Consider the following 230,686-nt stretch of genomic DNA (forward strand, 5'->3'; position numbering starts at 1 on the left):
CGGAACCGTTGCAGCGCCCGGAGTTGGGCACCCGGACCTTGATCGGGCAGACTATGAGCCACGGCCACCACTTGTCATGATCGAGTTCTTTGGACGGAACCCGAAAATGATCAAGCGGTGGCCGTGCCCATGTCAAAGATCAGGAGCTTCCCGGTTAAAACACCAGCGCTTGGAAAGCTCCCTTCATAGCATTCGTTTACTTGCCGGCTCGGGAGCCGTCGGGCTTGGTGGCCCACCAGGTGCCGCCGACGCCCTGGCCGTTGGCCTCGCCGCAGAGCTTGTCACCGGAGAACCGGTACTGCGGGTAGCCGTCGATGGTGATCTGCTTCGTGCCGTCCGGCCGGGTGATCGTGCCGACCAGCGCCTTGTCGACGCCCTGGACCTGGAAGTTGTCGCTCGTCACGAGGGCGGGCGGCCACTTGACGGCACAGTCGCCGACACAGTTGGTCTTGCCCTTCTCGTCCTTGTCGAACCGGTACAGCGTCATGCCGTCCTTGTCCGTCGCGATGACGCCCAGGTTGCCGATGGTCGACGTGGTGACCTCGATCGCCTTGTTCTCCTGCGCCTTCTTGCCGTCGATCGCGGTGGCGAACCAGACACCCTGCGCGCCCTGGCCCTTGGCCTCGCCCGGCTTGCTGTCCTTGGCGAAGTAGTACTGCGGCCAGCCCGCGATGGTCAGCTGCTTGCTGCCGTCCTTGCGCTGCACGGTGCCCACGAGGCTCGGGGCCACACCGGCGACCGTCGGCTTGTCCGTCGTGACGACCAGCGGCGGCCAGGCCTTGGCGCAGTCACCGTCGCAGTTGGACACCGACGGCTTGGCCGAGTCTTTGTCGAACCGGTACAGCGTCTTGCCCTCCGGGCCGGTGACGACCGTGCCGAGCCCGCTCACCACACCGGTGCCGGCGACGGCGCCCGCCTTGCCGCCGTCCGGCGTCGTGGCGAACCACACGCCCTGCGCGCCCTGGCCCTTGGCCTCGCCGGGAGCGGTGTCCTTCGCGAAGCGGTACTGCGGGTGGCCCGCGATGACGAGCTGACGGCTGCCGTCCTTGCGGGCGTAGGTGCTCACGAGCTCCTTGGCGACGCCCTCGACCGTGACGTCCTCGGACTGCACGATCACCGGCGGCCACGCGCCCGCACAGTCACCGTCGCAATTGGACACAACGGGTTCGGTGGTGTCCTTGTCGAAGCGGTAGAGGGTGAAGCCCTTGTCGTCGGCCAGAACCGGCCCGAGGTCCTTCACCTCGGCGGTCTTGGCGACCGCCGCCTGCTGTTGCTGCGCAACGGGAGTCGGGGTGCCCTGATTCGACTGGACGTTGCACGCTGCGAGACCGACCAGCCCGATCGCGGCGGCCACCGCGAAGACCGCAACACGAGTGCGGGTAGTCATCGAAACCTCCTGGAAGCCTGTGGATGCCGGTGACACGCAGGCTCCGCCGGAACGGTTCAATCGACTCCGTGGTCGCGGAACATCGCCCGTTTGACCGGCGGCACGGCACCGACGACCCGCAGCACCGTCTTGAACATGGTCCGCGCGGCCGCGCCGCCCTCCGCGAACTGCCGTGCGCTGCGCAAAGAGTCCCGCACGGCGGCGAACCCGTACTCGCGCATGCGCTCCTCGTAGCCGCCGATCGCATGAACGACGTCACAGTCTTTCCTGGTCAGCGCGAGGTACAGGTGCCGCGCGTCGCGCAGTGCCGTGTTCGCCCCGATCCCCCGCATCGGCGTCATGCTGTGGATCGCGTCGCCCAGCAGCGTCACCCTCGACGGCGCCCACGGGGCGACCGGCACGGACGTCCTGATCGGCCACAGTGAGGTCGCCTCTTCGTGCGACTCCCGCACGATCCTTTCGTAGACGGGATGCCAGTTCCGGATCCGCCGCGCGATCTGCTCACGCAGGTCGTGTCCGTTGTGGACTTCCAGGTCCTTCGCCGCATAGGACCACATCAGGTACGGCCGGGTGTTGTCGAACAACGCCCCGTCGGCCTCGGTGACGCCCAGCCCGTCGTGCATCGCGAAGAACATGCCGCAGTCCTTCGGCCCGATGACCGAGTTGGCCCGCACGGCGAGCTTCTCCGGGATCCACGTCCGCACATCGTCGTCCTCGTCGAGGAAGAGCTTCCCCGCGACCGCCGTGATCCCGGTGTCGACCCGCTCGGCGTGCGGCAGATACTGCCCGCGCACCGCCGAGTTCGCCCCGTCCGCGCCGACCAGCACGTCACACGTGGCAGTGGTGCCGTCCGTGAAGTGCAGCGTGATGTGGTCGCCGTTCTGTTCGTACCGCTCGAACCGCTTGTCGAACTCGATCTCCTCGAGCCCGTGCAACAGCACCTGCCGCAACGAGATCCGGCTGGCCGAGTAGTGCGTGTGGTGCGGATCCGGGTCGAGCACGAGCAGCTCACGCAGCTGGTCGTCGAGGAAGCCGAACCCGTTGCCGCCGGTCCCGCAGGACGCTTTGAACTTCTCCCACGCTTCGGGCGGTAAGCACTCCTCGAGCGCCTGCGCGCCGTGCGGGTTGATGTGGATCCGGTATCCCTGCAGCCGGTCGGTCCGCGACCGGTCGCGCTCGTACACCGTGACGTCGATGCCCTCCTTCTTCAGTCCCTGGGCCAGACACAGCCCGCCGATACCGCCGCCGATCACTGCCACCTTCATCGTCATGTCGCAACTATCAACCGTACGGTTGATTAAGTCAACCCAATAGTTGATTAGCTGCCGGTTGGGCTACTGTGTCGAGGTGGATCAAAGGACGCGCCGCTCCCCCGCGTCGGGCGAACGCAAGCGGGACCCCGAACGCACCAAGGCGCGGATCATCGCCGCCGCGATCGAGGAGTTCGGTGCGCACGGGTACGCCGCGACCCGCACGAGCGACATCGCCGCACGTGCGGGCGTCAACAAGCAACTGATTTCGTACTACTTCGGCGGCAAGGAAGGCCTCTACCGCGAGATCTCCGGCCAATGGCACCAGACCGGCGGCGAGATGGCGTCGCTGGACCTGCCGCTGGCCGACGCGGTCGCGGGCTTCGTGCCGCGCACCCCGGAGATGCACAGCCTCGGCCGGCTGATGGTGTGGGAGAACATGTCCGAGGGCACGCCCGACGCGGGTGGCACGGAGTTCTTCCAGCGCCAGGTCTCCCTGCTGCGCGAGCGCCAGGCCGCCGGCGAGATCCCGGCCGATCTCGACCCCGAGTGCCTGCTGATCGCGCTGATGGCCATGGGCAGTGCGTCCCTGGTGCTGCCCCAGGTCGTCCGGCAGGTCACCGGCTCAGACCCGGCGTCGGAGTCGTTCTCGTCGCGGTATGCCGAACAACTGGCCCGGCTGGTGCGGCACCTAGCTGGCGGTACGGACGGCTAGGTACTCCCGCAGGCCCCGCTCGCCGCTGCGCATCATCATCTCGTGGTTGGCACGCAACAACGGTTTCGCGACCAGCGCGGCCTTGCGCAGCAACGGTTTGCGCGCCTCGACCAGCTGGTCGAACAGGACGTCGGTGCCGCCGTCGCGCCCCGTCAGCTCCCAGCTGGCGAAGCCCTCCAGGTCGCCTTCCAGGTCGGCGCGCAGCAGTCCCGCCTGCCGATCCTCGGCGCTGTGGCTCGCCCGGAAGACCAGGTCGAACGGCAGGACCGAGCGGCAGCGCAGCTCGGCGCACTCGTCGTGCACGCGGATGGCCTGCTTCACCTCGGGCCACCACACCGGATAGCTGCCGATGTCCGCCAGCACGTCGAACACGGACCCCGGTGAGGCGTTGACGTGCCACTCGCTTCGGAAGCAGTAAGTGTTGATCGCCACTCTCGCAGTATCCCTCGTACGATCACGCCGCGGCGTCGCTGGTTACTCCGATCTGGTGATCACCAGACCTGGCCATACGCGCCAATGTATCCGGAACGTATGGCGGATGTACCCGGAACAGCTGTTGAGACGTCGTATGCGGATTGCAGGTAGTGGCGTCAGCCCGCGACCTCCACGTCCTCTCCCAGCACGTGCTGCAGGAACTGCCCGGTGTAGCTCTCCTCCACCTCGGCGACCTGCTCGGGCGTCCCCTCCGCGATCACCATGCCGCCGCCGGACCCGCCCTCCGGGCCCATGTCGACGATCCAGTCCGAGGTCTTGATGACGTCCAGGTTGTGCTCGATCACGATCACCGTGTTGCCCTTGTCGACCAACCCGTTGATCACCCCGAGCAGCTTGCGGATGTCCTCGAAGTGCAGGCCCGTCGTGGGCTCGTCGAGGATGTAGACGGTCTTGCCGGTCGACCGCTTCTGCAGTTCCGAGGCGAGCTTCACGCGCTGCGCCTCACCGCCGGACAACGTCGGCGCGGGCTGGCCGAGCCGCACGTAGCCGAGACCGACGTCGACCAGCGTCCGCAGGTGCCGGTGGATCGCGTTGATCGGCTCGAAGAAGGTGGCCGCCTCCTCGATCGGCATGTCCAGGACCTCGGAGATGGTCTTGCCCTTGTAGTGGACCTCGAGGGTCTCCCGGTTGTAGCGCGCGCCCTTGCAGACCTCGCAGGGGACATAGACGTCCGGGAGGAAGTTCATCTCGATCTTGATGGTGCCGTCGCCCGCGCACGCCTCGCAGCGGCCGCCCTTGACGTTGAACGAGAAGCGGCCCGGCTGGTAGCCGCGGACCTTCGCCTCGGTGGTCGCCGCGAAGAGCTTGCGGATGTGGTCGAACACGCCGGTGTACGTGGCCGCGTTCGACCGTGGGGTGCGGCCGATCGGCGACTGGTCGACCTGCACCAGCTTGTCGACCAGGTCCAGGCCCTTGATCCGGGTGTGGCGGCCGGGGACCTGGCGCGCGCCGTTCAGCTTGTTCGCGAGCACCGTGGCCAGGATGTCGTTGACCAGCGTCGACTTGCCCGAGCCGGACACGCCCGTGACCGCCGTGAGGGTGCTGAGCGGGAACGAGACGTCGATGCCGCGCAGGTTGTGCTCGCGCGCGCCGACGACGGTCAGCTGGCGCTTCTTGTCGACCTTGCGGCGCTTGGTGGGCATCGGGATCTGCTTGCGCCCCGACAGGTATGCGCCGGTGATCGAGTCCTTGTTGCTCAGCAGCTTCTTGTACGGGCCGCTGTGCACGACCTTGCCGCCGTGCTCGCCCGCGCCGGGACCGATGTCGACGACCCAGTCCGAGGTGCGGATGGTGTCCTCGTCGTGTTCGACGACGATCAGCGTGTTGCCGAGGTCGCGCAGGCGCGTCAGCGTCTCGATCAGCCGGTGGTTGTCGCGCTGGTGCAGGCCGATGGACGGTTCGTCCAGGACGTACAGGACGCCGACCAGGCCCGAGCCGATCTGCGTGGCCAGGCGGATGCGCTGCGCCTCACCGCCGGACAGCGTGCCGGACGCACGGTCCAGCGAGAGGTAGTCGAGGCCGACGTCGAGCAGGAAGTGCAGGCGCGCCTGGATCTCCTTCAGCACCGCGCCGGCGATCATCGACTCGCGCTTGCCGAGCTTCAGGCCGTCGAGGAACTCCGAGCACTCCGAGACGCTCATCGAACAGACCTCGGCGATGGACTTGTCGCCCTTGCGGCCGTGGTGCAGCGTGACGGCGAGGATCTCCGGCTTGAGGCGCGTGCCGCCGCACGTGGGGCACGGCACCTCCCGCATGTAGCCCTCGTACTTCTCCCGCATGTACTCGGACTCGGTCTGCTCCTGGCGCCGTTCGAGGAACGGGATCACTCCCTCGTAGTTGGCGTAGTAGGAGCGCTCGCGGCCGTAGCGGTTGCGGTAGCGGACGTGCACCTGCTCGTCGATGCCGTGCAGGATTGCCTTCTGCGCCTTCGCGGGCAGGTGCCGCCACTGTGTGTCCATGCGGTAGCCGATGGCCTCGCCGAGCGACTGCAGCAGCCGGGTGAAGTACTCGGCGGTCTGGCCGCCCGCCCACGGGGCGATGGCGCCCTCTTCGAGCGACAGCTCGTCGTCCGGGACGACCAGCTCCGGGTCGACCTCCTTCTTCACGCCGATGCCGGTGCAGACCGGGCACGCGCCGTACGGCGAGTTGAACGAGAAGCTCCTCGGCTCCAGGTCCTCGATCGTCAGCGCGTGGCCGTTCGGGCAGGCCAGGTTCTCGGAGAAGCCGCGGACGCGCTTCGGGTCGTGCTCCGGCAGGTCGACGAACTCGAGCTCGACCAGGCCGTCGGCCAGGCGCAGGGCGGTCTCGACCGAGTCGGTCAGGCGCTGCTTCGACGACGCCTTCACGGTCAGGCGGTCGATCACCACCGCGATGTGGTGCTTCTCCTGCTTCTTCAGCTTCGGGACCTCGCCGAGCGCGTACACGACGCCGTCGACCTTCGCGCGCGAGTAGCCCTGCGACTGGAGGTTCTGGAACAGGTCGAGGTACTCGCCCTTGCGGCCGCGGATGACCGGCGCGAGCACCTGGAACTTGGTGCCCTGCTCCATGGCCAGCACCTGGTCGACGATCTGCTGCGGCGTCTGCTTGCTGATCGCCTCGCCACACTGCGGGCAGTGCGGCTTGCCGGCGCGGGCGTAGAGCAGGCGCAGGTAGTCGTAGACCTCGGTGATCGTGCCGACCGTCGACCGCGGGTTGCGGCTGGTCGACTTCTGGTCGATCGAGACCGCGGGCGACAGGCCCTCGATGAAGTCGACGTCGGGCTTGTCCATCTGCCCGAGGAACTGGCGCGCGTACGCCGACAGCGACTCGACGTAACGTCGCTGCCCCTCGGCGAAGATCGTGTCGAACGCGAGGCTCGACTTGCCGGAGCCGGACAGCCCGGTGAACACGATGAGGCTGTCCCGAGGCAGGTCGAGATCCACGCTGCGCAAGTTGTGTTCGCGCGCGCCACGAACAACAAGGCGGTCTGCCACTGGGGTCCCTTCGGCTGCGATCTTGCGGCCCGAACAAGCGTTCGAGAGACTACTAGCTAGCATCTGGCGGACGCGACCGGGCCACCACCCATGCTAGGGGCGGGGTCTGACAAAAACGGCGGGCGCGGGGCCTACCGGCAGGTATAGATCCCTCCTAGGCTGGTCACTTTCACAGCCTCAACGTCGGGGAGAGGCATCACATGACTTCCACTTCGTCCACCCAGCACACCTCAGTACCGGCTCCGCGCGGGGTGCCGAAGCGTCTCCTGGACGCGATCGAACACGCCACCGGAGTGCTGTACGAGCTGGTGGAGGAGCTAGACCAGACGACCGTGCGGGGCCCGTCCCTGCTGCCGGGCTGGACCCGCGCGCACGTGATCACGCACCTCGCCCGCAATGCGGACGCGCTGGTCAACCTCCTCACGTGGGCCCGGACCGGCGTCGAGCACCAGGCCTACGCGAGCCGCGCGGACCGGGACGCGGACATCGAGGAGGGCGCCGGCCGGCTGATGCAGCTGCTGCGCGCGGACCTCGACTCGGCGTGCACCCGGTTCATCCGCGCGTGCCGCGACCTGCCCCACTCGGCGTGGCAGGCGGAGGTCGCCACGCCGGGCGGTCAGCCGATCAAGGCCGACGGAGTGCCGTGGCTGCGGCTGCGCGAGCTGTGGATCCACATGGTCGACCTGAACCACGGGATCACCTTCGACGACCTGCCCCCCGAGTGGGTCGAGGAGTTCGTCGCCGACTCGATCGAGCGGTTCGACGGCCGCGGCCCGTCGGTGACCATCGAGGCGACGCTGCCGGGCGGCCGTCAGCGCAGCTGGACGCTCAACGGCCCGGCGAGCACGTCGGTCATCGGATCCGGAGCGGACGTGCTGGGCTGGCTGACCGGCCGCACCGACGGCGCGGGCCTGCGCGGCGACGTGCCGGACCTGCCCGCCTGGGGCTGAGTCAGCAACCGGTACGCGGGGCGTTCGACGTACTTGGTGAGCAGCCAGCCGAGCACGACGGCCGAGGTGATGAAGCCGGCGAGCAGCGACCACGGGCCGAACCCGTGCGCCGCGAGCCGGTCCATCACGACCGTGCCGATCTGCTCGTGCACCAGGTAGACGCCGTAGGAGATGCCCGCCAGCCAGGTGACCAGGCGCGACCGCCCCCAGTCCGGCCCCTTCGCCGCGAGGCAGACGACGGCCAGCAGCACGGCGAACCCGACGGTCGACGCGGTCTCACTGGTGTGGAACTCCTGCGCCACGACCGCGGCCGCGAGCAGCGCGACCAGGTGTTTCGTGCTCATCCTTCGACGCGACCACAGGAAGATCGCGATCCCGGCCGCGAACAGCTGGGCCCGGTGCAACGCCACGCCGTTGTAGAACCGGAAGAGCCACTCCGCGTGGTTGACGAGCGGGCTGAGCAGCATCGGCGTGACGATCAACGCCCACAGGAACGCGCGCAGCGGCCGGTTGCGCAGCACCTTGATCAGCAGGGCGCCCGCGACGAAGGCACCGATCTGCACCGGGACGGTCCAGTAGGCGAAGTCGACGGTGTCGATGTCCGGGAACCACTGGTTGATCAGCAGCAGGTTGTAGACGAGGTCCCGCCCGTCGAGCTGACTCCAGCCCTCGGGGGCGATCCAGCGCTGAACGGCGAACGTCAGCAGGACCGCGACCAGATAGGCGGGCACCAGCCGCGCGAGTCTTTTCCGCAGGAACTGCCCCGGCTTACCGCTCTGCAGCGACGCGCACGCGAAGAAGGCCGAGATGACCATCAGTGTGCTGGCGCCCATCGAGAGCGGGAAGACGAACGGTGGCGCGCCGAGCTGCGGGTGACTGCTGATGCTGGTCTGCGTCGCGTGGTGCAGCAGCACACAGGCGATCGCGACGACCCGGAGGACGTCCCAGCTGACCCGTCGGCCGGACCGTGCGGTTCGCTGAGCTGGAATCAAGATGATGGGGACCTTGGTTCGGGGGTGGTTGATCGTTATCTACCCTAAAGAGGCAACCTTTATGCAACCTGAAGGGTGTGCGCCGTCACCGGTTCTCCGACTACCGTCTGCCACCGTGGACGTATCCGAGGACTACACCGGTCACGTTGATCCAGGCGGCGCCGCGGCCCGTCGTGTACTGGACGCGCTGACCATCACCAAGATCTCCGTCGGCCCGATGGACAACAACGCCTACCTGCTCGTTTGCCGTTCTTCCGGTGAGGCGCTGCTGATCGACGCGGCCAACGATCCCGAGCGGATCGGCGACCTGCTCGGCTTCGATCCGCAGCGCCCGCGACTACGCACGATCGTGACGACCCACCAGCACGCCGATCACTGGCAGGCACTGGGCGCGGTCGCCGGAGCCCACGGTTCCAACACCGCGGCGCACCCGCTCGACGCCCCCGTCCTGCCCGTCCCGCCGGACTTCCTCCTCGAGCACGGCGACACCATCAACGTGGGCGAAGTCGAGTTGTCGATCATCCATCTGCGGGGTCACACACCGGGGTCGATCGCGGTGCTGTACCGGGACCCGACCGGCCATCCCCACCTGTTCACCGGAGATTCACTCTTTCCGGGTGGTCCTGGGCGGACAACAAGTCCAGACAACTTCTCCAGCCTGATGAACGACCTGGAGGACCGGATCTTCGGCGAACTGCCGGACGACACCTGGTTCTACCCAGGTCACGGCGACGACTCAACCCTCGGGGAGGAGCGTCCCAAGCTCGGCGAATGGCGCGAGCGGGGCTGGTGAGCAGGGCCGAACGGGGCCGCCTACCGACGTTGTAGGCGGCCCCGTTCGCTGTTCCAGCAGCGCACGGGGCCTCGATCGGACGCAGGAGGTCCGACCGTGCGCACATCGTGCCGCATGATCCTCATCACGGCGGTGACGCCGTGAGCGTTGAGGCGATCTCGTGGGCGCTCAACCACGCCCCGATCCCGACCGACCGGAAGGACTCAAGCTCACTCGCTGTAGTCCTGATCGGCCTGGCGAACCACGCAGACTCTTTCGGGCGAAATTCGTTCCCGTCCGTCGCGACTCTCACCCGCTACACGCGTCTGTCCGAGCGCACCGTACGCGCGACTCTTGATCGTCTTCACGCATTGCGCCTGATCAAGCGCTCGGACCCCGACATCGTCGCCGCGCACATCAAGCGCGCCGACCGCCGTCCTCAAGGTTGGGACCTGGCCATGTCTGGCGAGGTGCACAAGTCGCACCCCGCTGAGCAGGACGGGGTGCAATCTGAGCGCGACGAGGTGCAATCCACGTCGCAGCGGGGTGCAAGCACTGCACCCGAACCGTCCTTTAACCGTCAGAGGAACCGTCCCGCGCCCAACGGGCGCTCGGCGGTCTGCGGCCAGTGCGACGCCCGCGAGTCCGATCCGGTCTCGGCTCGGGTCGTCTGGCTCGACGAGGACCGAACGCGGTCGACCCTGTGCCCGCGCTGCCACCCGCAGGCGGTGATGTCGCGATGAGCCGCGTCCACCTGTCCTACTCCGAGCCGGTCTCGCGGATTCATCCGCGTGGCTGGACGTCTCCAGAAGATTGCTTGGAGTCCCGCGCCACAGCTGAAGAACTGCGAGACGCGATCAACGTCCTGTCCGGCCGGGACGCCGCCCGGCGCCGCACCTGGAACTTCACCCCGTGCACCTGCTCCTCTTCTCGGGAGGCCCGGTGACTCCGATCTGGATCAAGCGAACCTGCGTCGTCGCAGTCGCTGCGGTCGCAGCGGTTGCCGCAGTGGTGTCGTTCGATCACATGCGTGCCCTCGCCTCCGACGCCGGGGAGGGCTGGAAGGCGTGGATCTTGCCGGTGTCGGTCGACGGCATGCTCGTCTCGGCATCCCTGGTGATGCTGACGCGCAAGCGAGCTAACCAACCTGTCGGTCTGCTCGCGTGGGCTGGTCTCGTCCTCGGCCTGCTGGTGTCGCTCGCCGCGAACGTCGCGGCCGCCGAGCCAACGCTGATCGGCCGCCTCGTGGCCGCCTGGCCGCCCGTCGCACTCGGCCTCTCGTACGAGCTCCTGCTGACCTTGATCCGCGAGACCGTGACCGTTCATGAACCCGTTCAGCTGCACGTCGTGAACGATGTCGAGCCCGTTCACAAGGGCGTCGAAGCGGACGTCCGTGAACGCCGCCACCCGAACCGCAAGCGTTCACGGAAGCTCCTCGACGACTATGTCGCCGAGGCTCGTGAACACCTCCGCCCAGGCGTGAACGTCACCCCCGCGTGGGTCCGCGAAGTCACCGACTGCTCCCGCGGGTTGTCGTCGAAGATCGCGGCCACGCTCAAGGCGGGGATGCAGGGATGACCGCTGCCGGTGGAGAACTGATCCCCTTCCCTGGCTCGCCGGCCACCGAGGCGGTGCTGGACGCGGAACTGATCACGGACGAGGAGTACCGGCGATCTCGCACCCGGCGGTTGGCCGAGACCGCCGTCTCACGGCTGCCTGCCCAGTGGCAGACCCGCGAATCGGCGCGGCAGGCCGGGGCTGACCTGGCCGGACGCGCCGTCCTCATCCCGGTCCACTACCCCGCAGCTGTCGGGCGCGGCCTGGCGGTGTCGGCACGAGCATGGTGGCAATGGGTCCGTGTCACCGACTTCTACGACGCCGCCAAGAGCGCGGACAAGCTCGCGGACCGGTGGCAGGAGATCGCGGTCGTTCGCCGTCGGCGGAGCGTGCTCTCCCTCGCGTTCGCGGGAACGACGGCACTCGGCGTTCTCGTGACCGAGTTGATGGCTGGGTCGATGCCGCTGGTGCTGACCGGCAGTGCTGTTTCCGCCGTACTCGCCGTGGCAGGCCGCCGCAAGGACGGCGCGGGCGGGCGCTCGACGCGACTAGGTTCACGGTCGCTGGCGTGGCTCATGAACGGCGACCACCTGGTGATCGCGTTTCGTGACGCGAAGCTGATCGGCAAGGACGAAAGCCTGATGCTGGTCAGGGCCCCGCGCCACGACGGCACCGGATGGGCGCTGACCATCGACGTGCCGCCGTCGCGCAAGGCGTCCGACGTGATCGCGAAGCGCGAGGCCCTCGCCTCGGCGCTCGCGGTAGACGAGATGCGACTGATCGTCGAGCGCGTACGCGGCGATGACGGCCACGCCGGGCGGCTGGCGCTGTGGGTCGGCGACGCAGACCCGTACACCGCCGCCCCGGTACCGAGCCCGCTCGCCGCCGCACCATCGTGGGATCTGTGGACGGCACCGCCGTTCGGCACGACGGCGCGCGGCATGGCGGTGACGCTGCCCATCGTGTGGACGTCGCTGCTGATCGGCGCCATTCCCAGGCAGGGCAAGACGTTCGTGATGCGCCTGCCGCTGACGGCCGCAGCGCTCGACCCACACGTGCGGCTGATCGTGGCCGACGGCAAAGGCGGAAAGGACCACCGCCCGTTCGAGCAGGTGGCGCACCGGTTCATCCGCGGAGCTCGGGAGAGCGACGCCCGCCGGCTGATTCGCGTGCTGGAGGAGTGTGCGGCCGACGTGGCGAACCGGTTCGACCGGCTTTCCGAGATGGACGATGAACTGTGTCCGGAGTCCAAGGTGACTCCGGAGATCACCCGAGCCTCCACACACGGGATGCCCCTGACCGTGATCGGCATCGACGAGGTGCAGAACTACCTTGGGATGGACGCCCCGCTGGACGAACAGAACCCGAAGGGCAAGAAGGTCGGTCAGCGGATCTGCGAGCTGCTCACCTACATCGCGAAGACCGGACCAGCAGCTGGGTACTCGCTGATCTTGGCCACGCAGAAGCCGGACGCGAAGGTCATCCCGGACGGGTTGCGCGGCCAGCTAGGCACCCGCTTCGCGCTGAAGGTCATGACCTACCAAGCGTCGGAGACGATCCTCGGGGCTGGCACGTATAAGGCAGGGATGGACGCCTCCCGACTGCTGACCTCCCACAAGGGCGTGGGGTTGCTGCTCGGAGCAGACGGCGAGACCGAGCTGGACGCAGGAACTGCGATCACGGTGCGGACCCACCTCCTGCACATCCGAGAGATCCGGTCGGCATGCGAGCGCGGACGAACTCAACGCGAAGCAGCCGGGACGCTCACGGGCGACGCCGTCGGCGAGCACGACGTGGCGACACTCGCCCCTGCAGCAGTGGCGCGCCTGGCCGAGGAGGTCACCGAGACGACGGCGGAGATCGAGAACATGCTTACGGTTGAGCCGATGCGTGAGCTGCCGGAGGTGCTGGCCCTGCTCGTGGATGTGATCGACGAGCACGAGCATGGTTTGGTTGCGATCCGCGACTTGGCCGCACGAATCGGATGGGAGCCAAAGACATTGGGCGAGGCTCTGACTCGCGCTCAGGTATCGCGCCCCACTCCGACCCGGCAGCGAATCAACGGTTCTGCAAACGCGGTTCCGGTGATTGACTTGGACGTCATCCGGGCTACCACAGTCGAACAGATCGGTGATTGACGGCGTTGGAGGTCCGCACACCCATGTGCGGACCTCAGGCCAGGTGTGCGAACTGTCTTCGACAGACTGATGCAACCTGAGCAGCGACGTCAGCAGCGGAACCCCTGCGACGGACCTAACACGCCGACCTGCCAAGCCCGCACAGGTCGACACAACGGCCGACTCGGTATCAACCCCCAGCACTCGCCCCAGAAGCCAAGGATCGCCAGCGAATCGGACGGTGTCCTGTGGCGACAAGCTACGCGGTGATCGTGAAGGCGGCGTCGTAACCGTCGGATTGTAGATCTTCGTAGATGGTTGTTGGTGCGACCCGGTTCCATCGGTGACCGAGCAATAGGGCGAGACCCATTGGCCCGGCGAGGAATAGGTGCACATGGCCGTATCCCCTCACTTCGCGACGTACGACGTCGCGGATTCCGACCGCGAGGGCGCAGGCGTCGTCGGGGCCCTTTACCGCACTATCCCGAGGCCCGCTGGGTGGGGTTATGGTGATCAAGCGCCCGATGGGGAGCTGAAGGTCATGCACGAAGGACAGGACGTCAGTCGTGATCGGCGTCGCGACCTCGACAGCCACGCCGAGGCCCGGTCCGAGGCCCAGGTCGTGGCCCGTGATGGCCGGTATGGTGGGTGTGCGGTACATGGTGTCCGATGACCAGAGTTGGCCGCGTTGAACAATAGCGAGATCGGTGTTGGTGACCATGCGCAGTGCCGCGCCGACTGCAAAGGCGGTGGCTTGCCGCAGACTTCCGGTGATGACGATGCTGGCGGAGCCGCCGAGATGGGCAGGGAGGCTCTCGATCTCGTTTTGAAAGTCGGCCCAGGTGAAGGGCGGCTTGGGGCGCCGCTTGTTGTAGGCGTCGTTGCCGTCGAAGCGATCTACCCAGTCGAGGGCGTGGTGTGCTTGGTGAGCGAGGGGATCGGGCTTGAGGGTGGCGATGGACACGACGGTGCGGACGGGCCCAGCGTCTAGCTGAAGTTCGTCGATGGCTTGTCGGACGTCGTCGAGGTCAAGGTCGCGGCGCCCATCTCGGACCTGCTGGGCGACCCAGTCCGCACCGGCGGCCACCGCAGCAGGATCAGCTCGCAGGCCGCTAACCAGCATGGTGAGCGAGACCAGCTCATGCAGGTGGGCGGGATCGCGGGCGAGGTCGAAGTGCAGCACGGCGAGGAGTTCGAGGAGATCGGGTTCGGTGAGCCCGGCCGCCGCTGCCCACTCAGCTCGCGCACGGCCCCGGCGTGACCTGGGTCCGCCGTTCGCACCCTGCGGGAGCAACAGTCCGGTCCGTGCGTCTCGACTGGCAATCAGTGGGTCAGAGGGATCTGGCGCCCGGTTGCTGATGAACCCGAGCTCGACGGGATCGCCGGCCTGCGCGAGGGTGCGCCAGGAGGTCGCGATCTTGGACAGGATCGAGGGTCCGCCCCTGTCGGTGGAGGTGGTGAGGTAGGCGGCGTTGACGGGGGTGCTGCTGTCGACGGTGTACTTCACCTGCATATAGGTGTGTGGCGGGCGCCGACGGTACAGGACTACGTCGTCGAGATTGCCGACGCCGTCGACCTCGACGCCGACCTTCACGACGGAGTTCGGCTCCCCGGTGAGCTGGTCACGCAGGGCGGTTACACACCCGTGCCAAGCGATCAGCCACTGGTAGCGGTCACCGGCAATGCGAACGCCGGTGGCACTCGGTGGCGGCAGAGGCTTGATCACGCGCCGATCTCACGGAACTCAGGAGTCGGCTGCAGGTCGCGAGCGATGGCGAAGAGTATGTCCTCAGTTAGTGGCTTATCCGGGAAGGCGGCCAGGATCGCCGCGGGGATGAGGCGCTGGGTGAGATCGGAGTAGGTAAAGCCCGCCTGTCGGTCGACGGACCCGGTCGCGGCGACGAGCTTGGCGACGGCTGCGCTGCTGATACCCGTTCCATCGAGCGCATCGGTGAGCACAACGCGCCGTTGCTCGTCGTTGGGACGGCCGAACCGGAAGGAGGCGGCCGCTCGGCGCATGACGGCCGGGTCGAGAGCGCGCTCCCGGTTGGTGCACAACACCACCAAGACTGGCACCCCTTCGCCAGCCAAGCTGTCTACCCCGGCGAGCAGTGCGTCAACGCCAGCGCGATCCTCGTGGTGCATGTGCTCGGCCGCACGGGATTGGGCCAGCGCGTCCGCCTCGTCGATGACCATGATGTAGAGGGTGGTGGGGCCATTTGCGCTGCGCGCCTTGCGCCCCAGAGCCAGCAGGTGGCCGAAGGCGTCGCCGATGAGCGTGGTCATCTCACCGACAAGACCGCTGCCGCGGGCGGTGAGCTTGAGCCGGTAGAGGTAGACGGGCAGGTTGAGAACATCGGACAGATCGCATCCGAACGACTCGGCGAGCGCGGACTTCCCGGCACCCACGTCGCCGGCGAAGACGAACAGCGGGCCACGGTCGGCGAACAGCGCCAGCGCGGGCACCTCAGCACCATGGTGCTCGAGCGACCAGGCTCGCAGGCTGGTCGGGTCGGCTAGCAACTGTGCTTCGCGACGGAGCCGGTCCTTGATGTCATCGAGCCCTACGAGGCGCCGGTAGCGCTCGGCACGAACGGGTTCGGGTAGTTCGACGACAGGGTGGAAAACATCTTCAACAGCAGCCATGATCGTTTCTCCTCACCAGGCGGTGTACAGGTCACGGTTCACCCCGACGCCGTTGCGGCCGTATCCGTGACCGGATTGGGTGCTGCCCGCGCCGATGGTCGGCTCCGCCATGCCAACGCGGGCGATCGGAAGACGCTCCTTGACCGTCGCCTGCTGCGCACTGGTCAGCAGCAGGAACTTCAGTGAGTAGGTGAGGTAGCTGGACCAGCCGTAGCTGGCGACGCTCTGGGTGGCCGGCAGGTTGCCAGGTCGACTGTCGAGGAGTTGTCCGCCGGTGGTGGCGGTGTAGCGGAGCCTGAGTTTCCAGGCGTTGGCCGTCGTGTCCTTGAATCCGTAGTCCACGGTGCCGAGGTAGCCGTCGCGCAGCAGCAGAGCTACCTCCTCGGTGTAGTCGTCGATGTCGGTCAATGCCGGACGTCCGTACAAGCTGTTGATCATGCGGAGGTCCGCGCCGATCTTGGCACCGACATAGCGCGCCTCGGTGATGGTGAAAGACGCGGACGCGGTTCTGGTGATGGTCATCAGGCCCCTTCGAAGGCTGGTCCGAGCAGGTTGCGCCATGCCTCGTTCGCGTCTCCCTTGGTGGGGGCGTGGGCAGCCCACACGACGTCCTCCAGGGCGGAAGTGGCGGTCTTCACCAGCCGTTGCCGATCGGCGTCGGTGTAGGTACGGGTGACGTTGTTGTCCGGGTTGACCGGATCCCAAACCTGGATCGGGTCGCTGATCGACTTCACCTCGGACGGCGCGTAGAAGTCCGCGAACACGACCGGGGCCGTCAGCTCGGTGCGGGCGATGTAGGACAAGACCTGCTCGAACGCGCGAGGGTAGTTGTTGACGGCAAGCCCCTCGCCGTTCCAGCCGTTGTCCCAGAGGTGCGCCACGATGAGCTCAAGCAGGAAGCTTTTGCACCGCAGCTGGTCGTCGTTGCGCTTGGCCTCGCGGATCCAGGCTTTGAGCAGCCGGATCAGCTCGCGGTAGTTGGGGCCTGCGGCGTTTCGGCGGGTGCGGATGAAGGTGAGATGCAGGGTGACCGAGGTGAGGACCTTGTCGCCCTGCCGGGTGACAAGGTGCCCCCGGTCGTCGGACTCGTCCTCGTATAGCACCGGTGCGACGTCGATCTTCAGACCCGAGCCGCGCAGCGTGATCCCCACCGCATGGTCGGAGATAACGAAATCCTCAGCGTCCTTGGCTGCCCCATACACCTCGACGCAACGGTCCTTCAGCCAGTCGAGCAGGCCGCTGACCTCGACATCGACCCCTCCGACACTGCTGGCGCGGACATAGGCGGCGACGTCGGCATCAGACCCCTCCCCACGGCGGCGTCGGATCGCGGTGTGCTTCGCGGTGCTGCCGGACGCTCGAAGCTTGACCAAGTCGTAGTCGGGGTGCGCCGCGATGTGCGTCTCCAGACGTGACCGGAGGTAGTTGACCTGCGTACGGCGTTTGGCCGCGTCGTCGGCCGGCACATTGACCTTGTTCTCGGCGTGCGTGACCAACACCTCGTGATCCACGTGGTACGCGGGCACCAGCACCCCTCCTTCTCGTAGAAAATCATGAACCGGTGCGGTTCACGATTTCGGCGGAGACTGTATCCGCCGCGGAGGCCTGCGGCAACTGTTACCCTGAACCGAGGCGGTTAAGGATTTGCGGGAGTGACGGCGATGGTGGCCCTGCTGTTTCGCACGGACACGGTCCGCCGTCAGTGCTGTGACCTTGCTTACATGCGAGACGTGTGGGGTCCCGAGGTCGCCCGCCGCATCTCACGTCGGCTCCAGCAGTTGGAGGCCATGTCCACATTGGATGACCTGGCTTTCCTTCCGTTCCGCTCGCACAACAACACGGACGGCTGCATTCATGTGATGATCACCCCAGACCTGGCTCTCGCCATCGAGCCTGCCCCGGAAGCGACGGAGAGAGAGGCAACCATGCGCAGCATCACCGTCACTAACGTCCTCGTCGTCTCCAAGGCAGCGCGGTCGTCATGAGGCCTCCCGCCGGTCGGCTGGGCTATGAGCCAGCCGAGCTCGTTCATCCCGGTGAGACACTCGCCGAGTGGCTTGACTACCAGGACATGAGTCAGGTCCAGTTCGCTCGTCGAGCCAGTCTGACACCGAAGCACATCAACCAGGTGCTCAAAGGATCAGTCGGCATTTCGCCAGAAGTCGCGCTCGCATTCGAACGCGTCACGTCCATTCCCGCGCGGTACTGGATTCAACTTGAGGCCAGCTATCAAACGGCAAAGCAGCAGATCCTTGAGGAACAAAAACTGAAGGAACATACCCATATCGTGGATATGTTCCCTGTCAAGACGCTAGAGCGACTTGGACACGTCACCTCCAAATCATCCAAAGTGGAGCAACTTCGGGAGCTGTTTAGATTCTTTGCCGTGGCAGATGCACACGCACTCGAAGAGGTATGGCTCAAACCGGCACTATACCGTAGATCACAGGCTTTCCAGGCAGACGAGGCTTCACTGGCGGCATGGCTCAGACTCGCCGAACTGCACGCCGCCCAGATTTCCACGAGGCCGTTCGATGCTGGACACTGCCGGGCAGCCATACCCGAGATCCGCTCACTGAGCAGGATGCCCGGTGTCGACTGGATCAAACCACTGCAAGATACTTGCGCCTCTGTCGGAATTGCGCTGGTCATCCTAAAAGAACTCCCAAAGTGTCGCATAAACGGTGCAACCCGGTGGTTGTCACCCGAAAAAGCCATGATCGCGTTGAGTCTCCGACACCGCCGCAATGACATCTTCTGGTTCACACTATTCCACGAAATGTGCCACATTCTTCGTCACAGCAAGAAGGAGACCTTCGTGGACACCAAAGGCAGCGGAATCGACCATGAGCTGGAGGTGGAAGCCGATACCTTTGCGTCACGAACCCTAATTCCGCCCGACACTGTCAGCGAGCTGCGCCAGCTCACCACCGCAACCCAGGTAGAGAATTTTGCGGAAAGAATCGGAGTCGCACCAGGCATCGTGGTCGGTAGAATGCAGCATGACGGCCTTATCCCGCATAGCCAATGGACGAAACTCATCGACCGGTACAGGTTCGCGGACGAATGAAGGGCCCGCAGATGAGTTCGCCACGGCGTGGTAGCCAACATCGGGTGACATCAGCGCGGACTTGACTGGATCGGCCCGAACTAGACATTGCCGCAGCAATGCAAGTGTCTCCGCCTCACACGCCGGGGAGCGCGGACACGCTCGAATCCCACGAACACAGCCTTCTCCTCCCCCGAACCGAGTGCGGTTAGTTGTCACGGAGAAACGCGGTCGCATCTAGAGCCACCGCTCCGGTGTTGATCGGCGAGGCCGCCTACGTTCGTGTCCGTTGCTAGTGAAGGTCGTCCCGTTGCCATCGAATTCTGTCCGGAGGCAAGTTTCTGCCACGCAAGTCGGTCCAGTGGCTTGCCGAATGATCAGGGGTGAGTTGGCCAACACGGCAGAGACCGCGCCTGGCGGCAACCGGTTCGTCGTCGAGCTGGACTTCGTCGACCGCGCGGGGACTCGTCAGCGGGCTGCAGCGGCGACGTGCTGGGACGTGGCACTCGAGCATGCCATTCCGGTGTGGATTTTCTGCTTGGCCAAGGGGCAGAAGCACTTTCCGGCTGGTAGTCGACGAGGAGTGATCGGCACGTGGGCCACGAGTCGTGGGCGCAACGTGATCGCTGACGCTTCGCATGCCTTGCTTGTCATGGTGGTTGGCCAAGGCCGGCGTCACGGGCTTTGGCAACGGCGGCGGCGCGGTCGCGGACCTGGAGTTTGAAGATGATCGTGGAGACGTGGTTGCGGACGGTCTTGTCGGACAAGGCAAGGCGGCGGGCGATGTCGTGGTTGCCGCAGCCGGTGGCGATCAGGTCGAGGACGTCGCGTTCGCGTGGGGTGAGCTCGGGGAAAGCGCTGGCGGCGTAGGTACGTTGGGCATCGGTGAAAAAGTCGACGATGCGACGGGCGACAGCGGCGCCGTAGACCGCGTCGCCACCGGCCACGGCGAGGACGGCCCGGATGATCTCGGCGCGGTCCGCACCCTTGAGCAGGTAGCCGCGGGCTCCGGCGCGGAGGGCGCCGAAGACCAGCTCGTCGTCTTCATGCATGGTGAGCACGACCACGCCGATGTCAGGGTGGCGGGCGAGGATCCGGCGGGCGGCGGTGGCACCGTCCATGCCGGGCATGGCCAGATCGGTGAGGACGACATCAGGCGCGGTGCGTTCGGTCACGGCGAGCAGTTCTTCCCCGGCTGCGGCTTCACCGACGACGTCGACCTCGGGCGCTGCGGTCAAGGCCGCGGTGAGTCCGTAGCGGAACATCGGGTGGTCATCGGCGACGACCACCCGCACGGGCTGGTCACGGCTCATCGTTTGTCCAAGGGCAGGGTCACGACGACGGTGGTTCCGACGGCGGTGGATTCGACGGTGCAGGAGCCGTGGAGGGCTTCGGCGCGGCGGTGCATCGAGGTGAGCCCTACACCTGTTGAGCCGGTGTCCGCGCCGCCGTCGCCGTCGTCGGCGATGGACAGCCGCAGTGTTTGGTCATTGGTGGAGATGTCGACTCGGGCATGGCGGGCGTTGGCGTGGCGGGTGATGTTGGTGAGTGCTTCGGTGACGATGCGGTAGGCGGCTGTTTCCACGTTCGGTGGCAGCCCGCGGGGGCCAGCGGTGGTGACGGTCACGGTCACCGAGCCGGCCAGCGATGCCGCGTGTCGGCTGACGGCGTCGGCGAGGCCCAGTTGGTCGAGGGCGGCGGGACGGAGGTCTTCGATGATGCGGCGGATGTCGAGGACCGCGGTGGCGACTTCGGTGCTGATCCGTTCGAGCAGCGCCGTACAGACGGCCTTGTTGCCGGTTTCGACGGCGTCGCCGAGGGCTTGCAGGCCCAAGCTGACGCCGGACAGGGACGGTCCGAGCCCGTCGTGCAGGTCGCGGCGCAGCCGTTCGCGTTCGTTACGGGTAGCGGTCACGACTCGGTCGCGCTCGGCTTTGAGCTCCTCGGCGAGTCTGGTTGCCTGGACCACCACGGCGACCTGGGAGGTCAGCGCGGCGTGCAGGCGGCGCTCGGCCTGGCCGCGGGACTGGGGCGGGGCGTACCGGGTGGCCAGTCGCAGCGTGCCGAGATCCTGGCCACCGAAACGCAGGGGTCCAATCTCATAGCCAGCCGGGTCCGTGCCGACGCTGCTGACCACGTGGCCGTCGGCGACGACGGCGGCTCCGGTAGCTCCGACTGATCCGGCCACGCTGCGCAGGGCGGTGTGCAGCAATTCGGCTTCATCGGCCTCGGCAACGAGGTTCCCGAGGTGGCCGAGTGCCTGGACCGGGTCAGGACGGCGGCCGTAGATGAACCGGTCCACAGCCCGTTGCAACTGGTCGCGAGCAGGTGTCAGACCGACCGCAACCACCGCCGCGGCCATCACGCCGGGAATCGGGGTGCGATCCAGCGCTTGCGCCGCGACCGCGCTGAACGCCAGGTAGACCACGACCACCGCTGAGGTCAGCACCACATACACCAGGCCTCGACGGAGAACGACCGCAATGCCCAGGAGCCGGTAACGCATCACCCCCACCGCGATCGCCACCGGCACTCCGAAGGCGATGACAGTGAGCAGGGGCTTCGCCGGACCGTACTGCGAGATGGCCAGGAACGCGCCGACAACACAAGCCAGCCAAGCCAACTGCTGACGTTCCGGAGAACGGGCTCGCACGAACCGCACAACCGTGCCGATCCAGATGATCACCGTCGAACCTGCTATCAGCGGCAGGCAGATGCCCACGAGCAGTATCTGCAGTACGACCTCCGGCACGACCAGCGGTGGCGCGCCTGGGGTACCGATGTAGGCATGGGGATCGAACGACGCGATGACTGTGAGCAGCAGGATTCCGGTCGCCGCCCCACCCACGGGCCAGCGCCACCACCTGGCCGGCAGCCGGCCGTCCGGATAGAAGGAGATCAGCAGGGTCGGTAGGACCAGCCAACCTGGCACAAAAAGCCCCGCACCGGCGAACAGCGTCCACCGAGCCGACGACCAGGCCGGATCAGCGATGGTGAGCCCGTACCAGCTGAAGGCCATGAGGCCGATGAACAGTACCTGACACGTACCGGCCGCCAGGAGCAACCAGCCGACCACGTTACGCGGCCGCAATGCGACCAAGGCTGCTCCAGACATGGTCCACACCAAGCCTGCGCAGACCTGGCCCGGCATTCCGGCGAGGAGTCCGCTGTCGGCCCACGGATCCCCGTGCCGCCAGACGAACCACATCACGAACCCCGCCACCGCAGTGGCGGACAACGTCACCGACCAAGCAACCCGGCTTGCTGACACCGCCCCAGTTTCCGCCGTGGAGTGTCCCGGTCGCTATCAGTCATGTCCCAGTGATCACAGGAAGTTCGCCTGCCGCACTGAGGACTGCCACCTCCGGCGCGCGGCCGACCAGGCGGCAGATGCTCCACATCGGCACTTCTGCCGCCACATCTCCACGACAGGCCGCTTCGCCTGAGGTGAAACAAGAGTCCTGCCGTGGTCCAACCTTGGAGGAGATCACGTTGAGCACACGATCAATCTGGACCCTCACCAGGTTCATCGCCCCGGTCGCAGCGGCAGCCGCGATCATCGGCGGGGCCGCCACCGCGGCACAGGCCAGCACGCCAACCCCGTCGCCTCCCTACGCAGGCGTTGCGCCGCAGGCCGGGCCGAGCAGACTGCCCGCCGTTTTCCCGTCCTGGTGGTGGGGGTCGACGACGGTCTGCATCAAGAATGTGGGTGAGGAGCCCGGTACGGCACTCGTCCTGCCGGTCCACGGCACCTTCAACGTGTCGCCAGGCGAGGAGAAGTGCAGGCCCGCCTGGGTTTTCGGCGCCCCGATCGTGGCACTGAATATCAGTACGTCGCACACCGAACTTGAGGGCCGGACGTACTGATCCCGGCGAGCGGCAACACAACGAAACCGTCGACCATCCTTGGCCGAAACCAGGGTGGTGCGGAGCGCTTAAACGCTCCGCACCACCCTGTTCGGCTGCAATCCGTTGACACCCTTCAGGCTGAACATGACCGCCACCGTCGCGGTGCCGAACCTCAGCACGCCGACCTAACGACGTTCTCCTGGCTCGCGGAGTACGACCAACCTCATCGAGTCGCCGCCGGATCGGACAGACTTGAGTGGCAGAAACCCTCATCCGGTCAGGCTTCGATGACGGTGGGACGACCTTTACTGGCAGCGGGCAGTTCGCTAGTCCGGACCGAGTCCGAGGACCAGACGAGGCGCATTCGGCTCGTCTGGCGCCGGCAATACGAGTAGCTCGCCGATCACGTCAGTGAGAGTTCCGGTCCGCTCCCAAACGATCTCCTGGTCTGGAGTCATACGGATGCCTAGGGCGTCGGTGGCCGACCTGATGCGGATACCGTCGCGCCACCCGTGGGGCCAGGTCCGGAAGCCGTCGAGCTGGTCACGACCAGGCTCCGGCGGCAGGAACTTCCAGCCACCATCACGGATCACGAGCAGCATCTCGATCTCCGGGAACGCCGCAACTGCGGCCGCGTCCACGGCGTTCACGCGATGTCTCCCCGATTGGAACCGACCGAAGCCGCCAGGTCGGGGTCACCAGCAGCCACGGTCGGAGTCGGATAGCGAGGCAGCGTGTCCGCGCCACACCGCTCGCGCAGCTCCGCAACAGTCGGCCGCGGCTCGACCGCAGCACGAACGCGCGTGACCTGACGGCGGCGGATTGCTTCGCGGCGCACCTGGTAGCCGAGCCAGCACACGATGCCGACGACCACGGCGCCCAGCACGGCGAGGATGGCGAACGCTCCCGGTGTCATGGTTCGAACATCGGGCAGCCGGCAACGCCCCGACAGGCCAGACGCAGGGGCAGACCGGGGCAGCACGGGGCACGCGGCGGGCTGACGCTTCGCGGTCCTGCGGTTACTCTCGGACCGTGCCGGAGCCGAACCGACTTCTCCGGGCGGTGCGCGAATCGACCGCGTCTCGCCAGGTTCCGGGCATGCGCATGTCCCGACGCGAGCTCGCTGAGGCGGCCACCGAGTGGCTGAGGATCACCACCGGCAAGAGCGTTGCTCTGGACGCGCACTACATCGCGAAGATGGAACGGGGCGTCGTCGCCCGCCCGTCCGAGCACTACCGGGCCGCGCTACGTGCGGTCCTCGGTGTCGCCGCCGATGCCGACCTTGGCTTTCCAGATCCGAATACTAAGGCGCAGCAGGTGGTGCGGCGGGCCGGCCGAGTCGCGACGATCCGGTCCGACGATGTCGAGGAGGTGTTGATGAGCGCGGCGGACGAGTCCTCGGACTTCCTCGCCTGGGCTGAGTCCACGAACGTTGGCGAGCTGACCATCGACCAGATGCACGCCGACGTGCGCCGCATCGCTCACTCGTACCTGAAGGTGCCGACGCTGCCGTTGTTCGCCCGCACCAAAGCATTGCGAGATCGGGCATTCACGCTGCTGTCCGGCCACCAGGCCCCGCGGCACACCCGCGAGTTGTACGCCGCTGCCGGATGGTCGCTGACCGTGCTGTCCTGGATCTCCGTGGACCTCGGACGCCCTGACGCCGCCGAAGACCACGCCCGCGCCGCGTGGATGTGCGCAGAACGAGCCGACCACAACGCGCTGCGCGCATGGGTGCGCGCGACCCAGCACACCGCCGCGTTCTGGCAGCTGGACTACAACTCGGCGGCCCAGTACGCGGCCGATGGCTTGAGCTACGTGGGGACCGGTAGTGCCGAGCTGTTCCTGTCCAGCGCCTTGGCCCTCGACTTGGCTCGCGCAGGTGACAGCGAACGCGCCACGACGGCGCTCCGCCGTGCACAGCACTGCGCTGAAACCGTCGCCCGCGCCGAGGACGAGTTGTCCGGCCCGCTCACCTGCTCGGTAGATCGGGCTGGGTCGCTTTGGTCGGACACCGAGCTCGCCCTGGGACAAGCAGATGACGCACTCGTGTTCGCCGACCGCGCGGTTGCGACGTTTGAGGCCACGCCGGAGGACAGGCGCAACCGAGGCTCTGAGCGAATGACGCGTCTGCAGCAGGTCAAGGCTCACCTCGTACTCGGTGATCTCGGCGGCGCCGAGGAGGCGCTGCAGCCTGTACTCGACACGGCCACTGCGCATCGCGTCAGGCCGCTTCTGCATCGGGTGGCCGAGGTTGGTGTGATGGCAACGCAGGCGAGCCGAACGTCCGACCCAGTCGCACGGCGGATACGCGCGGCGGTAGCCGATTTCGGCAGGGACACCGTGACCAAGGAGCTGAACGCGTGAGCGAACTCGAGCCGATGCGGGACCACTGGTGGTGGCGGCCGGGCTGGAAGGTTGGACGATCTTTCTACACCTGGCACGTCACCTTCGCCGACCAACCAGGCGCGCACCGGCTCGTCGACGGCTACGCCTCTGCGTTGGCCGAACTGCCCAGCATCGACCCGATTCCGACCGAGTGGTTGCACCTGACGTTGCAGGGTGTCGGCTTCGCGGACGAGGTAGACCGCGGCGACCTCGACCGAATCATTGCGGCGGCCGAGAAACGGTGCTCTGAGTTGCGACCGTTCACGGTGACCATCGGTCCCGCCCATGTCGACCCGGAGAGCATCCAGATGCCTGCGCGGCCGCTAGAGCCCGTGGCCAACGTGCGTCTCGCGATTCGTGCCGCGATCGGTGATGTGTGGGGACACGACAACGTTCCCGAGTCCGCGGACGGCTTCCGTGCACATGTCTCGCTCGGGTACTCGAACTCGGCGGGGCCGGCCGAACCGGTGGCAGACGTCCTGCACAGGCACACCGAGCACATGTCCGAAGTCACCATCTCCTCGGTGTCGCTGATCGACCTGAACCGAGACCACAAGGCCTACGAGTGGACGGACGTGGCGACTGTGCGGCTCGACGGGCGGCAACCGTGACCTTCGGTTGACGCCCGTCCCTGATTCAGCGCGTACGGCGACTCACCGATTGGTGGTTTGGCAACGCTCCAATCGACGGCCTCTGGAACCCCAACTTCGACGCTGCGGCAATCGGCGGGGTGGCCCCCGGCTTCTTCTCGTGATCGACGGGTACTTGGCCAAGCATCCTGTGGGCGGTCCGCGCATGCCGGGCCGCGACGTGACGCTGGTGCGTTTCGTGCCAAGCCGCGACCTCGGCGACGAGCGCTGACACTGCCATCAAGAGCGCGATGAACTGATCAGCTGTGGCGCGTTGACGTTGGGGATTGCGCACACCTGCTCTGATCAGATGGTTGGCAGCCGTTCGTAGATCGCGCGACACCCTGGCCCATCGACGCGGCAGAACTTGGTCGGGAACTCGGCCGGCCCGCGCGTATGCCTCCCAGGCGTCGGTCAGCAAAGGCACCTTGTCCGCGTCGGCGAACGCGACGAGAGCCAACATCATGTCGCCGGTCGCATGAGCGATGCCCTGTAGGGCCTCCTGCCCAAGGGCAGTCTTGAGCATCGGCCCACGGAGCAGGAAACGGTCGCGTGCCGGCAGCACCACCTGGTCAACGATCCCCTGCACCGAGTCCGGCACGGTCGTCTCCCGCGACTCCCACCGGTTGGTGAGCTTCGAGTAGGTGAGATCTGGGCCGAGCTTTCCCCCAGCGAAGTACAACGGGCTCCCCGACGCCGTGCGGCATGCCGGGTCCGAGGCATCAGTGACCGAGTAGCCGAGGATCTGCCCGAAGCGGCCTCGGCGCGTACGAACTGTCGCACCGGTCAACGCCATGTACTCCTCGAACTCGTCCCAGTTTCGCGCAGCGGCAGCGGCGCTGGACACTTGGCGACGGAGCTTGACGCGGATCGCGACATCCGACCGCCTTTCGCCCGTGCCGTGAAGCCTGGCGGCCTTCTCGTTCTCGGCACGAGTTGGACGCGGTGTCGCCGTACGGTCGGCGGCTCCGGTGCGGATCAGGCCGTATCGCTCCTCAGCGGCGTTGCACGCCTCCTTCACTCGCCGGAAGTCGTAGTTGTGGTGCGGGTGCACGATTTCCCCAGTGTCCTGTCGAACCAGCACCGCGGCGATGTGCACGTGGTCGGGTGCGTGGCGGATCGCAACCCATCGGCACCCACCGGGATCGTCGCGTTGAGCAATCCCGGTGCGGTGCAGCACATCCGTCACCACGTCGGTCCACTGCTCGTCGCTCAACAGCGGGTCGTCGGGATGATTCCGCAGCGAGCACTGCCACACAGGTCCTTTCGGGATTCGCCCCGACGGCCCTGGCCAGTCGTCTGCATTTGGACGCCGCTTGGGTACGCCAGCAAGCGCTGCAGGAACCCGGAGAGCCGAAACCAAGTCGCCGATGTCGAAACGGTCTGGTCCCAGTTGCTCGGGCTGGTGCGACTCGGGACGACCGTCCCAGGTCGCGAACACGTGCTGGTCTGTGTGCGCCGACTGCTCGGTACTTCCCGGTCCCATCAGGTAGCGGATGAGGCCGTACACGTTCCAGCCGCGCGTCACCTTGCCGATCATGTCGACTCGAAGCGATCGATGATACGAGCCAGGAGGGCATCGACGGCGGACAGACGCTCACCCACTTCAATCACGACCCGGTCGATGTTCGCGATGACGCGAGGCGCGGCCATGCCGACTTCGCCGGTTGCGTTCGCCGCGGCCGCCAGCTGGTTCAGGTTGTTGCCATGCACGACACTCACCCGACGCAGCTGCTGTAGCTCGGTCTGCAACTGCACCAGCTCGTGTCCGATCTCCTTCGCTGCCACCCTCTGCGGATTGTTGGCCGCACGCGCGGCTTCGACGGCTGTCTTCGCAATCCACGCTCCGACCTTGAGCTGTGCTCGCGCTGCGGCTTGAACGACTGCGGCGAGCTCGGGCACGTTGAAGCGCGCCGTCTTCGTGAAAACGCGCTTGTGCACGGCATGCGGCCGGTGCCCTGCGGCACTTCCCTTGCGTTCCATGACATCCCCCGATGAGTCGACCTTCGCCAGCCGCCGGCGGGCGAGGTCGAAAAGCTGCTTTTTCTCTACCTTGCTCCTGACGCGATCCCCGATCAGGGAGCCGTCTGGCGCCGGTGCCAGGCAGGCACCGGCGCTACGAAACGAGCTGGCTCAACGACATCCGTCGCGCGGTACCGAGTCGTCGCCGCTCGACAGGATCGCGGCGATCCTCAGCCGCTGTCGCGCGCTGAACGGCGGCGCGCTGCGCACGATCTCTTCGACGTAGTCATCGATGTGACGGGCGTTCTTGTGGCGCGACTTTCTACTGCGAGCCACGGGTCACCCCCGTAACCCGACGGGCAGCCGCGAACTCGTTGAGATCCGCGGCTGAAACGCGCACGAGCCGTCCAAAGCGGACGTGCGGAAGCTCGCCTGCCCTGATGGCACGGCGGATCGTGATCTCGGAGACGGACAGGTGTGCCGCCGCCTCTGACACCGGAAGGTAAGTGGGTTGCGTCTTGTTGTCTGCCACGGCGTGGCCTCTCCTGAACAGGAGAGCCAGCGACGCGCTATGCGGCTAAAGCGTTCCCCCGAACGCGCACAGCCCATCGTGACCCTCGCTGCGTTGAGCTGCGAGGGACACGGCGTCCTGGCGCACGGGCAACACGCGGCCCTGCGACAACAAGTCGTCCTGGCGGGTGCACTCGACGCGCCGGCGGCGCGTTCTGTACCGGCTCAGCGGTCACCGTCGACGCGAGCTCGCTGCTGACGAGAAGATCAAGCAACCACAGCAGAACCGACGTGGGGAACTTCTGCCTGGAGGCCCTGGACAACAGCGCCAAGAACCGGATAAGCAGCATCGCCGCGTCGACTTCGAGCGCAATCACAGGTCGATCCGCAGGGTTCACACCTGGGCCATACGCCCGGCCGAAGCCGCGGCTGATCGACCGTTTGAACACGTCGTGCTCGCTGAGGATCATCAGATCCTGGTGAATGGTGAACGGAAGATCCATCACCTTCGCAAGAAGCTTGGCGCGCTTTGGATGGCTCTCAGTGATGCGTCTGTTCGCCGCATCACTGCTGTCGACGAAAGCCCCAAACCCGCCTAGGAGACCACGTGGCAACGCCGCCTCCATGGCCTGCATCTCCTCAGGTGGAAGGGACGCCCGCAACGCGCGGAGGAGGTGCACTCGTTGGTAGATCTCACGAGCGGAGTAGCACTCGGCACGGGCAGCAGGCGCGGTCAGTTCGCGCACCACTGCTTCCCACAGCACCTCTGAGCTCCCCCGAGCACTCATAAGACCACAGTAGACAGCTCAGGAATGGACGTCCAAGGCTTCGGCGGGCATGTTGCGAATCGCGTCGGGCTCAGACTCGTCATCAGGCTCGAAGTGGATGTCGACCGACTCCGGCTTGAAGCCAGGGCCTCCGCGGGACGGGATGATCGTGACCGTCACGCCCATCGCCTCCAAGAGCGCCCTTCGCTGAAGTACGTTCAGCTGCTTCCAACGCTCTTCTGCTTGTGGCCCAACCATCCCGGCGACCAGGTCACTAGGCATCCCAACCACGAGGCGCAGAGCTTCGCGCTCGGCCTTCTGCAGCTCGGGGCTGAGCTTCTCGCTGATCCTCCGCAACTGCTCGCGATCAAGCACACCGTCCGCGTAGTCAACAGCAGCGGCGTCCAATCGCGCGCGGATGCCGGCCGCGTGCTCACGGGCTGCTTTGGCCGCGCTGTCGTCGCGTGTCAGCAGGTCGCGCGCATCGGGCTCCTGCAGTCGCCGCACGACCACTCGTTCGACCAGGTCATCCACCCACTCCTGCCGACGCCCGACGCATGATGCGGTCGAGTCGCAGACGTAGAGCGGCTTCTTGCCAAGCTCCTTACGGCGGGAGTTGACCCACCGATGGGACACCCTCAGTTGTGAACCACACTTGCCGCACCGGCCGATTCCGAACGTCAGCAGGTGCTGCCGGGCACCGCCACGCGTCTGCACCCGCGAGGGATCGGTCAGGAGAGCGACCACCTGGTCGTGCTTGTCTTGATCCACGATGGGCGGCCACGCCGCCGGCCCGAAGTCTTCGCCGTCGCGCTTCCGCCGCGCGATGTTGGACAGCCGAAGCGCCAGCTTGCGAACTGAGCTCGTGCGCCACGATCGGCCATCGCCATACGGCGTGGGCACGTCGCGTGCGTTCAGGTCTGCGGTAATCGCGTTCAGCGACTCGCGGGCGAGCAGGCGATCGACGATCTCGCGGACGATTGCGGCTGAATCTTCGTCGATCTCGTCCTTGAAGCTCAGAACGCGACCGTTTGCATCACGCTCGTAAATCCGACGCCATCCGTACGCAACCGCGCCATTGGCACGCCCCTCCTCAGCGCGTTGAAGGGCGGCTCGGGCGACACGCTCGCCCTTGATCTCGGATTCCATCGTGTCGAACTCGCCGAGGAGCCCGGCCACCACACGACCAGCCGCACTCGTGAGGTCGAGGTCGTTTCCCTTCACGAGCGCGATCGAGACACGAGCCTTGGACAAGCGCTCGATCCCATCCGCACGTTCGCGTCGATTGCGCCAGAGTCTCGCCATGCCGTAGGCGACGATGCGAGTGATCTCGCCTCGCTCGGCTGCCTCGATGAGCGCTTGATATGCCGGGCGAGGGCCGCCCCGCAGCGCGCTCAGGTCGTTGTCGACCCACTCGTCGCGAACCGTCCATCCGCGGGACTGCGCGAGTGCTCGACCGTCCTCCAGCTGACGGGTCACGCCCTTCTCCTGCTGCAGCGGGTCCTCGCTGATGCGCGCGTAGATCCCCACGACCTCGGTCATACGAACCAGGGTAGCTATGTTCATCGCTAGTGTGATTCACTCTTCTCGGTTTTTGCCGGAAAAATAATTCGCCGGCAGCTTCGTGTCCCTGATCGACGTCACAGAAGACCGCCTTGCCGGCGCGACTCGTGGTCGTACATGAGCCACTCCGACGCCTCGAGGTCGAGTAAGCAGCACCGTTACCGGCGGGGGCGGCGACCACGACTGACGGGACGAAACTGCCCCGGCGAGGCGCTCCTCAGTGCGGACGACTTGCCTGGATGCATCGAGGCCGAATGACGCTCCGCGCAGGCCTCGTCCACAGGGAATCTATTGCCGCGCTGACCGAGCAACTCAGTGCAGAAACGAACGATGTCTCGATCAGTCAAGGAACTCTATGGAGAAGACGGGCCGCCGACGCCACCAGAGGCCTACTCGACGTCCGCTTGCCAACTACATCCTAGAGGGGCAACACCCGACGCGCGCTTGACAGATTGCACCATACGCGCGACAGCATGATCGAACTTCGATACGGTAGTTCTCTCAGCTGGCACAGCTTACTGGTCTACGGAGTGACTGTGGTCTACGATCCACCGCCGGACATGAACGTCAGATACCATGCCGAGGCGTTTCCACCGGGCACAGTTCTAAACTCTGGGCAACTCACCTTCAACGCGGACGATCTCGCCCATGCACTATTCGTCACAGGTCGCGCACCCGGAGATAGGGCGAGGTACGGTGTTGTATCAGCATACGAATGGGTGCATCGCACCTCCCTAATTCCAGCGTATGTAAGACGCACATTTAGGGGAGCCCGATTGACCCGATCCAACCTCGCACTAGAACTGGACAGGTCAGAAAAGACAGCACTCTCGTACGCGCTCGGACAGGCTATGACCGCCATATTCTGCGAATGGGAGTTGGCGACAGCCTATCTTATGCACGTGGACCGGTACGCGAACCACTTCGGCATAAATTTTGGCGCAACCCAACAGCGCTCCGACCTCTTTGGACTAGCTCCCAGCGGCTGGGTAGTAGCAGAGGCGAAGGGGAGATCCAGCGGAGTAGGGTCAGACCTTCGAGAAAAGATGGTTGCACAGAAGCGCTCAGTGAGCGATATCAACGGCCAGCGGCCATGGATCGCCCTGGGTTGCGTAGCACATTTTTCGCCAACGACTGGATATATGCAGTTGAGCGCCTTCGACCCCGAGGAGGAGGATGTCGAAACGATCTCACTTCAGATATCGATGGATCGACTTACACTTGCATACTACCTGCCCTTTGTAAGAGCCATCGAGATAGGCGATGAAGAGGAACACCCGTCCGTGGACATGGCTTCACTGGGCCCACTCGGCCTACGCGTTGGCCTCCTCGCTCAACTCAGGCTGCGCGTGCGTAGCGCGGAACTCGGCGAGCTCCAAGGACTTCACGAAGATGTCACAAATATACTTAGCGAATGGTCGGAAACATCCGACCAGGTGCGCACTGACGGCACAATGGTGGCCACATCGTGGACTGAAGCAATGAGTATCGACGATTGGAAAACATTCCTCACGTCGGACTACGAGTAATTCTCCGCGTCACATTGCCTCACCGCCAACGAGGCGTCCAATAAGCCAACCATGCAGGACAGACTGCAAACCCCCTGCGATAGGTTTATCGCCAGCGTCACAACAGACAGGCAGCGTCGATGCACAGAGCGCCCGATGTATCTCGCAACAACGAGGCGACATGTAGCGCAACTGCGCGGTTGCGGTAGCTGGACATGTTCACCGCTAGTGTGATTCACTCTTTCCGGGGGTGCGGGGAAGACCACCTCCGCCGACAACTTCGCCTCGTTGATCAACGACGTGGAGGACCGGATCTTCGCCGTCCTGCCCGACGACACCTGGTTCTACCCCGGTCACGGGGACGACTCGACGTTGGGCAAGGAGCGGCCGGCGCTGGCGGAGTGGCGCGCCCGCGGCTGGTGAGTTCCCGCATGAACTCCAGCGCCGCACGCAGCCGGTATGCGGCGCTGGAGTTCGTTCCTACCGGTCGCGGCGCTTCAGGATGGCTGAGATCAGCTCGGCTGGCGCATCTGCGACGATAGCAAACCCGTCTGCCACCAGATGCTTGTTCGCTTCGGCGTCGAACGTGTAGGCAATCACCGCAATGTTCGGGCTTCGCTGTCGAACACTCGCAGCCAACTCGACACCTGCCTGAGGATTACCTGCTCTACCCAGATCCGTGATGACAACAGAGAAGTCGATGTTGTCCAGGTACCGTTCAGCACTCCTCGTGGAAGTCGCCGCCGTGACGAAGCATCCCAGATGCTCCAGCGCGATCACCTCGCGGACGTTGTTGTCAGGAAAGTCATCAACCCACAGCACACGCACAGGCTTGACGCTCTGGATACCTTCAATTTCTCGCTTCACTTCTTCGATCCCGGCAGGCTTTCCTCGCTCGGCGGCAACCTGCTCGATTGATTCAGCCGCCTGTTCGCGATCTTCCGACGTCAGCTCCACGTCGAGTTCGAAAAGATCGACGATTGCAACCTTCGCACGCCCGGAAGTTCCTTTTTTGGCAATCCGCCAGAACAACGCCACCAACGCAAAGATGAACAGGACGCCAAGAATCAGGGACACCCACTCGAAGGTCACCCCATCACACCCTCACGGTAGCCATATCCTGCGAGCTCTTGCCCTAGCTGAATCTGCACCCGACCAAGCGGAGGCAGATCTTCGGCCAGTGTCGTCATGCCATCCATGACCTGTCCCAGCCCAAGCTGGCTCGCCGCCAATGCTATAGTTCCGCAAATATCAAGATCAACGACATCCACCGGCGCAGCAGCGTGGCGCCAGCAGTGTTCATTGGCCATCGCAAGCTCGACCGACTGAACATATTTTGCAATCCAGTCGTGAACATGCTCGACCACCGCCGAAATCGGGCCGGTATCGGCGGTTCCGCCAACCATGGGCGCTTCCCGAACGTCACCGGCAAGCGCCGACGCCAAAGACCAGAACCGTCTGATCGGAATACCAAGAGCGCCCACCGGAGACACTCCGACGCTATGTGGCGACTCAGTCAGAACCGTCTGCACCATTCCTCGAAGCTCGTCATCGTCCTCGCCAGCAACGACCCCGGCCAGCAGCAGGTATGCCTGTTGCTGCGGATAGTTCAGCGCAGCCTCAACCGCTGGCTCGCCGACCTCCGATCTTTCCGTGAAGCCTGCACCACCCGACAGACGAGCAAAACTCCGGCCAATGCCGCGGCGGAGCTCACCAAGCTGCGCAGGCTCGGCAACCGCCAGAAGGTAGTACCCGAAGCCGAGGTTGAACTGGGAGTAGATGACACCCGCCCTCACAAGCAGCTGCCGAGATCGTTCAACATCAAACAAAAGGCACCATTGACCTGCCTCCCGAAATGCCGAGGCGGCATCCATGAGCAGAACCCATGATTCATCCCCCGGACCATCCGTAGAACGACGAAGCTCCTCGACCTCCTCGAGGCACCTTCGTGCATACCCTTCCAGGAAGTCGACGACGCCACGGACGCTGGACTCGTCAAGCTGCATTTCGCGAATATGTCGAACCGACACCTAGATCACCTCGCGAATATTCGAAAGTTGATCAGGAGGCACGAACAACGGGTTCGAAAACACCCACGAAAGTGAAAGCACAGCGGGACCGGAAGACACATCTAGCACCCACTTCTCGCAACTCTCGATCTGGTTTGCCGGCACGTTGACCTTGGCGGCTATTTCTCCTTCAGTTTGAAAATCAGAGTATCGCCTGTAGGTGTTCAGGTCGCGGACTTCCTCGGCCACTCCTTCGATCGAGACCGCAGCCCTCGGAGCAAGCACCATCCAGCACCTGTACAGGTATGCGGTTTTGACCCGACCGAAGTCAGTTCCAAACCATAGCGCGGTACGTCTGGCCCGGCGGACGATGTTCGTTTTCATGGCAACGTCGCGTTCCACAACCCCCGCACTCAACGAAATGAACGGGGTAGCACTGCTGAACGGCCGCCCGTCGGGCATGGTGACGGTGAAATGGTTCACGTGAAAGTTGAGGTTGCCCGGAGTCAGCTTGTCGCGAACTTGCGGCGGGCTGATTTGCCCTACATCACGCCACCAGTTGCAGATCAGGCCGTACCCCCCGGTTATCAGCGCCTTAGCGGCGTCATCATCAGGCAATGACATTCCCTTGATGCACCACTGCACGATCATCTCGTCGTCCCTCCACCGCAAAAGCGCTGTGTATAGCGTCGATCGCGCACACCCGAACGTTAGCCAGCGACATCCCGAAGCTGCTCGAACCACCCACTTGGAGGAGCCCTAAATTTCGAGGCGACAAGGAATCAACTGCCTCACATCCCTGATCAAGGAGGGGCGACGGGTGAGGTCTAGGCGTCCAGCAAATCCAGATGGCCGGTCGTGGTGCGCCACAGAGCGTCCGGCGGAATGAGCTTGCCTGGGCTCCAGCGGTGGGCGGCGTAGTCTTTGTTAACCCGCCGCGACGCCTGCAAGCTCACCCCAGCTCGTCGCGGCCAACGACTACGAGCGCCTGTCCGACCTGTTCGGCCACATCCCTCGCGGCTGCGGCTGCGCACGATCGTGACAACGCACCAGCACGCCGATCACTGGCAGGCACTCGGAGCCCTGGCCAGCGCCCACGGCTCGAACACCGTCGCGCACGAACTGGACGCCGCCGGCCATCCGCACCTCTTCACCGCTCGTGTGATTTACTCTTTCCGGGGGGTGTGGGGAAGACCACCTCGGCGGACAACTTCGCTTCGTTGATCAACGACGTGGAGGACCGGATCTTCTCCGTGCTGCCGGACGACACGTGGTTCTACCCCGGTCACGGGGACGACTCCACGTTGGGCAAGGAGCGCCCGTCGCTGGCGGAGTGGCGCGCCCGCGGCTGGTGAGGCGGCGGTGGGCCTTCTGTCGCGGAAGGCCCACCCGCTTCACGGCTCGACCGTGGTCCGGCAGAGGCAGAACTCGTTGCCTTCCGGGTCGGCGAGAACATGCCAGCTGACGTCGCCCTGACCGACGTCGACGGGCACGGCGCCGAGGCCGAGCAGGCGCGTCAGCTCGGCCTCCTGGTCGCGGTCGGTGGGATTGATGTCGAGGTGCAGCCGGTTCTTCACCCGCTTCTCCGCATCGGGCACGACCCGGAAGTCGATTTCGAACGGTCCATCGCCCTCGATCGACACGCCATAGCCACCTCGGTTGCTGATCCGCCAGCCGAGCACCTGCGTCCAGAACGCGGCCAGCGCTTCTGGGTCGGCGCAGTCGATGGGCAACGAGACGATGCGACTCGCCATGGGTTTTCCTCTCTCGCGGTGTTCCGTCATGCTCGTAGGAGCACCGAGGGAAGTACATGGCAACCTGAAGGCAGGAGCATCGAATTGCCTGCAGATCCACGGCACAAAGGCGGTCTCACCTTGCTGGACGAGGTCAACCGGCGGCTGCTCACCGAACTGCACGCAGATCCCCGGATCACGATGTCCGCGCTCGCCCGGCGGGTGGGCATGAGCGCGCCCGCGGTCACCGAGCGGGTGCAACGCCTCGAACGAGCCGGCGTCATCACCGGTTACCGGGTGGACGTCGATCCCGCCGCGCTCGGCCTGCCCGTGACCGCGTTCGCGCGTGTCCGCCCGGCCCCCGGCCAGCTGCCCAAGATCGCCGAGCTGGCCGCCGCGCTCCCCCAGGTCAGCGAATGCCATCGCATCACCGGTGAGGACTGCTTCCTGATCAAGGTGCATGCGTCGGGCGTGGACAAGCTGGAGGAAGTCCTCGACCGGTTCCTGCTCTACGGGCAGACGACCACGTCCATCGTGGTCTCCACACCGGTACCGCCGCGGCCGCTGCCGGTGGGCACTCGGGCAGGCTCGGGACCGTGATCGACCATCGGGAACTGCTGCGGAGCCTGCGGCTCCGCCCTGGGATGTACCTGGGTACCAGCGAACTGCCGTACGAACGGCTCGTCACCTACGTGCTGGGCCTGGATCAGGGCTCGGCCGCGCTCGACGGCTTCCGCGAGTTCCTCGTCCTGAAGGTGGGCACCGGCGACAACCTCACCTGGCCGGGACTGGTCGGCCTGCTGGGCGGTTCGATGGACGAGGACGCCAGGGTCGCGCTCCTCTTCGACCTCCTCGACGAGTTCCTCGCCGAGGTCCAGAGCGCCGGCCGGCTCGCCATCTACCGCGAGTACTTCGCCTGGTTGCGTGCTCAGCCCTGGCACGACGTCGATCTCGAGCGGTTCCACGGCTCACCGCCACTCGATCTGATCAACGTCGACGACACCGCCGGCCTGCTCGGCATCAGCAGGTTCGAGGTCTTCGATCTGGTCGCACGCGGTGAGCTCCGTCCGTTGCGCAGCGGCGCCGAGATCTTCTTCCGGCGTGGTGAAGTCCAACGTCCGCAACCGTGAGCGCGATCGACATCGCCGAGCAGGTCAACAACACGCAGGCGCGCGCTGTCGACGTCGTGGCCGAGGCACTGACGCGGCTGGACCGCGTCGAGCCGTGGCTCAACGCCTTCGACCGCGTTGATCGCGAAGGCGCTCTGCACATCGCACGCGAGGTCGACCGGAGGGTTGCGAACGGCGAACGGTTGCCGCTCGCGGGTGTCCCGATCGGCGTCAAGAAGGGCGAGCGACCGCTTCAGCGGGAACGGCTCGTGGCAGCGGGATGCGTGCCACTCGGCCGCACGACGGTGGCGGGACCGGGCACCCCGTGGCAGACGTGGGGCCGCAACGATCGCGGCCCTACCCGCAACCCGTGGCATCCCGGCCGCACGCCCGGTGGGTCGTCAGCGGGTTCGGCGGCAGCGGTCGCGGCGGGGATCGTGCCGCTCGCGACCGGTGTGGACGGCGCGGGTTCGGTGCGGATTCCGGCCGCGTGGTGCGGAGTCGTCGGTCTGAAGGTGACCGCCGGAGCGCTGCCGGATCGCGCTCAGGACGACCTCGCGGCCGTCGGGCCGCTCGCGGCGGACCCCGAGGATGCGCGCCGGTACCTGGAGGTGCTGCTCGGGGATCTCGGGCAACCGATCGAGAATCCCGTCGCCGTGTGGTCGGCGGATCTCGGGTTCGCGGACACCGATCCGGAGCAGGCGGCGATCGCCTACGAACGCGCGCGCCGACTGTTCGATCTTCATGATGTTGATCTGACGCTGCAGGACCCGGCGCCGGACTGGTTCGCGGCCCGCCAGGGGCGACCGGTACGAGGTGAGAACGGGCGGCGGCTGGCGGAGTTGTTCGAGTGCGCCGATCTGTTGCTCACGCCTACGACGCCCAACCCGCCGCACGGGCATGACGGGCCTGGGGCGCGGATGAGTACGAATCTGACGTGGGCGTTCAACATCAGTGGGCATCCGGCGGCCAGCATCCCGGCCGGGTTCGACCGTGATGGGCTGCCGGTCGGGTTGCAGGTGGTCGCGCGGCACGGCCGGGAGATCGACCTGCTTGCCGCGGCCCGCCGGGCGCCGCCGTTGAGCGACGCACGGCATGGCGATCACGGCCGGGTGTGAGCCACCAGCCGGGACCGACGCCGGTCAGCGACCAGGACGCCCGCCAGGCCGCAGAACGAATCTGACGTGGGCGTTCAATATCAGTGGGCATCCGGCGGCGAGCATCCCGGCCGGGTTCGACCGGGATGGGCTGCCGGCCGGGTTCGACCGGGGATGGGCTGCCGGCCGGGTTGCAGGTGATCGCGCGGCACGGCCGGGAGATCGACCTGCTTGCCGCGGCCCGCCGGGCGCCGCCGCTGAACGACGCGCGGCATGGCGATCACGGCCGGGTGTGAGCGACCAGCCGGGACCGACGCCGGTCAGCGACCAGGACACCCGCCAGGCCGCAGAACGCCCCGCGGCACAGACGCGAGATCGGCAACACGCACGCCAACCGCACAGGGCCTATCGGCCCGGTCTCGACGCATCGCATGCCAGGGCGAAGCGGCACACGGCGTCAAAGCGGCGCACGGTGGGCCGGTCACGGGCGGCCGTCACCGACCGGCCGGGCGACGCAAGCCGACAGCCACGACGCCCCCGCCGAACCGCAATCCGCCACCCGCACCGCACCCGGACTGATCCCGGCGGCCGAGGCCGTGCGCCGCCGCGGAGCGGCGCACGGCGTTGCGGTTACGGCTGGCCGTAGGCCACCAGACGGGTGGACGCCGGCACCACTAGGAGGCCGCCGCCCGCACCGAAGCCCGTCAGCGGCTGCGACACGTTGTGCTCGTCCGGGCCGTTGATGGGAGCACCCGCGTCCGCGGACCAGACCTGCGCGCCGGTGGCACCGTTCAGGGCGTAGACCTTGCCCGTCCTGGAGCCGACGTAGACCTGACCGTTGATGACCAGCGGCGCCGAGGAGAGCTGGCCGTCACCCGCGAAGGTCCAGCGCGCCGCCAGCGTGCGGCTGTGCCGCTCGGTCAGGGTGCCCTGCTCGAGGAAGTAGCCCTGGCGGCCGTCGAAGGCGGGAGCGGGATCCCAGAACGCGTGCGGGAAGGTGCCCCGCTCGGTGCCGTCGGACGCGTTCAGCGCCTTGCCGCCGGAGTCGCGGATCCACACTGCGCTGTCGGCGTACACCGGGGTGCGGCCGCCGCCGCCCGAGCAGCCCGTGCTGTGGTGCCAGATCAGCCCGCCGGAGTCCGGCTTGAACGCATAGGCCTGCTCACACGCGTAGGACACGTAGACGCCGGAGTCCGTGACCGCGGGCGAGCTGTTGTCGCCGTTGGCGACACTGGCCGTCCACAGCACCGCGCCGTCGGTCGCCCGGACGGCGTACACGGTGCCGCCGGAGCCCGCGCCCGCCGTGTAGACGACGCCCGCGCGGTACGTCGGCGGCGACGTGAAGCTCCACTGGCCGGGCAGCTGCACCCGCCACACCTGCTGGCCGGTCGCCGGGTTGAACGCGGTCAGCACGCCGTCGGAGTTCTGAGCGAACAGCGTCCCGCCGCCGTACGCCAGGGCCGCCCACCAGTACGTGCCGCCCAGGTCGACGGGCGGCCAGGCGTCCGTGCCCGTCGAAGCGTTCAGGCCATGCAGGAACGTCCCGTAACCGCTGGTCGAGCTGCGCACGACGAACACGCGCCCGCCGACCACCAACGGATAGGACAGCGAACCCCCCCAGATCGCGCGACCACTTCTCGGCCAGCGGACCCGTCCCCAGCTTCGAGTCGATCAGGCTGCCGTCGTGCCGCGCATTGACCTGGTACGTCACCGACGAACCGGTCACTTCCTGCGCCTGCGCGGGCACCACCACCAAGGATGTGATCGCGACCGCCGCGATCAACCCCGTCAGGAAACGTCTCACGGAACCCCCAAAGTCCCCCATGCGAGCGGGCCTTTCCCACCCGCTGATTCGACGGTATCGGGAGGGTCTGACAATTCGGGGCGGTAAGTTCTCCGGCCGTGAGCGAGTTCGTGGAGATCTACACCGACGGCGCCTGCAGCCCGAACCCCGGACCCGGCGGCTGGGGCGCGGTGCTGCGCTTCGGCGAGCACGAGAAGGACCTCTACGGCGCCGAACCACCGGTGACCACGAACAACCGGATGGAGCTGATGGCGCCGATCCGCGCGCTGGAGAGCCTCACCCGCCCGTGCGTCGTGAAGATCTACACCGACAGCACGTACGTGAAGAACGGCATCACGTCGTGGGTGCGGAAGTGGAAGCAGAACGGCTGGCTGACTTCGGCCAAGCAGCCGGTCAAGAACGAGGACCTGTGGCGCAGGCTCGACGCCGCCACCAAGGTGCACGAGGTGGAGTGGCTGTGGGTCAAGGGCCACAACGGTCACCCGGAGAACGAGCGCGCCGACCGGCTGGCGGTCAAGGGCGCCGAAGAGGCCAAGGGAATGAAGCCCGTCGAGCTGCCGAGAAGCCAGGAGCCACCTCGACACCTTTGGTGACAACGGAGGATCCCATGACCGACCCACGCGTCGACACCTACATCAACGCACTGCCCGAGTGGCAGCAGGACATCTGCCGTCAGGTGCGCGACCTCGTCCACGCGGCGGATCCGGAGGTCGAGGAGACCATCAAGTTCACCAACCGCCCGTACTTCGTGCTGCAGGGCAACGTCTGCGCCCTGCTGGCGGCCAAGGACCACGTCAATGTGTTCCTCTACGACGGCGCCATCGTCCCCGACCCCGAGGGCATCATCACCAGCGGCCACGACAACAAGACCGCCCGTTGCGTGGCGTTCAAACAGGGTGAACGCATCAACGAACGCGCCCTGAAGAACATGTTCCAGCAGATCATCGCGAACAACCGTGCGGGCGGCTGGCGGAAGCTGAAGCGTGATGGACTCGCATGACGTCTGGGCGGTCGGCAACGCCTACGAGCGCTACATGGGCCGCTGGAGCCGCCCGGTGGCACAGGAGTTCGTGCGGTGGCTTCCCGCGGCCGGCAGCTGGCTGGACGTCGGCTGCGGCACCGGTGTGTTGACGGCCCTGCTGCCCAACGCGACGGGCGTCGACGCCTCGGAAGGGTTCCTCGTGACCGCACGGGAACGGGTCCCCGGCGCGACCTTCCTGCACGGCGACGCGCAGGCCCTGCCGTTGCCGGACAACAGCTTCGACGCCGTGGTCAGCGGGCTCACCGTCAACTTCGTACCGGATCCCGCCGCGGCGGCCGCCGAGTTCGCTCGGGTCACGCGCGGGCTCGCCGCCGCGTACGTCTGGGACTTCGCCGAAGGCATGGAGCTGATCCGGATCTTCTGGGAGGTCGCCGCCGAGCTCGACCCGGCCGCGGTGGAACTCGACGAGGGCCGGCGGTTCCCGTTGTGCCGGCCCGAGAAGCTCGCCGAGCTGTGGGCGGGCTTCCGCGACGTCGAGGTCCGCGCCATCGACGTGCCCACGACCTTCCGCGACTTCGACGACTACTGGTCGCCGTTCCTCGGCGGCCAGGGACCCGCGCCCGGATACGTGATGTCCCTGCCGGAAGAACACCGCACAGCGCTGAAGGAACGTCTGCGCGAACGCCTGGGCGACGGCGAGATCCGGCTCACGGCACGGGCGTGGGCCGTGCGGGGCTCGGTCTAGCCGAGGGCGTCGAGCACGTCGAGGTAGCCGTCGCTCGCCCGCCACAAGGCGTCCGACACCGGGGTGAGCTTTCCGGGAGCCCACCGCCGGTCGTCGTACTCCTTGGTCTGCCGCCGCAACGACGCGAGGCACAACGCCAGCTCGTCCTCGAGCCGCGCGCGCAGTTCGTCCGCAGGAGGCGCAGAGGTGCGAACGTCCTCACCCCGGCCCTCGCGCACCGCGGTCAGCACGGCCTCGTCCACTCCGGACTCCACGTCCCAGACTAGCGCGGGCCGCACGATGTGGTGGTTCCAGACCGGTGCGTGCGCCGACCGCCACAGTCCCACGATCGGGTTCTTCGGCAGTCGCGCCGCGTTCGCCCAGTGTTCCGCGCCATGCGGCTGGCTCAACCAGGGCACGTCCTCGACCGGCAGGTCGACGACGAGCACCACGTTGACCCACTCGAGGTCATCGGCCGGTCCAAGGATGTTCCCGAACGCCCACAGCTGTCGCACGGACAGCGAGTACGACGGCCCGGTGGCGAGCTCAGCGCACTTCTCGGCCAGCTCGCTCAGGTGATGCACGGCGCGGGTCCACTTCACGCCGTCATTCTGCACGGTTCCGGATCCCATGCCGCGCCGGAGCAGCGCTCGGCTGATCGAGTGATTGGTGCGTATCGACGTACCGCTGTAAGTGACGGATCCGACATCCAAGTACCTAGGACCGGATCGAACACCGGAGCACAGCGATGGGGAATCACGGCGAACCACGCTTGGCCGGGATGCGGCCCACACCGCAGCGGTCCAGGTTCGACGTAAGCACCACTGACCGGCCTCACGCCTCCGGGTCGTAGGCGAGGTTCGGCCGCAGCCACCGCTCCATCTCGTCCAACGGCATGCCGCGCCGCGCGGCGTAGTCCTCGACCTGGTCCCGTCCGATCCGCCCCACGGTGAAGTATCGCGACGCCGGGTGCGCGAAGATCAGGCCACTGACGCTCGCCGCGGGCGTCATGGCGTACGACGACGTCAGATCCATCCCGAGCGACGACGCGTCCAGCAACGCGAACAGATCGCGCTTCTGCGTGTGGTCCGGCGAGGCCGGGTAGCCGAACGCCGGCCGGATGCCACGGAACCGCTCCGCGTGCAGATCCTCCAGCGCGGGCGAGGCATCGGGCTCGAACCACGCCCGCCGCGCCTCCAGGTGCACCCACTCGGCGAACGCCTCGGCGAGCCGGTCCGCCAGCGCCTTCACCATGATCGACCGGTAGGGGTCGTTCTCGGATTCATAAGTCGCCGCAAGCGCTTCCGCGCCGTGGATCGCGACCGCGAAGCCACCCAGGTGATCACCCGAGGGCGCGACGTAGTCGGCGAGAGAACGGTTTGGACGGTTCAGCGCCTTCTCGGTCTGCTGCCGCAGCATCGGGAACCGCACGTCGCCGACGAAGATGTCGTCACCCGACGAGTGAGCCGGCCAGAAACCGTAGGCGCCCACGGCCGACAGCGACGGCATGATCTCGTCGAACAACGTCTGGGCGTCGTCGAACAGCTCACGCGCGGCCGGCTGCCGGAGGATCGCCGGGTACTTGCCTTTCAGCTCCCACGCCAGGAAGAAGAACGTCCAGTCGATCATCGGCCGCAGCACGTCCAGCGAAGGACGCACCACCCGCACACCGGTGAAGGAAGGCACCGGCAGGTCCTCGAAAACAACCTCCTCGCGGTTCGCACGCGCCGCAGAGAAGCTCAGCAACGGACGCTGCTGGCGCGAAGCGTGCTGCTCCCGAAGAACCGCCTGCTCCTCGAAGTTCCGGGCGGCCAGCTCCTCCCCGCGCACCGGATCCAGCAGATCGGACACCACACCGACCACGCGCGAAGCGTCGAGGACGTGCACGGTCGCCATGTCGTACGCGGGCGCGATGCGGACCGCGGTGTGCTGGCGCGACGTCGTGGCACCACCGATCAGCAGCGGCAGCTTCAGGCCACGGCGCTGCATCTCCCCCGCGACCGACACCATCTCGTCCAGCGACGGCGTGATCAGGCCGGAAAGTCCCACCACGTCGGCGCCTTCGTGCACCGCGGTGTCCAGGATGACCGACGCGGGCACCATCACGCCGAGGTCGATCACCTCGTAGTTGTTGCACCCCAGGACAACGCCGACGATGTTCTTGCCGATGTCGTGCACATCGCCCTTGACGGTCGCCAGCACGACCTTTCCGTTGCGGTGCCCCGAGGACTTCGTCATGTACTGCTCGAGGTGCGCCACCGCGCGCTTCATCACGCGGGCGCTCTTCACCACCTGCGGCAGGAACATCTTGCCCGACCCGAACAGGTCGCCGACGATCTTCATGCCGTCCATCAGCGGGCCCTCGATCACGTCGAGGGGGCGGTCGAACTGCAGCCGCGCCTCCTCGGCGTCGGCCTCGATGAAGTCGACGATCCCGTGCACCAACGCGTGCGCGAGCCGCGAGGCGACATCCGAAGAACGCCACGACAGGTCGACTTCACGCTTCTTGCCCGTCCCCTTGACGGTCGACGCGAACTCGACGAGCCGCTCGGTCGCATCCTCCCGCCGATCGAACAGGACGTCCTCGACGAGCTCCAGCAGATCGGCCGGGATGTTCTCGTAGACCGCGAGCTGGCCGGCGTTGACGATGCCCATGTCGAGCCCCGCACGCACGGCGTGCAGCAGGAACGCCGAGTGCATCGCCTCGCGCACGATGTCGTTGCCGCGGAAGGAGAACGACAGGTTCGAGATGCCACCCGACGTCCGCGCGCCGGGACATCGCTGCTTGATCAGCGGCAGCGCGTCGATGAACGCCTTGGCGTACCCGTTGTGCTCCTCGATGCCGGTCGCGACCGCGAGCACGTTCGGGTCGAAGATGATGTCCTCGGGCGGGAACCCAATGCCCACAAGGAGATCGTACGCACGCCCGCAGATCTCGACCTTCCGCGAGCAAGTGTCCGCCTGGCCCTGTTCGTCGAACGCCATGACGACGACACCGGCACCATAGGACCGAATGACTCGAGCCTGCTCCAGGAAGGGCTCGGGCCCTTCCTTCAGCGAGATGGAGTTGACGACTCCCTTGCCCTGCAGGCACTTCAGGCCCGCTTCGAGCACGGTCCACCGCGAGCTGTCGACCATCACCGGGATGCGCGCGATCTCCGGCTCGGTCGCGATGAGGTTGAGGAACGTCGTCATCGCCCGCTCGCTGTCGAGCAGGTCGGCGTCCATGTTGACGTCCAACAGGTTCGCGCCGCCGCGCACCTGCTCCAGCGCCACGTCCGCGGCGGTCTGGTAGTCGTCCGCCTCGATCAACCGGCGGAATCGCGCCGACCCGGTGACGTTGGTGCGTTCACCGATCATCACGAACCCGGTGTCGGCGCCGATCTCGAACGGCTCCAGGCCGCTGAACCGGGTCCGCGATTCCGGAGACGGCACCACCCGGGAGGAAACGCCCTGCACCGCGGAGGCGATCCGCTCGATGTGCGCGGGCGTGGTGCCACAGCAACCGCCGACGATGTTGACCATCCCCTGCGACGCGAAGTCGCGCAACAAGGAGGCGGTCTCGGCGGGCGTCTGGTCGTAGCCACCGAAAGCGTTGGGCAGACCCGCGTTGGGGTGGCACGCCACGTAGGTGTTCGAGAGCCGCGCGAGGTCGGCGACGTGCGGGCGCATCTCCTCGGCGCCCAGCGAGCAGTTGACGCCCACGGCCAACGGCGACGCGTGCTCGATCGAGCGCCAGAACGCCTCGACGGTCTGCCCGGACAGGGTCCGGCCGCTCAGGTCGACGATCGTCACCGAGATCCACAGCGGCAGGTCCGGCGCGACCTCCTGAGCGGCGGCGATGGCGGCCTTGCAGTTCAACGTGTCGAAGATCGTCTCGATCAGCAACAGGTCGACGCCGCCCTCGGCCAGCGCCGCGATCTGCTCCGCGTAGGAAGCGACGACCTGGTCGAAGGAGGTCGCGCGGAACGCCGGGTCGTCGACCTTCGGCGACAGCGACAGGGTCACGTTCAGCGGGCCGACCGACCCGGCGACGAACCGGTCGCCGAACTCGTCGGCGGCCTGGCGCGCGAGCTGGGCGCCGCGCAGGTTCATCTCGCGGACCTTCGACTGCAGGCCGTAGTCCGCCTGCGCGATGGACGTCGCGGTGAACGTGTTCGTGGTGGTGATGTCCGCGCCGGCGCGCAGGTACTGCCGGTGGACGTCGAGGATGACGTCGGGCCGGGTGATGTTCAGCAGGTCCGGGTCGCCGGTGGTGTCGTGCGTGTGGCCCGGCACGTGGTAGTCGGCCGCCGCGAGCCCGGCGCCCTGCAGCATCGTTCCCCAGGCCCCGTCCAGCACCGCGATCCGCTGGTCCAGAAGCTCCCGCAGCTTGCGCACCCGACACCTCCCGTTGAGTGGGAGGCGCCCTTGCGGTGAGACGTTCGCGGCCGAGCGTGGCGGACCTCGCGATCCGTTGCAGCGCCTCTCGGCCGTGCCGTCGAGGGTACCGCGATCATCTCCCCAGTTGGGCGGGCGTCTCACCTCGTGAAACCTGGATCGCCGCTCGAACGGCGTCCGAGGCGAACCTGCTGGCGAACGCGTCCCGCACGCGCCAGCCCGCCCCGCGCAGGGCCCGCCAGCGCGCGATGTGGGCAGGTGGCCCGTCCGGGTGCGGGTGCGTCTCGACCGCGGCGGCGTCCTCCCCCGCGCCCACGACGAGGTCGAGCCGCCACTGCCCCACCGGGTACCCGGTACGCACGGTCTGGCCGACATTCGTCAGCTCGGTGGCCAGCCGTTTCGTCCATTCGTCGGTAGCCGGGCGGCCTTCGGTCTCGTTCGGTGGGACATCCGCGTGCCGCAGGTAGTCGCCGACCAGCCCGATCGGGCGCCGCGCGGACGTGATCACGTGCACCAGCCGCCGCGCCCGCGTGGTGAGCACCGCGAGCAGGTTCTGGTCGTTGACGAACCGCCACGCGTTCGGCTTGTCGTCGTCGGTCAGCGCGAGGCTGATGACGACCTCGTCGAACTCCGAGCCCTGCACGCCGTGCACGGTGCCGGTGCGCACGCCACCGGTGGTGATCTCGTCCAGCGACAGCCCGTCGAGCAAGGCTTCTTCGAGCGCGTCGGCCTGCGCGCGGAACGGTGTGACGACGCCGATCGAGCGGACGCCGGCGGCGATGCGGCTCTTCAGGTGGGCGAGCACGGCGTCGATCTCGGCCTGGTTGACGCCCTTGGTGTCGCGGGTGCCGTCGACGTGCTGGGTGTCGATGCAGTCGATGTCCGCGATCGACGGATGCGTGGTCAGCAACGCGATCCGGCCCTCGTAGAACCGGCTCGCGGCGAACCCGATCAGGTGCGGCGCGCAGCGGTGGTGCTCGGTCAGCCAGTGCACGCCCGCGGCCGTCGCGGCGGCGTCGAACAGGCTCACCTTCGGCACGTCCAGGCGGTCGGCGAGCCCTTCGGTGCCCTCGGCCTTCACCGCGTCGCGCACGGCTTGGTCACCGACGAACGACACGTGCCGCAACTGCCTCGGGTCGCCACCGATCACGGCGGTCCGCCCGCGCAGCAGGGCGGGCGCGGCGAGCGGCTGGTCGACGTGGCTGGCCTCGTCGATCACGACCAGGTCGAACATGCCGGGCACCGCGGGCAGGATGTCCTCGACGTCGGCGAGCGTGCCCACCCACAACGGCAGCGCGGCGGTCAGGTGTTCGGCCGCGATCTCCGCCAACGCGCGACGACGTGCCGCGCGACCCGATCGCAACGCCGTGGCCAGCGCGGCGACCGCTCGTCTCGGCCCCGACCCGCGACGGCTCACCGACAACGCCTTCAGCCAGGCCGCCACCGCGCGGTTGCTGCGCACGTCCTCCTCCGCGAGGAGATCCCGGAGCGACGCGAGGTCCGTGCCGTTGCGCGTCGCGATGCGCACCTGTGCGGCGGACTGCTCGGCCGCGGTGATCGCGGCGACGAGATCCTCACGGGAGACGTCGTCCCCCGCACCGGTCAGCCGCCTGGTTCTGCCGAGCGCCCAACGGGTTCGCATCGCGGCCAGAAAACCGGTCCGGGGGCTCAGCAACGCGTGCAGGCGGGCGAAGTCGACGTCCGGCTCGAACGCCTTCGGCGCGGCGAGGCGGTGTGCGGGCATGAGCGCCTGGTGGCGTTGGGCCTGTGCGGCCAGCTCCTCGTCGGTGAGCGCCTGGGTGACCGCGCGTTCGATCCGGGCGACGGCCGCCGCCGCGTCCCTGCGAGCCTGGTCGAGCTCCTCCAGCTCGCCCTTCCTGCTGACGGCTTCGAGCCCGTCGCTGAGCTCGCGCGCCATCTCCTGCCGCAGCTCCGAGTCGCCGAACAGGATCGGCACCGGGCCGCCCGCCTTGCGCAGCGCCGCGCCGAGCACGTCCGCCGCGTTGCGGGTGCGGCTGGCCAGCAGCACCGACCGTCCGGCCGCGACGGCGTCCAGCGCGAGCGCGGCCAGCGTGTGCGTCTTGCCGCTGCCGGGCGGCCCGCCGATGACGGTGACCGGTGCCGTGCGCGCGGCCCTGATCGCGGCCTGCTGGCTGGGGCTCAACGGCAGGGCGCTGATCAGCTCGCCGGTGTCCGGTTCGGTGTCGCCGCTGCCGTACAACGCGGCGAGCGCGGTGTTCTCGATGCCCTTCTTGCGTGCCCATTCATAGAGCGCGGAGCCCTGTTCGGTGCTGACCACCGGCTCACCGGCGTGCAGTCCGGTGCCCGCGACGACGACCAGCTCGTTGCCGCGAATGAGCTCCTGCGGGTCGTGCTCGGGTCCCAGGATCGGCACGTCCGGGTAGCCGCTGGCGTCGAGCGCGGCCCGGATCCACGCGTCGTCCGCGGCCAGCGTGCTCTCCAGTTCGGCCGACTTCGCCCAGTCGCTGAGCAACGGGAACATCCCGATGTCGCCGGCGACGTGGAACGCGTAGTTGCGCCCGGTCGCGTGGTGCAACCGGACCGGCCGGGAGACGAGCGGCAGGCACAGGCGGCGTTTCTGCCCGCCGATCTGCGCGGGACCGGTGAGGAACGCCCAGCCCACGCGCAGCAGGCGGTCCTCCTGGTGCAGCGCGTCGAACGAGGCCAGCCGCTCGACGGTGTGCTGCTGTCCTTTGGGCACGCTCCACGGGATGGGCGTCCACGCGGGCGCCTGGTTCCGATCGGTGAGCGCCTGCCAGCCCGCGTCGTGCCGCCCCAGCCACACCATGCCCGCGGTCTTGGTGAGGTCGAGCTGCACGCGTTGCGGCTGCTCGGCGGCGCTCAGCCGGGCGAGCGTCCGCAGGACACCGGAGACGGTCACGCCGTGCATCCTAGGAAAGAACTGTGACCGTGCCCCTTCCTCCATCTACACGGACGCGATCGCCGGTCCGGATCCGGGCGGTGGCGTCGCCGCAGCCGACGACCGCCGGGATGCCGAGCTCCCTGGCGACGATCGCCGCGTGGCTGAGCGGCGCGCCGACGTCCGTGACGACCGCGGCGGCCTTCGGGAACACCGGCGTCCACCCGACGTTCGTCACCGTCGTCACCAGGATCTCACCTTGTTGCAGTTCGTCCACTGTGGACGTGACGCGCGCGATGCCCTCGACCACCCCGGAGACACCTGGAAAACCGGTGATCGGATCACCGGTCTCGTCGTAGATCCGCGGGTTCGCCGCCCACGCCACCGGGTCGAAGTGGCCACGGATGAACGGTGGGTACACGGGCAGTTCCCGGTACCGCTCATAGGTTTCCCGCCGTTGCGCGGTGTCCGGCCTGTTGCCGGTCTCGAGCATGTCGAGCAGTTCGTCGATGGACAGGAAGAACAGGTCGTCGTGCCCGGTCAGCTCCTGTGCCCTGAGGACGAACGCGCGGAACACCCAGAAGGTGCGGACCATCTCGGACCGCGCGTTCTCCCGGTCCCTGGCCCGCTCGGCCGCCTTCGCGAGGTGGCGTTCGATGCGTTTCGCCCGGCGCGGGTATCGGTTCCGCAGCCGCTGCCACACCTCGTCGCGCGCCTTGCGCTGGTTGCGCAGGAGCTCCTCGGCACCCTCGTGCGGCCGGCCGATCCACCCCGGATCCTCGGCGGGCCGCGCCACGGACACCTCGAACTCGTCGGGGCAGCGGTGACCGGCCTCACCCAGGAGGGGCCCGAGGCTGGCGAGCTCACCGAGACCGGTCAGCAACGTGACGGTGTCCGCCTCACCCACGAGCCTGCGTATTTCGTTGGCGATCTTCGGTTGGGTGACCATGCGAGCGCCCGCGTCGAGCGTTCTCGCCGTGCCGTACAACAGGTCGTGCGGCCACAGCGCTCGCAACTGTTTCGTGCTGGTGGCTTTTTTGATCTGGCTGATGAGGCTCTCGCACCGCTTCGGGGTCTCCTCGATCAGCTCGCCGAGGTGCCTGCGGTAGGTGATGGCCTGTTTGATCAACGGCGGGGCCGAGCGGATCAGGTCGGCGAGGATACGCAGCTTCGAGACCGGCAGCTTCGGCGGCGTTTCCGGCATCATGCCGAGCAGTTGCTCGTCGGGTTTGCGGATGGCGCCCGCCACGCTGAGGTTGAGGTAGAACCGGCCGCCGATGTTGCCGGTGACCGGGAACCCGCCGATGCTCGCCTGCTGCGACAGCACGCGGACGAGCGACCACGTCATCGGCGTCATGACGCTCGGCACGGCCTCGCCGAGGTTGACGCTGGTCCACAGGAAGTCGCCCATGACGGAGTCGTTCCACTCCTCCTTGAGCCCCGTCACCGGGCGGGCCTGGACGATCGCGAACCGTCCTTTGTGGAGCACCCACTCGATGTCCATCGGCATGCCGTACAGCCGCTGGATCCTTGCTCCCAACTTGCTCAGGGCGTTCGTTTGCCGCTTGGTCAGCGTGTCGCCCTGCCGTTGGATTTCCTTGCCGTGCTTCAGGACGTACACATCGGGTGTGACCTCACCGCCGACGAGTGCCTCGCCCACGCCCCGGCCCGCGTTGATGACGGTCTCGTCCGCGCCGCTCACCGGGTTCACCGTGAACATCACCCCGGCGGCGTCGGCGGGCACGAACTCCTGCACCACGACGGCGATCTCGGCGTGCTCGATCCCGTTGCGCCTGCGGTAATCCACGGCCCGCTCGTTGTACAGCGAGGCCCAGCACTTCCGGACGGCCTCGACGACCTCGTCCGCGCCGGTGACGTTCAGGAAGCTGTCCTGCTGGCCGGCGAACGACAGGCCGGGCAGGTCCTCGGCGGTGGCACTGGACCGCACCGCGACCGCGCCCATGCCCTGGTACGCCTTCCGGATGGCCTGCTCGGCTTCCGGGTGGTTGGTCGCGCTGGTCGTCACGTGGAATCCGGGTGGGACGGGCAGGCCCGCTCGGGCGAGCTTCGCCAGTGACGCGCCCTTGCCGCCGACGGTCGGCAGGTCGGCTTCGGCGGCGTCCAGCGGAAGCACGAGTTTCTCCCCCATGTGGCCAGCGTAGGACCGGTTCGCACGACGGAGTGCCCAGGATCTCGAAACCGGTCCACTGTCGGTGCCTGCGACTAGAGTCGGACGGGTGATCTCGTGCCCGTGCCTGATCTGCGCGTCCCGGCCACCCGGCCGGGACGCGGGCATAGTGGAGCACGTCCGCAAGCACGGCTGGTCCGTCCTGCACGTGTTCGGCAACGTCGACTTCGTTTACACGGTCGGCCTGTGGCACACGTTCCGCCGCCCCGAGATCGCGATGTTCGGCCTGGACGGCAAGTCGATGCAGCACTGGGTGAACCTGTGCGTCACGGTCGGGCACGACAACGGCTGGCCCGCCGACGACGAACCGTTCCAGGGCGTGATCGACGGCGTCGACACGCAGTTGCGCAAGGTGCACAAGGACTGGGACGACCCGCTGTTCAACAGCGCGTTCCGCTTCTACTCCGGGGTGCGCGTGCCGTTCCTGCAGCTCGTGTGGCCGGATCGCGAGGGGCGGTGGCCGTGGGACGACCGCGCGACCACGACGTGCCGCACCCGCCAGGCGTGGGCGTGGCTGCCGGTGCACGAGCATCCGCCGGGCGGCTGGAAGCTGATCGGTGAGCTCGAACCGGACTTCCTGTTCCCGTGCGGCCCGGACAGCTGGACGTTGACCAGCCAGGCGGTCGTCGACGGCCGCCGGTCGCCGGTGTGGGTGCTGCACGACGAGGGCGCGTTCGACGTCCTCGACGAGCGTGGCTACGGCGCCGACGACCTGTGCCTGGCGTTTCTCGGCGACCTCGTCAACCGCCACCCCGGCCTGCGCCTGTGCGCCGCACTGCCGGACGGCCACGCGGCCACCAAGGACGGCACGGGCTGGCCGGCCGAGACCCCGTCCGACGTTATCCGCCACCGCAGCAAACTGGCCTGGGAGGGGATCCAATGACACCGGAGACATGGTTGCGCGAGCACGGCGCCGAGACGATCGACCACCCTGGGGGCACGCTCTACGCGCACCTGCTCCGCATCCGCGACCGCCTGAAAGCGCTGGGCCTGGCCGAACACGTCCAGCTCGCCGGTCTCGTGCACGCCGTCTACGGCACCGACGGCTTCCCGCTCGCGCTCGCCGACCACACGAACCGCGACGAGATCCGCGACCTCGTCGGCGCCGAGGCCGAGGACCTCGTCTACCGGTACGGCGCGTGCGACCGGAACGCCACGTGGCCGCACCTGCCCGGCTACACCGACCGCTTCACCCAGAACACCGAACAGCTCGACGCGGCATCGACCCGAGACCTGGTCGACCTCAGCATCGTCAACGAACTGGACGTGTACGAGCAGTCGGCGGAGATCGCGGAGAAGTACGGCGACTACTTCCGCGAGCAGTTCGCGAAGTGGGCTCCGCTGGCGTCCCCGGCCGTGATCGCCGAGGCGGACCAGGTCCTTCAGAACACGACGTGAGCTGAGTGTCCTGACTTGAGGCCGACTCGATCAGGCACGCGTAGCGTCGGCGCCATGACCGCCATTCCCGAGAGCGCACGGGCCGTACTGGAGTCGAACCGGCTGGCCCACCTGGTCACCATGAACCGCAACGGCGATCCGCAGGTGACGATCGTCTGGGTCGGCCTCGACGGCGACGAGATCGTCTCCGGACACCTGGCCGAGCACCAGAAGGTCCGCAACATCCGAAACGACGGCCGCGTCGTGTTGTCGATCGAGACCGACAAGATCAACGAGATGGGCCTGCAGGAATACCTCGTCGTCTACGGCACCGCGCACATCACCGAGGGTGGCGCGCCGGAGTTGCTGCAGGACCTCGCGCACACCTACCTCGGGCCGGACGTGAAGTTCCCGCCGATGGACAAACCGCCCGCGGGGTTCATCACGCGCATCAAGGTGGACCGGCTCGGCGGCGTCGGCCCCTGGGCTCAGTAAATCCGGGGGTTAGCCTTTCCCCATGCTGGGGCTGGAACTCGTCGTCATCCTGGGCGTGTGCGTGCTGGTGTGCAGCGCCGGCGCCGGCCGGTTGCGCATCGCGCCCCCGGTGCTCCTCGTCGCGTGCGGCGCCGCACTGGGTTTCGTGCCCGCACTGCGCGGGATCACGCTCCCACCCGAAGTGATGCTGCTGCTCTTCCTGCCCGCGTTGCTGTACTGGGAGAGCCTGACCACGTCGCTGCGGGAGATCCGCAGCAACCTGCGGCCGATCGTCCTGCTGAGCACCCTGCTCGTCGCCGCGACGGCGGGCGCGGTCGCGTGGGTGGCGCACGGCCTCGGCATGGAGTGGGGACCCGCGTGGGTGCTCGGCGCGGCGGTGGCGCCGACCGACGCCACCGCCGTGGGCGTGATCGCGCGCGGGCTGCCGCGGCGCACAATGACGATCCTGAGGGCGGAGAGCCTGGTCAACGACGGGACGGCGCTCGTCATCTACGGGATCGCCGTCGGCGTCACGGCCGGGCAGCAGCACCTCGACGGCTGGCAGGTGTCGTGGCGGCTGCTGCTCGCGTACGCGGGCGGGGCGCTGGCCGGTCTGCTTACGGCGTGGCTGGCCGTGCAGGCGCGGAAGCGGCTGGACAACCCGATGCACGAGAACGTGGTCAGCGTGCTGACGCCGTTCACCGCGTTCCTCCTCGCGGAACTGATCCACGGCTCCGGTGTGCTCGCGGTCGTCGTGTGCGGGCTGACGCTGAGCCAGGTCGGTCCACGCCTCATCCGCGCGGACACACGTCAGCAGGGCGAGGCGTTCTGGCGGCTGACGACGTTCCTGCTCAACGGCGCCCTGTTCGTGCTGATCGGGTTGCAGGTCAACGGCGTGCTGCGCGAGACCGCGATCGCCTACTCGTTGGGTCTGATCGGCATCGTGAGCGCCGTGGTCATCGGCACGCGCGTCCTGTGGAGCTACACGACGCCGTACATCATCCGGGCGCTGGACCGCCGCCCGCAGCAACGGCTGCGCCGGGTCGGCGCGCGCCAGCGATCCGTCAGCGCCGTGTCAGGGTTCCGCGGCGCCGTCTCCCTCGCCGCCGCGCTGGCCGTGCCGGAAACAACAGCCTCAGGGCAGCCGTTCCCCGACCGCGAGGAGATCATCCTGATCGCCTCCGGCGTCGTCGTGGTGACGCTCGTGCTGCAGGCACTGGCCCTGCCGTTCGTCGTGCGCTGGGCGCGGCTGCCCGCCGACACGGCGGCCGACGAGGAACGCCGGCTCGCCGAGGCCACCGCGTCCGAGGAGGCCTACGAGGCACTGCCCGAGCTCGCCATCCGTACCGGCGTGAGCGACGCGGTGCTCAAGCGGGTCCGCGCCGAGTACGAGCACCACCTCGACGTCGTGCGGTCGAGTTCGGACGACGAACCGCTGCGGCAGGCCGAGGCCGAGTACGCCGCGCTGCGGCTGGAGCTGATCGCGCACAAGCGCGCGACCGTCGTGCGGCTGCGGGACGAACGGGCCATCGACGACACCGTGCTGCGGGTCATCCAGTCCAAACTGGACGTCGAGGAGGTACGGCTGTCGCGGCGCGAGGTCAGCGACTGAACAGGGCCGTCCAGAGGAACGGCTCACCGAAGCAGGCTGAGCCGGTCGGCTCGTCGTTCATGCGCCGCAGCTCCACCTCGGTCAGGTCGCCGAAGATCGCCCGCAACGACTCGCCGGTGTACGCGAGCCCGCCGTCCAGCCGCGGCTCGCGGTAGAAGTCGGCGTCGGAGCGCTCGGAGCCCATTCCGCCGGACGCGAAGCAGGCGAGTCCGAAGTGACCGCCGGCCGTGACGGTGAAGCCGCGCGAAGCCAGAAAACGCGCGTTGCGGCCGGGTCCGCATCCCAGGTCCAGCGCCCGGCCGGGCTTGACCAGGCCCCGCTCCACATACGACACGGGTGTCGGAGGTGAACAGGCCGTCGAGCAACCGCAGCACGTCATCGATCGTGCGAACGTGTCGATCCCCCATGCAACCGATCCTAGTCTGGCGACCATGACGGAACTGAGTTTCGCCGGCGGCGCCCGTAGTACCCGGTAAAGGGAGGTCACATGAAGATCGAGGAACGCCCGGAGCAGCTGTACGTCGGCATCAGGGGCACCGTCACGATGACCACGTTCGCCAAGATCGCGGACCGGATCGGCGAGATCGTGGGCTGGCTGGCCGACAAGGGGGTCCCGATCGCCGGTGCCCCGTTCTTCCGCTACCTCGTCATCGACATGGAGGGCGAGATCGAGCTGGAGGCCGGTGTGCCGGTCGAGGGTCTCGTCGAGACCGAGGCCGACTACTTCACCGGCGAGCTGCCCGCGGGGCACTACGCGACGCTGACCCACCACGGCCATCCCGACCAGCTCGTCCGCAAGTGGGACGAACTGCTCACCTGGGCCGCTGAGCAGGGCGAACTCGACGTCTCCGGCCAACGGTGGGGCAGTCGCACCGAGTCGTACCTGACGCACCCGGCCGAGGAACCGGACCCGAACAACTGGGACATCGAGCTCGCGGTTCGCGTAAATATGCCGTAGCGGCTATATTGCTGATATGGCATCTACGTTCGCGGTGCTGGCCGATCCGAGCAGGCGGGAGATCCTCGACCTGCTGCGCACCGGGCCGAGACAGGTCAACGACCTGGTCGACGCGCTGCCGCTCAAGCAGCCGACCGTCTCGAAGCACCTCAAGGTCTTGCGCGAGGCCGGTCTCGTCGACGTGCGGGTGGACGCGCAACGGCGCTGGTACGCCCTGCGGCCCGAGCCGCTCGCCGAGATCGACCGGTGGCTGCGGCCGTACCGGCGGATGTGGGAGGCGAGCTTCGACGCACTCGAACGACACCTCGAGGTGATGGACCCGTGAACGCGGAACTGCTGACCGTGGACGGAAAACCGGTGCTGCGCTTCGAACGTCGGCTGAACCACCCGCCGGCCAAGGTGTGGCGCGCGATCACCGACCCCGCCGAGCTGAAGCACTGGTTCCCGGCGGCCGTGGAGATCGACGGCATGAAGATGCGGTTCACGTTCCCGGAGGAGGCACCGGTCGACGGCACCAGCGAGGGCGAGGTGCTGACGTTCGACGAACCGCAGGTGTTCGCGTTCCGGTGGAACCAGGACATCCTGCGGTTCGAGATCGTGCCGGACGGCGACGGCTGCCGCCTGCTGATGACGCAGGTGCTGGGCGACCGGTTGTCCGCGGGCCGCAACGCGATCGGTTGGGACGTCTGCCTTTCGGGTCTGACGGCTCGGCTGGACGGCACCGAGTTCGAGCCGCCGTCCGACTGGCTGCACCCGATGGAGGCCTACATCGACAAGTTCGGACTGAACCGCGGCACCGTCACCGAGGAGGGTCTGCGGTTCGAGCGCGACATGGTGTGGAAGCCGGTCGCCGACCTCTGGGCGCTGCTCGTCGAGGACTCACACCCCGAGGTCGCTGACGAGCCACCGGTCCGGGCCACCAACGGGTACGTCGACACCGGCCCGTTGACCGTCGTCGAAGCGCCGCACGTGCTCGAGTACGACTCGCCGCAAGGCCGCGTGCGCTGGGAGTTCGCGCACGACCCGGCGAAGGGCACCACCGTCACGCTCACGCAGTCGGTGGCGGAGAAGGACCTTCTTCCGCTGCTGCTGGCCGTCTGGCAGGTGCAGCTGGAACTGTTCTTCGCCGCGTCGTTCGGCGAGGTCCGCTGCCCGTGGCCCGAGGAGCGAACGCAGGAGCTACGGCTCACTTACCGCTAGCCGGTCGACGCCGATACCGCTGATCAGCATCCGCTCCTTGCGGTCGGCGAGGAGCCGCCGCGTCCAGTCGACGAGGCCGCCGTCGCCGATCTCGACGCCGCCGCGGAACACCTTGAAGCAGAAGCCGTCGTAGTAGCCCCGCCCCAGCTCGCGGGCGGGGTCCTCCACGACGACCCGGTCGACCCGCGAACGCACCTCGTCGAGCAACGGCCGGAAGCGGTCGTCGAAGAACGTCAGCCGGAACTCGTCACCGGGCGACGACCTCAGGTGCTCGACGACGTGCCGCCGCTCGAACTCCAGGGTCCCGGTGTCGCGCGCGGCGGTCACCCTGCCGAACAACGTGAAGTGCGCGAACGTGTTCGCCCCGCCGAACACCTGCGCGCGCACCACGCGTTGCAACGCTGCGAGCCGGACCACTGCTTTTCCGGCACGCCGTCGCACCGCGGCCTCCAGAGCCAAGGCGTTCGTGGGATCGGCCGCGACGTCCGTGCCGCGGATCGTCGACACCACGTTGTTCTGGTCCACAGTGGACATCACGGAGTGCGTGCCGAGCGGCGCCAGCGGGGCGAGCTGCAGCACCTCGACGTCGTCCGGCAACGCCCGCAGCAACCGATCCTCCGCCGCGCGCAACTCCTTGAACGGCGCGGATGCGGGCGCGACGAAGCGGTCCGACCGGTAGCGGCGCAGCACGTCCGGCGCGCTCATATCCGCCACCCGACGCCGCATCACGGCGAGCAGCACCGTGGTCAGTTCCGCACCCGGCAGCTCGGCCAAGCGGTCAAGGTGTTCGGAGCCGATCCGTCGCGACACCCAGTCCATGACCCCATTCTCACGACGCCCGCCACCGATTTCAGATAGTTTTGTAGAAAACCATCTGGGGGCAGACGATGATTGTGGTCACCGGCGCGACCGGCAAGCAGGGCGGCGCGGTAGTGAGGCACCTCGTGCGAAACGGCCGGCAGGTCAGGGCGATCACGCGGAATCCGCGCGCACACATCGCCGGCGCGGAGGTGGTCGTCGCAGATCTGGACGATCCGGCCTCACTCGACCGCGCCTTCCAGGGCGCGCACGGCGTGTTCAGCGTGCAGCCCGCCCCGCACGATCCCAAGGCACCCGCGGGCTACGACTTCGCGACGGAGACCCGGTGGGGCCGCAACGTCGCCGAAGCCGCCGCACGTGCGGGCGCGCACCTCGTGTACTCGTCGCTGGCCGAGGCGTCACGATCTACGGGCGTTCCGTCCTTCGACAGCAAGTGGGCGGTGGAGCGCCGCATCGCCGAACTCGGCCTCAGCGCGACGATTCTGCGCCCGGCGACGTTCATGGACGGTCTCTACTCCCCCGGCATGACCAAGCTGACGCACCTGCTCGACCCGGACACGAAGTACCAGCTGATCGCGGTCGACGACATCGGGGCGATCGCCGCGAAGGTGTTCGGCGATCCCGTGCCGGACCTCACCATCGCGGGCGATGAGCTGACACCTCGGGAGATCGCGGCTCAGATCGGCGTCGAGTACGAGCGGTTCCATGTGGACGACCCCGAGCTGGCGAAGGTGTTCCAGCCGCGTGCCGTCCCGAAGGCCGACATCGACCGGCTGCGGGACTGGTATCCCGGTCTCCGGACTTTCGCGGCCTTCCTGTCGGAGGCGCGCTGACGAACCGCTAGGGATCGCGACCGGTGTGTTTCATGCGGCGAGTGCGGCGTAACCGGACTCGGTCAGGCACGCCACCCCAGGTTGAGCGCTGATCAACCCGGCTTCCGTCAGTCGTGGCCCGACGAACTGGTCACAGCAGCCCATGCCGTCGACGAGCAGCGAACGGCCGGACAGTTCACAACGACCGGCGGCGACCGCGCGCAGAACGGCCCGGTCACGGTGGCTGAGGGCGGTGATGGTGTTCATGACCTTCTCCTTCGGCGGTAACGAACTTCTACTCACCGATACGTCGAAGAAGAGGGGTCCGGTTCGACATCCGTCACGAACTCCGCCCGAACGCCGAGCAGCCGGACGGGCCGGGAGAGTTCAAAACGATCGACAACGGCCAGTGCCGCGCGCTCGATGTCCGCGGGGTCCGTGGTCGGCGAAGGCAGCGTCATGCTGCGGGTTTGCGTGAAGAACGGGGCGAAGCGGACCTTCACCGCGACCCGCGCGCAGGCCCTTCCCTCGGCCCGCACGTCCTCGGAAACCCGTCTGGCCAGCAGGACAACTTGTTCGTCGATATCGATCCGGGAGACGAGGTTCTCCTGGAACGTCGTCTCGCGGCTGCGCGACCGGGGCACGTACGGCGTCGCGGTCACCTCCGTGGAGCCCGCACCCAGTGCCAGGGAACGGAAGTACGGCCCCATGTTCGGCCCGAAACGCTTCGCCAGGTCGGCGGGATCGGCGGCCGCGAGGTCCCGGACGGTCGCGATGCCGGCTTCGGCCAGCTTCGCCGACGTGCGGCTGCCGATCCCCCACAACGCGCGCGTCGGCCGGTCCGCCATCACCTCGACCCAGTTGTCCTTGGTGAGGCGGAAGATCCCGGCGGGCTTGGCGAACCCGGTCGCGAGCTTCGCGCGCAGCTTGTTGTCGCCGATGCCCACCGACGAGTCGAGCGCGCACTCGTCCAGCACCGCCTGGCGCAGTTCGAGAGCCAGGGCTTCCGGATCGTCGACAGCGGCACCGATGAACGCCTCGTCCCAGCCGATCACCTCGACACTGTGTTGCTTTCCTTTGGTCGGAAACTCGCGCAGCACGGTCATCACCCGCGCCGAGGCCTCCTCGTACGCGGCGTGGTCGGCCGGCAGGAACACCGCGTCCGGGCAGCGTTTCAACGCCGTCCGCAACGGCATGCCGGAGTGGACGCCGAACTCGCGCGCCTCGTACGACGCGGTGGCGACGACGGCGCGTTGGGTCGGGTCGCCGTTGCCGCCGACGACCACGGGCAGCCCGCGCAGCTCCGGGCGCCGGCCGACCTCGACCGCCGCGATGAACTGGTCGAGGTCGAAGTGGAGCACCCAATCCGACATGCTGTGCAGTATGCGACGCAGCGCCGGGATCCTGCTGTTCAGACGAAACCCCGAGGTCGAGGTCCTGTTGGGACACATGGGCGGCCCGTTCTGGGCGCGCAAGGACGACGGTGCCTGGACGATCCCGAAGGGCGAGTACCTCGACGACGAGGAAGCGCTCGCGGCCGCGCAGCGCGAGTGGGTCGAGGAGCTGGGTGTGCCGGTGCCGTCCGGCGATCTCACCGAACTGGGCGAGGTCAAGCAGTCCGGCGGCAAGGTCGTCACGGTTTGGGCACTGGAGGGCGACCTCGATCTCGACCAGGTCGTCCTCGGGACGTTCGAGATGGAGTGGCCCAAGGGCTCCGGGAAGATGAAGACCTTCCCGGAGCTGGACAAGGTCGCTTGGTTCGGCTTGGACGACGCGCGCGCGAAGATGGTCTCCGCGCAACGCGCCTTCCTGGATCGGCTTTAGGGCCAGATCGAGGCGACCCACTCCGGGTGGTCGATGAACGGGTTCCGGTTGTGCTGGTAGCTGTCGAAGATCACCTGGTTGCGCCGGTACTCGAAGGTGTCCGGCGGGTCCTGGGCGTTCCACTGCTTCAGCACGCTCAGCCTGCCGATGTACGGCGCGGTCCCGTTGCTCGTGCTGTCGTTGGGCTCGAGGTCGGCGAACCCGTCGTCACCCTCGTAGCGCACGGCCATGTAGAAGATCATGCGCGCGACATCGCCCTTGACGGCGTCGCGTGGCTCGAACGAGTCGGAATCGGCCCAGCAGTCGGAGCACTGGGAGACCGCCGATCCACCGTTGTCGAAGTCCAGGTTGCCGCGAGCACTGTTCACGGACACGTCTTCGGGGCGCAGGTGGTGCAGGTCGGTGCCCGGCCCGGTGGCGGTGCCGAAGTCGCCGTGCGACTTGGCCCAGACGTGCTCGCGGTTCCAGTCGTCCGGGTCGCCGCCGTTCAACGACTTGCTCCGGGAGACACCGCTGTAGAGCAGGATGACGTTGGCCGTGTTGGCCGGGTCCTGGTCGGTGTTCTTCAGCGCGTCCCAGACCTGGTCGTAGCTCAGCTTGGTCTGCGACTTGATGATCGTGTGCAGGGCGTCGCGCAGTTGTTCACCGGTCTTCCCGATGGCCGGGTCGTAGTAACCGCCACCGGTCGGCGGTGGTGTGGTGGTAGTGGTCGACGTCTTCACGAACGCGGTGGTGGACTTCAGGCCGGCGTGCGCGAAGTACGCGGTCAGGGTGCCGGTGACGTCGAGTTGCTGGCCCATCAGGCTCGGGTTGGACCTGAGCCCGTACGACGACTGGAAGTTCGACGTGATCTGGACGTAGACCATCTTGGACGTATTGGTCTCGCTCGCCGTGTCGGCCAACGCCAGCGCGTAGTCGCTGGGGAAGTTGGATTTCACGACCGTGGTCGTCGCGGTCGGCTGACCGACGACGTAACCGCGAACGGTCGCCGTGGCGCCGTTCTGCTGACTGATCGCCGAGGCGACCGTGATGGTGGTGGCTGCGGTGGCGGTCGGAACGGACAGGCCGACCGCCACGAGCAGTCCGAGGACCAGAGGCAGGGGTGTCCATCGCATGGTTCACACGATCGAGTGACACCCGTGCCTTGTCGATCACTTTCGAGTGAACATCAGATCACGGCACCAGGACCACTTTGCCCGTGGTGCGGCCCGAAGCCACCAGTTCGTGCGCCTTGGCGACGTCGGCCAACGGCAACGCGTGCTCGACGGTGACCTTGAACCCGAGCACCTCGGCGAGGTCGGCCGGGGACGGACGTACGGACACGACCTCGAACCGGATGCCCAGTTCGGCGGCGCGCACGATGTCGATGCCGAGGTTGCTGCCGACCGCGCCGACGAGCAGACCACCGGGCTTGACCACCTTGGCGGTCCGTTCCGCGTAGTCACCGCCGACGAGGTCGAACGCGACGTCGACCGGGTCGATCGCGGTGAAGTCCTCGGTCCGGTAGTCGATCAGCTCGTCCGCGCCGAGGCCGCGCACGAAGTCGTGCTTGCCCGCGCTGGCCGTGCCGATGACGTACGTGCCGCGCGCCTTGGCGATCTGCACCGCGAGGTGGCCGACACCGCCCGCGGCCCGGTGGATCAGGACCCGTTGCCCGGCTTCGAGTTTCGCGATGCCGACGAGCGCCTGCCACGCGGTGAGCGCGACCAGCGGCAGCGCGGCGGCCTCCTCGACGCTCAACCCGGCGGGCTTGCGCACGATCTCGCTCGCCTCGACGACCGCGTACTCCGCGTACGCGTTGCCCGGTCCTGGGAAGCCAACGAGCCCCAGCACCTCGTCCCCCCGAGCGAACTCCACGCCGTCGCCGACCTCCTCGACGATCCCCGCGACGTCCCAGCCGAGCGTGAACGGCGGCTCGCCGAGCAGCTTGAAGTACCCGGCACGCACGGCGAGGTCGACGGGGTTCACGCCCGCCGCACCCACCTTGACCAGCACCTGCCCGGCGCCGGGTGCCGGCTTCGGGACATCGGCGAGCTGGAGAACGTTCGGGTCACCGGTCTGGTTCTGAGTGCTGATTCGCATGGCGATCATCTTGCGGAAAGCGCTGCAGATGCGTAAGTAGGCACCTTTGAGGTATATAGGTACCTTGTGGAAACCAACCAGCTCAGCAGGGTCGACGCCTACCTCCGCCACTGTGCGTCCCGCACCGTGCTGGAGACCGTGGCGAACAAGTGGGCGGTCCTGCTCGTGGGCACGCTCTCGCACGGGACGCTGCGGTTCGGCGAGCTGCGCCGCCGGCTCGACGGGATCACCCAGAAGAGCCTGACGCAGAGCCTGCGCGTGCTGGAGCGCGACGGAATGGTCGTGCGCACGGTCTACCCGACAATCCCGCCGCGCGTCGAGTACTCGCTCAGCCCGCTCGGGCACAGCGTCGCCGACCTGATGGCCGGAATCCGCAGCTGGTCCGAGCAGCACCTGCTGGAGATCCTGGCGGCGCGCGAGGCCTACGACAGCCGGCCGGCACCCGCGCCGGTGAGCTGATCCGCGCGCAGGTAGAGGTCGCGCAGCAGCGCGATCTCGGACATGTGGTGGATCCCCTCGCGGTTGATGTGCAGCACGAGCGTGGCGAACGGATATTCGGCGTATGGTCCCTCGGCCTCACCGCACGGCCGCTCGAGGTCCGCGGTGCGCACGCCGTCGATCCAGTGCCCGTACGCCTCGTCGAGCTGTCGCAACGCTTCCCCGGCCGTCGTCGCGTACTTCCAGGTCAGGTAGTCCGCGGGCGGCGCACCGAAATGCGCCGCCGCGCGTGCCCCGAAAACGCCGACGATCAGGTGCGCCAGGCGCCACGCGATCGTCGTGACCGGCGCGGGCGTCGGTTCGGGGTACTCGAAGTCGACCTTCCCGTCCGGGTGGACCGTCCACTTGTCGGTGACGGGCGCCCAGAAGTACTCGTCGTCGGTCAGACCGTCGAGCCTCGGCCGCGCCTGCGCCCGCCAGTGCCAGTCGAGCTGTTCAACGAGTTCCTTGTTCCAGTCCATGGTTCGGACCGTAGACCGGAACAAGGACAACCACAGTCCGCTATGGCAGGCCCCAATACCGCTTGCTGTTTGAACCAGCCGGTTCGACGGCGAGCTCGGGGTTCGTCCCCTTCGTGATGATCACGACCTCGGCGTTCTTCGCGAGCGTGACGGTGAGGGTGCCGTCCGCGTTCTGCTGGAACGGCACGGAGTTGCCGCTCGGCAGCTCGCGCACGTCGAACGGTCCCGCGAGGTTGCCTGGATGCAGCCGCAGCGGTTCGCCCGCGAGGCTCTTCACCCGGATCCACTGCGTCTTGCCGCCCTTGCGGACCGCGCTGATCTCGAACGCACCTTCGGTCCGCACGTTGTGCAGCGTCACGCTCGCCCACGCCGCGGGCACCGCCGGGAAGACGCGCACGATGCCACCCCAGCTCTGCACGAGCATGTCGTGCATCGTCTGCGCGCCGGACAGCGGCGTCTCGATGACCGGCCCGCTCTCCTTGTACATCGTGTTGGGCTGAACGTACTTGTCCAGCAACGTGACCAACTGCCCGCGCGCCTTGTCGCCGTCGCCGAGCAGCGCGTACATCGAGCCGGAGCCGGTGAACGTGTAGCCCTGCTGCGCGCCGGTGAAGCTGAGCCAGTGCTTGAGCGACGTGGTGAGCGCGGTGCGGTTGGCGCTGTTCGTCGTGACGTCCAGCTCGTAGAGCGGGTAGAACCACAGCAGGTGCGAGTAGTGCCGGTGCGACTTGGTGAGCTTGACGTCCGCGCCGATCCAGAAGCCCTGGGTGCTGTCCTGCGGCGGTTTCGTCAGGTTGTCCATGACGTCACGCCACTTCGACAACAGCGGGTCGTTCAGGCCGAGCCGCTGGTTGATCGCGATGAGCGTACGGCAGCCCCAGTGCAGCAACGCCAGGTCGTAGTTGCAGTCCTTTGTGGACGCGTACTCGGGCGAGAACGTCTTGGGCAGGTGGTAGACGCCCTTGCTGTCCTTGGTGAGGAAGTGCAGGTGGTAGTTGACCGCGCGGCGCAGTGACGGGAAGACGAAGTCCCTCAGCTTGGCGTCGTCCATGCTGTGCCGGTAGGTCAGGTATGCGTTGTGCAAGGCCCACAACAGGTTTCCGCACTCCGGGTCGCCGTCGGCGCCGGGCTGCGCGACGTTGCCGCGGAGGTCCTCCTGCGTCGTGCGGGCGATCCCCATGGAGTCGCCGCGGTACTGGCTCGGGACGTTCGCGATGAGGTTGTCGCGTTCCTTCTCCAGGGAGTAGGACAGGGAGTCCAGCTCCTTGTGGTTCGTGGCGTTGAGGATCCAGTACTCGAGCTGCACGTTGAGGTTCCACCACGTGCCGGGCCACGGCGTCGGCTCCAGCCACGGCCCACACGTGCCGAGAACGGGCTTGTCGCGACGGGTGGCACTGGCCAGCTTGTACAGCTGGATCCAGTAGAAACTCTCCATCCTGGTGTCCGCGACCGACACGAAACTCTTGGGATAGAAGGCGTTCCACCAGTCCGTGTGCTCCTTGCGCAGCAGCGGGTTCGTGGTGGCCTCGCTCAGGGTCTGCGTCGCCTTGGCGTTCGCCGTCTTGTCGGGGAACGTGTGCGCGACCGTGGCGTAGAAGGTGTTGTTCTGGATCTGCCACTTGGTGACGGTCTGGCCGCCGGCCACGAGGTCCTGGGTGCACGTCGTCCCGCTGACCTTCGGATCCGGGTTGGTCTTGAGGCCGTCCGGCGCGGGCTTGAAGTCCAGCCGCGGACTGCGCGCCTTCGAGGGCGTGAACGTCCAGGCGACCTTCTCGTTGCCCGACTTGACCGTCGCGGTGACGACCAGGACGTCTCGCTCCGCGTGCACGTAGGCGCTGAGGTTGAGCACGCCGTTGGCGGTCGTGACGGTGCCGGTCAGCTCGGCGTTGTGGAGACTCAGCCGCAGGTCGACGTCCGTGACGTTCCCCGTGGTGTTGAGCGTGAAGTACCCGATCGGCAGCCGCGCGTTGCCGAAGTTCGTCCCGCCGGTCCCCTGGTGGTCACGCACCCTGGAGTCGCCGATCTTGAACGCCAGCTTGGTGCCGATCCGGTAGACGGCGGCGCCGAGGCCACCGTTGCCGAGGAACGGTCCCTGGTAGAAGGTCGTCGGCATGTTCTGCCAGACGGGGTCCAGACCTCCGAGGTAAGCACCCCAGTTGACGCGATCGTCGATGCCGATCGCGGCCTGGGCGGTCGAGGTGGTTGACAGCGCGATCGCGCCCGCAGCCGTGCCGGCGAACAGGGTGCGGCGGGAAAAGGTCGGCATTGACCGCTCCTCTCTCGGAAGCGGCGGCCCGACGAGTCATCGGATGTGTAGTCCTTCTGGCGGTTCCCTGTCAATAAACCGAGCGCTCGGTCTAATATTGCTTCCGTGACAACCGTGAGGGAGAGCGCGGCGGTCCGGTACGGCATCTGGGTGCTGTGCCCGGCGCTGGGGGCGCTAGTGCTGTGGGGGCTGACATCCATTGCCGCATGGGTGGCGGATCTTCGATGGTTTCCGTTCCAGGGCGTGTTCGAGCTGGTGGCGTCCATCCCGTCGCCGTATCGGGTCCTGGGCGCGCTGACGCTGGGCGTCGTGCTCGGATTGGCGTTGGCCTTCCTCTGGGCCGTGGACATGCTTTCGGTGACCGTGTCCCCTACCGAGGTCGTGCTACAGCGGGACGACAAGCGGCAGTCGTTCACCTCTGTACGTTCTGCCTACGTCGACGGCAAACACTTGGTACTACTGGACTCTTCCGACGCGGAGCTGGCGCGTGAGCCCTCCGACCTCGCTGCCGCCGATCTGCAGGCGGCGTTCTCGGCGCACGGCTACTCGTGGCTGTCCGCCGATCCGTTCACCGACTCGTACCGCATGTGGGTCGACCACGCCCCCGACCTGCCGGCCGAGGTGAACTCACTGCTCAGGGAACGTCTCGCAGCCGTGCGCAAGTCATCGGACGACGTCGGGCTGCTGTCCGCCGAACTGCGCAAACACGGCGTCTACGTGCGTGACGTGAAGAAGCGCCAGTACTGGCGGACGTGATGCGCACCGTCGACCCGGTCAGACACTCGGCGAAGCGCCGCCACATCATCGACACCGCGGCCGGTTGCTTCGCGGTGAAGGGTTTCGAACGCACCACCGTCGCGGAGATCTGCACTGCCGCGGGCATCAGCACGGGCAGCCTGTTCCACTACTTCCCGTCCAAGAAGGCCATCTTCCGCGCGATCTTCGAGCAGGACGGTCTCGACAACGCTCGGGTGCTGTCCTCGGCTTCCGGCTGGGCCGGCGTGCTGTCCGTGATCGACCATCTGGTCGCGCCTCTGGCCGACCGCGCGGTCGCCGGCCTGGTGGTCGAGCTCGTCGCCCAGGCCGGCCGCGATCCCTCGCTGGCCGCGTTGGTGGTGCAGAACGAACTGGCGCTGCGCGACGGGTTGGCGACGCTGCTTTCGTCGTGCGACATCGATCCGTCGGTACCGCCGGTGACCGCCGCGAGTTGGATCCAGGGTCTGGTGGACGGCCTGTACAGCCGGACCAGCCTGGATCCGTCGTTCGACCCGGCAGAGCAGGTGCCGGTACTGAAGCAGATCGTGACCCGCTTCCTGCGTCCTACGAGCTGAGCACCCAACCGCGGTAGACGTTGCCGTTGCGGTCGTCCTTGCGCCGAATCGGTTCGAAGCGAATCGCCTCGCCGGCGAAGTACTGCAGCACGACGGTCCGGTAGATGTCGTCGGAGATGACCAGCAGCAGGGGCGAGTCGACCTCGTCGAACCTCTTGACCTCACGTGATTCGAGCAACCGGAACGCCGAGTCGAGCGCCTCTCCGAACGGCCCTCTGCCGTCGTCGTGCACCTCGCCCGCGTGCAACACCGCCCGCAGCCGCAGCGGACTGCGCAACTCGCTCTCCACCTCGCCGGCGAGCAGCTCACGCAGCTTCGGGATCATCGTGCCGAGCACCAGGGTCTTCGGCACCTCGTCGAGCGGCCGGATCAACGCGAGAATCCCGTCCCCGCGGTCCACGAGCGGATCGCAGTAGTGCGGCTTGATGCCACACGACTCGAACGCGTCCCCGACCAGCCGGTACATCAACGCCCGGCCGACTTCCTTCTCACCGTTGGTCCACTTGGTGGACCCCATCGCGTCCACCGAGAAGATCGTTCTGTAGCCCTGCCACTTACCGCGCGAAGGGCTGCGACCCGGTTTGGTGTTCGTGGCCATGTCCCCTCCTCCGCCACGCTGCGGCAGTTAGCATTCTGCCACATGGCACTAGGGTAACAGGCACAGTGACCAACGTCATAGCTGAAGTTGGCAAATAGCGATCAACCAGGCAACTGTCCGAGCAGCCGGTCGATCAGCTTGACCGAGTCCTCCTCGGACAGGGCGATCTTCTCGAGCTCCGCGAAGATCGCGACATACTCGGCGGTCTCCTCGCTGCTCTCCTCGATCAGCTTGTCCTGGTAGGGCAGCTCGATGACCATCGCGTAGTCGTCTTCCTGCTCGGTGAGCTGGAAGATCTCGAACGATGCGCCCAGCCCGCGGTGCCGTCCGGCCGTGAAGGGCACCACCTGGACGGTGACGTTGTCCTTCGCCGCGATCTCCTTGAGGTGCTGGAGTTGGTCACGCATGATCGACTCGTTGCCGATCAGCCGGCGGAGCACCGACTCGTCGAGGATGAAGTAGCACTCCGGCCCGTCCCCGAGCAGCTGCTTCTGCCGCTCCAAGCGGACTTCGACGCCACGGCTCACCTTTTCCGGAGACTCACCGAAGGACTCGACAACGGCCGTGGCGTAGTCACGTGTCTGCAGCAAACCCGGGATGATCATCTGCTGGAACTGCCGAATGCGAATCGCCGATGCCTCAAGCCCGATGAAGTTGAGGAACTTCGGAGAGAAGAAGTCCTTGTACTTGTGCCACCAAGCACGCTGTTTGCTGGCACGCGCCATCTCCAGCAATTCATCGACGCGGGCATCATCGGTGACCTTGTAATGGAACAGCAGAGCCTTTAGATCGGTGATCGAAATGCCGACCGGGCCATTCTCTATCCTGATCACCTTGGACATCGACCATTCGAGGGCGTCCGCGACGTCCTTCTGGGTCTGCCCGGCCGCGTCACGCATGAGCTTGAGCTCGGCTCGTAGCCGCCGCAGCTGACTGACCGGCGTGACTCCCCGAGGCATGGGCCCTCCTGGTCCGTTGACATCGAGCGACATGCCACGTGACGAGTGCCATGTGGCAAGTTGCGCGAGACCCTATCGCCTACCGGCAACCTACCACCAAGCGGGTCGCCACGTGGCGTGAACTGAAGGTTCACCTAGGACCACAGGGGCACGCTCAAGCCTCGCTCGTGCTCCCCAGGAACCTTTCCCAGGCCGGCCATCGGAAAACCAGCGACGCACCCTCGGCGTCCTTCGAATCGCGGATGAACACAGTCCCGTCCGCGACCGCCAGCTCGACGCAACTGTCACTAGTGGTGGTGCTCGCCGAACTCTTCACCCAACGCAGTCCGGCGGGTTCTTCGTGCGCACTGTTCCGTCGGGCCACGTGTACTCCCCGGTGTCTCACAAGCGGTCCAGACAACCGAGCGTATGTGCATTGTTAATAAGTCGACTACCGCCGTCAGACTCAACTGACGACATAGGCCACATGGACTAGCGTCACAAGGGGCCAATCAGCGCGTCCACGCGGTTGCCGCCGTGGTGCGGAATTCGAACGTCCCGCGCGGGGCGCGGAGCGCGGACCCGTGGCCGAGAATCGAGGGGTGAGCTACGACCTGGCGGCGATACGCGAACACTTTCCCGCACTCGACGAGGGTGCATCTCATTTCGACGGCCCCGGCGGTTCCCAGACACCCGACGTCGTTGCCGAGGCGATGGCAGCCACGCTGACTTCCGCGGTCTCCAACCGCGGCAGTGTCACGAAGGCCGAACAACGCGCGGAAGAGATCGTGCACACGGCCAGACGCACAATGACCGATTTCCTCAACGCCGAGACGGTCGTATTCGGCCGCAGCATGACCCAGCTGACCTACGACTTCGCCCGCACTCTGGCCAAGACCTGGCACCCCGGCGACGAGGTCATCGTCACGAGACTCGACCATGACGCCAACATCCGCCCCTGGGTTCAGGCGGCCGAAGCCAACGGTGTCACGGTCCGCTGGGCCCCGTTCGACCCGGAAACCGGCGAACTCCACCCGAACCACATCACGAATCTGCTGACCAACCGCACGAAACTGGTGGCGGTCACGGCAGCGTCCAACCTCCTTGGCACCAAGCCCGACATTCCCGCGATCACGGAAGCGGCACACCAGGCCGGCGTCAAGGTCTACGTGGACGGCGTCCACCTCACGCCACACACCGCCATCGATGTCCAGGCGCTCAACGCCGACTTCTACGTCTGCTCCCCCTACAAGTTCTGCGGCCCGCACATGGGCGTCTTGGCAGCCGCGAAACACGAACTGGAGCAGCTGAACCCGGACAAACTCCTGCCGAGCACCAACGAGGTCCCCGAGCGCTTCGAACTGGGCACCCTGCCGTACGAGCTCCTGGCCGGCACCACGGCAGCGGTGAGGTTCCTCGAAACCCTGGGCATGGACAACATCGAAGCCCACGAGAACAAGCTGAAAGCCCGCCTGCGCAACGGCCTCAACCAAACAGAGAAGGTCAAGATCTACAGCCCGGAGCACAGCACCCCGACGGTCCTGTTCACGGTCAACAACCTTGAACCTCAAGCGGTGTACCGAAAACTGGCCGAGCACAACATCAACGCCCCGGCAGGCAACTTCTACGCGATCGAATGCTCACGCTGGCTGGGCCTGGGCGACCAGGGAGCGGTCCGGGCAGGCATCGCCCCCTACACCAGCGAGTCCGATGTGGACCGTCTGCTCGACGTCATAGCAGGCCTGTGACCAGATACAGCACCACGATCAACGGCACCAGCCCGAGCGACCGGCTGACGGGCGCGCGGAAGCCGGCGATCGATCCGCGCGCCCGCAACCACATCAACGAGCCACCGAGCCCGGGAACGTCCGGCACGGTGATCAGATCGCCGTGCGGGCCGAACGCCAGCACGAGCCGGCGTCCGTCGCGCCGCACACCGTGCAGTTGCGTCCAAGGCACGTGATAGACGAACAACCCGGCGTGCACGGTCAAAGCGGTGTGCGACAGGCGCAACGGCCGCAGCCGGTACCACGCGCCGACGAGGCACTGCGCCCCGAGCAACAGTACGAAACCGGACACGCCGGACCGCACGGCGATCAACAGCCCCACCGCCAAGGCCAGTAGCAGCAAGCCCTCCCACCGCGCGGGAGAACGCACCGAGACCGGCAGCGAGACCGGTGAACCGGCGGACACGGGCGTACCCGGAAGCGCACGGTCGAACCGGCCGCGCACGGGTCGCAGCACGGCGGACATCAGGATCTCGTCGCCGACCAGGACCGCGACGCGTCCGCCGTGGTTCAGCTCCCCCGCCACGGTCACCTCGGGCAGGTCGGGCGGAGGCGGCGGGGACTCCTCGCCGCGCCACACCCGGCCGAAGTGCGCGGCGTCGGTGAACGGCGGCGGCGCGACCGGCACGTCGGCGTCGACGCGCAGCAGCGCCAGCGGCCGGCCGTCCGGTGATCGCAGCAGGATCCGGTGCACGCCAACGGCTTCCACGCACAGGCGCACGGACGGCAGCGGACGGCCCCACAGCGCCCGTCGCTGCCACGCGCGCAGCAGGAAGAGGAACACCAAGAGGTACAAGGCGAAACCGAGCGTCAGCCGCCAGGTCACGTCCTCGGGTTCGGCGACGAGCCGCACCCACGGTCCGTCGACGAGCACCGGCACGCGGTCGCCGACGGCGTACTGCTCGAGCGGATCGACCATGATCCGGTTGCCACCGGGCAGCTCCAGCGTCACGTCGACGCCTTGCACCGCAACGACTTGCGCGTCCATCCGCGACGCCACCCGCAGGTGTTCGTCGACCTCTGCCGAAGCGCCGTCGTAGGACAGGAACGCCAACGCGCCGAGCACCGCGAACAACACGACCAGCACCGGCGACAGGCCCCACGACACCGGCGACGACAGCCCCACGAGCCGGCCGCCGGCGATGTGCCGTTGCTCGGCCCGCGCGCGCATGATCCAGACGGCTACGAGAAAGCAGACGACCCCGTACGCGCCGAACGCGACGTTCGCCGCGACCACGTCGTCGAACAACAGGTCCAGGACCGCGAAACCCGCGGCCGCCAGGCAGCCGGCCACGGGCTGGCCGACCAGCAGCAGCACCGGCGCCGCCAGCAGGAGCACGACGGCGAAGGCGAACGAGACGTCCGGGTCGCACGGCGTCGCGACCGTGCACCCGCCGGCCTCCGCGCCGAGCGCGATCGCCAACGCGGCCGCCCACCCCAGCAGCAGGACCCCTCTGGGGATCCACCAGGGCACGGCGGCGGCCACCCAGCGCTCGACGTCCACGGGCACCGATCATGCCACCACAGTGGACCGCATTGCTCCGAACGGGCTGGTTGTCGCTTGTCTCAACGGGTATCCGCCCTGTGACAAGGAGGTTCACATGCTGGCCATCATTGCCGCGGTCGCCTTCGGGCTCGCGCTGATCCTGGACCTGGCCGATGCGGCACTCGGAACCATCGGCGGCGGCACGCTCGTCACTCTCGGTCTGCTGCTCCTGGCACTACACCTCGCCGGTGTCGGCGCCACCTCGCGGTCCTGGAGCTGGCGGCGTGCGCGCAGGTGAACAGGTTGACAGCCCCACCGAGCTGCCCAAGCGGACTTGGTGGGGCGTCCTCAAGCGCACGGTCAAGGAGTTCAACGACGACAACCTGACCGACTGGGCGGCGGCGCTCACGTACTACGGCGTGCTGTCCCTGTTCCCGGGCATCGTCGTGCTGACCTCGATCCTCGGGCTGCTCGGCGAGTCCGCCACGAACGAGCTGCTGAAGTACGTCGACCAGCTCGCACCCGGCCAGGCCGGCGACCTGATCCACCAGGCGATCGAAGACCTGCAGCGGAACCAGAACGCGGCGGGTCTGGCGGCGATCATCGGCCTGGTCGTCGCGTTGTGGACCGCGTCGGGCTACCTCGGCGCGTTCGTCCGCGCGTGCAACGCCGTCTACGACGTCGAGGAGGACCGGCCGTTCTGGAAGACCGTGCCGTTGCGGGTGGTGCTCACTCTCGGCATGGTCGTCGTGCTGTCGCTCACCATCGGCGCGCTGGTCGTCACCGGTGGCGTGGCGAACGCGGTCGGCGACGCGGTCGGGCTCGGCGACACCGTCGTGACGGTGTGGGACATCGTCAAGTGGCCGGTGATCGTGCTGCTCGTGAGCCTGGCGTTCGCGGTGCTCTACTGGGTGTCGCCGAACGTCGACCAGCCGCGGTTCCGCTGGATCACGCCGGGCAGTCTGCTCGCGATCCTGCTGTGGGCGGCGGCGACGGCGGGTTTCGCGGTGTACGTCGCGAACTTCGCGTCGTACAACAAGACCTACGGGTCGCTCGGTGGCGTGATCGTGTTCCTCGTGTGGTTGTGGATCTCGAACATCGCGGTGCTGCTGGGCGCCGAGCTCGACGCGGAGCTGCGCAAGGCGAGCCCGGACGTGGAAAATGCTTCGCCGCAGCCAGGCCGGGACGGTTAGCGTCGTCGTTCGTGTTCGAAACCCTCGAAGCGTTCTACGACGCGGTGCCGCGGTCCAGTGCCAACGTTGAGGAGCACGGTTCGCTTGTGCTCTTCGTGCAGAAGCACGAGGGCGGCTATCCGTTCTACGCGCGCCCGGCCCGTCCGGCACAGGGCGAGCCGACGGTGTCCGACGTCCAGGCGATGCGGGCGCGGCAACGTGAGCTCGGCATCCCGGAGGCGTTCGAGTGGGTGCACGAGACGACGCCGGGGCTGCTCCAGGTCGCCGAGGAGGCGGGCCTGAGCGTGCTGCGCGCGCCGTTGCTCGTGCTCGATCCCGACCTGCTGCCCGCGCCGGACCCGCGGGTGCGGTTGCTCGACGGCGACATACCGGAGGAGTTCGGTGTCATCGCCCGGCTCGCGTTCTCGGTGCCGGGTACGGACAAGGGCGAGCTGGGCACGGCCGAGCGGGACGCGGCGCTGACCGGCACGCCGCCGGCACCGAGCGGCAACCGGCACGCCGTCGCCGAACTGCCCGGTCACGGGATCGTGGCGGTCGGCACCGCGCAACGCGCCGATGACGTGGTGGAGGTCGCCGGGGTGGGCACGTTGCCGTTCGCGCGCCGCCAGGGCCTCGGTGCCGGCGTCACCACCGCGCTGTCGCGTGACGCGTTGGACCGTGGCGCGAAGATCGTGTTCATCTCCGCGGGCAGCGAGACCATCGCCAGGGTCTACGAAAAGGCCGGCTTCCGCCGCGTCGGCACCGCGTGCATCGCGGAGCCCGCCTAGGTCAGGGTCGAGTCGACGATGATCTCGGCGGTCAGGGTCTTGTGGACCGGGCACTTGTCGGCGATGCGCATCAGATCTGCGCGCTGCTCGTCGGTCAGATCGCCGGTGAGCGTGATGGACCTGCGGATGCGGGTCACGTAACCGCTGGTGGACATGCAGTCCTCGCAGTCCTGGGCGTGCACGCGGTCGTGGTCGAGCACGACGTCGACGGACTCCAGCGGGTAGCCGCGACGCTCGGCGTAGAGCCGCAGCGTCATGGACGTGCACGTCCCAAGTGCGGCGAGAAGCAGGTCGTACGGTGTCGGACCGAGGTCGTTGCCGCCGAAGTCCGCCGGCTCGTCGGCGGTGAACTCGTGCCCGCTCGCGGTGACCGAGGTGGTGAACACCTCGGGCCCCGAGCCCCTCACGTAGGTCGTCATGCCACCAGATAAGGCGGCCGGAAGGGGCGGGGCAACTCCTCAGACGGCCCAGTCACTCGAGTGGAGCTCGCCGCTGCGCGGCATCGGGACCCGGAACAGGCAGCCGACGCACGGCATGCCGGAGGGCTGGGTGAGGAGCTCGGCCTCGCCACGGTGGATGAGCTCGCCGCAGTACGCGGTGAGCGCGAGCGGCGGCCGGCCGTCCTCGGGCATGGGGACGAGGTGGCAGGTGCGCTGGCTCTCGCCGACTATGCCTGCGCGCTTGCGGACGAGCAGCACCGGCAGGCGTGCGTCGGTTCGTTCCTGCGTGCTCATGCGCTCACCTCGGCGTCGTCGACCACGCACACCACGGCGTGCGGGGTCGCGTAGAACTGCAGCCGAAACGGGCCACAGTTCTGCTGGGCAACGGCCGCGCAGAACTCCCCCGAGGCCCCCTGTTTCGATTCAGGGAGCTCGGTCCGCGGCGTGCGGTCGGCTAGGTCGATCACAGGTAGATCGTGAGGCGTGCACGCGAAAACCGGGAGGGTTCAATACGATTTACGGGTCGGGTATGCGGAATCCGCATACACCCCTACCGCATCTGGGTGACGGTCTCAGTGAGCTCGTTGATGCCTGAACTACCTGCCCACGGCTCCAGCCTGCTCAGCTCGGCCAGGATCAGCCCCGAGCCGGTCGAGCGTGCCAGGTCGAGCGCCGCGTAGCCGCACTCGGCGGCCTGCTCGACGTCTCCGTTGGCGGCGTGCGCGAAGGCGAGCTTCGCCGTGTGCACGCCCTGTTCCCACGGGCAGATCTGGCCCCAGCGTTGCGCCACGTCCTCGTACTCGACGATGGCCTGGCGGTTCGCGCCGAGCTCGATCCAGCACGCGGCCCGTTGCATCGCGACGTGGTGCTCGGTGAAGCAGTAGCCGATCCAGTACTCGTCCGACGGCGGCCGTTCCGCGGTGAGCACCATCTGGGCGGCCAGGTCGAGCCGGGACATGCACGAGTCGTGGCCCGCACGCGCGAGGCCACGAGCTTCCTGGCGCAACGCCATCGCACGCACCATGACGCTCGCGCCCGTCTCACGTTGCGCGGCGCGGGCGAGGCCGATGACGCGGTCGTCGTCCCCGTCGACCTCGGCGAGCTGAGCCATCCGCACGTAGCAGTAGGCGACGACGTCGCGGTCGTCGGCGGCCTGACCCTGTTCGAGCGCGCGGCTCGTCCACTGGCAGGCGCCGCGCATGTCGCCGATCTCCTCGTGCAGCCAGCCGTAGAACTCGGCGTACATCGCGCCCACACCGAGCAGCCTGCGACGCAGCTCACCGCGGGCCGACCGGCGCAGCACTTCGATGAAGTCGTACATCGAGCGCACCGCCGGCATGAGCGCGCCGGTGCCGCGGAAGTTGTGCGCGTCGTTCACGATGCGGCGCAGCACCAGCAGCTGCGACACCGCGTCGTCGGTGATGCCGCCGCCGCTGGGCGACGCGCTGCCGAACACCGCGGAGGCGCACAGCGCCATCAGCGCCTTGCCCTCCATGCCGACGACCAGGTCTTTCGCCACGTTGTCGAGGCCGGCGAACTCGGGGACGCCACCCGCGAGCCGGCGGGCTTCGCCGGTGCGCATCGGCAGCGTGCGGTCGGTGAGCCCCAGCAGGTGGGCGGGGATGCCGAGGAGCCGTTGCAACGTCCGCAGCACGCGCATGTCGTAGGCGATGTTGCTGCCGGACTCGAGCCGGGAGATGGCGGACTGCGAGAAACCGGCCAGCGTGCCCAGCTCGTCCTGCCGCAGGCCGTGGGCCTTGCGGGCGATCGCGACGACGGCGCCCGGCGACTCGGCCGCGACGGCCTCCCTGATCTCCCTGGACTCCCAGATCGCGGGCGGCAGCATGGGCAGCGGGCCGTCCGGCACCACGACGGCGTTCTTCGCTGGTGTGCTCACTCGCTCCGCCTCCCGGTTGCGGGTCTCCAGTCGATCATGCCTCGTTCGAGTGACACGCGCCCTCCAACCCGACCGAGGCCGATTTTTTGTCAGACCCCCTCCCTAGCGTGGTTCACGAATCCCCGAACCGGAAGGAGCGAACGGATGGACTGCCGTTCTGGATCGACGAGTGGCGCGTCACGGCTATGCTCCGGCGGTGATCAAGGCGCTCCGCGACTTCGGCTCCGGTGTAGGTCTGCTGCTGCAGGGCTTCCGACTGGTCTTCAGCTCGCCGAAGCGAGTCCTGGTCGGCGCGCTGCCCGCGTTCATCACCGCGCTGCTGATGATCGGCGGCTTCGTGTGGCTCGCCTATCACATCGACGACATCGCCACCTGGGCGACGGGCTTCGCGTCCTCGTGGAACTCGGGCCTGCGCCGAACACTTGAAGTGGCCATCGGCATCGTGATCGTGGCCCTGTCGGTCGGCCTGGGCGTCCTGCTGTTCACGGCGGTCAGCCTGGTCATCGGTGGCCCGTTCTACGAGTACATCGCCGAGCAGGTGGAGGACGAACTCGGTGGCGTGCCCGAGGCGGAGCAGGCGAACTGGTGGCGGTGCTTTGTCATCGGCATCCGAGACGCCGTTCTGCTCATCACCGTCTCCGTGCTGTTCGCGATCCCCTTGTTCGCCGCGGGCTTCGTGCCGTTCGTAGGCCAGACGGTCGTGCCGGTCATCGCGGTGTGCATCAACGCGTACCTCTTGGGCATCGAGCTGACGGGCATCCCCTTCACCCGCCGTGGCCGATCCCTGAAGGAGCGCAGGCGCACCCTGGCCACGCGCCGGGCAATGGTCCTCGGCTTCGCGGTGCCGACGTACCTCCTGTGCCTGATCCCGCTGGCGGCCCTCGTGGTCATCCCGGCGGCGATGGCGGGCGGCACGGTCCTGTCCCACCGCCTGATCACCGCCCCAGCGCAGCATCCTCCGTCGCCTTACCGCCCGTAAGGCCGCACCGGCCTCCGGACTGTTCAGGTCGCCCCGGCGGACCAAACCAGCCGCCCAACCCGTGTATCGCCTCCGCTACCAAGCGGCCACGGCCAGCGCGCCGCCGACCCCACAAGCCATCCCGCGGGCACCGCCACACCGGCATCGCCACCCCGCACGGCACCATCAAGCCCGGCCCACAGCGCAGCACCCTCCGTCGCCCACCGCATAAGGCCGCACCCGCCCCCGGACTGTCCAGGTCGCCCCGGCCGACCAAACCAGCCGCCCACAACCACGTCCCACCCAACCCGTGTATCGCCTCACGCCCCCAAGCAGCCACAGCCAGCGCGCCGCCGACCCCACAAGCCATCCCGCGGGCACCGCCACACCGATATCGCCACCCCGCACGGCACCATCAAGCCCGGCCCACAGCGCAGCACCCTCCGTCGCCCTACGACCCGAAGGCCGCACCCGCCCCCGGACTGTCCAGGTTGCCCCGGCGGACCAAACCAGCCGTGCACAACCAACCCGTGTATCGCCTCGCGCCCCAAAGCGGCCACGGCCAGCGCGCCGCCGACCCCACAAGCCATCCCGCGGGCACCGCCCCACCGGCATCGCCACCCCGCACGGCACCGTCACGCCCGGCCCGCAACGCAGCCCGCCCACAACCATGCCCCACAAGGCGAACACGGCCGCGCCCCTACCCCGCGGCCCCCTCACACCTGCGCGGCGGCTCAACCGGCGGCCCAATCCCTGCAAACCCCCGACAATCCGCACCCAACCAGCCGACCACCCAACCTCCGTTCCGAACCGCGAACTCCCCGATACCGACCCGCGCACTGGCCAACACCAGCACGCAGGCCGGCCCGAGGAAAGCCTCAAGAGAAGGGAACCCAAGCCTGCTGAGCCAGTCCCTCCAGTGCACTGGCCATGGCGCCACCAGACGACACGGTCCACAACTGATCACCGATGACGAGCGCCCGCCGCGCCCCGTTGTCATACCCACCGGACTGCGGCTGCACGGTGCCCACCTCGGTGAAGCCACCGTCACGCACCCGCAGCACGAGTGACCCGGCAGCGAGGCCGCGCGAGTCGAACGACGTCACGGGAACGACGAGCGTCCCGTTGGCGGGCCAGTAAAGGAAAGCGTGGGGGTCGTACTCGGCCTCCGAGTTGGAGTGTGGAAGGAGGTGCTGGGCGAGCCTGCGCGGCGACGCCGGATTGCTGACGTCGAACAACGAAACCTGAGTGCCGGTGGCGCGCCCCTGCTCGGTGGCCTCCTGGCCGATGCCGATCAGCTTGCCGTCGCCGATCGGGTGCAGGTACGCGGAATAGCCGGTGATCTTCAGTTCACCGACGGCACGCGGCGCGGCCGGGTTCCCCAGGTCGAGCGTGTACAGCGGGTCGGTCTGCCGGAAGGTGACGACGTAGCCGACGGGTCCGGCGAACCGGACGCCGCGGATGCGTTCGCCCTTGCCCAGCCCGTCGACGCGGCCGGTCTGCGTCAACGTGGTGCCGTGCCTGGTCAGCACGATGACGCTGCTCTGCGTGGCCGGAGGCTGGTCGGTGGGACCACGCCACACGTCGCCGCCGGTCGTGGTGGCGACGCGCAGGTTCCCGTCGTACTCGGACATCGCGTACTGGTTCAGCAGCGTGCCGGCAACGTCACCGGAGGCGACGTGCACGGGCGGGCCGGGCTTGCTGATGTCGAACTGGTGGATCGCGGTCGTCGACGGCCGCGGCACGGGCGCGATGCCGGGCCGCTGGCGCGGCATCGGGATCAGCCGGTGGTCGTCGGCGACGTACAGCGACTTGTCGGTGCCGTAAACGGTGTCGCCGTCGGCCATGAGCGACACGGGCTGGCCGGTGCCGAGCTCGCGCGGCAGGTCGAGGGTGAGCACGGTGAGCATCGACGTCCCGGAGTGCACGACCGGGTGGCTGATGTGCGCGCAGTCCACGAGGGTGCCGCTCGACTTCTTGCCCGCGACATCGAGCTCGTAGCGCGGCAGCCACGCGTCGATCGGAGCGGAACCGACGATGTCGCGGTTCCTCCGCAACGAGTTCGGCTCGTCGGAGGCGCCATTGGGATAGACGAACGGAAGGCGCGGCGCCGAGCGGATGACGACGCGCGCGGTGCCGCCGATCTGCCTGGCGTCGACGTACCAGCCGTCGGTCTTCAGCGTGCCCAGAACCTTGGGCGCACCAGAGAGATCGACGAGCACCAGCTCGGTTCCCGCCTGGTACACCTCGCCGGACGGCGGCGCGATCGGCTTCTCCATCACCGGCTCGGCCCAACCGCCACCGTTGATCACGACAAGCGCGCGGTCGCCCTGCACGAGGAGCTGTGACGGGTACGCGTGAAACTCGAGGGTGCCGGTCACGGACTTGGAGGCGACGTCGACGACACGCAGCTTGCCGTCCGCGATGGAGACGATGCGCTTGCCGTCGGTCTTCACGATGTCCGGCTCGTCGATGCCCTTCTCATGGGTGTTCGTCGACGAATGGGCCGGCTCGGAGGCCTTCGACTCGGCGTTCTGCGGAGTGGCGGCCGTCGCCCTGCCGCTCGAGTCCTCCGCCATGGTGAACACGGGACCGCCGAACCCGTATGCGGTCACGTAAGGCAGTGCAGCGCGGCGGAGTTCGGTCAACGCCGTGTCGCACGAGTCGTAGGCGACGAGCTTCACCGGCTCGAAGTCGACGATCGGACGCGGCGGAACCTGGTCAGCGAAAGGGTTCGCGGAGCTGACACACCCCACGACGATGGCCAGGGCGGTGCCGGCCAGTACCCATCTTCCGGTCATGTCCCCAGGACGGATCCATCACCCGATCGGGTTGCGCGGGCGCCCGAAGACGCCCGCGCGATGGGTCAGATCAGGAGTTGAGCCGATCAGGAATTGATTTGGGCGGAGATCTGCGACGCGTAGGTCGCCACCCGCGTGTAGACGCCGGGGTAGCCGGCCGCGGCGCAGCCCTCACCCCACGACGTGATGCCGATGAGCTTGCCACCGGCCACCAGCGGGCCACCGGAGTCGCCCTGGCAGGTGTCGACCCCGCCCTGCGGATAGCCGGCGCACACCATGGCCGTCGCGTTGAACTCCGAGTAGCTCGACGCGCAGCTGGTGTTGCTGGTCAGCGGCACCGTTGCCGTGAGCAGGTACCGCGAGGCGGAACCGCCGGACGAGGTGGTGCCCCAGCCGAGGATCCGCGACGTGGTGCCCGCCGTGTACAGCGAGCTGTCCGCCGAGGTGGCGATGCTCAACGGCGCGTAGGACAGGTTGCGGTCGAGCGTGAGCACCGAGACGTCATAGCCCTTCGTGGCGTCCGTGTAGCTCGGGTGGATCCAGATCTTGGTCACCTTGGCGACGACACCGGCGGTCGAGTTCTTGTCGTCCCGACCGGCCACGACGCGCACGGCCGACGGCGAGTCGCCCTCGGTGCAGTGCGCGGCGGTGACGACCTTGTTGGCCTTGACCAGGGTGCCGCCGCAGTACTGGAATCCGCTGGACGTCGCGAGGTACACGACGAACGGGTAGGTGGACGTGCTGGCGCGCGTGCCACCGACGATCTGGGCGCCGACCTCACCATCGGTGGTGGTGGGCTGGTCGGCCGCGGCCACGCTGACGCCCGCCACCGGTAGCACCATCGCCACCAGCAGCGCGCCCAGCCATGACCGCAGGCGGTGCAGGGTTGCCGCCATGATCATCTCCTTCAGTTGTGGTTGCCCCGCAGGAGGGGCATAGATAGATCAACAGACACCCCGTGCGGCCACAAGAGCCAGTAGGCGTAGGCCATTCGGTCCCGCTGGTTCTGACGTGATTGACTCGCGCGAAGCAAATCCGATTCGAGGAGGACATCGCATGGCCGCGCAGAAGCCCGAGATCGACCCGGTCGACGGCCCCCCGCCAGCCGACCTCGTCATCAACGACATCACCGTCGGTGACGGCCCCGCGGCAGAGGCGGGCCAGTTCGTCACCGTGCACTACGTCGGTGTGTCCTTCTCCACCGGCGAGCAGTTCGACGCCTCGTGGGACCGCGGCGAGCCGTTCGGCTTCCCCCTCGGCGCCGGCCGGGTCATCGCGGGCTGGGACCAGGGCGTCGCGGGCATGAAGGTCGGCGGCCGCAGGCAGTTGGTCATCCCGTCTCATCTCGCTTACGGTGAGCGTGGCGCGGGCGGAGTGATCAAGCCCAACGAGACCCTCGTGTTCGTGGTCGACCTGCTCGGCGTCAACTGAGTCGTCCGAGGACAACGGCGTTCCCCTGAGACGCTCAGGGGAACGCCGTTGGTCTGTCCGGCCGATTTGCGAACCGAGCGGAACCGGCCGAAGAACCGCTGCGTCATCCTTGAAAGACCGCCTTGAACGACCGCCGCGTTAGGGGAGGAACATCACGGTGCCCGAGGACATCGCCGAGTCGGAGCGCATGGTTTCCCAGTGGGAACAGAGCGTGCGCGAGCGCGCTGACCGCTACCAGGCCATGGCGACCCGTGTGCAGGGAATGTCCATCAGCGAGCGGTCTTCCGACGGCTCGATCGAGCTGACCATCGGCTCGAACGGCATCCTCCAGAACCTCGTCATCAACGAGAGCGCCCGCGAGAAGCGGATGGCCGAGGTCAGCGGCGAGATCATGCGGTTGCTGCAACGCGCGCAGTCCCGCATCCCGGAGATCCTCCAGGAAGCGATGGCCGAGACGATCGGCACGCAGGACGAGACCGCCAACGTGTTGTTCAACGAGGCCAAGAAGAACTTCCCGGCTCCGCCCGCCGAGGAGGAGCCACCGCAGGCGGACCGCCGCAACGAGATCAGCTTCAACGAGGACGAAGCGGAGCGGCAGTCCACGCGTCCCGCACAGCCTCCGGCGCCTCCCCGCCGTCGTCCGCCAACCGATGACGACGACGACTTCGGCGGCGAATCCGTACTTTCCTGATCTCGTACACCACCACCCGAGGGGGAACAGCTATGACTGCCGGTGGTTTCGGTGTCACCGCAGACGCACTTGACGGCCACGCGCAGGCATTAGAAGGCCTGCAGAGCCGCCTGCAGGGCGCGGTCGACGCGGCCAAGACCGTGTCGATGCCGACGGACGCGTACGGGATCATCTGCCAGCCGTTCCGCATGATGCTCGACCCGGTGGAGCAGTGGGGCCTGGACGCCCTCAACGGCGTCGCCGAGGCGATGAACGCGACGGCGAAGAACGTCCGCGACACCGCCGCGCACTACCGCGAGGTCGAAGAGAGCATCCGCGCCACATTCGGCGGGGGTGCCTGATGTCGAATCCTCTTGTGCAGCAGCCGGATGCGGCGCCCACGGGGTTCATGAACAAGGGCACCGGCGACAACGGCTGGGCGACCGGCATCTCCATCGCCGAGTCGGCGATGGACACGTTCAACGGGATCAAGGACGGCAACTGGGTCGAGGCCGGCCTGGGCATGGTCGGCCTGGCCGCGGACGCGGCGTCGATGGCGATCGACCCGTTCGGCACGCTGCTGTCCTCGGCCGCCTCGTTCCTGATGGAACACATGCAGCCACTCAAGGAAGCGCTGGACTGGCTGGCCGGCAACCCGCCGGTGATCGAGTCGTACTCGGCGACGTGGAACAACGTCTCCAAGGAACTGGGCAAGGTCGCCGAGGACTACAAGCAGGCCGTCAGCACCGGCACCGCGGAGTGGCACGGCCAGGCCGGCGACGCCTACCGCGCGGCCGCCGGCGCGCAGGGTGACGCGCTGGCCGGTGCCGCCTCGACCGCGGGCTCCGTCGGCACCGTGGTCGGCATCATGGGCATGGTGGTCGGGTTCGTCCGGGAGATGGTCCGGGACCTGATCGCGGACCTCGTCGCGAAACTGATCACGTGGGTGCTGGAGGCCGTGTTCTCGCTCGGTTTCGGCACGCCGGTGATCGTGGCGCAGGCCGTGACCGCGATCTCGAAGTGGGCCACCAAGATCGGCGAGCTGATCCAGAAGCTCATCAAGACCATCAAGAAGGTCTCCCCGATGCTGGGGAAGCTGGTCGAGTGCTTCACCAAGATCATGAAGGTGGTGGGCAAGCTGGTCGGCAAGGTGACCGGCCTGGACGTGATCTCCACCAAGTCGATCAAGCCGGGCGGTTTGTTCCACCGAACCGGCGGCTCCCCGGACGTCACCCCGCACGGCGGTGGCGGCACGCACAGCAGCGGCTCGCCGGATGCTCCGTCCACTCCGGACTCCCCGTCGTCCCCGAACTCGCCGAACTCCCCGAACTCGCCGAACTCACCGGACGGTCCCGGCTCGAACAGTTCGCCCTCCTCGCCGAGTTCTCCGTCGTCGCCCAGCTCACCGAGCTCGCCGTCGTCGCCGGGCACGCCGTCCTCACACGGGCCCGGCTCTCCGTCGTCGCCGTCCTCACACGGGCCCGGCTCTCCGTCGTCGCCGTCCTCACCGGGCACGTCGTCGCCGTCGAGCGCGGCCCCGCCACACACGCCGTCCGCTCCGCACACCCCGTCAGCCCCTCATACCCCGGACGCGCCAAGCAGCCCGTCCACACCGCACACCCCGGCCGCCTCTGCACCAAGCGGCCACCCCGACGCCCCGTCCGCGCCGAGCACCTCGCACGCCGCGTCCGCTCCCAGCGCGGGCGCCCCGTCGGCGCACGGCCCAGGCGGCAGCCCGTCGAGCCCGAGCAGCCACGGCGCAGACGCCCCGCCGCCGCGCAACACGGGCCAGACCTACCAGTCCACGGCGGCAGCACCCGAGGCCCCACACCGCCCGGACGCCCCAGCAGCCCCGCACACCCAGACCCCGGCCGGCGGCCCGAACACCCCGTCCCAGCCGGGCATGGCCGGCGCCCCGGCCGCCCCACATACGGGCGGTAGCAGCCCCTCCACAGGCAACGCCCCGAGCGCAGGCGGCGCCCGCCCCGGCGGCGGTGGCGGCTGGACGGGCACCCCAGGCAGCCGCGGCGATCTGGGCTCCGGCATGCCGAGCCCGCGCACCCCGGACACCACGCCCTCGGCAGCGCGCCCGCACACCGGCAGCCCCAGCGCGCACGCGGGCTCCCCCACCGCGCCGCACACGAGCGCGGGCACCCCGCACAGCAACGCCCCCGCGGGCGCACCGCACACCAGCACGCCCGCAGGCGCGCCGCACACGGGCAGCCCGTCGGCACCGCACACGGGCGCCCCCGCCGGAACTCCCCACACCGGCGCCCCACACGGCAACACACCCGCGGGCGCTCCGCACACCGGCGGCCCATCCGCGCCACACACCGGCGCCCCCGCAGGAACCCCGCACGCCGGTGGCCCCAACGCGGGCACCCCGCACGCCAGCGCACCGGCAGGCGCGCCGCACACCAGCACGCCCTCGGGCGCGCCGCACACCGGTGCCCCCACAGGCACTCCACACACCAGCGCTCCCAACGCGGGCGCGCCACACACCAGCGCTCCCAACGCGGGCGCGCCACACACCAGTGCTTCCAACGCGGGCGCGCCACACACGAGCACGCCCTCGGGCGCGCCGCACACCGGTGCCCCCACAGGCACTCCACACACCAGTGCTCCCAACGCGGGCACCCCGCACACCAGCACGCCCTCGAGTGCACCTCACACAGGCGCCCCCGCAGGAACTCCACACACCGGTGCTCCCAACGCGGGCGCGCCACACACCGGCACGCCGTCGGGCGCGCCCAACGCCAGCGGCCCCTCGGCACCGCACACGAGTGCCCCCGCCGGAGCTCCGCACACCGGCGCAGGCACCCCGCACGGCAACGCCCCCGCGGGCGCGCCGCACACCAACGCCCCAGCGGGCACGCCCAACGCCGGCATGCCCGCGTCGGGTGCCCCGCACGCTGGTGGCCCGGCGGGCCGCCCGGACGCGCCCGGCACGCGCCCGCAGTCCGCGACCACCCCGACCCACGCGGACGCCCCCGCCGCTCCGCACACTCCGGCCAGCCCGCACAGCGGTCCCCAGCCGAGTGGCCCGCACACCCAGCAACCCGGCTTCGGCCCCACCGGCGGCGCACCGCACGCCGGAGGCCCCGCCGCGCACGGCCCCAGCGCCCCGAGCAGCCGGCCAGACGCACCCGGCTCACGCCCCGACGGCACGCGACCCGACGCCTCGCGTCCCCGCACCGACGGACCCGCCAACCGACCCGACGGACCAGGCAACCGGCCCGACGCACCTGGCAGCCGCCCCGACGGCTCCCGCCCGGACGCATCCCGGCCGCGCACCGACGGTCCCGGCTCCCGGCCCGACGGGCCCGGCAGCAGGCCGGACGCCTCGCGGCCTCGGACCGACGCGCCGGGCGGGCACCCCGGCGGCTCCACCCGTCCCGACGCCAACGCCCCGCACAACCGTCCCGACCCCGCTCGCCCGGACGGCGCCCGACCGCGCGGCGACAGCCCCACCACCCATCCGGGCCAGCGCCCCGACGCCCCCGGCCAACCCCACAACCGGCCCGACAGCCGCCCCGACGGCACCCACCCGGACGGATCACGGCCCGACGGCAGCCGGCCGGACGCACCGAGCCACGCCCCGGACACCCACAGCCCAGACGCACCGCACGCCGACACACCCGGCCACCCCGACACGCCGAACCACCACGACACCGACCCAAGCCACCACGACAGCGACACCCCAAGCCACGCGGACACGCACGAACGCCCCGACCCCGCCGAAGCCCACGCGAGGCACGCCGAAACGACCCCGGCGGGCGTGTCGCACCACGGCGGCGACCCGGACATGGGCGACCTACCGCACAAGGTCCCCAACGACCCGCGCTACTTCACCGCCGACGTGCACATCACCCCCGAGGGCAAGGCGCGCATCGGCGGCCACGACTACACGCCGGCCGAATACGCGGACATGCTTCGCCGCTCCGGCTACGACGGCAGCAAGCCCGTCCGGCTGATCGGCTGCGACGCCGCCAGCAACGACTTCGCGAAGCAGCTCTCCAAGCACCTGGACGCACCGGTCCTCGCGCCGAACAAGCCGGCCTGGACCGACAGCAGGGGCCGGGTGTTCACCAGCGACGCGGAAATCGGGCCCGACGGCACCCGCCAGCCGAAGATCCCGCCGAACGGCGAGTGGGAAACCCATCACCCGGACGGCACCCACTCCAAGACCGGCGACGACGGCTACGCGCCCGGCAGCGAGCACCACGACACCGACCACGACGTCGACGGCGCCAAGGACCGAGCGGCACAGCCGGGCGAGCGGGAGCGGCCGACGCACCAGGACATCGACTGGCAGGAGCCGCACCACACGCGCACCGAGTCGAGGACCGTCAACACCGGCGAGCCGTTCTACGATCCGCCGGCGCACAACCCCGCTCTCGAGCCGAACACCAAGTACGAGATCACCGACGCGAACGGGCGCAGGACGACCGTGTACACGGACGGGTCCACGCCGCCGCGGGTCACGCACGTCGACGCGCACACGAGCAACACTCGCACCGGGTACGCGGGCAGCCCGGTCGACAACCCGGACGCGAGCCACACGCAGCCGGATGTCGACTACCGGGTGCACGCGGGCGGAGAGCCGTTCACGTTCCACACCGACGACACCGGCAGGCCGGTGTTCGACATCGACGACTTCAACGCGCCACACGGCCCGGAGTTCGAGGTGGGTGGCGCGAACCACCGTGCGGAGACATGGGATCCGAGCGGCCCGCCGTTCAGCCACCGGACGGACCTCGAACCCGGCTGCCGGTACGAGGTCCGGACGCCGGACGGCGAGTGGCACGGCGATTTCTACACTTCTCCGCACCGGACACCGGACGGCGAATCGCAGATCACGCACGTCCGGACGTGGACGGACCAGAACCCCGAACTGGGCGACCGGCGCACCATGCGCGAGCCCGACGTGCGCCCCACCGACGGGTTGCCGCTCGCCGAGACGCGCTACGAAGTCGACGACCGCGTCTACCACACGACCGCCGACGGCAACGGCGCCATCTCGTTCGAGCCGGACTACAGCCCTGGCGGTCACCCGCCGCGTGACGGCGAGGTGCAGCGTCGCATGGGCCACGCCGGTGAGTACGACTACCCCGGCGCGGACTATCGTGGCGGCCACACGCAGGACCACGCGGCGGGTGGCATCAACGAGGCGCTCGGCGTCACGCCACAGCTCTGGCGGGAGAACAACATCCTGACGACGAACACCGATCCGCTCAGCCGCCACAACGACAGCTGGCGACGGTCCGAAATGGACCGCAGGGTCGCGCACGACCAGGGCGTCCCGGTCGAGCGGGTACGTGTCTTCCCGTCCGAGGCCTCAACCGGACTGACCCCGGACCGCCAGTACTGGGTCGAGCAGCGTGTCGACCCGACGACCGGCAAGCCCGTCGTCCACTACAGGAGCCACGACAATGTCTGACCCCCGGCCCCCCAAGGCCGAGCGCGAGGAACTCGCCGACAAGATCCTGCACTGGGTGAGCACCCGGTTGTACAAGGGCGTTGGTCCGGACTGGGCGCGCATCGACCTCACCGTCCGGATGGCGGGCGGCGTCGAGGACTACGCGTACGCGACCGTGAACCAGGACGGCTCCGCACAGGAGCGGGAATTCCCGAGCGAGATCCAGCGGGCGTTCCGGGACCTCCGCGACCTTCAGTACGAGGAGCAGACCGGCACGTGGTTCTCCGCACGCTTCACGATGGATCCGCCGGACTTCTTCAAGTACCGCTTCAACTTCGACATCGACCCGGTGTGGGATCCGCCGATCGGTCCCGAGGTGTGGGCGAAGGACCTCGCGCTGTACCCGCGCTCCGAAGCGAACATCCCGCGCTGGCTGCACAAGGCGCTTGATCCCGAGGCCGAGCTGCCGCCCGTGCCCCCCGGCGGGCCGGTCGAGCACACCACGTACGCCAAGCACGTGGAGCAGCAGATCTGGCACACCCTGCCGATCGGCTGGACCTACACCCAGGTCCAATTCCGCGAGATCGGATCGCACGTCGAGACGAACGCACTGGTCCGCGACGTGGCCGGACGGATGTATCAGTGGGCGCCGCCGCAAGCGGTCACCGAACGGTTCCAGGAGCTTCGCGCCTCGATGGCCGGCCCGCAGACCACCTGGTACAGCGCCAAGTTCGAGATGCAGTACAGCGGTGAGAAGAAACTGACCTTCAACCGCACCGACGAGCCGCAATGGGTCGCATCGCCACCGTCCGAGACCTACCAGGAGGAACTGCGCCGGGCGGGCTCGCTCGACGCGCTGCCCGGCTGGCTGCGCGCGCGAGTAACGGAGCCGGGCTCCTGACCAGTACAAACGTCGTGAGCCGGCGGACCGCGAAGTGGTGGAAGTGAGCCGGCACGACACCTACCCCAGCTATTCGGCCAAGCAACTCGGCAAGCTGGACCGCGTCGTCGAGCAGGAGACCGCGGACCTGCGGATGCAGACGGCTGGGCTCAACATCGGCGCCGCGATCTCCGCCGTGGCCGTCGCCGAACCCGGCACCGCGGTCAAGGTGGAACTGTGCTCAAGATCGTGTTCCCGTGGCTGGAGCTGTTCAACCACCTCGGCGAGGAAGGGCAGGAGCAGCAGTTCAACAACGCTCTGGCCGAAGCCCTGACGCTCCACAAGGAGCACTGGACCGCGACTCCCGAGAGCACCGACAACCCACTCGGGTACATCGCGCTCGGTCCACTCGCCCTGGCCTGCGTCGCCCGCGACACCGGCACGCAGATCGAAGTGGAGTCGGAATACCTGGCCGCGAAGCTGCTCGACCGTACGTGGGTTCTCGAAGGGCTGTGAACGAGCTGAATAGGCCACTTGACGAGCAGGGCGTGATCGACGCGCTGCTCGCGGCCCTGCGGGCCGGCGCCCCGGTGGGCTGGGCGCGGGTGAGGCTCGACGTGTGGGCCAACGTCACCGCCTACGAGATCGCGGCTTCCGCGCAGGACTCCCACGGCCGGTTCGCCGGCGAGGTGCGCCTGCCGGAGGTCACCAGAGAGCTCGTGGCGCTGCGCGACGAGATGTACGAACCGGCGCGCGGCGCGTGGCTGTCCGCCCGGTTCGTGGTGAACCGCGAGGGCGAGCCCGAGGTGTCGTTCAACTACGACGACGATCCGCAGTGGTCACCTCAGCTGCAGCCGGGACAGTTCGTGCGGGACCTGGAGGCGTACCCGCGCGCCGAGGACCGCGTCCCGCAATGGATGCGCGACGTTGTGGCACGCGCTGAGCCCGGCGGTAACTAGGCTCGAACGGCCACTACGGAGGAGGACCCGCGCAATGGCGAACTGGCCGCAGCTCACGCCCGTGGAACAGCAGGAGAAGCTCGCGGACATCACGCAGGAAGTGCTGGAGACCCTGCCGATGGGCTGGACGCGCCTGGTGGTGCGCGCCAAGATGATCGGCCCGCACAGCGAGGCGGACACCGGCGTCAAGATGAAGGACGGCTCGGTCCAGCCGTGGTCGTTCCCGCCCGAGGTGTGGCGGAAGTTCCAGCAGCTGCGCAAGGGCATGTACGCCGAGGGCCTCGGCTCGTGGATCGAGTTCGAGTACGTGCTGGACCCGCCCGGCCGCTACAGCATCCGGTACAACCGCGACCAGGACCCCGGCTTCGACACGCCGCCCACCAGCGAGAACTTCGCGACCGAGAACAAGTGGTTCCCACGCGTGGACGAGAGCATGCCGGAGTGGTTCCGCCGCGGCCTGGCATCGACCCCGGAGTGACCGAACCGGCCCGCACGTATCGCGACGGACGGTTAAGATCGGTTCACCGTCTGGGGGGATACGAAGGGGCGAGGAGAGCATGAGTCAGCCGGCGACACCGCTGAGCGACGAGGACCAGCAGCAGCTCGTGCGGCAGATCGGCCGCGCGATGCTGCCCGCGCTGCCACCGGACTGGCAGAAGGTGCGTGCGGAGTACCGCGCCGCGGGCAGGCACATCGAGGTCGACCTGGCGTTCAGCGGGCCGGACGGCCAGCTTCGGCCTGTGCGGCCGCCGATGGAGGTCGTACAGCTCTTCGGCCAGCTGCGCTCCGGCATGTACCAGCCGGACCGGGGCACCTGGCTGAGCGCGGTGTACGAGATCGAGGCGCCGGCGGCGTTCACGGTGGACTTCGAGGCCGAGGAGGAGCCGCGCTGGCGCAACGTGCCGCCGCCGATCGGCTTCCGGGACGAGCTGCAGACGTTCCCGCGGCCGGACGAGCGCATTCCGGACTGGTGGCGCCAGCGAGTGGGTCTGCCGCCGCTGCCTCAGCCGGAACCGGAGCAGCCGCAGGAGTACCAGGCCGCCGAGCAGCCGGTCGAGAACGCCGCGATGCGCACGGCCAGGGTGTACGACGGCAAGAACGACGAGGGCCGGATCTTCGTCAACCGGCAGCCGGTCGAGCCGCACCTGCTCGAGGGGCTCATCGCCTACCTCGAGGCCGCTCCGGTGGTGCTCGCCGCGCGCAACTACGACACGGACGAGTTCTCGCCGACCGAGCAGGACGTGCCGCTGAACTTCCGCACCGACGGCACCTGGATCTGGGCCGGCGCCGTGCCGCACTACCTGCGCAAGTACGGCCTGCCGCCGGAGCCGGAGCTCGTGGCGCACGCGGTCAGCCGCAACTTCCAGGTCGGCGAGGTGGACGAGGCGACGCAGGACCTCGCGGTCTCCATCATCACCGGCCAGCAGTAGGACGAACGGCCGAGGGCCGCTTCACCCCGCGCGGGTGAAGCGGCCCTTGTCCATTTCAGACAATCCAAATAGGACCAAGTTGCCGAGCGGGCGCATCCTCGCGACGATCCGTCCGAGGAGGTGCACGATGCTGCTGGAAACGCTGGGGCAACGCTGGTGGCTGTTCACGCTCAGGGGCGCGGTGGCCATCCTGTTCGGCCTGATGGCGCTCGCGTGGCCGGACATCACGGTGCTCGCGCTGGTCATCCTGTGGGGCGCCTACACACTCGTCGACGGCGTCACAGCCCTCTACATCGCGATCAGGCACAACGAATGGCCGACCGCCGACCGGGTGATGCACGGCATCCTGGGCGCGGTCGGCGTGGTCGCCGGGATCGTCGCGTTCGCCTGGCCCGGCCTGACGGCGGGCATCCTGCTACTGATCATCGCGATCTGGGCGATCATCGCGGGCGTGCTGCAGATCGCGGCCGCGATCCGGCTGCGCAAGGTGATCACCAACGAATGGTTCTACGTGGTGACCGGCGTGCTCGCCGTGCTGCTGGGCATCATCCTGTTCGCCAGCCCAGGCACGGGCGCGCTCGCACTGATCGTCACGATCGGGATCTTCGCGATCATGTGGGGCGTCGTGTTGCTGCTGTTCAGCTTCCGGCTGCGGTCGCTGACAACGACTTCCGGCGCAGAGCGAGCAGGCTGAGCGTCACCAGGACACCCAGACCGGCCCACACGTAGGCGTTGCCGATCACCTGCTGCCACCACGCCCAGTTCCGCTCGACGTCGTTGTCGTTGGGGAACCACCAGTGCGGGCCGAGCGCGAACACGACGATCATCGGCAGGAAGCCCGCCCAGAACGCCTTGCCGCGCCTCAGTTCCGGGCGGGCCAGCAACACCAGAGCGGGCGCGATCCACACCCAGTGGTGCCCCCACGAGACCGGCGAGATCAGCAGCCCGCCGGTGGCGACCGCGAGGAACGCGACGAGGTCGTCACCGGCGCGGCGCGCCCACGTCGCGACCACGTACGCCGCCACCACGATCAGCAGCGACAGCACGACCCACACGACGACCTGCGTGGTGTTGTCCGCGAACAGACGCGCCAGCAGGCCGCGCAACGACTGGTTCGCGGTGTAGGTGAGCCGGCCGACGCGGCTCGGGTCGAGCAGCGCGTGGAACCAGTACTGACGTGCATCGGAAGGCGCGACCAGGAATCCGATCAAGCCGAACGCGGCGAACGATCCGACCGCGACGAACACCGGCCGCCACTCGCGGCGGGCCACGAAGTACAGCGCGAAGAACGCGGGCGTCAGCTTGATCGCGGCGGCGAGGCCGATCAGCGCGCCGCGCGGCCACCGCGTGCGCGCGAGCAGGCAGTCCGCCATGACGAGCACGCCGAGCATCAGGTTGATCTGTCCGAACCAGAGCGTCTCGCGCAGCGGGTCGAAGATCGACGCCACGGCCGCGGCACCGAGCCCCCACTTCACCGCGTCGGGACCCCAGCCGCAGACCCGCGCGGCCGCGATGAGGCACAGCGTGGTCAGTGCGGCGAGGTTCACGAACGCCACGGCGAACACGGCGACCGCGAGCGGCACGAGCGCGAGCAGGCTGAAGATCATCGCGGCGACCGGCGGATACGTGAACGGCAGGTCCGGTCCGCCGAGCGGCTTGGCGAAGCCGTCGACGTAGATCGGGAAGTGCTTGAGCCACGCCTCGCCACCGACGCGGTACACGCGCAGGTCGAGCGAGAAGTCCAAGGGGCGCAGCATGATGTACACCAACGTGCCGATCATGACCGCGAGCCAGCCTGCCGCGATGAGCCGGCCGAGCCGGTCTAGTCGCGCCAGCGTCTGCATCGAGCACCCCCGTCTGAGCCGTTCGGACGCCGCATCGTATCCACCACCCTCGATGAGGTTTACGTCACGACCACACAGGGGTACCAGCCCGTAAAACTTCACGTAGCGTCGTTGCTTGTGCGCACACCGTCGAACCTCCAGGGCATTTCGGGTGAATGTGCGCACAAAGGCGCACGCACGGGATACTCTGTGCGCATGAGCCCTGCGCTGGAAACGGTGCTGGCCAAGGCCGGCCTCCAGGTGACCCCCGACGAGTTCCTCTCTCTCGTGGCCGACGCCGCGAAGAAACTCGCGCCGCCTCACCCGGACCCGGTCAGCTACTTCACACCGGACCAGCAGGAAGCCCTCACCGACGTCGGCCTCGACCTCACGCCGGCGCGCCCGGAGGATGCGAAACCACGCACCCGCACGGTCGTCGCGCACGCGGTGCTGAGGGACTCGGCGCTGACGGTCGCCGAGGCCGCGCGTCAACTCCAGGTCGACACGAGCCGCATCCGGCACCGTCTCGGTGTCGGCCGGCTGGTCGGCTGGAAGGACAAGGGCAGCTGGCGTCTGCCCGCCTGGCAGTTCGCGGGCGGCGGCGTGCTGCCCGGACTGGAAACCGTGCTGTCCGCCGTGCCCGCGGACCAGCCCGCACTCGTCGTAGCCGCCTTCATGACCACCGCACAGGAGGACCTGCTGGTCGACGGCAAGCCCGCCACACCGCGCGAGTGGCTCCTCGCCGGAGGAGATCCGCGGAAAGTGGCCGACCTGGCCGCCATGCTCGGGACACCCGTCTAGAGCATTCGAGAACACCTGGACCTGAATGTCACGGCTTCCACAGCCGCCCGCACCAGCCGTGCTGCAGGCGCACCTGCGCCGCACCGAGGACGTCGTGGCCGTACACCGGGCGACCCGCCTTGTACGCGTCTTCACCGCGAAGGGCCTGCACCCGCAGCGCTGGAACACGTTCCGCTACACGGGACCGCTCCCCCACGCCCGGTTCGACTGCCAGCCACCGGCCGAGGACGGCCGCCCCGCGCTGAACCACGAGCACGGCGTCCTCTACTTCGGACTGTCCGTGCGCACGTCGATCGCCGAGGTCTTCCAGGCCACGTCGATGGTCGACCGGCGCACGCGTTCGCCGTTCCTCGTCGTCCTGCGCCCCAGGCGCACGCTGCGGCTGCTCGACCTGGCGGGGCTGTGGCCCACACGCGTCGGCGCGTCGCAGGAGATCTCCTCGGGCCCCAAACACATCACGCAGGCGTGGGCGCGGGCGATCCGCGCGGCGTACCCCGAGCTGGACGGGCTCTGGTACCGGTCGTCGATGGACGCCGGCGATCCCGCGGTCTGCCTGTGGGATCCGCCCGGTGCCAGTGGGCTGCCCGCCGCGCCGGATGTGTTGCTACCGCTGGATCATCCGGGTCTGGACCTGCCGCTGGCCCGTGTGTGCGAGGAGCTGAACTACACGCTGCTCGGCTGAGGGCGCACCGCCGCCGCGATCATCACGATCACCGCCATCGCGGCGACCGAACCCCAGAGCAGTTCCGGTTCGTAGCGCGCGTCGCGCACCAGCAACGGCCGCAGGGGCGGCAGCTGGTAAAAGGCCACCGTGTTGCTCTTCAGCCGGTACGAGTGATCGAGCAGGAGCTCCACCGGTCCGCTGGGACACGCGATGACGTACTCGACGATGTGGTAGCTGCGACGCGGGGTGTCGCTGCTGGACTCCACCGCGTCGGTGACCGCGCAGGTCTCGATGCGGCCGTAGCCGCTGAGCACGACCTCGTGCGCTTCCATGGTGATCGCGAGCGGCGCGAACACCCCGACGGCGAGCGCGGGCCCGAGCATCCACCAACCGCGGCCGGCGAGCAGCGCCACTCCCCCGGCGAACACCAGGCCGCACAAGCCGGCGCACACCATGACCACGATCTCGCCGACGTCGTCGAACAACAGGGCGAGCGGTACACACAACGCCACACCGGCCAGTCCGCCCGCGATCAACCACCGTGCCACGACGCCAAGAGTGACCGGTAGCGCCACACGGGCACCACATCAGGCCAGGTGCCGGCCCCACCACTCGAGCACGGCCTCGAACCGCTGCCTGCGGTGACGCGGCTGGCCGGACCGCGTCAGCTCGTGCCCCTCGCCGGGGAACAGCAGGAGCTCGGTCTCGACGCCCTGCCGCTTCAGCGCGACGAACATGCGCTGCGCCTGCTCGATCGGGCAGCGCCAGTCGTTCTCCGAGTGCACGACGGCGAACGGGATGTTGATCTTCTCTACGTAGGTCAGCGGGGACATCGCGCGCTGCGCCTCGGGGTCCGGGCCGCAGTAGGCGTCGGCGAAGAACCAGCCGATGTCCGACGAGCCGGTGAACGAGTCCCACGAGTTGACGGCGCGTTCGCTCCACGCCGCGCGGAAGCGTTCACCGTGGTGCGCGGCCAGCCAGGACGTCATGAACCCGCCGTAGGAGCCACCCATCACGCCTACGCGGTCGGCGTCGAGACCAGGCAGCGCCAAAGCCAGGTCCAGCACTGACAGCAGGTCGTCGACATCGACCTTGCCGAAGTTGCCGATCACGGCCTGGCCGTGCGACTGGCCGTAGCCGGCCGAGCCGCGCGGGTTCGGTAGTACGACCGCGTAGCCGGCGTCGGCGTACACCTGCGCCTCGTCGAAGAAACCCCAGCCGTGGTACATGAACGGCCCGCCGTGCACCGCCAGCAGCACCGGGTGCGGCCCCTCGCCGGAAGGCAGGACGACCCAGCCGTGCACCGGATAGCCGTCCGAGGCGGTACCGGTGAGCTCCTGCACCCGGTACGTCGGAACGGAAGCGAAGGAAACCGAAACCCCGTCCACCCACACCGAACCCGGATCGTCCGGAGTGGACACCACGGCGGCGACGCGAGAACCGTTGGCGGCGAAGGACTTCACGAGACCAGACGAACCGGCGAGCAGAGGAAGATCCGTCAGCGCGCCACCCGAGAACGGCACGCGCCGCAGCTCTACAGCGCCGCGGTTGCGCACGGCGACAAGGATTCCGTCGGCGACCACGACCGGCGCTCCGGACTGCGGGTCGATGTCGACCGTTTCGGCGTCGGTCAACCGGACCGCCACGTCCCCATCGACGCGGAACAGGCCGCAGTTGCGCGCGACGGCGTGGATGCCGGTGAACTCCGAGCCCACGAAGAAGATCTCGGAATCGGACACCACCGGGAACCTGGCGTCGCCGGGGCACCGCACGACGAGCCGCGGCTCGCCACCGGCCACCGGAACCGCGCGCAACTCCTTGTGCAGCGTGTCGGTTTCGCCCAGGTCCTGGTCGGTGACCACGATGATCTCGCTGCCATCAGCGGACCACGCCGGGTTCTCGACGTCGAACGTGCCGTCGGTCAGCTCGGTCGACTCACCGGAATCGACATCGACGACGAACAGGCGCGGCCGCCGGTCGTTGAGGAAACCGACGTCGTCGAGCCGGTAGTACAGCCGCGTGATGCGGCGCGGCGCCTCGGCCTCGGGGCCGTCGTCGGTCGTGCCGTACCGGCCGGGCTCGGGCACGCGCGCGGTGAACGCGACGCGGCGCGAGTCGGGCGACCAGACCGGCGCGCCCGCCCCGAGCGGCAGATCGGTGAGGCACCTCGCGTCGCCGCCGTCGGTCGCGATGACGTGCAGCTGCGGCTTGCCCTTGCCGGTGACGCGCAGGAACGCGACCCAGCGCCCGTCCGGCGAGATGCGCTGGGCGAAATCGCGGTCGCCGGACGTCCACTGCCGCGTTGTGCCGTCGGGCAGCACGCGGTGCAGCCCGCCCCGATAGGAGTTCGACTCGAAATCGGGCGTTGCGACGCTCACCAGCACCAGGTCACCGGACACGTCGACGGTGCCGGGAGTGGCGAGGAGCTCCAGGTCTGCGGGGCGCACGAACGTGCACGTTACCGGAAATCGTTAGCAAAGCTTAGCGATGTTTATTGACTGATCACATAGATTCGACCCCCATGACGCGCATCGTCTTTTCTGGGGGCACGGTCTTCGACGGCTCGTCCTCCGGCTTAGCGGACCTGGTGATCGAGAACGACCGGATCGTCGACGTCGGTCCGGGCCTGGACGGCGACGTCCAGGTCGACGCCACCGGCCACACCCTGCTGCCGGGTCTCTTCGACTGCCACGTGCACCTGCTGTACAGCAACGCCGACCTGGTGCAGACGCTCAACACGCCGTTCTCGCTGCCGTTCTACGAAGCCATCGGCAACATGCGCCGCACCCTCGACTGCGGCATCACCACGGTCCGCGACGCGATGGGCGCCGACCTCGGGGTCGCGGAAGCGGTGCGGCGCAAGCTGATCCAGGGGCCGCGCCTGCAGATCGCGATCAGCATGGTGTCGCAGACCGGCGGCCACAACGACGACTGGATGGCCTGCGGCGCGCACGTCCCGTTCCAGCTCGAGCACCCCGGCCTGCCGAACACCGTCGCGGACGGCCCGGACGAGCTGCGCAGGGTCGTCCGCACCCTGGTCCGCGCGGGCGCCGATGTCATCAAGATCGCGTCGAGCGGCGGCGTGATGTCCCCCCGCTCCAACCCGATGCACGCGCACTTCCGCGACGACGAGATCGCCATGATCGTCCAGGAGGCGACGGCGGCCGGCATCGCCGTGATGTCGCACGCGATGAGCGCCGACGGCATCCTCACCGCGGTGCGCAACGGGGTGCGGTCGATCGAGCACGGCGTGTTCCTCGACGAACGGGGCATCGAGGCCATGCTGGCCAACGGCACCTGGCTGGTGCCGACCCTGATGGCGCCGCGGATGGTGCTCGACCAGGCCGCCGCGGGCGTCCCGGTGTCCGAAGTGATCCTCGCGAAGGCGCACACCGTTGTCGCGCAACACACCACGGCGTTCCGGTCCGCTTTGGACGCCGGGGTGAAGATCGCGATGGGTACGGACTCCGGCGTCGGGCCGCACGGCAACAACCTCAACGAGCTCACGCTCATGGCCGAGTACGGCATGAAGCCCGCGCACGCGTTGCAGGCGACCACGAGGAACGCGGCCGAGCTGCTGGGCCTGGAGAACGAGCTCGGCACGCTCGCCCCTGGCAAGCGTGCCGACGTGGTGATGGTCGAGGGTGACGCCGAGCAGCACGTCGTCGACGGCACCCTCAAGCAGGCGATCCGGGCCGTCTACCAGGACGGCGTCCAGGTGGTCTAAATGCTATGGGGGGAGCTTTCCAAGCGCCCAGCACTTGGAAAGCTCCCCCCATAGCAAAGTTGTCAGGCGTTGATGTGCTTGGCGGACTCGGGGTCGCGCCTCACCTTGAGCAGGCTGGCGATCGTCGTGATCGCCAGCACGCCGATGATCACCGACAGCGAGACCTCGATGCCGATGGTCGGCACGTGCAGCGGCTCGCCGCCGTTGAGGAACGGCAGCTGGTTGGTGTGCAGCGCCTCGAGGATCAGCTTCACACCGATGAACCCGAGGATGACCGACAGACCGACCGACAGGTAGACGAGCTTCGACAGCAGGCCGCCGAGCAGGAAGTACAGCTGCCGCAGACCCATCAGCGCGAAGGCGTTCGCGGTGAAGACGAGGAACGGCTCCTTGGTCAGGCCGAAGATCGCCGGGATGGAGTCGAGCGCGAACAGCAGGTCGGTGGAGCCGATGGCGACCATGACGATGAACATCGGCGTGACGAAGCGCTTGCCGTCGAGCTTCACGAACGAGCGGCTGCCGTGGTACTCGTCGGTCACGGGGAACACCTTGCGCACGAGGCGCAGCATGACGTTCTCCTTGAACTCCTCGTCCTCGTCCTCGCCACGGGCCAGCTGCCAGCCGGTGTAGATCAAGAACGCGCCGAAGATGTAGAAGACCCAGCTGAACTGCGTGATGAGCGCCGCGCCGGCCGCGATGAACGCGCCGCGCATGATCAACGCCAGGAGAATGCCGATCAACAGCACTTTGTGCTGATGGATCGCGGGTACCTGGAACGTCGTCATGATGATCAAGAAGATGAACAGGTTATCGATGCTCAGCGAGTATTCCGTGATGTACCCGGCGAAGAATTCGCCCGCGTACTGGCCACCGGAGAACATCCAGATGCCGAGACCGAAGAGCGCCGCGACCGCGACGTAGAACACGACCCAGCGGGCCGCTTCGCCGATCGTCACCTCGTGCGGCTTGCGGTCCACGATCACGAGGTCGACGGCGAGAAGAACGAGAAGACCTGCGAGCGTCGCGATCCACAACCACGCGGGGACATTCACAGCAAAACCTCCGGATCGACAGGCGCACGCCAATAACCCGGAGGTCTCCTCCGCCGACAGACCTGTCGACCGACGGCACCGGGAGCTCGACGCTGATACTCCGTACTGACGACACCGCCGCGAGGGAGTACTCCCCTCCTCTAGCGTTAGTAGTGTCCCCTATCAGCGCTGGTTCGCGCTACACGGGGTGACCAGACTTACCCCGGCCTGAGATGCTGACAGCCCGTTCTCAGCAAACTGCGCCTAAGGTCAACAACGTGTCCCGCCTCCCCCGCTTGCGAGGCCGGTGGTCACTCCCCGTTGTGATCGTGGTGCTGGCTCTCGCAGCAGGTGCCGTCTTCTGGTCACGCTCGGGCGGAGACCCCGCGCCGGTTCCGACCCGTGACGCCGTCATCGACGTCCCCGCGGGTCCTGACAGCACGGAGTCCGTGCAGATCGACACCACCCTCTACCTGCCACAACAGACGCCGGCACCGGCCGTGCTGCTGCCCCACGGGTTCGGCGGCAGCAAGAACAGCGTCAAGACGCAGGCCGAGGAGCTCGCGCGGCGCGGCTTCGTGGTGCTCGCCTACTCCGCGCGAGGGTTCGGCCGCAGCACCGGTCAGATCGCGCTGAACTCGCTGGACTACGAGGTCCGCGACGCGCAGAAGCTCCTCGACTGGCTGGCCACGCGCCCCGAGGTGCAGACCGACGGGCCGGGCGACCCACGCGTGGGCGTCACCGGCGCCTCGTACGGCGGCGCCCTGTCGTTGCTGCTCGCGGGCGTGGACCAGCGCGTCGACACGCTCGTGCCGGTCATCACCTACAACGACCTGAGCCAGGCGCTGCTGCCGAACTCCGCCGCGCTCGACCAGACCGACGGCGCCACGCCGTCGCCGAACGCCTTCTCCGCCGACGGCGTCTTCAAGAAGTCATGGGCGGGCATCTTCTTCTCCGCGGGGTTGACCAGCATCGACGCCTCCGGCCCCACCGGCGAGGCGGTCGAGGCCGGTCAGACGGAGGCGGTCAACGCGCCGGCCACCCCCGCGCCCGGCTCGGGCCAGGGCAGGCAGCCGACGCCGGCGCTCGGCGCGTGTGGCCGGTTCACGCCCGAGGTGTGCGCCGCGTACACCGAGGTCGCGACGACCGGCAAGGCTTCGCCGAGAACGCTGGACCTGCTGCGCCGCTCCTCGCCCGTCCAGGTCGCCGACAAGATCACCAAGCCGACCATGCTCGTGCAGGGCGAGCAGGACACGTTGTTCGGCCTGGACCAAGCCGACGCCACCGCGCAGCAGATCAGCAAGGCGGGCGGCAAGGTCAAGGTCGTCTGGTACTCCGGCGGCCACGACGGCGGCAGCCCCGGCACGCAGCTGCGCGGCCAGATCTCCGACTGGCTGTGGTTCCACCTGACCGGCAAGGGCACCGACCCCGGCACGGGTTTCGAGTACGCCGTGCAGGGCGCGTTCCGCAGCAGCGGGGCGCCGTCGTTGCGCACGGTCGTGGCGCCGAGCTACCCAGGCCTGAACGGTGGTTCGCCGACCGAACGGCGCGACGTGCCGCTGTCGAGCCGTGAGCAGCTCATCGTCAACCCGGCGGGCGGCAACCCGGCCGCGGTGAGCAGCCTGCCCGGCCTGGGCGGGGCGCTGAGCCGGTCGAGCTCGATCTCCTCGCGGCTGTCGCTCGACCTGCCCGGCCAGGCCGCCGTGTTCACGTCCGACCCGCTCACCTCGCAGCTGCTCGTGACCGGCTCGTCGTCGGTGCGCCTCAAGGTCGCCAACGCGCCCGGCCAGAAGGCCACGGACGCGGTCTTGTTCGTCAAGCTCTACGACGTCGGCACCGACGGGGTGCGCACGCTGCCGGGATCCGCGGTCGCGCCCGTGCGGGTCGCGTTGCGCCCGGACGGCAGCCCGACCGAGGTGACCGTGACGCTGCCCGGCGCCGTGCGGCCGGTGGAGAGTGAACACAAGCTCGCGGTCGTCGTGTCGACCACCGACCAGGCGTTCGCCAACGCCGAGCAGCCCGCCGCGTACCAGGTCTCGGTCGCCTCCGGCCTGTCCGTCCCGGTCGTGGCGGGGGTCAACGTCACCGAAGGCGTGCCCGTCGCGGCGTTGTGGGGCATCGGGATCAGTCTCGCGGTGCTGGTGCTCGCGGGCGTGATCGCCTTCTTCCGCCGGCGGCTGGCGCACGACGAGGATCCTTCGCTGGCGTCGGTGCCGTTGGTGATCGAAGGGCTGACGAAGTCCTATCCCGGCGGGCTGATCGCGGTGAAGGACCTGTCGTTCCGCGTCGAACACGGCCAGGTGCTCGGTTTGCTCGGGCCGAACGGCGCCGGCAAGACCACGACGTTGCGCATGCTGATGGGCCTGATCCACCCGACCGAGGGCCACATCCGGGTGTTCGGGCACAAGGTGCTGCCCGGCGCGCCGGTGCTGGCGCGCATCGGGTCGTTCGTCGAGGGCTCGGGCTTCCTGCCGCACCTGTCCGGCGCGGCGAACCTGAAGCTGTACTGGGCGGCGACCGGCCGGCCGTTGGACGAGGCGCACCTCGAGGAGGCGCTGGAGATCGCCGGCCTCGGCGATGCGGTGCACCGGCGCGTGAAGACGTACAGCCAGGGCATGCGGCAGCGGCTCGCGATCGCGCAGGCGATGCTCGGCCTGCCGGACCTGCTCGTGCTCGACGAGCCGACCAACGGGCTCGACCCGCCCCAGATCCACCAGATGCGCGAGGTGCTGCGCCGCTACGCCGCGGCCGGTCGGACGGTGCTGGTCTCCAGTCATTTGCTGGCCGAGGTCGAGCAGACCTGCACGCACGTCGTGGTGATGCACAAGGGCAAGCTCGTCGCGGCGGGCGAGGTCGCGGACATCGCGGCGGGCGGCGGCGAGGCGACGTTCCGCGTCGACAAGCCCGAGGACGCGGTGAAGGTGCTGCAGTCGTTGGACGGCGTGCACGAGGTGCACGTCTCCGACGGGGCCGTGCACGCGGCGATGAACGGCGTGCCGCGTTCGGCCGCGCTGTCGGCGTTGGTCACGGCGGGCATCGCGGTTGATCAGGCTGGTCCGCGCAAGCGTTTGGAAGACGCCTTTTTGGAGTTGGTCGGCGGTGAATGAGCACGATGTCCACACCGATCCCGGTGCGCTGAAGGATCTGACCGAGGCGACTCGGCAGACCCACTTCGAGGTGTCCGAGGACGGTTCTCCCGCCGGCTACAAGGCGAGCCGCACGTTGCGGCTACGCGTCGAGCTGGCGCGGCAGATCCGGCGCAGGCGCACGCAGCTGGTGCTGGGGTTCCTGGTGCTGCTGCCGTTCATCCTCGTGGTGTCGTTCGAGCTCGGTCAGTCGAACCCGAACCGCCGGTCCGGCGGTTTCGTGGACCTGGCGACCGCGAGCGGCATCAACTTCGTGGTGCTGACGCTGTTCGTGTCGGGCAGCTTCCTGCTGCCGATGATCGTGGCGCTGTTCTTCGGCGACACGATCGCGTCGGAGGCGTCCTGGTCGTCGCTGAAGTACCTCCTCGCGGCACCGGTTCCGCGGCACAGGTTGTTGCGGCAGAAGGCGATCTCGTCGGGGATCCTGAGCGTGTTCGCGCTCGCGCTGCTGCCCGCGGTGGCGCTGGCGGTGGGCGTGTCCTGGTACGGCGCGGGCGAGATGGTGAGCCCGACCGGCGAGGCGGCACCGTTCGGCGACGGCGTCATCGGAGTCGCGCTCGCGGTCTGCTACATCTCGATCAACCTGTTCTGGGTGGCGGGGCTGGCGCTGTTCCTCAGCGTGTCGACGGACGCGCCGCTCGGCGCGGTCGGCGGCACGGTCCTGGTGTCGATCGTGTCGCAGATCCTCGACCAGATCACCGCGCTCGAGGATCTGCGCAACTACCTGCCGACGCACTACGCGATGGCGTGGGCCGACCTGCTGTCCACCGACATCGACTGGTCGGAGATGACGAAGGGCGCCTGCTCCGCGCTCATCTACGGCGGCGTGTTCACCCTGCTGGCGGCGAGGAGGTTCGTGCGCAAGGACATCACGTCCTGATCAGTGCACGCAGAACTCGTTGCCCTCCGGGTCGAGCATGGTGATCCAGTACCCCATCGGTTCGTCGAACTCCTTGACGCGCCGGGCACCGAGCCCCTCCAGCTTGGCGACGTGCTCGGCCACCGCCTTCTTGTCGCCTCTGGTGCCGCTCGGGTTCACATCTAGGTGCACGCGGTTCTTGGCGGTCTTGCCCTCGGGCACCTTCTGGAAGAAGATCCGCGGTCCCTTCCCGGAGGCGTCGACGAGTGCCGCGGCCTTGTCGTGGTCCTCCTTCGGGATGCCCATCTGCTCCAGGAACGCGGGCCAGGTGTCGAAGCCGGGAGGCGGGGGCTGCGGGATGTAGTCGAGGGCCTGCGCCCAGAAGTCGGCGAGCTTCGCCGGGTCGTTCGCGTCCATCACTACCTGGATTCCGAATGCCATGGGGGCACGGTAGAACCGAATGCGGACAACCACTGTCCGGAGTAGCCTCCGGACATGCCTCGTCCAGTGCACTTCGAGATCCACGCCGCTGATCCGGAGCGGGCGCGGAGGTTCTACGAGTCCGTCTTCGGCTGGAAGTTCGAGCAGTGGGGCGAGATGCCCTACTGGATGGTGATGACCGGCGAAGAAGGCCCCGGCGTCAACGGCGGTCTGCTGCCGCGCCAGGGCTCCGACCCGGCACCCGACGGTCCGGTCAACGGCTGGGTCATGACCACCGGGGTCGACGACATCGCCGTGACCGACAAGGCGATCGCCGCCGCGGGCGGCACGGTCGCCCTGCCGATCCAGGACATGCAGGGTGTCGGCAAGGTCGGCTACTACAAGGACACCGAGGGCAACATTTTCGGTGTCATCGAGCCGCCGGCCGAGATGCGTTAGGGCCGTTTCCGCTTGGGGAGCTTGGCGACGATCGCGTCGTAGGACTGGTCGACGAGCTCCAGCAGGTCGTCGTCCGGCACGGAACCCTTGAGTCGCACCGTGTTCCAGCCGTAGCGACCGATGTAGCCGCTGATCGCGATGTCGTCTGGATAGCGATCGCGCCACTCCCCGGCGGCTTCGGCGTCCACGCCGCACTTCAGGCCGACCGTGTGACCGGTCAGCCCGATGAACGCGAACGCCTTTCCGCCGACCTTGCAGACCAGTTCCTCGTCGCCCCAGGGATAGGTCTCCTCGGCGCCGGGCTTGGCTCCGCAGTAAGCGATCAACTCGTCGAGCGTCACGGCGGCCATTATCTCGCGCCGAACGCGGCGACGAAACGCGTGAGCAGCCGGGCGAACTCGGCGCGTTCGTTCGGTTGCCAATCCGACATCGCCGACGCGAACGCCGCCTGCCGGTTGCGGTGGATCTCCGCGGACACCGCCCGCCCGCGGGCCGTGCGCACGAGCAGCGCGCGCCGCCCGTCCGCCTGGTCGGCCACCCGTTTCACGAGCCCGGACTCGACCGCCGACGTGACCAGCTTGCTGGCGCGCGGCTGGTCGACGTGCAACGCCGAGGCGACACTCGACACCGTGGCCTGTCCCCCGCTCTGCTCGGCCGCCTCGACCACGTCCAGCACGTCGTACGCGGGACTCGCCAGCGGAGCCAGCGCGCGTCTGGTCTGACTGCGCCTGATGGCCACCATCGCCTGCTCGACCAACTCGACGTCCCTGTTGCCTTCCACTCCCGCTCCGTTACTTGTACTCTTACATGTAGTTGTCAGTTTACATCTATTGGAGATGGCTGTGTACCAACCGATCGGCTACTACCTCAAGCGCCTCGACTCCCTCATCGACGCCGCGTTCGAGCGAACGATCACCGAGGAGGGCCTCACCAGGCGGCATTGGCAGGCTCTCAACGGTCCGGACGCCGCACCGCCTTCGATCATGGCGGAACTGGAGGCACGCGGGTGGGCGGCGCGGGGTCAGCTCACCCCAGAGGGCGAGTCGGCCCGCGCCGCCCTGATGATCCGCGTGCAGGGCGTCCGCGACATCGTCATGGCGGGACTGTCCCCCCAGGACTACGAGAACACCGTGCGCGTGCTCAGTCACATGACGGACAACCTTCAGCGCGTCAGCCCGTAGGCCCGGATCGTCGTCTGCTCGACCTCGTTGCCCGCGGCGTCGACCGCCTTGATGCGCAACGAGACGAACTCCTGCCGTTCGTGGACGGCGAAGGCGTGCCAGGCCGAGCCCTTGCCGATCACCGGCATCGCCCGCCAGGTCGCGCCGTCGTCCGTGGACATCTCGGCGGTCACCTTCTTGACGGCCGCCGCGTTCACCGAGCCCTTCTGCGGCGTGACGCTGATCTTCAGCGGGAAGACGCCGCAGGCGGGCGCCCGGTTGTAGTCGTCGAAGGTGCCCGTGACGTGCAGCGTCGGCACCGCCAGGTACTCCTTCGCCGCCGTCTTGGCACTCGTGAACGTCCATCGCGTCCGCACGCTCGGCGCGAACGGAGTCCACTTCGGGCTGCGCTTCGCCGCGACGTCCAGGACGTACCGCTGGGCCTGCTCGGGCATGGTGAAGAAAGCGAACACGTTCTCGGACTCCCCGAGCACCTTCCCGTCCTCAGTGGACAACTTCGTGTTCGCGGTGACGTAGGGCGCCCCGAACACGAACTCGTCGCTGGCGTCCGACTCCCCCGGCGCGAACGGCCAGTGCTGCACGTACCCGCTGTTGCCCTGCCGCATCAGGCCGTGGAACCCGCGCAGGTCGAGGTCCGTGCCGACCACCGCGGAGTTCCAACTGGTCGTGAGGCGCTCGCCGGGCGTGAACCCGTGCGTGTCCCGGCCGAGGTGCCCGTCGAACCCCACCTGGGCCTGGTCCGGCGGCCGCTGGAAGAAGTGGAACGTGAACCGGATGTCCTTGCCGGCGGAGAAGAACTCCGTCCGGCGAGCCGGGATCCTGAGGTCCAACGGCACGCCGAACGCGGCGAACTGACCGGGCACGTAGAACGGCGTGGACGACCGCGAGCCGATCTCCGGGCTGCCTTGCGCCCGGTACCGGACGTTCTCCGCGCCCATGTCCCGCTCGCGGATCTTCGGGCTCAGCTCCTCGGGGATCGCGCCGGCCGTGGGCGTGGCGACGTAGTACTCCTTGTTGGTTGTGGAGAGGACCTGGTGCACACCGAAGTTGAAGTAGGCCGGGTCGGCCTTGACCGGCACGGCGAAGAAGGTGTCGGCCTTCTTGGACGAGACGCCGTCCTGTGACCGCTGGTTCGCGTTCCGGTGCACCGCGTCGATCTGGATGTACTTGCGGCTCAGCGGTTTCTCCGTCGTGGCACCGATCTCACGCCCCTGCCGGGCGTCGATCGTCGTGGTGACGGGCCGGTCCACCATGATCGCGGGCGTGGACGCCCAGGTGTTCTCGACGTCCTCGCTGATCAACGCGTTCACCGCGTACCGCCCCTTGAGCAGGCGCACCTTCGTGACGCCGTCGACCGGCGGCGGCAGGTCGACGTCCTCGTCGTTGTCGAGCGAGAAGATCGACAACGACGCGCCGACCGGCTTGCCCTGCCGATCGATCGTGTTGATCGTCAGCTCGTACTGCTCGGGCTCGGCGGTGAAGCCGACCGCGGTCGTGTTCGGTCCGGCCGTGATGCGCGCGCTGCCGATCCCGACTTTGACCTTGTTCGGTTCAAGGGTGACTTGTGCTTGTTGTTGGTTGTGTGGCTGGACAGTGATCTCGTTGGCACTGAAGGAGATCGCTTCGTGGTCGGCCTTGAGCTGGTAGGTGACGGGCTGGTCGCCGTCGTTGTGGTACGTCAGCGTCTTGATGATCGGCGGCAGGCTCGTGTGCGGGAACTTGAGGACGCCGAAGTTCAGCGCACCGGGACTGGCGTAGGTGGCCTGGGTCGTCGCCTTGTCGAGGTCGAGCCGCCCGCTACCTTCTTCGTAGACGTTCTTGCCAACGTCCTTCGCGCTGGACATCAGCGCGGCTTTCAGTTGCGGCGCCCGCCATTCCGGGTGCTGCTGCGCAAGCACAGCCGCCGCCCCGGCAACGTGCGGCGTAGCCATGGACGTCCCGCTGGCGCGCGTGTACAGGTCGTTGATCGGCGTACCCATACTCGTGTCCTTGGCGCGCGCGGCCCCGATCGCCTCGCCGGGCGCGACGATCTCCGGCTTGACCGCCATGTCGTTCACGCGTGGTCCCCGGCTGGAGAACCGGCTGAGCGCGTCCTTCTTACTGACACTCCCCACCGCAAGCGCCGCGTCGGCCGCCGCCGGCGTCCCGACGGTCATCGCGCCGCCTTCGTTGCCCGCGGCGATGACGAACAACGTGCCGTACTGCTCGGTGAGCCGGTTGACGGCCAGGGAAATGGGATCCGTGCCGTCTGTCGCCTCGCCCCCGAGACTGAGGTTGACGATCTTCGCCTTCGGCGCCGCCCACTCCATCGCCTCGAGAATCGCGGAGTCCTCACACGTCTCGTCGCCGCACACCTTGCCGATCAACAACTTCGCGTCCGGCGCCGTACCGCCGTAGCTGCCTTGCCCGGCGATCGTCCCGGCGACGTGCGTGCCGTGCCCGTAGGTGTCCTTCACTCCCCTTTGCGTGAAGTCCTTGGCTTCGACCACCTTGCCCTGCAGGTCCGGGTGCGTAGGGTCGTACCCGCCGTCCAGCACCGCCACCGTGACGCCCTTACCGGTCAACCCGCGCTGCCACGCCTGCGGCGCCCCGATCTGCGCGTGACTCTCGGCGTCGACGAGCTTCTTCTCGCCGTCCAGCCAGATCTTGCCGGTGGTGCGCTTGATCTCGTCCCAGCGCGGGCTCCGTTTGCTGATGCTGCTTCGGCCTCGGTTTTCGACGATGAGCGGAACCGTGTCCCTGCTCGCGTCATCCCGGTGTTGGTTGATCAGCGTCGTGACGTCGAACAGTCGCTTGTCGAGCTTGCCTTGTTGGATGAGCGGCACCGCGTCCTGCGGGGTGACCGTGATGTGGCCGTTTTTGATCGCTCGGCGGAACACCTGGTCGTCGCGGCCTGGACCGGGGATGATCGTGATCTCTTCGCCCTGGACCAGGACTCTGTCACCGCTGATCAGCGTGACCGACTTTGTCGTCGGTGGTGGACTTTGGTCGGCTGTGGCTTGGGGAGTCGCCGCCGCTCCGACCAGGGTGACGACCACCGCACTCAACGCCAGACCGCGCCGCATTTGCCCTCCCAGCTGCTCGTTGCGCAGCGGCGGGTGCGCCCAGATCGACACTGGCGTGGCGGCGGGGCCGCGTCAAGGTCCACACCACGTAATCCCTTGGGCTCCTGCTCGTGCCTGGGATTGTCGGACCTGGTGGGTACGGTCGGCTGGGGGTGTGTCGTCGGGCCGTGGGGGTGAGCTGCCCCCGTATCTCAGGCTAGTCGCGGGGACCGACAAGATCGCGGCGCGTGGTGCTGGGCTTCGGAGTGCGCGACACGCGGCGCGAAGCGCGGTTCGTGGGAGCTGACGTGAGGTCTCGCCGGGGCTGAACTGAGGACTCGCGCGCACGAGGGTGGGCTTGTCGGACCCTGGCGGTACGGTCGGCGGGGGGTGTGTCGGCGGGCTGGCGAGTTGAGCTGCCCCCGTATCCAGGCTAGCGAGGGGGACCGACAACCGGGCTGGGTTCAGGGTTCGCGGGTCTGGGTTGGGGACTCGCCGGGGTTGGGTCGAGGACTCACCGGGCCTGGGTTGAGGACTCGCCGGGGTTGGGTTGAGGACTCGCGCGGGAACGTGGGACTCCCGGACGCGGGAACGTACGACTCGGGGGCCGGGAACGTACGGCTCATGGGTCGGGAACGTACGACTCGCGATGCGAAGCGAGCCCCACGCCCCACGCCGCACGGAGCGCGGGGTTGTGGCTGGCGGGCGGGTACGGGACCGGCGGGAACCGAAGGCGACCACGCACCAGGAGTGGGGCGCGTCTGGTGGGCACGTACGGAACGCGATTGGGGCTTGACTTGGGGTGCGGCGTGGTAGCCCTTGTTGGGCCGGCAGATCTTGCATCTGCCGGCGGAGCCGGCCCACCACGCCGCGAGGGGCCCCAAGTCAAGCCCCAATCGCACGCGCGAAGCGCGTCCCGGAAGACGCAGCGCCCCACGACACGCAAGACCCGTGGCACGCCAAGCAACCCCCGCGACGCCAACGCAAGACCCGTGGCACGCCAAGCAACCCCGCGACGCCAACGCGAGACCCGTGGGACGCAACGCGAGAAGAGGGTTACTTGACGCCGGCCGCGTCCATTCCTCGGAGTTCCTTCTTCAGGTCCTGGATTTCGTCGCGCAGGCGGGCGGCCAGCTCGAACTGGAGGTCGCGGGCAGCGTTCATCATCTGGTCGGTCAGCTGCTGGACCAGGTCGGCCAGCTCGGAGCGCGCCATGCCGGCACGGTCGTGCGACTGGAGTACGCCGGCCGAACGTCCGCCCTCGGCGCCCTGCGCGCGTTTGCCGCGGGACTGGTTGCGGCCCGAGCCACCGACTGCCACCTCGTCCTCGGCCTCCGAGTAGACGGCCTCGAGGATGTCGGTGATCTTCTTGCGGAGGGGCTGGGGGTCGATGCCGCGTTCGGTGTTGTAGGCGACCTGCTTGGCTCGGCGGCGGTTGGTTTCGTCGATGGCGTGGCGCATGGAGTCGGTGATGCGGTCCGCGTACATGTGGACCTCGCCGGACACGTTGCGCGCCGCGCGGCCGATCGTCTGCACCAGGGACGTGCCCGAGCGCAGGAAGCCCTCCTTGTCGGCGTCCAGGATGGACACCAGGGAGACCTCCGGCAGGTCGAGGCCCTCGCGGAGCAGGTTGATGCCGATCAACACGTCGTACTCGCCGAGCCGCAGTTGCCGCAGCAACTCCACGCGGCGCAGGGTGTCCACCTCGGAGTGCAGGTAGCGGACCCGGATGCCCAGTTCCAGCAAGTAGTCCGTGAGGTCCTCGGCCATTTTCTTGGTCAGGGTGGTGACCAGGACTCGCTCGTCGCGCTCGGCGCGGGCCCGGATCTCGTGGACCAGGTCGTCGATCTGGCCCTCGGTGGGCTTCACGATCACCTCGGGGTCCACCAGGCCGGTGGGGCGGATGACCTGCTCCACGAACTCCCCGCCCGTCTGCCCCATCTCGTACGGGCCCGGCGTGGCGGAGAGGTACACGGTCTGGCCGACGCGGTCCGCGAACTCCTCCCACGTCAGCGGGCGGTTGTCCAGCGCTGACGGGAGGCGGAAGCCGTGCTCGACCAGGTTGCGCTTGCGCGAGGCGTCGCCCTCGTACATGCCGCCGATCTGCGGGACCGTCACGTGCGACTCGTCGATCACCATCAGGAAGTCGTCCGGGAAGTAGTCGAGCAGCGTCGCCGGTGCGGAGCCCGGACCGCGGCCGTCGATGTGGCGCGAGTAGTTCTCGATGCCGTTGCAGAACCCGACCTGGCGCATCATCTCGATGTCGTACGCGGTGCGCATGCGCAGGCGCTGGGCCTCCAGCAGCTTGCCCTTGCGCTCCATCTCCGCGAGCGTCTGCTCCAGCTCCACCTCGATGTCGCGGATCGCGCGCTCCATGCGCTCCGGGCCGGCCACGTAGTGCGTCGCCGGGAAGATGCGCAGCTCGGACACCTCGCGCACCACGTCACCCGTCAAGGGGTGCAGGTAGTACAGCTTGTCGATCTCGTCACCGAAGAACTCGACCCGCACCGCGAGCTCCTCGTACGACGGGATGATCTCGACGGTGTCGCCGCGCACGCGGAACGAGCCGCGCGTGAACGACATGTCGTTGCGCGTGTACTGGACGTCCACCAGCGCGCGCAGGAACACGTCGCGGTCGACCTCGGCGCCGGCCTCCAGCGGGATCGAGCGATCGAGGTACGACTGCGGAGTGCCGAGGCCGTAGATGCACGACACCGAGGCGACCACGATGGTGTCGCGCCTTGTCAGCAGCGACATCGTGGCGGAGTGGCGCAACCGCTCGACGTCCTCGTTGATCGAGGAGTCCTTCTCGATGTACGTGTCGGTCTGCGGGATGTACGCCTCGGGCTGGTAGTAGTCGTAGTAGCTCACGAAGTACTCCACCGCGTTGTGCGGGAAGAGCTCCTTGAGCTCGTTCGCGAGCTGCGCCGCCAGGGTCTTGTTCGGCGCCATCACCAGCGTCGGGCGCTGCACGCGCTCGATCAGCCACGCGGTGGTCGCCGACTTGCCGGTACCGGTGGCACCGAGCAGCACGACGTCCTTCTCGCCGCTCTTCAGCCGGCGTTCCAGGTCGTCGATCGCCGCGGGCTGGTCACCGGCCGGCTGGTACTCGCTGACCACGCGGAACTGACCGTCGGAGCGCGGGATGTCGCCGACGGGACGGTGCTCGGAGTGCGCCTTGACGGTGCTCTCCTCTGGCGGGAGCTCGGTTGCGAAAGCCACGGACAGCACGTTACGCCGGGGGTCTGACAATTTCAGATTTGCCCAGGTCAGGCTAGTCGCAAGGGCAGCACGAGCAGTCGCAGTCCGAGCAGTCCTTGCAGCAGCAGTCGCAGCCGTCGCAGTCACAGTCGCACGCGTTCTCGCGGCGCTTGTCACTCCACGGCCCTGGGAACGGGTCGCGGCAGCAGAACTGGCAGGTCCCACACATGTAGAGGAACGCCCCGCAACCCGCGAAACAGCCGCGCGGCTGCGGCTGGTTGTGCAGCTGCGGCCACGCCCACAGGCCGCTGCCCGGATCGGACCAGGTGTGGTCCTTCGCACGACCACCGAAGACGCGGATGATCGCCTCGTCCACCTCGTGCGCGAGCAGCTTGTGCACCAGCCGCGAGTCGGAGAACTCCACCTCTTTCAATGCGAGCCGGATCCCCACAGCCGCGTCGTCACACAACCGCCGCGCCTCGTCGATCGAAGTCCCGGTGGCCACCAACGGGTTGTACGAACCAGACGCCTGATCGGAAGAAAGGTCCTCCACGGCGTCCAACAGGTGCGCGACCCGCCCGAACAACCGCCCGACCTCGCGCAACGGCGCCTCGTTCCCCGGCCGCCCGGCCAGAACCGCCGTCCGCGACACCGCGTACGCCGTCGCCTCCTCGGTCGGCGCCGTCACGAGCAGCACCGAGCTGCCCAGCCCGGCCAAAGCCTCGACCGAGGCCTGCCGCGACACCGCGGCGACCATCACGGCCGTGTCGACCCCGAGATCCGATGAGGCCGAGGAACCTTGCTCAGCCCAACGAGAAGCCAGACGACGGCCGGCCCAGCCGAACCGCCCGGCGAGCCCGTCGCCGTCGTCGACGTGGTCGCGCAACTTCAAAGACGCCAGTATCAGCGAAGTGGAGGCCGCGAGTCGCGCCCCATCGCCAATCGAGACGTCCGCGGACCTCAGTCCGCGCAGCGCACAGGGCCCCGCCTTGCGCGTCGAACGACCCGCCTGCGCCTCGACGAGAGCCGAGATCATCAGGCCGTCGTAGTTGGTCACGAGCCGCGCCAGATGACCGTGCTCATCCCGTAGTGACAAGCACATTCCGCACAGATGAGACAGCCACGCGGCCTTGAGTTCCGACCCCAGACGGTTGCGGCACGGCCGGATGATCCCGAACATGCGGCGTACTGTAGATCATTCGTAGTACTGCCAACTGTTAATCAGTCACTCAGCGTCTTGCATACCTCCTTTTGGCCCGCACTCGTTACGGGGAATGCGGTTACCAAAAGGAGCAACCATGCGGAGACCTGTTCTGCCAGTCGTGATCACCGCCGCTTTGTGCCTGGCGCTCGCGGTTCCGGCCGCCGCGACCGAGCCGATCCGAGGCGCGCGAATCCAGTGGGATCCGGCGTTCGGCACGCCGCGCACGATCATCCCTGCCAACGGCACCCTGACCGAAGCGAACAGCGGCGCCCCCACCGACATCGCACGCGACTGGCTCACCACCCATCGCGACACGTTCGGACTGTCCACGAGCGACATCGCCGACCTGGTCGTCACGCAGGACCACCGCCTCCCCAGCGGTAGCCACGTCGTCAACCTCGCCCAGACGAAGAACGGCGTCCGCGCGGTCCACGGCGGCTCGATGACCGTCGTCGTCCGCCCGAACGGCGCGGTCGAGTCGTACGCGGGCCGCACCACCTGGGACACGAGCCTCAAGGGCGCCTGGCTCCTCGGCACCACGGCCGCCCTCCAGAAGGTCGCAGGCGGCACCGCCAAGCTCATCGGCGAGAAGGCGGGCTTCGACGCGTTCGACAACGGCAGCTACGCCCGCCGGACGATCTTCCCCACGCCGCAGGGCCACCGCGCCGCGTTCCAGGTGCTGTACGTCAAGGCACACGACGAGGCCTACGACGTCACGCTCGACGCCGTCACCGGCGAGGTGCTGCGCAAGGCGAGCCTCGTCGACCACGCCGAGGGCACGGTCTACCCGCACTTCCCCGGCGCGCCGAAGGGCGGCAAGCCCGAGGTCCGGCAGTTCGGCCCGACCTGGGTCACCGCGGCCACGACGCTCGGCGACAACGCGAGCACCTATGCCAACTACTCGAACTTCCTGGTACCCGCCGACCAGGCGCCGCGCCCGGTGAGCGCCACGGGACAGTTCAACTTCCCGTACCAGAACAAGTGGGGCACGACGAACGGCCAGACCACGCCGCCGTCGTACGTCGAGGACCTGAACCCCGCGGCCACCAACCTGTTCTTCCACCACAACCGCATCCACGACGAGTTCGCGAAGTTCGGCTTCACCGAGTCCGCGGGCAACTTCCAGGGCAACGACCCGATCCTCGGCCTGGTGCACGCGGGCGCGGCGAGCGGCGGCGCGCCGACCTACACGGGCCGCGACAACGCCTACATGCTCACGTTGCCGGACGGCATCCCGCCGTGGAGCGGGATGTTCCTGTGGGAGCCGATCAACGACGCCTTCGAGGGCCCGTACCGCGACGGCAACTTCGACGCGTCGGTCATCGAGCACGAGTACGCGCACGGCCTGAGCAACCGCTACGTCTCCGCCGAGGACGGCGCGTTGAACAGCCACCAGTCCGGTTCGATGGGCGAGGGCTGGGGCGACTGGTACGCGCTCAACTACCTGCACCGCGAGGGCTACGAGACCAAGGCGGTCGTGGGCGAGTACGCGACCGGTAACGCGCAGCGCGGCATCCGCAACTGGTCCTACGACGCCAACCCGACGACGTTCGGCGACATCGGCTACGACCTGACCGGCCCCGAGGTGCACGCCGACGGCGAGATCTGGACCGCGACGCTGTGGGACTACCGCAAGCTGCTCGTCGCGAAGTTCGGCCAGGCCAAGGGATCCGAGATCGCGGCGCTGACCGTGACGTCCGGAATGCCGCGCTCACCCGTCGATCCGTCCTTCGTGGACATGCGCGACGCGATCGAGCTGGCGCTGGAGGACCTCTACCACGCCGACGCGAACTACGAGCAGATCTACGACGCCTTCTGGACCGCGTTCGCCAAGCGCGGACTCGGCAAGAACGCGACGACCAAGGCCGGCGACGACGTCGACCCGGTGCCCGCGTTCAACCACGAGAACCGGGCCCGCAACGGCACGCTGACCGGTGTCGTCGTCAACGCGGCCACGGGCAAGCCGGTCGCGGGCGCACGGGTGCTGCTCGGCGAGTTCGAGGCACGGTCCACGGCGTTGCGCACGACGTCCACCGAGGGCGGCTTCTCCGCGGCGGCGGTCACGGGCACCTACCCCGTCACCGTGCAGGCGCCCGGCTTCGGCATCCGAACGTTCACCGGCGTGGCCGTGCAGGCGGGAAAGACGACCAAGCTGCAGTTCCCGCTCGTGCCCAACCTGGCCTCGAAGTCCACCGGCGCACAGGTCGTCTCGGCGACCAGCGAGAACGCCCAGGCGTTGCTGGACGACAGCGAGGCCAGCTCGTGGCGGGCAACCAAGGGTGCCAACGCGGTGATCAAGCTGGCCACGCCGGCGAAGCTCACCGAGGTGCGCGTCAGCGCCTACACCACGTCCCGGTTCGAGGCGCTGAAGGACTTCACCCTGCAGGTCTCCGACGACGGCCAGGTGTGGCGCAACGCCCTGGTGCGCAAGGACGCCTTCGGCTTCCAGGCACCACGGCCGACCGCGCCGGACGTGAAGGTCAAGACGTTCACGATCGAGCCGACGCAGGCGTCGTACGTGCGCTTCTACGCGGACGCGCCGATCGGTGAGACCAAGCCGGAGGTGCAGGTCGCCGAACTGGAGGTGTTCGCGCAGAACGCCCGTGGTGTCGAGCCGCTGCCGCCGTCACCGCCGGACGCGCCCGTGGTCGACCAGGGCCTGATCAAGGCACCGAACCCCGGCCCGAGCAACGCGCCCGGCGTCACCATGACGGACCTGGAGACCAACTGCACCTTCCCGCCCGCGGCTCAGGGCGCGGACGGCTGGGTCACGAAGCTGCCGGAGTCGTTCGGCGACGGCATGCACGCGGTGTCCGCGACCAGTTCGTCGGCCGTGCCGTACGACCTCGACCTGTACTTCTACGACAGCAAGTGCAGGCAGATCGGCTCGGCGGCGAGCAGCGCGACGAACGAGTCGGGCACGCTGCCGTCCGGTGCACGGTATGTGCTGACGCACCTGTGGTCGGGCGCTGCGGCGGAGGTGACCGTGACGGCGATCGACACCCAGTGATACACCCGTTCGGGTGAAGAATCTCGGCGCGGACCCTATGTCGCCGCATAGGGTCCGCGCTGTGCACATCCACCCGCCGAAGATCGAGTACTTCGATCTGGACGCCAAGAGCAACACGGATCCGAAGGGCTATCTGCGGGGCGTCGACGAGTACCAGGTGACCCCGCACGGGCTCTACATGTTCCGCCCCGTCGCGGGCCATCCACAGCTGAGCGCGTTCGAGAGCTGGCTGATCCCCAAGCACGGCGTGCGCGTCACGCGCCAGTCGTGGCATCAGGGCCACGAGCGCGACTACGACTTCTATGTCGACGTCGTGGAGATCTCCGCCGTCGGCACTGTGTGGAAGACGATCGACCTTTATCTCGACCTGATCGTCCGCACCGGTCGCAGCGTCACCGTGCTCGACAGTGACGAGCTGCTCGGCGCGGTCCAGCACAACATCATCACGCCGGAACGTGCGCAGTGGGCGTTGGAGACGACCTACCGCGCGGTCTCAGGCATTTCGGCGCACGGACACGATGTGGTGCGCTGGCTTGCCGCTTCCGGGTGCCCAACTACCTGGCGGTAGTACACACAGTGTGTTTGTCATCTGACCGTGACGTAACGAATCGACCCTGTGAGTAACGGAACACACATATGTGACTACCCTCAGCGGGCGTGGGAGCGGTTACTACACCTCAGCTGGTCGACGTCGTGGACACCCTCAACGCCGTCCGCAGCTATACCTCCGGCGGCACCCGGCAGCTGACGACGTGCCGGGTCGAACCGTGGGGTCTGCGGCTGGAGTGTCCGACACCCGAGGATCCGTTCTCCGATTCCGAGGTGACCTGGCTGCTGCCGGACCTCGGCCTGCGCCTGACGACGCATCGCGCGCGGTCACGGCACGCCCGCACCGGCCCCAGCACCCTCACCGCGGTGCGCGTGCTGCGCGACGGACGGCACTGGCAGACCACGGACCTGTTGCTGGGCCTGGCCGTTCCGGGCGGCACGACCGCGCGCATCGTGCGGTCCGAGGAGTTCGCCGCCGCGGTCGCCGGTCGCGTGCTGCGTCCCGGTGACGCCGACCAAGCCCTGCGCATCGTGCATCGCACGCTCGAGGAGCTCAGCCACAACCGCCACGACCTCACGGCGTGGCTGTCGTGGCGCGGCATCTACGACGTGTGGCCGCCCCTGTAGGCCTGTACCCGCTGGATCGCGGCCTGCATCCACGGTCCCTTCGCGTCGCCGTAGTTGAAGCCGGTCGGCTCGTGCGCGAACTGCGCGGACAGCCCGAGCTTCAGCTCCTCGTACTCCTTACGAGCGTCGGCGTCGGCCCGGATCCAGTCGCGGAAGTCGATCGCCCAGTTCCACCCCGGACCACCCTCGACCCGCAGGTGCAGGTTGACGCGGCGGCCGGGGTCGGCGCCGGCGTGCAGGCGCTTGTCCCAGTTCCCCGGTCCCATCGGCGTGTCCGTGAAGTCGCCGATCTTCGGGAACCCGGCCTGCGCCAACGCGTCCGCCAGCGAGTCCGCGGTCTCCATCGAGTCGACGCCGAGCTGGAAGTCGAGCACGTCCTTCGCCGCGAGCCCTGGGACCGCCGTGGACCCGATGTGCTCCACGGTCCGGCCACCGGCAGCCATGGAAATCCGAGCGGCGACCCGCGCAGCCTGCGCGGGCCAGGTCTCGTCGTACGGCACGACGATCGGCGACCCGGCCGCGTACTCGCGCGTGCGCACGTTCTGCTCGAACGGCACCAGCCGCTCGTGCCACAACGCCGACACGTCGGGCACGTCGCCGGAGTTGTCGAGCCACACGTCCGCGACCGCCCGGCGCTGCTCGAACGTCGCCTGAGCGGCGATCCGGGTGCGCGCGTCGGCCTCATCCATCCCGCGCTTGATCAGCCGTTCGACGCGCAGCTCGGGCGCGGCGTCCACGACGATCACCAGGTGGTAGAGGGGCGCCATCCCCTTCTCGACGAGCAACGGCACGTCGTGCACCACGATCGCGTCGGCGGGCGCCTCGGCCATCCGTTGCGCGGTGAGGCTGCCGATCCTCGGGTGCGTGATGCCGTTCAACGTCTCGCGCGCCTCGTCCGACGCGAACGCCTTGGCGGCCAGCTTCGCCCGGTCGAGGGTCCCGTCCTCGTTGAGCACGTCGCCGAAGGCCCGGACGACCTCCGCGAGCCCCTCGCTGCCCGGCTCGAGCACCTCACGAGCGAGCTGGTCGGCGTCGATCACGACCGCGCCGAGCCCGCTGAGCGCCTTGGCGATCGTCGACTTGCCGGACCCGATGCCCCCGGTCAATCCCACCCTCAGCATGAGGGCCAGGCTAGACGGGCGGCGTCATCGCCTGCTGTGCAAGGGTGGCGAGAACGGCCGGCAGCTTGTCGTCCGGCAGCAGCCCCGGCCGCGCCCGCACCACGAACGTGGTCTTGCCCAGCGAGCCGAGCAGCAGCCGTTGGTCCTTTCCGGACACCATCGAGGCCTTCTGCTTGCCGACGTCGATCTCGGTGACGGACGACCCGTCCTGCCGCTCGGCCTCCAGGCTCTCGGTCACCCGCTCCCGCGCCGTCAGTTCGTCCACATAGGTCGACAACCCGACGACCACCGCGTTGGCCTGCAGCTCCTTGCCCGGCGGAATGCCGTAGTAGCAGTCGATCTTCGCGGTCTTCCCGACGCTCGGCTCCGGAATCCCGATGATCAGCTTCGGCTCTCCGGGCAGCTCCTGCCCGAGCACCTGGTTCATCCGCTCGGCGGTCACGACCAGCTCACAGTCGTCCGGCAACGCGCGATCCACCATCACCGGGGTGCGCGACGGCGTCGTCGGCGCGGTGATTTTGGGGATCTGCGGCGGCGGCGCCTGGGCTTTGGGCGCGGAGGAACAGCCCGCCAGGACGAGCATCCCCAGAGCCAGCACCGCGAAACTGTTCCCACGCATAGGTTTCAGAACCTACACAACGCCGATCGCCTGACACCACCAGGTGATGGGTGAATGGGTCAGTGGTGATGGGTGAGGCCGCGGGGCGTGGCCGATGGGTGAAGGCTGGACCAGCCCCATCAGCCGTCCCCGTACTGCGCGCGTTGCGCGGCATCGGGGACGAGGAACAGCTGCACCCCCAGCAACTCCAGCCGCGGCTTCCCGTCGACCCCCACCAGCCCGATGTCGCACTCGACGCTGTACTCCCCGGCGGGCCGCCCTCGGACGAAGGCCCGGACCGGACCGACGAGCAGCCCGCGCTGGTGCAGCCGGAACTCACCGATCGACATCGGCAACGTGGGCCCGCCGAGCATCTCCTCCGCCCACAACCCGGCCAGCTGCAGACCGCCGTCGATCGCCGCCGGGTCGGTCTGCCAGTCCGACTGCGGCCAGCCGAGCTCCTGCCCGCCGACCACCACGCCGACCGCGCCGACGGGTGAGACGCCGTGCACCCGTCGGATCGCGTGGAAGGCCGGCCCGTGGAACAGGAACCTGCCGTCGTAGGGAGCGCGCTTCGCCGGGCGCAGGCCCGGCGGCACCACCCACGCGACCTGCCGGTGCCGGCAGGCCGCGGGCGGCAGCAGTGCCCGGAAATGCGGAACGCCCTCGGCGCTGAGCAGCTGGAGCGACTGCCCCGACTCGGTGTTCCTCGACCGCACCGAGTACCGGTCGCCGGTCTGGTGGAACCCGGTCAGGGCGATCTTGCGCAGGACGCTGACGTCGTGCAGCACCAAGGGAGACCAGGCACTTCGCGTCGCCGAGGCGAACCATTCCATCACCATGGCGATGGGCACGACGGGCGTGCCGAGGAACGCGTGATCGGCCAGGTACGGGTGGGTGTCGGCGTGCACCACGATCGGGCCGCTCATGCCCGGCTCCCCTGCACCGCGGGCGGAAGTGCCCCGACCGAGGCGGCGACGGGTTTGCCGGACCGCAGCACTCGCGTCAGCACAGATGGGGTGAGCAGCGTGGACGGTCCCCGTTGCAGCGCGAAGACCCGCAGGAAGGCGTCCTGTACCCGGTGGTCGTTGTTGGCGGCGTGGATCAGCCGGTCGAACAGCCCGGCGACCAGCTTGTCCGTGCGGCCCGAGCGGCGGCCCTCGGTGCCGGGGAAGCGGCTGTCCGCGGCCGTCGTCATGTTCCAGATGGAGTCGTTGAGCCTGGCCAGCCGCGGGTAGAACCACCGCGCGAGGTGGTTGTCCGCCAGCGTCCCGGCCTCGATGCACTCGCCGAGCAGCACGGCGCCGAGCGCGCCGACGGTCATCCCCTGCCCGTAGATCGGGTTGAACGCGCAGACGGCGTCGCCGATCGCGGCGAACCCGTCCGGCTGGTCACCCGCCCGCTCGAAGTACCGGCGCCGGTTGCTGGTCGCGTGGCTGCCGGTGACGCCGGTCAACGGTTCGGCGCCCGCGAGCGCGTCGGCGATGATCGGGCTGGACAGCGTGCGCGCGAACGGCAGGAAGTCGTCCGCACCGGTCGACGGCGCGTCGGCGCCGACGCCCGTGAGCGTCACCTGCCAGCGGTTGCCCTCGATCGGCGTGAGCAGCCCACCGCGCGTCTGGTGCGGTCCGCCGAGTTGGACGTACGCGACCCGCCAGTCCTCCGCGTGCCCGTCCGGAATCGCGTAGAGCCGGGTCGCGTAGCCGATGTGCGCGTCGACGACGTCCTCCCGGACCGGCGCGCAGCCGAGGTCGCTCAGCCAGCGCGGCGCCTGCGAACCGCGCCCGGTGGCGTCGACGACGAGTGAGGCGGACACCAGCGTCGTCGATCCGGTGTCCATCGAACGGAGGGTCGCCCCCGTCACCCGGCTGCTGCTGCCGATGAGGCCGACCGCCCGGTGCCCGTCGAGGAACTCGATCCGCCCGTCGGCCATCAGCCGCCTGCGCACGGTCCACTCGAACAACGAGCGGCTCATGCCCAGCACTTCGAGTCCAGACACGAACCGGCTGCTCCAGCCGAGGTGGTTGCGGATGGCGTTCACCCCCATGTCCACCCGCACGGCGCCGCCGGCCACCAGTTCGGCGGTGATGCCGGGCATCAGTTCCTCGCTGACCTCGAGGCCTCGGGTGAGCAGCCCGTGCACGTGCACGCCCTGAGGAACACCGGTTCGGGTCGCGACCTCGGCGGGAAATCGGTCGCTTTCCACCAGCGTGACTTTCTCGCAATGGCGAGCCAGCACTCCGGCGGTGAACAATCCGGCGATTCCTCCGCCCAGCACCAGCGCATGGTCGAACGCCATGACGGACTCCAATGGGGAATGGGGAAATCTGACTGGTGGAAGTCTATGAAGTCGAATCGCCATTGACGGGGTATTCTCCGAAACCGGGTAGACACCGGGAAGGACGTGGGTAGGTGCTCCTCGACTTCCACCTTTTGGGGCCATTCGAAGTTCGCGCGAGCCACGGCCGGCTGAATGTCGGCGGCGCGAGCCAGCAGGCCCTGCTCGCCGCGCTCGCGCTCGACATCGGCCAGACCGTGCCGACCGAGCGGCTCGCGGGCGTGTTGTGGGAGGGACGGCCGCCGACGAGCTACCGGCAGCAGCTCTACAAGCGCGTGCACGCGCTGCGAGCGGTACTCGGCGCGGAGGCGATCGTCACCGAGGAGTCCGGTTACCGCCTCGACCTCGCGCCGGTGTGCTCGGACCTGCACCGGTTCTCCGAACAGGTCGCGCAGGCCCGCCGAATCCAGTCCGAGGGCCGTTTCCAGGAAGCGGCAGAACTGTTCCGAACAGCATTGTCATCGTGGCGCCGACCGGCACTCGACGGAATCATCAGTCAATTGCTTCGCGCGGATGCCAAGCGACTCGACGAGAAACGCGCGTTGATCGCCAGGGAATGTCAGGAACTCGAACGGAAACCGGAGGAGCCGGAGCCGGCGCAGGCACCGGCGCCGCGGTCGGCCCCCGCCGGCCTGCCGAGGGACATGCCCAGCTTCACCGGGCGGTCGGTCGAGCTTGCCGAACTCGACCGCGAGCTGAACTCCGCGCGCGACAACCCACACGCGCTCGTCATCACGTCGATCACGGGCACCGCGGGTGTCGGAAAAACCGCACTCGCGGTGCATTGGGCGCATCGCGCGCGGCACCTGTTCCCGGACGGGCAGCTCTACGTGAACCTGCGCGGATTCGACCAGTCCGCGCCGATGACCGCCGGCGAGGCGCTGATCATGTTCCTCCGGGAGCTCGGCGCACCCAGTGAACGGATCCCGCCCGACACCGACGGACAGTCCCTGCTCTACCGGTCCATGCTGGACGGCAAACGCATGCTCGTCGTGCTGGACAACGCGGCGACGATGGAACAGGTCGAGCCACTGCTGCCCGGTTCGCCTGGCTGCGTGGTCCTCGTGACCAGCCGGAACGCCTTGACCGGGCTGGTCGCGCTGCACGACGCCAGCCGGGTTCCACTGGACTCCCTCACGGCCGAGGAGTCGGCGGCACTGTTGCGACGCGTTCTCGGCGAGCAACGCACGAGCGCCGATCCGGTCGCCGCGGCCCGGCTCGCCGAACTGTGCGGGCACCTGCCGCTCGCACTGCGGATCGTCGCGGCGAACCTGGCGGGCAGCAGGCACACGTCGATCGCCGAGATGGTGGACCGGCTCAGCTCCGCGGACCGCCTCACCCAGCTGCGGATCGACGGCGTGCCGCGGGCGAACGTGGCGGCGGCGTTCGAGCTGTCGTATCTGGCGGTGCGCCCGGAGGCCCAGCGGCTGCTGCGGTTGCTGAGCATCGTGCCGGGTCCGGACATCACCGCCGATGCGGCGTCCGCGCTCGGCGTGCCCGCCGCGGACCTCCTGGCCGAGCTGGAGGCCATGCACCTGGTCGAGCAGTACCGCCGGGGCAGGTTCCGGCTGCACGACCTGGTCAAGCTGTACGTGCGCAACGTCGGCGGCCCGATCGACACCTCGGTGGTCACCGGCCTGCTCGAGTTCTACGTGCACAGCGCCGACGCCGCGACCGCCGCACTGAGCGCCGTCCGGCGGATCACGCCCCGGCCGTTCCACACGGTGCCGGGACGGGAGTTCACCACGGCGCCGGCGGCCCTGGACTGGCTGAGCGCGGAACAGGACAACGTCGTCGCCGCGGCGGTATGGGCACACGAGCACGGCGAGCACGTGCTGTGCGTGCACCTGGTCGACGCGCTGCGCGGCTTCTTCTGGCTGCAAAGGCACACCGGTGACTGGCTCGCCGTCGCCGAGGTGGGGCTCGCGGCCGCGCGCAAACTCGCGGACCCGGCCGCGGAAGCCCTGATGCACCGCTCGCTCGGCCGGGCCTGTCTCTCGATGGAACGGCTCGACGACGCGCTCGACCACTCGCTCACCGCCGTGCGGCTGTGGGAACAGGACCTGGACGCGGCCGCCGAGATGCGCCTCGACGTCTCGCTCGTGTACCGCGCCAACTGCCGCCTCGACCTCGCCGCCGACCAAGCCGGACAAGCGCTGGACCACGCACGTGAGCACGGCCGCGAGGACCTCGAGATCGCCGCGCTCAACGCCCTGTTCGACTGCCAGATGGGTCTCGGCCGGCTCGACTGGACCGTGGCGACCGCCGACCGGTCGCTGGCCACGCCCACCACGCAGCGGGACCTGCAGCTACAGGCCCACGCGTTCGCCGCGCGCGGGTGGGCGTTCCACGAGATGGGCCGGCTCGACGACGCACGGCGAGACCTGGCCGCCTGCGTCGACCTGCACGACCGGTGCGGGAACAAGGAGTCCGGCGAGCTCCAGCGTGCCTACCTCGGCCGGGTGCTGCTGGACGCCGGCGACGTCGACGAGGCGGTCCGCCTGCTGGAGCGGGCACGGGACGAGCTGCGAGAGCTCGTGCCGCACTGGGAATGTGTTGCCGTGCATGGGCTCGCGCTGGCGTCGTTCCGGCGCGGGCAGCTGGACGAGGCATTGCGGCAGGAGCTCGATGCGCTGGAGATCGCCCGGTCCAAGGACTTCCCGCCTGGGTGCATCGAGGCGCTGATCGCGCTCAGCCGGATCCGGCTCGAGTCCGGTGATACCGCCGCTGCCCTGTCGCACGCCCAGGAAGCCATCGACATGAGCGAGAAGCACGGTTGGCGGCTCGAGTTGGGCAGCGCACACCACGCGCTCGCCGAGGCCTGTCTCACCGCCGGGTGGGCCGATCGGGCGCGCGCCCACGTGACGACGGCGCTCGAACTGCACCGGGCCAGCGGGCAACGGCCGCGGGAAGCGGAGAACCTCGCACTGCTCGACCGGATCCCGGCGGGGTCGTGACCCCGGCAAACCAAAAGGGCCCTGTCCGAGGACAGGGCCCTTTCAGTCAGCTACAAACTCACATGCCGCCCGACAGCTTCTCGCGCAGAGCCGCGAGCTGCTCGTCGGAGGCCAGCGTGCCACCGGACTGCGCCGGAGCGCCGACCGAGGTCGAGCCGGCGTCGCCACCCGAGGTGTAGTTGCCCGCACCCTCGGCGGACGCCTCCTCCTCGGCCTCGGCGGCCTTCTTGATCTGCTTCATGTGGGCCTCGTAGCGCGTGTGAGCCTCGGCGTACTGCCGCTCCCACTCCTCGCGCTGCTTGTCGTAGCCCTCCTGCCACTCCTGGGTCTCCGGGTCGAAGCCCTCGGGGTAGATGTAGTTGCCCTGGTCGTCGTACTCGGCGGCCATGCCGTACTGGGTCGGGTCGAACTCGGTGTCGACCGTGAAGCCCTCGTTGGCCTGCTTGAGCGACAGCGAGATGCGACGGCGGTCGAGGTCGATGTCGATGACCTTGACCATGACGTCGTCGCCGACCTGGACGACCTGCTCCGGGATCTCGACGTGGCGCTCGGCCAGCTCGGAGATGTGGACCAGGCCCTCGATGCCCTCGTCCACGCGGACGAACGCACCGAACGGAACCAGCTTGGTGACCTTGCCCGGCACGATCTGGCCGATCGCGTGGGTGCGGGCGAACTGGCGCCACGGGTCTTCCTGGGTCGCCTTCAGCGACAGGGAGACGCGCTCGCGCTCCATGTCGACGTCGAGGACCTCGACCGTGACCTCCTGGCCGACCTCGACGACCTCGGACGGGTGGTCGATGTGCTTCCAGGACAGCTCCGAGACGTGGACGAGACCGTCGACGCCACCCAGGTCCACGAAGGCACCGAAGTTGACGATCGAGGACACGACGCCCTTGCGGACCTGGCCCTTCTGCAGCTGGTTGAGGAACTCGCTGCGGACCTCGGACTGGGTCTGCTCCAGCCACGCGCGGCGGGACAGGACCACGTTGTTGCGGTTCTTGTCCAGCTCGATGATCTTCGCCTCGAGCTCGCGGCCGACGTACGGCTGGAGGTCGCGGACGCGACGCATCTCGACGAGCGAGGCGGGGAGGAAGCCGCGGAGGCCGATGTCGAGGATGAGACCACCCTTGACGACCTCGATGACCGTGCCGCGGACCGGCTCGTCCTTCTCCTTGAGGGCCTCGATGGTGCCCCAGGCGCGCTCGTACTGGGCGCGCTTCTTCGACAGGATCAGGCGGCCTTCCTTGTCCTCCTTCTGGAGAACAAGGGCCTCGACCTCGTCACCGACGCTGACAACCTCGGCGGGATCGACGTCGTGCTTGATCGACAGTTCGCGCGAGGGGATGACGCCCTCGGTCTTGTAGCCGATGTCGAGCAGGACCTCGTCCCGGTCGACCTTGACGATGGTGCCCTCAACGATGTCGCCGTCGTTGAAGTACTTGATCGTCTTGTCGATAGCTGCGAGGAAGTCCTCCTCCGTCCCGATGTCGTTGATCGCGACCTGCTTGGGCGCAGCTGCAACGGGGACAGTGGTGGTGTCGGTGGACATTAGGTAGGTGGCTCCGGTACGGATTGGCATTATTGGCTGGTAGTGGTGCGCGCGCAGCGTCGCAGCGAACTCAAATCCGGCAGTTCTGGATCATGGGCAGCACTAACCCACTACGCGGGCGGTATCGTACGCGGCTGCGCGCAGCGTGAGCAAACCGGCCCCCTGTTAGGAGCAGTGTGCACAACCAGCACGTCAGCGCCGAGGCGACCCTCGGCACGACCGGGATCGTGCAGCGCGGCGCCGACGCCGCCGAGTCGCGGGCGGCGAACCGGATCTGGTGGGACGCGGACGCGGACGACTACCACGCTACCCACGGAGAGTTCCTCGGCAAGGCCGACTTCGTCTGGTGCCCGGAGGGCGTGCGCGAGGAGAACGTGAAATTCCTAGGCAACGTCGCAGGTCAGCGCATCCTCGAGGTCGGATGCGGTTCCGCGCCCTGTGCGCGTTGGCTCACGAAACAAAATGCGAAAGTCGTCGCATTCGACATCTCCGCGGGCATGCTGCGCCACGCACGTGCGCACAACGCCGAGACGGGCGTCTCAGTTCCGCTGGTCCAGGCGAGCGCGGACCAACTCCCCTTCGCCGACAACAGTTTCGACGCGGCCTGTTCGGCGTTCGGCGCGGTGCCGTTCGTGGCCGACTCGGGCGTGGTCATGACCGAGGTCGCCCGCGTGCTGCGGCCCGGCGCGCCGTGGGTGTTCGCGGTCACCCATCCGATGCGGTGGATCTTCCCCGACGACCCCGGCCCGAACGGCCTCACGGTCACCCAGTCGTACTTCGACCGCACGCCCTATGTAGAGGTCGACGACGACGGCCGCGCGACGTATGTCGAACATCACCGGACGCTCGGCGACTACGTCCGGCAGCTGCACGCGGCGGGCCTGGAGTTGATCGACCTGGTCGAACCCGAGTGGCCCGCGGGGCACACCCGCAACTGGGGCCAGTGGAGCCCCTTGCGCGGCAAGCTCTTCCCCGGCACCGCGATCTTCCGGACGCGCCGCAGGCCTTAGTCTGGCCCGCATGTCCACGGCACGAGGGCTGGTCGCCGCACAGTCGGCGCGGTTCGCTTCCCTCGACCCGTTGCTCCCGCCCGCCGTCGAGCCGCCCGAGGGTGACGTGATCACCGCGGCGCTGCCGGACGGCGGACGCGTGGCCGCTCTGCTCAGCCACCAGGTGTACCCGCCGCAGTCGGTCACCCGCCTGTGGTCCGCGGCCGAGGTGTGGGAGCTCGTCCCGCTGGTCGGCGACGCCGGCGGTGCCGGGATGGAGGCGCTCGTCCGCGTGTGGCGGCAGCGGATGGACGCCCTGGACTCGGGCGATCCGGACTCGTCGTGCGTCGTGCACTGGCCGAGCCGCGACGCCGAGGCGACCCGTGTGTTCCTCGGTCACGGCATGGTGCCGCTGTCCGTGCTGGGGGTCCGCATCGCGCCACCGCCGGCGCGCCCGCGCACCACGCTGACCATCCGCCGCGCCACGCCCGCGGATCTCGAAGCGGTAGTCGAGCTGTCGCTGGAGGAACTGCGCTACTCGTCGTTCGTCGGCTCCACGGTGATGCGCGACGAGGCGCCGGCGTTGAAGCGCCGGACCATGGGCGAACGGCTGGCCGCTGCGAGCCCGGTGTGGCTCGCCGAACGCGACGGCATCCCGGTCGCGATGGCCGAGTGCGCGATCGTCCCGTCCGAGCCCGGCACGGCCGCGTCGATCCGGCTGCCGCACGGCCGCTGGGGCTACGTGAACTGCGTCTCCGTGCTGCCCGGCGCGCGCGGCTCGGGCATCGGCCAGCAGCTGATGGCGTACGCGCACCAGGAGCTGCACCGGATGGGCGTGGTCGGCACCTACCTCTACTACAACCCGCCGAACCCACTCTCGTCGGTGTTCTGGCCGCGGCAGGGCTACCGCCCGCTGTGGACCGTCTGGGAAGTGCGTCCCGCTTCGGGGCTTCGGTAGCCGTTTGTCCGGGTTGCCAACGAGCCGAGCCTGCGCCACAATTTGAACTGACCAGTCAGTTCAAACGGAGGGTGAACGGTGGACATCCAGGCGGTGCGCGTCGGCGTCAACGGGGCTCATGGTCCCCTGCTCAAGCCGACCTCGCTGCTCGTGAAGAAGGGCGCGCTCACCCTGGTCACCGGTGATCCCGGCACCGGCCACACCGCGCTCGGCCTCGTCCTCTCCGGCCGCATGAACCCCAGCACCGGCACGGTCTCCCCCGACGCGAAGACGCTGCGCAGGGAGGTCGTGCTGGTGGACGCGCCCGAGGTCAACGAGCCGGAGGCCGCGCTCACGCTCGCCGCCGTCGTCGGCGAGGAGCTGGCGATGTGCAAGCTGCCCTCCGGCCGCAAGGCCGTGCACGACTGGCTGGCCGAACGATCTTTCGACGAGCACGCCCGCACGCGGTTCGAGCACGTGCCGCCGTCCGTGCGGTGCGCGGTGATGCTCGAGCTCGGCTCGACGCGTCCCGGCGTCACGACGCTCGTCCTGGACTGCCCCGACCGCTACCACCCCGACCCGCGCGAATGGCTGAAGCTCGCGCAGCAGCACGTGACCGAGGACCGGTCCGTCGTCGCGCTGTGCTCGAACACTTCGGCCTCGGTGCTGGACATCCCGGCCGCGCGCCTTGGTGAGGAGAACGCTCTGTGAACGCCTTCCGGCTGGCACTCAACGAACTGCGCCGGGTCACGTCCGGCACGCTGCCCAAGCTGGCGGTGCTGGCGCTCGCGCTGGTCCCGCTGCTGTACGCCTCGCTCTACCTGTACGCCAACAAGGACCCGTACGCCAACCTCAAGCACGTCCCGGCCGCGCTCATCGTGCAGGACAAGGGTTTCAAGGACCTGCACGCCGGCGAGGACGTCGCGAAGGAGCTCCTCGACGGCAACAAGTTCAAGTGGGAACAGGTCGACAACGCGGACGAGGGCGTGCGCAAGGGCAAGTACATCTTCGCCCTCACGCTGCCCGCGGACTTCTCCGAGGCGCTGCAGTCCCCCGCGGACTTCAAGCCGCGGCAAGGGGTTCTCACGCTGACGACCAACGACGCCAACAACTACCTCGGCAGCACGATCGCCAACCAGGTGGTGTCCGAGGTGCGGCGCGCGGTGTCCACGAAGGTGTCGAAGGAGGCGGCGGACAAGCTGCTGCTCGGGTTCTCCACGATCCGCGAGAAGACCGCGGAGGCCGCTGACGGCGCCACGAAGCTCGCGGACGGCTCGGCGCAGGTGCGTGACGGCGAGAACAAGCTGGTGGGCGGCCAGGAGAAGCTGCTCGAAGGTGCTCAGCAGCTGTCCGACGGCCTGAACCAGCTCGCCCCCGGCCTGCACGAGATGCACGAGAAGACGCGCGACCTGCCCGCGAAGACCAGGCAGCTGGCCGATGGTTCGCGCAAGGTCGCGGACGGCAACGAGACCGCGGCGCGCACGGCCGAGGAGTACGCGGCCAAGGCGCAGCAGTTCGTCGGCGCGCTCGACCAGATCAACGGTGACGTCGCCGCGAAGCTGCGGCTGCTGGGCTTCACCGAACAGCAGATCCAGCAGGTGATGTCGTCCCTCGGACAGGTGCGCAAGCCGATCGACGACACCAATGCGAAGGTCCAGGGCGGCGCGAGCAGCCTGCGGGCGCTGGCGAACGGCGCGGACCAGGTCGCCGACGGCAACGAGCAGCTCGCGGCCGCGATGCCCGCACTGGCCGATGGCATCGCCCGCGCGGACGAGGGTGCGACGAAGCTGGCCCAGGGCGCGGCACAGCTGCGGGACGGCGAACGGACCGCGGTCGACGGGCAGAAGCAGGTCCGCGACGGCGCCGTCCAGGTCGCGGACGGCAGCGCGAAGCTGCGCGACGGCCTCACCGGTGGCGTGAACGGCATCCCGAACCCGGACGACCCGACCCGCCTGGCGACCGCGCAGACGATCGGCGACCCGGTGGCGGTGCGCGGCCTGTCGCAGTCGAAGGCGGCGACCTACGGCGCCGGCCTGGCCCCGTTCTTCCTCGGCCTCGCCACGTGGATCGGCGCGTTCGTGCTGTTCCTGCTGCTGCGTCCGTTGTCCCGGCGAGCGCTCGCGGCCGGCCAGAACGCGGCGCGCATCGCGCTCGGTGGCTGGCTGCCCGCGGCACTGCTGGGCATCGCCCAGGTCGTGGTGATGTTCGCGGTGGTCACCATGATCGTGGACATCGAGCCGTCGAACCCGCTGCTGACGTTCCTGTTCCTCGGGCTGATGTCGCTGACGTTCGTGGCGATCCTGCACGCGTTGAACGCCGCGTTCGGCGCGGTGGGCAAGTTCCTCGGCCTGATCCTGCTGATCCTGCAGCTGGTCAGCGCGGGCGGCACGTTCCCGTGGCAGACGATCCCCGTGCCGCTGTACCCGCTGCACTTCGGCCTGCCGATGGGTTACGCGGTCGACGGCCTGCGGCACCTGATGTACGGCGGCGACCTGAGCGTCGTCGGACACGACGTGCTGATCCTGGTCGCGTGGCTGGTCGGGGCCCTAGCCTTGTCGTCCGTGGCGGCCTACAAGCAGCGGGTGTGGACACCGTCCCGGCTCAAGCCGGAGCTGGTGCTGTGAGCGCGCGGACGACGGCGACCAAGCAGAAGCTCTTCGACGCGGCGTTGAAGCTGGTCGGCGAGCGGGGCGCCGCGTCGGTCACCGTGGACGAGATCGCCGCCGAGGCGGGTGTCGCCAAGGGCACCATCTACTACAACTTCGCGTCGAAGGACGCGCTGGTCGAGGCGCTGCTGCGGCACGGGGTGGAGATCCTCGCGACGCGGCTGCGCTCGGCGGAGGACTCGCTGGAGAACCTGGTCGACGAGATGCTCGGCTTCTGGGCCGAGTACCCGGCGTTCGGCCAGCTCCTCGTGTCGGAGCTGTGGCGGACGCCGGGTCAGTGGCACGGCACGTTGTCCCTGCTGCGGGACGACATCGTGTCGATCGTGAAGGGTCAGATGAAGCGGCTCTCCGACGAGGGCCGCCTCCCCGCCGGTGTCGAGGTCGGCACCGCGTCCGCGGCGTTGTTCGGGACGTTGCTGGTGATCGCCCTGGACTGGCAGGTGTTCCAGCCCGAACGCAGCCGCGAACAGGTGCGCGAGTCGGTCATGCTGCTGGTGCGGGGCCTTCACTCGTAGCCGGGCTGCCGGGACAGGACTGCATGGCGGTGATCCGCCGCACCATCCGCACACCGAGCACGGCGGCCGCGATGCCGAGCACCGCCGACAACGTCGAGAACACCGCCGCCCGCAGGAACGACCCCGTGCTGAGCTGGCCGTTCTGGGTGTAGTTGACGTAGATCACGCCGAAGATCACGGCGGGCACGAAGGTGCCCCACCACGCGGTGACCAGCGGGTGCCGCGTCCGCTGCTGCAGCGGCACGGTCTGCTGCAGAGGATCATTGGCACGCCAGATGTCGTCGGCGATCTGCTTGGGCAGCACGAGGTTCGCGAACGGCACGAACCAGGCCCCGATCACCCAGCCGCGGGAGCGGCGGTGCTCCTGGACGTAGGTCAGGCGCTCGGCGTTGACGCGAGCGCGGTACATCCAGGTGATGAACAGGGCCGCGGCGGCGCCCTGCAGAACCAGCAACGGGAAGCCGACCAGGGTGTCGAGCGGGCCGAGGTCGCGGATGTCCGCGATCGTCGCCGTCCCGGCCCGGTAGTCGCGGACCGTCGTGTAGATCGTCCAGTCCACCGCCGCCTCGCCGATCTGCGCGAGCGCGACGAGTCCGATGAGGACCGACGCGGCCAGGGCTAAGCCGCGGACAGGTCTGAAGTGCTCCATGTTCCCCCCAAGAACCGTACAAAGATCGTCCGAACACCGATCAGACGCGGTACGAACGGGGAATGTTGAGTCGCCTGCTCGCGGCCACCTTGGTCGAGCCGGTCACACCGCTGGTGCGGGGGCTTCACTCCTAGCCGTCTGCATCGCGGTGATCCGCCAGACGACCTTGATCGCGAGCACCGCGGCCACGATCATGATGACCAGCCCGGCGGTGTTGATCCACGCGATCCCCGTCAAGTCCCCCGGCCGGTTGGACTCGAACACCAGGTCTACGACCGGCGGCAGGTAGAGGACGATCCATGCCGTCCACCACCAGGTCACGAGACGCCGGCTCCCGGTCGGGTCGGACGCGCGCCAGATGTCGTCGATGATCCGCTTCGGGATCCAGAACCACACGACGGGCACCAGCCAGCCCCACCAGATCCATGCCCGGTGGTACCGGTGGTGCGCGGTGGCGACGTTGTGCCGTGCGTCCTGTGTCCACCAGACGAACGAGACACCCGCGGTCACCTGCACCAGCGCCAGCGAAATGACCAGAACACCCGACGACTTGCTCGGGTCGACGCCCGCCCAGAGGTAGCCGACCCACAGGACTTCGCTGAGGCAGAACAGTCCGATGAGGACCGACGTGGCGGCGGCGAGGCGGCGCATCAGCTGTAGTCCTGGTAGTCGTGCTGCGTCTCGGGCACCGTCGGCGGCGGCGTGAACGGGACCGTCTGGAAGTCCGAGATCCGCACCACGACCTGCACGCCGAGCAGTGCCGCCACCAGCCCGCTGACCGTGCCCACGCTGGAGACGACCGCCGCGGTCTGCAACAGGTCGGGGGTGAGCTCCTCGCGCAGGTAGATGCGGGTGTAGATCCGGTCGAGCCACTGCGTCACCAGGAAAGCCGCCCACCAGACGGTCGTCAGACCGGCGCGCCGCCGGTCCTGCAACGGCACCGTCTGCTGGCGGGGATCACTGGCCCGCCAGACATCGTCGACGATCTGCTTCGGGAACCAGAAGTTCACGATCGGCACGAACCAGCCCAGCCACACCCAGACGCGGCTACGGCGGTGCTCGGTGGCATAGGTGAGGCGCTCGGCGTTGATGCGCGCGCGGTACAGCCAGACGATGAACACGACACCGGCCGCGAGCTGCAGCAACAGCATCGGCACGGTGACGAGCGCGGTGACCGCATCGACCTGCTCGAGGTCCGCGATGGTCGCGTTGCCGTCCTGGTAGTCGCGCAGCGCCGTGTAGCTCCACCAGTCGGTCGCGGTGTTGACGATGTTCGCGACGGCGACGAGTCCGATGAGGACCGAGGCGGCCAGGCCGATGCCGCGCACGGGTCTGAAGTGCTCCATGTTTTCCCCCAGGTGAAGTGAGCGCGGGCAGAGTAACCCAAACGGGCGACAGTTGGGGTCGAGCGGGCTCAAACGAGGCGCGGTACGAACGAAGAATGTTGATTCGCCTGCTCACGGCGATCTTGATCGCCGCCACGGTCACCGCACCCGCCCACGCCGCCACCCCTGTCGAAGCGTCCGCGTCGTTCGCGCAGGACCTCCTCCACGTGCCCACGTACGTGGTCGAGGGCGAGGTCGACTTCGAGGACACCACCGACGACCAGACCAAGATCACCGGTCACTTCACGCAGGGCTACACGCAGCCCAACGTCGAGGACTACAAGTGGGTTCTGGTCAACGACGCCGGCAAGGTCGTGGTCGACCTCACGCCGGACATCCGGGCGATCGCCGAGATCGCACCGCCCGAGGTCGGTGAGTTCCAGTTCACCTACAAGACGAAGGTCAAGGACCTGCTGGGCCTGGACTTCGTCGTCTGCCAGATCGTGGAGCTGGCCGGGCTGAAGCCGTGCTTCGAGCTGGGCCGGGCGAAGATCTACAAGGACCGCTAGCGGTACGAGTACTCGTCGACGCGGTGCAACGACGGCGCCCGCCCGGCCAGTGCGCGTTCGACCGCCTCCAGCACGCCCGCCGAGATCCGGCGGTTCGCGTCGTGCGCGAAGTGGCCGAGCAGCACCTGCTGCGTGGGATGACCGTCGAGCACCGGGTCGGGCACCGGCGCCGCGGCGTGCACCTCGACGACCGGGGCGTGCGGCGCGAGCAGCGGTTCGACGGCCCGCAGCACGGTCTGGCGGTAGTCGGCGTCCACCCACGCGACCAGCAGCTCGGCCGGTCGGCCGAGGGCGAACCCGGCGTCCTCGGCCAGCGTCGCGGGGTTGGCCCACTCGGCTCGCACCCAAGTCGGGCGATGCCCGGTTTGCACCGCGGCACGGGCGGCCCGGCCTGGCCCGTCGTCGGGCATCAGCGGGGCGCGGCGGGACGGCAGCACCACGTGCCAGCCCCGGTTGGACAGCTCCGCGGCGCAGAACGCCAGCATGCCCGTTCCACCGAGCACCAGTGCCGCAGGACTCATCGCGCACGCTCCTCCCCGGCCACGACGCTCAGCGGGCCGGACAGCCACTTTTCCACCTGCCGCTGGCCGCGCAACCGGACCACGACGATCCGCTCCTGCACCGCCCGCACCCGGCGGCGGTTGCGGCCGTATCCCTTCCACCCCCACCGGAGCAGGTGTTCGGGGTCGGTGAACACGGTCCACAGCGGCGGCTCGGAGTTACCGTTCCACAGTTCCGCGCGGGCCGCGCGGCGCCGGACGGTCCGCATCAGCAGGCGGCGCATGACGGCGAGCAGTGTGTGGTCCAGCCACACCAGTGTGTCCGCTCGTTCGAGCAACAACGGGCGCACCTGCTTGTACTGCCACTCCGTCACCCAGCGGGGACCGCTGGTGAACGCCAGCACGTCGGCCTCGAACGACGGGCGGGGTGTCCACTGTGGACCGTGGTACAGGGCGTCCAGCTCGACGTAACGCAGGCCGAGCACGTCGGAGATCCGCCGGGACAGGGTCGACTTCCCGGCACCGGTGTTGCCCGCGACCAGCACGCGCCGCGGCACGTGCGGCAGCGGGTCCGCAGGTCCGAGCACCGGATCAGGCTAACGCGTCCAGGGCGCGCCGAGCTCCGCGAACGTCGCCAGCTTCTCGGCCGCCCGGACCACGATGTCGTCGATCCCGTCGAGCACCACGCGGTCGCCGTCGCGACGCGCCTCGACCAGCGGCACCTTCGCCCGCCCCACGGCCTGCACCACTGCGGTGAACGCGCGCGTCGAGGCCAGCGGCGACAGCAGCGGCACGCCGCGCTCGCGGTGCTCGATCAGGTTGACCAGCAGATCCACCGGCGGCGGCACGTGCATGACGTGGTCGTTGACCTCGAGCCGGTCCTCGTCGTACCAGTACACCGCCCGCCCGAGGCTGCCGTGCACGAGCACGTACGGCGGCTGCGACTCCTGTGCGCACACCGTGGTGGCCGCGACGATCTGCGGGGCGCCGTCGGCGGTGATGCGTACACACGACGTGTCGTCGGCGGTGTTCCAGGCGCGGCAGCGGAACAGTTCGAGCTCGATCCCCAGGTCGTCGCGGTCCTCGATGCCCGCGAGCAGCAAAGCGTTCTGCACGCCGTGCGCGAACGGGTTGACCAGCGTGCCGTCCGGTCCCTGCGTGCCGGCCCACTCGGCGCGGTGGTAGTAGGCGTCGGAGCGCACCCAGCGGCCGACCACGCCGATGCCGTGGATGTCGCCGAGCGCGCCGGACCCGATCAGCTCGCACAGCTTGCGGAACGCGCCCTTGCCCTGCGACTGGAAGCCGACCTGGCACACCAGGCCCTGCTCCGCCGCGACCGCGCTGACCTCGGCGAAGTCCGCGCGGTTGAGCAGCGCCGGCTTCTCGACGAGCACGTCGCAGCCGGCCTCGAACGCGCCGAGCACCAGGTCGCGGTGGGTGTGCGGGGGCGAGGAGACCAGCACGATCTCCGGGTGCTGCTCGGCGAGCAACGCCTCGAGCGTCGGGTACACCGGCACCGGCACGTCCACCGCGGCCACGTCGCACACGCCGATGAAGGTGACCTGGCCCGTACGGCCGAGCCGCACCAAGTTCTCCACGTGCCGCGCGCCGTGTCCGCGGGCACCGACCAGCGCGACCCTCACTTGTCGACCACCGCCGCCGCGAACGCGACCGGTCCGCCGATCACCAAAGCGATCGGCGGCAACGTCCAGACCAGTACTCCTGCCACGACCAGCACGGCCATCAGCATCGGCTTGGGGGTCTTCCATTGCAATGCCGCTCGCCAAGAGATACGGGAAACACCCGCTCGCGCCGCGACCGCGAGCAGCAGGGCCCCGGCCGCCACACAGACGATCACCACGGCCAGCCGGAGCAACCACGAGCCCGGCAGCACGGTCAGCGCGAGCCCGACGTCCAGTGCGAGGAACAGCGTCAGTCCACCGAAGACGAAGCCCGCCAGCAGCTCGTCGGCCGGGGAACGCCAGCGGTCGCGCAGCTCCCGGAAGAACAGTCGCGGTGGGACGCCGGACGCCAGCACCCGGCACGCGGCGGCGAACCCGGAGGGCGCGGTGACGACCGGCAGAGCCGTCAGGGTTACGAAAAGCCCGACGAGCAGGCAGTCCGCGAAGTCCTCGAACCGCTCGCGGACCGTCACCCCTTCAGTCCCGTCGTTGCGACGCCCGCGACCAGGAACCGCTGGAACGCCAGGAAGAACAGCCCGATCGGCACGAGCGACAACACCGACATCGCGAACATCGCGCCGTAGGACGACGAACTGGTCTGGTCGATGAACAGCCGCAGCCCCAGCGGGATCGTGTACTTCTCCGTGCTGGACAGGTAGATCAGCTGGGAGAAGAAGTCGTTCCACGTCCAGATGAACGTGAAGATCGCGGTCGTCACGAGCGCGGGCTGCGACAGCGGCAGCACCACGTACCGGAAGTTGCGGATCGGGCCGCAGCCGTCGATGCGCGCGGCCTCGTCCAGCTCGTATGGGATGCCGCGCATGAACTGGACCATGAGGAACACGAAGAACGCGTCCGTCGCCAGCAGCTTCGGCAGGATCAGCGGCACGAACGTGTCCACCAGCCCGAGCTGCTGGAACACCACGTACTGCGGGATCAGCGTGACGTGCGCGGGCAACATGATCGTCAGCAGCGAGAACGCGAAGAGCGGGCCGGAGAGCCGGAACTTCAGGCGCGCGAACGCGTACGCGGCGAGCGAGCACGACACGACGTTGCCGACGACCGCGCCGCCCGAGACGATCAGCGAGTTCGTCAGGAACGTCCAGAACGACGACCCGCCGACACCATCGAACGCCTGCGAGTACCCATCGCTGGTGATGCCGCCTGGGAACAACTGCCGCATGTGCGCGACCAGGTCCTCGACGGGCGTGAACGACGCGCTGATCAGCCACACGATCGGATAGAGCACCAGCGCCAGCGACACGACGCTGATGGTGATGACCACGGCGCGCTTCATCGTTCGTCCCCGTAGAAGACCCAGTACCGCGAAGTCCGGAACAGCACCGCGGTGACCACCGCGATCACCACCAGCAGCACCCACGCCATCGCCGACGCCGACCCCATCCGGAACTCGGTGAAGCCGCGCTCGTACAGGTACAGCGTGTAGAACAACGTGGAGTCCGCCGGTCCACCACGTCCGCCGCTGACGATGAACGCCTGCGTGAACGCCTGGAACGCGTGGATCGTCTCCAGCACCAGGTTGAAGAACAGCACCGGCGACAGCATCGGCAGGATGATGCTGAACAGCCGCCGCCACCAGCCCGCGCCGTCGACCGCGGCGGCGTCGAGCATGTCGCGCGGGATCTGCTGCAGCCCGGCCAGGAAGATCACCATCGGCGCACCGAACTGCCACGCCGACAGCAGCACGATCGTCGTCAGCGCCGTGTCCGGCGTGTCGATCCAGGTGTCGAAGATCGCGCGCCACGCCAGGGCCAGGCCGACGCTGGCACCCAGCAGCGACGGGGCGTAGAACGCCGATCGGAAGAACGCCTGTCCCTTGCCGCGCAACGAGTTCAGCAGCAACGCCACGGCCAGTGCCAGCACCAGCTTCAACGGCACGGACACCACGACGTACCGCAGCGTCACGCCGACCGACTTCAGATAGCGGGGGTCGTCGCCGAAGAGCTTCGCGTAGTTGTCGAACCCGACCCAGTTCGGCGTGTTGAACAGGTCGTAGTCGGTGAACGACAGGTACAGCGACACGACCATCGGCGCGACGGTCAGCCCGATCGCGCCGAGCAGCCACGGCCCGAGGAACAGGTAGGCCACACCCTGCGATCGGGTTGGCCGCCGAGGGGGCGCGCCCTCGGCGGCCGACCTCACCGGCGCGGGGGTGACCCGCTCGGCGAGCACCACTACGACAGGACCCGTTCGGCTTCGGAGAAGAAGTCCTCGACGGCCTGGTCGAGCGACGTCTTGCCGAACACGACCTCCTCGTGCTTGCGCTGCATCAGCTTGTAGATCGCGCCGTCGCCCTTCGGCGGCGCGGGCGGCGCGTCGCCGAGGCTCGCGTCGACCGACTTCTCGTACTCGAAGATCGCCTTGTTGACGCCGGTGAGGTTCTGCGCCACCTGGTCACGGATCTTCAGGTTGGCCGGCAGGCCGCGGTTGGCGCCGAGGATCTTCCCCGCGTCCGGGTCGTTGAGCAGGAAGTCGACGAGCTTGACCGCCGCGTCCTTGTTCTTGGTCCGCGACGAGACACTGATCAGCTGCGACGGCTTGCGGTACGAACCGAGCTTGTCCTTGCTGTCACTGGGATACGGCCCGAGCTTCAGCTCACCCGGCCGCACCTTGTCGTACCCGCCGAACAGACTGTCGTAACTGTGCTCGGACGCCGACAACTTCTTACCCAACGGAGTCTGCTCGGCACCCGCGTTCAACGTCGTCACCAGCTCCGCCGACGTAGTCGCCTTCGCGTCACGGAAGTCCTTGGAAAGCTGCCAGAACGCCTTCAGGTCGGCCTTGGTGTAGCCGAGCTTCCCGTTGTCCTCGTACAGCTTCTTGCCGTGCTGGCGCAGCCACGTCTCGAAGACGTCCTCGGTGCCGCCGAAGTCCGTCGAACCCGCGATCTTGTTGTCGCTCTTGGCCTGGATCTTGCCCGCGGCGTCCTTGTAGTCGGCCCACGACCAGCCGATCTTCGGCTCCGCCACACCCGCGTCCGCGAAAAGCTTGGGGTCGTAGACGATCGTCGTGGCGTTCTGCGCCAACGGAAGCGCGACCTGCTTGTCGTTCAGCTTGCCGCTGCCGACGAAGCCCTGGTTCCAGTCCGCGGTGCGCAGCTGCTTGCCCACGTACGGCGTCAGGTCCAGCAGCACGTTGCGGCCCGCGTACTCGTTGAGGTAGCGGTAGTCCATCTGGATCACGTCCGGCGCGTTACCGCCGGCGATCTCGGTGGAGAGCTTCTCGAAGTACGTCTGGAAGTTCTGGAACGACGTGGTGACCTTGATGTCCTTGTTGCGCTCCTGGAAGAGCTGCACCGCCTCGTTGGTGAGCTTCGCGCGGTCGTCGTTGCCCCACCAGACGAACTTGATCTCCGCGGGGCCAGACGCCGAATCACCACCTCCGCACCCGGCCGCCACGAGCGTCGTGCCCAGCACCAAGCTCACAACTTTGTAGAGCTTCAAGGCATCTCCTCTATCGAAGGTCGAGGACGTCGACCACGCGGACAGGCTCTCCCGTCTCGAAGCTCCGGTTGGCGGCGAAACCCGTGAGCAGGGAGAGCGCCCCGTCGTGGTGCGTTGCGCGTCGTCCGAGTGGATCTTCCTGGTCGGTTCCGTACAGCGCGTCGACCATCCGCTTGTCCGCGCCACCGTGCCCGTCGCGGTCGTACTCCAGCGGGATGTACTCGCGCTGGTGGAACAGGCGCTGCACGCTGAGCGTCGCCCAGCCCTCCTCGGGGTTGGCGTTGACGCCGTGCACGGTCGGGTTCTGGCTGGACACCCAGCTGTTCTCGACGACCTCCAGCTCCAGCCTTCCCTTGCTGCCGTTGACCATCAGCCGGTAGCCCTCCCACGGCGAGTACGCCGTGAGGTGGTAGGTCAGGTTGGCGCCGCTGGCATACCGCACGATCACGGACATGTCGTCCTCAATGGACACACCGGGCGCGAACGGGTTCTGGTCGCGGTGGTAGCCGTCCTCGTGCTCGGCGTCGAGGTACAGCTTGCGCAGCCACTCGTTCTCTTCGAGCTTCATCGCGAACGGGTCGTCGGCGGCTGCTTCGTTGCCGTGGACCCGGTCGTAATCACGCCAGTTCCCGTGGCGCTTGCCGTTCTCCTCGCCGTAGAAGAAAAGGCGGCCGTGCGCGTACACGGTCTCCGGGATGGAGTCGACCCACCAGTTCAGCAGGTCGAAGTGGTGCGTCGCCTTGTGCACCATGAGTCCACCGGAGTTGGCCTTGTCGCGGTGCCAGCGGCGGAAGTAGTCCGCACCGTGCCGCGTGTCGAGCAGCCACTCGAAGTGCACGGACCCGATCTCGCCGACCGCTCCGTCTTTCAGGAGCTGCTTTACCTGTTCGTGGATCGGGTTGTAGCGGTAGTTGAACGTGACCGTGACGTTGCCGTCGTTGCGGTGCACGGCGTCCATGATCTTTCCCGCGCTGGGGACGTCCGTCGTCATCGGCTTCTCGGTCACCACGTCGCGACCGGCGTCGAGTGCCTCGACGATGTAGGTCATGTGGTGCCGGTCCACCGTGGTCACCACGACAACGTCGACCCGCTGGTCCTCGAGCATCTTCAGGAAGTCGTCCGCGTCGTAGGTCGGGACCGGCTCGACCCCGAGTTCGGCGAGCCGCGCGTTGTGGACGGCCATCCGGGTGTGGTTGACGTCCGCGAAGGCGACGAGCTCGCATGTGTCCGCGTGCTCGACGGCGATGGCGTGGATGTGCCGCTCCGCCCGTGAGCCCGTCCCCACGACCGCGTAGCGCTTGCGAGCCGCCATCACTTTCCTCCCCGGTAAGCGGTTTCCACACGCTAGTCGGAGGTGCCCTGACCACGTCAAGAGCTTCTCGAAAACGTTTTCGGCTGTTTCACGGACATGAACGCCACCAGACTGATCGCATGCCGACTCCTGTGGTGCTCGACTGCGATCCGGGGCACGACGACGCGATCGCGATCATGCTCGCGGCCGGCGATCCGGCGATCGACCTGCGCGCGATCACGACCGTCGCGGGCAACCAGACGCTCGACAAGGTCACGCTCAACGCGCGCCGCGTCTGCACGATCGCCGGCATCACGGACGTCCCGATCGCCGCGGGCTGCGCGCGGCCGCTCGTCCGGCCGTTGCGGATCGCCGACGACGTGCACGGCTCCACCGGTTTGGACGGACCATCGTTCTCGGATCCGACCGTTGGTCTCAGCGACCTGCACGCCGTGGAGCTGATGCGCTCCGTTATGCCCGCGACGATTGTGGCCACTGGCGCGTTGACGAACGTGGCGCTGTTCCTCAGCCGGTACGGCGCTGACGGTATTGGCGAGATCGTGCTGATGGGCGGGTCCACCGAACGCGGCAACATCACGCCGGCCGCGGAGGCCAACATCTACGTCGACCCGGAGGCGGCGGAGATCGTGTTCTCCTCCGGTGTGCCGGTGACCATGTGCGGGTTGAACGTCACGCACCAGGCGCTCGTGACGCCGGATGTGCTGGGCCGGTTGGAGGTGCTGGGTGAGTTGGGCCGGACGTGCGCGGAGCTGATGACGTTCTTCGCGAAGACCTACCGCGAGCTGTTCGGGTTCGACGCTCCCCCGCTGCACGACCCGGTCGCGGTCGCGCGGGTGATCGACCCGTCGCTGGTGCGGTGCGTGGACGCGCATGTCGCGATCGAGACCGCGGGCACGCACACGCGTGGCGCGACCGTGGTCGATCTCGACGGGTACCTCGGGCTGGAGCCGAACGCGCAGGTCGCGGTGGAGCTGGATGTGCCGCGATTCTGGGATCGGGTGATCGCCGCCATCGGTAACGTTTCGGGCATTCGTGCGGATTAACCCGTCGAACTGCGTCAACTGGGGGGATTTCAATGACTGACCCGACTTCTGCGTACCCGGAATACGAGCCGTACCCGCCGCAGCCCGCGGTGGCCCAGCTGCCGGGCCTGCCGCCGCAGGTCGTGGAGCAGCCGCCGGTCCAGCCGGCTCCCGCGCCGAAGCCGAAGAAGACCGGTCTGGTGATCGTCTCGATCGTCGCGGTCCTGTTCCTCGCCGCGGCCGCGACGTTCGGCGGCCTCTACTTCAACGAGAAGAGCCACTCCCGGGAGCTGGCCGACACGTCGTCGGCGCAGGCACGGGAGCTCACCAAGGCGGGCGACGACGCCAAGAAGCTCAAGGCCGATCTCGCGACGGCCGAGGACGCTCGCAGAAAGGCCGAAGAGGCGCAGAAGAAGGCCGAGGGCGCCGTCGGCAACGCCACCAAGTGCCAGGAGGCCGCCCGCACGCTCCGCGAAACCGCGATCGCAGGCGACTTCGACAAGCTCAACCGGGCTGTCGCCGAGGTGCTCGCGACCTGCTGACAAACGCTATGGGGGGAGCTTTCCCAGCGCTGGGCGCTGGGAAAGCTCCCCCCAGAGCAAGTAGCACTGCTAGCGGGCAAGCACCTGCTCACCGAGCACCGACCACGGGCTCCAGCCCGCCTTCTCCTTGAAGAAGCGGCGAACCTGCCTGCCGTCGTTGTCCCGCGCGAATACCTCGAGCGTCCTGGTCTGCGCGTGGTACACGACGGCGGGCGCCTTCGACACGGTCGCGCTGCCGAGCTTGGTCCACGAAGGGCCGCCGACGCGCTGGTACTCGACGAAGCCGCTCTCGCCCCACGCGACGATGTCGACGGTGGCGGTCTCGGTGTTGTAGACGGCCGAAGGCTTGTCCTTGATCTTGCCGCCGAGCGACTTCCAGTTCGCGCCGGAGACCTGCAGGACCGAGCCGTCGGCGCCGCGCGCGTAGACCTCGACGGCCTTGCCCGCGACGTGGAACAGCGCACTCGGGTCGCTGGTGATCGTCTGGTCGCCGACGACCTGCCAGTCCGAGCCCGCGCTGCGCAGCAGCTTGTCGTCCGCCGACCGGGCGTAGACCTCGACGGCCTTGGTCTCGGTGTTGAAGACGACGCCGGGGTTGCCCTGGATGGCACGCGAACCGACCGGCGCCCACTTGTCCGTGAACCGCAGCAGCGTGCCGTCGACGGCACGGGCGTAGATCTCGGTCGCGGTGCCGTTCCACACGGCGACGGGGTCGCCCGCCAGGACCTCGGAGCCGAGGGCCTGCCACGCGCCGTCACCCGCGCGCTGGTAGATCTTGCCGTCCAGGCCGCGGGCGTAGACCTCGATGAGCTTGGTGTTCGGGTTGAGCAGCGCGACCGGGTCGTCGGCGAATCGCTCGGTGCTGACGGCCTGCCAGCCGTTCCAGCGGCTCGTCTTGTGGAAGTTGCGGACGATCGTGCCGTCGGCGGCGCGGGCGTAGACGTCCAGCGAGCCGGCGACGGTGTTCGACAGCTGCGAACCCGCGAGCGCGGCCGGGGGCTCGGCATCCGGCGTGACGACCGGGGCGTCCGGGATGGAGCTGCCCTCGAGGAGGTTGTTGTAGCGCAACGGCGTGTACTGGCGCGCGTACGCGGCGGACCAGATGCGCTGCACCGGCTTCGTGCCGTCCGGGCCGGCCTGCTCGCGGACGATCGGGCGCGTCTTGGCCGAGTCGGCCCAGCCGACGAACAGCGCGACGTGGTTGAGCCGGTCGTTCAGCGCGTCGCCGGGACGCAGGTCCGACCAGTCGATCTTGTGCGCGACCTGCTCGAGGATGTGCGTCGTGTAGGAGTAGCGCAGGCCCCACGCCATCGAGATGAAGCCCGAGCAGTCGGTGCGGTACTCGCCGTACTTGTTGGTGAAGCAGTGGGACTGGCTGTAGGGGACGCGCGCGGTGAGCCACGTGCGCGAGCGCGCCAGGATCTCGCCACGGCTGATCTTGCGGTTCTCGGTGTAGTTGCCGCAGATCCCGCCCTGATCCGCAGCCGCCACCGAGACGTCCGGCATCGCCAGCGTCGAGCCGAACGTGATGGCCGCCGCGGTGATGGCCAGCATCCCCCAGTTCCTCATGCAGTCACCCTACGTCCTCGATGTCAGATTTCTGTAGCTTGCCGTTCTATCGACCGGTGATCGATTCTCGTTTCACCGTCAACAGAAAAGCGCCGGAGCGACACCCCCAGTGGTCGCTCCGACGCTCTCCGGTGTGCTACTCCGCGACGTTCACATATCGCCGCGGAACGTAAAGCTCGGACGAGGTCTCGTACGGGTAGCTGACGAGCCGCAGCGCGGTGCACGCCCCACCGGCCTGCTCGTAGCCCCAGTACTTCTCCCCCGCCTCGTCCGCCCACCCCGCGAACAGCACCACGTGCCGTGTCTCCCTCGTGCCGTCCGACCTGATCAACACGTCGCCGAGCGCCAACTCCCCCTTGGCGACCTCGACGCTCACCCCCGCCAGCCCGACCGTGTCGAGCCCCCCGTGCCGGTCCGGCGGTTTGCCGGGAAGCCCCCAAGCCATGGAGACGTAGCCGGAGCAGTCCGCCCGATAGATGCCGTACTCGTTCGCATGGAACTTGTGCTGGCCGTACGGGACGGGTCGCCGCAACCAGCTCTCCGCCCGTTCGATGATCTCGGCTCGACTGATGAGCACCGGCTCCGCTCCTTTCTTCCCTGACGAGAACAAGGTTGCGGGACCGGCCTACAAGTCACCTATAAGTCGTCTGCAAGTCCCTGAGCAGGTCCTCGTGGGTGAGCGCGGCCGTCGCCCAGCCGATCGGGTAACTGACGTGCACGACGTCGTCCTCCCTGGTCAGCCGCACGCCGGGGAACGCGCGGCGGACGAGCCGCAGCATCGCGTCGTTCTCCGGGAGCACCTCGCCGGTCAGCTCCGTGCAGCGCAACCGGGCGGCCAGGTCGCCCAGCGCGGTCAGCAGCCGGCGCCCCACGCCGCGGCGCTGCCACGCGTCCACGACGGCGACCGCGATGTCGGCCCTGCCGCACCCGGTCCGGATGAGCCGTGCGATGCCGATCGGCCGGTTGTTCTTCACCGCCACGACCGCGGCGTGGTCGTGACCGTCGACGTTGGACAGCGCCGTTCGCATGGCCGACGTCAGGCGTGGCGTCGGCGCGTGAAACCGCAGGTAGCGGCTGCGCCAGGACAGTCCGGCGAACACCGCCTCGACGGCGGCGGGCGCGGTGGTGCGGTCGAGCTCCCTCACGATCACGACACACCTCCAGCTGGGTTCGGAAACCGAACTCTAGCTGGGTTCGTTTTTCGAACGCAAGGGTATTCTTGGGTTCATGCGCCACCCTCAACTCGCCGAGCTGCCCTGCACCGTCGCCCGTCCGGCGGCGCTGCTGGGCGAACGCTGGATGCTGCTGCTCCTGCGGCAGGTGTTCCTCGGGACGCGCCGCTTCGAGGACTTCCAGTCCGCGATGGACATCTCGCGCAGCGTGCTCGCCGACCGGCTCGGTGTGCTGGTCGACGAGGGCGTGCTGCGCCGCGTGCCGTACGCGCACGAGGGCCGCACGCGGCACGAGTACCGGCTGACCGAGAAGGGCCTGGACCTCTACCCCGTGCTCGTCGCGCTGCGCACGTGGGGTGAGCGCTGGATGGCGCCCGACGAGGGTGAGCAGTTCTCGTTGCACCACAAGGACTGCGGCGGGGACGTGCAGGCCAAGGTCGAGTGCACCGAGTGCGGCGCCTCGCTGACGGCGCGCGACGTCCGGGTCACGCCGAACGCCTGACCGCCTCCGCCCACTTCGCGGGCGTCATGTCCGCGAGTTCGGTGGTCTCCCGGCTGCCCAGCTCCGTGAACAGCGCCACGGCCTCCTGCCAGCGCGTGTCGTCGTTCGTGGCCGCCGCGAGGTCGCGCAACGTCCGCGCCCGCCAGATCGGCAGCCCGAGCTCGGTCCACTGCCCCAACGCCTCGGTGAGCGACGCCGTCGCTTCGTCCAGTTCCCCTTGCGCCAGCGCGAACTCGCCCTGGGTACGGGTGACCAGCGCGACGCCGAACCGGTCGTGCTGCCGCGTGCACACCTCCAGGCACGCTTCGAGCAACTCCGCCACACCGGCCACGGTTCCGTTGCGGAACAAGGCTTTCGCGAGCGACTGCGCGGCGTAGGTGGCGCCGAGCTCGTCACCGGCCTCGCGCAGGATCTCCTCCGCGGACCGGCTCAGTTCGACCGCCTGGCCATACTCGCCCGTCGCCCGGTGACACAGGCTCAGGCCACGCAACGCCAGGGCGGCGCCGCGCTGGTCGCCGAGCTCCTGGTAGAGCCGCACGCACCGGTCGAAGGCCTCGACGGCGGCGGGGAGGTCGCCGTGGTCGCGGTGGATGGCGCCGACGCCGTAGCTTGCGGCGGCGACGACACCGGCGTCGCCCAGTTCGACGGCACGGTCGAGCAGCTTGCGTGCCTCGTCGAACTCGGCGAGGTCGCGGCGCACGGTGCCCATGCCGACGAGCGCGACCGCGAGAGTCGACCGGTCGCCGACCTCCTCGGCGAACATCGCGGCCTGCTGGAAGTTCTCCAGCGCCAGGGTGAAGTCGTCCTGTTCGTAGCGCAGCTGGCCGAGCCCGGCGAGCAGCACCGCCTCCGCCCGCCGGTTGCCGCGGGAGCGGGCGGACCGCAGCGCCACCTCGTGTGTGCGCTGCCAGCCGCCGAACTCGTTGCGCGCCGCGAACGGCGACGAGAGCAGTGAGGTGATCAGGGTCGTGGTGATCTCGTCGACCCCGAGGTCGTGGGCCCGTTCGACGGCACGCACGACGGCCGCCGTCTCGGACCGCAGCCAGCCGGTCGGGTCTTCCTCGACCTCCTCGGCGAGTGCCGGGTCGACGTCCACTTCGAGTTCCAGCTGAGGGCGCAGGCCCAGCGTGACGCGCGGCAGGCACTCGGAGCCGGCCTCGACGAGCGCCATCCACGTCGCGAGCGTGCGCGACACCGCCGTCGTGACCGCCTCTGGATCCTCGGCTTTCGCTTGCTCCGCACCGAAAAGCTGCACCAGGTCGTGGAACCGGTAGCGCACGCGGCCGATCTGGTCGACACCGATCACGTCGACGAGCCTCAGCTCGACCAGGTGCTCGACGATGTCCTCGGCCTCGTCCAGCGCGACGCCGAGCAGCGGTGCCGCGACCCACGAGCCGAAGTCCGGCAGGTCCAGCAGCGACAGCAGGTGGAACGCCCGCCGGTGCAGCTCGTCCAGCTCGGCGTAGTTGAGCTGCAGGCTGGAGCGGATCGCGAGGTCGCCGACCGCCAGCTCGTCGAGTCTTCGGCGCTCGTCGGACAACCGCTTGGCGAGCGTCTTCAACGGCCAGTGCGGCCGCGCGAGCAGCTTGGCGCCGGCGGCCCGCAGCGCCAGCGGGACGCCGCCGCACAGGTCGCAGATCCGTTGCGCCGCTTCGGGTTCCGCGGTGACGCGGGCGTCGCCGATGATGCGGCTGAGCATCTCGGCGGACACGTCCGGCGTGAGGAAGTCGAGCTCCAGCGGCGACGCGCCCTCGATGCCGGTGAGCCGGCTGCGGCTCGTGATGATCACGAAGCAGTTCGGGTTGCCCGGCAGCAGGCCACGCACCTGCTGCTCGTTGCGCGCGTTGTCGAGCAGGATGACCAGCCGCCGGTCCGCGACCGTGCGCCGGTACAGCTCCACGCGTTCGTCCGGCGCGTCCGGCTGGTCGGGCGCCGCCACGCCGAGCAGACCGAGGAAACGGCCGAGCACCTCGTGGGTGTCCAGGTCACGCCCGGCGCCGCGGAGGTCGGCGAAGAGCTGACCGTCCGGATAGGACTTGCGCAGCAGGTGTGCGGCGTGCACGGCGAGCGCGGACTTGCCCGCGCCGCCGAAGCCGGAGATCACCACGGTCGGGGTCGCGGTACCGGTGTCCGCGCTGTCGGCGATGGTCAGGACGTGCTTGAGCGCGTCCTCGCGGCCGGTGAAGTCGCTGATGTCCGGTGGCAGGTGGTGCGGGACGACGTGCGGCCGCGGTTCGGCCCTCGGTGGCGGCGGCACCACCTTCACCGGCGCCGCGAGGGTGCCATTGAGGATCTGGTTGTGCAGCTCGCGCAACTGTTCGCCGGGCTCGATGCCCAGCTCGTCGAGCAGGTAGGTGCGGGCGTCTCGGTAGACGGCGAGCGCGTCCGCCTGGCGGCCCGCCCGGTACAGCGCCCGCATCAGCAGGTCGCGGGTCTCCTCACGCGAGGGGTACGCGGTCGCGACGCTGGAGAGCCGGGCGATCGCGTCCTCGACGCGGCCTGCCGCGAGCTCGCACCGTCCGAGCGCCTCCTCGGCGCCGAGCCTGGACTCCTCCAGCTGCAGCGCCCGGCCGCGGGCGAACGACGCCTCGACGCCGTGCAGCGCCGGACCGCGCCACAGGCCGAGCGCCGCCTGGTACTGCTCGATGGCCTGCTCGTGCTCACCCGCCCGTTCGGCCTCACGCGCGGCGGTCAGGTGCCGGCCGAAGAGCTCGATGTCGCTGTGCTCGGCGGCGATGTTCAGCAGGTAGCCGGGAGCCCTCGTGACCAGCGCTTTGTCCAGCGCGCGCCGCAGTGATGACACGTAGGTGTGCACCAGCGCGCCCGCGGTCTGCGGCGGTGACTCGTCCCAGATCAGGTCGATCAGGCGTTCGACCGGAACGACCTGCCTCGGTTGGAGCAACAGCGCCGCGAGCAGGGTCCTCGGCTTCGGGCCTCCCAGGTTGACCTGACGGCCGTCGACCCACACCTCGATCGGGCCCAACGCCAGCGCGCGCACGCGCCACCCCCATCCCCACACTTTCAGGTGATCCTATGACGGCTCGTCAACGGGACGCCTGGCGTTGGGATCGATGACGTCAGTTGCGCTTGACCGTGCGCAGCACCGGGGCGCTCTCCACCTCGTTCACGTTCGGGCCGATCCGCTCGGTCAGGTAGCGGTACAGGTCGAGGGAGTCGCGGCAGACGACCGAGGCGACGAGCCCGGCCCGGCCGGTCGTGGCGGCGGCGAAGTAGACCTCGGGGTGCGTGGCGAGGTTCGCGCCGACCTCGGCCAGCTTCGCCGGTGGAGCCGTCATCCAGAGGCGGGCCTCGGCTGCGTAGCCGAACGCCTTCGGGTCGGCGTCGAGCTGGATGTCGAGGACGCGGGCTTTCCTGAGGTGCTCCACGCGGCGGCGGGCGGTCGACTCCGAGGTGCCTGCTCTGTGGGCCAGCTCGGCGTAGCCCATGCGGCCGTCTTTGTTCAGCAGGTCGATCAGGGCGTGATCGGAGTCGGTGAGTTCGACCTGTTCCGGTTCGACGCGTGGCTTGAGGTGCTCGATCTGGTCGTCGTCCAGGCAGGCGAGGCCGGACCACGTGCTCGGCGCGACGAACCCGCGCAGCACGGACTGCGCGCTCACGTCCAGGACGCTGCGCGGCAGCTTGTCCAGCAGCAGCTCGGTGTCCGACTCGGTCTGCTGGTAGCAGGAGATCTCGGTGCCGCCGCTGAGCAGGTGCACCCAGTGGGTGTCCTTCCGCTTGGCCAGTGCGGCCGCGAGCGGGGCGCCGACGTCCGGCGTGCACCGCAGGCGGATCGTCCAGGCGTGGTGGCCGAGCAGGATGCCGTTCAACGCGCCGACGACCCGGATCGCCTTGGCTTCTCTCAGTTTCCGGTACCGCCGCGCGACCGTGTGTTCGGAGACGCCGAGCACCTCGGCGACGCGGGCGAACGGCGCGCGCCCGTCGATCTGCAACGCGTGGACGATCTGCCGGTCGATGGATTCCACCATCTGATCGTAGATCGTGCCGGAATCCGCCGCCGTTTCGTTGTTGACTGGCCCTTTCAGTCACGTCTGGTCAGGCTCGTGCCGTGATTGATTTCGAAGCCTTCTACCAGGGTGCTCCGCTGTTGCCCGGCATTCCGCGAGACGGCGTCCCATGGGACATCGGCGCGCCGCAACCGGTCGTGGTGGCGCTGGAGCGGGAGGGCCGGTTCACCGGCTCGGTACTCGACGCCGGCTGCGGCACGGGTGACAACGCGCTTTTCCTGGCGTCCAAGGGATATCGGGTGACCGCGGTCGACATCGCGCCCTCGGCACTGCCGTCTTCGTCCGCTGTGGACTTCGTCGTGGCGGACGCCTGCGACCTGCCGTACGTCTCGGCGTTCGACTCGGTGCTCGCTTCGGCGTTGTTCCACACGGTGTCCCCGGCAGACCGTGGGGCCCTGGCCGCGTCGTTGTACCGCGCGGCCAAGCCGGGCGCGTTGCTCAGCCTCACGTGCCTGGACGTGCCGGCGCCGCCGTTCGCCGTGACGGAGGACGAACTGCGGGGCCGGTTGACCGAGGCGGGTTGGACCATCGGCGAGATCCGCCGCGACACGGTGTCCGTTGCCGGACAGGATTTCACCCTGCCGATCTGGGTCGTGCTTGGCTGCAAGGATGGACCGTCGTGACTTCCTGATCGGAACCGCGCTCCTCACCACGTCGTCCGCGCCGGCGTACGACTGGGACACCGTGCGGCGCGAGTTCCGGCTCGACCCGAAACTGGTGAACCTCGGCCTGTTCTACCTCGCGTCGAACCCGCGCGAGGTGCGGGCCGAGGTCGACCGCGTGAAACGGGTGCTGGACGCGAACTCGCACGACTTCCCGCCCGACCTCTCCTCCCGGCCCCGCGCCGCGCTGGCGTCCTACATCGGCGGCGCGCCGAACGACATCGCACTGGTGTCCAACACGACCACCGGCCTCGGCCTGGTGTACCAGGGGCTGCGGCTGCGGGCCGACCAGGAGGTGCTGGTGAACGACCAGGACCACTTCTGGCACCAGGAAGCCGCGCGCCTGGCGTGCGACAGAGTTGGCGCGCGCCTGCGGGTCGGCACGCTGTTCGCGTCGCCGGCCACCGCGACACCGGCCGAGATCGCATCGCGGCTGCGGGATTCGTTGACGCCCGCGACCCGTGCCGTCGGCATCACGTGGGTGCAGTCGTCGACCGGTCTGCGCATGCCCGTGCGCGAGGTGGCCTCGGTCATCGCCGAAGCCAACCGCGACCGGGCGCCCGCCGACCGCTGCCTGCTGATCGTCGACGGCGTGCACGGCCTGGCCGCGGTCGACGACTCGCCCGCGTCGATGGGCGCCGACGTCTTCGTGGCGGGCACGCACAAGTGGCTGTTCGGCCCGCGCGGCACCGGGATGGTCTGGGTCAACCCCGCGGTCGTCTCCGAGATCCGGCAGGTCCTCCCCGGCGCGGACCGGACGACGCCGACGACGTACCTGAGCCCCGGCGGCTTCCACGCGTTCGAGCACACCTACGCCGTGCACGCCGCCGTGGCGTTCCACCAACGCCTCGGCCGGTCTCGTGTCGCGGCTCGGATCACCGAGCTGAGCACCCGGTTCAAGGACGGGCTGGCCGGGTTGCGCGGCATCACGATCCACACGCCGCGCGATCCCGCCATGTCGGCCGGCATCACGTGTTTCGACGTGGACGGCGTGCCGGGGTCGCGAGTGGTGGAACACCTGGCGGCGCAACGGATTCAGATCACCACGGCGGCGTATCGGATTCCCTACGCACGGGTGGGCACGTCGGTTCTCAACACGCCCGAGGAGGTCGATCGAGCGGTCAGGGCTGTCGCGAGCGTGCCTCGGTGAACGCCCGCAATGCGTCGTCGCTGAACAACACGAACCGCACCAGGTCGACCACCGGCGTCTCCCGCACCGCGGCCAGGGCGATCTCCGCCGCCGACTCGAGCGGCCAGCGGTAGACGCCGGTCGAGATGGCGGGGAACGCGACCGACTCGGCGCCGAGCTCGGCCGCGACCCGCAACGAGTTGTGATGGCACGCGGTCAGCAGGGCCGAACGATCCTCGGTCGAAGACCACACCGGACCGACCGTGTGCACGACCCAGCGGGCGGGCAGCAGGCCCGCGGTCGTGGCGACGGCCTCGCCGGTCGGGAGGCCGCGGCCGAGGTGTCCGGCGCGCAGTTTGCGGCACTCGGCCAGGATCGCCGGCCCGCCGCGACGGTGGATCGCGCCGTCGACACCGCCGCCGCCCAGCAGGGACGAGTTGGCGGCGTTGACGATGACGTCCACCTCCTGGGTGGTGATGTCGCCCTTGACGATCTCGATGCGCATGGGTTCAGGCTATGCGCTGCCGCAGCGAGGCGATGAGCTCGGCGCGCGACGACACGGCCAGCTTCTGGCGGATCTTGGCGACGTGCTGCTCGACGGTCTTCGGCGAGATGTACAGCCGGGCGCCGATCTCCTTGTGCGTCAACCCGTCAACCAGCAGCTCGCCCACGGCGCGTTCCCGTTTGGACAGACCGTCGCCGGCGTCGGAGTCGACGGATACCTTGGCCCGCAACGCCCGCCCGGTGCTCAACAGGTCGCGAGCGGCAGTCGGGTCGGTCAGCCGCGCCGCCGCCGCACCGCACAGAGCCATGGCCTCCCAGGCGTCATCGAGCGACGAGGCGACCGCGGTCACCTGTTCGGGATCCACGTCACCGGCCAGCACCGAAGACCACGCGAAAGCCGCGGCGGCACGGGGTGTGCCCTGCAGCGCCAATGCCGACGAGGCGGCCACACCGGCGTCCGACGCGACGACGGCTCGTTGCAGCTTCCACCACGAGAACACGGGAGCCGCCCACTCCAGCGTCACCGCCGACATCGCCTCCACGACGGTGTCGCCGTCGAACCGGGAAACGCTTGCGGCACCGGCGGAAAGCTCACCCCACGCGTCGAGCAGCAACACCTCGACGTCGGCGCCCGCCACGACCGGAGCCACCCGCCGCCACGTGGCGCGCAGGGCATCGGCGTCACCAGCCCGGCGGGCCAGACCGATCGTCACCGCGGCCGCGAGCACGGCGTCACGTCGCAACACGGGAGTTCCTCCCGCAGCGGCGATCGCCGCGCGTGCGTCGGCCAGGCGACCGGCCCGCAGGTGCAGCCACGCCGTCAGCAGGTGACGGCGGGTCGTCGGCGGCCGGTCTTCGTAGGACGCCAGCACCTCCTGGGCCGTCCGGTCGTGACCGCCGGCGATCAGCACGGTCACCACCAGGTCGTCCCAGCGTTCGGCGGCGAGGCCGTCGGCGGGCACGTTCGCCACCGCGAGCCCGGCCAACCGCCGTGCGGCACGGTCGAAACCGCCCCGCACGGCCTCCAACGCGGCGTCCACGCCGTCGATGAACACGGTCAGCCCGCGCGGGGCGGCGCCGGACAACATCTCGCGTGCTTCCCTCAAATCACGCGAGGCGGAGTCGACGTCACCCACCAGACAGGCTGCCAACGCGGCCCTTGCCAACGCGGCCACGGCCGGTGCACCGGTCAGCGAGGCGGCAATGACGCGCCACCGTGCGGCGGCGTCTTCCAGCGAACCGTCGGCCGCGGCGGCTGCGGCGGCGACACCGGCGGCGACGCAGTCCTCGTCCGTGCCGTTCGCCAGAATTCGGTCCGCTCCCTCGATCGCGGCGGCGGTATCACCCGCGCGCCACGCCTGTTCCACGGCGAGCGCCTTCATCTTCTCCCCCCGGAGAACCAGGCCCGCGAGGCGGGCAGATACATCATGACAACCGCGCCCACGGCGACGCTCGCGGAGACGAGCAGACCCGCCAGAAAGGGCGACGACAGTGATCCGAACACCAGTAGCGCGTGCAGCGTCCCGAAGAAGGCCAGCAGCACCAACGAGATTCGGGCCCAGCGCTTGCGCACCGATGGCACGAGAGCCAGTTCCAGCAACGAGATCAGCACTCCGGATCCGAGCAGTAGGAGTAGTGCGGCGTACACCACCCGCGTTCGGTTGCCCAGCGACTGGCCAGGGAACGCCTGCGCCACCTGGGCCATCAGCTCGGTCTTGAGCTCGCCCGCGCCGAGGAGAACCAGCGCCGTGGTCAGGATTTGCAGGGCGACCGCTCCGATCCACAGCCACGTGGACGCTTTGATGGTGCGGGGTTTCGGCGCGGGCGGCGCCGGCTGCCAACGGGTCAGTTGGGGCCGGGGCGGTGAGGCGGGCGGCTGCCAGCCGGTCGGCTGCGGCCGGGCGGTCCTGGGTGCGGCCACGTTCGACGGGCCAGACGCGGTCGCCGGCCGCGGCGGTAGCGCGGTCCCAGATGCGGGCACGTTCGACGTGCCGGTCGCAGGCTGCGGCCGGTGCGGTAACCCGGTCACGGGGCGGCCACCTTGGTCGTGCCGGACGTGGTCGTCGTCGGCTTCGGCGGCGTCGTGGTGGTGGTCGTGGTCGTAGTGGTCGGCCGCGTCGTCGTCGGCTTCGGCGAAGTCGTCGTCGGACGCGGCGGCTGCGTCGTGTTCATCCGCGGCGGCGTCGCCGTCGCGGGCGGCGGAGGCTCGTACTGCACGGTCTCCACCGGCTGCTCCGAAGTCGTCTCCACCACCGAAGAGGTCGGCGCGGGCGTGGACGTCGTCGGCTTGGCGTCGGCGCCAGCGGGCTTGAAGACATCATTGACGATCAGCCCACCGACCACGGCCGCCGTCAGCACACCGGCCGTGACCAGCGGCGTCAGCGACCGCCAAGAACGCTTGGCGCGCAACGACGCGGGCGCCTGCGGCAGTGGCGGACGCGTCCACATCGTCGTGACCGCGGCGGCCGCCGGTTCGGGCTCGAGACCGCGGGCCTCCAGCGCCGCACCGATCGCGACGATGCCGGTCGGCGCGGGCGACACCGCGCGGCCCAGTTGAGCCGAAACCTCTTGCGTCACCAATGGAATCCGGGACGAGCCACCGATCAGCAGCACCGCCGCGAGGTCATCCGTGCCCGCGGCGCGGATCGCGCGGTCCAGTGCGGCCACGGTTTCCTCGACGGCCGGCCGGACCATGGACTCGAACTCGGCCCGGCCCAGCCGCACCTCCTTGGTCGCGATCCCCGGCAGCACAACGGGAATCAGCACCTCGGTGTCGGCGGACAGCATCTCCTTGGCCGCGGTGCAGCTGCGCCGCAGCTCGGCGACCGCGGTCAGCACCGCCGGATCCGTCACGTCGAGCGCATCCCACGACGGCCGCAGCGCCTCGACGACGTGCTGGAACACCGCCTCGTCGAAGTCCAGGCCACCGACCTCGATCTCCTCCGGCGGCCCGGCCAGCACGAACCGGTCGGCGCTCAGCTTCCGCACGACCGATGCCTCGAACGTCGCGCCGCCAAGGTCATATACGGCGACTACTGAACCGATCGGCGTCGGGTTGCGCGCGTCGTGCGCCCGCGCCGCGGCCAGCGGCTCGGGCACGAACAACGCGTCGGCCAGCCCGTACGTGGAAAGGGCCGTGCGCAACGACTCCAGCCGGTAGTGGCCCCACCCCGCGGGGTGAGTCATGGCCACGCGCGACGCGGTCTCACCGCATCGGTCGGCGATGGAGTTGAGCAGCTGCACGGCGAACCTGGCCGCGACCGACTCCGCCGTCAACGCGGCGTCACCGATGCGCAACGGAGTGGGGTCACCGATTCGCCCCTTGAACAGTCGCGCGACGCGACCGGGGTCGGCGAGCGCGCGGCGCTCCGCGTCCTCCCCCACGACGAACGCGCCGTCCTGGCTTGCGAAAACCACTGACGGCACAAGAACTTCGAGCCTCGTTGCCCGGTCTGGCTGACACGTCGACACGGTGGTGAAGGTCGACCCCAGATCGAGCCCAACCTGGTACGACATCGGACTCCCCTATGGCACTTACTACGCAGCGGACGTACATACACGTGCGTCTCACTTGGCTCGGTTCAAGCCCGTTGACAAATCAGGGGGCAATCCCCTAGCGAGGCCCTCCGTCCCCTCTCGAACCCTGTGTTCGTGCCGAGGACGAACCGGGTTCGGCCCAGATGGCAAGGGCGGCGCGGAAACCTAACTTCGTTGGTGTCAGCCGGACGGAAACCGCCGCCGGCGTCCAACACCAAGGAGTCACGTCATGAGCAACCCCATCGACCTCAACGCCTTTCTCGCCGACCTCACCGCCGACCTCGACCTGGACTCGACCCAGGCGGCCGAGCAGCAGGTGCAGTCCGCTCAGGTCAACCCGCAGAGCGCGGAGCAGGCCGCCGAGCAGGACCAGGACACGACCACCGTGACCAACACCGAGGGTGGCAACGGCGGCAACGGCGGCACGGCCGTCGGTGGCGACAGCGGTTCCGCCAACGGGGGCAGCGGCCTCGGCGTCGGCGGCGCGGGCGGCGACATCGACCAGGAGGGTCTGGTCAACGTCAACTTCGGTTCCACCTCGGGTGGCAGCGGCTTCGGCTTCGGCGGCAACGGCGGTGTGACCGGTGACGGCGGCGACGCCGACGCGTCCGGTGGCAACGGCGGCAACGCCTCGTCCGACGTCGACGTGGACGCCGACCAGGACGCCGACCTGGACACCACACAGGTCTCGGACCAGGACGCCGACCAGACGGCCGTCTCGGACCAGGACGCGGACTTCGACGTCGACCTCGACACGGAGATCGAGAACATCGTCGAGGACCTGGACCTGCCCATCTGATCCGAACCGGCCCCGTTGCGAGGGGTAATGGGGCCGGTTCCCCTGTAGTTGAGGAGCCATCATGCTGACCCAGCTCATCGACTTCCTGATGAACCTGCTCGGGGACGACGACGCCAAGAAGGCGTTCGACGCCGACGCGCAGGGTGAGCTGAACAAGGCGGGGCTGGGCGGCGTGACCGGCCAGGACGTCCGCGACGCGCGGCTGATCATGGCCGACAGCGGCGGCGTCAGACCGCGCAGCGGCGAGCACCGGCCGTCGCACGACAACGACCCCGTGCGGGAGATCCACCACACCACGCGGGAGTACATAGTCGAGAAGCCGATCCAGCACGTCGAGCAGAACATCAACATCGACGACCGCGACATCACGATCATCGACGACTCGTTCAACTCCGACGACGACACCGAGGTCAACTCGGTCGCCATCCAGGACAACGACACGAACGTCACGCAGGTGAAGGACTCGTTCAACGACCTCCCCAAGGAGGACGTGCCGAAGGAGCCTGAACCGGTCGAGGAACCGGAGGACGGAACCCCGCTCGACCCGGAACCACTCCAAGAGGACCCGGAGATCGTGCTGGACGACCCCGTTGTCGTCGAACCAGAACCGGAGCCGGCGCACCTGCCGGAACCGGAGTTGCACCACGAACCCGTTGACGACCCAGTGATTGCGTGAACCCGCCATGACGACCACACCGATCGAGTCCGTCGACCGCGCGCTAGCCGCCATCGCGCGCTACGACCGGCCTGACCTGGAGGCCAGGCTGCGCCAGGCAAGGGCACGACTGGCGGACGACCACGTCCGGCTGCTGGTCGTCGGTGAGTTCAAGCAGGGCAAGAGCATGCTGGTCAACGGCCTGCTCGGAGCACCTGTCTGTCCGGTGTTCGACGACATCGCGACGGCGGTGCCCACCGTGGTCCGGTACGCGGAGCAGCCGGTCGTCACCCTGGTGCGCGAGGAGGCGCGCATCGAGGTCCCGATCGACCAGCTGCCCTCGTACGCATCCGAAGCCGGTAATCCGGGCAACCGGGAGAGGTTGGACCACATCGAGGTCGGCATCCCGCGGCCGATCCTTTCCGAGGGGCTGATGCTCGTCGACACCCCCGGTGTCGGCGGGCTCAGCTCGGCGCACGGCGCGGCGACGATGTCCGCGCTGCCCACCGCCGACGCGGTGCTGCTGGTGTCCGACGCGTCCCAGGAGTACACCGCGCCCGAGCTCGAGTTCCTCCGCAACGCCGTGGCCGTGTGCCCCAACGTGGCGTGCGTGATCACCAAGACGGACCTGTACCCCGAGTGGCGGTTCGTCGCCAAGCGAAACCAGGAGCACGTGGCCGACGCCGGCATCAAGGCGTCCTTCTTCATGGTGTCGTCGACGCTGCGCTGGCACGCGCTGCAGACGGGCGACCAGGAGGTCAACAAGGAGTCGGGCTACCCGCCGCTGGTCACGTACCTGCGCAAGCACGTGCTCGGCGAGGCGGAGTCGCTGTCCCAGCGCTCGACGCGGCACGACGTCCACGCCGTGCTCGACCAGATCATCGCGAGCCTTCGCGCCGAACAGGCGGCGCAGGAGGACCCGGCGTCCGCGGCGGCGTTGATCGCCGACCTGCAACGCGCGGAGGAACGCGCGGCCGGCCTGAAGGAGCGCTCCGCCCGGTGGCAGCAGACGCTGTCCGATGGCGTGGCCGACCTGAACGCCGACGTCGACTACGACCTGCGCGACCGCATGCGTGAGATCGTCCGCGAGGCCGAGGACGCGTTGCAGGCCGGTGACCCCACGAAGATCTGGGACCAGTTCTCGTCCTGGGTCCAGGACGCCGCCTCCGCCGCCGTGTCGGCGAACTCGGTGTGGGCGACGCAGCGCGCCCGGTGGCTGGCGCGGCGCGTGGCCGAGCACTTCGACTCCGAACGTGAGCAGATGCTGCCCTCGTTGCGTACCGGTACCGCGGACCCGATGCGTTCCGTGCGCGAGCTGACCGTCAAGGAGGAGGAGAAGTTCGGGGTCGGTGGCCGGCTGTTGTCCGGTCTGCGTGGCGGTTACTCCGGCCTGTTGATGTTCGGGCTGCTGAGCAGTGTCATCGGATTGTCGTTGCTGAACCCGATCTCCATCGGCGCCGGACTGTTGCTGGGTGGGAAGACCATCGGTGACGAACGGAAGCGGATCGTGCAGCGGCGGCAGAACGACGCCAAGACCGCGCTGCGCAAGTACATCGACGACGTGACGTTCCACGCGGGCAAGGAGTCCCGCGACATGCTCCGTGGCATGCAGCGCGACTTGCGTGACCACTTCACAACGTTGGCCGAGCAGCTGAAGCGCTCGCTGCAGGAGTCCATTCAGGCGGCGCAGAAGTCCGTGAAGGCTTCTTCGGCCGACCGTTCGGCGCGGCTTTCGGAGCTTGTGGCCGAGATCGCGGCTCTCGAGAAGGTGCGGGAGGCGGCGTGATCATCGACGAGGTTCGGCGGGTGCTGTCCATGGCCATCGAGGCTTACCGCGACCAGCCGCGTGTCGCGCACTTCCTGCGGGGGCAGATGAATCGCCTCGACAGCCCGTTGCGCGTTGCGATCGCCGGGCGGGTCAAGGCTGGTAAGTCGACTCTGTTGAACGCTCTCGTCGGGGACTCGCTGGCGCCTACCGACGCCGGTGAGTGCACTCGGGTCGTGACCTGGTACCAGAACGGGCCTTCGCCTCGGGTGGTCATGGAGCCCGTTTCCGGTGATCCCGTGTCGCTGCCCGTGGTGCGGCGCTCCGGTGCGTTGTCGATTTCCCTTGGTGGGGTTGCGGCTTCGCGGCTTGTCGTTGACTGGCCCTCGCAGTCGTTGCGGACCATGACGTTGATCGACACGCCTGGGATCGCTTCGGTGTCTTCGGAGAACTCGTTGCGCACCACGCGGTTTCTTACGCCGGACGATGACACGCCTACCGAGGCCGATGCCGTCATCTACCTGATGAAGCACCTGCACGCCTCGGATGGCGAGTTCCTGTCCGCGTTTCGCGACCAGGGTGTTGCGCGTGCGACCGCTATCAACACTGTGGCCGTGTTGTCTCGTGCCGACGAGATCGGCGGTGGGCGTGCGGACGCCATGATTTCGGCTCGGGCGATCGCCAGTCGGTACCGGACTGAGCCTGCTTTGCACGGGTTGTGTCAGAACGTCGTTGCCGTTGCTGGGCTTTTGGCGCACACCGGGCGGACGTTGACCCAGGCTGAGTTCTCCTTGCTGGCTGGGTTGGCTGACGGGCCTCGGGATGCGTTGGAGTCGTCCCTGTTGTCCGCCGACCGGTTCTCTTCCGGGTCCTCGGAGCGGGCGGCATTGCTGGGGCGGTTCGGGGTGTTCGGGATTCGGCTGTCCGTTTCGTTGATTCGCCAAGGGGTGCGTAGTCAGGCGGCATTGGCTGCGGAGCTGGTGGCTCGCAGTGGGTTGGAGGACTTGCAGCGGGTGCTTTCCGTCCAGTTCGGTGAGCGTCGTGATCTGTTGAAGGCTCGGTCGGCTTTGCTGGCTCTCGACCAGGTGCTGCGCGGTGGGGGTGGGGGGCGGCTTGCTGGTGAGGTGGAGCGGATTCTGGCTGCAACGCATGAGTTCGCCGAGCTTCGGTTGTTGAGTGCTTTGCGGTCTGGGGTGGTTTCGTTGCCTCGGGCTTTGGCTTCGGAGGCTGAGCAGTTGCTGGGGCTTGGCGGGGTGGCGCCTGCTGCTCGGCTCGGGCTGGCTCCGTCCTGTTCGGACGTTGAGGTTCGGCGGGCTGCGTTTGCTTCTCTGCGGCGGTGGCAGGCGCACGCCGAGAATCCGATGTTCGGGCGGCGGTCGGCTGATGCTTGCCGTGTGCTCGTGCGGACTTGTGAAGGGTTGCTGGTCTGAGGCCGGGTTTCGGCCTTCGGCCGCCACGTTGGCATTTTCGCGCGGCCACGGCGCTAGGGCGCCGCGTCCGCGCGAAAATGCCAACGTACCGAGACGGTGGTTGGCTGCCGTCGTGGTCCCGATCCGTTGGCTGGGTTGCGTTGTGTTGTGCGGTTGCGGGCGTGGCTGGGATGAGGTGGCTTGCGTTTTGATCGTTTTTTGAAAGAGGTTCCCCCGATCGTGTGGCTTGTTTTCGCTGGTACACGGCCTGTTGGGCGGTGATCTTGCGGTAGAGTCGAACACGTGGTCGACACGGATCTGTCCCTCCTCTCCAGCGGCGAGCTGCTTGACGGCTTCGCCGCGATGGAGCGTGAGATCCGTGTGCGTCATGAGCGGCTGCTGCGCTGGATTGCCGAGATGGATCGGCGTGGCCTGGCGGCAGAGTTGGGTTACAAGGACCTGGTCGGGGTGTTGAAGGATCGGGTGCATTGGGATCCGAGTGTGTCGAAGGCGAAGCTGCGCCGGGCGCGGCTGCTGTCGCACCGGCTCGGCCAGTCGGGTGCGGAGATCGAGCCCGAACTTCCGGCCACCGCCGAGGCGCTCGCTGAGGGCGAGTTGACCGAGGAGCATGTCGACGCGATCGCCAAGGCGATGAAGAACGTGCCCGCCGATGCCACGCCCGACAAGACGGCGTTCGTCGAGCGGCAGCTGGCGGAGTTCGGCCGGACGTTCGAGCCGGGCGCGATCCGCGACTTCGGCAAGAAGATCATCTACCGGATGTTCCAGAACGACGAGGAACCCGACGAGAAGGATCCGGCGCCACCGAGTGACCAGCTGATCGCCCGCATGGAACGCGGCCGCTGCCGCGGCAGCTTCGATCTCGGCCCGGAGATCGGCGCTAAATTCCTGGGCGCGCTGGACCCGCTGGCCAAGCCCCGCCCCACCGGCCCGGACGGCCCCGACACCCGCACGTATGCCCAGCGGCAGGGCGACGCCTTCGCCGAGCTGATCAACCTGGTGCTGCGCGCCGATGTCCTGCCCGAGCACGGCGGCGAGACCGTCACCATGGCCGTCACCGTCTCCTACGACGATCTGAAGGCCAACGTGGGTGACGCGGTGCTGGACAACCAGGAACACATCCCGGTCAAGCAACTGCGCAAACTCGCCTGCGAGGCAGGCGTCATCCCGATCGTCCTGGGCAGCCGCTCGCAGCCCCTCAACGTCGGCCGCAAGGCACGGCTGTTCAACAGCGGCCTACGCCGAGCCCTCGTCGCACGGGACCGGGGATGTGCCTTCCCCGGCTGCAACCGGCCACCACGGCACTGCGAAGGCCACCACATCACACACTGGGCCGACGGCGGCAAGACCAGCCTGCACAACGGCGTGCTGCTCTGCCGACGACATCACGACCTGATCCACCACAGCGACTGGGAAGTGAAGCTCCGCAACGGAATCCCGTACTTCATCCCACCGGCCTTCCTCGACCCGCTACGCCAGCCGAGACGCAACCCCCTGCACATGGTGAGCTGACGCATGGGAAAAAACGGTGCCAACTCCAGCCACCTCATCCCAACCACGCCCGCAACCGCACCGAACGACGCAAGTCTGGACAGGATCGGGACCACGACGGCAGCCAACCACCGTCTCGGTACGTTGGCATTTTCGGGCGGGACAGGCGCCCTAGCGCCTGGCCCGCCCGAAAATGCCAACGTGTCGCGGCGCAGCCGCGTCCAAAGCCCTACAACCTCACAAGATCGTCGTAGGCGGAATGCGCGGAGTACTCACCCGGAGCCCGACCAACCACCCACCGGGCCACCACCAACGTCTCCGCAGCCCACCCCAACCGAAGCGAGTGATCACTGACCGGCAACCCAGCCCGAAGCGAAGCCACGTCCGAAGGAGGCACCCCGGTAGACGATGACCATCGAGCGGCCAAAGCGGTAGCGGTGGCACTAGGCCGGTGCACCTTGGAAGCAGGATGCCGTTCGAACGCAACAGCGGACCACGACGAGACGTCACGAGTGTTGTACAGCCGAGCATCAACGCAGCGGCCGGCGATAGCCCGACCCAGCCTCCCCAGCCCGGCGATACCGATGACGGTCATGTCACCTCTCGTTGTGAGCGTGAGCGCGCTGCAACCGATCGACCTTCACGGCCGCGCCACCAGGGCGACCGAGCAAGGCGACATAGAGAACGTCATGGCTGACAGGCAGACCAGCCGCAGAACGCCAACGGTCCGCGTCGAACCCACCGATCGCGGTCACGCCCACATCGGCGGCGGTAGCGCCGAGATACAGGAGGTGAGCCAGAGCCCCAGCCCGGAACACAGCACCGTTCAGATCATCCAGCAGCACGGTGCGGTCGGCGTGAAAGAGAACCGCGGAAGAGGCGTGCCGCAGGTGCTCCTGGCCCATGCAGTACCGGACCAGGTCGTCACCGGAGAACCCCGTCACGACGGAGGCATCGACAACCGCAAAGGGATCCAGGTCCGTGGTCAGCGGAATGCGCAACGCGTCCACCACCGAGTCCACAGCACAACCGCCAGGAGAAAAGTCCTTTGTAGACCGGCGAGAGGCGGCCAAAGAAGACAGCGACGGAAAGTCAGGCGGAAGTCCCGGCAACAGCGGAGCGCGGTGCACCGGCAGAGTCCGCCCCAGGCCCGGCGCAAGGAACGGAGCCAGCGAGTTCCAGCACTCCTCCTCCAGCCACGAGACCATGTCGTTGGACGCATCCCGATCGTCCGCACAGGACCACTGAGAGGAGCAAGCAAACCCCAGAGCCCCACTAAGAGAGAGCACGCTGTGCACGAAGCTGTGGCGCAGGTCCAGCAGGTCGGCGAACGGCCGGGTGCGGGCCCTGGTGCGCAGTGCGGCCGACGAGAACGACTCGGAGCCGACGCACAACAAATGAGTCGCGACATGGGCGGCATCGAGCAGGCAGTAGAGGTACCCGCGGTCGCCGTACTTGCGCATCGACAGCCACGGGCGCACGACGACGAACACCAGGGCATCCGCGTCGCCGAGACCGCTGCGGATCAACGCCAGCCGCACCGACTGACCGGCGTGGAGGAGCCGGCACCGACGGCGTCCGGGGTCCACGGAGTACAGCGAGTCGCCGACCAGCACGATGTGCTCGTACGGGTAGAGCGCGCCGGCCGACGGGGCCGAGCCGATCTCGAACAGACGCAGCACCGGCGACAGCGACGGCGGCACCGGCAGGGCTGGTGAGGACGGCACCGAGACGGAGAGCTTCATCCGTTCCCACAGCCGCCAGACGCTGGGCACGACCGTGGCGGTCATCGTGCACTCCGGCGCAGCTCGTCGAGACGGGTCAGGCCGTCCAGGACCTGCTTGGTGTCGAGGCCGAAGTCGATCAGGCACGCGACCTCGTCGACGCCGAGCGCGGTCAGCCGGTCCAGCATCTCCAGGTTCTCGGGGACGGTGCCGAGCAGGCTGCCGCCGGTGTAGTAGCGCTCGAAGGCCTGGCCCAGCATCCATTCCACGTCCGCGTCGGACAGGGTGACGTCCGGCGGCAGGAACAGGTCGAGCGAGCCGCGCAGGTAGTCGGTGAACGGCTGGCGCACGAGCTCCTTCACGTCGTCGCCGACGAACGTGTGCAGCATCAGCACGACATGGCCGGGGTTGCCCAAAGGAAGCGCCGCCCGGTAGGCGGCTAGCTTGCCCGCGAGTTCGTCCAGGTCCTGCCCCAGCAGGTGGGTGAGCACGCCGACGCCCAAGGAGCCGGCGGTCTCGAATGTGGCGAGACTGCCGGAGCTGGTGATCCACACCGGCAGCTCGGCCTGCACCGGACGCGGGTACACCCGCACGTCCACGACCTCGCCCAGCCCGTTGGGGAACGGGACCGGTTCGCCACGCCACAGCCGCCGGACGTCGCGCACCGCGTCCTGTACTGAAGAGCGGCGGGACGAGAAGGTGGACGGGTTGAGCACGAAGTCGTCGGCGTTCCACCCGGACGCGAAGGCGATGCCGACGCGGCCGCCGGAGAGGTTGTCCACCATGGACCATTCCTCGGCGATCCGGGCGGGGTGGTGCAGCGGCGCGACGACGCTGCCCGCGCGGATGGCGACGCGTTCGGTGCGGCCGGCGATCGCGGCCGCGGTGACCGACGGGTTCGGGTAAAGGCCGCCGAACGGGTGGAAGTGCCGTTCGGGGGTCCACACCGCGGTGAACCCATGGGTGTCGGCGAACGTGGCGCCGTCGAGCAGCAGCCGGTATCGGTCGTTGTCGCTGCTGTCGTGGGCGAAGTAGAACAGGCTGAAGTCCATTACCGCTCCTAAACCAACGCGGGCCACTCGGCGCGGCGCAGCGACTGTTGCGTGGCCGCCCAGCCGACGACTGCGGCGATCAGACCTGCCAACAACAGCACCGACGTCGCGGGCGCCAGGTTCTCCAGCAGGAAACCGGTCAGCGCGGTGCCGAGCAGTGCACCGACGCTGAACAGGGTGAGCACTGCGGCCATGGTCTTGCCGCGGTCCTCGTCGGGCACCACGCGGAACACGAGCACGTCCATCAGTACGCGAGTCGCCGGAAGTCCCATCGAGCCAAGGAGAAGCACGCCACCGACCCACCACGGTCCGTACGGCAACGCCAGCGCCGCGATGAACGGCACCTCGAGGCCGATCACCGCGAGCAGCACCACGCCCGGCCGGAACCGGCGGTGCAGCGGCGCCACCAGTGCCGCGCCGAAGAGACCGCCGACCGCGGTACCGGACAACGCGAGGCCGATCGTCCACGGCGGCGCGTCCTGTCGTTCCAGCACGACCGCGGTGATCAGCACCAGCGGACCGGTCGCGGCGCACATCGCGGTCACCAGCAGCACGGCCACGCGCAGCTTCGCGTCGCGCATCAGCGTTGCGATGCCCTCGAACAGGCCACCGGCGGGGCCGGAACCGGCCGCGGGCGACGCCCGGACGAACAGCACGGTCAGCCACGACACGGCGAACGCGACCGCGCAGAACAGGAACGGCAGCACGGCCTTCATGCCGTACAGCAGGCCACCGAGCGGTGGCCCGGCGAGCCGGGCGGTGTTGATCCGCACCTCCTCCGCGGTGAGCGCCGCGGTCACCTGGTCCGGCGCGACGACGGCCCGGACGAGCAGCATGCGGGTGAGGCCGGCGAACGGTGCCGCGGCGCCGAGCAGCATCGCCACCACGATCAGGTGCGCGAAACCGAGGCCGTCGAAGAACATCGCGATCACGATCGTCGCCGCCGCGACCGCCCGGATTCCCTCGGACAGCAACAGGATCCGCCGCCGGTCGTACCGGTCGACGATGTGCCCGGCGGGCAACCCGACCACCAGCACGGTCGCCAGCAGCGCCGACGCGACGACACCGGCCTTGCCCGGTGACCCGGTCATCGCCAGCACCAGCAACGGGTACGCGACGTCCACGGCCTCCAGGCCGAGATGTCCGGTCACCCCGCCGACCCACAGCGCGTGGAAACTCGAGTTGCGCCGCAACGGCACGCTCATTCCTCACCCCTCACGACGTGCGCGACCACGGCGGCCGCCTCCGGTCCGGTCATCTGGTTGTGGCTCGCCGCGACCAGGTAGGTCGTGATCGAGCCGGTCACGTACGGCCGCCAGTTCCGCGGTGACGCCGATGGGAGCTGGTCCACCGCGGCGGCGAGGTGCACGACGTCGCCGTGGAAGACGGGCGGGGTGTGCGCGTGCGCGATGCGGCCGTTGTTGCGGAACGTCGCGGTGATCGCGTCGATCCGCTCGGGCGAGAGCTCGCACGGCACGCTCACGTTGTCCCGCAACAGCTCCGCGACCTGCGCGGCGGTGAGCGGCTCATCAGAGGAGGACGCCCCGAACACCTCCAGCAGCAACGACAGGGCTTCGTGCTCCGAAGGATCGGTGAAGGGCGCGTCGAGCGCGGGATAGGAGTCGAGCAACCCCACCAGCGCGACCTTCTCGCCGGATTCCTCCAGTGCGGCGGCGATCGCGTGCGCCAGCGTGCCGCCGAACGACCAGCCGAGCAGGTGGTAGGGGCCGGACGGCTGGATCTCGCGGATGTGCTCGAGGTGCTGCGCCGCGAGCTCGTCGGCCGTGGCCGGCATCAGCGAGGGATCCGACAGGCTGGGCGCCTGCAGCCCGTACACCGGCTGGTCCGGGTCGAGGTGACGCAGCAGCCCGGAGTACGACCACGCCAGGCCACCGGCGGGGTGCACGCAGAACAACGGCGGCCGGTCGTCGCCGAGCCGCAGCGGCAGCACGGGTGCGAACGGGTCGCCCCGCTCCTCGCTGCCGAGCAACGCGGCCAGCGCCGCAGGTGTTGGCGCGACGTACAGATCACGCACGGACAGGCCGCCGCCGAGCCGGCTGATCAGCTTCGCGGCGAGCAGGGAATGTCCGCCCAGCGCGAAGAAGTCCTCGTCGACACCGACCGACTCGACGCCGAACAGCGAGGCGAACACGCGGCAGATCAGTGCCTCGCGCCAGGTGGCCGGTGCGCGTCCGGACGGCAGCGGCGCGGGGTCGGGCAACGCCGACCGGTCGAGCTTTCCGTTGCCCGCCAACGGCATCGCGTCCAGTATCTCGATCCGGGCCGGGATCATGTGGTCGGGCAACGCGCGGGCCAGCCGATCGCGCACCGAACCGACCGGTCCGTCCGCCACGATCCACCCGACGAGCCGGCCGTGCCGCATCCCGGCGGCAGCGAGCCGCACGTGCGGCAGGGCGGTCAGCGCCGCCTCGACCGCGCCCAGCTCGACCCGGTGACCGCGCACCTTCACCTGGTCGTCGTCCCGGCCCAGGTAGTGCAGCACCCCGTGGTTGTCCCAGCGCACGAGGTCGCCGGTCCGGTACATGCGCCCACCGGCACACGCGACGAAACGCGAGGCGGTCAGCGCGGGCCGGTTCCAGTAGCCGCGCGCCACCTGCGGACCGGCGACGTAGAGCTCGCCCACCACCCCCGGCGGCACCGGCCGCAGCCGCGAGTCCAGCACGTGCACCGACGTTCCGGGCACGGGCCGGCCGATCGGCACCGGGCCGTCGGCCGTCGAGGCCCGGTGCACCACACACCCGACGGTGGCCTCCGTGGGGCCGTACTCGTTGAACACCGCGTCGGACAGCCACGGCCGCAGCATCTCGCCGAGCAGCTGTTCGCCGCCGACCACGATGTCGCGGCACGGCACCGGTTCGAATAGCGTGAGGTGGCTCGGGGTCAGCTTGACGAACGCGGAGTTGTTGCCGCCCAAAGCACCCACGTCGACCCGGCCGCCGGAGACCAGCGGTCCCCACAGCGAGGTGACCGTGAGGTCGACGGCGATCGACGAGTGCAGCAACGCCGAGTCGCGCAGCGCCGGGTAGGTGTCGACCGCGACCCGCAGATACGTGGCGAGCGAGCGGTGGTCGACCACGACGCCCTTCGGGACGCCGGTGGATCCGGACGTGTACATCAGGTAGGCCGCGTGCGCGGGATCCACGGGTTCCAGGTCGCGGTCGTCATCCGCGGGTTCCGGCCAATCCGCGGTCACCTCGACCGAGAAGGACGAATCCTTCGTCATGCCGGTGATCCACTCCGGTGGCGACGCGGGATCGACCGGCACGTAGGCCGCCCCGGACTTCAGCACGGCGAGCAGCGCCACGACCAGCCGCGTGGATCGCGGAACGCTGACCCGCACCCGGCGGTCGGGCCCGGCGCCGAACCCGCGCAGGCTCCGCGCCAGCCGGTTGGCCTGCGCGTTGAGCTCGGCGTAGGTGAGCACGAAGCCATCGGACGCCACCGCGGGCGCGTCGGGTGTGCGGGCGACCTGGGCCTCGAACAGCGATACGACCGTCGCGTCGGACGGCACGAGATCCGGACCGACCGACCAGGTCGCGAGTTCCGCGCGCTCGTCCGCGGGCAGCACGTCCACGGATCCCACGGACATGCCGGGGTCGCGCGTCACCTGGTCCAGCACGGTGATCAGCCGCCGCACCAGCCGATCGACGGTCTCGCGGTCGAACAGGTCGGTGCGGAACTCGGCGCCACACCGACCACCGCCGGGACCCGCGAAGTAACAGAACGCGAGGTCGAACTTGGCGGTCGTGGTGTCGCCGGGCACCTCGGTCACCTCGACGCCGGGCAGATCGGGCGCGGGCGGGTCGAAGTCGCGGATCATCAGCAGCACCTGGAACAACGGGTGCCGCGACAGCGTGCGCTCCGGGTTCAGCACCTCCACGAGCCGTTCGAACGGGACGTCCTGGTGCTCGTACGCCGCGAGGTCGGTCTCCCGGACCCGCGCCAGCAGTTCACAGAACGACGGGTCACCGGACACGTCCGTCCGCAGCACCAGCGTGTTCAGGAAGCACCCGACCAGCTCGTCGAGTGCCGTGTCGGCGCGGCCGGCGACGGGCGTACCGATCGGGATGTCCGTGCCCGCGCCGTGCCGCGACAACACGAGCGCCAGCGCCGCCTGCAACACCATGAAAACGGTCGTGCCGGTGGTGCGGGCCAGGTGCTCGATCCGTTCGTGCAGCGAAAGGTCCACGTCGACGAGCACGTGGTCACCGGCCGGCCCAGCGACCGCGGGATGCGGCCGGTCCACCGGCAGCACCAGCTCCTCAGGCAGCCCGGCGAGCTCACGGCGCCAGAACTCGACCTGCCGCGAGTACGAACTGTCCATATCGGACTCATCACCGAGCGCCTCGCGCTGCCACAGGGTGAAGTCCGCGTACTGGACGGGCAACGGCTGCCAGTCGGGAAAAGCACCCCGAATACGCGCGCGGTAGGCCGTTGCGACGTCGCGCACGAGCGGCCCCATCGACCAGCCGTCGCCCGCGACGTGATGCAACACCAGCTGGACCAGGTACTCCTCGTGCCCCACCACGAAGAGCCCGGCCCGGACCGGCAGGTCCCGGCTCAGGTCGAACGGCCGGTCGGCGAACTCGGGGTCGAAGTCCAGCACGGACAACACGTCCCGCGGCTCGACCACCCGCTGGTACGGCTCGTCGCCGACCGGCACGAACACCGTGCGCAGCGACTCATGCCGGGCAATGACGTCCAGCAGAGCGGAACGCAACGCCGGGACGTCCAGGTCGCCGGACAGCCGGAGGGTGAACCGCATGTGGTAGGCCGCGCCGGCCAGGCCGAGCCGGTCCAGGAACCAGATCCGGCGCTGCGCATACGACAACGGCACCCGCTCACCGCGTTCCCGCGGCACCAGGGCGGCTTGCGAAGCCCGGCCGGTCGACAGTTCCCCGGCGAGCGCGGCGACGGTCGGCGCCCGGAAGACCGACCGGACCGACAGCCGCACGCCGAAGGCGGCGTCGATGCGGCTCACCAGCTTCGTGGCCAGCAGCGAGTGACCGCCCAGCAGGAAGAAGTCGTCGTCGATCCCGACGCGCGGCACACCGAGCAGCTCGGCGAAGAGCCCGCACAGGATCTCCTCGCGCGCGTCGCGGGGCGCCCGGTCGCCAGTGGTGAACGACGGATCCGGCAGCGCGCGCCGATCCACCTTGCCGTTCAACGTGATCGGCAACGTCTCCAGCGCGACGATCGCGGCGGGCACCATGTAGTCCGGCAGCTTCATCGCGACGTGCGCGCGGATCTCGGCCACGTCCACACACGCGGGGATGACGTAGCCGACAAGCTGCTTGTCCCCCGCCGCGTCCCGCCGGACAGCGACGACGGCCTGGCTGACCACGGGATGACCGGCGAGCGCCGCCTCGACCTCACCCAGCTCGATCCGGAACCCGCGCAGCTTCACCTGTTCGTCGGCGCGGCCAAGGAATTCGAGCACGCCGGTCGAGGTCCACCGCACCTGGTCGCCCGTGCGGTACATCCGCTCACCAGAGCCGAACGGGCACGCCACGAACCGTTCCGCGGTCTGCGCGCCCCGGCCGTGATAGCCGCGCGCCAACCCGGAACCGGCCAGGTAGAGGTCGCCCGGAACACCGGACGGCACGAGCCGCAGCCGGGCGTCGAGCACGTACATCCGCGTGTCGTCGAGCGGCCGCCCGATCGGTACCACAGCGGGAACATCGCGCAACGACCGCATCGGGTGCGACGTCACGCACAGCGTCGCCTCGGTCGGCCCGTAGCTGTTCACCACGACCGTGCCGGGGCACGCCTCCAGCACCGGCCGCACGGCCGCGGCGGGCACGACGTCCCCACCCGTCCACACCTCGCCCACACCGGCGAAGCAGTCCGGCGCCTCCTCGGCGAGCACGGTGAACAACCCGGCCGTCGCGTGCACCGCGGTCACACCGTGGTCGGCGATCAGCCCGCGCATGATCGACGCGTCGAGCAGTCCGTGCGGCGCGACGACGACCGTGCCGCCGCGCAACAACGGCACCCACAGCTCGTAGGTCGAGACGTCGAACGCGTGCGACGAGTGGAACAGCACGGTGTCGTGCGCCGAGTCCGCGAACGCGGTGTCGCGCGCCAGGGCGACCACATCCCGTTGCCGCACAGCGACACCCTTGGGCACACCGGTCGAACCGGACGTGTACATGACGTACGCGAGCTGCTCGGGATGCACTGCCACACCGAGGTTCTCCGCCGCACCCCGAGGAAGATCGTCAGTGATCACCAGGGAAACGCCCGCGTCCTCCAGCACGAGCCGCTGCCTGCTCTCCGGCGCGCGGTCGTCGACGGGCACGTACACGCCGCCCGCCTTGGTGATCGCGATGATCGCGACGAGCAGGTCGGCCGACCGCCGCATCCGCACCCCGACCGGCGTCTCCGGCCGCACTCCGCGCGAAACGAGCGTCCGTGCCACGTAGTTGGCCCACGAGTTCAGCTCGCGATACGACAGAGACACACCGGATGCCACGATCGCGGGAGCATCGGGCGACAAAGCCACCTGCGCCTCGAACGCCGAGCTAAGGGTGTCGTCACGATGCCCGGCCACCGGACCGGTGGAGAACTCCTGCAGCAGCGCGCGTTCCTCGGCGCCGAGCACGTCGAGCGCCCCGATCCGGATGTCCGGATCCGTGGCCATGCCGTCGAGTACGCGCACGATCCGTTCCAGGATCGCCTCGACCGTCTCGGGGTCGAACAGGTCCGCCCGGTACTCGGTGAAGCACCGGATGCCCGCGGGCTCGCCGTTGCGCCCGTGCTGTTCGCTGAAGTTCAGCGACAGGTCGAACTTCGCGCTGGGCAGGTCGGCCGGTTCCTGCGCGACCGCGACACCGGGCAGCTCGAGCGTTCCGTCGTCGGCGTTCAACGTGGTGAGCACGACCTGGAACAGCGGGTGCCGCGACTCCGAACGCGGCGGGTTGAGCAGCTCGACGAGCCGTTCGAACGGCAGGTCCTGGTTCGAGTGCGCGGCGAGGTCGGTCTCGCGCACCCGGTCGAGCAGCTCGCGCACCGTCGGGTCGCCGGACGTGTCGGTGCGCAGCACCAGCGTGTTGAGGAAGCAGCCGACGAGGTCGTCGAGCGCGACGTCGGTGCGGCCGGCGAGCGGCGTGCCGATCGGGATGTCCTCGCCCGCACCGAGCCTGGTCAGCACGACGGCCAGCGCCGCCTGCACCACCATGAACATGGTCGTGCCGGTGGTTCGCGCCAGGCCGGCCACACGGGTGTGCAGACTCGCGTCGATCTTCATCGCCACCGCGGCACCCGGTTGCGCGGCGGACCGCGGCCGGTCGTACGGCAGGGCCAGCTCGTCCGGCAGGTCCCGCAGAGCGTTGCGCCAGAACCCGATCTGCCGGGCGATCACGCTGTCCGGGTCCTGCTCGTCGCCCAGCACCTCGCGCTGCCACAGCGTGTGATCGGCGTACTGCACCGGCAACGGTGCCCAGTCCGGCGCGAGACCGCCGAGCCGGGCCGCGTAGGCCACGCTGAGGTCGCGGGCGAACGGCGCGGTGGACCAGCCGTCCGCGCCGATGTGGTGCAGCACCAGCAGCAGCACATGCTCCTGCGGCGCGAGGACGTATAGCGTCGCGCGCAGTGGCAGGTCCCGGGTGAGGTCGAACTCGGCATGCGTGTCGAACCCGGCCAGACCGTCCACAACGGACAGCTCGGGCACATCGTCACCGACGACCTGGTACGGCTCGCCGTCGATCTCGGGGAACGTCGTGCGCAGCGACTCGTGCCGCCACGCGACGTCCGCCAGCGCGTGCCGCAACGCCGCCCGGTCCAGCTTCCCGCGCAGCCGCAGCACTACGGGCATCGTGTACGCCGCGCCGCCGACGAACTGGTTGAGGAACCACAGCCTGCGTTGCGCGAACGACAACGGCACCCGATCGGGCCGGGGCACCGGCCGCAACGGCGGCCGGGCCGCGTCGGCGTCGTCCAGCCCGGTCAGCAGGCCCAGCGGTGTGGGCTCGGTGAAGACGTCGCGGATCGGCAGCTCGACGCCGAACGCGTCACGGATCCGGCTCACCAGCTTCGTGGCCAGCAGCGAATGCCCGCCGAGCGCGAAGAAGTCGTCGTCCACGCCGACCTGCGGGACGCCCAGCACGCTGCTGAACAGGTCGCACATCAACGCTTCCCGGGCTGTGCGCGGCGCCCGGCCGGTCGCGGTGAACCGCGGTGCTGGTAGCGCCCGGCGGTTCAGCTTTCCGTTGGCGGTCAACGGAAGCGCGTCCAGCACGACGATCGCCGACGGCACCATGTAGTCCGGCAGCACAAGAGCCATTGCGCGCCGGATCACATCCTGGCGCACCTCACCGACGACGTACCCGACGAGCCGGTCGTCGCGCGCGACGACGGCGGCGTTGCGCACGCCCTCCTGCCGCGCGAGCACCGCCTCGACCTCGCCGAGCTCGACCCGGTTGCCGCGGATCTTGACCTGGTCGTCGCTCCGGCCGACGCACGTGAGCGTGCCGTCGTCGTTCCACCGCACGATGTCGCCGGTGCGGTACATCCGCGCGCCCGCCTGGAACGGGTCGGCGACGAACCGCGCGGCCGTGAGCGCGGACCGGCCCAGATAACCGCGGGCGACGTTCACGCCGGACACGTACAGCTCGCCGTTCACACCGGGTGGCGTCATCCGCAGCCGCTCGTCGAGCACGTACGCGGTGACGTGCGGGAACGGCCGGCCGATCGGCACCTGACCGGCCGGCGTCGGCTCACCGGGCGACAGCCGGTGCTCGGTGCAGTTGACCGTCGCCTCGGTCGGGCCGTAGACGCTGAACACCGTGACGTCCGGGTGCCGCTGCCGCCACGGGTCCAGCACCTCGCCGAGCAGGTGCTCGCCACCGAACAGGATCTCCCTGGTCGGCGAGGTGTCGTCCGGCAGCAACGGCAGGTGGCTCGGCGTGGCCTTCATGAAGGTCGGCCGGGCGCCGTCGTCCAGAGTGGACACTTCGAGACAGCCGCCGGTGGTGAGCGTGCCCCACAAGCCGGTCACTGTGAGGTCGAACGCGAACGACGTGTGTAGCAGGGTCCGTCCGCGCAGCGCGGGATACGCCGACGCGCAGTACTCCAGGTAGGCCGCGACCGAGCGGTGCTCGACGACGACACCCTTGGGCTGCCCGGTCGAGCCCGACGTGTAGATGACGTACGCGGCGTGCTCGGGGGCCGTGACGTGCGGCGGTTCGGTGTCAGGTCCGTCGGCCAGCAGCAGCTCAGGCGTGATCACGACGACCGGGGAAGCGTCGTCGATGATCTGCTCGACGCGGTCCGCCGGGTGGTCGAGGTCCAGCGGCAGGTAGGCGGCACCGGACTTGAGCACCGCCAGCATCGCGATCACGTAGTCGGCCGAGCGCGGCAACGCGATCGCGACCACCTGTTCCGGCCCGGCACCCCGCGCGATCAGATGATGCGCCAACCGGTTCGCGCGGGCGTTCAGCTCGGCATAGGTCAGCGTCCCGTCGCCGTACACCAGCGCGGACGAGTACGGACCGCGCCGAACCTGGTGCTGGAACAACGAATGCAGCGTCCGGGCCGGCGCCGAGTGGTTGCCGAACTGGACGAGCCGCTGCCGTTCCGCGGGATCGACCAGATCGGCCGCGCTGACCGGCGCGTCCGGATCGGCCAGCACCGCGGTGAGCAGCCGGCTGAACCGGTCCGCGAGCCGCTGCACGCCGCACCGGTCGAACAGGTCCGTGCGGTAGGTGAGCGTGCCCTCGCGTTCGTCGAAGCTGAACGCCAGGTCGTACTTCGCCTCCGTGCCACCGGCTTCCTCGGGCACCACCTCGAGACCGGGCAGATCGAGCACCGGCTCCTCGTTGTTCTGCACGGTCAGCATGACCTGGAACAGCCGGCGACTGCTCGGGTTGAGCACCTCGACGAGCCGGTCGAGCTGGACGTCGGCGTGCGCGTAGGCCTTCAGATCCGTCTCACGGACGCGGCCGAGCAGCTCGCGGAACGACGGGTCGCCCGACACGTCCGTGCGCAGCACCAGCGTGTTGACGAAGAACCCGACCAGATCGTCGAGCGCGGCGTCGGTGCGGCCCGCGACCGCGGTGCCGATCGGGATGTCGGTGCCAGCGCCGATCCGCGTCAGCAACGCCGCCACAGCGGCCTGCAACACCATGTGTGGGGTCGTGCCGGTGCTCCTCGCCAGCTCGGCGATGCCTGATGGCAGCGAGATCTCGACCGTGTCCGCACCCGGACCGGCGCCCCGGCCGGTGGGCAGGTTCAGTGACTCCGGCAGACCGGCCAGCTCGCTCGTCCAGAAGTCGAGCTGGCGGTCGAGATCGAGCATCTCGTGCTGCCACAACGCGTAGTCCGCGTACTGGACGGGCAATGGAACCCAGTCCGGCTCGACACCGGAAACCCGTGCCGCATAGGCCGTGGAGAGGTCCCGGGCCAGCGGGACCAGCGACCAGCCGTCACCCGCGATGTGGTGCAGCACGATCTCCAGCACGTGATCGTCGCCGTCCGGAGTGAGCGAGAAACGGATGGGAATGTCCTTCGTCAGGTCGAACCGCGACGGCCACTCCGGCGAGTCGACGACAACCTGGTACGGCTCCCCGTCGACTTCAGGGAAGATCGTCCGCAACGACTCGTGCCGCGCCAGCACGTCCGACATCGCCAGCCGCAACGCCGACGCGTCGAGCTTTCCCTTGAGCCGCAACCGCATCGGCACGTCATAGGCAGTGCTGTCCGGGTCGAGCCGGTGCAGGAACCACAGTCTGCGCTGCGCGGGCGAGAGCGGCACGCGCGCCGGGCGAGGCCGCGCGGTCAGCCGGGGCCGCACCGATCCCGTGGCGATCTCGGCGAGCCGCTGCGGGGTGGGTGCGTCGAACACGGCCTGCAGCGGCACGTCGGCACCGAGCGCGGTCCGCACCCGGCTCAGCAGCTTCGTCGCGAGCAGCGAGTGTCCGCCGAGCGCGAAGAAGTCGTCCTGCGGGCCAACGGTTTCCACCCCGAGCACCTCGGCGAACAGCCCGCACAGGATCTCCTCGCGGGCACCGCGTGGCCGGGACTCGGAGCCGGTGGGCGCGGGCAACGCGGCCCGGTCGAGCTTGCCGTGCGGCGTCAGCGGAAGCTCGGCCAGCGCGACGATCGCCGGCACCAGGTAGCTCGGCAGGCTGGCCGCACAAACGGCGCGCAGCGCGGCGGTGTCGGCGGTCTCGGGCGTCACGTAGGCGACGAGCTGTTCGTCGCGCAGCACGACGACGGCGTCCCGGACGTGTCCGGCGAGCACGGCCCGGATCTCCCCGAGCTCGATCCGGACACCGCGCAGCTTGACCTGCTCGTCGGCGCGGCCGAGGAAGTGCAGCCGCCCGGCGGAGTCCCAGCGCACGACGTCACCCGTGCGGTACATGCGCTGCCCGGCCTCGAACGGGTTCGCGACGAACCGCTCGGCCGTGAGCGCAGCCCGGCGCCAGTACCCGGCGGCGAGGCCGGCGCCCGCGATGTACAGCTCGCCCGGCACGCCCGGCGGCACCGGCCGCAGCCACTCGTCCAGCACGTACGTGCGGGTGTTCTTGATCGGCTTACCGATCGGCGCCACACCGCCGGTCACCGGCTCACTCAAGGTCGTGCACACGGTCGACTCGGTCGGCCCGTAGCCGTTGATCGCCGACCAGCGCGCGGCGAGCTCGGGCGGGACCGCCTCACCGGTGATGATGAGCCGCTCCAGCGACGGCAGCGGCCGGGTGAACGCCGCCACCACGGTCGGCGTCAGGACGGTGTGGGTGATCGCCTGCGCGTGCATGAAGTCCGCGATCGACAGGCGTTCCTCGTCCGACGGGATCACGAGCGCGGCACCGGACAGCAGGGCGTGGCACGTCTCGAAGAAGATCGCGTCGAAGCCGAGGGCGGAGAACTGCAGCACGCGCTTCCCGACGCCGCCACCGAGGTGTTCGGCCTGCACGGCGACGAGGGTCGCGAAACCGTTGTGCGTCACCGCGACGCCCTTCGGCCGGCCGGTCGAGCCCGAGGTGTACGAGAGGTACGCGACCGTGCCGGGCGGCACCTCGACGCACGGGTCGAAGCAGCCGAAGGTGTCCGGTACTTCCCGCAACACCAACGCGGGCCGCGCGTCGTCGAGCAGGAACGCGATCCGCTCGGCCGGGTACGCGGGGTCGATCGTCAGGTAGGCGGCACCGGCGCGCATCACCGCCAGCATCGCGATGATCGTGTCCGCGGACCGCGGCAGCAACAACGCCACCACATCACCGACGCCGACGCCCTGGTCCGCCAGCCACCCCGCGAGCCGGCCCACGTGCTCGTCGAGTCCCATGTAGGACAACGACGTCTCGGCGCTCACCACCGCGACCGCGTCCGGCGTGCGCCGGACCTGGGCGCGGAACAGGCAGTCGAACGACGCCGCGGGGATCTCGGCACGGGTGTCGATCCACTCGCCAAGCACGCGCGCGCGTTCCGTCCGCGTCAGCACGTCGACCTGGCTGAGCCGCAACTCCGGATCAGTGGTGACCTCGCGCAGCAGCCGCACGAGCCGGGTCGTCAGCGACCGCACGGTGTGCGGCTCGAAGAGGTCCGTGCGGAACTCCGCCACGCCGTGCATGCCACCGGCGTGCTCGTCGAGGCTGATCGCCAGGTCGAACGTCACGCCACCGGTCGGCACCCGCTCGGGCGTCGCGGTCACGCCGGGCAGGTCCAGCACCGCCTCGGCGTTGTTCTGCAACGCCAGCAACACCTGGATCAACGGGTGATGCGCGGTGGACCGCACCGGGTTCAGCTCCTCGACGAGCAGCTCGAACGGCACGTCCTGATGCGCGTACGCAGCGAGGTCCGTCTCGCGCACCCGTACCAGCAGCTCCAGGAACGACGGATCGCCGTGCACATCGGTGCGCAACACCAGGGTGTTCACGAAGAACCCGACCAGGTTGTCGAGCGCCTCGTCGGTGCGCCCGGCGATCGGCGTGCCGATCGGGATGTCCGTCCCCGCACCGAGTCCGCGCAACAGCAGCGCCAGCGCCGCCTGGATCACCATGAACACGGTCGTGCCGCTCGACCGCGCCAGCGCCACGATGTCCTGGTACAGAGCGACGTCCACGTCGAACGTCACGCGGTCGCCCTCGCGTCCGGCGACCGCGGGGCGCGGATGGTCTACCGGCAGCTCCAGCCGTTCGGGCAGCCCGGCGAGCGCATCCCGCCAGTACTCGATCTGACCGTCCAGGTCGAGCACGTCCCGTTGCCACAGCGCATAGTCCGCGTACTGGACGGGCAACGGCTCCCACTCCGGTTCACCACCGGAAACCCGTGCCGCATAGGCCTGCGACAGGTCCCGGGCCAGCGGCGCGAGCGACCAGCCGTCCGCCGCGATGTGGTGCACGACGATGTCCAGGACGTGCTCGTCGCCGTGTGATGTCAACGAGAACCGGACCGGGATGTCCTTGGTCAGGTCGAACCGCTCCGGCCACTCCGGCGAGTCGACCACGACCTGGTACGGCTCCCCGTCAACCTCAGGGAAGATCGTCCGCAACGACTCGTGCCTGTTGAGCACGTCCGACATCGCCAACCGCAATGCCTCGGCGTTCAGTTTTCCCTTCAGCCGCAACCGCATCGGCAGGTCATAGGCCGTGCTGTCCGGATCGAGCCTATGCAGGAACCACAGCCTGCGCTGACCGAACGACAACGGCACCCGGTTCGGCCGCGCCACCGGCACCAGCGGCAGGCGCGCGCGTTCGCCGTTGTCCACCAGCTCGGCGAGTCCGGCCGGCGTGGGTGCGCTGAAGACGGCCTGGATCGGCACGTCCGCACCGAGCCGTGAGCGAATCCGGCTGACAAGGCGAGTCGCGAGCAGCGAATGACCGCCGAGCGCGAAGAAGTTGTCGTCCACGCCGACCGAGGCGATCCCGATCACGTCGGCGAACAACGTGCACAGCTGCCGTTCCACGGCGTTCCGCGGCTCCCGCGACGGTGCCTGGTGCTCACGCGACATCAGCGCCGCGCGATCGACCTTGCCGTTCGGCGTCAACGGAAGCTCGTCGACGGTCACGAACCCGGCCGGCACCATGTGCTCCGGCAGCACGGACGCCACGAACGCGCGCAGCGCTGCGACGTCCACCGTGGACGGTGTGACACACCCGATCAGCCGGCGTTCGTGCAGGACGGCCTTCGCGGCCCGCACCCCGGCGAACCGCCCGAGCACCGCCTCGACCTCGCCGAGCTCGACCCGCAGGCCGCGGATCTTCACCTGGTCGTCGGTTCGTCCGATGAAGTGCAGCTTGCCGTCGTTGTCCCACCGCACGAGGTCGCCGGTGCGGTAGATACGCCCCTCCCCGAAGGGGTTCGCAACGAATCGTTCCGCGGTGCGGTCGGCTCGACCGAGGTAGCCGCGGGCGAGGCCGGGTCCCCCGATGTACAGCTCGCCCGGCACCCCCACGGGCACCGGCCGCAACGAGGCGTCCAGCACGTAGTTCGGGACGTTCCACAGTGGACAGCCGATCGACGCGACCGCGGGCCACGTGTCCACGTCCGGGTCGAGGAACTCCATCGACGACGTGTGGATCTCCGCGGGGCCGTACGAGTTGCGCACGCGCAGGTTCGGGTGCGCGCGGCACAGCTCCCGCAGCGCCGGCCCGAGCCGGAACGCCTCGCCACCCTGCAGCAGCTCCCGGAGCTGCCCGAGCGCGTCGGGCGCAACCTCCAGCAGCGCGTCGATCACCGGCAGCGGCGCAAACAGCCGGGTGACCTCGTGGCGCCGCAGCCACGCCGCGAACCGCTCCATGTCGCGCCGCACGTCGTCGGGCGCGATGACGAGCGTGCCGCCGGAGGCCAGCACCGGCAGCACTTCCATGATGACGAAGTCGAAGGCCAGCGACAGGAACTGCGCGGTACGGCCGCTCGTGTCGCACTCGCTGACGTGCCACGCGATCAGGTTCCGCATGCTGCGGACCGTCTGGACGATGCCCTTGGGTGTGCCGGTCGAGCCCGACGTGTAGACCAGGTACGCCGGGTGGTCCGGCAGGAGGTCGGGCAGCTGTAGGGCGTCGTCGGGTTCGTCGGCCGACGCGTCGGTGATGACGTACACGGGACGCGCGTCGGCGAGGATCGTGTCGATGCGGTCGCGGGGCTGCTCGATGTCGAGGGTCAGGAAGGCGGCGCCGGTCTTGGCGATGGCCACGAGGGCGACCGCCAGGTCGAGCGATCGGGGCAGGGCGACCGCGACGACGCGCTCGGGTCCGGCGCCCTCGCCGAGCAACCTGCGCGCTAGGCGGTTGGATCGCTCATCCAACTGCCGATAAGTCAGGTTTCCTGTTTCAAGTTTTCTGCAAGTACCACCAAATGAAGGGTTGGTAGTATTTGCGGACCCCATCTCGGCCTCATACACCACCGCCACCGCATCCGGCGTGCGCCGCACCTGCGCCGCGAACAGCGACGCAAACGTTTCCGGCGCGACTTCGACCTCGGTCGAGTTCCACTCGACCAGAATCCGCTGCCGCTCCTCGACACCAAGGATCTCGATCTCGCTGATCGGCCGGCCGGGTTCCTCGACGACCGCCGCCAGGAACCGGACCAGCCGCGCGGACAGAGTCTCAACGGTCGCGCGGTCGAACAGGTCCGCGCTGTACTCGACCTCCCCCTCGATCCCCGGCACCCCGTCCTGCTCACGCAGGTTGAAGTTCAGATCGAACTTGGCCGCGTCGATGCTGACATCGATCCCCCGCTCCGCACCGGGCAGCGACAGCACGCTGTGCTCGTTGTTCTGCAGCACGAGCATCACCTGGAACAGCGGGTGCCGCGCGGCCGACCGGACCGGATTGAGCAGCTCCACCAGCCGTTCGAACGGCACGTCCTGGTGCGCATACGCGGCGAGGTCCACCTCCCGCACGCGGCCGAGCAGCTCCCGGAAGGTCGGGTCACCGCTCACGTCGGTCCGCAACACCAGGGTGTTCACGAAGAACCCGACCAGGTCGTCCAGCGCCTCGTCGGTGCGACCGGCGACCGCGGACCCGAGCGGGATGTCGGTACCCGCACCGAGCCTGGTCAGCAACGCGGACAGGGCCGTTTGCAGCACCATGAACAACGTGGCGTCGCACCCGCGGGCCAGATCGAGCAGCCTTTGGTGCAGCGAAGGCTCCAACCGAATGGGCACGACACCGCCGCGATAGCTCGGCTGCGCGGGCCGTAGCCGATCGGCGGGCAGCGCGATCTCCGCTGGCAGACCCTCCAGCGCCCGCGTCCAGAACTCCTCCTGGGCCGGCAGATCGGCGAGCTCCCGTTGCCACAGCGTGTAGTCCGCGTACTGCACGGGCAGATCAGGCCACGACGGCGCCACACCGGAAACCCGCGCCGCATAAGCAACAGACAGGTCGCGCGCCAGCGGCACCATCGACCAGCCGTCGCCCGCGATGTGGTGCACCAGCAGCAGGAAGCCGTACCCCTCGTCAAGAGAGAACAGCGAAGCCCGCACCGGCAGGTCCACCGACAAGTCGAACGGCTCCACCTTGAACCGCTCGATCTCCGGATCGTCCATCAGGGACGGAACCCGGTCGACCACCAGCTGGTACGGCTCGCCATCGAGATCCGGGTAGATCGTGCGCAACGCCTCGTGCCGCCACACGACGTCCTGCAACGCCAGCTCGAACGCCGCGACGTCGAGGTCCGCGGACAACGTCACGTAGAACGGCATGTGGTAGTTGGCGCTGTCCTCGAACCGGTTGAGGAACCACAGCCGCTGCTGCGCGAACGACAGCGGCACGCGCTCGGGCCGTTCCCGGCGCACCAGCGGGGTGCGCGCTTCCGCGAAGCTCTGCGCGGCGAGCGCGGCGACCGTGGGCGCGGCGAACACGGCCCGGATCGGCAGCTCGACGCCGAGCGCGGCCCGGACGCGGCTGACCAGCCGGGTGGCGAGCAGCGAATGACCGCCCAGCGCGAAGAACGAGTCGTCCACGCCCACGCGCGGCACGCCCAGCACGTCCGCGAACAGCCCGCACAGGATCTCCTCGCGCGGCGTGCGCGGCCCGCGACCGACCGACGTGAACTCCGGGGCGGGCAGGGCGGAACGGTCGAGCTTGCCGTGCGACGTCAGCGGCAACGAGTCGAGCGAGACGATCGCCGACGGCAGCATGTAGCTCGGCAGCAACGACTCCAGGTGCTCGCGCAGCCTCGTGCCGCCCACCACGTAGGCGACCAGCACCCCGTCCCGCACGACCACCGCTGCCTGTGTGACGTCCGGGTGCCTGCGCAGCGCGTCCTCGACCTCACCCGGCTCGATCCGGAACCCGCGGATCTGCACCTGGTCGTCGGTACGACCGAGGAACTCCAACTGCCCAGAAGAGTTCCACCGCACCAGGTCACCGGTGCGGTACATGCGCCCGAACGCCGAGGCCACGAATCGTTGCGCGGTCAGGTCCGGCCGGCCCAGGTAGCCGCGGGCGACGTGCGGACCGGACAGGTACAGCTCGCCCGGCACACCGATCGGCACCGGCCGCAGCCGGTCGTCCAGCACGTGCGCGCCGGTGTTCCACAGTGGACGGCCGATCAACGGAACGTCGCCTTCGACCACGCCGCCGACGGTGTCCACCGACGCCTCGGTCGGCCCGTAGAAGTTGTAAACCTTTTCTCCACCGCGCAACGAATTCCACAGGGAGGCGGGCACGTTCTCCCCGCCCAGCAACAGAACCGGGACGCGCAGGCCCGCGTCGAGCAACAGCGAAGCGTACGAGGGCGTGACGTCGAGAGCGCCGATCCCGTGCTCGCCGACGTACCGCACCACGGCGTGCACGTCACGCCGCACGTCCTCGGTCAGCAGGTGCAGCTCGTGCCCCGCGAGCAGCCACAGCAGGCCCTCCCACGAGGTGTCGAACGAGAACGCGGCGGTCAGTGCGAACGATCCCTCGATGATCTCGCGGTGGTCGTGGAACAGGTTGACCACGCCGCGATGCGCGACCACAACACCCTTGGGCCGCCCGGTCGAGCCCGAGGTGTAGATCACGTACGCCGCGTTGTCCGGCGACAGCGGGACATCCAGATCAGCATCGTCCACGGAGGACGGTGTGGCCGACCGCAGCACGAGCACCGGCCGCGCGTCGTCGAGCACGAACTCGAGCCGCTCGTCCGGCTGCGCCAGGTCCAGCGGCAGGTACGCGCCACCGGCCTTGAGCACGGCCAGCAGCGCCACGACGTACTCCGCGGAGCGCGGCAACGCCAGCGCCACCACGGTCTCCGGGCCAACCCCGCGCAGCACCAGGTCGCGGGCCAGCCGGTTCGCCCACGCGTTGAGCGCGCGGAACGTCAGCCGGACGTCCTCACACACCAGAGCGACGGCATCGGGCGTGCGCCGCACCTGCGCCTCGAAGATCCGCGCGATCGTGGTCTCCGGAACATCGCGAACGGGACCGAAGGCATCGACCTCGTCACCCAGCTCGATGTCACCGATGCGGACGTCCGGGTCGGCGGTCACGGCGTCGAGCAGGCGCACGAGCCGGTCGAGCAGCAAGGTCACCGAACCGCGGTCGAACAGGTCCGTGCGGTAGTAGGTCAACGCCGTCAGCCCGGACGAGTCGACCAGGTCCACCATGAGGTCGAACTTGGCCGCGCTCAAGTCAGTCGCTCGCGTCTCGCCCGTCATTCCCACCAGGTCGAGCCGCGCCTCCAGGGCGTTCTCCATGCCGAGCATGACTTGGAACAGCGGGTGGTACGCCGTCGACCGTTCCGGGTTGACCAGCTCCACGACCCGCTCGAACGGCACGTCCTGGTGCGCGAACGCTGCCAGGTCCCTTTCCCGCACGCGCGCCAGCAGCTCGCGGAACGTCGGGTCGCCCGAGGTGTCGGTGCGCAGCACGACCGTGTTGACGAAGAACCCGACGAGGTCGTCGAGCACCTCCTCGGTCCGGCCGGCCACCGGTGAGCCGAGCGGGATGTCCGTGCCCGCGCCCATCCGCGTCAGCAACGCCGACAGCGCCGCCTGCACCACCATGAACAGCGTCGCGCCGTGCGCGGTCGCCAGTCGCCGGATCCGCGCGTGCAGCTCCGGGTCGAACCGCGTCTCGACGACTTCACCGGCGTCCGACGCGACGGCGGGTCGTGGCCGGTCGGTGGGCAGCGGCAGAACCTGCGGCAGACCGGCGAGCGCGTCAGTCCAGAATCCCTCCTGAGTGGACAGATCACCGAGCACGTCCCGTTGCCACAGCGCGTAGTCCGCGTACTGCACGGGCAACGACGGCCAGGCCGGAGATGTACCGGAAACCCGCGCTGCATAAGCGAGCGACAGGTCGCGGGCCAGCGGCGACATCGACCAGCCGTCGGCGGCGATGTGGTGGACCACGATCAGCAACGCGAAGTCCTGCGGCCCCAGCGCGTACAGCGTCACGCGCAGCGGCGGTTCCTGCTCCAGGTCGAACCCGGTCGCCACCTCCGCCGACACGGCCGCGTCCAGCTCGTCCGAAGCGACCGACACCACCGCGAGCTCGGCACCGGACGGCAGTACGACCTGGTGCGGTTCACCGGCGATCTCCTCGAAGACCGTGCGCAGGCTCTCGTGCCGCGTGGTCACGTCCCGCACCGCCTGCCGCAGCGCGGGCACGTCGAGCACACCGGTCAGCCGCACGAAGAACGGCATGTTGTACGCGGGGCCGTGGTCCGCCAGCCGGTTCAGGAACCACAGCCGGTGCTGCGCGAACGACAACGGCAGCCGCTCGGGCCGCTCCCCCGCGACCAGCGGGCGCCGGGCCCGTTGCCCGGAACCGACGTGCTCGGCGAGCCGCGCGACCGTGGGCGCCTCGAAGACGATCCGCAGCGGGATCTCCACGTCCAGCACGGCGGAGATCCGGCTGATCAGCTTGGCCGCTCGCAACGACTGACCGCCGTTGGCGAAGAAGTCGTCGTCGATGCCGATCTCGGGCCGCTCCAGCACGTCCGCGAACAGGTCGCGCAACGTCGCCTCGACCGGCGTGCGCGGCGGCCGTCCGGTCCCGCCCGCAGCCGGTTCGGGCAACGCCCTGCGGTCGACCTTTCCGTTGGGGGTCAACGGGAACTCGTCCACGACCACGATCGCGGACGGAACCATGTAGTCCGGCAACGACCTCGCCGCGTGCGCCCGCAGGTCGTCCGGCGAGACGCGACCGGTCACGTACCCGACAAGCACGGTGTCCCGCGCGACGACAACCGCTCGTGTCACGGCCGGGTGCTCGGCGAGCACGACCTCGACCTCGCCCAGCTCGATCCGGAAGCCGCGGATCTTCACCTGGTCGTCCACGCGGCCGAGAAACTCCAGTGCGCCATCAGAACCCCACCGCGCCAGGTCCCCGGTGCGGTACATGCGTCCGTGCGCACAGGCGACGAACCGTTCCGCGGTCAGCGCGGGCCGGCCGAAGTACCCGCGCGCCAGGCCCGCACCGGTGATGTACAGGTGGCCCTGCATGCCGGGCGCGACCGGCCGGAGGGCGTGGTCCAGCACGTGCACGCCGGTGTTCCGGATCGGTCCGCCGATGTGCACGTGGTCGCCGACGTCGGCCGCGGTCGACCAGATCGTCGTCTCGGTCGGGCCGTAGAGGTTCGTGACGGTGTCGCCGTACTTGCGCATGTCAGCGGCGAGATCGGCGGGCAGCGCCTCGCCACCGACCAGCATCCGCAGGCCCCGCAGGCTTTCCGCGTCCTGCGTCAGCAGCGCCTGCCACAGCGACGGCGTCGCCTGCATGATCGTCACGCGCTCGCGCTGGATCAGGCCGAGCAGTGCCGCCGGATCCCGTACGACGGGCTTCGGCGCCAGGACGACCGCCGCGCCGGACACCAGCGGCACGTACAGCTCCAGGGCCGCGATGTCGAACGCGATCGTCGTGACCGCGGCCAGCCGGTCCCCACCGGACAGCACGAACCGCTCGGCCATCGACAGCACGAAGTTCGTCAGCGCCGACCGCGGGACCACCACGCCCTTGGGCCGTCCGGTCGACCCGGACGTGTACAGCACGAACGTCGGATGTGCCGGTGCCACAGGGATTTCCGGGTTGTCCGCCGAACGGCTCGAGGACTCCGCGAAGAGTGACCCGTCACGGATGGTCAGCGCCGGCTCCGCGTCCCGCAGCACGTACTCGATGCGGCCGGCCGGGTAGTCCGGGTCGATCGGCAGGTACGCGCCGCCGGACTTCAGCACGGCCAGCAGGGCGACGACCAGCTCGACGGATCGCGGCAGCACCAGCGCCACCACCGACTCCGGCCGCACGCCGCGCTCGATCAGCAGATGCGCCAACCGGTTCGCCCGCTCGTTCAGCTCGCGGTAGGTCAGCACGGCGTCCTCGAACACGAGCGCCGTCGCGTCCGGCTGCGAAGCCGCGCGCTCCGCGAACAGGTCCGCGACCGATACGGCCGGCACGTCGTGCGAGGGCCCCTGCGACCACGAGGCGACCTGCGCACGTTCCACCGGAGCGACCACGTCAAGGCACGCCAGCGGTGCGTCGGGATCGGCGCCGGCCGACGCCCGCAGCACGATCTCGAACCGGCACAGGGTGGCCCTGACGTCCTCGATGGAGTAAGCCGCCGGGTTGGCGTTGCAGTCGATGCGCAACGAACCGTCGGGGAACCGGTCGTACACAACGAACGCCATGTCCTCGACCGCGCCGTTGGACAGGTTGTTGGACGCCACCGCCTTCGCCTCGCCGAACGATAAGTCGTAGGAGAACGCCATGTAGTTGACGACCGGCCCGAACAGCCTGCGGCCGACCAGGTTGAGGTCGCGGCGCAGGTCCTCCCACCGGTAACGCTGGTGGCGCACCAGCCGCACGGTCTCCTGGGCGATGTGCCGCAACAGTTCCCGCAGCCCGGCCCTCGGGTCCACCCGCACGCGCAGCGGCAGCTCGTTGGCCATCGTGCCGACGTTGTCACGCGCCGCCGAACCCTTGCGGCCGGGCACGGGCAGGCCCAGCAGCACCTCGTCCGCCTCGGTCGTCCGCTGCAGCTGCACGGCCGTCGCCGCGATCATGACAGCCGACAACGTGGTGCGGCACTCGCGTCCCAAGGCGCGCAACCGGTTCGCCACGTCGGCGGGCACATGCGTGGTGACGCGAAGGAAGTCGCGCGCCGGATCGGCCGTGCGGGGTGAGAACGTGACCGGGTCGGGCGCGCCCGCCATCCGGTCGAGCCAGAACGCGCGGTCCGCCGTGAACTGCTCCGACGCGCGGTACGCGGCGTCGTCGGCCAGGTAGTCCGCCAGCGAGCCCGCGGTGGTCGGTGCGGGGGTTTCGCCGCGCAGCAACGCGTTGTAGATCTCGGACTGCCTGCGCGCCATCATCATGCCGCCGAAGCCGTCGGTGGCGATGTGGTGGCCACGCTGGTACATCAGGGTCCGCTCGTCATCGAGCACGAAGATCGCGACGGTGAACATCGGTCCTCGCGCGAGCTCGACCGGGGTGTGCAGCTCGCGTCGCATCCATTGCAGCGCAACGGCTTCCGGGTCGGACTCAGCACGCAGGTCCAGCACGGACGGTCGCCAGTCCGAGCTGTCGGCCAGCACCTGGCAGACCCAGTCGCCGTCCTGACGCACCCGCACGCGCAGGAAATCCAGTTCCTGGAAGGCCATCCGGGCCGACTCCGCGAGCAGGCGGACGTCCACCGGCCCTCGCAGGTCCAGGTACTCGGCCACACTGTGCGTCGGATTCTGCGGATCGAGTTGCTGGGCGTACCACACACCGGCCTGGGCCGCGGACAGCGAACGCGGAGCGGAGCTCATGGAAACCGGCCCTTCGCGATGGTTCTGCCATGGTTTCCTGTTCACGTTGCCCCTCCGCCATAGATGCGGGCATCGGGGAATACCGCAGTGTTGCGTTATGCGATCTGAGACGCGCCGCGCTGGGTCGCCCACGCGGCGATGTGGGCCCTGGAACGCAGGCCGAGCGTGTCCCGGATCTTGCGCAGATGAGTCTCGACCGTACGGACGGAGATGTAGAGCCGCGCGGCGATCTGCCGGTTGGTGAACCCCTTCGTCACGAGCTCGATCACGTCACGTTCCCGCTGGCTCAACGGATCCGTGCCACTGTCCTCGGTGAGCTCCTCGAGCGCGTACGCCACTGCGTCGCGCACGGTGGTGCGCCGTCCCGTTGCGATAGTCGCGCGCGCGTGGACCTCCGGAACACCCGAGGCGGTCAGCGCCTCGTCGATCCGCCGCGCCGACCACGGGTCGCGCGGCACGCCGGCGACCTTGTGCGCCGCGTCGGACGCACCCACCAGCAGGAGCCCGCGTTCGGCCCGTCCACACAGCAGCGCCACGACCGCGAGCCCGTCAAGTGCGTACAGCACTTGGGTTTCCAGGCACGCGCCGGCCGCGACGCGCAACGACTCCGCGAACCGCGCCTCGGCCGTGCGCAGGTCGTCCTTGTGCAACGCGATGGCCGCCCTGGTGTGCAGCACCGACGCGACCTGCCGGTCCGGCAGCCGCGCGAACCGCAGCACGCCGGCCCACGGGTCCAGCACGCGTTCCGCTCGCGCGACGTCACCCTCGACGAGGTGGTGCCACGCCAGGTCGTTGAGGCACAACACCATCCCGGTGTGGTCCTCCACGCGCCGGCTGATGTCGAGGGTCTCCCGCAACGCGCTCATCGCCTGCTCGCGTTCGCCGCGCCGATCGCGCACGCCGTGCAGCAGCCGCAGCAACCGGCCAAGCACCGTGACCCGGCCGCGCTGGCGTTCCAGCTCCACCGCCGCCTCACCCAGGCGCACGGCCTCGTCGTACTGGCCGCGCAGGCCGGCCAGCTGTGCGGCCTGACCGAGCGCGATGCTGCGGTGCGGTGAGTCCGGGTCGGTGCGGTCGAGCGCGCCGTCGAGCATGGCGACGGTCAGGTCACCGACCTGGCCGTAGTGCGACCGCACCTGCGCGAGCGCGGCGGCGATCAGCACCTGTCGTTCGTCGGCGCTTTCGCTGAGCCGCTCGACGACGTGCTCCAGGTTGTCGTGCTCCAGGATCAGGCGGCCCATGGCCTCGTCGGAGGTGATCACGGCTTCGAGCGCCGGCGTGACCACGACCTGCAGCCAGTCGACGATGCGGTCGAACGTCCAGTCGCCTTCCCCGGACGCGACCAGCTCCTCCTGCCCGAACAGCCGGATCGACTCGAGCATCCGGAACCGCGCGGTGCCCGGCGCCCCGGCGCACGGCATGATCAGCGACTTCGCCTCGAGGCTGAGCAGCAGCTCCAGGACTTGCGCACGGTTGGTCTCGCCCATCAGGACGCCCGCGACGTCCGGCCCGAACCCGCCCGGCAACGCGGACAGGCGCCGGAAGATCGTCATCTCCGGCGGGGTCAGCAGCTCGTAGCTCCATGCGATCGCCTTGCGCAGATCCTGGTGCCGCTGGTCCGCGGTGCGCCAGCCGCCGGTGAGCAGCGACAGCCGGTCGTCCAGCCGCGCCCGGATCTCGTCGAGCGGGAACGCCCGCACCAGCCGCGCCGCCAGTTCGATCGCGAGCGGCAGCCCGTCGAGCTTCGCGCAGATCTCGGCCACGACCGTGGTGTCGGCGTCCTCGAACTCCAGCTCGGGCGCCACCGTGCGGGCCCGGTCCAGGAACAGGCGCACCGCGTCGGACCGCCGGTCGGCGCCCGACAGCCCGTGCACCTGGTAGGCGACCTCGCCGGGCAACCGCAGCGACTCGCGGCTCGTGGCGAGCACCCGCAGGTCCGGAACCTGGGTCAGCAACGCGCCGAGCAGCTCGCCACAGTCGTCCAGGGCGTGCTCGCAGTTGTCCAGCACCAGCAGCAGGTCGCGGCCGGCCAGCACGTGCGGGTCGCCGTGCGTGATCCCGAGCGCCGACTTGATCTCCAGCGCGACCGCGGCGCCTTTCGTGCGGGCGAGCTCGACGAGCACCACCTCGCCGCGGCCGGCCCGCTGCAGCTGCCCGACCAGCTCCGCGGCCAGCCGCGTCTTGCCGACCCCGGCCGGCCCGACGAGCGTCACCAGCCGGGTCGTGCGCAGCAGGCGGCCGATCTCGACGAGGTCGTCGTCGCGTCCGACGAAGCTGCTCATGTTGGCGGGCAGGCCGAGCGAGGCGGAGCCGCAGACCGCGGTGGACTTGGCGCGGTTGCGATAGGCGCGCTGGCGGCAGGTGTTGGAACAGTAACGGCGGGCGCGGGCGCCACTAGTGCTTTCCGCGCCGCAAACAACACAGCCCTGCACCAGATTCATTCGCTCCGCCCCCTGCACTTCTGCTGTACGGATGGCCACGGCGGAATTCAGCCAAATCGTTTTCACGTCGTCGGAAAAACGACTGGACCCGAAAGATACGGCAGGCCAAAGCGTTACGTCCAGGGCGTCTCAGCAGGTACCGCGATTCGGCCGCCATTCCGTGCTTTCCGTATCAACAGGTAAGCTGATTGGCGGAATAGATGTGCGGGTATACACCCTCTCCAACTGGGGTTGTTACTAGACCTGAGTGGCGGACAAGCCGCCGATCTAGTGGGCCGCGTCGTCCCACGAGCGGCCGACGCCGACCGAGACCTCGAGCGGGACGTCGAGCTTGTAGGCGTTGCCCATGTGTTCGCGCACCAGGGTTTCCACCGCCTCCCGCTCGCCCTCGGCGATCTCCAGCACGAGCTCGTCGTGGACCTGCAGCAGCATCCGGGACCGCAGGCCGGACTCCTCCAGGGCGCGGTACACGTTCAGCATCGCGACCTTGATGATGTCCGCGGCGCTGCCCTGGATCGGCGCGTTGAGCGCCATCCGCTCGGCCATTTCGCGCCGCTGCCGGTTGTCGGACGTGAGATCCGGCAGGTAACGGCGCCGCCCGAGCACGGTCTCGGTGTAACCGTCCTTTCGCGCCTTCTCCACGACCTCGTGCAGATAGTCGCGAATTCCACCGAATCGCGCGAAGTAGGCCTCCATCTGCTCGCGGGCCTCTTCGGTGGGAATGCGCAGCTGACCGGCCAGGCCGAACACGGAAAGACCGTATGCCAGCCCATACGACATCGCCTTGACCCGGCGGCGCATCTCGGCGGTCACCTCGGTCGTCGGCACCGAGAACGCCTGCGAGGCCACATAGGTGTGCAGGTCCTCGCCGCTGTTGAACGCGGCGATCAGCCCCGCGTCGCCGGACAGCGTCGCCATGATCCGCATCTCGATCTGGCTGTAGTCGGCCGTCATCAGCTCGGAGAAGCCGGGGCCGACGACGAACGCCTGGCGGATGCGCCTGCCCTCGTCCGTGCGGATCGGGATGTTCTGCAGGTTCGGGTCCGTGGACGACAGGCGGCCGGTCGCCGCGATCGTCTGGTGGAACGTCGTGTGGATGCGGCCGTCGTCCGCGACCGACTTCAACAGCCCGTCCACAGTGGACTTCAGTCGCGTGACGTCCCGGTGTGCCAGCAGATGCTGCAGGAACGGGTGCTCGGTCTTCTCGAACAGGTCCTGCAGCGCGTCCGCGTCCGTGGTGTAACCGGTCTTGGTCTTCTTGGTCTTCGGCATGTTCAGCTCGTCGAACAGCACCGCCTGCAGCTGCTTGGGCGAACCGAGGTTGATCTCCTTGCCGATCACCGAGTACGCGTCCTGCGCCGCCTGCTTCACGCCGGCCGCGAAGTGCGCCTCCAGCGCCGACAGGTGCTCGACGTCGATCGCGATGCCGGTCGCCTCGACCTCGTCCAGCACGTTCATCAGCGGCAGTTCGAGCGTGCTCAGCAGCTTCGCGCCACCGGTCGCGTCGAGCTCGCGGTCGAGCGTGTCGGCGAGCTCCGCCACCGCGCGGGCCCGCACGATCGTGCCGGTCGCGATCTTCTGCTGCTCCTCGGCCTCGTCGGCCAGCAGCGACAGCTGCCCGTCGCCGGACTCCTCGGCGCGCAGCTCCCGCTTCAGGTAACGCAACGCCAGGTCGTCCAGCGCGAACGACCGCTGCCCCGGCCGCACCAGGTACGCGGCGAGCGCCGTGTCACTGGTCAGCCCGCGCACCTTCCAGCCCTGCCCGCGGACGCGGCGCAGCGGCACCTTCAGGTCGTGCCCGGCCTTGGCGATCGACTCGTCGGACAGCCACGCGGCGAACGCCTTCTCGTCGGCCTCGCTCAGGGTCTTCACGTCGAGGTAGCCACCCTCACCGGACGTGGTGGCGAGCGCGACGCCCTCCAGGTCGAAGCCGGTGATGCGGAACGCGAGCCCCACCCGTGCGCCGGACGCGTGCTTCTGCAGCCACTCCGCGACCTGACCGGCCGGGATCGCGCCGCCGGTGACCTCGAAGCCTTCCTCCGCCTCGGGTTCCGCCGCGGTGAGCGTCTGGAAGAGACGGTCGCGCAGCACCCGGAACTCGAGCTCGTCGAACAGGCGATGCACCGCGTCGCGGTCCCACGCCCGCGCCTCCAGCTCGTCGACCGTGTACTGCAGCGGCACGTCCTTGACCAGCTCGGTCAGCTGCCGGTTCAGGATGATGTTGGACAGGTTGCCGCGCAACGCGTCGCCGACCTTGCCCGGCACCTCGTCGATCCGGTCGACCAGCTCGTTGAGGCCGCCGAACTGGTTGAGCAGCTTGATGATCGTCTTCGGCCCGACGCCGGGCGTGTTCGGCAGGTTGTCCGACGAGTCGCCGCGCACCGCCGCGTAGTCGGCGTACTGGTCTGGCCGCACGCCGTGCTTCTCCAGCACGTAGTCCGGGGTGAACCGACCCATCTCGGACACGCCCTTGACCGGGTACAGCACCGTGACCTGGTCGTTGACCAGCTGGAACGCGTCGCGGTCGCCGGTACAGATCTGCACCTGGAACCCCTGCGCGACGGCCTGCGTGGTCAGCGTCGCGATGATGTCGTCCGCCTCGAAGTTCTCCTTCTCCAGCGTGCAGATGTTCAACGCCGCCAGCACGTCCTGGATCAGGCTGACCTGGCCGCGGAACTCGTTCGGCGTCTCGCTGCGACCGGCCTTGTACTCCGCGTACTGCTCGGTGCGGAACGTCTTGCGCGACACGTCGAAACACACCGCTACGTGCGTCGGCGCCTCGTCGCGGAGCAGGTTGATGAGCATGGACGTGAAGCCGTACACCGCGTTCGTGGTCTGGCCCGTGGCCGTGGAGAAGTTCTCCTTGGGCAGGGCGTAGAACGCCCGGTAGGCCATCGAGTGACCGTCGATGAGCAGTAGCCGCTTCGCGTCAGTGGTCGTCACGTGCCCGAGTCTAGAGTCGGGGTCTGACAGTTTCCGACGAGCCCTGGGAGCCTGAGTGACGCCCGACCTGCCCGTGGACTTCGCAGACGAACAGCTCGCCTCCCGCATGGGCATCGAAATCACCCAATGGGATGTCCAGGAGATGATCGGCACGATGCCGGTCAAGGGCAACCGGCAGCCCTACGGCCTGCTGCACGGCGGCGCGAACGCCGTGCTCGCCGAGCAGCTCGGCTCCATCGCGGCCGCCACCCACGCGCACACGTTGGGCAAGGTCGCCGTCGGCCTGGAACTGTCGTGCACCCACCACCGCGCCGCGCGCGAGGGTCTCGTGACCGGCGTGTGCCGCCCGATCCACCTGGGACGGACGACCGCGACCCTGGAGATCGTCATCACCGACGAGTTCGGTGAACGCACGTGCACCGCCCGCCTCACCTGCATCCTGCGTGACAAGGCGCCCGGCAAATGAGGGCTTTGGTGCTGCTGCTGTTGCTAGCCGCGTGCTCGGTCGAACCCGCCGCCGCTCCCCCGGCGCCTTCGTCGACGTATCCGGTGCCCGCGGAGACCGCGCGTCCCGATGAGGTGATCCTGCACCTGCCGCCCGTGAACGACGGCGACACGGTGTTCACGCCACTGGGCCTGAGCACCGGGATGCCAACGCTCATCGGCAGCCACGCGGAGATGGCCGCGCGGGGCCAGTTCGTCCGCATCCGGGTCATCGTGGTCAACAACGGGCGCAGCTCCGCGTTGTTCGACGCGCGCAAGCAGGTGCTGGTGGACGCTTCCGCCAAGGAGTACCTGCCGGACGAGCCCGCGATGACCGTGAAGCGACAGCCGGCGCAGACCGACCTGGGCGCGGGCGTACGCCTGGAGTTCGACCTCTACTACGACATCCCCACGGATGCAAAACCCTTGAAACTCAGGGTGTACGGCGGCCCAACCCTCACGGACCTGAAAGACGAAAAGGGCACCGACCTACCCCTCAACAACTGACGGGGTGTCCCTGAACGCCGTGAAGGCCACCCCCGGGAGAGGGTGGCCTTCACGAAACCGAGCGGATCAGTGACCGCCCAGGTACGCCTCGCGCACCGACGGGTCGTTCAGCAGATCCTTGCCGGGCGCGGACTTCACGACCCGCCCGGTCTCCAGCACGTACGCGCGGTCAGACAACTTCAGGGCCTGCTGCGCGTTCTGCTCCACGAGCAGCACCGTCGTACCGCGCGAGTTGATCTCCTTGATGATCGAGAAGATCTGCGCGATCAGCATGGGCGCGAGGCCCATCGACGGCTCGTCCAGCAGGACGACCTTCGGCTTGGTCATCAGCGCGCGGCCGATGGCGATCATCTGCTGCTCGCCACCGGACATCGTGCCGCCGAACTGCGAGCGCCGCTCCGCGAGCCGCGGGAACAGTCCGTAGACCTCGTCCAGGTCCTTGGTGAGGTCGTCCTTACGGGTGTAGGCACCCATCAGGAGGTTCTCCTGCACCGTCATACCGGGGAACACACCCCGGCCCTCGGGTGCCTGGCCGATGCCCATGATGACCCGCTTGTGGCCGGGCGTCTTGGAGATGTCCTCACCGTTGAACAGGATCTTGCCGCTGGTCAGCGGGCGCAGACCCGAGATCGTCTTGAGAGTCGTCGTCTTGCCGGCGCCATTGGCGCCGATCAGCGAGACGATCTCACCCTCGTTGACCTCCAGGCTGATGCCCTTCAGCGCGGCGATCTTTCCGTAGTGGACGTTGATGTCCTTGACCTCAAGAAGCATCGTCGGACACCCCCAGGTACGCCTGGATGACCTTCGGGTCGTTCTGCACCTCGTGCGGCAGCCCTTCTGCGATCTGCTGGCCGAAGTCGAGGACCGCGAGGCGGTCGCTGACCCCCATGACCAGGCTCATGTCGTGCTCGATGAGCAGCACGGTGCGGCCGCTGTCCCTGATCTTGCGGATCAGCTGCTGCAGCGCCACCTTCTCGGCCGGGTTCATGCCCGCGGCGGGCTCGTCGAGAAGCAGCAGCTTCGGGTCGGTCGCGAGCGCCCGTGCGATCTCCAGGCGGCGCTGGTCGCCGTACGGGAGGTTCTTCGCGGTCTCGGTCATCCGCCCGGAGATGCCGACGAAGTCGAGCAGCTCGCGAGCGAGCTCCCGGCCCCGCTTCTCCTCCTTGCGGTGCCACGGCAGGTTCAGCGTCGCGCCGATCGCACCGGTCCGGTGGTGCGCGTCGGCGCCCACCATCACGTTCTCCATCGCGTTCATGTTGTGGAACAGACGGATGTTCTGGAACGTGCGGGCGATGCCCTTCTTGGTGATCTTGAAGCGCTTGGTGCCGTTGATGCGCTCGCCGTTGAAGAGGACCTGGCCCTCGGTCGGCTGGTAGACGCCGGTGACCACGTTGAACACCGTGGTCTTGCCGGCCCCGTTCGGGCCGATCAGGGCGAAGATCTCGCCTTCGTTGATCGAGATGCGGGCTTCCTTCAAAGCGACGACACCGCCGAAGCGCATCGTCACGTTGTCCAGCTGGAGGACGGGAGTGCTCACTGGTTCACCTCCGCGGAAGCCTCGGTCGTCGGGCCTGCGACTTCGGCGCCCATGGCACCCATACCGCCCGTTCCTTCACGTAGCTCGGCCTTGCGCCGCCGCGACGGCAGCAGGCCCTCCGGACGCAGCGCCATCATCAGCACCAGCACGCCACCGAAGATCAGGATGCGGTACTCGGCGAAGTCGCGGAACCGCTCCGGCAGCCAGCCGATGAGGAACGCACCCAGGATGACACCGGGCAGGTTGCCCGAGCCGCCCAGCACCACCGCGGCGAGGATCGTCGCGGAGAGGATGAACGGGAACGTGTTCGGCTCGATGAACACTGCCTTACCGGCGTAGACGCCGCCGGCGAGACCACCGATCATCGCGCCGATCGCGAACGCGAGCAGCTTGAACTTGAACGTCGGCACGCCCATCAGCTCGGCCGCGTCCTCGTCCTCGCGGATCGCGGCCCAGGCCCGGCCGACCCGGCTCTTCTGCAGCCGCACCGAGAAGATGATGACCAGCGCGATCGCGACGATCATCAGGTAGTAGTACGGCGCGGGGTCGAGCAGGAACTTCGTGCCGAAGATGGGCGGCGGGTGCGGCACGTTCGTGATACCGCGGGCGCCACCGATCACGTCGGCGTTGTTCGCCGTGATGCGGACGATCTCACCGAAGCCGAGCGTCACGATCGCGAGGTAGTCACCGCGCAGCCGCAGCGTCGGGGCACCGAGGATGACGCCGGACACGGCGGCCATCGCGATGCCCATGACGACCGTGGCCCAGTAGTTCCAGTGGTACTGCGTGCCGAAGTAGGCGACGTTGTAACCACCGATCGCGAAGAACGCGACGAAGCCGAGGTCCAGCAGACCCGCCTGGCCGACGACCACGTTGAGGCCGACGGCGAGCAGGATGTAGGTGCCGATCGGGTAGACCAGCACGCTCGTCCAGTCCGCACCGGGCGACATGAACGAACCGATCGCGGGTGCCGGCAGGATCAGCGCGAAGACGACGGCACCGATGTACACGAGGTACCGCTGCCAGACCTTCGCGTGCTCCCACCAGTCACGCATCACGTCGATCCCGTGGCCGATGGCGCTGAACGGGTTGCGCCTCGGCGTGGTTTCTTCGCTCGTCACTTCGTCGCCTTTCATGCGCGTGCCCTCTGCAGCGATTCGCCGAGAATGCCGGTCGGGCGGAACATCAGCACGATCACGAGGACGGTGAACGCGATGACGTCCTTCCACTGGGAGCCCAGGAAGATGGCGCCCCAGTTCTCGATGAGTCCCAGCACGATGCCGCCGAGCAGCGCGCCGCGCAGGTTGCCGATGCCGCCGAGGACGGCCGCGGTGAACGCCTTGATGCCGAGGACGAAGCCGACGTTGAAGACGGTGTTCTCGATCTCCATCAGGTAGAGCGCGCCGGCGACACCGGCCATCGCGCCACCGAGCAGGAACGTGACCCGCACGATGTTGTCGATGCTGACACCCATCAGCACCGCGGCTTCGGGGTCCTGCGCGGTCGCGCGGATACCGCGGCCGATGCGCGTCTTGCTGACCGTCTGGTCCAGCGCGATCATCACGAGCACCGCGGCGATGATGACGATGACGTGGTCGAGCCGGACCGCGGCGTTGCCGATGTGGAACAGCTCGTCACGCGGCACGAACCGCGGAGCCGACGCCTGGTTGCGGCCGGGCTTGTCGGTCAGCCACGGGATGATCTCGAGCGCGAACAGCTCCTGCAGGAAGATCGACGCGCCGATCGCGGAGATCAGCGCCGCGAGCTTGGTGGCGCCGCGCTTGCGCAGCGGCCGGTAGGCGACGGTCTCCAGCAGGACGGCCGCGCCACCGGACGCGATCGCGGAGACCACCATGCAGAGCAGCAGGGTGCCGATCATCGCGATGCCGAACGTCGCCGGAGCGGCCGGGGCGATCGCGGTCAGCAGGACCAGCGACGCGAACGTGCCGATCATGAAGATCTCGGAGTGCGCGAAGTTGATCAGACGCAGCACGCCGTAGACCATCGTGTAGCCCAGGGCGACCAGCGCGTAGATCGAGCCGATCACCAGTCCGCCCACCGTGCTGGGCAGGATCTGGTTCAAGAAGTCTTGAAGCATGTCACCGTATGCCTTACGAGACGGGGCGAGCCCGAAAAGCTCGCCACAGTGGCGGGGAGCGGGAGCACGCGGCCCCCGCTCCCCAGCGCAGTCAGCTGTATGAATCCGTCTCGGATCAGCCCTCGAGCTTGGCCTCGGCCGACGGGCCGAGCAGCTTGAGGACACCACCCTTGACCTGGTAGATGAAGATCGAGTTCGCCTCGGGCTCGCCGTTGTCCTTGAACTTGATCGGCTTGGAAACGCCCTCGAAGTTCACGGTCTTCAGGAAGTCCATGATCTTCTCGCCAGTGGTGTTACCGCCCTCGACGGCCTTGATGAAGGCGGTCGCGGCGTCGTAGCCCTCGGTCGAGTAGATGGCCGGGTCGGCGTTGGCGGACTTCTTGTAGTTGTCGAAGAACGTCTTCAGGTTGCCCGTGACGTCCGCGGACGGGATGTTGCACGGGCAGGCGAGGACGGCGCCCTCGGCGGCGGCCTGGCCGGCACCCGAGATCAGCTGCGCGTCGAGCGAGCCGTCACCGGAGGCGACGATCGCGGTGACGCCACCGTCACGGAGCTGCTTGAGCAGACGACCGAGCTGCGCGTAGTAACCGCCGTAGACGATCACGTCCGGGTTGGCCGACTTCACCTTGGAGACCGTGGACGAGTAGTCCGACGCGTCCTTGGCGAACTTGTCGGTCTCGACCGCGACGCCCTTGTCCTTGAAGGTCTTGGCGACGGCCTCGGCCAGACCGACCGAGTACTCCTGGTCGTCGGACAGGACGAACGCCTTCTTCGGGCTCTTCGCCTTGATCAGGAACTCGGCGATGCCGGGGCCCTGGTCGTTGTCGTTCGCGACGACGCGGTGCCAGTACTTCCAGCCGTTCTTCGCGAGACCGGGGTTGGTCGCCGACGGAGAGATGCTCGGGATCTTGTTCTCCTCGAGCTGCGCGCCGATGGCCTTGGACTCACCGGAGAAGGCCGGGCCGATGAGGCCGACGATCTTGTCGGTGCCGACGGCCTTCGTGATCAGCGAGGTCGCCTGGTCCGGCTTGCCCTGGCTGTCGTACTCGACCAGCTCGATCTTGGTCTTCGGGTTCTTCGCGTTGTACTCGGCGATCGCCATCTTCGCGCCGTTCCGCGGCGGGATCACGATCGCGGAGTTCTCGCCCGTCAGGTCGCCCATGAAACCGATCTTCACGGTCGTGGCGTCGCCGCCACTGGACGAGCCACCACCGCCACCGGCACAAGCTCCCAGAACCAGCGACGCAGCCGCCGCCAGCACGAGGACTCGTCCGAGTCGTGCTCCTGACACCGGTACCTCCCATGAACCAACGTCCGCCGGGTTAGGCGGTGCCCCCTACGCAAGGGGCTGGGTTAGGGCAGGAACGTAGCTTCAGATCACATCGATGAACAGGTGGGCTTACCGCTCTGTGTCCACATCGTGACGGTCGTCACCACCAATACGTTCGCTGCCAGAAGCTTAAATCTAACTCAAATCGCCGCAGGTCACAGGGCATGCGCAGGCAGTGACCGCAAATTGGCGAAAATGGTTCGCCTACCGAACCAATCACAACCCGAACGGGTAACAGTCAAAGTTGGGGACTGTTCTCGCCAATACGGTCCGGTGACCGGTACACCCAGTTGGGAACATGCCGAAAAGGCCTGATCAGGGTTAGCTCTCGATCACGCCGTACACCGGGCATGTCGCCCATACCGCCCCCGCGTGTTACCCACTCGACCCCGGCGAGTTGCCCCGGTCAGACGCGAGCGTGCTCCCAATGCAGTGACATCGCGGGGTACGTCCGGATGAGCAACGGGCCGGAACGTCCAACTCAGGAGGCGGGAACGTAGGACTCGCGCGGGTCCGGACGCCCGCCCGCGCGAGTCCTACGTTCCGAACCCCTGAGTCCTACCTTCCGGACCCCCGGACGGCAACGGGCCCCGGCACCTTGGCGCCGGGGCCCGGTTCTGACGTCCGATCAGCCGAAGTTCTCGATCACGGCCTCGGCGACGGCCTTCATGGTCGTGCGGCGGTCCATCGCCGTCCGCTGCACCCAGCGGAACGCCTCCGGCTCCGAGAGACCCTGCTTGGACATCAGGATGCCCTTGGCGCGCTCGACCACCTTGCGCGTCTCCAACCGCTCGGTCAGCCCCGCGACCTCGTTCTCCAACGCCTGCAGCTCGCTGAACCGCGACATCGCCAGCTCGATCGCCGGCACCAGGTCCCGCTTGGCGAACGGCTTGACCAGGTACGCCATGGCACCCGCGTCACGGGCCCGTTCGACCAGGTCGCGCTGGCTGAAGGCGGTCAGGATCACCACGGGCGCGATGCGGTTGCCCGCGATCGCGGAGGCGGCCTCGATGCCGTCGACCTTCGGCATCTTCACGTCGAGGATCACCAGGTCCGGGCGGAGCTCCGTGGCCAGCTTGATGGCCTCGTCACCGTCCGCGGCCTCGCCCGCGACCTCGTAGCCCTCCTCGCGCAACATCTCCACGAGGTCGAGACGGATCAACGCCTCGTCCTCGGCGACCAGCACGCGGCGCGCCACGGGCGTGCGCTCTGGCTGGGCCTCGGCAGCCTGCTGGGTCACCGGGGTCCTCCTTAAATGTTCTTGCGGGCGAAAGCGCAGTTTACCTGGATTCCGGACCGTCTCAGTCCGTGACAACGGACACGAACTCGGCCGGCCAAGGCCAGGTCCGCAGGTCTGGATCGATGTCGACGGCGGGGGTCTCCTGCCGCCGAAACCCGAACGAAACGTCAGCGCCACCGAGTGGGTGCCGGAGGGCCGCCTCGACCGCGTCCACCGAGGGGCCTCCGGCCCATTCGACGAACCATGGATCCCGGGGCAGCACCCTGATCCACGACGCCGACGCGAACAGGTTGACGCGTCGGAGCAACGCACTACCAGTGGCCAATTCCGGAACCGGGTCGTTCACGCCACCGGTCCACAGCACGGTGTCGAGGCCGCGGAAGCCGACCATCCACTCGACCCACCGCATTCCACGGGCCCAGGCGGCCGCGTCGACCCCCGACAGCACCGCACTGGCCGCACCGAGCCGCAGCTCCGCCGAACGCCGGTGCTGGACGTATGAGAGCCCTTGCACGCCCATCGGGAATCCGGCCTCGACCCGCGGCACCAGCTCGTACAGCAAGGGGCCGAGCGCGTCCGGCGACAGGTGCAGCCGCACGTTCGCACCAGGCGACACGGCGGTGAAGACGTGCGCGGGCCGGATGATGCTGGCCGGCGGCCGGAACTGGAGGTAGCTCGACGCCGCCGAGGCCGCGATGAGCAGCCGCGACTCCAACTCGGCCTGAACCACCGAAGAAGCAGCGGGGATCAACGGCGAACCCGCGCGTACCGCGGGCACGGCCTGCGAGAGGTTCTCACCGGTGTAGGAGCGCCGGAGGTCGGCGAGCCGGTCGGTCATGGACGAACGTGTCACAGCAGTCCTCGTTTCCGCCGCCCGGCTCGGCCGACAAGGACGCATCAGCACGCGTCTTCGCACTCAACGGATGGAAGAGCAGGAGCCTCTGGACCCGGCGGCGGAAAGTGCCGCCCGAATGCCGGGGAGCGGCTCCAGCCTCGCGTCTGCTCGACGCCGCTGTCGAGGCTACCCGAGGTCGGCCCCGACGATCAGCCGATAATGCGTCTCGCCGGTGGCCTTGCCGCTGCTGCCGCGCACCACCAACGTGTGGTCACCGGACTTCGGCGCCGGGATCCACGCCCACAGTCCACATCCGACGGCGTTGACCCGGCCCGCGCTGCCGTTGACCACGTTGCCCGCGACACCGTCGAACGAGAACGCGACCGACTCGATCCGGATCAGCTCCTGCGCCACGTCGTCGAGCAGCACCTCACCCTTGGCGCCGGCCATGAACGAGCCGCACTCCAGCGAGTTGATCGCGGGCACCAGCAACGGTTTGTCCGCGGGGACGCGGCACTGCCGGTCGACGCGGCCGCCGGTCGACCCGGCGAGCAGCCACACGTCCTTCGGCTGGTCCCGGGAGCAGAACCGCCCGGAGGTGTCGGTGACCGGATTGGACTCACGCGTTTGCGTCGCCAGCCACGTCCACCACGTCGACTGCAGTTCGGACGCGGACATTCTGTCCTGCTCCTGCTGGGTGGCCGGAACCGCCAACTCGGGTTGTTTCGGTGTCGCCGAACATCCGGCGAGCAGTAAAGCCACCAGTAGGACCAGAACTCGGGTCACTGAGCTTCGCGTCCTTTACGTCGCTGTTCCTCAGCGCGCTCACGGCAGCGCCGCAGGAACTCCTCGTCGTCTTCCGGGTTCACCGCTGCGAAGCGACCGGGCCGGTCGTATTCGGGATACGTCGGCGCCGACCGTTCGTATGCCTGCGTGCGGCGCTGACCATAGCCAACCGGGCGGCCGGCCACCAGCCATGCGAGCGATCCCACGAGCGGGAAGAACAGAACGAGGAGTAGCCATCCCACCTTCGGCAGATGGCGACATGCACCCTCATCCGTGGTGATGACGTCCACGATCGCGAACACCCAAAGACACACGGTCACGATGGTGAACAGGCCACCGAAGTACAGCATCTCGAACCCCCAGGTCGCGTTTGCCGCGCACATAGTGGCACAGTTGACAAACCCACAATGCGGGAAACGGCGTTTCAATTCGTTACGAATAGGTCGCCTATTCAACAATCCAGGCGGCCCTCGCGTGGGGCTCAGGGTTAGAGCTGCTTAACTGAGGTTCCCTCCGGGGTAAGCAGCTCTTATCTTCAACCCATGACTGGTGCTGCGCGCCTGCTAGAGGTGCTGTCCGCTCACGGCGTGGAGGTCGTCTTCGGGCTGCCCGGCGTGCACAACCTGGCCGTCTGGGAGGCCCTCGAGGCCTCCGGAATCCGCATGATCGGGGTGCGGCACGAGCAGACCGCCGTCTACGCGGCCGACGGCTACGCGCGCACGACCGGCAAGCTGGGCGTCGCGATCGTGACGACCGGCCCCGGCGCCGCGAACGCGCTCGGCGCGACCGGCGAGGCGATGTCGTGCGGCTCGCCCGTGCTGGTCATCGCCACCGACATCCCGTCCACGCTGCGCCGGCCCGGCGTCTACCGCGGCGTGCTGCACGAGACACGCGACCAGCGCGCCATGTTCCTGCCGGTCACCAAGACCGCCTTCGACGTCCCCTCAGCCGCCGAACTCCCCTCGGTAATCGACCAGGCCGCCCGCCAAGCCCTGACCGCCCCACACGGCCCCGTCTACGTAGGCGTCCCCACCGACTACCTCTCCGCCGCCGTTGACAACGCCGTCGGGGGCCTATTCCCTACGGATTTCGCAGCGAATAGGCCCCTGACGGCAGTTCCGGACCTTGGGGAGGCGCTCCGCCTGATTGAGGAAGCGGAGAAGCCCCTGATCTGGGCTGGTGGGGGTGCGGCGCGGGCGGATGCGGGGACGGCCGTGGGGGCGTTGGCTACCGCGTTGTCGGCGCCCGTTATTACGACGTACGGGTCGCGAGGGTTGGTGGAGCATCCGCTCGTGGTGCGGGGGCCGGTGCACGCGCCGCCCGTTGGGGAGCTGTGGGACGACGCCGACCTCGTCATCGCGATCGGCACCGACTTCGACGGCATGATGACGCAGAACTGGCTGCAGCCCGCACCGAAGCGGCTCATCGCGATCAACATCGACAAGGCCGACGCCGCCAAGAACTACCACCCGGACGTCACGCTCGTCGGCGACGCGCGAGAGGTGACCGCCGCACTCGCGAACGCCGTTCCCAACCGGCCGTTCGAAGACCGGGTGAGTGAGGTGAACGCTGCCGTCAGAGCGCTCGTCGCCGCCGATTCCCCTGAGGCGAAAGAGTTTCTGGACGCCGTGGCCGATCTGGACGTCACGTTCGTCGCCGACATGTGCATCCCCGGCTACTGGATGGGCGGCTTCCACCACGTGACCCGGCCGCGCGGCCTCGCGTACCCGGTTGGCTGGGGCACCCTGGGTTTCGGCTTCCCCGCGTCGCTGGGCGCGGCCCTGGCCGGACGGACGGTCGCGGTGTGCGGCGACGGCGGCTTCCTGTTCGCGTGCGGTGACCTCGCCACGCTCGCGCAGGAACAGCTGCCCGTCACGGTCGTGCTCGTCGACGACGGCGGCTACGGCATGCTGCGCTACGACCAGCAGGTCGCCGGCCACACCGTGTCCGGGGTGGACCTGCACCGTCCCGACTTCGCCATGTTGAGCGCCTCGTTCGGCATCCCCGCCGTGACGGTCGACGGCTTCGGCCCCTCGTTCAAGGACACTCTCGACGTCCTGACCACGGCTGAGGGCCCGAACATGCTCATTGTCAACGCATCCTTGAAACCTCCCGTGAACACCTCGCCCCGTTGGTACCGTCGCCGCTCATGAGACCCAGGTACGCGGTCGGTGCGGTAGTAGCTGTGCAGGCCGTCGTACTTCTCGCGTTGTCCGGCCAATACGGGTTCCACCGCGACGAGCTCTACTTCCTCGCGGCGGGCAAACACCTCGACTGGGGCTACGTCGACCAGCCGCCGATCACGCCGTTCCTCGGTCGCGTTTCCACACTCCTGTTCGGCGACAGCCCGACCGGGCTGCGGATCGTCGCGATCCTCCTCGGCATGGCGACGGTCGTTGTGGCGGCGATGATCGCTCACGAGCTTGGTGGCGGCGAGGTCCTGACCGCGATCGGCACCGCGCTGTCGTCGTTGACGCTCGTGGTGTCGCACATGCTGTCCACGACGTCCGTGGACCTGCTCGTGTGGGTCGTGCTCGGCTACTTCGCCGTGCGGTTGCTGAAGTCCGGCGACGGTCGCTGGTGGATCCCGGTCGGCATCACCATGGCGGTCGGCCTCGCGAACAAGTGGCTGGTGCTGCTGCTCATCGCGGCGCTCGGCATCTCGGTCCTGATCGTCGGACCGCGATCGATCTTCCGCACGTGGTGGCTCGCCATCGGGGTCGCGGTCTGCCTGCTCCTGTCCGCGCCGGTACTGATCTGGCAGGCACAGCACGACTTCCCGCTGCTGACCGTCGCCGGTGGGATCAGCGAGAGCGACGGCACGGAGAACCGGATCCTGTTCGTGCCGATGCAGCTCGTCTACCTCGCACCCATCCTGGTGCCCGTCTGCGTCGTGGGTTTCCTGCGGCTGTGGCGCGACAGTTCCCTTCGCGCGGTGGCGTTGACCTATCCCGCGTTATGCCTTCTAACTCTTGCGACAGGCGGTAAGCCCTACTACACCGCGCCGCTGTTGTTAGTGCTTCTCGCGGCCGGAGCAGCACCCAGCGAACGTTGGGCGCGCTCACGCCGGTGGTGGATCCCCCTGGCCGCGCTGGGCGTTGCGACCAACCTCGTGGTGGCGCTGCCCGTACTGCCCGTCAGCGCACTCGCCCCGGCGATGGCGTTGAACCAGGAACAGGGTGAACAGGTCGGCTGGCCCGCGTTCGCCGAGACCGTCACGCGTGAGTGGAACAAGATCCCAGACAAGTCCCGTGCGGTCATCTTCACGCGCAACTACGGCCAGGCGGGCGCGATCGAACGGTACGGGCCCGCGCAGCCGTACTCCGGGCACATGTCGTACGCCGACTGGGGACCGCCCTCTGATGCCAAGGACGGCCCCATCCTGCTCGTCGGCCGGCTGAACGACCCGGCGCTGTTCCGCGGCTGCACGGTGCAAGCCGTGCACCACAGCGTCATCGACAACAACGAGAACGGCGTGCAGATCTCGTTGTGCGACGGGCCGTCCGGCAAGTGGTCGGAGATCTGGCCGAAGCTGCGCCGGTTCTACACGTAGTGCACCGGGAGTTGCCGCAACCCGCGCCCGAACGCCACGTGTGCGGCCGCATCCCGGGTGATGTCCAGCGAGTCCGGGTCGCTGAAGACGGTCTCGTCCCGGTTGGCGGAGCTGAGCACCAGCGACACGATGCCGCCCGCCGGGATCATGGCGTCCGAGTACTCCAGAACCTCTTTGGCCACCCGGAAAGTCGCCTTCTCCACGGACGTGGTGAACCGCATCAGCTCGTCGATGTCGCTGCTGCCCGGCGAGACTGTGGAAGAGCGGGACGCCCGCTTCATTCCCCGAATCCCCGCCGGCCGGATGGGCACCACCGACGACGTCGCCGCCGCGGTGCTGTGGCTGGCATCGGACGCCGCAGGGTTCATGGTCGGCCACGACCTCGTGCTCGACGGCGGCGTCACCGCGTAGGTCCACAGTGGACTGTGTGGATGGTGGAAGACTTCCACCGCACCGCCTTTTCGGCTGAACCTGGGCGTGTGCGGTGGATTAGGTGGATCTCTACGCTCTAGCTTCGGTGCATGCCTAGAAGGAGCTCCACCGTACGGGCCAGGGAGTTCGGCGCGGGTGTGCGAGAGGCGATCCGCCGCGCCGGGCTCACCGGCCGGGGCGCCGCCGCGCTCGCGGGGTGGGACCACGCGAAGCTGTCGGATCTGATCAACGGCAAGGGCGGCGTCACCGAGGTGGAATTGTCGCGCCTGCTCGGCATCTGCCGCACACCGGCGGACGAGCACGAGCACCTGCTGCGCCTCTTCCGCGAGGCCAGCACCTCCGGCTGGCTGCAGCTCCACGGCGAGAAGCTTCCCGTTCAGGTGCGCACGCTCGTCGAGCACGAGGCGCAGGCAACCGAGATCATTGTCTGGAGCCTCACCCTGGTGCCCGGCCTCCTGCAGATGCCCGACTACATGCGCACCCTGATGCTCGCCTCCCCCAACGTGCCCGACCCCAAGATCGACGAGTACGTGATGGCCCGGGTCGCTCGGCAAAAGATCATCGAAGGGCGCCGCCAGTTCACCTTCTATATCCACGAACAGGCGTTGCGGCTACCGGTAGGCAGCAGCCCAGTGGTGATGTCCGACCAGCTGGATCACCTCCAGCAGATGAACATGCGGCCCTACATCACGATGCGGGTCGTGCCGACCGCCATCGGCGCGCACCCAGGCACGTCCGGCTCGTTCACGTTGATGAAGTTCTCCAACGTTGAGCCGATCGTGTTTCTGGATACTGAGAACTCGAGCGTGTTTCTCGACGACAAGGCATCCTTCGAGGTGTACAGCAGAATTCTCAAGGCGCTCGATGCGGTGGCGCTCGATGCGGCAGAATCGAAGGAGTTGATCGCCCGCATCGCAACCTGAGGAGCCGCCGGATGTCCGAGTGGCACAAGAGCAGCTACAGCCCGAACGCCAGCGACTGCGTCGAGGTCAGGTGGCGCAAGAGCAGCTACAGCCCCACCGCCAGCGACTGTGTCGAGGTGGGGCACGGTGTCGGCATTCGGGACAGCAAGTCTCCCGCCGCCCACCTCGCCCTCGATGCCCCCGCCTGGACCGCGTTCCTGGCCGCCGCGAAGTCCGGCGGGTTCGCCGGCCGATGAGCGAGCGTCGCTGGCCCGAGCCCATGGCCCACGACGAGTTGCAGCTCCAGTGGGACTTCCTGGATTTCCTCCGCCACACCGCCGTCATGAAGGTCGAAGGTCTGACGCGCGATCTGGCCGCCGCCGCACCTGTGCCCACATCCCCGAAGATGACGGTGCTCGGCGTGTTGAAGCACCTCATCGCGGTTGAGCGCTACTGGTTGTGCATCGCGGGCGGCGGGTCGGATCTTCCCTCGTTGTGGCAGGGTAGTCCGGATCCGTCGTGGAATCTGTCCGAAGAGGACACTCCGTCGAGCCTCATCGCCAAGTATCGCGACGAGTGGGCGAACGCCAAGGACGCGCTCAGCGGTCGGAAGCCGGATGATCTCTCGGCTAATGGCGACTTCACTGTTCGGTGGATCATGCAGCACGTGACTCAGGAGACTGCCCGGCACGTGGGGCACCTGGACTTCCTTCGCGAGTTGGCTGATGGGGAGGTGGGTGAGTAACGCGGCCTGCGGCCGCGACACGAGGCATGCCTCCTTCGTCGGCGTGCCTCGTACCGAGAAAAGATGGCTGGCTTTGGGCGTGGGTCCCGATCCGTTGGCTGGGTTGCGTTCGTTCGGTGCGGTTGCGGGCGTGGCTGGGATGAGGTGGCTGGAGTTGGCACCGTTTTGCTATGCGTCAGCTCACCATGTGCAGGGGGTTACGTCTCGGCTGACGTAGCGGGTCGAGGAACGCCGGTGGGATGAAGTACGGGATTCCATTGCGGAGCTTCACTTCCCACTCGCTGTGATGGATCAGGTCGTGATGTCGGCGGCACAGCAGCACGCCGTTGTGCAGGCTCGTCCTGCCGCCATCGGCCCAGTGTGTGACGTGGTGGCCTTCACAGTGCCGTGGTGGCCGGTTGCAGCCCGGGGAACGCGCAGCCCCGGTCCCGTGCGACGAGGGCTCGGCGTAAGCCGCTGTTGAACAGCCGCGCTTTGCGGCCGACGTTGAGCGGCTGCGAGCGGCTGCCCAAGACGATCGGGATGACGCCTGCCTCGCAGGCCAGCTTGCGCAGCTGCTTGACCGGGATGCGTTCCTGGTTGTCCAGCACCGCGTGACCCGTCTTCGCGGCCAGGTCGTCGTAGGACACCGTCATGGCCAGGGTGACGGTCTCGCCGCCGTGCTCGGGCAGCACGTCCGCGCGCAGCACCAGGTCGACCAGCTCGGCGAACGCGTCACCCTGCCGCTCGGCGTAGGTACGAGTGTCGGGGCCCTCGAGGTCGTCGGCGGGCTGGGGCTGTGCCTGCGGATCCGAGCCTTCCGGGCGGGCGCGGCGCGGCTTGGCCAGCGGGTCCAGCATCGCCTCCAGCTTGGCGCCGGTCTCCGGCCCCAAATCGAAGTTGCCCCGGTACCGGCCACGTTCCCACCGCGCCACCAGCTTGTCGCTGGGCGGCGCCGGATCCTTCTCGTCGGGTTCGGGGTCGTTCTGGAACAGGTGGTAGACCACCCTGCGGCCGAAGTCACGGATCGCGCCCGGCTCGAACGTCCGGCCGAACTCCGCCAGCTGCCGCTCGACGAACGCCGTCTTGTCCGCGGTGGCATCGGCGGGCACGTTCTTCATCGCCCTGGCGATCGCGTCGACATGCTCCTCGGTCAGCTCGCCCTCAGCCATGGCCTCGGCGGTGGCCGGGCGTTCGGGCTCGATCGACGCGCCAGTAGGACCCAGCTGATGCATCAGCAGCCGCGCCCGGCGTCGCTTCGCCTTCGACACACTCGGATCCCAATGCACCCGATCCTTCAACACCCCGACCAGGTCCTTGTAGCCCAGCTCGGCGGCCAGGCCACGCCGGTCCATCTCGGCAATCCAGCGCAGCAGCCGCTCATGACGCACACGGATCTAACGGCAAGATCACGACCGGATAACGCGTTTACCTGCGAAAACGTGTGACACGATCGGGTGAATCAAAGATCAAGCTCAAGCCACCCGGAGGCATGCCTCGTGTCGCGGCCGCAGGCCGCACCCAAAGCCCAACCGGAGCATTACCGAAGAGTATTTCCGAAACCCTGGATAGAGTGGATTGTTTGCGCTCCGCCAGGCCAAGGAGTAGTCAATGTACGATGGAATCGCGCAAAAGATCGTAGCCATCCTGGAGGAAGTCAAGCCGCCAAAGGAGTTGATTTCACAGGTAGGCCGAGTCAACGACTTCCCGCGCCTCCTCCGCGCGCTACACGAGGTGGAAAGGTTCATCGCGGACAGCATCACGCTGGAATTAGTCAAGTACGACACCGAGACGGCCATCGCGAGACAAACGGACTACAGTCCGCTGATCTTCAAGCACGCCGACATCGCGTTCCGCGTGTACGAGACGGTCGTCTCCACTCCAGGAGCCGTGCCAGAGGGCAGCGGCGATCTCGCCAAGGCGCTGTCGAGCTTCCAGATCGGCCGCACGATCTCAACCGACGAGACCCTCAAGGCCATGGAACTGGAGTTTCTCGGTGCCGTGCGGGCGTTCCTCGCGCTCTCCCTGTGGGTCTCCGCGGAGGGCAAGCCCGGTCAGCGGCTCATCGCGTCACTGGCCCAGACCGGCAAGACGATCACCATCGGGATCGCCTACAAGTCCAAGCCGAGCAGCCTGATGGCCGACCCGAACGCACGCGGCGTGCACGCGACGGCGGCTCCGGACGCGGCTGCGATGACCGAGCAGGAAACGGAAGCGCAGGCACGCGACCGCCTGTCGAAAATCGTTAGAGGCCCCGGCGGGGAAAGCGTAATCACCGCACCCGTTTATGCTGGAACGTTGGAGGACCCGACGAAGGCATTCAAGAACACGACGGTACGCGACGCTTTGTGGAGCATTCTTCGCGGATCGGTTTCGTTCAACCAGAAGGGCGACCCGTACTTCTCCCCGAGCCGGGTCGAGCTGATGCACGAACTGATCCACGTCGACCACAACGCGCGCGGCGAGAACCGGGCGGACCTACCGTTGAACAAGCAGGCCCGTGACGTGTGGAAGGACGCCGAGGAGTTCTGGACCATCGAGGCGGGCGACCTGACGGAGAGCGACTTCGCCCGTGACCTCGTCCTGCCGAGGCGGCGCTCGCACTCCGGGCTGCGGCTGCACGCGTTCGACCCGAAGTCCGCGGACGCGCAGAAGTCGCTCAAGAAGCACTTCGAGTACGAGCCCGACTAGGACTGGGCCGTCGGGTGGATGAACTCACCACCCGCTCGAGCACCGGCCTCACGCAACGCCGACAGGGCGTCGCGTAGCAGGGGGTTGGTGTTGGCGGACCGGTGCACCGCGGACACGTGGCGCCGCAAAGGCTTCTGCCGCAACGGCATCGCGTGCACACCGGGCGACGGCTTGTACCCCAGAGCCGGCACCAGCGCCACACCAACCCCGGCGGACACCAGCGACTGCACGACGTCGTAGTCGTTGCTGCGGAACGCGATTCGCGGCGCGAACCCCGAAGCGGCGCACAGTCGCACAAGGCAGGTCGCACCGGAAGTCCCGTCACGGGAAGCGATCCAGCGTTCGCCGGCCAGGTCGTCCAACCGCACCGCAGGCCGGGCGGCGGGATGCCCGGCGGGCACCAGAACCAACAGGGACTCGTCGAGCAACGGGAGAACGGTCAGCTCCTCCGGCCACGTCACCGGCACGAGGTCGTACGAGTAGACGAGCGCCAAGTCGAGCTCGCCGGACAACACCAGCGGCAGCACGTCGTCGGGTTCGGCCTCGTCGAGCCGGATCTCGGCGTCCGGCAGCTCGGCCGAGAGCCGGGCCACCGCGAACGGCACGACGCGGGCCGAGGCGGTGGGGAACGTGCCGAGGCGCAGGCGCCCGCGCAGCCCCTGGACCATCGCGCGGATCTCGTGCTCGAAGCCGTCCCACGCGGCCAGCAGCTCGCCGCCACGGTCCGCGATGAGCAACGCCGCCGAGGCGGGACGGATGCTGTGCGCCTCGCGTTCGAACAGGGTCACGCCGACCGCGCGTTCGAAGGCGCTGATCTGCTGCGATACGGCCGAGGACGTGTAGCCGAGACGGCGCGCGGCCTCGGCGAACGAGCCGGTGCGCACCACCTCGACGAGCGTGCGCAGGTGGACCGGATTCAGCACCAGGACAGCTTATGCTGAGAAGGCCTGAGGTCCGCTACCCCTGGCGGACGAACGCCACAGGTACCAGGCTTGAAAGCATGCCGTACGTCTCCACGAACCCCGCGAACCCCAACGACGTGGTCACCGAGGTCCAGCTCGCCACAAGCAGCGACTTCGTCGACGCCGCCCGGCGCGCCAAGCAGGCCCAGCGCGAGTGGGCGAAGGTGCCGGCCCCGATCCGCGGCCAGGTCATCGGCAACATCGGCCGGCTCGTCGAGGCCAACGCCGAGCAGCTGGCCCAGCTCGTGACCCGCGAGATCGGCAAGCCGATCGCGGAGGCGCGCGGCGAGGTGCAGGAGATCGTCGACACGTGCAACTTCTTCGTCGGTGAGGGTCGCCGCCTATACGGCATGACCGTGCCGTCGGAGATGCCGGACAAGCAGCTGTTCACGTTCCGCAACCCGGTCGGCGTCGCGGCGATCATCACCGCGGGCAACTTCCCGGTGGCCGTGCCGTCCTGGTACATCGTCCCCGCCCTGCTCTGCGGCAACTCGGTGGTGTGGAAGCCCGCCGAGTACTCCGCGGCCAGTGCGCAGGCCTTCTACGAAATCTTCCAGGCCGGCGGCATCCCGGACGGGGTGTTCAACGTCGTCTTCGCCGAGGGGTCGGAGACGTACGACGGTCTGGAGCGGGCCCTGACCGAGGGACTGGTGGACAAGGTCGGCTTCACCGGGTCCAGCGAGGTCGGCGTGCGGATCGGCGAGCTGTGCGGCCGCCACCTGCAGACGCCGTGCCTGGAGCTGGGCGGCAAGAACCCGATGGTCGTCACCGAGGACGCGGACCTCGACCTGGCCGTGCAGGGCGCGCTGTTCGCCGGGTTCGGCTCGGCCGGTCAGCGCTGCACCTCGCTGGGCACCGCGATCGTGCACGAGTCCGTGTACGACGAGTTCCTGCGCAAGTTCGTGGCGGCCGTCGAAAGCGCCGTCGTCGGTGACCCGACCGGTGACGTGCTGTACGGGCCGCTGCTGGACGAGAAGTTCGCGCTGTCGTACGAGAAGTACCTCGGCTGGATCGGCGAGCACCACACCGTGCACGGTCCGACCGGACGCATCACCGAGGCCAACCCGCGCAACGGGTTCACCGGCGGCGACGGCTTCTTCTACCATCCCGCGATCGTCAGCGGCGTGCGGAAGACCGACGAGCTGTTCCTGCAGGAGACGTTCGGCCCGATCGTCGGCGTGACGAAGTACTCCACTTTGGACGAAGCCATCGAGCTCGGGAACCTGCCGGGCTACGGGCTTTCCTGCTCGATCTACACGACCGACCCGAACAAGGCGTTCCGGTTCCGTGCCGGCATCGGCGCGGGCATGGTCAGCGTCAACAACTCGACGTCCGGTGCCGAGGCGCACCTGCCGTTCGGCGGCAACGGCAAGTCCGGCAACGGTTCCCGCCAGTCCGGCGTGTGGGTGCTCGACCAGTTCACCCGCTGGCAGTCGATGAACTGGGACTACTCGGGCAAGCTGCAGAAGGCCCAGATGGACACCCTGGAGATCGAGGCCGACCTTGATTTCCGACTCAGCTGAGGTAGTCATCGTCGGTGGCGGGGTGATGGGCACGTCCATCGCCTTTCACCTCGCCGAGGCCGGTGTGCGTGATGTCGTTCTCGTCGAACGGGACGAGCTCGGCTCCGGGTCGACCTGCAAGGCCGCCGGTGGCGTGCGGGCGCAGTTCTCCGACGAGCTGAACATCCAGCTGGGTGCGCGGTCGCTGGAGGCGTTCAAGCGGTTCAGTGAGCGGCCCGGCCAGGAGATCGACCTGCACCAGGTCGGGTACCTGTTCCTGTTGTCGGATCCCGCGCACGTCGAGGCGTTCGAGCGCAACGTGGCGCTGCAGAACTCGCTCGGCGTGCCGTCGCGGATGATCAGCGTGGCGGAAGCTCGCGCCATGTCGCCGTTGATCAGCACCGAGGGGCTGCTCGCCGCGGCCTACTCCCCCGACGACGGCCACTGCACGCCCGAGTCGGTCGTGCTCGGGTACGCCACGGCGGCCCGCCGGCTCGGCGCCCGGCTGCACACGCACACGGCCGTGACCGACATCCTGATGTCCGGCAACGACATCACGGGTGTGGTGACCGACCGCGGCACGATCCGCACGAACGCCGTGATCTGCACGGCCGGTGTGTGGGCGCCTTCGATCGGTGAGATGGTCGGGGTCGATCTGCCCGTGGTTCCGTTGCGGCGCCAGGTGATGTTCACCGAGCCGATGCCCTCGCTCGACCCCGTGGTGCCGTTCACGATCGACTTCGCCTCGACGTTCTACTTCCACCGTGAGGGCCGCGGCCTGCTGTTCGGCATGTCGGACCCGGAGGAGACACCGGGGTTCAAGCTGGACGTGTCCGATGCCTGGATGCCCCGGCTGACCGCCGCGATCGAGAAGCGGGCGCCGTCGTTGCTGGACGTCGGCGTGCGGACCGGGTGGGCCGGGCTGTACGAGGTGTCGCCGGACCACAACGCGATCATCGGCGAGTCCCGTGGCGTGTCGCGTTTCCTCTACGCCACCGGGTTCTCCGGGCACGGCTTCCTGCAGGGCCCGGCGGTCGGCGAGATCATCCGAGACCTCTATCTGGAGCGCGCGCCGATGTTCGACGTGTCCTCTTTGGACGTCACCCGCTTCGCCGCGGACGAGACGCGCCCCGAACTCAACGTCGTGTAAGGGAAAGTGATGACGGACGTTCTGCAGCTCATGGACGAGTGGGGACCGGAGAAGGTCGTCGCCGTCTCGGACCGCCGCACCGGGATGAAGGGCGTGCTGGTCATCGACAACACCGCCCGCGGCATGGGCAAGGGCGGCACCCGGATGAGCCCGACCGTGACCACGGCCGAGATCGCGCGGCTCGCCCGCGTGATGACGTGGAAATGGGCCGGGGTCGACCTGTTCTTCGGCGGCGCCAAGGCGGGCATCGTGTTCGACCCGTCGTCGCCGGACAAGGAAGCCGCGCTGCGGGCGTTCGCGCGCAAGCTCTCCAACGAGGTGCCGCGCGAGTACGTGCTGGGCCTCGACATGGGGCTGACCGAGCGCGACGCGGCGATCGTGCAGGACGAGCTCGGCGATCGCGGGGCCATGATGGGCGCGCCTGCCGCGCTCGGTGGTCTGCCGTACGACGAGCTGGGCGTCACCGGGTTCGGCGTCGCCGAGGTCGCGGACGAGCTGATGTCGTTGGAAGGCAAGCGGATCGCGATCCAGGGGTTCGGCGCGGTCGGCGCGGCGGCGGCGAAGCGGTTCGTGGAGCTGGGCGCTGCCGTGGTGGCCGTGTCGTCGGTGCACGGCGCGCTGCACGACCCGGACGGTCTGGACATCACGCGCCTGTTGAAGCTGCGTGCGTCGTACGGTGACCTGGCGGTCAAGGAGTACGGGCCGGTGCAGGCGCTCGGCACCGAGCTGCTCGTGCCGTGTGACGTGCTCGTCCCGGCCGCGTTGCAGGACGTGATCGACGACGAGATCGCCGGGCACCTCAAGGCGTCGTTGATCGTCGAGGGTGCGAACCTGCCGACTTCCGTTGCGGCGCAGGACGTACTGGCTTCGCGCGGCATCACGGTCGTGCCGGACTTCATCGCGAACGCGGGTGGTGTGGTCGCGGCGGCATACGGGATGGATGCGCGGTACTCGCCGTTCCCGGTGAACCCCGCGACCGTGCTGGACGCGGTGTCGGCCAAGCTGCGCGCCAACGCCGCGCACGTGATCGTCGAGTCGCGCAACCGCTCGGTCACCACGCACGTGGCCGCGCGTTCGCTGGCGCAGGAGCGGGTGCTGGAGGCGATGAAGCTGCGGGGCCGGGTCGCATGACCCCCGCGAGTCTTACCTTCCGGCACCCCGTGTCTTACGTTCCCGCACCGGTGCCAGGGAGGGCGACAGCATGAACGTAAGACACACGGGGCCGGAGCGTAAGACACGCGCGTTGGGTGGCTTGGTGATCGCCGACTTCAGCCGCGTGCTGGCGGCGCCGTACGCGACGATGATGCTCGGCGACCTCGGTGCCGAGGTGATCAAGGTCGAGCAGCCCGGCCGTGGCGACGAGACGCGCACGTGGGGTCCGCCGTGGGTCGAGGACGAGGCGACGTACTTCCTGTCGGTCAACCGCAACAAGAGCTCGGTGTTCATCGACCTGGGCACGCCCGAGGGTGTGGAGTCCGCTCGTCAGCTGATCGCACGGGCCGACGTCGTGGTCGAGAACTTCAAGCCGGGCACGATGAAGAAGTTCGGTCTCGACTACGAGTCGCTGGGCCGTGAGGACCTCGTCTACTGCTCGGTCACCGGGTTCGGTGCCGGGTCCGAGCTGCCCGGCTACGACCTGCTGGTGCAGGCGGTCGGCGGCCTGATGAGCATGACCGGCACCGACCAGCCGGTGAAGACGGGTGTCGCGCTGGTCGACGTGCTGACCGGGTTGCACGCCACCATCGGCATCCTGGCCGCGCTGCGGCATCGTGACGCGACCGGTCAGGGTCAGTTGGTCGAGCTCAACCTGTTGTCAGTTCTGCTGTCCAGCATGGTGAACCAGAGCGCCGGCTACGCGCTGGCCGGCGCCGTGCCGCGGTTCATGGGCAACCGGCACCCGTCGATCGCGCCCTACGAGGTGTTCCCGACCGCGGACCGGCCGATCGTCCTCGCCGTGGGCAACGATCGCCAGTTCGAGCGGCTCTGCGCCTCGCTGGACCTGCCGGTCGATCCGCGGTTCGCCACGAACACCTTGCGGGTGCAGCACGTCGACGAGTTGTACGAGGTGCTTTCCGCGCGGTTGCTCACGAAACCCGCGGAGCACTGGTTCTCGGTGCTCGACGTGCCGTGCGGTCCGGTGAACGACCTCGCCGCGGCGTTCGACCTGGCGTCGTCGCTCGGGCTCTCGCCGACCGTGGACATCGACGGGCTCTCGTTCGTGTCGAACCCGATCCGGATGTCGCGCACCCCAGTTTCCTACCGGCTTCGGCCACCACAGCTCAGGAGTGAATGATCGTGCAGGATCCGTTGCAGTTGCTGGACATCCAGTCGTTGCTGTCCGACGAGGACCGCGACATCCAGGCGACCGTCGCCGCGTATCTGACCGACCACGTGCGGCCGCACGTCCCCGAGTGGTTCGAGTCGGGTTCGCTGCCGCGTGAGCTGGCGCAGGAGCTGGGCAAGCTCGGCGTGCTGGGCATGCACCTCGAGGGGTACGGGTGTGCGGGCACGTCGGCCACCGCGTACGGCCTGGCGTGTCTGGAGCTGGAGGCCGTGGACAGCGGCGTCCGCAGCTTCGTGTCCGTGCAGGGCTCGCTGTCGATGTTCTCGATCTGGAAGTACGGGTCCGAGGAGCAGAAGCAGGAGTGGCTGCCGCGCCTGGCGTCCGGTGACGCGATCGGCTGCTTCGGCCTGACCGAGCCGGACTTCGGCAGCAACCCGAAGGGCATGCGCACCCGTGCGGTGCGGGACGGTTCCGACTGGATCCTCAACGGTTCCAAAATGTGGATCACGAACGGTGGGCTGGCCGACGTCGCCACCGTGTGGGCGAACACCGAGGAGGGATTCCGAGGATTCCTCGTACCCCGCGGCACGCCCGGTTTTTCGACGGTTGACATCAAGCACAAGCTGTCAATGCGAGCATCCGTCACTTCCGAGCTCGTTTTGGAGGACGTGCGGCTGCCCGATTCGGCGCGACTGCCGCACGCGGTTTCGTTGGGCGCGCCTTTGTCGTGCCTGAACGAGGCGCGCTTCGGCATCGTGTTCGGCGCGGTCGGCGCGGCGCGCGACTCTTTGCAGGCGGCGCTTTCCTATTCCGGTACGCGCGTGCAGTTCGACAAGCCGATCGCCGCGTTCCAGCTCACGCAGCGCAAGCTGGCCACGATGACCGTGCAGGTGTCGAACGCGATGCTGCTGGCGCTGCACCTGGCGCGGCTGAAGGAAGCCGGCACGTTGCGTCCGGAACAAATCAGTGTGGGCAAATACAACAACGTGGAAGCCGCGATCGCGGTCGCCCGCGAGGCGCGGACCGTGCTCGGCGCGAACGGCATCTCGCTCGAGTACTCGCCGCTGCGACACGCCAACAACCTCGAGTCGGTACTGACTTACGAAGGTACTTCCGACATCCATTTGCTATCCATCGGCCACGCATTGACCGGAATCGCTTCGTTCCGCTGATCTCGCCTCTATCCTGCGAACGCCCCGCGGGACGGAGTCGAGGAGGGGAACCCTGACCGCGCCAGACGAACAGCGTGCCCGAAGTGCCGACCGCAGCGACGCTCGCCGCAACCGCAAGCGTCTGCTCGACGCGGCGACGCACGTGCTGCGAACGGAACCCGCCACGGCGACGATGCAGTCGATCGCCCAGCGCGCCGCGCTTTCCCAGGCCACCGCGTACCGGCATTTCTCGTCGCTGGACGCACTCGTCGTCGCCTACAACGAGGACGTGGTGGAGAGCCTGCGCGAGCACGGCCAACGCAGCAAGAAGACCGGCAAGGAGCTGTTCGAGCACGTGGTCGCCCGCTGGGTGAAGCTGCAGGGCGTGCACGGCCCGGTGATCGTGCGCGACCGGTCGCGGCGCGGGTTCCTGGAACGCCTGCGCAGCGGCGATCCCTTCGCTTTGCGGATTTGCGCGGCGTGGGACGCGCCGCTGCGCGGCGTACTGGCGGACCTAGGTTTGCCCGAGCAGTGGCTGGAGACGGCCCGGTTCCTGCACAACGTCCTGTTCGACCCGCGCGAGATCATCGACCTGACGAAGGCGGCCGGTCTGACCGAGGCCGCCGTCGTCAGGCGTCTGTGCGACGCGTTCTACGCCGCCTTACAGGGGTGGACGGGTCGTGAATGCTGATCAGGGCAAGGTGACGAACGGGCGCAGGAAGTCACGCGCCCCAGCGGTGTCGAGCCGGTAGACGACGTTCGTCGCGTAGCACGGCGTGTCACCGGTGATCGTCGTGGCAGCCAGCGTCAGCTTCCCGTCGATGACGGCGAAGTTGGGCCCGCCCGAGTCGCCGTAGCAGGCGCCGCCGTTACCCTGCGGCGCGGTCATGGCGAGCCGCACCCACGCGTTGTTGAGCGCGTCGAACGTGACCGGTGCCTTCATCCGCACGCCACCACCGGGGTGCGTCTGCCCACCCGGCTGCCGCTGCGCTTCCTGTGTGCCGTAGCCCGCGACCGTCCACGACGTGTCTTTCAGTTTTTGCTGGTCGAGCTTGTTCTCGGTCGGGAGCGTGGCCGCGGTGAACGTCCAGCGAGCCCTCATCTCCTTCGCGGGCACCTCGATCACCGAGATGTCGTGCGGATCCGAGGCCGGGCCGGGGTAAGCCGGGTGCGAGTGCGCGACGCCCTGCACACCCACGGCCGCCGCGATCTGCGCGGGCGTGCCGGTGGCGTGGTCGAGCGCCGACTGCACGTCCTGGTGCAGCGACACGTAGAACCTCACGTTCGCCGGCCAGTCGGTCGTGCAGTGCGCGGCGGTGAGGAACGTGTCGGCGTCGATCATCGTGCCGCTGCACACCCAGTCGACGCGATCGGGTGTGGCGGGGTTGTCGTCGTTGTCCCAGGTCGCTACCAGCGCGCCCACTTCGGTGCGTTCGGGCGCCGGGACGGCGTTGTAGGAGTTGATCGCGGACGCGGGTTGCGCGGCCACGGCGAGGACGGCGGCGGTGGCCACGGTGATGCTTCTCAAACGCATGCTTGAAGCTCCTTCGACGGCGTGCGCGGGAGTTAACCCCGTGCACGCCGTCGAGGACAGGTTTCACAGATGACGTATCAGCAGGCCTTGACCTTGTAGAGGTGCGCGCTCACCTTCGGCTTGCCGTCCAGCGGGTTCTCGCCGGCGATCCCACCAGCGGCGATCTTGTCCAGCGTCTTGAGCCCCTCGGGCAGGATCGTGCCGAACACCGAGTAGTTGGGCCGCAGAATCGAGTCCGTCTGCACGAAGAAGAACTGGCTGCCGTTCGTGTCCGGCCCCGCGTTGGCCATCGCGACCGTGCCGCGCGGGTAGATCCGCCGCTGACCGGTCGGGTCGTTGGGCGCCGGCTTCAGATCGGTCGGCAGCTCGTCCTTGTACTTGTAGCCGGGCCCGCCCTCACCGGTGCCGGTCGGGTCGCCGCACTGCAGCACCTTCAGCGTGGTGTACGCGGTCAGCCGGTGGCAGTCGGTGTCGTTGTAGAAGCGGTGGTTCGCGAGGTGCACGAAGCTGTGCACGGTGCACGGGGCCTTCGCGCGGTCGAGGAGCAGCGGGATGTCGCCCTGGCTCGTCTTGATGCTGACGTAGACCTTGCCCTTGGTGCGCCACGGATCCTGCGGGATGGACACCGGACGAGCGGGAGGTTCGTCCGGTGTCTTCGTGAACCCGCACGCGGGGCGTTCAGCCGCCTGAGCGCTGCCGACGGTGATGAATCCGACGGCCAGTGCCACAGCCGCCGCGCATGCCGCGATTCGCCTCATGCGCGATTGTCTAACGGGTGCTGGGGGTGGCGGCAATCATTCACCGATGACGCGGGTGGTCTGGGCGTCGGTTTCGTGGTCCGGGCCGTAGGCGCGGTGGTCCAGGGGGCGATTTCGCGGGTCCTGGGGCGGGGCGCTGCGGTGCTTGCGAGTGCGATTGGGGCTTGACGCCGCCAACCACAACCAGACCTAGTTGTCGGTGTCCTCGGTGATGGTGAACTCACACCGAGCGGGGTTCCCGGTCTGCCGGACCTCAGGCTCCTTCTCGACCTGCAGCACACACGTCAGGTCCCCGGAACCCTCGACCGGCTTCACGGACACCCACGTCTGCCCCAACCCGTTGGCGATGAACGCCCGCCGCTTCACCGGCAACTGCTGCGTCTCGGTCCACGTGGTACCCGCAGCCGGATCCTTGCCGGTGATCTCAACCGACCCGGTGCCGTCGATCGAGTAGAAGACCTCGTAGGTATAGCTCTTCGTGCCACAAGCCGCCACCGCGAGCAGGAAGGGAGGGATGAACAGCAGGAGTTTCTTCATGTGCACCAGTTTGTCCAGGTCCATTGTGGAGCGCTTCTGCCGCGAGACCGGTTGCCCCTCTTACTTTTGGCCGACCAGACGCGACTCCCACGCCCACGCCGCGATCTCCACCCGGTTCCGAGCATCCAACTTCGACTGAACCGAAGCCAGATGCGTCTTCACCGTGCCGATGGAAATGAACAACTCCCCCGCGATCTCGGCGTTCGTGCGTCCCACAGCCACGAGCCGCACCACGTCCAGCTCGCGCGCCGACAAGGAGTGCGAACGCACGGGCGCGGGCGGATTCAGGTGCTGCAGCAGACGAACCGTGATGGACGGGGACACCAAAGCATCGCCGGTGTAGGCCGCACGCACGGCTTCCAGCAACAAAGCAGGACCGGCGTCCTTCAGCAGGAACCCGCACGCGCCGTTGCGCAGTGCGGTGTGGATGTACTCGTCGTGATCGAACGTGGTGACCACCACGACGTTCACGAAAGAAGCTATCTGCGACAACGCTTCCAGGCCGTCCATGCGCGGCATGCGGATGTCCATCAACGCCACGTCGGGCTTCGTACTGCGCGCCAGAGCCACGGCCTGGACGCCGTCCTCCGCCTCCGCCACCACCTCGATGTCCGGCTCGGCACCCAGGATCATGCCGAAACCCACGCGGACCATCGCCTGGTCGTCCGCGACCATCACCTTGATCGTCATGCACCCGTCCTCGGCACGGCCGCGTCCACGACCCAGCCTCCGTCGATACCCGGCCCCGCCTTGATCCTGCCGCCCAGCGCCTGCACCCGCTCGGTCAGGCCGAGCAGACCGAAACCCTTGCCCTCGCTCCGTGGAGCCTTTCCGTCGTTGGTCACGCGCACGGTGACCCAGTCGTCGGTGCTGTCCAACGAAACCGCCACAAAAGAAGCGTCAAGAGCGTGCCGGCGGACGTTGGTCAACGCCTCCATCACCACCCGGTAGACCGACGACGTCACCTCGACCGGGAGGTCGTCGACCGGGCCGTTCACGCTCAGCGTCGCCTGCGGGCCGAAGCCGGTGACCAGGTCGGACAGCTCCGAGATGCCGGCCAGCGGGGCGATCGGCGCGTCGATGCGCAGCATGCCGACCATGCGGCGCATCGCGGTCATCGCCTCGCTGCCCGCGTGCTCGATGCGCTCCAACGCCTGAGCGGCGGCAGAGGGGTCACGAGAAACGATGCGGCGCGCGCCCTGGGCCAGCACCACGATGCCGGTGACGTGGTGGCCGACGAAGTCGTGCAGGTCGCGGGCGAACTCGGCTCGTTGCTCGGCCTGCACCGCGGCCAGCTGCCTTGACCGGGCGGATTCCAGCAGGCGCAGGTAGCCGACTACCGCGATCAGTGCCACGCCGATCACCAGCAGGATCAGCGAGAAGATCCACGCCCGCTCGCCGGTCAGCGTCTCCCACGGCTGGACCACGATCGCGAACAGGACCAGCACGACGATCGGCGCCTGCCACCACGAGCGGGCGCGCAGCGTCGTCACCAGGAGCACGCCGAACAGCGACGCCGTCTCCACCAGGCCCCAGTTGGTCTCGCGGTCCGGGTTGAAGAACACCCCGCACACGGAAGCCAGCGCGGCCAGCACGGCTAGCAAGGGATGCGGGCGGAACCACGCGATCGCCGGCAGCACGAAGATGACCAGCGCGAACGGCGCGAACCAGCGGTCGGCCGCCGGGAACCTGAGCAGGCCCGTGTTGATGTCGAACAGGGCGAGCCCGCCCAGGCCGGCTAGTGCGGCCAACCGCCAGTACCACTTCATGCCGGTGAGCCTATTCAGTCCCATGAACTCCGCAGATCGGCCGAAAGACAGACCCCTCCCTTGCTGCGGGCCGATGTTCGTGAGGCGGTCCACACGGGAGTGTCGAAGCGTGAACACTTCCACCAGCGCCGTGGCCGCGCAGAACCTCGTCAAGGTCTACGGCTCCGGCGACAACTCGGTTCGAGCGCTCGACGGTGTGACGGTCGGGTTCCCGCGCGCGGCGTTCAGCGCGATCATGGGGCCGTCGGGGTCCGGCAAGTCGACGTTGATGCACTGTCTCGCGGGTCTCGACACCGCGACGTCCGGGCACGCGCTGCTCGGCGGCACCGACCTGACCGGCCTGAACGACCGGCTGCTCACCCGTGTGCGGCGCGAACGGATCGGGTTCGTCTTCCAGGCGTTCAACCTGCTGCCGACGATGTCCGCGGCCGACAACATCACGTTGCCGCTGACGCTGGCGGGCAAGAAGCCCGACCGCAAGTGGATGGCACAGCTGGTCGACGTCCTCGGACTCAACAACCGGCTCGACCACCGGCCCAGCGAGATGTCCGGCGGCCAGCAGCAGCGCGTCGCGCTGGCACGGGCGCTGGTCACGCGGCCCGAGGTCGTGTTCGCCGACGAGCCGACCGGCAACCTCGACTCGAAGTCCAGCGCGGAGGTGCTCGGCCTGCTGCGCGGGTCGGTGCGCCAGTTCGGGCAGACCGTCGTCATGGTCACGCACGACCCGAACGCCGCCCGGTACGCCGATCACGTCGTCACCATGGCCGATGGGCGGGTGGCGGCATGACCAGGCGGTGGGGCCAGAACCTGTTCCCGGTCGTCTCGATCATGATCGCGGCATTCTTCGCGTACGGCACGGTGCTCGCGAAGGAAATCACCGTCCGGTCGCTCAACAACATCAAGCCGACCCAGCTGCACGAGGTGTTCGCGCTGCTCGGCGCGTTCGTCGTGGTCGCGATGATCGCGGCGGCGCTGGTGTCCACGTCGACGTTCCGCATCGTGTTCGCGCAACGGATGCGCAAGCTCGCGCTGCTGCGGGCGATCGGCGCCGGCCGGCTGACGCTCGCGCGCAAGCTCGTCGCCGAGGGCGCGCGGACCGGGCTGCTCGCGTCCATCGCCGGGGTGGCGCTCGCGCTCGCCGCAGGTCAGCTCGTGCCGGTGTTCGGGCTGGCCACGCCGGGTTTCCCGGTGCCGGAGGCGATCGGTGTCGTGGCCGGGTCGTTCGTGCTCACGACGCTGGCCGTGCTCGCGCCCGCGTTCAACGCCGCGAAGGTGTCGCCGCTCGAGGCGCTGCGCACGTCCGCGGTGCAGGACACCAAGAGCGCGATCGGATGGCCGCGCTGGGCCCTCGGCCTCGCGCTCGCCGGCGGAGCCGCGTTCATGGTGCGCAAGGTCATCATCGAGGGCTTCGCGGACCGCATCCGGCCGCCCGGCCTGACCGAGGAGCTGTTGCTGTCCACCGTGGTGAGCGCCGCGCTCGCGTTCGGCGCGCTGATCTGCCTCGGTCCGGCGCTGATCGGCCCGCTGTTGCGGGGCTTCAGCCTGCCGCTGCGCCGGCTCGGCCCGGTCGGCGGCCTCGCGATCAGCGGTGTCGGCGGGGCGCCGCGCCGGGCCGCGTCGATCACGACCGTCGTCGCGCTCGGCGTCGCGCTGGTGATCGGCTCGATGGTCGGCGCGGAGACCATGCGCAGCCTCGGCAAAGCCGAGATGGCGAGCGCCTACCCGGCCGACCTGGAGATCACCGGACCGGTCGAGCCGCGGTCCGGACTCACCGACGTGCTGCCCTACCGGCGGATCGAGGTGAAGCTGGACAACGGAGTCCAGCCGATGATCATGCGGGTGTCCGACCTGAACCTGCGCGGGCTGCGCGACCTGGCCGACTTCCGGTTCGACGGAAACCTTCAGGACATGGGGCCGGGCAAGATCGTCCTGTCGATGAAGACCGCGGAACGGCTGCACCTCGCGATCGGCGACCGGATCCCCGTGAAGTCCGAGACCGGCGAGGTCACGCTGACCGTCGCGGCCACCGCGTTCGGCGGCGTGCCGCTGGGGTCCAGCGCCGTGCTCGATCCGTCCGATGTGGACAAACTTGGTGGGCCGAAGACGCCGGACGGCGCGCTGGCCAACGGTCCGCTCGAAGCGGCACAGGGACTCGACGTCGAGTCGCTGGCCGCCAAGCGCGCGGCGAAGGAGAACTACTTCTTCTCGCTGTTCGCCGTCGCGATCGGTCTGATGCTCCTGACCATGCTGATCGCGGTCGTCGGTGTCGGCTCGACAACGGCGTTGTCGGTGCTGGAACGCACCAACGAGTCCGGCCTGCTGCGCGCGATCGGGCTGTCCCGCCGCGGGCTGCGCCGGATGGTCACGACCGAGGCCTTCCTGTACGGCGCGATCGGTACCGTTCTCGGCCTGGCGCTCGGCATTCCGTACGCCTGGCTGGGCATCGTCTCGCTGGGCGTCAACTGGCCGTTGCAGATCCCGCTCGCGGGAGTTGCGCTGGTCGTGGTCGGTCTGGGCGCGTTGACCGTCCTCGCCGGACTCCTCCCGGCGCGGCGCGCGTCCCGCACGAGTCCGGTCGCCGCACTGGCCGATGTTTAGGCCGTGAATACAGCCGGGGTACCCGATGAACTCGCGACACCCAGATGAGAGGGGAAATCAATGGGTTTCGACGAGCTGAAGGACAAGGCCAAGGACATGCTCGGCAAGCACGGTGACAAGGCCGACCAGGCCGTTGACCGCGCTGGTCAGATTGCTGACGAGAGGACCGGCGGCAAGCACACCGAGCACATCGACAAGGCCGAGGAGAAGGCCAAGGAAGGCCTGCGGAACTTCGGGAACCAGCAGTAGATCGCCCGGTCCGGCGCCAGTCGAGACGATCCTCTAGACGATCGTCGATTGTCGCCGGACCGCCCGCCGCTCAGCATCGGGCGCATGTTCAATCCGCAAGATCCCGATTTCGTGCAGGACCCTTACCCGGTGTACCGCACGTTACGAGAGCGCTCTCCCGTCTACTTCTCGGAAGCGCTGAACGGCTGGCTGTTCACCCGGCACGCCGACGTCCAGAAGGTGCTGAACCACCCGAAGATCATCCGTCCGCCGGTGGGCGACATCCTGTTCAGCCGGCTCCCGGAAGACGTGCGAGCCGAGCTGCGGGTGTTCGAACGGCGGCTCGGTTCGATGCTGCCGATCCTCAACCCGCCGGAGCATACGCGGCTGCGGTCGGCCGTGGCGCAAGCGTTTGACCGGGACGTGTCGGAGGCACTGCGGTCGCGGATCGAACGCCGGGTCGACGAGCTGCTGGACAAGCTGGAGGAGGCCGGTCGCGGCGAACTGCTGGAGGACTACGGCTACCAGATCCCGACGTGGGTGATCATGGAGCTGTGCGGCCTGCCGCAGGAGGACCTGTCGCTGGTCAAGGAGCTCGTCACCGGCATGACGCCAATCCTCGGGCAGGCTCTGCCGTCGGAGGATCCCGTCGGCGTCACCCGGACCGCGGCCGCGGCGATGGACCGGTTCAGCGCGTACGTCGAGAAGCACGTCGCCGAAGTCCGCAAGACGCCGCGCGACGACCTGTTGACCCGACTCGCCGACGCGCCGCTGTCCCCGGACGACCTGACGCTGACCGTCCTCGTCCTGCTCATCGCGGGCACGGAGACGACGACCCACTACATCACCAACGCCATCCACACGTTGCTGCAACACCCCGACCAGCTGGAACGGCTGTACGACGAGCCCGGACTGCTCGAGACCGCAGCCGACGAGCTGCTGCGCTTCGAGGGACCGGTGCCGTTCGCGACGCCCCAGGTCGTCCGCGACCCGATCGAGATCGGCGGGCAGCAACTGGAACCGGGCGCGCTCGTCTACCCGGTGATCGGCGCGGCCAACCGCGATCCGGAGCGGTTCACCAACCCCGAGGGGCTCGACCTCGCCCGGCCGCTGGGCAGTGTGCTGTCGTTCGGCGGCGGCATCCACTTCTGCATCGGCCGCCATCTCGCACGGATGGAGGCACAGATCGCGATCGGCGGGATCGTGCGGCGGTTCCCCAAGCTGCGCCACGACGACGCGGAGCCGGTTCCGGTGTGGCGGGCCGACCCGGTGCTACGCGGACTGGCCGCCCTACCCGTGATCACCTGCTGACCTGACGAACCACACGGCCAGCTGCGCTCGGGACCGCACCCCCAGCTTGTCCCGCGCCTGCCGCAGGTGAGCCGCGACGGTCGCCGGCGAGTTGCCCAACCGACGGGCGATCTGCCGGTTGGTCAGCCCGTCGGCGACCAGCGCGACCACGGTCATCTCCTGCTCGCTCAGCACACCGTCCGGCCGCGGCCGGACCGGCCCCGCCAACGCGAACTCCGCCGCGTCCGCCAGCGGAACCGGGCGCGCCGACGCGATCAGCTCGGCGTCCAGCGCGGCATCCAGCTGTTGCTGCCACCCTGGCTCGTTCACCTGCCCGGCCCGCTCGCGGATACCGGCGGCGCTGGCGGCGAGCCGGGCCGCCCAGGCATCGTGACCACGCCGCGCCGCGACGAGCGCCAGCCCCTCGATCGAGTACGGGACCTGGTTCGGGTTGGTGCGGTCGAGCTCCAGCGACTCGGCGAACAGCGCCTGTGCCGCATCGTCGTCACCGCGTTCCAGAGCCAGCGTGCCCGCGGTGTGCAGCATGACGGCGAGCTTGCGCGGCACGTCCTGATCACGCAGCACGGCAAGGCCCTCGTCCAGCAACGCCACCGCGGCCGCCCGGTCACCCCATTCGATCTCGGCCCAGGCGGAGTTGTTCAGCACGGTCCCCAGCGCGACCGGTTCGTCGTGTGCCCGCAGGATCTCGAGCGCCTGGCCATAGGCCTCGCGAGCCTCGTCGACGCGCCCGAGGAACCGCAGCGCCGCGCCGCGTCCGTGCAGCGCGGCGGCCCGCAGACCGGGCGCCTCGGTGCGCACGGCGTCGGCGGCCGCGAGGGCCGTGTCGTAGTCGCCCAGCGCCCCGGCGACGCCGGACAGCTCAGCGAGCACCTGTCCTCGTTGTGGCGCACGGGTCAGCACCCGGCGCGCCTCTTCGAGGTTCCCTCGGGCCACCCAGCTCGTGGCGAGGGCGTAGGCGATCAGTTCCTGCCGCGGATCGTTGTGCTCGATGGCCCAGTCGAGCGCGACCCGCACGCTCTGCCAGTGCCCGTCGAGCGCGCGCAGGACGGCAGGGGGCGCGGAGAACCGTTCGGCGTGCGGTGCGAGCTGGTCGTGCACCCACGCGGCCAGCCGCTCACCGGCGTCGCCGGTCCCCAGCTCCCGGCCGTGCGCGCGGATGGACTCCAGCATCCGATAGCGGCCGGGTTCGGTGTGCAGCAACGACTTCGCGGCCAGCTCGTCGAGCAGGTGCAACGCCGGCCGTCCGCACACGGCGTCGGCCATCTCCAGCGGGAACGGCCCGGCGAGCACCGACAACGCGCGGAACGCCGCCTGCCCGTCGGCGGACAGCAGGTCGTAGCTCCACCCGACCGCGGCGCTCAGGCTGCGGTGCCGCGGGCTCGCGGTGCGGTATCCGGTGGTGAGCAGATCGTCCAGCCGGGCGAGGACGTCCTGCACCGGCAACAGCCGCACCCACGGCGCGGCCAGCTCGATCGCGAGCGGCAGGCCGTCGAGCCGGGTGCAGAGCTCGGCGACGCCCGCGGCCGGTTCGAACCGCGGGTCGGCCGCTTTCGCCCGATCGGTGAACAGGCGAACGGCCGCGGTGGTGTCCAGTCCGGACAGCGGGTAGGTCCGCTCCCCCGGCACCCGCAGCGCCTCGCGGCTCGTGGCCAGCACGGTCAGCCGGGGACATTCCCGCACCAGACGGTCCACAATGGACGCACATGCGGCGATGACGTGCTCGCAGTTGTCCAGCAGGAGCAACAACTCCCGTGACTGCAGCGCGACGAGCGGAACGCCGATCGTGCGCGCGATGACCGCGGGCACCAGGTCACCGTCGTTGATCTCGGCGAGGTCGACGAACCACGTGCCGTGTTCCGGGCTGAACCCGGCCGCGACCTCGGTGGCCAGCCGGGTCTTGCCGCAGCCCGCCGGTCCGGTGAGCGTGACGAGCCGGTGCTCGCGCACCATCCTGGTGAGCGCGGCCAGGTCGCCGTCCCGGCCGACGAAGCTGTCGGCGCTCACGCGCACGGTGGCGGGCCGGGCGCGGTCGCGATAGGCGCGCTGGCGACACTTCGGTGAGCAGTACTTGGCCCGGCGCGCACCGGTGAGCACAGCGCCGCACGCGGCGCATCGGCCGGTGGAGACGGACATGGCGTGACGGTACTGCAGATCATCCGAGGTCAGGACGGCCGTCCGTCACTTTGGTCAAAACGAACGACTGCCGGGGTCCGGCCCGCCGCCGCAGCATCTCCGGCATGTTCAACCCGCAGGATCCGGCCTTCGTCCAGGACCCCTATCCCACATACCGCGCGCTGCGAGAGCGGGCGCCCGTGCACTTCTCCGAGGCGTTGAACGGCTGGATGTTCACTCGGCACGCGGACGTGCAGCGGGTGATGAACCATCCGAAGATCATGCGCCCGCCGGCCGGCGACATGCTGCTCGGCCGGGTACCGGCGGACGTACGCACGTCCCTGCAGGCGTTCGAACGCAGGCTCGCCACGTCGATGCCGTTCTCGAACCCGCCGCGGCACACGCGGTTGCGCTCCGTCGTGGCGCAAGCGTTCAACCGCGACGTGGCGGAGGGACTGCGGCTGCGGATCCAGCGACGGGTCCAGCACCTGCTCGACCGCCTGCAGGACGCGCGCCGCGGCGAGCTGCTGGAGGACTACGGGTATCAAATCCCGACGTGGGTGATCATGGAGCTCTGCGGCCTGCCGCAGGAAGACCTGCCGATGATCAAGGAGCTGGTCACCCGGATCACGCCGATCATCGGGCAGTGCCTGCCGACCGACGACCCGGCGGGCGCCGCGACGACCGCCGCGGCCGCCACCGAGGAGTTCACCGTCTACCTCGAGGGGCGCATCGCCGAAGTGCGCAGGTCACCACGTGAGGACCTGCTGTCGCGGCTCGTCGAGGCGCCCCTCACCGCCGACGAGATCACGCTGACCGTGCTCATCCTGATCATCGCCGGCACGGAGACGACGACGCACTACATCACCAACGCCATCCACACGTTGCTGCGGCATCCCAGGCAGCTCCGGATGCTGCGCGACGACCCGTGGCTGATCGAGCGGGCGGCCGTCGAGCTCCTGCGGTTCGAGGGGCCGGTGCCGTTCCTCACCCCGGAGATCGTCAGCGAGTCCGTGGTGATCGGCGGTGTGGAACTGCAGCCGGGCGAGCTCGTGTACGCGGTGATCGGCGCGGCCAACCGCGACCCCCAGCAGTTCTTCGCGCCCGAGGAGCTCGACCTGACCCGCCCGATCGGCGGCGTGCTCTCGTTCGGCGGCGGCATCCACTTCTGCATCGGCCGCCACCTCGCACAGATGGAGGCGCAGATCGCCATCAGCGCGATCGTCCGCAGGTTCCCCAAGCTGCGGCACGACGACGCGGAACCGGTTCCGGTGTGGCGGGCCGACCCGATCCTGCGCGGACTGACCGCTCTACCCGTGATCACCTGCTGAAACGTGAGTGGTTGACAGGTTGTGGGCGACCCGCTATCCAGACGTGAGAGCGCTCCCACAGCGCTCGTCTGGAGGGTAGCAATGACGCTCACTCGACGAGTCCGGACCCGTCTCTCGATCTCGCTGGCGGCGACGGCCGCGTTGGCGTGCGGGGTGCTCGTGGCGGTGCACCCCGACGCCGAGGCGGCGATCCCGCCGACACCACCGGGGTGGACCCAGGTGTTCGGCGACGATTTCACCGGCGGCGCGGGCCAGTTGCCCAACGGCGGCAACTGGCGGTTCAGCCTCGGCCACAGCTATCCCGGCGGCCCGCCCAACTGGGGCACCGGCGAGATCGCGGCGCACACCAACAACCCGGCCAACGTCAGCCTCGACGGCGGCGGCAACCTGCGCATCACGCCGCGCAGAGACGGTGCGGGCAACTGGACGTCCGCGCGCATCGAGACCAACAAGCAGGACTTCAAGGCACCGCCCGGCGGCGTGATGCGCATGGAGGCCCGCATCCAGATGCCGAACGTCACCGGCGCCGGCGCGCTCGGCTACTGGCCCGCGTTCTGGGCGCTCGGCTCGCCCTACCGCGGGAACTGGTGGAACTGGCCCGGTGTGGGTGAGTTCGACATCATGGAGAACGTCAACGGCGTCGACCGCGTGTGGGGCGTGCTGCACTGCGGCGTCGCGCCCGGCGGGCCGTGCAACGAGAAGAACGGCATCGCGAACAGCCGGCCGTGCCCCAACGGGTCGTGCCAGAGCACGTTCCACACCTACCGGTTCGAGTGGGACGCCTCGGTCAGCCCGCAGCAGTTCCGGTGGTACGTCGACGGCCAGCTGTTCCACCAGGTCAACCAGAACCAGCTGCCCGCGGACACGTGGAACCAGATGACCGGCCACGCGGGCTACTTCATCATCCTGAACGTCGCCATCGGCGGCGAGTTCCCCGACAACTACTCCGGCACGAAGACCCCAGGCCCCGGCATCGTGCCCGGAATTCCCATGGTCGTGGACTACGTGGGTGTGTGGACACGCGGCGGTGGCGTGCCTCCAACCACCACGACTCCCCCGCCGACGTGCGGCCCGCTGGTCTCGCGGAACAAGCCGGTGCAGGCGTCGAGCATCGAGAGCGGCAACCAGGCCGCGGCGTTCGCGGTCGACGGCAACCCGTCCACCCGCTGGTCCAGCGCGCACAACGAGCCGAACTGGTGGCAGGTCGACCTGGGCTCGGTGCAGCCGGTCACGCGGGTGCGGATCAACTGGGAGGCCGCGTACGGCCGGGCGTACTCGATCCAGCTGTCCGACAACGGAAGCAGCTGGCGTGACGCCTACTCGACGTTCGCGGGCAACGGCGGAGTCGAGGACCTCGCGGTCGTCGGCAACGCTCGTTATGTGCGGTTCAACGGCATCAACCGGGCGACCGTGTACGGCTTCTCGTTCTGGGAGTTCGAGGTCTACGGCGGTTGTGGCGGCACGACGACAACCACGTCACCCGGTCAGCCGCCGACCACCTCGCCGGGTCAGCCACCGGGACAGTATCCGGCGTGGGCGCCGGGTGTTGCCTATTCCGTGGGCACGAAGGTGTCCTACGGCGGCCTCAACTACCAGTGCCTGCAGGCGCACACGTCGATCGTCACGTGGGAGCCGCCGAACGCGGCGTCACTCTGGCAGCGGATCTGATCGACATGTGATCGTCTGCGCTCGGCGCGTCACTTCCGTGCCTCGGTAATCGCGGCTACCGTCGTTTGCCGAGGTCACGGAGGTGATCATGGAGTGGGACCGAATCAGCAGGACCGCGCGTATCACCGTATTGGTCGGGATATGCGTCGTCGTGCTGCTTCTCCTGCTCCCAGCAGCGATCAAGATGAGCACGGGCGCCGCGGCCCCCGAATATCTCGGCTCGATGCGCGACTGGCTATGGCCCGCCGCGGTCGGCCTCTCCTTTTTTGCGGTGGGCCTGCTCGTATGGGAACGCGTCCGCGGGGGTGAAACCAGCAGCCGTTCAGCAGCACTCGATCGAGTGGAATCTCGCGTACGAGCCCGCCTGCACGCTTCGTTGGCGACGCAGAGCCGCATCAAACTCGCACTGGCCCGCCAGCCCCGCGTCTCCGTGCGCGTGGCGGGCGAGGAACTCGACACCGACGACCTCGAGTCGGTCTTCAACCGCATAGATCAGCCGATCGTGCTACTCGGCTCACCGGGCAGCGGCCGCACGACGTTGATGCTCGACCTGTGCCTGCGCTTGATCAAGCGCGCCCGCTACGACCCGGAGGCCCCGGTCCCGGTCGTCGTCGATCTGGCTACCTGGTCGGCGTACGACACGCGCGGCCCCATGGAGTTCGGCGCGTGGCTGCAACGCGAGCTGACCAGGCGTTACGGGATCAGCCGCTCCGCGGGCACGATCTGGCTGCGGCGCAAGCGGCTGGTGGTGCTGGTCGACGGTCTCGACGAGGTCACTCCGGCCGACCGCGCCCAGTGCGAGTACGACCTCGCGCCCTACACGTCGGTCCTGTGCTCGTCGCGTCCGGTCGCCGAGTTCGTGCCGGTGTACGTGCAGCCGCTGACCCGCGGCCAGCTGCAGGAGTACATCGCCGCCGTGTCGCCGCGTTTGGACGGCCTGCAGACCGCTTTGGACAAGGAGCCCGCGCACTGGGACACGCTGACCACGCCGTTGATGCTCAACCTGGTAGCGCTGACGTACCGCGACCGTGAGGCTGACTTCCCTTCCGACCCCGTTGCCGGCTACATCGTCGAGCGGCTGGCCGGCCAGCGTGCGGCCGGTCCGACGATTCGGGCTTTGAAGTTCTTGGCTCGTTTGAAACGGCCTGATCTGGCTGCGCCTGCTCGGTTGCCCCACCGTCGGGCGTGGATCGGCCTGGTTCCTACCCGTCCGTTGTGGCTGCTTTTCGTGCGTGGTGTGCCTGCGGCGCTGGCCGGTGCTGTTGCCGCGGTGTCTGCTCTGGTCGGTCTGCGGTTCGGGGTTGTTCCTGGGGCTGTTTGTGCGGTCGCTTCGTGTGGGCTGGCCGCCTGGGTGATGCCGCTGCCGCACGTGTTCCGGCCGCCCGGTCGGGCGCACGGTGTCGTGGTGTGTTTCGTCGGGTTTCTCGGCGGTTTGGTCGGTGGCGGCCTGGCCGTGGCCCTCGGGTTGTGGCTGGCTGGTTTGACCGTCGGGTGGCCACCACTTGTGTCCTTGTCGGTCGTGCTGGTCGTGACGTTCGTGCTGGCGTTGGGCATGGTTCAGGGGCAGGCGCCCCTGCCTTGGGCGTTCCTGATCACCGCGATCCCCGGTGTCGCGATGATCTGGACCGGGCCTTCGGTGTTGACCGGGCTGTGCGTCGGGTTGGTCGTCGGGATCTTCGGTGGCGTGTTCTGTGCGGCCGCCGGCCGGGTTTGGGATTCCGTGCTGCCCGCTCAGCACGCGCGCTT

Annotated in this window: 198 protein-coding genes, 7 pseudogenes and 1 riboswitch (1 of these 206 cut by a window edge); of the genes and pseudogenes, 98 read left to right on the plus strand and 107 right to left on the minus strand. The window is 68.6% G+C overall.

Features of this window, described 5'->3' with window-relative positions:
- Positions 1 to 196: 196 nt before the first annotated feature.
- Positions 197 to 1,387, minus strand: coding sequence for an SCO0930 family lipoprotein (locus QSK35_RS07530; protein ID WP_285743627.1), 1,191 nt, complete (start codon positions 1,385 to 1,387; stop codon positions 197 to 199).
- 56 nt (positions 1,388 to 1,443) lie between these two features.
- A complete protein-coding gene (locus tag QSK35_RS07535; RefSeq protein ID WP_285743629.1) occupies positions 1,444 to 2,658 on the minus strand; it encodes an FAD-dependent oxidoreductase in 1,215 nt (404 codons plus the stop codon).
- A gap of 76 nt (positions 2,659 to 2,734) precedes the next feature.
- Here QSK35_RS07535 and QSK35_RS07540 point away from each other — a divergent pair, with 76 nt between their 5' ends.
- Positions 2,735 to 3,352: a TetR/AcrR family transcriptional regulator gene (locus QSK35_RS07540; protein ID WP_285743631.1), complete on the plus strand. Its 618-nt coding sequence runs from the start codon at positions 2,735 to 2,737 to the stop codon at positions 3,350 to 3,352.
- Here QSK35_RS07540 and QSK35_RS07545 read toward each other — a convergent pair.
- Both QSK35_RS07545 and uvrA read right to left on the minus strand, forming a co-directional pair.
- On the minus strand, positions 3,329 to 3,784 hold the full coding sequence (locus tag QSK35_RS07545; RefSeq protein WP_285743633.1) for an SRPBCC family protein: 456 nt from the start codon (positions 3,782 to 3,784) through the stop codon (positions 3,329 to 3,331). The genes QSK35_RS07540 and QSK35_RS07545 overlap by 24 nt on opposite strands.
- 158 nt (positions 3,785 to 3,942) lie before the next feature.
- The gene (gene uvrA / locus QSK35_RS07550; RefSeq protein ID WP_285743634.1) at positions 3,943 to 6,819 is read right to left on the minus strand and encodes an excinuclease ABC subunit UvrA; all 2,877 of its coding nucleotides are present in this window, start codon (positions 6,817 to 6,819) and stop codon (positions 3,943 to 3,945) included.
- A gap of 200 nt (positions 6,820 to 7,019) precedes the next feature.
- Between uvrA and QSK35_RS07555 the strand changes: the two genes are divergently transcribed.
- Positions 7,020 to 7,769, plus strand: coding sequence for a maleylpyruvate isomerase family mycothiol-dependent enzyme (locus tag QSK35_RS07555; RefSeq protein ID WP_285743636.1), 750 nt, complete (start codon positions 7,020 to 7,022; stop codon positions 7,767 to 7,769).
- 47 nt (positions 7,770 to 7,816) lie between these two features.
- On the opposite strand, the pseudogene QSK35_RS07560 reads toward QSK35_RS07555, so the two are convergent.
- A pseudogene (locus QSK35_RS07560) lies at positions 7,817 to 8,761 on the minus strand (acyltransferase family protein); the annotation flags it as partial.
- Positions 8,762 to 8,876: 115 nt separating this feature from the next.
- Between QSK35_RS07560 and QSK35_RS07565 the strand changes: the two are divergent.
- The 5 genes from QSK35_RS07565 (at position 8,877) to QSK35_RS07585 (ending at position 13,228) form a co-directional block, all read left to right on the plus strand.
- Entirely contained in the window at positions 8,877 to 9,554 is a 678-nt protein-coding gene (locus tag QSK35_RS07565) for an MBL fold metallo-hydrolase (RefSeq protein ID WP_285743638.1), read from the plus strand.
- A 140-nt stretch (positions 9,555 to 9,694) separates the two neighbouring features.
- Positions 9,695 to 10,276, plus strand: coding sequence for a helix-turn-helix domain-containing protein (locus tag QSK35_RS07570; RefSeq protein ID WP_285743640.1), 582 nt, complete (start codon positions 9,695 to 9,697; stop codon positions 10,274 to 10,276).
- The gene (locus QSK35_RS07575) at positions 10,273 to 10,479 is read left to right on the plus strand and encodes a hypothetical protein (protein ID WP_285743641.1); all 207 of its coding nucleotides are present in this window, start codon (positions 10,273 to 10,275) and stop codon (positions 10,477 to 10,479) included. The genes QSK35_RS07570 and QSK35_RS07575 overlap by 4 nt, the downstream gene beginning before the upstream one ends.
- Positions 10,476 to 11,111, plus strand: a complete 636-nt coding sequence (locus tag QSK35_RS07580) for a DUF2637 domain-containing protein (RefSeq protein ID WP_285743642.1) — start codon at positions 10,476 to 10,478, stop codon at positions 11,109 to 11,111. Before QSK35_RS07575 ends, QSK35_RS07580 begins: the two co-directional genes overlap by 4 nt.
- Entirely contained in the window at positions 11,108 to 13,228 is a 2,121-nt protein-coding gene (locus QSK35_RS07585; RefSeq protein WP_285743644.1) for an ATP-binding protein, read from the plus strand. The genes QSK35_RS07580 and QSK35_RS07585 overlap by 4 nt, the downstream gene beginning before the upstream one ends.
- A gap of 238 nt (positions 13,229 to 13,466) precedes the next feature.
- Here QSK35_RS07585 and QSK35_RS07590 read toward each other — a convergent pair whose 3' ends face one another.
- Genes QSK35_RS07590 through QSK35_RS07605 form a run of 4 tightly spaced genes read right to left on the minus strand, consistent with a single transcriptional unit; the run spans position 13,467 to position 17,352 of the window.
- Positions 13,467 to 14,933 carry an SAVED domain-containing protein gene (locus QSK35_RS07590; RefSeq protein ID WP_285743647.1) on the minus strand — a complete coding sequence of 489 codons (1,467 nt, stop codon included), beginning with the start codon at positions 14,931 to 14,933 and terminating at the stop codon, positions 13,467 to 13,469.
- Positions 14,930 to 15,853, minus strand: coding sequence for an AAA family ATPase (locus QSK35_RS07595; RefSeq protein ID WP_285743649.1), 924 nt, complete (start codon positions 15,851 to 15,853; stop codon positions 14,930 to 14,932). Before QSK35_RS07595 ends, QSK35_RS07590 begins: the two co-directional genes overlap by 4 nt.
- A 12-nt stretch (positions 15,854 to 15,865) precedes the next feature.
- Entirely contained in the window at positions 15,866 to 16,375 is a 510-nt protein-coding gene (locus QSK35_RS07600) for an HORMA-1 domain-containing protein (protein ID WP_285743650.1), read from the minus strand.
- Positions 16,375 to 17,352, minus strand: a complete 978-nt coding sequence (locus QSK35_RS07605) for a CBASS oligonucleotide cyclase (protein ID WP_285744464.1) — start codon at positions 17,350 to 17,352, stop codon at positions 16,375 to 16,377. Before QSK35_RS07605 ends, QSK35_RS07600 begins: the two co-directional genes overlap by 1 nt.
- A 153-nt stretch (positions 17,353 to 17,505) precedes the next feature.
- Between QSK35_RS07605 and QSK35_RS07610 the strand changes: the two genes are divergently transcribed.
- Together QSK35_RS07610 and QSK35_RS07615 are read left to right on the plus strand one after the other, a co-directional pair.
- Entirely contained in the window at positions 17,506 to 17,838 is a 333-nt protein-coding gene (locus QSK35_RS07610) for a hypothetical protein (protein WP_285743652.1), read from the plus strand.
- On the plus strand, positions 17,835 to 18,923 hold the full coding sequence (locus QSK35_RS07615; RefSeq protein WP_285743654.1) for an ImmA/IrrE family metallo-endopeptidase: 1,089 nt from the start codon (positions 17,835 to 17,837) through the stop codon (positions 18,921 to 18,923). Before QSK35_RS07610 ends, QSK35_RS07615 begins: the two co-directional genes overlap by 4 nt.
- A 629-nt stretch (positions 18,924 to 19,552) precedes the next feature.
- On the opposite strand, the gene QSK35_RS07620 is transcribed toward QSK35_RS07615, so the two are convergent.
- The gene (locus tag QSK35_RS07620) at positions 19,553 to 20,197 is read right to left on the minus strand and encodes a response regulator (protein ID WP_352243430.1); all 645 of its coding nucleotides are present in this window, start codon (positions 20,195 to 20,197) and stop codon (positions 19,553 to 19,555) included.
- A 14-nt stretch (positions 20,198 to 20,211) separates the two neighbouring features.
- Positions 20,212 to 22,146, minus strand: coding sequence for an ATP-binding protein (locus QSK35_RS07625; RefSeq protein ID WP_285743658.1), 1,935 nt, complete (start codon positions 22,144 to 22,146; stop codon positions 20,212 to 20,214).
- Between the two features lie 233 nt (positions 22,147 to 22,379).
- Between QSK35_RS07625 and QSK35_RS07630 the strand changes: the two genes are divergently transcribed.
- A complete protein-coding gene (locus QSK35_RS07630; protein WP_285743661.1) occupies positions 22,380 to 22,769 on the plus strand; it encodes a hypothetical protein in 390 nt (129 codons plus the stop codon).
- 308 nt (positions 22,770 to 23,077) lie between these two features.
- Here the strand turns inward: QSK35_RS07630 and QSK35_RS07635 are convergent, their stop codons facing one another.
- Complete coding sequence (locus tag QSK35_RS07635; RefSeq protein ID WP_285743663.1) at positions 23,078 to 23,401, minus strand: hypothetical protein; 324 nt, start codon at positions 23,399 to 23,401, stop codon at positions 23,078 to 23,080.
- Positions 23,398 to 23,667 carry a hypothetical protein gene (locus tag QSK35_RS07640; RefSeq protein ID WP_285743665.1) on the minus strand — a complete coding sequence of 90 codons (270 nt, stop codon included), beginning with the start codon at positions 23,665 to 23,667 and terminating at the stop codon, positions 23,398 to 23,400. The genes QSK35_RS07635 and QSK35_RS07640 overlap by 4 nt, the downstream gene beginning before the upstream one ends.
- Positions 23,668 to 23,849: 182 nt before the next feature.
- Between QSK35_RS07640 and QSK35_RS07645 the strand changes: the two genes are divergently transcribed.
- Together QSK35_RS07645 and QSK35_RS07650 are read left to right on the plus strand one after the other, a co-directional pair.
- Positions 23,850 to 25,118, plus strand: a complete 1,269-nt coding sequence (locus QSK35_RS07645) for an NsdA family TPR-like regulatory protein (protein WP_285743667.1) — start codon at positions 23,850 to 23,852, stop codon at positions 25,116 to 25,118.
- Positions 25,115 to 25,750, plus strand: a complete 636-nt coding sequence (locus QSK35_RS07650) for a 2'-5' RNA ligase family protein (protein ID WP_285743669.1) — start codon at positions 25,115 to 25,117, stop codon at positions 25,748 to 25,750. Before QSK35_RS07645 ends, QSK35_RS07650 begins: the two co-directional genes overlap by 4 nt.
- A 25-nt stretch (positions 25,751 to 25,775) precedes the next feature.
- Here the strand turns inward: QSK35_RS07650 and QSK35_RS07655 are convergent, their stop codons facing one another.
- The 6 genes from QSK35_RS07655 to QSK35_RS07680 all read right to left on the minus strand — a co-directional run bounded on the left by QSK35_RS07655 (position 25,776) and on the right by QSK35_RS07680 (position 30,549).
- On the minus strand, positions 25,776 to 27,308 hold the full coding sequence (locus QSK35_RS07655; protein ID WP_285743671.1) for a relaxase/mobilization nuclease domain-containing protein: 1,533 nt from the start codon (positions 27,306 to 27,308) through the stop codon (positions 25,776 to 25,778).
- Complete coding sequence (locus QSK35_RS07660; RefSeq protein WP_285743673.1) at positions 27,305 to 27,751, minus strand: hypothetical protein; 447 nt, start codon at positions 27,749 to 27,751, stop codon at positions 27,305 to 27,307. Before QSK35_RS07660 ends, QSK35_RS07655 begins: the two co-directional genes overlap by 4 nt.
- Positions 27,752 to 27,901: 150 nt before the next feature.
- The gene (locus QSK35_RS07665) at positions 27,902 to 28,066 is read right to left on the minus strand and encodes a hypothetical protein (RefSeq protein WP_285743675.1); all 165 of its coding nucleotides are present in this window, start codon (positions 28,064 to 28,066) and stop codon (positions 27,902 to 27,904) included.
- Positions 28,053 to 28,262 (minus strand): helix-turn-helix domain-containing protein, encoded by a 210-nt coding sequence (locus tag QSK35_RS07670; protein ID WP_352243434.1) that lies wholly within the window; start codon positions 28,260 to 28,262, stop codon positions 28,053 to 28,055. Before QSK35_RS07670 ends, QSK35_RS07665 begins: the two co-directional genes overlap by 14 nt.
- A gap of 37 nt (positions 28,263 to 28,299) precedes the next feature.
- Positions 28,300 to 29,004 carry a hypothetical protein gene (locus QSK35_RS07675; protein WP_285743677.1) on the minus strand — a complete coding sequence of 235 codons (705 nt, stop codon included), beginning with the start codon at positions 29,002 to 29,004 and terminating at the stop codon, positions 28,300 to 28,302.
- A 42-nt stretch (positions 29,005 to 29,046) separates the two neighbouring features.
- A complete protein-coding gene (locus QSK35_RS07680) occupies positions 29,047 to 30,549 on the minus strand; it encodes a recombinase family protein (protein ID WP_285743678.1) in 1,503 nt (500 codons plus the stop codon).
- 494 nt (positions 30,550 to 31,043) lie between these two features.
- On the opposite strand from QSK35_RS07680, the gene QSK35_RS07685 reads away from it, so the two are divergent.
- Together QSK35_RS07685 and QSK35_RS07690 are read left to right on the plus strand one after the other, a co-directional pair.
- On the plus strand, positions 31,044 to 32,099 hold the full coding sequence (locus tag QSK35_RS07685; RefSeq protein ID WP_285743680.1) for a hypothetical protein: 1,056 nt from the start codon (positions 31,044 to 31,046) through the stop codon (positions 32,097 to 32,099).
- Between the two features lie 225 nt (positions 32,100 to 32,324).
- Positions 32,325 to 32,501 (plus strand): annotated as a pseudogene (locus QSK35_RS07690) (MBL fold metallo-hydrolase); the annotation flags it as partial.
- Between the two features lie 57 nt (positions 32,502 to 32,558).
- Here QSK35_RS07690 and QSK35_RS07695 read toward each other — a convergent pair.
- From QSK35_RS07695 to QSK35_RS42815, 4 genes are all read right to left on the minus strand, one after another.
- Complete coding sequence (locus QSK35_RS07695) at positions 32,559 to 33,170, minus strand: response regulator (protein WP_285743682.1); 612 nt, start codon at positions 33,168 to 33,170, stop codon at positions 32,559 to 32,561.
- Positions 33,167 to 34,084 carry a hypothetical protein gene (locus QSK35_RS07700; protein WP_285743684.1) on the minus strand — a complete coding sequence of 306 codons (918 nt, stop codon included), beginning with the start codon at positions 34,082 to 34,084 and terminating at the stop codon, positions 33,167 to 33,169. Before QSK35_RS07700 ends, QSK35_RS07695 begins: the two co-directional genes overlap by 4 nt.
- Positions 34,085 to 34,108: 24 nt before the next feature.
- Positions 34,109 to 34,738, minus strand: coding sequence for a hypothetical protein (locus QSK35_RS07705; protein ID WP_285743686.1), 630 nt, complete (start codon positions 34,736 to 34,738; stop codon positions 34,109 to 34,111).
- 176 nt (positions 34,739 to 34,914) lie between these two features.
- Positions 34,915 to 35,043 (minus strand): DUF7711 family protein, encoded by a 129-nt coding sequence (locus QSK35_RS42815; protein WP_502881627.1) that lies wholly within the window; start codon positions 35,041 to 35,043, stop codon positions 34,915 to 34,917.
- Between the two features lie 11 nt (positions 35,044 to 35,054).
- Between QSK35_RS42815 and QSK35_RS07710 the strand changes: the two are divergent.
- Positions 35,055 to 35,442 (plus strand): annotated as a pseudogene (locus QSK35_RS07710) (MBL fold metallo-hydrolase); the annotation flags it as partial.
- Between the two features lie 39 nt (positions 35,443 to 35,481).
- Here the strand turns inward: QSK35_RS07710 and QSK35_RS07715 are convergent.
- Positions 35,482 to 35,841, minus strand: coding sequence for a VOC family protein (locus QSK35_RS07715; protein ID WP_285743688.1), 360 nt, complete (start codon positions 35,839 to 35,841; stop codon positions 35,482 to 35,484).
- 84 nt (positions 35,842 to 35,925) lie between these two features.
- On the opposite strand from QSK35_RS07715, the gene QSK35_RS07720 reads away from it, so the two are divergent.
- The 4 genes from QSK35_RS07720 to QSK35_RS07735 all read left to right on the plus strand — a co-directional run bounded on the left by QSK35_RS07720 (position 35,926) and on the right by QSK35_RS07735 (position 38,322).
- Positions 35,926 to 36,420 (plus strand): Lrp/AsnC family transcriptional regulator, encoded by a 495-nt coding sequence (locus tag QSK35_RS07720; protein ID WP_285743690.1) that lies wholly within the window; start codon positions 35,926 to 35,928, stop codon positions 36,418 to 36,420.
- Complete coding sequence (locus tag QSK35_RS07725) at positions 36,417 to 36,950, plus strand: helix-turn-helix domain-containing protein (RefSeq protein WP_285743691.1); 534 nt, start codon at positions 36,417 to 36,419, stop codon at positions 36,948 to 36,950. The genes QSK35_RS07720 and QSK35_RS07725 overlap by 4 nt, the downstream gene beginning before the upstream one ends.
- On the plus strand, positions 36,947 to 38,047 hold the full coding sequence (locus QSK35_RS07730) for an amidase (protein ID WP_285743693.1): 1,101 nt from the start codon (positions 36,947 to 36,949) through the stop codon (positions 38,045 to 38,047). Before QSK35_RS07725 ends, QSK35_RS07730 begins: the two co-directional genes overlap by 4 nt.
- An 83-nt stretch (positions 38,048 to 38,130) precedes the next feature.
- Positions 38,131 to 38,322 carry a hypothetical protein gene (locus QSK35_RS07735; protein ID WP_285743694.1) on the plus strand — a complete coding sequence of 64 codons (192 nt, stop codon included), beginning with the start codon at positions 38,131 to 38,133 and terminating at the stop codon, positions 38,320 to 38,322.
- Positions 38,323 to 38,656: 334 nt separating this feature from the next.
- On the opposite strand, the pseudogene QSK35_RS07740 reads toward QSK35_RS07735, so the two are convergent.
- Positions 38,657 to 39,667, minus strand: a pseudogene (locus QSK35_RS07740) (PQQ-binding-like beta-propeller repeat protein); the annotation flags it as partial.
- 261 nt (positions 39,668 to 39,928) lie between these two features.
- Between QSK35_RS07740 and rnhA the strand changes: the two are divergent.
- The 3 genes from rnhA to QSK35_RS07755 are packed head-to-tail and all read left to right on the plus strand — an operon-like array spanning position 39,929 to position 41,557.
- Complete coding sequence (gene rnhA / locus QSK35_RS07745; RefSeq protein ID WP_285743698.1) at positions 39,929 to 40,423, plus strand: ribonuclease HI; 495 nt, start codon at positions 39,929 to 39,931, stop codon at positions 40,421 to 40,423.
- Positions 40,424 to 40,437: 14 nt separating this feature from the next.
- Entirely contained in the window at positions 40,438 to 40,830 is a 393-nt protein-coding gene (locus QSK35_RS07750) for a DUF1801 domain-containing protein (RefSeq protein WP_285743700.1), read from the plus strand.
- Positions 40,817 to 41,557, plus strand: a complete 741-nt coding sequence (locus QSK35_RS07755) for a class I SAM-dependent methyltransferase (RefSeq protein WP_285743702.1) — start codon at positions 40,817 to 40,819, stop codon at positions 41,555 to 41,557. The genes QSK35_RS07750 and QSK35_RS07755 overlap by 14 nt, the downstream gene beginning before the upstream one ends.
- On the opposite strand, the gene QSK35_RS07760 is transcribed toward QSK35_RS07755, so the two are convergent.
- From QSK35_RS07760 to QSK35_RS07775, 4 genes are all read right to left on the minus strand, one after another.
- Complete coding sequence (locus tag QSK35_RS07760) at positions 41,554 to 42,138, minus strand: DUF7711 family protein (protein ID WP_285743704.1); 585 nt, start codon at positions 42,136 to 42,138, stop codon at positions 41,554 to 41,556. The two genes, QSK35_RS07755 and QSK35_RS07760, sit on opposite strands and share 4 nt — an antisense overlap.
- A gap of 232 nt (positions 42,139 to 42,370) precedes the next feature.
- Complete coding sequence (gene metH / locus QSK35_RS07765) at positions 42,371 to 45,916, minus strand: methionine synthase (protein ID WP_285743706.1); 3,546 nt, start codon at positions 45,914 to 45,916, stop codon at positions 42,371 to 42,373.
- 16 nt (positions 45,917 to 45,932) lie between these two features.
- A riboswitch (S-adenosyl-L-homocysteine riboswitch) is annotated at positions 45,933 to 46,012 on the minus strand.
- Positions 46,013 to 46,031: 19 nt separating this feature from the next.
- Positions 46,032 to 48,818 (minus strand): AAA domain-containing protein, encoded by a 2,787-nt coding sequence (locus QSK35_RS07770; protein ID WP_285743708.1) that lies wholly within the window; start codon positions 48,816 to 48,818, stop codon positions 46,032 to 46,034.
- A 10-nt stretch (positions 48,819 to 48,828) separates the two neighbouring features.
- Entirely contained in the window at positions 48,829 to 50,946 is a 2,118-nt protein-coding gene (locus QSK35_RS07775) for a PEP/pyruvate-binding domain-containing protein (RefSeq protein ID WP_285743710.1), read from the minus strand.
- 88 nt (positions 50,947 to 51,034) lie between these two features.
- On the opposite strand from QSK35_RS07775, the gene QSK35_RS07780 reads away from it, so the two are divergent.
- The 4 genes from QSK35_RS07780 to QSK35_RS07795 are packed head-to-tail and all read left to right on the plus strand — an operon-like array spanning position 51,035 to position 54,448.
- Positions 51,035 to 51,868: a DUF4262 domain-containing protein gene (locus tag QSK35_RS07780; RefSeq protein ID WP_285743712.1), complete on the plus strand. Its 834-nt coding sequence runs from the start codon at positions 51,035 to 51,037 to the stop codon at positions 51,866 to 51,868.
- Positions 51,865 to 52,383, plus strand: coding sequence for a DUF6817 domain-containing protein (locus QSK35_RS07785; RefSeq protein ID WP_285743714.1), 519 nt, complete (start codon positions 51,865 to 51,867; stop codon positions 52,381 to 52,383). Before QSK35_RS07780 ends, QSK35_RS07785 begins: the two co-directional genes overlap by 4 nt.
- A 54-nt stretch (positions 52,384 to 52,437) precedes the next feature.
- Positions 52,438 to 52,857 carry a PPOX class F420-dependent oxidoreductase gene (locus QSK35_RS07790; RefSeq protein ID WP_285743716.1) on the plus strand — a complete coding sequence of 140 codons (420 nt, stop codon included), beginning with the start codon at positions 52,438 to 52,440 and terminating at the stop codon, positions 52,855 to 52,857.
- Between the two features lie 22 nt (positions 52,858 to 52,879).
- A complete protein-coding gene (locus QSK35_RS07795; protein ID WP_285743718.1) occupies positions 52,880 to 54,448 on the plus strand; it encodes a Na+/H+ antiporter in 1,569 nt (522 codons plus the stop codon).
- On the opposite strand, the gene QSK35_RS07800 is transcribed toward QSK35_RS07795, so the two are convergent.
- The gene (locus QSK35_RS07800) at positions 54,438 to 54,782 is read right to left on the minus strand and encodes a hypothetical protein (protein WP_285743720.1); all 345 of its coding nucleotides are present in this window, start codon (positions 54,780 to 54,782) and stop codon (positions 54,438 to 54,440) included. The genes QSK35_RS07795 and QSK35_RS07800 overlap by 11 nt on opposite strands.
- A gap of 153 nt (positions 54,783 to 54,935) precedes the next feature.
- Between QSK35_RS07800 and QSK35_RS07805 the strand changes: the two genes are divergently transcribed.
- From QSK35_RS07805 to QSK35_RS07815, 3 genes are read left to right on the plus strand one after another with little or no spacing between them, the layout of a single operon-like run.
- Positions 54,936 to 55,406 carry a GyrI-like domain-containing protein gene (locus QSK35_RS07805; protein ID WP_285743722.1) on the plus strand — a complete coding sequence of 157 codons (471 nt, stop codon included), beginning with the start codon at positions 54,936 to 54,938 and terminating at the stop codon, positions 55,404 to 55,406.
- A 16-nt stretch (positions 55,407 to 55,422) separates the two neighbouring features.
- A complete protein-coding gene (locus tag QSK35_RS07810) occupies positions 55,423 to 55,731 on the plus strand; it encodes an ArsR/SmtB family transcription factor (protein WP_285743724.1) in 309 nt (102 codons plus the stop codon).
- The gene (locus QSK35_RS07815) at positions 55,728 to 56,606 is read left to right on the plus strand and encodes an SRPBCC family protein (protein ID WP_285743726.1); all 879 of its coding nucleotides are present in this window, start codon (positions 55,728 to 55,730) and stop codon (positions 56,604 to 56,606) included. Before QSK35_RS07810 ends, QSK35_RS07815 begins: the two co-directional genes overlap by 4 nt.
- On the opposite strand, the gene QSK35_RS07820 is transcribed toward QSK35_RS07815, so the two are convergent.
- Positions 56,586 to 57,425 carry a hypothetical protein gene (locus QSK35_RS07820; RefSeq protein ID WP_285743728.1) on the minus strand — a complete coding sequence of 280 codons (840 nt, stop codon included), beginning with the start codon at positions 57,423 to 57,425 and terminating at the stop codon, positions 56,586 to 56,588. The genes QSK35_RS07815 and QSK35_RS07820 overlap by 21 nt on opposite strands.
- Before the next feature lie 68 nt (positions 57,426 to 57,493).
- On the opposite strand from QSK35_RS07820, the gene QSK35_RS07825 reads away from it, so the two are divergent.
- Positions 57,494 to 58,258 (plus strand): NmrA family NAD(P)-binding protein, encoded by a 765-nt coding sequence (locus tag QSK35_RS07825; RefSeq protein ID WP_285743730.1) that lies wholly within the window; start codon positions 57,494 to 57,496, stop codon positions 58,256 to 58,258.
- 30 nt (positions 58,259 to 58,288) lie between these two features.
- On the opposite strand, the gene QSK35_RS07830 is transcribed toward QSK35_RS07825, so the two are convergent.
- Both QSK35_RS07830 and QSK35_RS07835 read right to left on the minus strand, forming a co-directional pair.
- A complete protein-coding gene (locus QSK35_RS07830) occupies positions 58,289 to 58,504 on the minus strand; it encodes a hypothetical protein (protein WP_285743732.1) in 216 nt (71 codons plus the stop codon).
- A gap of 32 nt (positions 58,505 to 58,536) precedes the next feature.
- Entirely contained in the window at positions 58,537 to 59,610 is a 1,074-nt protein-coding gene (locus tag QSK35_RS07835) for a DNA polymerase IV (RefSeq protein WP_285743734.1), read from the minus strand.
- A gap of 10 nt (positions 59,611 to 59,620) precedes the next feature.
- Between QSK35_RS07835 and QSK35_RS07840 the strand changes: the two genes are divergently transcribed.
- Positions 59,621 to 60,061, plus strand: a complete 441-nt coding sequence (locus tag QSK35_RS07840) for an NUDIX hydrolase (RefSeq protein ID WP_285743736.1) — start codon at positions 59,621 to 59,623, stop codon at positions 60,059 to 60,061.
- Here QSK35_RS07840 and QSK35_RS07845 read toward each other — a convergent pair.
- Positions 60,058 to 61,176: an endonuclease gene (locus tag QSK35_RS07845; RefSeq protein WP_285743738.1), complete on the minus strand. Its 1,119-nt coding sequence runs from the start codon at positions 61,174 to 61,176 to the stop codon at positions 60,058 to 60,060. The genes QSK35_RS07840 and QSK35_RS07845 overlap by 4 nt on opposite strands.
- A 58-nt stretch (positions 61,177 to 61,234) precedes the next feature.
- The gene (locus QSK35_RS07850; RefSeq protein ID WP_285743740.1) at positions 61,235 to 62,143 is read right to left on the minus strand and encodes an NADP-dependent oxidoreductase; all 909 of its coding nucleotides are present in this window, start codon (positions 62,141 to 62,143) and stop codon (positions 61,235 to 61,237) included.
- 66 nt (positions 62,144 to 62,209) lie between these two features.
- Between QSK35_RS07850 and QSK35_RS07855 the strand changes: the two genes are divergently transcribed.
- The gene (locus QSK35_RS07855; protein ID WP_285743741.1) at positions 62,210 to 62,602 is read left to right on the plus strand and encodes a winged helix-turn-helix transcriptional regulator; all 393 of its coding nucleotides are present in this window, start codon (positions 62,210 to 62,212) and stop codon (positions 62,600 to 62,602) included.
- On the opposite strand, the gene QSK35_RS07860 is transcribed toward QSK35_RS07855, so the two are convergent.
- Positions 62,566 to 63,102 (minus strand): DinB family protein, encoded by a 537-nt coding sequence (locus tag QSK35_RS07860; RefSeq protein WP_285743743.1) that lies wholly within the window; start codon positions 63,100 to 63,102, stop codon positions 62,566 to 62,568. The genes QSK35_RS07855 and QSK35_RS07860 overlap by 37 nt on opposite strands.
- A 40-nt stretch (positions 63,103 to 63,142) precedes the next feature.
- Positions 63,143 to 65,368 carry a glycosyl hydrolase family 95 catalytic domain-containing protein gene (locus tag QSK35_RS07865; RefSeq protein ID WP_285743744.1) on the minus strand — a complete coding sequence of 742 codons (2,226 nt, stop codon included), beginning with the start codon at positions 65,366 to 65,368 and terminating at the stop codon, positions 63,143 to 63,145.
- Positions 65,369 to 65,473: 105 nt separating this feature from the next.
- Between QSK35_RS07865 and QSK35_RS07870 the strand changes: the two genes are divergently transcribed.
- Positions 65,474 to 66,124: a YqeB family protein gene (locus QSK35_RS07870; protein ID WP_285743746.1), complete on the plus strand. Its 651-nt coding sequence runs from the start codon at positions 65,474 to 65,476 to the stop codon at positions 66,122 to 66,124.
- Positions 66,124 to 66,699 carry a TetR/AcrR family transcriptional regulator gene (locus QSK35_RS07875; protein ID WP_285743748.1) on the plus strand — a complete coding sequence of 192 codons (576 nt, stop codon included), beginning with the start codon at positions 66,124 to 66,126 and terminating at the stop codon, positions 66,697 to 66,699. The genes QSK35_RS07870 and QSK35_RS07875 overlap by 1 nt, the downstream gene beginning before the upstream one ends.
- Here QSK35_RS07875 and QSK35_RS07880 read toward each other — a convergent pair.
- The 3 genes from QSK35_RS07880 to QSK35_RS07890 all read right to left on the minus strand — a co-directional run bounded on the left by QSK35_RS07880 (position 66,689) and on the right by QSK35_RS07890 (position 68,641).
- On the minus strand, positions 66,689 to 67,297 hold the full coding sequence (locus QSK35_RS07880) for a hypothetical protein (RefSeq protein WP_285743750.1): 609 nt from the start codon (positions 67,295 to 67,297) through the stop codon (positions 66,689 to 66,691). The two genes, QSK35_RS07875 and QSK35_RS07880, sit on opposite strands and share 11 nt — an antisense overlap.
- A gap of 101 nt (positions 67,298 to 67,398) precedes the next feature.
- Positions 67,399 to 68,289 carry a helix-turn-helix domain-containing protein gene (locus QSK35_RS07885; protein WP_352243448.1) on the minus strand — a complete coding sequence of 297 codons (891 nt, stop codon included), beginning with the start codon at positions 68,287 to 68,289 and terminating at the stop codon, positions 67,399 to 67,401.
- A gap of 121 nt (positions 68,290 to 68,410) precedes the next feature.
- Positions 68,411 to 68,641, minus strand: a complete 231-nt coding sequence (locus QSK35_RS07890; RefSeq protein WP_352243450.1) for a DUF397 domain-containing protein — start codon at positions 68,639 to 68,641, stop codon at positions 68,411 to 68,413.
- Positions 68,642 to 68,837: 196 nt separating this feature from the next.
- Here QSK35_RS07890 and QSK35_RS07895 point away from each other — a divergent pair, with 196 nt between their 5' ends.
- Entirely contained in the window at positions 68,838 to 69,983 is a 1,146-nt protein-coding gene (locus QSK35_RS07895) for a cysteine desulfurase-like protein (RefSeq protein WP_285743754.1), read from the plus strand.
- Here QSK35_RS07895 and QSK35_RS07900 read toward each other — a convergent pair.
- The gene (locus tag QSK35_RS07900) at positions 69,967 to 71,526 is read right to left on the minus strand and encodes a hypothetical protein (RefSeq protein WP_285743756.1); all 1,560 of its coding nucleotides are present in this window, start codon (positions 71,524 to 71,526) and stop codon (positions 69,967 to 69,969) included. The genes QSK35_RS07895 and QSK35_RS07900 overlap by 17 nt on opposite strands.
- 97 nt (positions 71,527 to 71,623) lie before the next feature.
- Here QSK35_RS07900 and QSK35_RS07905 point away from each other — a divergent pair, with 97 nt between their 5' ends.
- The 3 genes from QSK35_RS07905 to QSK35_RS07915 are packed head-to-tail and all read left to right on the plus strand — an operon-like array spanning position 71,624 to position 73,468.
- A complete protein-coding gene (locus QSK35_RS07905) occupies positions 71,624 to 71,806 on the plus strand; it encodes a hypothetical protein (protein ID WP_285743758.1) in 183 nt (60 codons plus the stop codon).
- A complete protein-coding gene (locus QSK35_RS07910; protein WP_285743760.1) occupies positions 71,793 to 72,701 on the plus strand; it encodes a YihY/virulence factor BrkB family protein in 909 nt (302 codons plus the stop codon). The genes QSK35_RS07905 and QSK35_RS07910 overlap by 14 nt, the downstream gene beginning before the upstream one ends.
- 11 nt (positions 72,702 to 72,712) lie before the next feature.
- Entirely contained in the window at positions 72,713 to 73,468 is a 756-nt protein-coding gene (locus QSK35_RS07915; protein ID WP_285743763.1) for a GNAT family N-acetyltransferase, read from the plus strand.
- Here the strand turns inward: QSK35_RS07915 and QSK35_RS07920 are convergent.
- The 4 genes from QSK35_RS07920 to QSK35_RS07935 all read right to left on the minus strand — a co-directional run bounded on the left by QSK35_RS07920 (position 73,465) and on the right by QSK35_RS07935 (position 75,805).
- Positions 73,465 to 73,887, minus strand: a complete 423-nt coding sequence (locus tag QSK35_RS07920; RefSeq protein ID WP_285743765.1) for an OsmC family protein — start codon at positions 73,885 to 73,887, stop codon at positions 73,465 to 73,467. The two genes, QSK35_RS07915 and QSK35_RS07920, sit on opposite strands and share 4 nt — an antisense overlap.
- Before the next feature lie 39 nt (positions 73,888 to 73,926).
- Positions 73,927 to 74,202, minus strand: coding sequence for a hypothetical protein (locus QSK35_RS07925; RefSeq protein WP_285743766.1), 276 nt, complete (start codon positions 74,200 to 74,202; stop codon positions 73,927 to 73,929).
- Positions 74,199 to 74,375 (minus strand): hypothetical protein, encoded by a 177-nt coding sequence (locus tag QSK35_RS07930; protein ID WP_285743768.1) that lies wholly within the window; start codon positions 74,373 to 74,375, stop codon positions 74,199 to 74,201. The genes QSK35_RS07925 and QSK35_RS07930 overlap by 4 nt, the downstream gene beginning before the upstream one ends.
- An 83-nt stretch (positions 74,376 to 74,458) precedes the next feature.
- Positions 74,459 to 75,805: a helix-turn-helix domain-containing protein gene (locus QSK35_RS07935; protein ID WP_285743770.1), complete on the minus strand. Its 1,347-nt coding sequence runs from the start codon at positions 75,803 to 75,805 to the stop codon at positions 74,459 to 74,461.
- 196 nt (positions 75,806 to 76,001) lie between these two features.
- Between QSK35_RS07935 and QSK35_RS07940 the strand changes: the two genes are divergently transcribed.
- Complete coding sequence (locus tag QSK35_RS07940) at positions 76,002 to 76,784, plus strand: EI24 domain-containing protein (protein ID WP_285743772.1); 783 nt, start codon at positions 76,002 to 76,004, stop codon at positions 76,782 to 76,784.
- Between the two features lie 857 nt (positions 76,785 to 77,641).
- Here the strand turns inward: QSK35_RS07940 and QSK35_RS07945 are convergent.
- Both QSK35_RS07945 and QSK35_RS07950 read right to left on the minus strand, forming a co-directional pair.
- Positions 77,642 to 79,564, minus strand: a complete 1,923-nt coding sequence (locus QSK35_RS07945) for a beta-propeller domain-containing protein (protein ID WP_285743773.1) — start codon at positions 79,562 to 79,564, stop codon at positions 77,642 to 77,644.
- Between the two features lie 86 nt (positions 79,565 to 79,650).
- Positions 79,651 to 80,460: a S1 family peptidase gene (locus QSK35_RS07950; RefSeq protein WP_285743774.1), complete on the minus strand. Its 810-nt coding sequence runs from the start codon at positions 80,458 to 80,460 to the stop codon at positions 79,651 to 79,653.
- Positions 80,461 to 80,620: 160 nt separating this feature from the next.
- Here QSK35_RS07950 and QSK35_RS07955 point away from each other — a divergent pair, with 160 nt between their 5' ends.
- The 10 genes and pseudogenes from QSK35_RS07955 to QSK35_RS08000 all read left to right on the plus strand — a co-directional run bounded on the left by QSK35_RS07955 (position 80,621) and on the right by QSK35_RS08000 (position 91,047).
- Positions 80,621 to 80,995, plus strand: a complete 375-nt coding sequence (locus tag QSK35_RS07955) for an FKBP-type peptidyl-prolyl cis-trans isomerase (protein ID WP_285743776.1) — start codon at positions 80,621 to 80,623, stop codon at positions 80,993 to 80,995.
- 157 nt (positions 80,996 to 81,152) lie between these two features.
- Positions 81,153 to 81,686: a YbaB/EbfC family nucleoid-associated protein gene (locus QSK35_RS07960; RefSeq protein WP_285743777.1), complete on the plus strand. Its 534-nt coding sequence runs from the start codon at positions 81,153 to 81,155 to the stop codon at positions 81,684 to 81,686.
- Between the two features lie 32 nt (positions 81,687 to 81,718).
- Positions 81,719 to 82,027, plus strand: coding sequence for a type VII secretion target (locus QSK35_RS07965; RefSeq protein WP_285743778.1), 309 nt, complete (start codon positions 81,719 to 81,721; stop codon positions 82,025 to 82,027).
- The gene (locus QSK35_RS07970) at positions 82,027 to 87,105 is read left to right on the plus strand and encodes a DUF8616 domain-containing protein (RefSeq protein WP_285743780.1); all 5,079 of its coding nucleotides are present in this window, start codon (positions 82,027 to 82,029) and stop codon (positions 87,103 to 87,105) included. Before QSK35_RS07965 ends, QSK35_RS07970 begins: the two co-directional genes overlap by 1 nt.
- Entirely contained in the window at positions 87,098 to 87,985 is an 888-nt protein-coding gene (locus QSK35_RS07975) for a hypothetical protein (RefSeq protein ID WP_285743782.1), read from the plus strand. The genes QSK35_RS07970 and QSK35_RS07975 overlap by 8 nt, the downstream gene beginning before the upstream one ends.
- Before the next feature lie 153 nt (positions 87,986 to 88,138).
- Positions 88,139 to 88,480 (plus strand): annotated as a pseudogene (locus QSK35_RS07980) (immunity 49 family protein); the annotation flags it as partial.
- Positions 88,477 to 88,923, plus strand: a complete 447-nt coding sequence (locus QSK35_RS07985; RefSeq protein ID WP_285743783.1) for a hypothetical protein — start codon at positions 88,477 to 88,479, stop codon at positions 88,921 to 88,923. The pseudogene QSK35_RS07980 and the gene QSK35_RS07985, both read left to right, overlap by 4 nt.
- 34 nt (positions 88,924 to 88,957) lie before the next feature.
- A complete protein-coding gene (locus tag QSK35_RS07990; protein WP_285743786.1) occupies positions 88,958 to 89,401 on the plus strand; it encodes a hypothetical protein in 444 nt (147 codons plus the stop codon).
- Between the two features lie 79 nt (positions 89,402 to 89,480).
- Positions 89,481 to 90,353, plus strand: a complete 873-nt coding sequence (locus QSK35_RS07995; RefSeq protein ID WP_285743787.1) for a hypothetical protein — start codon at positions 89,481 to 89,483, stop codon at positions 90,351 to 90,353.
- A gap of 127 nt (positions 90,354 to 90,480) precedes the next feature.
- Positions 90,481 to 91,047 (plus strand): HdeD family acid-resistance protein, encoded by a 567-nt coding sequence (locus QSK35_RS08000; protein ID WP_285743789.1) that lies wholly within the window; start codon positions 90,481 to 90,483, stop codon positions 91,045 to 91,047.
- Here QSK35_RS08000 and QSK35_RS08005 read toward each other — a convergent pair.
- Positions 90,992 to 92,197 carry a glycosyltransferase 87 family protein gene (locus QSK35_RS08005; protein WP_285743791.1) on the minus strand — a complete coding sequence of 402 codons (1,206 nt, stop codon included), beginning with the start codon at positions 92,195 to 92,197 and terminating at the stop codon, positions 90,992 to 90,994. The genes QSK35_RS08000 and QSK35_RS08005 overlap by 56 nt on opposite strands.
- 195 nt (positions 92,198 to 92,392) lie before the next feature.
- Here QSK35_RS08005 and QSK35_RS08010 point away from each other — a divergent pair, with 195 nt between their 5' ends.
- Both QSK35_RS08010 and QSK35_RS08015 read left to right on the plus strand, forming a co-directional pair.
- Complete coding sequence (locus QSK35_RS08010; protein WP_285743793.1) at positions 92,393 to 92,977, plus strand: DNA-binding protein; 585 nt, start codon at positions 92,393 to 92,395, stop codon at positions 92,975 to 92,977.
- Positions 92,978 to 93,002: 25 nt separating this feature from the next.
- On the plus strand, positions 93,003 to 93,659 hold the full coding sequence (locus QSK35_RS08015) for an RES family NAD+ phosphorylase (RefSeq protein WP_285743795.1): 657 nt from the start codon (positions 93,003 to 93,005) through the stop codon (positions 93,657 to 93,659).
- Here the strand turns inward: QSK35_RS08015 and QSK35_RS08020 are convergent.
- Both QSK35_RS08020 and QSK35_RS08025 read right to left on the minus strand, forming a co-directional pair.
- Positions 93,641 to 94,189: a hypothetical protein gene (locus QSK35_RS08020; RefSeq protein ID WP_285743797.1), complete on the minus strand. Its 549-nt coding sequence runs from the start codon at positions 94,187 to 94,189 to the stop codon at positions 93,641 to 93,643. The genes QSK35_RS08015 and QSK35_RS08020 overlap by 19 nt on opposite strands.
- Positions 94,190 to 94,228: 39 nt before the next feature.
- Complete coding sequence (locus QSK35_RS08025; RefSeq protein ID WP_285743799.1) at positions 94,229 to 96,088, minus strand: S9 family peptidase; 1,860 nt, start codon at positions 96,086 to 96,088, stop codon at positions 94,229 to 94,231.
- A 74-nt stretch (positions 96,089 to 96,162) separates the two neighbouring features.
- Here QSK35_RS08025 and QSK35_RS08030 point away from each other — a divergent pair, with 74 nt between their 5' ends.
- Positions 96,163 to 97,368, plus strand: a complete 1,206-nt coding sequence (locus QSK35_RS08030) for a metal-dependent hydrolase family protein (RefSeq protein WP_285743800.1) — start codon at positions 96,163 to 96,165, stop codon at positions 97,366 to 97,368.
- A gap of 62 nt (positions 97,369 to 97,430) precedes the next feature.
- On the opposite strand, the gene QSK35_RS08035 is transcribed toward QSK35_RS08030, so the two are convergent.
- Entirely contained in the window at positions 97,431 to 98,420 is a 990-nt protein-coding gene (locus QSK35_RS08035; protein ID WP_285743802.1) for a TerC family protein, read from the minus strand.
- Positions 98,421 to 98,632: 212 nt separating this feature from the next.
- On the opposite strand from QSK35_RS08035, the gene QSK35_RS08040 reads away from it, so the two are divergent.
- Together QSK35_RS08040 and QSK35_RS08045 are read left to right on the plus strand one after the other, a co-directional pair.
- Positions 98,633 to 101,506, plus strand: coding sequence for an alpha/beta fold hydrolase (locus QSK35_RS08040; RefSeq protein WP_285743804.1), 2,874 nt, complete (start codon positions 98,633 to 98,635; stop codon positions 101,504 to 101,506).
- A complete protein-coding gene (locus QSK35_RS08045; RefSeq protein WP_285743806.1) occupies positions 101,499 to 102,425 on the plus strand; it encodes an ABC transporter permease in 927 nt (308 codons plus the stop codon). The genes QSK35_RS08040 and QSK35_RS08045 overlap by 8 nt, the downstream gene beginning before the upstream one ends.
- Here the strand turns inward: QSK35_RS08045 and QSK35_RS08050 are convergent, their stop codons facing one another.
- Positions 102,426 to 102,845, minus strand: a complete 420-nt coding sequence (locus QSK35_RS08050) for a VOC family protein (protein WP_285743808.1) — start codon at positions 102,843 to 102,845, stop codon at positions 102,426 to 102,428.
- 54 nt (positions 102,846 to 102,899) lie between these two features.
- Here QSK35_RS08050 and QSK35_RS08055 point away from each other — a divergent pair, with 54 nt between their 5' ends.
- Positions 102,900 to 103,283 (plus strand): VOC family protein, encoded by a 384-nt coding sequence (locus QSK35_RS08055; protein ID WP_285743809.1) that lies wholly within the window; start codon positions 102,900 to 102,902, stop codon positions 103,281 to 103,283.
- Here QSK35_RS08055 and QSK35_RS08060 read toward each other — a convergent pair.
- Positions 103,280 to 103,633, minus strand: coding sequence for an MmcQ/YjbR family DNA-binding protein (locus tag QSK35_RS08060; RefSeq protein WP_285743810.1), 354 nt, complete (start codon positions 103,631 to 103,633; stop codon positions 103,280 to 103,282). The genes QSK35_RS08055 and QSK35_RS08060 overlap by 4 nt on opposite strands.
- Entirely contained in the window at positions 103,633 to 104,064 is a 432-nt protein-coding gene (locus tag QSK35_RS08065) for a MarR family winged helix-turn-helix transcriptional regulator (protein ID WP_352243461.1), read from the minus strand. The genes QSK35_RS08060 and QSK35_RS08065 overlap by 1 nt, the downstream gene beginning before the upstream one ends.
- A gap of 61 nt (positions 104,065 to 104,125) precedes the next feature.
- Here QSK35_RS08065 and QSK35_RS08070 point away from each other — a divergent pair, with 61 nt between their 5' ends.
- On the plus strand, positions 104,126 to 104,464 hold the full coding sequence (locus tag QSK35_RS08070; protein WP_285743811.1) for a winged helix DNA-binding protein: 339 nt from the start codon (positions 104,126 to 104,128) through the stop codon (positions 104,462 to 104,464).
- On the opposite strand, the gene QSK35_RS08075 is transcribed toward QSK35_RS08070, so the two are convergent.
- From QSK35_RS08075 to QSK35_RS08085, 3 genes are all read right to left on the minus strand, one after another.
- Entirely contained in the window at positions 104,446 to 107,529 is a 3,084-nt protein-coding gene (locus QSK35_RS08075) for a S8 family peptidase (RefSeq protein WP_285743812.1), read from the minus strand. The genes QSK35_RS08070 and QSK35_RS08075 overlap by 19 nt on opposite strands.
- Before the next feature lie 1,035 nt (positions 107,530 to 108,564).
- Positions 108,565 to 110,730, minus strand: coding sequence for an excinuclease ABC subunit UvrB (uvrB, locus tag QSK35_RS08080; protein WP_285743814.1), 2,166 nt, complete (start codon positions 110,728 to 110,730; stop codon positions 108,565 to 108,567).
- Positions 110,731 to 110,782: 52 nt separating this feature from the next.
- Complete coding sequence (locus tag QSK35_RS08085) at positions 110,783 to 111,889, minus strand: DUF5685 family protein (RefSeq protein WP_285743816.1); 1,107 nt, start codon at positions 111,887 to 111,889, stop codon at positions 110,783 to 110,785.
- A gap of 118 nt (positions 111,890 to 112,007) precedes the next feature.
- Between QSK35_RS08085 and QSK35_RS08090 the strand changes: the two genes are divergently transcribed.
- The 3 genes from QSK35_RS08090 to QSK35_RS08100 all read left to right on the plus strand — a co-directional run bounded on the left by QSK35_RS08090 (position 112,008) and on the right by QSK35_RS08100 (position 116,099).
- The gene (locus tag QSK35_RS08090; RefSeq protein WP_285743818.1) at positions 112,008 to 114,923 is read left to right on the plus strand and encodes a M36 family metallopeptidase; all 2,916 of its coding nucleotides are present in this window, start codon (positions 112,008 to 112,010) and stop codon (positions 114,921 to 114,923) included.
- A gap of 61 nt (positions 114,924 to 114,984) precedes the next feature.
- On the plus strand, positions 114,985 to 115,491 hold the full coding sequence (locus QSK35_RS08095; RefSeq protein WP_285743820.1) for a ribonuclease FAU-1 family protein: 507 nt from the start codon (positions 114,985 to 114,987) through the stop codon (positions 115,489 to 115,491).
- 89 nt (positions 115,492 to 115,580) lie between these two features.
- The gene (locus QSK35_RS08100; protein ID WP_285743822.1) at positions 115,581 to 116,099 is read left to right on the plus strand and encodes a ribonuclease FAU-1 family protein; all 519 of its coding nucleotides are present in this window, start codon (positions 115,581 to 115,583) and stop codon (positions 116,097 to 116,099) included.
- Here the strand turns inward: QSK35_RS08100 and coaE are convergent.
- From coaE to QSK35_RS08120, 4 genes are all read right to left on the minus strand, one after another.
- A complete protein-coding gene (gene coaE, locus QSK35_RS08105; protein WP_285743823.1) occupies positions 116,075 to 117,220 on the minus strand; it encodes a dephospho-CoA kinase in 1,146 nt (381 codons plus the stop codon). The two genes, QSK35_RS08100 and coaE, sit on opposite strands and share 25 nt — an antisense overlap.
- 10 nt (positions 117,221 to 117,230) lie before the next feature.
- Entirely contained in the window at positions 117,231 to 117,839 is a 609-nt protein-coding gene (locus tag QSK35_RS08110) for a hypothetical protein (RefSeq protein ID WP_285743825.1), read from the minus strand.
- Between the two features lie 119 nt (positions 117,840 to 117,958).
- Positions 117,959 to 118,747 carry a polyketide synthase dehydratase domain-containing protein gene (locus QSK35_RS08115; protein WP_285743827.1) on the minus strand — a complete coding sequence of 263 codons (789 nt, stop codon included), beginning with the start codon at positions 118,745 to 118,747 and terminating at the stop codon, positions 117,959 to 117,961.
- Complete coding sequence (locus QSK35_RS08120; RefSeq protein WP_285743829.1) at positions 118,744 to 120,117, minus strand: NAD(P)/FAD-dependent oxidoreductase; 1,374 nt, start codon at positions 120,115 to 120,117, stop codon at positions 118,744 to 118,746. Before QSK35_RS08120 ends, QSK35_RS08115 begins: the two co-directional genes overlap by 4 nt.
- Positions 120,118 to 120,230: 113 nt before the next feature.
- Between QSK35_RS08120 and QSK35_RS08125 the strand changes: the two genes are divergently transcribed.
- Complete coding sequence (locus QSK35_RS08125; RefSeq protein WP_285743831.1) at positions 120,231 to 123,113, plus strand: ATP-binding protein; 2,883 nt, start codon at positions 120,231 to 120,233, stop codon at positions 123,111 to 123,113.
- 58 nt (positions 123,114 to 123,171) lie between these two features.
- Here QSK35_RS08125 and rpsA read toward each other — a convergent pair whose 3' ends face one another.
- Positions 123,172 to 124,662, minus strand: a complete 1,491-nt coding sequence (gene rpsA / locus QSK35_RS08130; RefSeq protein ID WP_285743833.1) for a 30S ribosomal protein S1 — start codon at positions 124,660 to 124,662, stop codon at positions 123,172 to 123,174.
- A 176-nt stretch (positions 124,663 to 124,838) separates the two neighbouring features.
- On the opposite strand from rpsA, the gene QSK35_RS08135 reads away from it, so the two are divergent.
- From QSK35_RS08135 to QSK35_RS08155, 5 genes are all read left to right on the plus strand, one after another.
- Positions 124,839 to 125,672 (plus strand): class I SAM-dependent methyltransferase, encoded by an 834-nt coding sequence (locus QSK35_RS08135; RefSeq protein WP_285743834.1) that lies wholly within the window; start codon positions 124,839 to 124,841, stop codon positions 125,670 to 125,672.
- 10 nt (positions 125,673 to 125,682) lie between these two features.
- Positions 125,683 to 126,609 carry a GNAT family N-acetyltransferase gene (locus QSK35_RS08140; protein ID WP_285743836.1) on the plus strand — a complete coding sequence of 309 codons (927 nt, stop codon included), beginning with the start codon at positions 125,683 to 125,685 and terminating at the stop codon, positions 126,607 to 126,609.
- Between the two features lie 78 nt (positions 126,610 to 126,687).
- Positions 126,688 to 127,299: an ATP-binding cassette domain-containing protein gene (locus tag QSK35_RS08145; protein ID WP_285743838.1), complete on the plus strand. Its 612-nt coding sequence runs from the start codon at positions 126,688 to 126,690 to the stop codon at positions 127,297 to 127,299.
- Positions 127,296 to 129,212, plus strand: coding sequence for a YhgE/Pip family protein (locus tag QSK35_RS08150; RefSeq protein ID WP_285743841.1), 1,917 nt, complete (start codon positions 127,296 to 127,298; stop codon positions 129,210 to 129,212). Before QSK35_RS08145 ends, QSK35_RS08150 begins: the two co-directional genes overlap by 4 nt.
- Complete coding sequence (locus QSK35_RS08155) at positions 129,209 to 129,769, plus strand: TetR/AcrR family transcriptional regulator (protein WP_285743843.1); 561 nt, start codon at positions 129,209 to 129,211, stop codon at positions 129,767 to 129,769. Before QSK35_RS08150 ends, QSK35_RS08155 begins: the two co-directional genes overlap by 4 nt.
- Here the strand turns inward: QSK35_RS08155 and QSK35_RS08160 are convergent.
- From QSK35_RS08160 to QSK35_RS08170, 3 genes are all read right to left on the minus strand, one after another.
- The gene (locus tag QSK35_RS08160; protein ID WP_285743845.1) at positions 129,738 to 130,418 is read right to left on the minus strand and encodes a DUF4328 domain-containing protein; all 681 of its coding nucleotides are present in this window, start codon (positions 130,416 to 130,418) and stop codon (positions 129,738 to 129,740) included. The genes QSK35_RS08155 and QSK35_RS08160 overlap by 32 nt on opposite strands.
- 102 nt (positions 130,419 to 130,520) lie before the next feature.
- A complete protein-coding gene (locus QSK35_RS08165; RefSeq protein WP_285743847.1) occupies positions 130,521 to 131,069 on the minus strand; it encodes a DUF4328 domain-containing protein in 549 nt (182 codons plus the stop codon).
- Positions 131,069 to 131,764 (minus strand): DUF4328 domain-containing protein, encoded by a 696-nt coding sequence (locus QSK35_RS08170; protein ID WP_285743849.1) that lies wholly within the window; start codon positions 131,762 to 131,764, stop codon positions 131,069 to 131,071. Before QSK35_RS08170 ends, QSK35_RS08165 begins: the two co-directional genes overlap by 1 nt.
- A 95-nt stretch (positions 131,765 to 131,859) precedes the next feature.
- On the opposite strand from QSK35_RS08170, the gene QSK35_RS08175 reads away from it, so the two are divergent.
- Positions 131,860 to 132,312: a hypothetical protein gene (locus QSK35_RS08175; RefSeq protein ID WP_285743851.1), complete on the plus strand. Its 453-nt coding sequence runs from the start codon at positions 131,860 to 131,862 to the stop codon at positions 132,310 to 132,312.
- Here the strand turns inward: QSK35_RS08175 and QSK35_RS08180 are convergent.
- The 8 genes from QSK35_RS08180 to QSK35_RS08215 form a co-directional block, all read right to left on the minus strand.
- Positions 132,309 to 132,833: a Rossmann-fold NAD(P)-binding domain-containing protein gene (locus QSK35_RS08180; RefSeq protein ID WP_285743853.1), complete on the minus strand. Its 525-nt coding sequence runs from the start codon at positions 132,831 to 132,833 to the stop codon at positions 132,309 to 132,311. The two genes, QSK35_RS08175 and QSK35_RS08180, sit on opposite strands and share 4 nt — an antisense overlap.
- Entirely contained in the window at positions 132,830 to 133,399 is a 570-nt protein-coding gene (locus QSK35_RS08185) for a P-loop NTPase family protein (RefSeq protein WP_285743855.1), read from the minus strand. The genes QSK35_RS08180 and QSK35_RS08185 overlap by 4 nt, the downstream gene beginning before the upstream one ends.
- Positions 133,400 to 133,408: 9 nt before the next feature.
- On the minus strand, positions 133,409 to 134,455 hold the full coding sequence (locus QSK35_RS08190; RefSeq protein WP_285743857.1) for a Gfo/Idh/MocA family protein: 1,047 nt from the start codon (positions 134,453 to 134,455) through the stop codon (positions 133,409 to 133,411).
- Positions 134,452 to 134,967 (minus strand): hypothetical protein, encoded by a 516-nt coding sequence (locus QSK35_RS08195; RefSeq protein ID WP_285743859.1) that lies wholly within the window; start codon positions 134,965 to 134,967, stop codon positions 134,452 to 134,454. The genes QSK35_RS08190 and QSK35_RS08195 overlap by 4 nt, the downstream gene beginning before the upstream one ends.
- Positions 134,964 to 135,791, minus strand: coding sequence for a carbohydrate ABC transporter permease (locus QSK35_RS08200; RefSeq protein ID WP_285743860.1), 828 nt, complete (start codon positions 135,789 to 135,791; stop codon positions 134,964 to 134,966). Before QSK35_RS08200 ends, QSK35_RS08195 begins: the two co-directional genes overlap by 4 nt.
- Positions 135,788 to 136,603: a carbohydrate ABC transporter permease gene (locus QSK35_RS08205; protein WP_502881628.1), complete on the minus strand. Its 816-nt coding sequence runs from the start codon at positions 136,601 to 136,603 to the stop codon at positions 135,788 to 135,790. The genes QSK35_RS08200 and QSK35_RS08205 overlap by 4 nt, the downstream gene beginning before the upstream one ends.
- Before the next feature lie 86 nt (positions 136,604 to 136,689).
- On the minus strand, positions 136,690 to 137,958 hold the full coding sequence (locus QSK35_RS08210) for an ABC transporter substrate-binding protein (protein WP_285743861.1): 1,269 nt from the start codon (positions 137,956 to 137,958) through the stop codon (positions 136,690 to 136,692).
- A gap of 10 nt (positions 137,959 to 137,968) precedes the next feature.
- Positions 137,969 to 139,270 (minus strand): Gfo/Idh/MocA family protein, encoded by a 1,302-nt coding sequence (locus QSK35_RS08215; protein ID WP_285743862.1) that lies wholly within the window; start codon positions 139,268 to 139,270, stop codon positions 137,969 to 137,971.
- Between the two features lie 119 nt (positions 139,271 to 139,389).
- Here QSK35_RS08215 and QSK35_RS08220 point away from each other — a divergent pair, with 119 nt between their 5' ends.
- Both QSK35_RS08220 and QSK35_RS08225 read left to right on the plus strand, forming a co-directional pair.
- Positions 139,390 to 140,313 carry a nucleoside hydrolase gene (locus tag QSK35_RS08220; RefSeq protein WP_285743864.1) on the plus strand — a complete coding sequence of 308 codons (924 nt, stop codon included), beginning with the start codon at positions 139,390 to 139,392 and terminating at the stop codon, positions 140,311 to 140,313.
- 32 nt (positions 140,314 to 140,345) lie between these two features.
- On the plus strand, positions 140,346 to 140,834 hold the full coding sequence (locus QSK35_RS08225; RefSeq protein ID WP_285743866.1) for a hypothetical protein: 489 nt from the start codon (positions 140,346 to 140,348) through the stop codon (positions 140,832 to 140,834).
- Positions 140,835 to 140,903: 69 nt separating this feature from the next.
- Here QSK35_RS08225 and QSK35_RS08230 read toward each other — a convergent pair whose 3' ends face one another.
- From QSK35_RS08230 to QSK35_RS08240, 3 genes are all read right to left on the minus strand, one after another.
- Positions 140,904 to 142,403, minus strand: a complete 1,500-nt coding sequence (locus tag QSK35_RS08230) for a DUF8189 domain-containing protein (protein WP_285743868.1) — start codon at positions 142,401 to 142,403, stop codon at positions 140,904 to 140,906.
- A 136-nt stretch (positions 142,404 to 142,539) separates the two neighbouring features.
- Complete coding sequence (locus tag QSK35_RS08235; RefSeq protein WP_285743871.1) at positions 142,540 to 142,980, minus strand: NlpC/P60 family protein; 441 nt, start codon at positions 142,978 to 142,980, stop codon at positions 142,540 to 142,542.
- Between the two features lie 55 nt (positions 142,981 to 143,035).
- Positions 143,036 to 143,554, minus strand: a complete 519-nt coding sequence (locus QSK35_RS08240; RefSeq protein WP_285743872.1) for a GNAT family N-acetyltransferase — start codon at positions 143,552 to 143,554, stop codon at positions 143,036 to 143,038.
- Between the two features lie 76 nt (positions 143,555 to 143,630).
- Here QSK35_RS08240 and QSK35_RS08245 point away from each other — a divergent pair, with 76 nt between their 5' ends.
- Positions 143,631 to 144,077: a winged helix-turn-helix transcriptional regulator gene (locus QSK35_RS08245; protein WP_285743873.1), complete on the plus strand. Its 447-nt coding sequence runs from the start codon at positions 143,631 to 143,633 to the stop codon at positions 144,075 to 144,077.
- On the opposite strand, the gene QSK35_RS08250 is transcribed toward QSK35_RS08245, so the two are convergent.
- Positions 144,061 to 147,096 carry an AfsR/SARP family transcriptional regulator gene (locus tag QSK35_RS08250; RefSeq protein ID WP_285743875.1) on the minus strand — a complete coding sequence of 1,012 codons (3,036 nt, stop codon included), beginning with the start codon at positions 147,094 to 147,096 and terminating at the stop codon, positions 144,061 to 144,063. The two genes, QSK35_RS08245 and QSK35_RS08250, sit on opposite strands and share 17 nt — an antisense overlap.
- A 58-nt stretch (positions 147,097 to 147,154) precedes the next feature.
- Entirely contained in the window at positions 147,155 to 148,060 is a 906-nt protein-coding gene (locus QSK35_RS08255) for an Lrp/AsnC family transcriptional regulator (RefSeq protein WP_502881629.1), read from the minus strand.
- Positions 148,061 to 148,143: 83 nt separating this feature from the next.
- Between QSK35_RS08255 and QSK35_RS08260 the strand changes: the two genes are divergently transcribed.
- Together QSK35_RS08260 and QSK35_RS08265 are read left to right on the plus strand one after the other, a co-directional pair.
- Complete coding sequence (locus QSK35_RS08260; RefSeq protein ID WP_285743879.1) at positions 148,144 to 148,725, plus strand: class I SAM-dependent methyltransferase; 582 nt, start codon at positions 148,144 to 148,146, stop codon at positions 148,723 to 148,725.
- On the plus strand, positions 148,712 to 149,914 hold the full coding sequence (locus QSK35_RS08265; protein WP_285743881.1) for an aminotransferase class V-fold PLP-dependent enzyme: 1,203 nt from the start codon (positions 148,712 to 148,714) through the stop codon (positions 149,912 to 149,914). The genes QSK35_RS08260 and QSK35_RS08265 overlap by 14 nt, the downstream gene beginning before the upstream one ends.
- Here the strand turns inward: QSK35_RS08265 and QSK35_RS08270 are convergent.
- The 4 genes from QSK35_RS08270 to QSK35_RS08285 are packed head-to-tail and all read right to left on the minus strand — an operon-like array spanning position 149,886 to position 153,814.
- Complete coding sequence (locus QSK35_RS08270; RefSeq protein ID WP_285743884.1) at positions 149,886 to 150,398, minus strand: O-acetyl-ADP-ribose deacetylase; 513 nt, start codon at positions 150,396 to 150,398, stop codon at positions 149,886 to 149,888. The two genes, QSK35_RS08265 and QSK35_RS08270, sit on opposite strands and share 29 nt — an antisense overlap.
- 4 nt (positions 150,399 to 150,402) lie before the next feature.
- Positions 150,403 to 151,779: a helix-turn-helix domain-containing protein gene (locus QSK35_RS08275; RefSeq protein ID WP_285743885.1), complete on the minus strand. Its 1,377-nt coding sequence runs from the start codon at positions 151,777 to 151,779 to the stop codon at positions 150,403 to 150,405.
- The gene (locus QSK35_RS08280; protein WP_285743887.1) at positions 151,776 to 152,426 is read right to left on the minus strand and encodes a hypothetical protein; all 651 of its coding nucleotides are present in this window, start codon (positions 152,424 to 152,426) and stop codon (positions 151,776 to 151,778) included. The genes QSK35_RS08275 and QSK35_RS08280 overlap by 4 nt, the downstream gene beginning before the upstream one ends.
- Positions 152,423 to 153,814 carry an Hsp70 family protein gene (locus QSK35_RS08285; RefSeq protein WP_352243474.1) on the minus strand — a complete coding sequence of 464 codons (1,392 nt, stop codon included), beginning with the start codon at positions 153,812 to 153,814 and terminating at the stop codon, positions 152,423 to 152,425. The genes QSK35_RS08280 and QSK35_RS08285 overlap by 4 nt, the downstream gene beginning before the upstream one ends.
- A gap of 349 nt (positions 153,815 to 154,163) precedes the next feature.
- On the opposite strand from QSK35_RS08285, the gene QSK35_RS08290 reads away from it, so the two are divergent.
- The 5 genes from QSK35_RS08290 to QSK35_RS08310 all read left to right on the plus strand — a co-directional run bounded on the left by QSK35_RS08290 (position 154,164) and on the right by QSK35_RS08310 (position 160,092).
- Positions 154,164 to 154,733, plus strand: coding sequence for a hypothetical protein (locus QSK35_RS08290; protein ID WP_285743892.1), 570 nt, complete (start codon positions 154,164 to 154,166; stop codon positions 154,731 to 154,733).
- A gap of 61 nt (positions 154,734 to 154,794) precedes the next feature.
- Positions 154,795 to 155,409 carry an IniB N-terminal domain-containing protein gene (locus QSK35_RS08295; RefSeq protein WP_285743894.1) on the plus strand — a complete coding sequence of 205 codons (615 nt, stop codon included), beginning with the start codon at positions 154,795 to 154,797 and terminating at the stop codon, positions 155,407 to 155,409.
- A gap of 7 nt (positions 155,410 to 155,416) precedes the next feature.
- Positions 155,417 to 157,174 (plus strand): dynamin family protein, encoded by a 1,758-nt coding sequence (locus tag QSK35_RS08300; protein WP_285743896.1) that lies wholly within the window; start codon positions 155,417 to 155,419, stop codon positions 157,172 to 157,174.
- A 29-nt stretch (positions 157,175 to 157,203) separates the two neighbouring features.
- Complete coding sequence (locus QSK35_RS08305; protein WP_502881634.1) at positions 157,204 to 158,583, plus strand: dynamin family protein; 1,380 nt, start codon at positions 157,204 to 157,206, stop codon at positions 158,581 to 158,583.
- Positions 158,584 to 158,865: 282 nt separating this feature from the next.
- Positions 158,866 to 160,092 (plus strand): HNH endonuclease signature motif containing protein, encoded by a 1,227-nt coding sequence (locus tag QSK35_RS08310; RefSeq protein ID WP_285743898.1) that lies wholly within the window; start codon positions 158,866 to 158,868, stop codon positions 160,090 to 160,092.
- Positions 160,093 to 160,667: 575 nt separating this feature from the next.
- On the opposite strand, the gene QSK35_RS08315 is transcribed toward QSK35_RS08310, so the two are convergent.
- The 6 genes from QSK35_RS08315 to polA all read right to left on the minus strand — a co-directional run bounded on the left by QSK35_RS08315 (position 160,668) and on the right by polA (position 190,927).
- The gene (locus tag QSK35_RS08315) at positions 160,668 to 161,861 is read right to left on the minus strand and encodes a nitroreductase family protein (RefSeq protein WP_285743900.1); all 1,194 of its coding nucleotides are present in this window, start codon (positions 161,859 to 161,861) and stop codon (positions 160,668 to 160,670) included.
- A complete protein-coding gene (locus tag QSK35_RS08320) occupies positions 161,858 to 162,847 on the minus strand; it encodes a MupA/Atu3671 family FMN-dependent luciferase-like monooxygenase (protein ID WP_285743902.1) in 990 nt (329 codons plus the stop codon). The genes QSK35_RS08315 and QSK35_RS08320 overlap by 4 nt, the downstream gene beginning before the upstream one ends.
- Before the next feature lie 8 nt (positions 162,848 to 162,855).
- Positions 162,856 to 164,052, minus strand: coding sequence for an MFS transporter (locus QSK35_RS08325; protein WP_285743904.1), 1,197 nt, complete (start codon positions 164,050 to 164,052; stop codon positions 162,856 to 162,858).
- On the minus strand, positions 164,049 to 185,543 hold the full coding sequence (locus QSK35_RS08330) for a non-ribosomal peptide synthetase (RefSeq protein ID WP_285743906.1): 21,495 nt from the start codon (positions 185,541 to 185,543) through the stop codon (positions 164,049 to 164,051). The genes QSK35_RS08325 and QSK35_RS08330 overlap by 4 nt, the downstream gene beginning before the upstream one ends.
- A gap of 95 nt (positions 185,544 to 185,638) precedes the next feature.
- The gene (locus QSK35_RS08335; RefSeq protein WP_285743908.1) at positions 185,639 to 187,825 is read right to left on the minus strand and encodes an ATP-binding protein; all 2,187 of its coding nucleotides are present in this window, start codon (positions 187,823 to 187,825) and stop codon (positions 185,639 to 185,641) included.
- 426 nt (positions 187,826 to 188,251) lie between these two features.
- Entirely contained in the window at positions 188,252 to 190,927 is a 2,676-nt protein-coding gene (gene polA / locus QSK35_RS08340; protein ID WP_285743910.1) for a DNA polymerase I, read from the minus strand.
- Positions 190,928 to 191,033: 106 nt separating this feature from the next.
- Here polA and QSK35_RS08345 point away from each other — a divergent pair, with 106 nt between their 5' ends.
- Together QSK35_RS08345 and QSK35_RS08350 are read left to right on the plus strand one after the other, a co-directional pair.
- Positions 191,034 to 191,393: a hotdog fold thioesterase gene (locus tag QSK35_RS08345; protein ID WP_285744471.1), complete on the plus strand. Its 360-nt coding sequence runs from the start codon at positions 191,034 to 191,036 to the stop codon at positions 191,391 to 191,393.
- Entirely contained in the window at positions 191,390 to 191,917 is a 528-nt protein-coding gene (locus tag QSK35_RS08350) for a DUF4352 domain-containing protein (RefSeq protein ID WP_285743912.1), read from the plus strand. The genes QSK35_RS08345 and QSK35_RS08350 overlap by 4 nt, the downstream gene beginning before the upstream one ends.
- Before the next feature lie 66 nt (positions 191,918 to 191,983).
- Here QSK35_RS08350 and QSK35_RS08355 read toward each other — a convergent pair whose 3' ends face one another.
- The 9 genes from QSK35_RS08355 to QSK35_RS08395 all read right to left on the minus strand — a co-directional run bounded on the left by QSK35_RS08355 (position 191,984) and on the right by QSK35_RS08395 (position 200,093).
- Positions 191,984 to 192,688 (minus strand): ABC transporter ATP-binding protein, encoded by a 705-nt coding sequence (locus QSK35_RS08355; RefSeq protein ID WP_285743914.1) that lies wholly within the window; start codon positions 192,686 to 192,688, stop codon positions 191,984 to 191,986.
- A complete protein-coding gene (locus QSK35_RS08360) occupies positions 192,678 to 193,418 on the minus strand; it encodes an ABC transporter ATP-binding protein (protein WP_285744473.1) in 741 nt (246 codons plus the stop codon). The genes QSK35_RS08355 and QSK35_RS08360 overlap by 11 nt, the downstream gene beginning before the upstream one ends.
- 32 nt (positions 193,419 to 193,450) lie before the next feature.
- On the minus strand, positions 193,451 to 194,590 hold the full coding sequence (locus QSK35_RS08365) for a branched-chain amino acid ABC transporter permease (RefSeq protein ID WP_352243479.1): 1,140 nt from the start codon (positions 194,588 to 194,590) through the stop codon (positions 193,451 to 193,453).
- Positions 194,587 to 195,552 (minus strand): branched-chain amino acid ABC transporter permease, encoded by a 966-nt coding sequence (locus QSK35_RS08370; protein ID WP_285743917.1) that lies wholly within the window; start codon positions 195,550 to 195,552, stop codon positions 194,587 to 194,589. The genes QSK35_RS08365 and QSK35_RS08370 overlap by 4 nt, the downstream gene beginning before the upstream one ends.
- Positions 195,553 to 195,667: 115 nt before the next feature.
- Positions 195,668 to 196,843 carry a branched-chain amino acid ABC transporter substrate-binding protein gene (locus QSK35_RS08375; protein WP_285743919.1) on the minus strand — a complete coding sequence of 392 codons (1,176 nt, stop codon included), beginning with the start codon at positions 196,841 to 196,843 and terminating at the stop codon, positions 195,668 to 195,670.
- Positions 196,844 to 197,510: 667 nt separating this feature from the next.
- Positions 197,511 to 198,122 carry an ANTAR domain-containing response regulator gene (locus tag QSK35_RS08380; RefSeq protein ID WP_285743920.1) on the minus strand — a complete coding sequence of 204 codons (612 nt, stop codon included), beginning with the start codon at positions 198,120 to 198,122 and terminating at the stop codon, positions 197,511 to 197,513.
- A gap of 61 nt (positions 198,123 to 198,183) precedes the next feature.
- On the minus strand, positions 198,184 to 198,975 hold the full coding sequence (locus QSK35_RS08385) for a hypothetical protein (protein ID WP_285743921.1): 792 nt from the start codon (positions 198,973 to 198,975) through the stop codon (positions 198,184 to 198,186).
- A 168-nt stretch (positions 198,976 to 199,143) separates the two neighbouring features.
- On the minus strand, positions 199,144 to 199,743 hold the full coding sequence (locus QSK35_RS08390) for a hypothetical protein (RefSeq protein WP_285743923.1): 600 nt from the start codon (positions 199,741 to 199,743) through the stop codon (positions 199,144 to 199,146).
- A complete protein-coding gene (locus QSK35_RS08395) occupies positions 199,740 to 200,093 on the minus strand; it encodes a PLDc N-terminal domain-containing protein (protein WP_285743926.1) in 354 nt (117 codons plus the stop codon). The genes QSK35_RS08390 and QSK35_RS08395 overlap by 4 nt, the downstream gene beginning before the upstream one ends.
- Before the next feature lie 192 nt (positions 200,094 to 200,285).
- Between QSK35_RS08395 and QSK35_RS08400 the strand changes: the two genes are divergently transcribed.
- Both QSK35_RS08400 and QSK35_RS08405 read left to right on the plus strand, forming a co-directional pair.
- A complete protein-coding gene (locus QSK35_RS08400) occupies positions 200,286 to 201,896 on the plus strand; it encodes a thiamine pyrophosphate-binding protein (RefSeq protein WP_285743928.1) in 1,611 nt (536 codons plus the stop codon).
- Positions 201,893 to 203,296, plus strand: coding sequence for a glycosyltransferase family 39 protein (locus tag QSK35_RS08405; protein ID WP_285743929.1), 1,404 nt, complete (start codon positions 201,893 to 201,895; stop codon positions 203,294 to 203,296). Before QSK35_RS08400 ends, QSK35_RS08405 begins: the two co-directional genes overlap by 4 nt.
- Here QSK35_RS08405 and QSK35_RS08410 read toward each other — a convergent pair.
- Complete coding sequence (locus tag QSK35_RS08410) at positions 203,287 to 203,478, minus strand: hypothetical protein (RefSeq protein WP_285743931.1); 192 nt, start codon at positions 203,476 to 203,478, stop codon at positions 203,287 to 203,289. The two genes, QSK35_RS08405 and QSK35_RS08410, sit on opposite strands and share 10 nt — an antisense overlap.
- Between QSK35_RS08410 and QSK35_RS08415 the strand changes: the two are divergent.
- From QSK35_RS08415 to QSK35_RS08430, 4 genes and pseudogenes are all read left to right on the plus strand, one after another.
- Positions 203,393 to 203,707 (plus strand): annotated as a pseudogene (locus QSK35_RS08415) (SDR family oxidoreductase); the annotation flags it as partial. The gene QSK35_RS08410 and the pseudogene QSK35_RS08415 sit on opposite strands and share 86 nt — an antisense overlap.
- A 110-nt stretch (positions 203,708 to 203,817) precedes the next feature.
- A complete protein-coding gene (locus tag QSK35_RS08420; RefSeq protein WP_285743932.1) occupies positions 203,818 to 204,651 on the plus strand; it encodes a helix-turn-helix domain-containing protein in 834 nt (277 codons plus the stop codon).
- Between the two features lie 11 nt (positions 204,652 to 204,662).
- Entirely contained in the window at positions 204,663 to 204,887 is a 225-nt protein-coding gene (locus QSK35_RS08425) for a DUF397 domain-containing protein (protein ID WP_285743934.1), read from the plus strand.
- 23 nt (positions 204,888 to 204,910) lie between these two features.
- Positions 204,911 to 205,375: a DinB family protein gene (locus QSK35_RS08430; protein ID WP_285743936.1), complete on the plus strand. Its 465-nt coding sequence runs from the start codon at positions 204,911 to 204,913 to the stop codon at positions 205,373 to 205,375.
- 175 nt (positions 205,376 to 205,550) lie between these two features.
- On the opposite strand, the pseudogene QSK35_RS42690 reads toward QSK35_RS08430, so the two are convergent.
- Positions 205,551 to 205,721 (minus strand): annotated as a pseudogene (locus QSK35_RS42690) (hypothetical protein); the annotation flags it as partial.
- Positions 205,722 to 205,752: 31 nt separating this feature from the next.
- Positions 205,753 to 206,709 carry a DUF222 domain-containing protein gene (locus QSK35_RS08435; protein WP_285743938.1) on the minus strand — a complete coding sequence of 319 codons (957 nt, stop codon included), beginning with the start codon at positions 206,707 to 206,709 and terminating at the stop codon, positions 205,753 to 205,755.
- Positions 206,710 to 207,088: 379 nt separating this feature from the next.
- Between QSK35_RS08435 and QSK35_RS08440 the strand changes: the two genes are divergently transcribed.
- Entirely contained in the window at positions 207,089 to 208,045 is a 957-nt protein-coding gene (locus QSK35_RS08440) for a hypothetical protein (protein WP_285743940.1), read from the plus strand.
- Here QSK35_RS08440 and QSK35_RS08445 read toward each other — a convergent pair.
- The gene (locus QSK35_RS08445) at positions 208,042 to 208,968 is read right to left on the minus strand and encodes a LysR family transcriptional regulator (RefSeq protein WP_285743942.1); all 927 of its coding nucleotides are present in this window, start codon (positions 208,966 to 208,968) and stop codon (positions 208,042 to 208,044) included. The two genes, QSK35_RS08440 and QSK35_RS08445, sit on opposite strands and share 4 nt — an antisense overlap.
- 77 nt (positions 208,969 to 209,045) lie before the next feature.
- On the opposite strand from QSK35_RS08445, the gene QSK35_RS08450 reads away from it, so the two are divergent.
- From QSK35_RS08450 to QSK35_RS08475, 6 genes are all read left to right on the plus strand, one after another.
- On the plus strand, positions 209,046 to 210,530 hold the full coding sequence (locus tag QSK35_RS08450; protein ID WP_285743944.1) for an aldehyde dehydrogenase family protein: 1,485 nt from the start codon (positions 209,046 to 209,048) through the stop codon (positions 210,528 to 210,530).
- A complete protein-coding gene (locus QSK35_RS08455) occupies positions 210,511 to 211,659 on the plus strand; it encodes an NAD(P)/FAD-dependent oxidoreductase (RefSeq protein WP_285743946.1) in 1,149 nt (382 codons plus the stop codon). The genes QSK35_RS08450 and QSK35_RS08455 overlap by 20 nt, the downstream gene beginning before the upstream one ends.
- Before the next feature lie 9 nt (positions 211,660 to 211,668).
- Positions 211,669 to 212,790 carry a Glu/Leu/Phe/Val family dehydrogenase gene (locus QSK35_RS08460; protein ID WP_285743948.1) on the plus strand — a complete coding sequence of 374 codons (1,122 nt, stop codon included), beginning with the start codon at positions 211,669 to 211,671 and terminating at the stop codon, positions 212,788 to 212,790.
- Positions 212,791 to 212,860: 70 nt separating this feature from the next.
- Complete coding sequence (locus QSK35_RS08465) at positions 212,861 to 213,952, plus strand: CaiB/BaiF CoA transferase family protein (RefSeq protein ID WP_285743952.1); 1,092 nt, start codon at positions 212,861 to 212,863, stop codon at positions 213,950 to 213,952.
- Positions 213,949 to 215,115 (plus strand): acyl-CoA dehydrogenase family protein, encoded by a 1,167-nt coding sequence (locus QSK35_RS08470; protein WP_285743953.1) that lies wholly within the window; start codon positions 213,949 to 213,951, stop codon positions 215,113 to 215,115. The genes QSK35_RS08465 and QSK35_RS08470 overlap by 4 nt, the downstream gene beginning before the upstream one ends.
- 52 nt (positions 215,116 to 215,167) lie before the next feature.
- On the plus strand, positions 215,168 to 215,785 hold the full coding sequence (locus QSK35_RS08475) for a TetR/AcrR family transcriptional regulator (protein WP_285744475.1): 618 nt from the start codon (positions 215,168 to 215,170) through the stop codon (positions 215,783 to 215,785).
- Here QSK35_RS08475 and QSK35_RS08480 read toward each other — a convergent pair whose 3' ends face one another.
- The 5 genes from QSK35_RS08480 to QSK35_RS08500 all read right to left on the minus strand — a co-directional run bounded on the left by QSK35_RS08480 (position 215,786) and on the right by QSK35_RS08500 (position 219,692).
- Positions 215,786 to 216,628, minus strand: coding sequence for a trypsin-like serine protease (locus tag QSK35_RS08480; RefSeq protein ID WP_285743954.1), 843 nt, complete (start codon positions 216,626 to 216,628; stop codon positions 215,786 to 215,788).
- Positions 216,629 to 216,705: 77 nt separating this feature from the next.
- Positions 216,706 to 217,386 carry a peptidylprolyl isomerase gene (locus QSK35_RS08485; RefSeq protein WP_285743956.1) on the minus strand — a complete coding sequence of 227 codons (681 nt, stop codon included), beginning with the start codon at positions 217,384 to 217,386 and terminating at the stop codon, positions 216,706 to 216,708.
- Between the two features lie 189 nt (positions 217,387 to 217,575).
- Positions 217,576 to 217,923, minus strand: coding sequence for a hypothetical protein (locus tag QSK35_RS08490; protein WP_285743958.1), 348 nt, complete (start codon positions 217,921 to 217,923; stop codon positions 217,576 to 217,578).
- A gap of 60 nt (positions 217,924 to 217,983) precedes the next feature.
- Entirely contained in the window at positions 217,984 to 218,613 is a 630-nt protein-coding gene (locus QSK35_RS08495) for a response regulator (RefSeq protein WP_285743960.1), read from the minus strand.
- Positions 218,610 to 219,692, minus strand: coding sequence for a sensor histidine kinase (locus tag QSK35_RS08500; protein ID WP_285743962.1), 1,083 nt, complete (start codon positions 219,690 to 219,692; stop codon positions 218,610 to 218,612). Before QSK35_RS08500 ends, QSK35_RS08495 begins: the two co-directional genes overlap by 4 nt.
- Positions 219,693 to 219,801: 109 nt before the next feature.
- Here QSK35_RS08500 and QSK35_RS08505 point away from each other — a divergent pair, with 109 nt between their 5' ends.
- From QSK35_RS08505 to QSK35_RS08520, 4 genes are all read left to right on the plus strand, one after another.
- Entirely contained in the window at positions 219,802 to 220,479 is a 678-nt protein-coding gene (locus QSK35_RS08505) for an ABC transporter ATP-binding protein (protein WP_285743964.1), read from the plus strand.
- Positions 220,476 to 222,290, plus strand: coding sequence for an FtsX-like permease family protein (locus QSK35_RS08510; protein ID WP_285743966.1), 1,815 nt, complete (start codon positions 220,476 to 220,478; stop codon positions 222,288 to 222,290). Before QSK35_RS08505 ends, QSK35_RS08510 begins: the two co-directional genes overlap by 4 nt.
- Positions 222,291 to 222,350: 60 nt before the next feature.
- On the plus strand, positions 222,351 to 222,539 hold the full coding sequence (locus tag QSK35_RS08515) for an antitoxin (protein WP_285743968.1): 189 nt from the start codon (positions 222,351 to 222,353) through the stop codon (positions 222,537 to 222,539).
- Between the two features lie 84 nt (positions 222,540 to 222,623).
- Entirely contained in the window at positions 222,624 to 223,829 is a 1,206-nt protein-coding gene (locus QSK35_RS08520; protein WP_285743970.1) for a cytochrome P450, read from the plus strand.
- Here QSK35_RS08520 and QSK35_RS08525 read toward each other — a convergent pair.
- Positions 223,809 to 225,962, minus strand: a complete 2,154-nt coding sequence (locus tag QSK35_RS08525; protein ID WP_285743973.1) for an ATP-binding protein — start codon at positions 225,960 to 225,962, stop codon at positions 223,809 to 223,811. The two genes, QSK35_RS08520 and QSK35_RS08525, sit on opposite strands and share 21 nt — an antisense overlap.
- 104 nt (positions 225,963 to 226,066) lie before the next feature.
- Here QSK35_RS08525 and QSK35_RS08530 point away from each other — a divergent pair, with 104 nt between their 5' ends.
- From QSK35_RS08530 to QSK35_RS08540, 3 genes are all read left to right on the plus strand, one after another.
- Positions 226,067 to 227,272, plus strand: a complete 1,206-nt coding sequence (locus QSK35_RS08530; RefSeq protein WP_285743975.1) for a cytochrome P450 — start codon at positions 226,067 to 226,069, stop codon at positions 227,270 to 227,272.
- Between the two features lie 81 nt (positions 227,273 to 227,353).
- Positions 227,354 to 228,940, plus strand: coding sequence for a discoidin domain-containing protein (locus tag QSK35_RS08535; protein ID WP_285743976.1), 1,587 nt, complete (start codon positions 227,354 to 227,356; stop codon positions 228,938 to 228,940).
- A gap of 88 nt (positions 228,941 to 229,028) precedes the next feature.
- On the plus strand, positions 229,029 to 230,686 hold the 5' portion of the coding sequence (locus QSK35_RS08540; RefSeq protein WP_285743978.1) for an NACHT domain-containing protein. It continues 379 nt past the right edge of the window; the window shows 1,658 of its 2,037 coding nt (coding positions 1-1,658); its start codon is at positions 229,029 to 229,031; its stop codon lies off the right edge, out of view.

The sequence above is a fragment of the Lentzea sp. NBRC 105346 genome (assembly GCF_030269605.1).
Lineage (GTDB): Bacteria > Actinomycetota > Actinomycetes > Mycobacteriales > Pseudonocardiaceae > Lentzea.

Bases quoted from the DNA above. Each gene is read 5' to 3' on its own strand.
- QSK35_RS07530 (WP_285743627.1), bottom strand. From the start codon at position 1,387: ATGACTACCCGCACTCGTGTTGCGGTCTTCGCGGTGGCCGCCGCGATC.
- QSK35_RS07535 (WP_285743629.1), bottom strand. From the start codon at position 2,658: ATGACGATGAAGGTGGCAGTGATCGGCGGCGGTATCGGCGGGCTGTGT.
- QSK35_RS07555 (WP_285743636.1), top strand. From the start codon at position 7,020: ATGACTTCCACTTCGTCCACCCAGCACACCTCAGTACCGGCTCCGCGC.
- QSK35_RS07575 (WP_285743641.1), top strand. From the start codon at position 10,273: ATGAGCCGCGTCCACCTGTCCTACTCCGAGCCGGTCTCGCGGATTCAT.
- QSK35_RS07585 (WP_285743644.1), top strand. From the start codon at position 11,108: ATGACCGCTGCCGGTGGAGAACTGATCCCCTTCCCTGGCTCGCCGGCC.
- QSK35_RS07595 (WP_285743649.1), bottom strand. From the start codon at position 15,853: ATGGCTGCTGTTGAAGATGTTTTCCACCCTGTCGTCGAACTACCCGAA.
- QSK35_RS07600 (WP_285743650.1), bottom strand. From the start codon at position 16,375: ATGACCATCACCAGAACCGCGTCCGCGTCTTTCACCATCACCGAGGCG.
- QSK35_RS07615 (WP_285743654.1), top strand. From the start codon at position 17,835: ATGAGGCCTCCCGCCGGTCGGCTGGGCTATGAGCCAGCCGAGCTCGTT.
- QSK35_RS07640 (WP_285743665.1), bottom strand. From the start codon at position 23,667: ATGACACCGGGAGCGTTCGCCATCCTCGCCGTGCTGGGCGCCGTGGTC.
- QSK35_RS07645 (WP_285743667.1), top strand. From the start codon at position 23,850: ATGCGCATGTCCCGACGCGAGCTCGCTGAGGCGGCCACCGAGTGGCTG.
- QSK35_RS07655 (WP_285743671.1), bottom strand. From the start codon at position 27,308: ATGATCGGCAAGGTGACGCGCGGCTGGAACGTGTACGGCCTCATCCGC.
- QSK35_RS07660 (WP_285743673.1), bottom strand. From the start codon at position 27,751: ATGGAACGCAAGGGAAGTGCCGCAGGGCACCGGCCGCATGCCGTGCAC.
- QSK35_RS07680 (WP_285743678.1), bottom strand. From the start codon at position 30,549: ATGACCGAGGTCGTGGGGATCTACGCGCGCATCAGCGAGGACCCGCTG.
- QSK35_RS07685 (WP_285743680.1), top strand. From the start codon at position 31,044: ATGATCGAACTTCGATACGGTAGTTCTCTCAGCTGGCACAGCTTACTG.
- QSK35_RS07700 (WP_285743684.1), bottom strand. From the start codon at position 34,084: ATGCAGCTTGACGAGTCCAGCGTCCGTGGCGTCGTCGACTTCCTGGAA.
- QSK35_RS07705 (WP_285743686.1), bottom strand. From the start codon at position 34,738: ATGATCGTGCAGTGGTGCATCAAGGGAATGTCATTGCCTGATGATGAC.
- QSK35_RS07715 (WP_285743688.1), bottom strand. From the start codon at position 35,841: ATGGCGAGTCGCATCGTCTCGTTGCCCATCGACTGCGCCGACCCAGAA.
- QSK35_RS07750 (WP_285743700.1), top strand. From the start codon at position 40,438: ATGACCGACCCACGCGTCGACACCTACATCAACGCACTGCCCGAGTGG.
- QSK35_RS07755 (WP_285743702.1), top strand. From the start codon at position 40,817: ATGGACTCGCATGACGTCTGGGCGGTCGGCAACGCCTACGAGCGCTAC.
- QSK35_RS07775 (WP_285743710.1), bottom strand. From the start codon at position 50,946: ATGGGGGAGAAACTCGTGCTTCCGCTGGACGCCGCCGAAGCCGACCTG.
- QSK35_RS07785 (WP_285743714.1), top strand. From the start codon at position 51,865: ATGACACCGGAGACATGGTTGCGCGAGCACGGCGCCGAGACGATCGAC.
- QSK35_RS07790 (WP_285743716.1), top strand. From the start codon at position 52,438: ATGACCGCCATTCCCGAGAGCGCACGGGCCGTACTGGAGTCGAACCGG.
- QSK35_RS07795 (WP_285743718.1), top strand. From the start codon at position 52,880: ATGCTGGGGCTGGAACTCGTCGTCATCCTGGGCGTGTGCGTGCTGGTG.
- QSK35_RS07805 (WP_285743722.1), top strand. From the start codon at position 54,936: ATGAAGATCGAGGAACGCCCGGAGCAGCTGTACGTCGGCATCAGGGGC.
- QSK35_RS07810 (WP_285743724.1), top strand. From the start codon at position 55,423: ATGGCATCTACGTTCGCGGTGCTGGCCGATCCGAGCAGGCGGGAGATC.
- QSK35_RS07820 (WP_285743728.1), bottom strand. From the start codon at position 57,425: ATGGACTGGGTGTCGCGACGGATCGGCTCCGAACACCTTGACCGCTTG.
- QSK35_RS07825 (WP_285743730.1), top strand. From the start codon at position 57,494: ATGATTGTGGTCACCGGCGCGACCGGCAAGCAGGGCGGCGCGGTAGTG.
- QSK35_RS07830 (WP_285743732.1), bottom strand. From the start codon at position 58,504: ATGAACACCATCACCGCCCTCAGCCACCGTGACCGGGCCGTTCTGCGC.
- QSK35_RS07835 (WP_285743734.1), bottom strand. From the start codon at position 59,610: ATGTCGGATTGGGTGCTCCACTTCGACCTCGACCAGTTCATCGCGGCG.
- QSK35_RS07840 (WP_285743736.1), top strand. From the start codon at position 59,621: ATGCGACGCAGCGCCGGGATCCTGCTGTTCAGACGAAACCCCGAGGTC.
- QSK35_RS07845 (WP_285743738.1), bottom strand. From the start codon at position 61,176: ATGCGATGGACACCCCTGCCTCTGGTCCTCGGACTGCTCGTGGCGGTC.
- QSK35_RS07850 (WP_285743740.1), bottom strand. From the start codon at position 62,143: ATGCGAATCAGCACTCAGAACCAGACCGGTGACCCGAACGTTCTCCAG.
- QSK35_RS07860 (WP_285743743.1), bottom strand. From the start codon at position 63,102: ATGGACTGGAACAAGGAACTCGTTGAACAGCTCGACTGGCACTGGCGG.
- QSK35_RS07865 (WP_285743744.1), bottom strand. From the start codon at position 65,368: ATGCCGACCTTTTCCCGCCGCACCCTGTTCGCCGGCACGGCTGCGGGC.
- QSK35_RS07875 (WP_285743748.1), top strand. From the start codon at position 66,124: ATGCGCACCGTCGACCCGGTCAGACACTCGGCGAAGCGCCGCCACATC.
- QSK35_RS07880 (WP_285743750.1), bottom strand. From the start codon at position 67,297: ATGGCCACGAACACCAAACCGGGTCGCAGCCCTTCGCGCGGTAAGTGG.
- QSK35_RS07885 (WP_352243448.1), bottom strand. From the start codon at position 68,289: ATGTCGCTCGATGTCAACGGACCAGGAGGGCCCATGCCTCGGGGAGTC.
- QSK35_RS07905 (WP_285743758.1), top strand. From the start codon at position 71,624: ATGCTGGCCATCATTGCCGCGGTCGCCTTCGGGCTCGCGCTGATCCTG.
- QSK35_RS07920 (WP_285743765.1), bottom strand. From the start codon at position 73,887: ATGACGACCTACGTGAGGGGCTCGGGGCCCGAGGTGTTCACCACCTCG.
- QSK35_RS07925 (WP_285743766.1), bottom strand. From the start codon at position 74,202: ATGAGCACGCAGGAACGAACCGACGCACGCCTGCCGGTGCTGCTCGTC.
- QSK35_RS07945 (WP_285743773.1), bottom strand. From the start codon at position 79,564: ATGACCGGAAGATGGGTACTGGCCGGCACCGCCCTGGCCATCGTCGTG.
- QSK35_RS07950 (WP_285743774.1), bottom strand. From the start codon at position 80,460: ATGGCGGCAACCCTGCACCGCCTGCGGTCATGGCTGGGCGCGCTGCTG.
- QSK35_RS07955 (WP_285743776.1), top strand. From the start codon at position 80,621: ATGGCCGCGCAGAAGCCCGAGATCGACCCGGTCGACGGCCCCCCGCCA.
- QSK35_RS07965 (WP_285743778.1), top strand. From the start codon at position 81,719: ATGACTGCCGGTGGTTTCGGTGTCACCGCAGACGCACTTGACGGCCAC.
- QSK35_RS07970 (WP_285743780.1), top strand. From the start codon at position 82,027: ATGTCGAATCCTCTTGTGCAGCAGCCGGATGCGGCGCCCACGGGGTTC.
- QSK35_RS07975 (WP_285743782.1), top strand. From the start codon at position 87,098: ATGTCTGACCCCCGGCCCCCCAAGGCCGAGCGCGAGGAACTCGCCGAC.
- QSK35_RS07990 (WP_285743786.1), top strand. From the start codon at position 88,958: ATGGCGAACTGGCCGCAGCTCACGCCCGTGGAACAGCAGGAGAAGCTC.
- QSK35_RS07995 (WP_285743787.1), top strand. From the start codon at position 89,481: ATGAGTCAGCCGGCGACACCGCTGAGCGACGAGGACCAGCAGCAGCTC.
- QSK35_RS08000 (WP_285743789.1), top strand. From the start codon at position 90,481: ATGCTGCTGGAAACGCTGGGGCAACGCTGGTGGCTGTTCACGCTCAGG.
- QSK35_RS08005 (WP_285743791.1), bottom strand. From the start codon at position 92,197: ATGCAGACGCTGGCGCGACTAGACCGGCTCGGCCGGCTCATCGCGGCA.
- QSK35_RS08010 (WP_285743793.1), top strand. From the start codon at position 92,393: ATGAGCCCTGCGCTGGAAACGGTGCTGGCCAAGGCCGGCCTCCAGGTG.
- QSK35_RS08015 (WP_285743795.1), top strand. From the start codon at position 93,003: ATGTCACGGCTTCCACAGCCGCCCGCACCAGCCGTGCTGCAGGCGCAC.
- QSK35_RS08030 (WP_285743800.1), top strand. From the start codon at position 96,163: ATGACGCGCATCGTCTTTTCTGGGGGCACGGTCTTCGACGGCTCGTCC.
- QSK35_RS08040 (WP_285743804.1), top strand. From the start codon at position 98,633: ATGCTGACAGCCCGTTCTCAGCAAACTGCGCCTAAGGTCAACAACGTG.
- QSK35_RS08050 (WP_285743808.1), bottom strand. From the start codon at position 102,845: ATGGCATTCGGAATCCAGGTAGTGATGGACGCGAACGACCCGGCGAAG.
- QSK35_RS08055 (WP_285743809.1), top strand. From the start codon at position 102,900: ATGCCTCGTCCAGTGCACTTCGAGATCCACGCCGCTGATCCGGAGCGG.
- QSK35_RS08060 (WP_285743810.1), bottom strand. From the start codon at position 103,633: ATGGCCGCCGTGACGCTCGACGAGTTGATCGCTTACTGCGGAGCCAAG.
- QSK35_RS08075 (WP_285743812.1), bottom strand. From the start codon at position 107,529: ATGCGGCGCGGTCTGGCGTTGAGTGCGGTGGTCGTCACCCTGGTCGGA.
- QSK35_RS08085 (WP_285743816.1), bottom strand. From the start codon at position 111,889: ATGTTCGGGATCATCCGGCCGTGCCGCAACCGTCTGGGGTCGGAACTC.
- QSK35_RS08090 (WP_285743818.1), top strand. From the start codon at position 112,008: ATGCGGAGACCTGTTCTGCCAGTCGTGATCACCGCCGCTTTGTGCCTG.
- coaE (WP_285743823.1), bottom strand. From the start codon at position 117,220: ATGCTGAGGGTGGGATTGACCGGGGGCATCGGGTCCGGCAAGTCGACG.
- QSK35_RS08110 (WP_285743825.1), bottom strand. From the start codon at position 117,839: ATGCGTGGGAACAGTTTCGCGGTGCTGGCTCTGGGGATGCTCGTCCTG.
- QSK35_RS08115 (WP_285743827.1), bottom strand. From the start codon at position 118,747: ATGAGCGGCCCGATCGTGGTGCACGCCGACACCCACCCGTACCTGGCC.
- QSK35_RS08120 (WP_285743829.1), bottom strand. From the start codon at position 120,117: ATGGCGTTCGACCATGCGCTGGTGCTGGGCGGAGGAATCGCCGGATTG.
- rpsA (WP_285743833.1), bottom strand. From the start codon at position 124,662: ATGTCCACCGACACCACCACTGTCCCCGTTGCAGCTGCGCCCAAGCAG.
- QSK35_RS08140 (WP_285743836.1), top strand. From the start codon at position 125,683: ATGTCCACGGCACGAGGGCTGGTCGCCGCACAGTCGGCGCGGTTCGCT.
- QSK35_RS08160 (WP_285743845.1), bottom strand. From the start codon at position 130,418: ATGGAGCACTTCAGACCTGTCCGCGGCTTAGCCCTGGCCGCGTCGGTC.
- QSK35_RS08165 (WP_285743847.1), bottom strand. From the start codon at position 131,069: ATGCGCCGCCTCGCCGCCGCCACGTCGGTCCTCATCGGACTGTTCTGC.
- QSK35_RS08170 (WP_285743849.1), bottom strand. From the start codon at position 131,764: ATGGAGCACTTCAGACCCGTGCGCGGCATCGGCCTGGCCGCCTCGGTC.
- QSK35_RS08175 (WP_285743851.1), top strand. From the start codon at position 131,860: ATGTTGATTCGCCTGCTCACGGCGATCTTGATCGCCGCCACGGTCACC.
- QSK35_RS08180 (WP_285743853.1), bottom strand. From the start codon at position 132,833: ATGAGTCCTGCGGCACTGGTGCTCGGTGGAACGGGCATGCTGGCGTTC.
- QSK35_RS08200 (WP_285743860.1), bottom strand. From the start codon at position 135,791: ATGAAGCGCGCCGTGGTCATCACCATCAGCGTCGTGTCGCTGGCGCTG.
- QSK35_RS08215 (WP_285743862.1), bottom strand. From the start codon at position 139,270: ATGGCGGCTCGCAAGCGCTACGCGGTCGTGGGGACGGGCTCACGGGCG.
- QSK35_RS08220 (WP_285743864.1), top strand. From the start codon at position 139,390: ATGCCGACTCCTGTGGTGCTCGACTGCGATCCGGGGCACGACGACGCG.
- QSK35_RS08225 (WP_285743866.1), top strand. From the start codon at position 140,346: ATGACTGACCCGACTTCTGCGTACCCGGAATACGAGCCGTACCCGCCG.
- QSK35_RS08230 (WP_285743868.1), bottom strand. From the start codon at position 142,403: ATGAGGAACTGGGGGATGCTGGCCATCACCGCGGCGGCCATCACGTTC.
- QSK35_RS08245 (WP_285743873.1), top strand. From the start codon at position 143,631: ATGCGCCACCCTCAACTCGCCGAGCTGCCCTGCACCGTCGCCCGTCCG.
- QSK35_RS08265 (WP_285743881.1), top strand. From the start codon at position 148,712: ATGGACCGTCGTGACTTCCTGATCGGAACCGCGCTCCTCACCACGTCG.
- QSK35_RS08270 (WP_285743884.1), bottom strand. From the start codon at position 150,398: ATGCGCATCGAGATCGTCAAGGGCGACATCACCACCCAGGAGGTGGAC.
- QSK35_RS08275 (WP_285743885.1), bottom strand. From the start codon at position 151,779: ATGAAGGCGCTCGCCGTGGAACAGGCGTGGCGCGCGGGTGATACCGCC.
- QSK35_RS08290 (WP_285743892.1), top strand. From the start codon at position 154,164: ATGAGCAACCCCATCGACCTCAACGCCTTTCTCGCCGACCTCACCGCC.
- QSK35_RS08295 (WP_285743894.1), top strand. From the start codon at position 154,795: ATGCTGACCCAGCTCATCGACTTCCTGATGAACCTGCTCGGGGACGAC.
- QSK35_RS08300 (WP_285743896.1), top strand. From the start codon at position 155,417: ATGACGACCACACCGATCGAGTCCGTCGACCGCGCGCTAGCCGCCATC.
- QSK35_RS08305 (WP_502881634.1), top strand. From the start codon at position 157,204: ATGGCCATCGAGGCTTACCGCGACCAGCCGCGTGTCGCGCACTTCCTG.
- QSK35_RS08315 (WP_285743900.1), bottom strand. From the start codon at position 161,861: ATGACCGCCACGGTCGTGCCCAGCGTCTGGCGGCTGTGGGAACGGATG.
- QSK35_RS08320 (WP_285743902.1), bottom strand. From the start codon at position 162,847: ATGGACTTCAGCCTGTTCTACTTCGCCCACGACAGCAGCGACAACGAC.
- QSK35_RS08325 (WP_285743904.1), bottom strand. From the start codon at position 164,052: ATGAGCGTGCCGTTGCGGCGCAACTCGAGTTTCCACGCGCTGTGGGTC.
- QSK35_RS08330 (WP_285743906.1), bottom strand. From the start codon at position 185,543: ATGAGCTCCGCTCCGCGTTCGCTGTCCGCGGCCCAGGCCGGTGTGTGG.
- QSK35_RS08335 (WP_285743908.1), bottom strand. From the start codon at position 187,825: ATGAGCAGCTTCGTCGGACGCGACGACGACCTCGTCGAGATCGGCCGC.
- QSK35_RS08345 (WP_285744471.1), top strand. From the start codon at position 191,034: ATGGGCATCGAAATCACCCAATGGGATGTCCAGGAGATGATCGGCACG.
- QSK35_RS08350 (WP_285743912.1), top strand. From the start codon at position 191,390: ATGAGGGCTTTGGTGCTGCTGCTGTTGCTAGCCGCGTGCTCGGTCGAA.
- QSK35_RS08355 (WP_285743914.1), bottom strand. From the start codon at position 192,688: ATGCTTCTTGAGGTCAAGGACATCAACGTCCACTACGGAAAGATCGCC.
- QSK35_RS08360 (WP_285744473.1), bottom strand. From the start codon at position 193,418: ATGCGCTTCGGCGGTGTCGTCGCTTTGAAGGAAGCCCGCATCTCGATC.
- QSK35_RS08365 (WP_352243479.1), bottom strand. From the start codon at position 194,590: ATGAAAGGCGACGAAGTGACGAGCGAAGAAACCACGCCGAGGCGCAAC.
- QSK35_RS08370 (WP_285743917.1), bottom strand. From the start codon at position 195,552: ATGCTTCAAGACTTCTTGAACCAGATCCTGCCCAGCACGGTGGGCGGA.
- QSK35_RS08395 (WP_285743926.1), bottom strand. From the start codon at position 200,093: ATGCTGTACTTCGGTGGCCTGTTCACCATCGTGACCGTGTGTCTTTGG.
- QSK35_RS08400 (WP_285743928.1), top strand. From the start codon at position 200,286: ATGACTGGTGCTGCGCGCCTGCTAGAGGTGCTGTCCGCTCACGGCGTG.
- QSK35_RS08405 (WP_285743929.1), top strand. From the start codon at position 201,893: ATGAGACCCAGGTACGCGGTCGGTGCGGTAGTAGCTGTGCAGGCCGTC.
- QSK35_RS08420 (WP_285743932.1), top strand. From the start codon at position 203,818: ATGCCTAGAAGGAGCTCCACCGTACGGGCCAGGGAGTTCGGCGCGGGT.
- QSK35_RS08425 (WP_285743934.1), top strand. From the start codon at position 204,663: ATGTCCGAGTGGCACAAGAGCAGCTACAGCCCGAACGCCAGCGACTGC.
- QSK35_RS08430 (WP_285743936.1), top strand. From the start codon at position 204,911: ATGGCCCACGACGAGTTGCAGCTCCAGTGGGACTTCCTGGATTTCCTC.
- QSK35_RS08435 (WP_285743938.1), bottom strand. From the start codon at position 206,709: ATGGACCGGCGTGGCCTGGCCGCCGAGCTGGGCTACAAGGACCTGGTC.
- QSK35_RS08450 (WP_285743944.1), top strand. From the start codon at position 209,046: ATGCCGTACGTCTCCACGAACCCCGCGAACCCCAACGACGTGGTCACC.
- QSK35_RS08460 (WP_285743948.1), top strand. From the start codon at position 211,669: ATGACGGACGTTCTGCAGCTCATGGACGAGTGGGGACCGGAGAAGGTC.
- QSK35_RS08465 (WP_285743952.1), top strand. From the start codon at position 212,861: ATGAACGTAAGACACACGGGGCCGGAGCGTAAGACACGCGCGTTGGGT.
- QSK35_RS08470 (WP_285743953.1), top strand. From the start codon at position 213,949: ATGATCGTGCAGGATCCGTTGCAGTTGCTGGACATCCAGTCGTTGCTG.
- QSK35_RS08480 (WP_285743954.1), bottom strand. From the start codon at position 216,628: ATGCGTTTGAGAAGCATCACCGTGGCCACCGCCGCCGTCCTCGCCGTG.
- QSK35_RS08485 (WP_285743956.1), bottom strand. From the start codon at position 217,386: ATGAGGCGAATCGCGGCATGCGCGGCGGCTGTGGCACTGGCCGTCGGA.
- QSK35_RS08490 (WP_285743958.1), bottom strand. From the start codon at position 217,923: ATGAAGAAACTCCTGCTGTTCATCCCTCCCTTCCTGCTCGCGGTGGCG.
- QSK35_RS08495 (WP_285743960.1), bottom strand. From the start codon at position 218,613: ATGACGATCAAGGTGATGGTCGCGGACGACCAGGCGATGGTCCGCGTG.
- QSK35_RS08500 (WP_285743962.1), bottom strand. From the start codon at position 219,692: ATGAAGTGGTACTGGCGGTTGGCCGCACTAGCCGGCCTGGGCGGGCTC.
- QSK35_RS08510 (WP_285743966.1), top strand. From the start codon at position 220,476: ATGACCAGGCGGTGGGGCCAGAACCTGTTCCCGGTCGTCTCGATCATG.
- QSK35_RS08515 (WP_285743968.1), top strand. From the start codon at position 222,351: ATGGGTTTCGACGAGCTGAAGGACAAGGCCAAGGACATGCTCGGCAAG.
- QSK35_RS08520 (WP_285743970.1), top strand. From the start codon at position 222,624: ATGTTCAATCCGCAAGATCCCGATTTCGTGCAGGACCCTTACCCGGTG.
- QSK35_RS08525 (WP_285743973.1), bottom strand. From the start codon at position 225,962: ATGTCCGTCTCCACCGGCCGATGCGCCGCGTGCGGCGCTGTGCTCACC.
- QSK35_RS08530 (WP_285743975.1), top strand. From the start codon at position 226,067: ATGTTCAACCCGCAGGATCCGGCCTTCGTCCAGGACCCCTATCCCACA.
- QSK35_RS08535 (WP_285743976.1), top strand. From the start codon at position 227,354: ATGACGCTCACTCGACGAGTCCGGACCCGTCTCTCGATCTCGCTGGCG.